We start from the raw sequence: 230,686 nt of genomic DNA on the forward strand, positions 1-230,686 counted from the left end.
TCTTCGTCTTCGTTCACGCTATCGACCGATTCGGGCTATAGCCTGCAACTTGGGTTAAATAGTATCTCCCTGTAAGCTACTCCCTAGCCCAGGGCTTCAGCCCTGGGTTGGCTTCTTCCTGCTGCTTAAAGCACCGTGCTGGAGCCAGGATTATAACAAAAAAACACCTCAGCTGGAGGTCTGAGGTGTTTTCGATCTATTCAGTTGAGCTTCAAAACGTGCGCTGAAACCAGCTTTTGATGTTGTCTACGGTTTCGCCTGTTTTGTGCTGCAGGCGGCCGAACCACTCGTCTTGCTGACCTTCTTCATAATGCAGGTCATCGTCGGTGAGGTTGCTCCACTTCTGCTTGGTCTGGCCTTTGATTTCGTTCCAGTTGCCGCGGGCCCGCAGTTCCGTGCTATCGTCGATACCATTTCTATTAACGTCCATGATCGTAGGTGGTTAAGGTGGGAAAGATGAGCTTTTATACGCTTGAGGTTGGGCGGGGTTGATAATGCCCGAATTTTGCTGACTGTTTTCCGAAGCACGGTCCAGCCTCTTCGTCATCGAAACTCAGTGTCGCGCCCCAACCAACTCGGGGCGCTACCCTCAAAGCTTCTCCGGCCTGAATGCTGGAAATAGATAAGCTTTTGTTGGCTTTTAAAGCTATTCGGTTACATTGATTCTTGCTGGAAAACCGCTTTCTTTAGCCAAGCCATTCTTTGGGAATAATGGCGCAATGGCGCGGAAGGCCGCCTGTCAATAGATTTCAATTTGTTCGCCTCCTGTTGTTATGGATGACCTTCGTACTACGCTAGCCACCTTTTCGCCCACCGACCGGAAGGAATTCACCCAGTTTATCCAGCGTCAGAAGCGCAAACCCAAGGGGCGTATGGACTTGAAGCTCTGTGAGCTGCTGCTCCAGTCCCGCGAGTATACCACGGCCCAGCTGCTCGAGAAGCTCTACCCCGACGAGCCCAACGCGGTAGCTTACTACGCCCTTCGTAAGCGCCTGCTGCGCCACCTCACCGATTATCTGCTGCTGCGCCAGCGCCAGCAAGACCCCACCGCGGCATCCTCGGTGCGCGGCCTGCTCACGCTGGCCCAGTATCTGTTCGAAGTAGGCGTGCCGCGCCTGGGCTGGTCGATGCTGCGCAAAGCCGAAAAGCTGGCCCGCGACAACGAGCAATACGAGCTGCTCAACACCGTCTACAACCTGCAAATAGCCCAGGCCGGCAGCGACCATGCCGACGACCTCGCCGACATCATCCAGCGTCATCGCCTCAACAAAAAAGCCGCCGATGAAGAGGAGCGCGCTGGTATTGCCGACAGCCTCATCCGGCAGCGCCTGCGAAAAGCCCGCGTGAAAGGCCGCGCCGGCGAAGCTTTCGATGGCATCTTGCAGGATGTGCTACGCGAATACGATTTGCAGGAAGCCTTTGCTCGCCGCCCATCGGTGCTGTACCGGCTCATGTCCATTGCCCGCAGCGCCATGCTCGTGCGCCGCGACTTTGTGTCGTTTGCGCCATTTGTGCTGCGCTGCTACCACCTCATGGAAAAGCGCCACGGGTTTTCGCCGGCTCACCGCTACTACCAGCTAGGGCTGCTCTACATGGTGGCGCACGCACTCTACCGCACGCGGCGGTTTCAGGAGTCGGTGCAGTACTTGGAGCAGCTACGGGCCGTGCTGGCGCAAGGCGGCGCGCAAGGTTACCACGCCGAGTGGCTGCCGCGCTACACGTTTCTGCTGGCGGCCAACTACGCCTTTTTGCGCCGCAACGCGGAGAGCATTCAACTGCTGGAAAAGATTCTGCGCCAAACGGGCATCACCCTCACCACCCGCGACCAACTCACGGCCCGCCTAGGCCTGGCCTTTCACTATTTCGCCGAAGGTCAGTTCGCCAAAACCAACCAGACCCTCATCAGCATTGGCCGCTCCGACCACTGGTGCGAGCAGGAAATGGGCCTCGAATGGATGCTCAACAAAAGCATGGGTGAAATGCTGGTGCAGTTCGAGTTAGGCAACCCCGACCTCGCCCTAAACCGGCTGCGGGCCATCGAGCGAATATTGAAGGAACGATTCAGCGCCGCCGGTGAAGGCTACGCCGCCGTACTCGGCTATCTAAGTCTGGTGCGCGAAATCATCGACGACCCCGCCGCAGCCCGCCGCCCAGCCTTCGCGGAGCGAGTAAGCAACCTGCCCGCCTTCGCCCCCCTGGCGCAAGAGGACCTACAAGCCCTCAGCTTCTACGGTTGGCTGCACGCCCGCATGGAAGGCCGCCCCTACTATGAAGTGCTACTAGAACTGGCCACCGCATAGCCACCCCAGAAAAGCTGCTTCCAACTAAAAGCCCAGGTTCTTGAGCAGAACCTGGGCTTTACTCTTGTGTCATAAGCTTCCCTGGTCTGAGTGGCAGCAGTTAGTTGTTAGGAGCGGCGTCGGTAGCGGCCTTATCGGTGCCTACTGCTGGGTCTGGTTTGGCCGTGCTGGTAGAAGAGGAAGTAGTGGCCGAAGCTCTTTCCGCAGCGTTTTCCAGGCTTTGGTTCACTTGGCTGCTGTCGTTAGGGGCTGAGCTAGCAGTGCTGGGTTCGGTGGTGGTTTCAGTCTGGTCGGCGGTTGTATTGGCCTTTTCTTCACCTTTTTGGGTGCAGGAGGTGGCAACAGCTACAACGAGGAGCAAGGGTTTGAAGAATGTTTTCATAGGTTGAGGAACGTGGCTTGATGAACAGATAGAACGACTTTAATAGCCAGCAGTTTCCGAGGTAACCCTCGTCGGCTTTTAGCTCAACAAGTCGCCTTCTCCTGTTCCAATTGGTCTGCTGCGCTGCTCCGCCGCTCAACTTTTCCGGCTGCGGGTAAGTATAGCAAGACGACTCACTCTCCCGCTTACTACTCACTCTGTACTTATGGATTCCACGGCCTCCACCCCCCAAACGCCTCCCACGCCCAACGTGCCGCTCGGCGTCACCGACCAGCAAAATACGGCGTTGCTGGAAGACACGCTTGCCTTGCTCAACGCCGGCGTTCCTGAACATGCTAGCCAGAAAGGACTAACTGAAATTGAGCGGTGGGAAGAGGTGCTGCGTGCCTCTGAGCGTCCGGGCTTGGCCAAGATTATTCAGGAACTAGCCACGCTACGCGAGCAGCTAACCGCCTCCGATACGGCCCCCCACGCCCTAGCCGAAACGCTGGCTACCCTAGGCGCCGAAACCACCAAAGTAGCCGACGACTCGAACGATGATTACTCGGCTCCGTTGGTGCATTTGAGCAAAGTGCTCATCAAAATGGGGTCTTCGCTTTCCCGTTAGGCTTCCTACATAAGGCTGTATAAAAGCGCAACACCCCACCTTGGTCACATGTGGCCAGGGTGGGGTGTCGTGTAAATGCTCGATTGGTAGTTTGTCAATCAGAAGCAGTTTGACGTAAAAGCTGCTGTCTGCTGCAGTGCCGCGGCGTACTTTTGCCGGACTTTGCGGTTTACTCGTTTTATGTCCAGTTCTTCTTCCGCGGCCCTCGCCCTCTACGACCCTTTTGCCGGTATGCGTTTTGGCGAGCAGCAATGCTTTTTGTGCGGTGCGCCTACTACTCCTAGGCAAGATGTAGTGCCCGTTTTTGCCGAGTGGCTAATGGCTCGGTATGATTTGCACGAGCGGCAAATCAAGCTCTTGGATATGAGCATCGTGCGCTATCAGGACTTGCACATTGCCTGCTGTTCCACCTGTCGCACTCAGCATGTGGAGCCGCTGGAAGCACACGTGGAATCCGCTGCTAGTCAGGGCTTGGTGGGTTTACGGAAATTGGACGAGCAGACGTTGTTTCTTTGGCTAGGCAAGATGTTCTACGGTATCTTGGTTACGGAGCTGCTCACTGAGATGAACCCGCTAGCTCGCCCTCAATACCCATTAGCCGAGAATGCTCAGCTTTTTCGGCGGTTTCAGGCGTTCTTCCAGCCTCTTCAAGCGTTGCGCGTACCTATGGAATACGAGGACTTCGTGCCCGGCTCCATCTTCCTGCTTGAAGTCGACCCACGCGAAGACGACTTGCCCTTCGCCTACGATGATGATCTAAGCACTATCACCTTCAGCATCAAACTCGGCAATGCTCAGCTAATGGCTTGCTTAGTCGACAACGGCATCATTGGGCAAGCTATGCGACGAGTGTACCAAGATGCCCAACGTCCTCTGCACCCGGTACAAGTTGCTGAGTTCAAAGCCCGAGTATACTACGCCGCCTACCTGCTAAATGTAGTACCCGACTATTTCCCCCGGCCTTCGCAGCCCGGCGATACCACAGTGGTACTGGACACGCTTATCGACGATGTTACGGGAGAAATATTCAACCCCTGGGACAACAGCGCCTACGGACAATCTTTAATGGAAATGTGGAAGCGGTGGCAGATTTCCATCGAAGAAATCATGCGCGACCCTGCTCAGCCACTTAGCTTCTTGTATGATGCTCAAGGACAGCCTCGGTACTTGGAGCACTATCCGGCAGCCGCTGATGAGCAGGGAAATAAAGCGAGCTAACCTGCTTGCCAGGTTGGCTCGAAAGTGAATTTGGTGAGCTTGATGTTGGGCCAACGACCTTCGAGGCCGCTTTTGCACTCCCGCTCGTTCACTAGTACGTCCACGCAGTGGCGGTGGCGGCGGTTCATGGTATCGTGGATGATATAGACGCCATCCAATGCGTCGGAAATACCGCGTACTCGCACCTTATCGCCGTAGCGGAAAGGGCCGCCCCAAGGAGCTAGCAGGTCACGAGAAACCGCAATCCAGCCGGTTCTACTGGAATGGCGTGCCGGAATGATGGAACCGTCGGCAGTCTCCATCGGGGCATCGTCGGTCTGGTCCAGTTCGGGCCAGTAAGTAGTAGCCGTAACAGTGTACGACAAAGTCTGGGGTATGCGCTTGACAGGCATTACCGGTACTGCTTTAGGTACCGGACGGGGGCTGATGCTAGCTACTGTGGAAGGTAAAGCCAAAGGTGCAGCAGGGAGCGTGCGGGGAGGAAAAAGAACAGTTAGCAGGAATAACGCAAGAGACATGGCGTTTGGGTTCGTGAACTCTCGCTCAGTCTGGAGAGGATAGACAGCCGGCCCGACTCGGCTAAGGGAAGAGCATCATTCCAACTATGATGGAAGAATTGCTCCTGAATTATGAATTCAACGACTGAAATGCTGCGAATGAGCGGTAAGGAAACGAAAAGAATAGTTATTTTAAATAATACATATAAAATTTTGCACTTATGAAGTGCAGACTCTTAGGAGGTGCCAAAGGTACGAGCATTTTTCTAATTCATTTAGCTAACCATGCTCGTTCAATCGGCTGAGCGCTTACGAGTGGAGAGCGAAAAGGGTTGACATAGCTGAGCAATGATACCCTGATTACTACGCTTGATAAGTTTGGAATTGTGAGTGTTTTCTGCTCCTACTTACTGTTCTAAGACGATTATCATGCTGGCAAATATTTCTTCGGTAATAATTTACGCTGTAGCATTTCTCACAACTACTGGCCAACGCTATAGGTCATAATGAGGGTTGCTTTTATGTTACAAACATAGCTAGACCCACCGCTTAGAGTTGAAAGAGTGTATCCACTAAGGAGCACCAACAGCGAAGATTACTGCTAAGCCAAGACTTATCTTGCTTTGATTTGAGCAGCTAATCTGGCCGGCTAGCCATTATATCCTTGGCGCAGATTCGTCGTAAGTGGTAGACGACTACCCAAGAATATGGTATGTTTCAGTAATCGTAAGCATTGCCTTCATTATATTTTAGATAGATTGGGCAGCATAATAAGTAATATATAATGTAACTAATAGTACTTATTGTCAGGTTTATTTGCGAATGCGAATATCAGTTTGTGCTTTCTAATCAGACCTTTTACTTTTACTGCCAACACACCAGCTCCCACCGCATGGACGCTTACTCTTATATCGCCAACGCTCATGGCGACTACATTGATCAACTGTACCAAGCTTACAAGAGCGACCCTGAATCAGTCGATTTTGGCTGGCGCAAGTTTTTTGAGGGCTTCGACTTTTCCCAGCAATACTCCGATGGCAACGCGCCGCAAGCTGCCGGCGAAGGTGTACTAGCTACTTCCGCTAGCACCAACTCCGCTAGTGAAATTCGGGCGACGGATACGCTTGCTTCCGACAAGGAAACGCAAGTTCGCAACCTCATTCACGCTTACCGCAGCCGCGGCCACTTGCGCGCCAAAACCAACCCGGTACGGGAGCGCAAAGACCGCAAAGCGCGCCTCGACATCGCCGATTTTGGCTTAGGCGAGGCCGATCTGGACACTGTTTTCAAAAACGGCGAAGTGTTAGGCTTAGGCCCCGACGCCAAACTGCGCGACATCGTGGCGGCCTTAGAGAAGGTGTACACGCGTAGCATTGGCTTCGAGTACATGTACATCCGCGACCCGCAGGTGCTCGACTGGTTCCGCGAGAAAGTGGAAAAGGACTCCTTAAGCTTCAATCCCAGCCTTGAGTACAAGAAGCGTATTCTGAGCAAGCTTAATGAGGCAGTAGTGTTCGAGAACTTCTTGCACACCAAATTCCTGGGTCAGAAGCGCTTCTCGCTGGAAGGTGGCGAAACCACTATCCCTGCGCTCGATGCCATCATCAACAAGGCCTCCGAATTGGGCGTGCGAGAAGTTATGCTTGGCATGGCTCACCGGGGTCGCCTCAACGTGCTGGCCAACATCATGGGCAAGACCTATGAGCAGATATTCTCGGAATTCGAGGGAACTGCCGTGCCGGACCTGACTATGGGCGACGGCGACGTGAAATACCACATGGGCTACAGCTCGGAAGTGGAAGCCGAAGGTGGCCGTAAAGTGAATCTCAAGCTCGCGCCCAACCCGTCCCACCTCGAAGCGGTGAATCCCGTGGTGGAAGGTTTCGTGCGGGCCAAGATCGAGCACCAGTACGCCGACGACTACCACCAGATCCTGCCCATCCTCATCCACGGCGATGCAGCTTTGGCTGGCCAAGGCATCGGCTACGAAGTGACGCAGATGTCGCAGCTGGAGGGCTACAAGACGGGCGGCACCATTCACTTCGTTATCAACAACCAAGTTGGTTTCACCACCGATTTTGAGGATGCCCGCTCGTCTATCTATAGCACCGATCTAGCCAAGATCATCGATGCGCCCGTGCTGCACGTGAACGGCGACGACCCGGAGGCGGTAGTGTTTGCCGTGCGCCTTGCTACGGAATACCGCCAGCAGTTTCACGCCGATATCTTCATTGATATGGTGTGCTACCGCCGCCACGGCCACAACGAATCGGACGAGCCAAAATTCACGCAGCCCACGCTCTACAACATCATCAGCAAGCATCAGAACCCTCGCGAGGTGTACAACGCCATGCTGGTGCAGCGCGGCGACGTAGATGCTGAGCTGGCGCAGCACATGGACAAGGAGTTCCGCGACACCTTGCAGGCCCGCCTGGACATGGTGAAGCAGAAGCCGCTGCCCTACAACTACCAAGCTCTCGAAAACGAGTGGCGCAGCCTGCGCCGCAGCAAGTCCGAAGACTTCGACCAATCGCCGGAAACGGGCATTAGCGAAGAATTGGTGCAGAAAGTAGGCAAAGCCCTAACGACGTTGCCCGAAGGCTTCCGCCCGCTAAAGCAGATTGAGAAGCTGATAGAAGAGCGTAAGAAAATGTTCTTCGAGTCGCGGATTCTGAACTGGGCAGCTGGCGAGCTGCTGGCGTACGGCTCGTTGCTGGAAGAGAAACACATTGTACGCGTAAGCGGCCAGGATTGCCAGCGCGGCACATTCTCGCACCGCCACGCCGTGCTCCACGATGCCGAAACGTCGGCGCCCTATACCTCGCTCAACCACATCAGCGAAAATCAAGAGCAGCTCCGCATTTATAACTCGCTGCTGAGCGAGTACGGCGTGCTAGGTTTCGAATTTGGTTACGCCATGGCTAATCCCACGGCGCTGGTGGTGTGGGAAGCGCAGTTTGGCGACTTTGCCAACGGCGCCCAGACTATGATAGACCAGTTCATTGTGTCGTCGGAGAGCAAGTGGCAGCGCATGAATGGCGTAGTGTTGCTGTTGCCCCACGGCTACGAAGGTCAGGGGCCGGAGCACTCCAACGCCCGCCCCGAGCGGTTCCTGCAACTGGCGGCCGAAAACAACATCATCGTGGCCAACATGACCACGCCGGCCAACTTCTTCCATGCTTTGCGTCGGCAGCTGACCTGGGAATTCCGCAAGCCGTTGGTGGTGATGTCGCCGAAGTCCATGCTGCGCCACCCGTTGTGCGTGTCGCCGATGGAGGAGTTCACCAGCGGCGGCTTCCGCGAGGTGCTCGGCGACACCTACGCCGATGCTAAGAAGGTAAAGCGGGTGCTGCTGTGCACGGGTAAAGTGTACTTCGACTTGCTGGAAGAGCAGCAGCAGTCGGGCCGCACTGATGTGGCGCTTGTCCGGCTGGAGCAGCTGCATCCCTTCCCCAAAAAGCAACTCGATGCCGAGCTGGCGAAGTACCCCAAAGCCAAGGTGTACTGGGTACAGGAAGAGCCCGAAAATATGGGCTACTGGAATTACCTGCTCCGTTTCATGCGCCGCGAGCTAGAAGACGTTGTTTCCCGCAAGCCTTCCGCTTCTCCGGCCACTGGCTACAACAAGGTGCACGTGAAGGAACAGAAAGAGCTAGTGGCTCGCGCCTTCGACAAGCCCCGCGAAGCCGTTGCCGACGAGAACATCAAAGAAACTGCCGCCAACGCCCAAAAAACGGATTAGTGTACCTTGGCATGCTGAGCAGATAAGCGCGGTAAGCAGCCAGAGCCCTTTGTCACTCCCGGGATAACGCAACCGTTTATGATAACTGAAAAGCAAATTCAAGCCATAGCCCAACGCATTGTTGCGCGGTACCAGCCTGATCGAATCATTCTGTTCGGTTCGTATGCGTACGGTACTCCTACGGAGGAAAGTGACTTGGATTTGCTTGTTATCAAAGCCAGTGACATGCGAAAGAAGTGGGAGCGAATTGTCGCGGTTAGAACAGCTATTCACGATCTTGGAAATCCGGCACTGGACATTCTGGTGCTCAACGAAAAAGAAGAGGAACGAGCACGCCAGATTCGTTTCGTTGTAGAGCACAAAGCATTACGCGACGGGCGTGAATTGTATGCAGCCGCTTAACGACTTAGAAAAAGAACTGCTGCGCCAGTGGTTGCGCAAAGCGGACGGCGACTTGCGAGTGGTTGAGCGACTAGCCGATGCACCGGAAGATTACGACGCAGTTGCTTTTCATTGCCAGCGAGCCGCAGAGAAGTATCTGAAGGCACGCTTGGCAGCCCCGGGCGAGGACCCGCCCCGGACGCACGATTTGCTTCGTTTGCTTTCCTTGCTACAAGCGGTGGAATCTTTTACTTCTTCGGAAACTGATATGGCTCAACTGCTCACTCCTTTTGGCGTAGCAATACAGTATCCTGGCGAAGATGAAGAGCCGCCTGTTGCGGAATTGCTGGTTGCAGCGCGTCACTTTCGCGACAGGTAGCTCTACTCAGCTGATAATATTTTCACCCCTCCCCGAAACCCTTCAACTCTCCCACCTATGGGTCTGGAAATTAAAATCCCCGCCGTCGGCGAGTCCATCACCGAAGTCACGATTGCTAAGTGGCTCAAGAAAGACGGCGAGGCCGTGAAGCGCGATGAAGTAATTGCCGAGCTAGAGTCGGATAAAGCCACGTTTGAGCTACCCGCCGAAGCTGACGGCACCCTGAAAATCCGCGTGGCAGAAGGCGAAACCATTGGTATTGGCACCGTCATAGCCGACATTGATGGCGCTGGTGCTCCGGCGGCTTCGGCCCCAGCCGCTGCTCCCGCACAGCCCGCGCAAAGTGCCCCCACTCAGCCCACCGCCGACCCGGTAGATAAAGGAGAGGAAAACCCGCAAGCCAGCAACCAAAGCGGCTACGGTGGCTCGCAAGCCGGCTCTGCCGACACTCCCACACCACCCGCCGCTCCCACTGCTCCTCAGGCAGCACCCGCAACCAGTGGTGGTGCCACGGTAGAGATGAAAATTCCCGCCGTGGGGGAGTCCATCACGGAAGTAACGGTAGCGAAATGGCTGAAGGAAGACGGGGCCCAGGTGCAGCGCGACGAAATCATTGCGGAGCTGGAGTCGGATAAAGCTACGTTTGAGCTACCGGCCGAAGGAACGGGTACCTTGCACCACGTCGCCAAGGAAGGCGAAACCATTGGCATTGGAGCAACGATTGCCCGCATCGAAGGTGGCAGTGGCGCTCCGGCAGCCGCACCGGCCCCGGCTGCTGCGGCTCCAGCAGCTACGCAAGCGGCTCCAGCTGCCGCTCCGGCAACTTCGGCTTCCAGCACCAGCTACGCCACCGGTACGCCTTCGCCAGCGGCTGGCAAAATTCTCGGCGAGAAAGGCATCAGCGCCACTGACGTGCAAGGCACGGGCCGCGACGGACGCATCACAAGAGAAGATGCCCAGAACGCCCAGGCCAAGCCAGCCGCGCCAACACCAACTGCCGCACCAGCTGCTCCAGCCCAAACTCCGGCGGCTCAGCCGCAAGCTGCTCCGGTAGCCAGTGGCAACCGCAACCAGCGCCGGGAGCGGATGAGCAACCTGCGCAAAACGGTGGCGCGCCGTTTGGTGGCAGTGAAGAACGAAACAGCTATGCTCACCACCTTCAACGAGGTGAACATGCAACCCATCATGGACTTGCGCACCAAGTTCAAAGACAAGTTCAAGGAGAAAAACGGGGTGGGCCTGGGCTTCATGTCCTTCTTCACCAAAGCCGTGTGCGTGGCCCTGAAAGAATGGCCCTCCGTGAATGCCCAGATTGATGGTACCGACATTGTATTCAACGACTTCTGCGACATCAGCATTGCTGTTTCGGCCCCTAAAGGGTTGGTGGTACCCGTGATTCGGAACGCGGAGGAGCTGTCTTTCGAAGGCATCGAGAAAGAAGTGGTGCGCCTCGCCACACTGGCCCGCGACAACAAGCTTACCATCGAGCAGATGACCGGCGGTACGTTTACCATCACGAATGGCGGCGTGTTTGGCTCCATGATGAGCACTCCTATTATTAATGCTCCGCAGTCAGCCATTTTAGGTATGCACAATATCGTGCAGCGCCCAGTCGCAGAGAATGGCCAAGTGGTGATTCGGCCGATGATGTATCTGGCCCTGAGCTACGACCACCGCATCATCGACGGCCGCGAATCGGTGTCGTTCCTGGTGCGCGTGAAAGAGCTGCTAGAAGATCCGAGCCGCTTGCTGCTAGGTGTCTGAACCACGGATTCGGGCGGATTTTTCGGATTGCACGGATTTTGTGAATGGCGCGGACGTAATCAACCTTGTCCGAAAAAAGCAACAGAGCTTGCCAAGTGGCAAGCTCTGTTGCTTTTTAATCGTCCACAAAATCCGTGAAATCCGCTAAAATTCGTGCTAATCCGTGGTCCTAGTCGACTGGCAGTTCACGGCTGCGGGTAGCACTCAAGCGGGTGGCTAGCTGCTTCGCCAGTTGCTTGGCCTCTTCCGCTTTCGAGCCCGAGAAAAATTCTTCTACCGTTGAAGAAAACAGATTCAGCCAATGCTCTACGTGGGCGCCGCTGCGGGGAAGAGCAATTTGCTCGGGCAGCGGTTCGCCTTCCGTGGTTCCCTGCCCGAGCAGCGTGCTGCTCCAGTATCGGTACTGCGACGTCAGGTAGTGAGGCCAGTGAATACGAGCGGCAGCGCCGAAGCTTGCGCCCAGCAGCGTATCGTTGGTAGCCTTATGGCACAGCGTATCAACTAGAGTTTTGATGTCGCCCTCATTCTGAATGTCGTGGCGGGTAGCTGAAGTTTTCATGGGCAGGGGGATAAGAACGGTTGGGCTACCAAGTACGCAGCGAATTTACGCAGGTTGCAGGATATTCGCCCAAAAGGTGAAATTTTTTATCCCCGTTCTATTCATATCCCTTTAGCACATTGTAGAAGCTGGTCCTTACCAGATTAATCCACTCTCGTGACACGCAGGCAATCCAACATTGCTTGGTTGACTTCGCCGTTCATATTCTCGTTAGCCGACTCTAGCGCGAGCGTAAATACGACAGTACCTTTTTCCAGCCGTACTACTATCGGGTTGGAGTAACCCCAATCTGACCATTCTTCCACGCCGCGCTGGGGCAGCACAACGGTACCTAATAGCTGCGAGCCGTGACGTAGCGTCCGGATTGCGCATTTGTTGCTGGTGTTGATGGGGCCGTTGCCGTTAGCGTAGCGGAAATCCAAGGCGTATAAGCCAGTAGCCGGCACCGGCAGCCGCAACGTGAGACGGCGGTTCAGCGTCTTGCTGATTTCCACGAAACCGTTGCCCGAATATCCTTTGTAAGGCTTGCCAGACTTGGGCAGACCACTCTCCAACTCCACCGTACGCCGCAGCTTGCTTGCTCCCACAGCCAGCGGCTCACTAGCGAAACTCTCGAAACCGGCCGCATCCACCGCTACTACTTGGTACTCGGTGTACGCAGTGGGTACCGCGGGCACTGCCAGGCTGGTTTCGGTGGTGCGCGCCGCGAACTGACCGTTGCGCAATACTTGATAAGCCGTGGCACCTTCCACTGAGGCCCAGCTGATTCGGCCAGTGGCGTAGGTTAGTGCCGGTGTCATGGGGGCTACATGATGCGCTACTTTGTTTTGCGCGGCGCCGGTCGGCATCTCGTTAGTTAGTTCGACGCGAATGGCATGAGTCCCAGTGAGAGTGGCGGGCACGGTGGCATTGGGTAGAGGCTGGTCATCCATCGTAATGCTGCGGATACTACGGCCGTAGCCGGTCATTTCCACGTTGAGAATTGCACTGCGGTAGCGGAAGTTGCGGAGTTTGCGGGTGCCTTGCAGCGCCTGTGGCACGAAGGGCCGAAACGTGAGCTGGTCGGGCTGAAAATCCATACCGAACAAACCTTTGTAGACCAGGCCCAACGTCCCGGAAAGACTCCACAGCATCACGCCACTGTTCACCTGAGTACCGGCGAAATCGCCGTTGCTGGCCACGAAATTCTCCTTGTTGGTGAGAAACAGCGCGGCGGGCCGGGCCACGGCCATTAAGCTTTCCAAGAAGGCAGTTTCATTGCCGGACTGCGCGGCGGCCAGGCCCCAGTAGCTCTGCACGAAGGGCCACACGGCGTTGTTGTGATAGGGTGGAATGCCAGAAATCTGCGGGTAGATGCACGGAATGCCATAATCCATGACCGGCGTGCGAGCCACTACCGTTTTTGCCCGCTGCTCATCGGCTACTCCAAACAGCACCGTTAGCGCCTCTCCCAACGCCTCAGCCTTGGGTGAAAGCTGTGAAAAAGTGCGCCCGTACAGGTACTGCCCGTAGTAGCCTTTTTCTTCAAGCCAAAGGTGTTGGTTGATGCCCTGCTTGATGCGCGCCGCCACTGCCCGGTGCTTAGCGGCCACATCAGTCTCGCCTAGCTTTTCGGCCATCAACGCCAGCACCATATTGCCTTGGAAATGCGCCGCGTTGGTGCCTAGAGTCTGGCTCTGGTAGATATCCACGGGCTGCATCCATTTAGGATAGGTCTGCTCGCGCCAATCCAGAAACGATGACTCGCCGCGCACCAGGCCCGTTCGTGGGTCGTAGGCATTCTGCTGGTCGTCGGCTATGGATTGCTTGATGATGGGGTACACTTTCCGCAGCCAGTCTTCGTCGCCGGTGGCTTTATAGATTTCCCAGGCCGCCGTGGCCCAAATGATACGGTCGGTGGAGCAGGGGTAGGCGCCGCCGGTGCCCGTATCCTGAATGATGCGCCCATCGGGCGTGACTTTGCGCAACAGGCTGGTTTTGGCTACTTCCGGCTGCAAAAGCGCCTGCGAGAGAATAATGCTGTAGCTGATGTCGCGGGTCCAGACGCCAGCCCACTCTTGGCCGGTGCGGAAGGTGCCGTCTGGCTCTACAGCCCGCTTGGCTTCTTCCAGCGCCAAGTTATACAGCGCATCCAGCAACGGATACTCCGACTCCACTTGCGGAAACGCCGACACGTCCAGACTCTGCTTCCAGCGGCCAGCGGTGGTTTTTACATCCGAGTGAGCGTTGAGGATGATGGTGGCCTCGTAGATGCCGTTGCCATCGGGGTCTTTCAGTTCTAGCTGCGGCTTGTTGATCAGGTTGTCGAAGTCCCAGCTTAGCGGCGTGGTGTTGCCAGCTACAAACACGTGTTTGAAATCGTCTTTGTACAGCTTCTGCCCGTTGGAAAGCATATAGAAGCCCTGCTTCTGAAAAGCCGCCAGCACTGGCCGCAGATCCAACCGTATTTTCAGTGGGGTGTTGGGCGCGAGAAAAGTGTTGGCTGGTATTGGTGTTTGGTCCACGTACTGCTGGCCAAACACAATGGCCGGTGTTTCCAGCGGCTGCCCGTCGGCGCGTGGCAGAGCCATGAATACGTGGTCCTGGCCGGGCTGCATTTCATTGTCTTTGCCGTTGAGGCTGAATTTGAAGCTGACCTTGGGGCTCTGAAACTCGTTGGCTGGGCTTTGGTAATTGGAAGTCAACTCGGTCCGGGACACCGCCCGGGCCGTGTGCTTGCCTTGCACCAGTGAGTCGCGGTATACAGTGTAAGCGGCCGACGCCCACACAGACGCAGTTTTGGTGGGTGGCGTGACAGTGGTGGCCGTGGCAGGAGGAGTTGCTTTTTGCATCTGGCAGGAGCCCAACAGGCCCAGGGAGAGCAGAAAACTGGTGGAAAGACGAGGGTAATGCATAGGTCAAGGTAGTAGCAGGAGCGGGGAGAACCAAAGACCGAGCTTTGCTATTGCGCCCGGCCAGGCACAATAGCATATTGCTACCTGCCGCCCTAGGCAAACCAGTGCACAACTACCGGGCCCCATTAACAGCCCCGGATAGCAGCAAGTGGCTTCCTAACCATAGACTCAATTTCAGGCACCCACATCTATGGTGCTGCCGGTGTAAGGCTAATCAGGCAGGAGAAGATAGGAGGGACTAACGGTCGATGTAAACTGACAGTATTGCCTCATCGGCTGGCAGGCACATCTTCAATGACTAACGTCACTGCCGTATGATACGCCCGAAAGTCAATCTTAATAGTGTCAGTGTTGAGAACGAGAATTTGCATTAAGCAAATGTTAGTCTCATATCGGGATTCGCAAAAAAGGCTTTAATAGCTGATCAGTCGATATCTATAGAGATGTCTTTAATGTTTGTCTTATTTCTAGACGACAGAATGCCTCAGCACCCTATTTGAATTTTTGTATAGTGTACGAGTATAGGTATTTGAAGGGTTTTAAAGAATGAATAAAAATATTTGAGCAAGTGAGCTAGAACGTTATAATTTGTATTTTTGTATGTGTCTGACCAGGCAAAATAAGAGGCCGGTACCAGGTAAAGCTTCTTGAAAAAGACATCGTACTAATAGAGAAAAAAGTGACTATATAGCGGTTGGTAGAAATACTTTCATCGCTTCGTAGATCCGATTTAGCTTAAACTGAAAGACCACCGCTAACAGCAGAATTCTATGTCAGCCCCCAGCAGTTGTCAGAATTGCCCTTACCTGCATGATTCCCTGCTAGGGAATTGTCAGGCCAGCGAACTTGCCTTGATTTCGGGCAGTAAGATTTCGCAGCGCTATCAGCGGGGGCAGGTTATATTCCAGGAGGGTCACCGGCCTATCGGGCTCTATTGCATTCACAAAGGCAAGGTGAAGGTGTCGAAAACGAGCAACGACGGCAAGGAGCAAATTGTGCGGCTAGGCCGGGAAGGCAATGTGCTCGGCTATCAGGCGCTGACAGTCTACGGCAACCATGCTTCCACCGCTGTGGCCATGACCGACTGCATTATCTGCATGGTGCCTCGGCCAGACTTTTTCAGCCTCATTGAGCAAAATGCCCAGTTTTCTCACGCCCTCACGCGGCTGCTGGCCGCCGCTCTTGGCGCCGCTGAGCAGCGACTGTTGCACACGGCGTATAAGCCGGTGCGGGAGCGGCTAGTAGAAGCCCTGTTGGTGCTGCACGACTTTTTTCGCCCCGACGCTTCTTCTTCCTTCAGCATTCCCATCTCGCGCGATGATTTGGCAGCCTTCATGAGCACCGCCAAGGAAACCGCCAGCCGCCTGCTTTCTGAGTTCCGCGACGAAGGGCTGATTGCTACGAAGGGCAGCAAGATTACAATTCTCAACCTCGAAAAGCTGCGGAAGATTTCTGCTTTGCATAGCTAAGCGGAGGGTGGTAGTTTGAAAACATATACTGACCCTGGACCAACGCATTCCAACTGCTGGATCCAGTCAAAAAGTCCAATTTGTACTATCGCTCTACAGAATCGGATTTTGGTTTGCGCAGGCTGCTAAAATGTTTGAAAAAGTGACGAGAATCATTTTTTACCTTGATACCTGTCATTTTTTCTTGGCCTCAATTAGTTGAGCTTTGTATGGTAAGCTGATCAGTATCTAATAGTGAAAAACACGGATTCAGGTTGTTTACCAAAGTCTTTTTGATAGTCTGTAGGTAGTCGGAAAAGTTGGCCAACGCGTGGGCCGGCACGATACTTTTAGAGTACAATAAGCACCTTTTCATCACCCTTCTCTTTTCCCCTCCCCCTCCTTCTTCTCTTACAAGTATCATGGCTTATTCAGTCAACAACCCCGCAGGTAAAGTAGTACAGGACGTCATCACGGACCTGCCGGGCCTGGTGGCAATTGCCGTAGTCGACATAAACTCGGGCATGAGCCTGGCTTCGCACTCCAATTCGCCGTCTCTCAACCCCGATACCGCCGCCGCTTATAACACCGAAGTAGTGAAGCAAAAGCAAAAGGCCATGTCTGCTTTGAAACTTACTGGTGAGACTATCCAGGACATTCTTATCACGCTCACCAACCAGATGCACCTCATTCGGCTCAACGACGGTGGCACCAAGTTTATCTACCTGGTGGTGAATTCTCGGGATACCAACCTCGCCATTGCCCGTGACGTGCTGCGCACTCACTCCAATCAGCTCAACTAAATCAGCGCAGTTCATTCTGCATCAACATAAGTAGCCTCCGGGTTTTGTCGCTTACCTTCGGGATAGGCGCAGCACTAACCGTAGGAGGAAAACAACAGGGTAGGCAACACCCAAGACAACGGGCTGCCGGAGTATTCTTGCCTATTGTGGGTGCTAGGTGCGTCGGAGTAGTTCGTAGGCTTTCATGCAAATACCTTTTTTCCAACGTTTACAAGCCTTAACAGGGCCTACGGTTAATAAGATAGTAACCGTAGGTTCTGGACCGGAGGTGGGGGCGGCCGAGCAACTGCTGCAGCGGGTGCTGGCGGGGCTGCCAGAGTTGCTGGGAGCAGCAGTGGTACAAGTGGAGTCGGGGCAGGCACTGGCTACCTACACTACCACGCGCGAGCTCAACGTCAGCAAAGTACTCGGCTTCAATGCCGAGGTAATTCGACAGCAGCGCCAAGCTATGCGGGCGCTGTTGCTGCCAGAAGAGGAGCATCTGGAAGAAATTCTAATTACGCTTCAAACGCAGTTGCACTTGTTGCGGCTGCTGCCCGATGGCGCCAACTTCTTGTATGTAGTTGTCGACTGCCGCGATACGAATTTGGGCATTGCCCGCGCCGTGCTGCGCGCCGCCGAGGCGTAGGCCCCGTAGCGCGCGGCTGGTACGCGGCTCCCATTTTCTTCACCATTATTTCTTGTTATCATGAAACTGACGGCTTCACCTTTTGATCCGCAGACGGGCGAACTATTGCCTGTCTACCGCGACGCTTACCTTAACGGCGACCTAAGTCGCTCTTCAGCTAAAGCAGTAGAACAATACCTGCATCGGGATGCCGAGCAGGCCCACGAAACGCTCAACCGCTGGCAGCATTTGAACGCCACCGAGTCGAGCGTGGTGCCCGCACCCACCTGGGTGCAAAAGCAAATTCAGTACATCCGGGCCGAGCCGGTACGCTTCCGCCGCCGGGCCACCACTATGGTAGCCTCTGCCGCCCTGATTGGGTCGGTAGTATTCGCGGGCACCAAGCTGCCTACCGAGCGCACCATCACGGAAAATCTGCCCGCTGAAAGCAATGTCGTGATGCCCACGGAAGCTTCGGTAGCTTCTACGGAAGCCATGGCATCGGCTGCTTCGTTGCGCATGGTAACGGTACGGGGCCGCATTCTGAACGAAGACGGCACGCCGCTGGTCGGCGCCACCGTACTGCATGCTGGTAGCCGCGCCGGGGTATCGACCAACGCCGACGGCGAGTATCTGCTGCACGTGCCGGCTGGCACCAGCACCCTGAAGTATGGCTACGGCGGTTACCAGGACGAAGAGTTGATCGTGAAAGGCAGCACCGCTAGTGCCGATGTAACGCTACTGCCCAAGGAAGAGCAGCAGCAGAAGCGCCACTGGTGGAAGTTGTTCTAAGCGCTGCTCGCGCCATCTGTTTGTAGTAAATCGCTTGCGTGAAACCAAAATCGTATCGTAGAAAATCTACCCGCCAGTCTGAGGAAGCCACCAAGCCGGTTACGCCCGACCCGCTCGCCCAGGAAGTGGTGCAGCACGTGTTGGCCGATTTGCCGGGACTGTTGGCCGTGAGTGTAGTAGAGGTGGCTTCGGGCACTAACCTAGCGGCCCATTCCAATTCCACCATCAACCCCGATACGGCCGCGACTTTCAACGCCGAAGTGATAAAGCTCAAGCAGAAAGCCATGACTGCTCTGCAACTGGTTGGCGAGCAGCTCGACGATATTCTGATTACGCTCTCCAGCCAACTGCACCTGATGAAGCTCACCGCCAATGGTAGCAAGTTCATCTACCTGGTAGTAGATGCACAAACCACCAATCTGGCTATGGCCCGGGAAGTACTGCGCGTGCAGGCCGGACATCTCAACTAAGGCGGCCGCTAAGCCTCCGCAAATATGCTCTTCCACTGCGTGCGGTCTGTTTAGTTTGCCTGCTAAGCCCGCAACCGTTGCGCCTAGAGCCAAAAAGCCCCGTCTTCTGTGAGACGGGGCTTTTTACTTTTGTAGCAAGGCTATACAAATAAATAGGCTAGACTTTCTCGGCCACTTTAGATTCATCCTGAACGGTAGGCACGGGCACTGGTTTACGACCTCCTAGTACCACCAGCGCCACGGCTATTACAATAAGCCCCGCGCCGCCCAGCATGCTCACATTGAGCGTTTCGCCGGCGAAGGCCCAGCCCAGCAGCACCGCCACTACCGGATTCACGAAGGCATAGGTGCCTACCAGGGCTGGCTCCGCCGCACGCAGCAGCCAGATGTATGCCGTGAAGGCCACGATAGAGCCAAACGAAACCAGGTAAGCATACGCCAGCCAGGACTTCGCCGTAACGGCGGCCAAATCGAAGCCGGCGGCTTCCCCGCGCGCCAGACCTACCAGGGTCATCACCAGGCCGCCGCAAATCATTTGCATGCCGCCGGACACGAAAGGGGAGGGGGCTGGCTGGTGCTTTTTGGAGTACAACGAGCCGATAGACCATACCAGCGCCGCCGTCAGGATGAGGGCCAGGCCGATATTCTCGCGGCCGGGAATAGCCACGTGCGAGGCGCCGGGCGTGTGGGCCAGCAGGTACACGCCGCCAAACCCAAACAACAGCCCCAGCGCCACCAGCGGCGTCGGGCGCTGCGATACGCCGCTCAGCCAGCCGAGAATGGCCAGAAACATGGGCACCGTGGCTACTAGCAGGGAGGCCATGCCGGTAGGGATGTACTGCTCGCCCAGTGTCACGCCGCCATTGCCGAAGCCGAGCAGACACACCCCGATAATGAGGGCCGTGAGCCAGCCTTTGGCCGTGGGACTTGGGTGGCCACGCAGGCGCATGAAACTGTAGAGTAGCACCCCCGCCAGCGTGTAGCGGGTGCCTGCCATGAGTAAGGGCGGCATGGAGTCGATGGCGAAGCGGATGCCGAGGTAGGTGGAACCCCAGATGATGTAGACGGCCGCAAAAGCCAGCAGAATAGAAGTCCGGGCGGGCCGGCTGGAAGAACTGGTAGTCATGACAGAAGGGAAACGGAGCGGTAAACGTAGGAGCAACGGACTGCCGCCACCACCCGGAAGTTGCGGTAATGAGAAAAGCCCAGGATAACGACTCAAGCTCAGCAAACGTGCTGCAAGCGGAACTGCTGCGGCGTGAGGGCAAACACCGACTTGAACAGGCGCCCGAACGAGCTGGCCGACTCAAACCCGGTGGCCCCGCCCACTTCTCGCACCGGCAGTTCCGAGTGCGTCAGCAGGGTCTTGGCTTTTTCGAGGCGCACGGCCGTGAGGTATTGGTGGGGCGAGTGGCCGAACAACTGGCGGAAATGCCGCAGCAAATGGTTGCGGGAAAGCATGCTCACCTGCGCAATGCTGTCCAGCGTGAGCGACTCGGTGGCTTCAGCTTCAATAAACTCCCTAGCCAGGTGCAGGCGCCGGTAGATTTCCAAGCGGGTGGCAGGCTTCACGGCCGACAGGCGCGTGGCCGTCGTGCCGACCTGGCGGTGGTGGGTGGCTAGCAGCTCCAGCAGAATAGCGTAGAGCCGTTCTTCCAGGGCCATATCGGAAAGAGGACCGGCTTCCAGCTCTTGCTTGAGTTGCCAGAGCCGCCGCTGCAACGTGGGCGGGGCGGCCAGCAGCTGCTCATAGAACCAGACTGCGGCGCCCGTTTGGTCGAAGGGGTTGGTGAGGAGCTGCTGGTCGGAAAGGCCACTTACGGCGGCTTCCAACAGGGCCGGCGCGAAGTAGATAGCCAGGCACTGCACCCACTCCACCGACTGCACGGTGCCCGCGTACGGCTGGCCGGCATTCACGACTAGCAGGCGGTTGCGCTCCACTAGGAGCTTGCGGTGCCGCACGTAGTAGGCCTCGGTGCCCGTGAAGGCAAACTTCAGCGAAAACCGGTCGGTGTGGGTGGGCCAGTTGCAGAGCTTGCACAACGAGTTGATGACCGTGTTCTGGTCGGGCGCGCTCTTGAACAAGGCAAAATCCTGCAACGATTGCTCTTCGCTATCAACTACCGACTGTATGTACATGGGGCGTGACTTTCAAGGACCAGTGCAAAGGAAGCTATTACCAGCCGCCCCGGATGTGCCGATAGCACTTTTTTCGCTCTGTAGTCTTCAACTATCGCGGGGGCCAGCGGGTTGTGTATGAGCAGCGGCGGGATACGCTTGGCCGGCCCGGCTATAGGCAACATCAGCCGTGCGGGCTGCGCCAAACTCCCTACCTTTATACCGCTGATTTCACTGAATTCACCCACCGCATGAACCAATACGACGTTACCGTCATCGGCTCCGGGCCTGGCGGCTACGTGGCGGCCATCCGCTGCGCCCAACTCGGCCTCAAAACCGCCATCATCGAGAAGTACGACACGCTGGGCGGTACCTGCCTCAACGTGGGCTGCATCCCCAGCAAGGCCCTGCTCGACTCCACGGAGCACTTCCACAATGCCCACACCACGTTCAAGGAGCACGGCATCGAGCTGAGCGACTTGCAGGTGAACATGAACCAGATGATAGACCGCAAAAACGGCGTCGTGAAGGCTAATGTTGATGGGGTATCGTTCCTGATGAAGAAGAACAAGATCGACGTGCTCAAGGGCCTCGGCTCGTTCATCGATAAGAACCATATCAAAATCCAGCCCACCGAGGGCGGCGAAGAGCTGCAGATCGAGACCAAGAATGTCATCATCGCCACGGGCTCCAAGCCTACTGTGCTGCCCTTCATTGCGCAAGACAAGCAGCGCATCATCACGAGCACCGAGGCGCTGAATATCCGCGAAGTGCCCCGCCACTTCATCGTGATTGGTGGCGGCGTGATTGGGCTCGAAATGGCTTCCGTGTTTGCGCGCTTGAATGCCAAGGTGTCGGTAATCGAATTCGCCGATGCCCTCATCCCGACCATGGACCGCAGCCTGGGCAAAGAGATTCAGCGGGTGCTCAAGAAGAGCGGCGTCGAGTTTTTCCTGAGCCACAAAGTGACCGGCGCCACCCGCGACGGCGACTCCGTGACCGTAACTGCTACCAACCCCAAGGGCGAGGAAGTGAAGTTCGAGGGCGACTACTGCCTGGTGGCGGTGGGCCGCTCGCCCTACACGGCGGGCCTCAACCTGGAAGCCGCCGGCGTGGCAATGGAAGAGCGCGGCCGCATCAAGGTCGATGAGCACCTGCAAACCAACGTGCCCGGCATCTACGCCATCGGCGACGTGATTCGCGGGGCTATGCTGGCCCACAAGGCCGAGGAAGAAGGCACGTTCGTGGCCGAAACCATTGCCGGCCAGAAGCCCCACATCAATTACCTGCTCATTCCGGGCGTGGTGTACACCTGGCCCGAAGTGGCTGCCGTGGGCTATACCGAGGAGCAGCTCAAGGAGCAGGGCAAAGCCTATAAAACCGGCTCTTTCCCCTTCCGCGCTTCCGGCCGCGCCCGCGCCAGCATGGACCTCGACGGCTTCGTGAAAGTGCTGGCCGACCAGGAAACCGACGAAATCCTCGGTGTGCATATGATCGGCCCGCGCATCGCCGACCTCATTGCCGAAGCCGTAACGGCGATGGAGTTCCGCGCTTCCGCCGAGGATGTGGCCCGCATGAGCCACGCCCACCCCACCTACGCCGAAGCCATGAAAGAAGCCTGCCTCGCCGCCACCGAGAACCGGGCCATCCACATGTAATTCCACGCCCTGCGGCAGCAAAGTAAAGCGGCTGGAGCGATAGAAGCTTCAGCCGCTTTTCTATTACTTTAGTCCGGTGACGAAAGCGGACCATGTTGCTTACTGGAAGAATGCCGCCGACCAGAACTGGCAGGAGGTTGGCGCTATGTTTACGGCTGGTACCTACGTGCCTTGTCTGTTCTGGGCCCACCTGACCATTGAGAAGCTGGCCAAGGCGCTGTGGGTACAGGATAACGTTGCCGACACGCCGCCCTTCACGCACAACATCGCCCGCCTGTTGGCCGATACGACCCTGGTATTGACGCCAGCTCAAGCCACGTTTGTGCAGCAATTGAATACTTTTCAGTTGGAAGGCCGTTATGAAAGCTACACGGCCAATCTGCGCCAACGAGCCACCCACGCCTTCACCCAAGCAGTGTTGCAAGACGTAACCAACCTCCGCCAATGCTTACTCAATCAGCTGCCCTAGAACGGGTCAAAGCCTTTGCTGAAAGCATCCGTAGCCAATCTATTTCGCTACGGAAAGTCATTCTCTTCGGCTCCTACGCCCGCAACGAGCAGCGCCAGTTTTCGGACATCGATGTAGCCTTGGTGGCCGATGAATTCACCGGGTTCGGGTTCCAGGATGTGGGCCTAATCGGCAGCGCCATCATCCAACAACAGTTTGTTGACATCGAGCCACATACTTTCTCGCCCGAGCAATTTACGGATTGGAACCCCTTCGTTCAGGAGATTAAGCGGACCGGCATCGTCATCGGCGAATGGGAGCCGACAACCACCGAGAACCGGGCCATTCACATGTAATTGTGGTTACCCACTGACACAAAAACGGCCGAAGCATAAGAAACTTCGGCCGTTTTTATACTTGCAGTACACTGGGAGTTAAACGAAATCTGACGCGATGGGTGTATAGTACACAGGCTGTGTTTTCTGGTGAGATTCCACCGATTGGGACTGTCATTCTCAAGTTGTTCGAGGTGACAGGACTGCTGTTTAACTGTAAAAGTATTGGCGAAGAGGGCGAATGTTGGAAGTTATTAGACCCCATCACCTCAATGGAAATTGACTTAATGGTGTACGACCATTCTTATGCCATATTTTCCTGCCCTTTCGATGAGCAGCACCAGCACCCTGATAGAAATACCTACTTATTTAAGTCAGTTCTGTTCGTTTTGGTGCAACTAGGTGGAAAGACAGAGAATGCATTAGAGGCATGGGCCAGTGAGCCTTGGCACATTGCCAGATGGCGCTGGAATCAGTTCCACTAACGGATGGGGCAGGAATTGAAAGCAGCAAGAAGCTCTTGCTGCTTCAGCCGCTTTGCGTTTCTGTTACAGTGTACTTTTTACTTGGTAAGTAACGCTCCGCAAACGTAGCTGCTACCGCGACAGCCGGGCAATGAACAGGGCTTTCAGCTCATCGGGAGTGCAGTCCAGCATAGAAGCCGAGAGCAATATGGGCGAGCCGTACTGCTTGTGGTAGTTTTCGAACAGGTGCCGGGTGGCTGCCTTCGGGGGCCGGGCAATGTACTTGGCGGGGTCGCGCAGCAGCACCACGAGGAAGCGTGAAAACCCGATTCTGATATCTCGCAATTCCACAACGTCGTCCCAGGCTACGAGCCCAGCCGCCGCGCCCGAGGTGTTGTCGACGGAGCCCTCCGCACTCATTATCAAGCCGGGCGTTTTACTGAGCAGCTGCCTGACAAACAGGAAACCAGCAAGCGCCAGTAGCACCGCGCAGGTTATCCCGATTGCGCGCACCAGCGGCGGGCTATACACCCCGTTGACGATGATGTGCTCCGCATCGTAGGCCACGTAGAGGCCGCAGCAGGCCAACAAGAACATCAAGCCAGCAAATAACCCGGTCTTTCGGGCGCTACGAGGAATTGCGACGGTAGAGGTAGTCATTAGATTGAAAAGGTACGGGGCACCTTGCTAGGATGCTCTTAGAAGCTCTTCAGGTTAGCTTTTACTTGAAGAGCAACTCCTTGCAGCAGTTTCTAGCAGCTTTTTATGTTGTTAAGATAACCGTGACGAGTGTTTCGTTGTGTTGCCAAGCTGAAAAGATGGTATTAACGCCGCAGAGAAGATTAACTTAAACATCTTTTAAATGCTACCGGGTCATTCTGTAGAATACAGCCATTGAAGCTTCAGGCGCTGGATGATGCCGCTTTTTGCGTAGTTTCAAAGGCCAAATTTCTATTCCCTGTCTGATGCGCTTTTACTTACGCTTTTGCTGCCTGTGGGCAGGGTTGCTGCTGCTGGCTCGTGTGGGACTATGCCAAACGGCCAGCGCCACGGCGCTTGCGCAGTCGGCCAAGCTGGAGGCCGAGAAGAAATACGAATCGGCTTATCAAGTGCTCGACAAAGCTGACCCTAAAGACCAGCAGCCCGACATTTTCTTACGGAAGGCAAAGCTGCTGCTCGACAACTACCTCATTACCCTCAGCTTTCAAGCGTTTGGCTTAAAGAACCTTGCTCCGGGCGAGACCGTGGAACAGCTGCGCGGGCAAGAAGGGCAGTATAGCCTGCATCAGCTTGAGATTCCGCGGAAGATTCAGCAGCTGCAAAAACAGTTTCCACAAGACTACCGCCTCAGCAAGGGCTTAGCCGACTACTACTACCAGGCCGTGCTCTGCCATTGCGGTGAGCGGGATAAAACAGAGGCCCAACTGCTGGCATTGGTCGTCAAAAACTACGACCTGGCCCACGCGCACAAGCTCGGCGATTTTATGTCGTACTACGCCCTGGGATACGCGCACTTGGTGCAGCAGCAGGCGCAACCAAGCGTGGCGTTGTTTGAGCAGTCTATTGCCCTGAATCCGGATTACCCTACTTCGCACTACAACCTGGCTTATGCGCTTTTGCAATTGCAGAAGCCCGCCGAGGCCGCGCCACATGCTCAAAAAGCTTTTCAGCTTTACACCGACCCGGCTTTGAAGGCCGACGCGGCCCGCATGTTGGCGGAGCTTTACCGACGGCAGCAGCAACCCGCCGAGGCTCGCAAAGCATTGCTGCAAAGCCTGGAGCTACAGCCGCAAAACTACAGTACACTACGCACGCTGTTGGAGCAGGCCGTAACCGCGCATACCCCCGATGCTACGGAGTGGGCTACCCGCCTCTATGAGCTGAATCCGGCCGATGACCAGATGTTCTCGGATATTATGGACATCTACCAAGCCCAGAACCAGTGGGCCGAAGCGGAGGCCTTTTTCAGCAGTCAACTGCCCAAAGCGCCCAATAAACCAGCGGCGCAAGGGTTGCTGCATTTCTATGTGGCCATTCTCAACATGCAGCTCCAACGCCCCAAGGTGGCCCGGCCGCATTTCCTGGCCGCGCAAACCCAGCTCAAGAAAGTAGCCAAGCCCGACAACCCAATATTCGAGACTATCAACAAAGGGTTGGCGGAATCTAACTAACCATCGAAAGATATTCAGGCTCCCTCCTCGCCCCTAACATGGAGAAGGCATCAATCTGCGGCTTGCTTGACTTGGTGCTGGTGCTGTTTAGCCAGCAACCAGAGTACTCCCACGAACCACGTGAGGGCAATGAAGGCAACCTCGGTGCCTTCCTCGGGGGCGGAGGAGCCTTGCTGACCCTAGGAATGTTTACCGTCCTGGTGCTGGTAGCGGTTGCCATCATCCGAAAGCGCGAGGTGATGGCTGCCGTAACCATTCTGCTAGCCAGTGGCTGGGGCGTGGCTACCTACTGGATCTTCGACAACATCCTGAACAGGGCTTTTCAGTATTACGCGGTGGTGAGGGGCGTACCGCTAAACAGCCAGTGGCCCCTAAGCCTGATCCTGTGCTTCTTACTAGACGGACTTTGTGCCGCCTTAGTCGTCGTGTGGGCCCGGCAGATATGGCGCCGACTGCACAACCCAGAGCACAATGCTGGCACCAACGGATAGCACACCTGATCTGAGCAGCTCGTGTGATGCGCAAAAGCGGCTGAAGCTACGGGAGCTTCAGCCGCTTGGCGTCTATTGAGAGGGCTGACGCAGCGATCAATCTGCTTGTGCTGCAGGTAGTCCGCACAGCTCTAGCTCCTGACTTACCTGAGAGCCCCTTACCGAAAGATGAGTGGTTGGGTGGCTTGGTAACCAGCCTTGTCCTGTAGGCGCAGCACGTGCCACCCGGCTGGTTGCGGCGGGAAGGAGAGGGCCAACACCCCGTCTGCGTTGCACCGCACGACTTGCGTGAAAACCACCCGGCCGGCGGCGTCCAACAATTGCACCTGCAAATCCGTGCGGGGAAGTGGAGCCGGCAGCTGCAAGGTGACGTTCGTGCAGGCCGGGTTGGGGTACACCGCGAAGGAAGTAGCGGCGCGACGCGGCGCGTTGGCCGTCAGCGTGGCGGCCAACGTGGTAAAGGGCAGGCCCGCTCCGCCAGTTCCTCCAGAGCTTTGCCCGTTGGTGCAGTTGGTGAAAAAAGTCACGCCATACGTAGTGCTAGGCAGCAGCCCCGTCAGCTGTAGCGGCGATTGGGTGACGGTGTAACGCCCCACCAACGTGGAGCTGACGCCCTGTTGAATCCGATGCACGTCCACGGTGTAGTCCCGGACCGGGCTGGAGACTCCGGGTCCGAAGGAGATGTCGGCCGACGTGGCTCTGATGTTGATGGGCTGCACGTCATTGGGGCCGCCGCAGTACTCAGCCGTTCGGAAAGCCAGCTGCGCGGGTGCAGCGGTCTGACCACCGCCGCACTGCCGAAGAATCTGCACGGTGTAGTTGGTATTGTACATCAGCCCCCGCAGTTGCACCGCCGTTGCCCCGGCTGGCAGGGTATACGCCTGCGTGACGGGCGTAGTGCTCACGGTGTAGCCCTCGGCTCCGGCGGGGCTAGTAAAACGCACGACAGCAGAGTACTGCCCAATACTATCGGCGGCCAGCGCGGTAACGGGGGCGCAGACTGAACCCTGCGCATAGGCGGTACCTGGTCCGAGAAGGCAAGCAAGCAGCCACCCACCAATACGACGCTGGCGCAAGGCCCAACGGCTGTTCCGGAGTAAAAAGATATTCTGAAGAGCGTAGCGTGAAATCATGCTGCAGACAGTAATAAAAAAGAGTGGAGTAAGGTAGATAATCACGGCCACTATCTGCCCTCATCGTAGCAAAGTACTAGGACCGGGCGGTGAGCAGTTGGGAGGAAAAACCACCCATATACCGAGGAAAGCGGGATGGACTACATTAAGGGGTTGAGTAAGTTTCGGCCGCCTCGGATGCTGCTTTTATGTAGCTTCAAGAGCCCGAATTTCTATTCCCTGCTGATGCAATTTCCACCTACGCTTTTGCTGCCTTGTGGCAGTGTTGCTACTGCTGGCTCGGGTGGTAACGGGCCAAACGGCTCGGGCAGTACTAGCGGAGTCGGCCAAGCTTGAAGCCGCGAAGCAATACGAATCTGCCTATCAGGTTTTCATTTTTACCCCATGACTATGCCTCGTTTCGTTGCCTGTCTGCTGGCCTTAGGGCTTGGCTGTGCTTCTCTAAGCTCGCTGGCCCAACCCGCTACAACGACTGCTCCTGCTTCGGTGGCCCCGTCGGCGGCGGTAGCACTTGCTGCTCCACCACTAGCAACCCTAACGCCCCGACAAGTGCAGCATGTAGCCGCGCTAGGGCAGGTTTGGGGCTTTCTGAAATACTTTCACCCGGCCGTGGCCAGCGGGCAGCGCGACTGGGACGCCGAACTGTTGCGCCAGCTGCCCGCGGTACTCGCCTGCCGTTCGGTGGCGGAGCGTAGCCGTCTGCTCAGTGCCTGGATCACCAGTCTAGGCCCCGTCCCGGCTTGTTCCGCCTGCGCCACGCCGCCCACCAAGCCCGTGCGCCTGACGCCCGATTTGCGCTGGGCCCAGGACGCGAAGCGCTTTAGTGCTCCGCTACGTCAGCAGTTGGCCCTTATCGCGGCCAATCACTATCAAGGGCCGCCTTATTATGTCACTAAGCTGGGGCACAGCACGGTGTTTCCCCACGAAGAAGCCTACGCCGAGCCGGCCCTACCTCCCCAGGGCTTGCGCCTGCTGGGCCTGTGCCGCTATTGGAACATGTTCCAGTATCACTATCCCTACCCGTATGCTATTGGAGAAGACTGGTCCCGCGTGCTGATTGACATGTTGCCCCGCTTTGCCGAAGCCAACACGACCCTAAGCTACCGGCACGCAGCCTTAGCCCTGTTTAGCCGCGTCCACGACGGCCACTCCCGTTTTTACCCGCCCGACCCGCTGCTCGAAGCCGAACGGGGCGCCTATCAAGTGGCCGCCGACGTGCAGTTTCTCGACGAGCAGGCCGTGGTAATGCGCGTGCGCCGCGATGGACTCGTGCCCGCTTCCCCGCTCGAACCAGGCGACATTATCACGCATCTGGCGGGCACGGCGGTGGCAGAGCTGGTGAAGCAGCGCCTACCCGAGACGCCGGCTTCCAACCGGGCGGCCCAGCTCAACACCATTGCCCTAAATCTGCTGTACAGCCCCACCCCGCAAATGGAATTGCGCGTGGTGCGGGCCAGTCAAGAGCAGCGTCTGGTGGCGCCCTGCATCAAGGTAGGCGCGGTGCCTCCCGCTACTCCCGCAGCCGCCGATAGCATGTATCGGTTTCTGACCCCCGAGGTAGGGTATATTGATATGGCCCGCATAACTGCGGCGAAGGTGGCGGTGATTATGAAAGCCTTTGCCCACACAAAAGGCATCGTGGTAGACCAGCGCAACTACCCCGGCGCGTTTGTCGCTACGTTGCTGCCGGGTTACTTCCTGACGCAGCCCGCTCTGATTTCGAAATTCACGGAGCAGGAGCCGGGCTTTCCAGGACGCTTTTTATGGCAGCCCGCTGATACGCTCAAGCCTGTAGGCTCCACGCCCTACGCCGGGCAGGTGGTAGTACTGGTTAATGAAGTGAGCCGGAGCGCGGCCGAGTACACCGCTATGGCGTTCCGTGCTACTCCCCACTGCACGTTGCTAGGCAGCCAAACAGCGGGTGCCGACGGCAACTCTACTCCCATAGTACTGCCGGGTGGCCTGAAAACTCTGATGACGGGCATTGGGTGCTACTATCCCGATGGCGGCGAAACGCAACGCGTAGGCCTCGTGCCCGACGTGCTCATGCGCCCAACTGTAGCAGGAGCCCGAGCGGGCCGTGATGAGTTGCGGGATCGGGCGGTTGAACTCATTACGCAAGCTGCTAAATCTGTCAATTAAACAGGTTTTTAGGGTGCTAGTTATTTGGGCGGCGTAGTCGTCCAGTCGCAAATTAGAAAGCGGCGGAAGCTCTTGGAGTTTCCGCCGCTTTTTTGCTCGTATTCCTTCCGCTAGTTCTCTGAGAATCATTTGGAAACGGCCATTGAGCAAGCCTTATATTACTGTTAAGCTACTGAAATAAAACAATTTGCGTGCAACTGTATTAGATGTACAGAGTATAGTAAATGCCCATAAAGCGGATTCAGTTTGCCTTTCCACGCAGAAGTACATCCATCCAATCCTTTCCTTTTTTATGAAAAAACACTACTTGACACAGTCGGCTTTAGGCGCGCTAGCGTTACTGCTGATTGGCGGGACTCCTGTGTTGGCCCAGCAAACGCCGTCTCTGATCCAGGACGCGAACAATGCCAAAAAACTCAAAGTGTCGGCCGATTTGCTGGCTCTAGCGGACGGCCAGCAGCGGACGAGTGCCCGGGGCCAGGCTTCGGATTCGCCCTTCTCTGGGACCACTAAACTCCAGATTAGCAATGGCTACGTGGTGGTAGAAGCCGTGGCTAGCTCCGCCGACGCCACCCAATTGCTGGCCGATTTGCAGACCAAAGGCTTGCGCGACGGCGTAGCGTACGGCGCGATGGTGTCGGGGCTGTTCCCGGTGGCTAACCTGACCTTGCTAGAAGGGGTGAAGTCTTTGCAGCAGCTACGCCCCGCGTATGCGCCCGGCCGCAACGTGGGCCGCGTAACCAGCCAGGGCGACGTAGCTCTCAAGGCCGATGTAGCCCGCGCCCGGTACAGCGTTTCGGGCAAGCGAGTGAAGGTGGGCATCTTGTCGGATAGCTACAACAACTTGGGCGGGGCGTCCGCCGGGGTGGCCAGCGGCGACTTGCCGGCCAACGTGGAAGTGCTGAAAGACCTACCCTCCGGTGGCATTGATGAAGGCCGGGGCATGGCCGAAATCGTGCACGACGTGGCCCCCGACGCGCCTATCGCCTTCCGTACGGCCTTTCTGGGTCAGCCCGATTTCGCCCAGGGTATCGAGGAGTTGCAGCAGGCCGGCAGCCGCATCATCGTCGACGACATCATTTACTTTGCGGAGCCTTTCTTTCAGAACGGTATCATAGCCCAAGCCGCCAGCAAAGTAACTCGCGCTGGTTCGCTGTACTTCTCCTCGGCCGGCAACCAGGGCGAGCAGTCTTACCAGGCCGCGTTTAAAAATTCCGGCCGCACGTTTCCCGGCGTAGAAGGCATTGCCCACGATTTTGGCAACGGCGACATTCTCCAGGCCATCACGGTGCCGCCCCGCGGCAATCTGACACTGTCTTTCCAGTGGGACGATCCTTTCTTTTCCGCCAGCGGCCGCGTTGGAGCCCGAACCGACCTCGACTTGTACTTGCTGTTCAATGGGCAGCTGCTACCTTTCTTCTCGGCCAACAACAACATTGGCGGCGACCCTTTCGAGTTCATCAACGTGGTGAACAACGGCACGGCCCCCGCCACCGTCGATCTGCTGATCGTGAAGAAAGCGGGCCCCGATCCAAAATTGATCAAGTACATCAACTTCGGCGACCCGGCTACCGTGGAGTACGACACGCGCAGCTCCACGCTCGTGGGCCACGCCAATGCCAAGGAGGTGGTAGCCGTGGGCGCTTCAGCCTACTTTAACACGCCGCTCTTCGACCCCAAGATTACCTCTCCGCTCATCAACGGGTTTTCGGCCCTAGGTGGCACCCCGCTGCTGTTCAACACCAACGGCCAACGCCTGGCGTTTCCCCAAGTGAGTCTGAAGCCCGAAATAAGCGGCCCGGATGGCGCCAATAACACCTTTTTTCCGCCCTTCCCCGGCGCTGACTACGAAGGCGACGGTTTCCCGAATTTCTTCGGCACTTCGGCTTCGGCTCCGCACGTGGCCGCCGTAGCCGCACTGCTAGTCGACGCCGTGGAGCCCGACCTAAATTTCCCCTTCGACCCTGGCACGACTACGGTGTTGCAAAACCTGATCAACGGCGCCGTGCGCACGGTACTCAACGTGACGGCCCAGGACATGGACAACCCGCTCACGCCCGCCTTCGACCGAAGCTTTGACTTCAAAACCGGTTTCGGCTTCGTGCAGGCTGATGCAGCCCTGAACCTGCTCCGCGGCAACTACGGTGCGGACATAGCGCGCCAAGTACAGGCGTTGGCCCCTTCGGCCAAGGTGCAAGCGTTGGCCATGTATCCCAACCCATCGAGCGGCGCCGTGAACTTTGCTGTAAATGGCAAAGCCAACCAAGCCGTCAAACTCACAGTGCTCAACAACATGGGCACGTCGGTGTATCAGGCTGAAGGCGTGGAGCGCCTCACGCTCACCAAAGACTTCAGCACCCTGCCCAAAGGCCTCTACACGGCCCGTATCCAGGTAGGCAACGAAGTAACCACGCAGCACTTACAGATCAAGTAGTAACTGTGGCTTGCTCGTAACAAGCAGTTCCGCTTAGTGGCGCTCAAGCCAGACCTATGGCGCACAACAACCTCTCCTACTAGTAGGAGAGGCTGTTGTGTTTTGGTGCTAGCGCTATGCTTCCTGCTACCTCCTCAACCAGCAGGAGAGGATAGAATAGACCTGCCGGAAGCGTCGGATAGACCAAGCAGCCGGAGCTACGAGGGCTTCGGCCGCTTGGTGTATTTGCTCAAGCTACCATTCCCGCCACTCGGAGGCTAGGCCCTCGCCGTCGCCGTAATCGTCGGGGTTGAGGCCGCAGGCTTCGGTGATGACGTTGGTTAGCTCGCACAGATCTTCGCGCTCCCCGGTCATGATGATGTCTTCGTGCTCGTTAGTGATTTCAATGGCGTGCTGAAATGCCTTTTTCTTTTGGGCTTCCGATGCTTCTGGTCCTAGCTCGATGAGCTGGGTAATAAGGCCATCAAAGGCCTGTTGCACCTGGTTGCAGCTTTCTAGCTCATCGGCATCCTCGTAGAACTCACGCCATCTGTCGAAGGGGTATTGCTGTTTGGTGGCGTTCAGAGTCTCAGCGTAAGTGCTCATAACTGTGTGTAGGGAGAAGGCGCAAGATATAGACCAGCCACTGATGCTTGCTGTAATTCAAGCTGCTGGTTTTAGGCAAGCTTATGGTCTACTTTGTTGCAGTCACTGTGAGTTTGGCTTGCACTCTTCGAATCAGGCCGTCGGTTTTTGCGCCTTTGGGGCCGGCAGTTTGAATGAGGCTTACCAACTCGCGCGCCACTTCCACTTTGCCGATGTAGGCCGTGCCCGGCAAGTCGGCCATCACGACCAGCGTGTTGTAGAGGGCGAGCGGTGTGCGGACGTTGGCTTTGGCAAACGCCCGCAGATCGTCGAGCACGCCAGGGTCGCTGCCCCAGGTGGTACCCAAGGTTCCGGCGGCTTCCCAGCGTTTGCGCGCGTCGGGGGCAATGAGCTGCTCCACCAGGTTTCTGCGCACCGTGCTGAGCTGCCGCGAGGCGTACGTATCGTCGAGGCTGACGGCTTCCACTACCTGCCGTCCCGCTTCGCCGCAGGCGTGCAAGGCAATATTGATAGCCAATTGCCGCTCCGACGGTTGTTTACTCAGCATCGACTGCATGAGCGTGGTGAGGAGCTTGCTTTGCTCGATCTTCTGCGCCGCTTCTTCCCGCGAGTCGCGCATCTTTTCCAGCGTCAGGTCCAGGTCCTCTTTCTGCTTGGTCAAGGAAGCATTGAGTACGGCGCTATCGGCGGCCTGGGCCCGCTGAAACAGGTAGCCGCCCACCAGCAGCACGATGGGCGTGACGATGGTAGCAATATCTTTGGTGATGGTCCAGGAGCTGTGCTCCGGTTTCGGGAGCTTCTCACTCGGCCCCGCGTTTTCCTGTTCCGGCATCGGAGTAATGTTTTAAGGATAGAATCTTGAGCTGCTATGCACCAGTGAATATAAGCTATAAATGATACGTGCCGTATTGAAAAACGCGCTTAACCGACAGCGCACCAGCCGAAACCACTGCGCCACTTGCCGGCTTGTTCACCGTAGCATTTCCTTCGTCCGACTTCTCGTTATGACTGCCCCCGACCCGTACGCGCCAGTACACCGCTTCCTCACCGCAGTGAAGGGCAAGTACAAGCTGCCCATCCTCATCTACCTCAAGCGCGGCCCCAAACGATACTCGCAGCTGCATCGGCGGCTGGCTGGCGCCAGTGAGCGGATGCTGGTCAGGCAATTGCGGGAGCTAGAACAGGAAGGCATTCTGCAAAAAACTGTAACTGGCGACAAAGCTCCCCTGCGAGTGGAGTACGCCCTGACCGCGCACGGCTTCACACTCTGCGCCGTGGTGCAGCAAATGTGGGAGTGGGGCGAGCGGAAGTTGGAAAAAGAAGCGCCGAAAGTCTGAGTAGCAGCCACTGAGGCACTGTCCTTTTTGTGCGTTCTTGACGCGGCGGCAGCCCCAGGCTAGGTTTGGCAGCACTTCAGCCCACTAGCTACATGACGCCTCCTGGTTCCGTCGCCACTCAGCCCCACCATTTCGCCGAACTCAACATCGCCCGCATGCTAGTCCCCACCATCGACGATCCGGTGATGGCTGATTTCGTGGCGCAACTCGATACTATCAACGCCCTAGCCGAGCGCAGCCCCGGTTTCGTGTGGCGCCTGAAGAGCGACGATGGCAACGCCACCAGCATCAAGCCCTTCGATGACGAACGAATCATCGTGAATCTGTCGGTGTGGGAAAGCGTGGACAGCTTACGGACTTTCGCTTACAAAACGGCGCATGCCGCCGTGCTGCGCCAGCGTCACGCTTGGTTTGGTCGCATGGAAAAGCCGGCCGTTGTTATTTGGCCGGTGCCTTCCGGCCACGTGCCCACCATACTGGAGGCCAAAGCTCGGTTAGAGTTCCTGCAAGCCCACGGCCCCTCGGAGCACGCCTTCGATTTTTCTTACCGCCCCACGCTGAACAGCGGCCGCAATTAACTCTTGTTTTCAACCACAGCAGGCGGCAGTTTCACCAAGACACACAAAAAAGCGGCTGAAGCTCCCTGAGCTCCAGCCGCTTTTGCTGCTAATCTAACCGTCCTGACTACTGCTTCACAATGCGCTGGGTGAAGCTCTGGGTGTTGTTGCCCACGCGCAGCACGTAGATGCCGGCGGGTACCTGGCTCATATCGATTACCCGCTCGCCGTTGCCGTTCGGGCTGGCGGTGAGCTTGGCGCCTACTTCGTTGCCAAACTTATCCACGAGCTGCACACTGGTGGCCTCGTTGGCTTGGTCGCCGAGCTGTACATACAGCCGGTCGGCAGTTGGGTTGGGGTAAGCACTGGTCACCAGCGCTTCGCGACTGGCACAGGCGGCGGTAGTTACGCTGAGGCTCACGGGAGTGCCCTGGGCCAGCTGGCGGCTGTAAGGCGTTACGGTGAGGGTGCGCGTGCTAGCGGTGCGGCTCCAGGCCACGGTTACGGTGTTGCGGCGCGGGTTGCGGTTCTGGATGGTGCCGCCCACCACGCTATAATCGTAGTACGATGCGCCGCCGTTCACGGTGTAGGTCTGGGTGAGGGCCGATGTGCAAACGGAGCTAGCACCCACGATAGAGGCGTCGGAGGGCTTCAGGCGCGTGTCGTAGAAGAAGCCGCTGCCGCGCGGTACGATGTCGGGGTAGAGGGCACCGGTGCTTTTGTTGAAGTGGACATCGTGGCCGCGGTTGGTGTAGGGGTAGAAGATGTGCGGAGCGCCCACGGCGTTGGCGCGGGTGTTGAGCGGGTTGCCCCCCGACACGATGGGCAGGTTGAGGCCCGGCAGGAAGTTGATGTCCGTGAATGGCTCACCCGTGTTGTAGAGCACCGTCCGGTCGTCACTGCTGTGGAACATGGATACGGGTACATCAGCTGGGCCTTCGATGAGGTTGAGGTCGGCCAGGGCGCCGGCGAAGCCCATAGCCCCGTTGGCTTTGCCGCTGATGAGGTTGCCGCGGCTATCGGTTTTGTTGTCGCCGATGCCGTCGAGCGTGCCCAGATCCGCCATGCGGCCCGAGGTGAAAGTGGAAGCCGGCCGCTCCGATTCTTTGTCCAGATACACGTTATGGTAGGCCGTAAAACCACCCGAGCTATGCCCCGACACGAACACCTGATTGGGGTCGACGCGGTACGTAGCGGCATTGGCGCGGAAGAAGCGCACGGCCGAACGGCTGTCCTGAATGGCGCGATACACGGCCCGCTTGGCTTTCTCCGGGTCGGTCAGGTTCATGCCCAAGCGGTAGTCGATGGCGGCTGTTACGTAGCCACGGCGAGCAAAGTCTTTGGCCAGAGCCACCATGGGCGCCGCCGTACGCTGCCCATTAATGAAGCCGCCGCCGAAGCAGAAAATAATTACCGGCCGCTTCGAGAGCGTGTCGCCCTGGGGCTGGTAGATGTCCATCCTCAGCGTAACCCGGACATTGCCGAAGGTTTCCTCGTTGGCCAGCTGCCCCCCGGCCGGAATGCCGATGGTGCTTACCTGCGGGATGTTGGTGCTGAACACTACGCCGCTGGTAGTATTCACGGTGGAAAATACGTCGGCGCGGTAACGGTCGGGTAGCGCTTGACCGGTGGCGCTACTGACGCCGAAGAGCACGGCGCCAACTGCAATGAAAAAGTTTTTCATGCGTGGTGGGATTTGGATTGTGGAAAGAAAGAGTACTCGGAGCGGCAGGAGCTGAGACAAGCTCAGTTCCAGGGGCAACAGATGCAGCAGAAGCCGGCGCCGGAGGCAAATCGGGTCCTGAGTAGTATCTAAAAGTCTTTATTCCAGTTGAAAAAAAATATATAAAATCATGGCATTGGTATTATGCCGTTTCTGAAACTCAAATATGTTAGGCATGCATAATTGATTTAAAATACTGTTTTTCAAGGACGTACAATGACGAGCTTCATTACTCGTGTTAACAATAAATTAACATACTTGGCACTGTCCTCCTCAGGTAGAGAATGACGCCACGCCCAAAAAAAGACCCACATCGGAAAGCAGCAATAGCTTTGGAAGCTGCTTTCCTATGTGGGTCGCGAGGTTAGAGCCCTGAGAATCTGGTAGCTAACAGCGGGAGGTACGTTGCTTGAGAAAGCTCAGCTTCCTGAGCATCTTACCACAAGCCTAGAAAGCCTTTCTTCTTCGACTTGGCCGTGTTGGGTCGCGCCGGGTCAATGACGTCCGACACTTCATACTCATCGAATTTCTCCATCAAGGCATCGTAGCCATCCTGGAGTTTCAGGTCCATTTCTTCCTTGTAAATGGGATACAGGCAGAAGAAGTTGATGGTCTTGTCTTCGCTGATTTTCAACTGGCCAAACTCTTCCGGCAGGCTCATCGAGGGTAGCAGGAGCATGCATCCGAGCTCCGTATTGGAGGCGAATGGCTCGGCGTTGGCCCCGTTCGGGATGGTATGCCCAAAGCCCACCCAGCTCTGGTATTCGTGCGGGAACCGGGCAATGAATTTCAACCACCCAATGGGCCAGTAATCAGCCTCGCTCTCCGAGCCGGGGCCGGTTACCTCGCCCGTACCCGGCACCGGCCAGGTGCTCGGAAGCAGCACGCACAGCTCGGCGTAGCGCGCATCTTCGGCTCCTTCCGGCACTGTCATCGGCAAGTCACTCATACCGGAAGTGACCAGCACACGAAATGGGAAATCGGCACTAGGCTCCACGTAATGCACATCGATGTGGACGTATTCCGACAGGATTTCGTGCATAACGCCACTGATAGGGCCGATATGCTGCTCGATGTGGTTGGATATAGCCTCAATATTCTGTTCGTCGCCTATGGCAAGCTGGTACTCGGAAGATGCAGCTGCTTCGTAACGATAGATCATAGCCCCGCCGGGGGACATTTCTTGCTCCTGCTCGTCGTCGTGCTCGGGCTTTTGGTCTGTCATGTTAGATAGTAGTTGGTTGAATCGGTTGTGAATCATACGAAATTCTGCTGTACTCTTACCCTATGTGGGTTACACCCGCGGTGCCCGCGAAACGCCTCCTGGCACCCCCAGAAACAGAAGCTCAGCAGTGTTGCATCGCCGCAAAAACGAGCATCAAAACGGCAACTTTCCGGGAGAGCCTTGCGAATAACCTAACCCACTCCCAGTTTCACTGGCATACAAACCGCACGGACAACGAAGGCGGTTTCTCATTTCACGCTCTACTATCATGGCTAAGGACAAAAAGAAGAACTCCAAGAAAGACCAGAAGCAAAACCACGTGCTCGACGACACGGCCAAGGTGCTCAAGAAATTCCGCCGCGTCACGAGGCAAGCCACCAAGCTCACTACCGGCCAGAAAGTTGTGGGCGGCGTGGCGCTGCTAGCCGCGGGCTTGGTTTATTTGGCTAAAAAGCACGATGAGGCTGGCGGCGGCGCTAATTCTCCTGATGCTGCCGCCGCCGAAGCTTCTCTGGCCTCCCTCACCACCGGCGGTGCCGATACCAGTGGTAACAGCACGGACGAAGCGGCTGCCACCGACGGTCCTGCCACTGCTACAAGCAGCACGCCCAAACCATATCGGAAAAGCAAGAAGCATAAGTAAGCGCCGCAACTGTAATGCAAAAGCGGCTGAAGCGATAAAGCTTCAGCCGCTTTTTTGTGTCCTCTGACTCCGTTCCGACGGAGAGTTGGGAAAGCAAGCCTGCCGCAAGCAGGGAAAAAAGCAGCGGTACAGGCCTCCTTTTTCTTGTTTCACTTTCTTCCTCAACTCTCATGGCTCTTTTTCGCTTGAAGCGCACCGGCACCACTCCTTCGCCGTCGTCGCAGCCACTCCCAAAACCCAAAAGCAAAGTCCGCGAATGGCGCGAGGCCATCCTGTTTGCCGTTGTGGCGGCTACGCTTATTCGGTGGTCGGCGGTGGAGGCGTATAACATTCCCACGCCCAGCATGGAAAGCAGCCTCATGGTGGGCGACTATCTGTTTGTGAGCAAGCTGCACTACGGACCCATTACGCCCCAGACGCCCTTGCAGGTGCCACTCACGCACCAGACTATTGGGGGGGATAACGGGCTGAAAAGCTACTCCGACCTGATTCAACTGCCTACGTACCGGTTTCCTGGATTCAGCTCCGTGCAGCGCAACGACGTAGTAGTTTTTCACGTGCCGCACGAGCAGCAGCGGCCCGCCGATTTGCGCACCAACCTCATCAAGCGGTGCGTCGCCGTGGCCGGCGATACGCTGGAAATCCGAGCGGGCCGGGTGTATCTTAACGGGCAGCCTGGCCAGATGGCGGGTGAGTTCCAGACCACCTATTTCATGGAAGTCGAGACGCCCGACGACGCTATCCGACAGGCGTTGCGCCAGCAGGGCGTAGTAGACTACAACGAACCCGACGGTATTCCAAGGGCCGGCACCGATCTGGAAACGGGCAAGTCGGGCTTCTTCATCAGTTGCCCGGCCAACGTGGCCGCGTACTTCCGCCAGCAGCCCTACGTGAAGTCGCTGACCGTGGCGGAGATGCCCGTGGCGCTTTTCCCCGATGTGGCTGACTTCCGCAACTCCGGGGCCATGAGTGCCGCGCCGCGCCGTTGGCAGCTGGATAGCTACGGCCCGCTACTCGTGCCCAAGAAAGGCCAAACCATTGCGCTGAACCCAGCTAACGCCGCCATTTACTACAAGATAATAGCGCAATACGAGCACAACACGGGCATCAGCTGGCAGGATGGTATGATTCAGCAAAACGGCCGGCCGCTGACCCACTACATCATCAAGCAGAACTACTACTTCATGATGGGCGACAACCGACACAACTCGGAAGACTCGCGTTTCTGGGGCTTCGTGCCCGAAGACCATATCGTAGGCAAAGCCGTATTCGTCTGGTTCTCGCTAAACCCCAACGCCGACTTACTGCACAAAATCCGGTGGGAGCGGCTGTTTCACCCGATCAGCTGATAGGAAGATGCGGGGAGCCTGATAGGTTTACAACAGGGAACGGCTGGAGCTACTAGAGCTTCAGCCGTTTCTCTTTCTAAAGAAGGTGAAGTTTAACATCAGAAAAGACTCCAATTGAGTGGAGGTATTTTGAATGATACCTGAGAAGTAGGCCCGCACTACGCTTGGAGCATTGCTGAACACTGCGAAGTTCATTGGGGCTTAACTTCTTAATTCTCGGCTTGGGTTAGCAGATACTCGGCCGTGTAGCGGGGGGTGTAGTCTAGTACCCGTTGGGCTTTTTCGATGCTGTAAACTCGGTCGATGGAGGTGGGGAAGTGCCAGCCTAGCCGCCGATAGAGTGCGGCGGCTTGCGGCAGCCGTTGGGCTATGGCCTGCTCTGGTTGGTGGCGGAGCAAATCCAGGTCGTGGCGAGTGAAGGGAGTGCCGCCGGAGATATTGAAGGTTTCGAAGGTAGCAAAAGGGTGCTCCAGGGCCAGCAAGTGCCCGAGGGCGCCGTCTCGCTCGTCGACGCCCCGGTAGAGGCGGTGGTTGACTTTCAAGTTTTCCTCCTCCGGCAAGAACCGTGACACCCGCAGGACCACCGTTTCGAGCCCTTCTTTCTCGAAAAAGTCCCGGCACAAACCTTCGGCGGCTTGTTTGGTGAGGTCGTAGATGTCGCGGGGTTGGGGCGTGAGGTCTTCGTCGACCCATACGGCCCGCGCGGGGTCTACCATGGCTGTGCCGTAGATGGAAGTGGTACTCGTGTAGAGCAGCTTCCGGACGCCGTTTCGCGCGCAGGCTTCCAGCAGATGCAGCGTGCCCCCAATATTGGTTTCCACGAAGTCCCGGCGCGGATAGCCTAGCTCGTAGTGTCTGCCATGTATGGCGGCCGTGTGCACTACGGCATCTATGCCGCGCGTAGCTTCCAGCACGGCCTGCTCGTCGCGGATATCGAGAAGCAAATCCGTAGTGGGTCCTGCCAACAAATCGGCGCCGGTTACGTGGTAGCTCCGTTCCCGAAATAGGCTCACTACCTCACGCCCCAATTTTCCTGATGAGCCGGTAACTAATACTTTCTGGAAATCTGCCATATCGCGCTCCGCCGTCGTTGCTGTTGGTGAGCAAACTTAGTACAGTGCTCAGCAATGACAAACTACTTGAGCCGTGGTACGCACTAGGCAGCAACAAAAAAGCGGCTGGAGCCTCCTTGGAGGCTTCAGCCGCTCTGCGGACTAGAGTAGCGTTGTTCTATTCGGTAGCCAATTTTACCCCGAAGGCGCTAGGGCCTTTCTGGCCCATCTCCACCTCAAAGGTCACTTTGTCGTTTTCTTTGATGGGGCCACCGGCCAGACCGTTGACGTGCACGAAGATGCTTTCCTGGGTCTGCTGGTCTTTGATGAAGCCGTAGCCTTTCGAGTCGTTGAAGAACGTTACAACACCGTTACGAATAGGGTCTTCTTGCTCCATATCTTCCTGCTTGAGGGCACCGATACGGATGTCTTCGGTCTTGATTTCTTTTCGCTTCTTCGGGTCCGGCGGCGTAGAGGAAATGTTGCCGTCCTCATCCACGTAGGCGAGCATCTCGTCCAGGCCCTGGCCCTTTTTGGCGTTGGCTTGGCGCTCTTCTTTCTTCTCGGCCTTCTCGTTCCGTTTCTTTAATCTTTTCTTCTCGTTTTCCTTCTTGCCGAAGGTTGCCTGCGATTTGCCCATGCTGTGTGGTTGAGTGGAATATGTGCCGAATGGCTGTTGATGACGCGGAAGTCCTTGGATAGATAAATACAGATATAAACTAACTATGGTTCAATAGCTGGGCCGCACAAACAAGATGAGGCTGCTGGTAATCCAATAACGCAAATAGAGATAAGGATATAGGTAAAATAGCACCGGAAAAGCATTTCCGAAAATCAAATATAAGAATGATGGCGCAGCTTCCGGCATAATGCTACGCGGAAGGAGGCAGCGGAGAGCTATCAGACTAGGCAAGCGAATTCTATAGCAGCCTGTTGGCGCACTGAACCGGCAAAAAAGCCATTGCTCGGAAATACCAGAGCAGTAGCCGCCGTGCCATTTCTCCTACCAGCTGCTGCCCGCACCGCCGCCACCCGATGAGCCACCGCTGCTGGAAGAAAAGCCGCTGGAAGACGATGAAGAGCCGAAAGAAGAGGAGCCGGAGGAGGGGCTGGACTTTTGCGCAATGGTGTACTTCTTCTTGTCGGCGTGGCTGCAGTACTCGCATCGGTAATGCTCCCAGCCCCAGCCACTCGATGAAGTAGTAGCGCGCTTCATGACTTCCTTTTCGCGCATCTTGTACGTTACGTATTCGCACGCTGGGCAAGGCTGCTCATCTGTCCCAAGGTCGGCGTAGGCAAGCTCGAGTTGGTAGTGGCACTGCCCGCACCGCCACACGTCGTAATCGATGGACTGCACCATTTCCTCCGCCACTTTGCCCAGTTCTAGCTGTTCGTCGTCGTCCTCTTCGCTGAGCTTGTGCATGGCACTGGCGCAGGTGGGGCAGTTGTAGGGCGTCTCGCGCAATTGATGCATACGGCGGCGATGCCAGGGCCAGTAGAAAGCCAGCAGTATCGGAAACAAAAACACGCAGAAGCCCAGCCCGTGGTGCGCTCTCTGCAAGTACACATACTGCTCGTAGCGCCCCATAGCAGCATATTTGGTGCGTATCCAATGATTTACCAGGGCGAGGTACGCGTGCACGTACACTAGCGGCAGGACGTAACAGATGCCTATCGAAGCCCATATGCTGACATCACCGGCGAACCAGAAAGCGGCTAGCAACAACCCAATAGGAAACAGAAAGATTAGACCCAGTACGCCGCGGTAGGAATTTTGCCTGCCAGCCGTAGTGAAGTGCCACAAAATGCCATACAGGGGCAAGGCCAAAAAGCCGCCAATAAAACTGACCATAGCCGCCCAGTCGTTGGATTCCGGCGCTGGGTCTTGAGCCATTATCGTGGTTACACCCATTCCAGAATCGTCGTAGTAGGAGGCCAGGTCGTTGCCTTCGCTGTCAAATCCCAGGGAATCTGTTGAGGCGTTTTCAGTAAGGTCAGGGTCGTCTATGGTGCCGGTCTGGAGCTGCCGGATAGTGGCGGCCACGCCTTGTTGCACGGCCTCGTCGTAGCGGCCAGCGCGCAGCGGCGGTATCATGTAGCGCTGCTGAATCCGGTAGCAGAGGATGTCGGGCAGATCGGCTTCCAGTCCGTAGCCGGTTTCGAACTCAATGCGGCGCTGATCGAGCACCAGCAGCAGGAGCAACCCGTTGTTGGTTTTCTTATCGCCGATTTTCCAGCGGTTAAACAGCGTGGTGGCAGCCGTCTTCGGTACTTCTTCCCCAATGCTATTCACCAGCACCACATCAATATGCGCCCGCCCCGACTGATCCAGCGCGCGTAGGGTTTGGTTCAAGTCCCCAACGGTAGCAGGATCGAGCACATGATCTGGGTCAGAGACGTAGGTTTCGCCTAACTTTTTGGGGTCGGGAATACTGTTGAGGTAGCTGGAGGCGCTTTGCCCGGCGGCGTCCCTGGTTGCCAGTAGCAACAGAACCAATAAGAAGTACAGATGCCGATAGCGGTGGGACATGAAGCTGGTTTTTGGTTGTCGGTTATTCGCTTTTAGGTTTTGCTGGTGCTTAGTTAAGCGAAAATTCACCAACTAAAGCTAGAATACTCCAAAGTCCTGCACTTCTCGCACTTCACCCGGCGCCAAGTCGTGGAGACAGACGTTGCCAACGCGGACTCGCACTAGGCGTAGCGTGGGGAAGCCGGCGGCGGCCGTCATCTTGCGCACCTGCCGGAACTTGCCTTCCGTCACGACGATGCTCACCCAGCTTGTGGGGCCGTGCCGGTCGTCGCGGATGCGGCGGCCACGAGCGGGCAGTTCGGGCGCTGTTTCTAAGCGGCGGGCAGTGCAAGGAAGGGTTTGGTAACGTCCGTCGGGCAAGCCGATTTCCAGGCCTTGTTGCAACTGAGCTACAGCTTGGTCGGTGATGAGGCCATCGACTTGGGCGTAGTACTCCTTTTCCACGTCTTTGCGGCGGATTTGCTCGCTCACTCGGCCGTCCGTCGTGAGGAGGAGCAGACCTTCGCTGTGCTCATCGAGGCGGCCGATGGCCATTATGCCCGCCGGAAAATCGTGCAGCTCACCCAAGAACCGTTTCTTGCGGGCCTCCTTTGGCGTATTGCTCAAGAACTGACTGAGGTAGCCGTAGGGCTTATGCAAAAGAAAATGGCGGTGACACATGCAGGCGCAAGTTACGCGCCTTTACCTGCGCAGTTCTGCCATCTTATCCTCGCTGTTGAATACGTATTGGAGAACCTGGCCCGAGCCCGCGCTCTACCTTATGCATTGTCGAAGACGCCGCACCAGAATTGGTAATACGGGCCTGCCCATTGCTGCATGCGTGGAAACAACCAGGCTGCCGGTTCAGGAGCCAGCCGGAATCCTTGCGCATCATCTAGCGTAGCTTCCTCGGTGAAATTGCGCAAGGCGTGGTGGACGGCCGCGGCGCACAGCAGAAACTGGCCAATGGAATCGGCAATAACTTCTCTTTCGTCCCAGCTGCCCGCGCCATGGTACGCAAACCAGACGTGGCTTGTAGTGTCCTGTAAGTCAATAAATACCGGGTCGGCGCCTTCGTCGGCCAGCATAAACCAGTGGTCTAGCCAGTCGGTAAGGACGGTCTTGGTTACGGAATTGAAGTTGTAGCCGTCCTGGAAGTGGCGCAGGCGGCGCGTGCCGTACACTTCCAGCGGGTTGCCGACTTTGTGAAACAAAAAATACTCGGCAGCAGCGCCAGATACAATGTATTCCTGTAAGTCTGGGGGCAGCTCCGTGGCAAACTCGCCTTGGATACGGGCCAACTCGGCATCGGCGGGACGCCGGCCAAACGGCCAATCCGGTTCAGTCCAGAACTCTTCAATAGTGCGCAGCGCCTCTTGCAGTTTCATTTGGCGTTTTGAGTTAATTACGCTTGGCGTTGGCTGTCGAGCCAGCGCAGAATCACAGTCATAAACTCGAAATTTTTCTCCGGGTTGGGACTGTCGGCGAGCTGCATGCTTTCCTTGGGCGTGCGGGCTCTGGTGAAGTAGTGGTCGACGTTGGGCAGGCGCACGAAGGTGGCCTGGCCGGGGTGCTCCCGGTTCACAATGTCGAGGATAAGTTGGTGGTCTTCGTCGTAGGAAATAAAGTCGCCCTCGCCGCGCAGAGCCAGCACTTGCGTGTTGAGCTTCTTCCAGGCCGCGGCCAGGTTGGCTTGCTGCCACTGTTGGATGTAGGTGTAGTGCTGCGGAAAAGATATCAGCTGCTTGGCGTTGGGATACTTGGTCAGCACCTGCGCGGGCGTCTGCTTTTCGGTGAGCAGCAAGTGCAGCGCCGCCGCGTACGTTTTCATCAGGTTGGTGATGGAGTTGTAGGGCAACTGGGCCAGCTCACTTTGGCGACGCTTGTTTTGGAGCGCGTACTCGATGAAGTTGCGGCTGGCGGTACCATAACACCACCACGCCCCGCACCGGCTCGCCGGCGGCTACCAGCGGCGCCATAATGCCCCCGATGCTGAAGCCGGTAATGAAAATATTGCGTTGATCCACGAAACCCAGCTGTTTGATGGCCGCCAGCCCGGCTTTGTAACCGGCCGCTTCGGTCTGGAAATCCGACTCCAAACAAGGCGTGCCTCTGCTGTCGCCCATGCCGGTTTTGTCGACGCGCATGGTGGCGTAGTTCCTGTGCCTGAACGCGGATAGCAGTGGTGAAGAGCAGAAGCAGCGCGCAGCAAAAGCGAGTAAACGCAGTCATGAGGTAGAGAGAAAGAAGAAGCGCAACACCGGCTCCCAAACCAGGCCAGTGCCCACGACGGTGTGCAAGCAAGAAGGATAAATGCCGCCGCTAGCCGGTTGCACGGCCATTGGCTGGGGCGCCTATTCTTTTTTGCGCGGCGCAGAAAGCTGCTTTCGGAGTTGTCAAAACAAAAGTGGCGGCAGCTGTAGAAGCCGCCACTTTTATCACTATCCTTCGTCTGCCGCCCGCTACTGGTGCAAATGCTCTAACCGCATCATTTCCATAGCATCTATTATGGTGAAGCTGTTGGCGTCATGGGTCAGGAACTTACCTGCGCCAATGCCTCGCAGGAAAGCTGGTGAAAAATGCCCGAAGGGTTTCACTCTGTCTTTTCGGTTCCACCAGAAGAAACGGTCTTTCTCCTCGTAAGAAGAATAGAAAACAACATTGCCCCGGTCGAAGGACATAGCATGAGCCCCTTTGAAATCAGCAGGAGTTGGCTGCTCCGTGACCCGATGATCAATGAGGCGTATTTCCAGTAAGGGAAAGTATTCGTAGGTGTACGCTAGAATGGAGTCCTTATCCTGTTTGCACATGCAGTAGCAATCCAGAATGAAGCCGTGGCCGCCGGAGTTATAGCCGAAAACTTGCTGGCCCGTGAAATCAAACACGGCCAGTCCGTCGCGCCCTGGCTTCCCACTGCCTACGCCTTGGTCGATGTAGGAAATCACAATCTGGTTGGCTTGCACGAGCACGTCGGCAATGTATTCCCCGGCGTTAAACGTTAGAATTTTCCGGCCGGTCTTGTCGAAAATGTGCCCATTGTCCGCTATACCTGGCAGGCTTCCGATAAGTAGGAAGCGGTCCTCAGCGAGCTCCCGAATGATGGCACCTCGAAACTGCCGGTGCAGCGGCAACTGCCAGTAGTTGGTCCAGACTTCCATGTTGCTGAGCAGCGCAATGAAATTGCCGTATTCATCCGCATCCAGATCCAGGATCTGGAGCTTGCCGCAGTCGAGAGGATAAGTAGTGATAGCCAATGGGAGCAGAAACGGAAAGAATAATTAGCTCAACAAAAAGCCCCACCACTGGCTAGGCCAAGGGTGGGGCTTTTGCTTTCAAACAAGATATAGCGCAATACTTTACGCTACAACCCAGCTTAGTTGGCGGGCAGAATCTCAATACCGTTGACAACTGGCTCGCCGGCCGCGCCAAAGTTGAAGCGCAGAAACAAGTTGCCCGTTCCGCTGAACGGTGAGCGGGCCGTGAAAGTGAATTCACGCACTACTGCTTTGTTGGGGCCGCCCGCCGCGGCTACAATGTCGAAGTTGGTTAGCACTTGGGTGGTGCCGTTGAGCACCACGTTGAACTGACGCTGGCCGGGCTGCGTGTAGTCTAGCTCGGCGAAGTGCAGACGCACGCGGTAGTTTTGGCCTTCCGTCAGGCGCGAATCAATGATGCGATAAACAAAATAGTCCTGTACTACAGTGCCCGTGCTACTGGTTCTCAGGGCGCCTTCGCGCTGGCTCTGGTACACGGCTTGGGGTGCGGCATTAGTAGCCTGGCTCAAGTCGATGGTAGCCGTGGAGCTTGCTGCAATGCCTCGCGCGCCGCCTTCCTGGGAGCCAAAATATTTATCGGCTTCGTAAGCGCCAGCAGCGGCCCCACCGGAGTTGAGGGCTAGGACAGGAGCGGTAACGGGAGTGGTCTTCTTGGCATCGACGCTAGTGGTAGCCGGAGTGGACTGTGGGGCTACCTCGCTTTTCGAGCATGACCACAGGCTAGTGCTGGCAATAATGGCAATGAATGCCGGGCGGAGAGCAATGTTTTTCATGGTAATAAAAGGTTAGAGTGGAAGATGTATTGTAAGATACTGTAGGAGTCTAGCATAAATAACTATGAATACGAAGTATGATGATTTAGTAATGTATAGCGCTTCAAGTTGCGGAAAGGCAATAAAATTTATATTCTTTCTAATAAGAGAACACCAAGCAACCGGCGCTATTGACAAAGCTGAGGAGTAAGGATTTGCAGTAGCATGCACTTCTGTCACAACGAAAAGCGGCGGCAACTCCAAGAGTTGCCGCCGCTTTCAACAGAAGGCTATTACTTGCTACCGATTGGAGCGGGCTTTGCCTTTGTTGTGAATGTCGCTGGCTCCTGAAGTTTGCGCCGACAGCTCGCCTTCCACGAACACGTAGGCATCGCTGGAGCCGCTGGCTTGCACGTCGGCTTTCTGGCTTTGCAGGTCGGAGGCGCGGTAGTCGCTGCTGCCACTGATGTGTACTTGCTGGCGCTCTACGCGGCCAACAAGGCGGATGTCGCTGGAGCCGGAGGCCGTTACGTCGAGGTTTTTGGCATTAAGGCTGAGCGTTACGTCGCTGGCGCCGCTGGCCCGAATGGTGAAGTCATTGGCGGTGAAGGTCGACTCACTTTTGATGTCGCTGGCGCCGCTGGTTTCCACGCTTGTTAGGCGCAGGCAGGTCACGTACACTGTCACCTTCTTGTTGTTCATCAGCTGAAATGGAGCCCCTTTCTCGCGGTAAATGAGCAGTGTACCGTCTTTTACCTCAGTTTTGATGTATTTCTCGATGTCCGCCTCGGTCTGCACTTTCACTTCCGTGCTGGCGCCCTGCGTGAGCACCACGTCGCAGGCGCCACTGGCTTTCAGTTTCTCGAAAGCACCCACCGAGCGCAGCTGCTGCGCTTGGCCGGTCATCACGGAAACAACACTAAACGCGGCCGCTACGGCCAACGACTGAAGAAGAGAAGGAGTAGACATTGGAAGGGGCTGAAATAGTGGAAGAAACTTGGTACGCTTCTACAGATGAAACGCTAGGCTCTGTAGTTGCCTGACCGACCAGAATTTTCTCCAAGCGTATTACTAAATAAATCAAATTGGCAAGCGGGCGCCCAAGCCCCAGCGGGGCGATATATCGGTAGTTGTGACATTCTACCCATAGTTTAAAAGCCCTGTAGGGGCGACACCCATATAGCGCGGTGCCGCTCCTACAGGGCTTTAACCAATATCAGGGTCGATACTTCTACCCGCATGCCGCCCCGCTGGGGCTTGCTCACCTGCTTGCCAGCGAAATCAACATCCTGAAGGAAGTTACTGAGGCACCGTAAACTTGAAGATGCGGAACGGTTCCCGCCGCTCGGAGCGCGGAATGTGCAGCTGGGAGCTGGTTACGTAAAGCGCACCATCGGGGCCCTGGGCGAAGCTGTCGGGCCATTTCAGCAAGGCATCTTGGGCTACCAGCTGGAACTGGCCGGTAGATGTGAGGCGCGTTACGGCGTTGGCTTCGACGGTGGAGAAATACAGATTGCCGCTGCGGTCGAACAGCATGCCATCGGTGGGGCCAGTGGTGCCGACGGTTTCGATGCGCTGGACGAGCTGCGCGTTAGTTAGGCTCTCGTCTTGCAAAGCCGCGGTGGCGATGCGATAGAGCGTGCGGCCCGTAAGTGCCTGGTAGTAGATATAGTCGCGCTGGGGCGAGAGGGCAATGCCGTCGGCATCGAAGGAAGGCAGCTCGCCGGTTTGATTGCGCCAGATGCGCCCTTCCACGGTCAGAATCAGGTTCTCGGACTTGGTGGACGGGTGGCGGCCCAGCAGGCGCCGGCTCCGCCCCGTGTTCAGGTTCACGACAATAATAGCGCCTTGGTTGGAGTCGGTGATGTAGGCAAAATCGCGCTGGGTGTCTACGCGTACGTCGTTGATGTAGCTGGTGGGGTAGACCACCGTTTCGTCGAAGGTGATGCGCTGCACCAGCTGCCGCGAGGCCAGGTTGAACTTGAGTAGCTTGGCGCCGCCGGGCACCACGCCACGCATCTGCGGCGAAGCCGGATCGAGCACCCACAGGAAGTTCTCATCGTCGACAATCACGCTCTGCACGCACACGAAATGGTCCTGGGCCGGCAACGAAGGATTCCAGGTGTTCCAATTCGCGTCGGGGAAGGGCGTGGCCTGGGTGCCGCTCACTTCCGCCACGGAGTAGGGAATGGTGTCGGTGTCCATGCGCGGAAAATTGGCAAACAGCCGCCCATCTTGCGCCACTGCCACGCCCGTCCACAGTACTGTTGAAGAGGCTACCGGCTCCAGCGTGGTGAGCGGCGTTAGAGTTGGGGTGGCGTTGTCATCGTCATCGTTGTTGCAGCCGCTTAGCGGAGCCAACAGTACGCTGGCCAGCAGCGTCAGGAGTGGGAAAAGAGTTTTTTTCATAGCTAGAAGAGGAAGTGGGGCGGAATGAGCTGATACAACCAAATCAATACGCGCCCACTAGCCACTCAGGCCGGAGTTTCCTGAGCCAGCCCAACAATTTCCGTAATTACCACGCCACGGTCCCGGGTAATTACGGAGAGACAGCGCGCCAGCTTTGCGCGTTTGGGGCGTTGATCTACAATTGATTATCGATTGGATAGCAGGGCGTCAGCAGACGGAGCGAGGGCATCGTGCTGCGCTTCGTTTTTTCTTCGGAAATGGAAGCAGGGTCAGCGCAGATACTTGGAGTTGAAGCTGACTTCAGGCTGCTTTCTGAAACGAGCGTCGGCAACCTCGCGGTAATCTGAGCCGTAACAGGCCCCATTATAGCCACTTGGCTATATGCATGTTCTCACCGACCTCTCTCACCATGAATAAGACCCTGTTATTCCTGTCGGCTGCGGCCACCCTCGCCGCTACTTCCTGCACGCAGGACAAACCCGCCGCCGTTGACGCGGCTACCACGCCCAGCGCCGACACGGCCGTAGTCGTCAATGAAGCCAACGCTGGTGATGCCGCTTCCACCGATACGGCCGCCTACCGCACCGACGCCGACCGCCTAGCTGCCCGCGTGGCCGAAGACCTCAAGCTGACCGATACCGTAGTCGTTACGCGCATCGAGAAAACCTACTACACCCGCGGCCGCCGTCTTAACGAGGCTCAAACCCGCTACACCACCGACACCACCGGCCGCTACGCCGCCCTGCGCCAGATCAACGACGACACGGACCGCGAGGTGAAAACCGTGGTGACAGACGCCAAACAGTACGACGCCTACGCGGCCAACCGCGGCACCTATTACGCCGGCACACCCTACACTGTAGTGACAGTGCGCGAAGAAGGCGCCCGCCGCCGGGGCCCGGCCATAGTGAAGTACGACAAGAAGGCCAACGGCGAAACGAAAATCGTGTACGCCAACGGCAAGACTGTGAAAGTCGACAAAGACGGCGACCGGAAAGTGGAATATCCTAACGGTACCAAAGTGAAGCGCGATGCCGACGACGGCCAGGTGAAAGTGAAAAATTAACCGATGTGCTTCGTAGTTTGATTTGTACAGAAAAGCCCCGTACCAGTTTGATACGGGGCTTTTTATGCAGCTCAGATAAGTAAAAACTTGCGTCTCCGGGCTTGTTATTTCGAGTAGCGCGGAATCTGAGGAACAAACATGCGAACCTGAGAAGCTAGATTCCTAGCGTTGTCCGGAATGACAGATTTCTCAATGCACGCCGTAGCTGCGCAACTCCGCGTCGATGCGTTGGTTCCAGTGCTCCTGGGCCGCGTCGTTCTGGCCGTGGCCGGTTTCGTTGTCGTACTGGTCTTGCAGGCGGTTCATTTCGGTGAAGGACTTGAGGTACTGCAGCTGCAAGATGCTGTTGTAGTCTTCCACCGTCAGGCTGTCGGCGGTGGCTTTGCGCCGGAACCGCTCGGCTACCAACTTCACAATGTCGAAGTGGCGCTGCTCGTGGTTGAGGTTGACGGCCGTTTCGTGGCCCGCCCCCACCCACGAGGAGCTGCGTACGACAAAAACTTGCAGCGTCAGGTCTAGCTCTACCACGCCGTCACATACCCGCGGCTGCCCGTGGTAGGCGAAGCTCGGAAACACGGCGGCCGCGTACTGGCCGGTTCGAGGCTTGCCGGTGAAATCGGCCCAGCGCAACGGCCGGCTAGGGTCGTAGAACAGCGTATCCGGCTCAGTTCGGCGCACATCGTTGCGGAAAACTGGGTGCACGCTCGTGGCCAGCCGCACATCATGGGCCACGGCATCGTTCATCCAACCGTTCAGGTAGCGCAGCGCATCGGCCAAAGACTGGCGCAACACGGGCTCTATCATGGTTTGGTCGGTGGGGCGGCGGCCGTAGCGGGCGCCGCCGCGGTATTCGGTCAGGAGCAGCGGCGGGGCATCTGGGCGTTGCCAGTCGAAAGCCAGATGCAGGCTCACGCGACCTTCTATGGTGCCGTTTGCCGCGGCTGTTTCCGTGACTCGGCATTCCCGAATCCGCACCACCACGGGCCGCAACGTTGAATTACGCGCTAGGCTTTTCCAGGCAAACTGCCGCAGGGCTTCGGCCGCGCCGCCTTGCAAATCCACGGCCACCGGAGCCGCCAGCGGAGCGCCAGGCTTAGTGGGCGCCGGGAGCAGCCACGCCACGGCTGTACGATTGGGCCGCTCGTCGCGCACATCCGCAATAGTGAACGTGGAAGGCCGAATACCGAGCGGCGCGGGCAGCAGCACCAGCGGCTTCGACGGCTGCGTAGGCCCGCTCGCCGCCGTCAATAGCCCTAGTATCAGCAGCGCCCACCACATTCCCCGCCGTCGGCTCAGAAGCAGATTAGTCAAGCGAAACATCAACGAGTAAAACCATTACCGGCCAGACAACCGCCGCCGCCTACTCGTTCCGCCCTAGCAACATCACCAAGCCGCTTCATCTCGATATCTTGCCGGGTTTACGGCGAGCATAAATCGAGAAGATGAATGTCTCGCAATGAACTCAGCCGAGGAGCAGTGAATCTTAAATTATAGCCGCATACTACGTAAGCCGCTGCCTAGCCCCGGGCTTCAGCCCTGGGTCGTAAGCGCCGCGCGGGTTTCCCCGGGCTAAAGCCCGGGGCTAGGCAGCGGGAGCAATTCACTTAGCCACCTGCAATACGACTCTCACTTCTCAGCTCTCACTTCTAATATCTCAAATCTACCTCAGGCCGCGGTGCGCTGGCGGCGGTATTCGGTGGGGCTGTAGCCGGTGTAGCGGCGGAAGGTTTTGTTGAAGTGGGACAGGTTGTTGAAGCCGCTGGCGTAGCATACTTCTGTCACGGTCAGGTCTTCGTCGAGCAGGCGGCGGCAGGCTTGGCCCACGCGGTATTCTTGCAGAAATTCGGTGAGCGTAAGGCGGGTCATCTTTTTGAAGTAGCGGCAGAACGCCGGCACCGACAAATGCGCCACCTCGGCCACCTGCTGCACCGACAAGCTGGCCCGGAAATAATGCTGCTCCACAAACTGATACACCCGGCTCAGGCGGTGCTGCTCTTTGCCGCTCAGCGCCTGACTGCCAGCGCCAGCGTGCAGCGGCGTGTAATCGACGGGACTGGCCTGGGCGAGGTGCTGCAACACTTGCAGCAGCAGCAGCAAGCGCGTAAATGGTGGCGCGTGCAACAACTGGCGCAGTAGTTCCCCCACGGCTTCCCGCGTGGCGCCATTGAAAGACAGACCCTCGTGCGAGCGGGCCAGCAACTGCCGGATGTCGGAGAATTCGGGGTGTTGCCAGAAGTCAGGGCCCAGAAAGTCGGAGCGCAGCTGCACCACTATTTCTTCGAACGGCGTGCCAGCTGGTAGCCCGTAGCTGAACGTTAGGTGCGGCAAATCGGGGCCGATAAGGACCAACTCACCTTCCTCAAAACGCGAAATATGCTGCCCGATGTGGCGCCGCCCGCTACCGTCCGGGATGTAGACCAGCTCATATTCAGGGTGGTAGTGCCACAGCAGGCCGGCGCTCTGCACTTCGGTGTAATGCAGCAGCGTGAACGAGCTGTCGGCGGTGGGGTGGATGGGCTCGAACTGCAGTTTCATGGTTGAGTAATGCCGTACTGGCTGAGTGTTTTCACAACGTTAATACATTTGGTCAATACAGCACTCATAAAAGACAATTAAGGAGTAGTAACCGCCTAAAAAGCTGCCGAAATTGTGTCAACGTTTCGTCCTGCTTTAAACCAGGCCCGAACAACAGACTCAACTGGACCTGCGGCGGCTTCGGCTGTATGTTCGGCACACATAATAACTGGCTGCTCAACGGCCAGTCACCAGCATCCAGCGGCATTGGGTGGGAATTTTGTCGCTGGCCCGTTCGACGATAGTATCGCCGGGCGCTAAAAAAGCTGAGACCGTTCGGTCTCAGCTTTTTTGTTTTTAGCAAAGCTGATAACTGGCTGGCTTGGATGGTAGCGCGAAGCTCTGGCTTCGCGTATCGTCGCTGATGGCTGAGCCGTAACAACGCCGGTCGTTCAACGATGCGCAAAGCGGGAGCCGCGCGCTACAGGCTGGACCGAAACGCGGTTTAAGGCCGCTCGTTGAGGGCCGTTTGCGGCTTAGCAGACGGGGAGTTCAGCAGCTCCAAGGTGTGCGTAAACAGGCTAGTGTCGCCCCAAAGACCGTGGCCGGGCACTACTATTTCTGCTTTTGAGTAACGCGCGGCTACTTTCCGTACGGCTACTGGCCACTGCTTCAAATTAGCGTCGTCGATGTTGCCTAGCGCGGGCGCAGTAGCTTCTTTCACTAGGCAACCGCCGAATACTATCCGTTGCTTGGGAAGCCAGGCCACCATATTGTCGGGGGCGTGGCCGGGGCCCGGAAAGAACAACTCCAACCGTGTGCGGCCGGCCCGAATTAGAGTGTAGGGCTTGATGGCGGGCGTAGGTGCGCCGAAAGGCAGCTTGGCCGACAGCTTGGCCGTCAGCGGCGTGCTGTACACTTTGATGTTATTGGCCCGCAGCACCGCCAGGCCGCCTAGCCGGTCTTCATGAGCATGTGAAACGACGACCAGCCGCACGCGTTGGTGTAGGCTATCGGCCACCCAGCGCAGCAGTTCCAGCGTTTGATCGGGGTCCCAGGCGGTGTCAATCACCAGAGCACCGTTGTTGGTTTTGATGATAAGCCCGTTGGATGAAACTGGGGCTGCCCCACCCGGATATTGATGGTAGGACGTGTGCACGAAGACGTCCGGAGCGATGCGCCGCACTTGCAAGTGTAGCCGCGTTGGTTTACGATCTGGTGGCCCGGCCAGCAAGAAAAGCGGAAAAAGCAGAGAAACAGCCACCAAAATCAGACGGCGCAAGGGACGCGAAAACAGAAACGACATGCAGAAATAAATGAGCAAGCTCATTTAACGGCTCGCCTCACTTAATAGTGCCAACCTAGAAAAATATGGTAGGAGTAGCTTCGCCAAAACCGCGTGTAGCACGGACTTTAGTCCGTAGCCTGTACGTAAACCCAGAATCCAGAGTATAATGAACCGAAAGAAGGCGCGCAAGAATGTTAAGCTATTGGGGATGAATGAAGAGCTACGGACTGAAGTCCGTGCCACATGTCTTGGCAGCCGGCTGTCTTGCTTTCCAGCCAAACCTGCCGAACTTACGTACCCTTCCCGCCCCCATTTCTTCGTGCTCATGAATTCCGTTGCTGCCCCTGTTGCACCCGCTACCGATACCATAACTCAGCTTTTCGAAAGGCAACAGGCCCGCAGTGAAGCCCTACGCCGCGAAGACGCTGCCCCCCGCGCCGCGCGGCTGCGCAAGCTAGGCCAGTGGCTCACCGACCACCGCACCGCCATTCAGGAGGCACTCTACGCCGACTTCCGCAAGCCCGCCACCGAAACCGACGTGACGGAAATCTGGCCTTCGCAAACGGAACTCAAGCACACGCTGCAACACCTGAAACAGTGGATGGCGCCCCGCCCCGCCGAAACGCCGCTAGCTTTAGTGGGGGCCCGCGGCTGGGTGCAGCACGAGCCCAAAGGCGTTTGCCTCATCATTGCGCCCTGGAATTATCCGTTTTACTTAGCCATCGATCCGCTGATTTCGGCGTTGGCGGCCGGCAACTGCGCCATCATCAAGCCCTCCGAAATGACGCCGCACGTGGCCGCGCTGCTCAGCCGCATGGCTCGCGAAGTCTTCGACCCAGCCGAAGTAACTGTAGTAGAAGGCGACAAAGAAGTGGCCACCGAGCTGCTGCGCCTGCCCTTCGACCATATTTTCTTCACGGGCAGCCCGCAAGTGGGCAAAGTGGTGATGCGCGCCGCCGCCGAGCACCTCACCAGCGTGACGCTGGAGCTAGGCGGCAAAAGCCCCGCCATCGTCGACAACACTGCCGATTTGCGCGACGCAGCCGAGAAAATTGTGTGGGGCAAAGGCATTAACGCCGGCCAAACCTGCGTGGCGCCCGACTACCTGCTGGTACACGAAGACGTGCGCGACAAGCTGCTGGAGGAAATGAAAGCCGTAGTGCGCCGCTTCTACAACGCCGAGGGCCAAGGCGTCGCCGCCTCCGACTCGTTCGCGCGCATTGTGAATCAGCACCATTTCCAACGAGTAGCCAGCCTGCTCGAAGATGCTCAGTTGCACGGCGCCACCATCGTGCTGGGCGGCCACGTAGATAGCCAACAGCGTTTCATTGAGCCTACCGTGCTGCTGGACGCGCCCGATGAGAGCCGCGTGATGCAGGAGGAAATATTCGGCCCGCTGCTGCCCGTGCGCACCTTCCGCAACCTCATGGAAGCCACCGACGAAGTGAATGCCCGGCCCCGGCCGCTGGCACTATACGTGTTCACGCAAAGCAAGGAAAACCAGCGGTACCTACTGCGCAATATTCCGGCCGGTGGCGCAGCCGTCAACGAAACCATTCTGCACTTGGCCCACCCCGAGCTGCCGTTCGGGGGCTTTGGCAATAGCGGCCTCGGGCGGGCCCACGGCCACGCGGGCTTCCTGGCCTTCTCCAACGAAAAATCCGTGCTCAAGCAGCGTACCGGCCTCACCGGCATCAAAAGCTTCTACCCGCCCTACACGCCCAAAGTACAGAAGATGGTGAATTTGTTGCTGCGTTGGCTCTGATGTAGCAACGGAGCAAGACGAAAATCATTGCAGCGTCATACCCATCTGTCATTGCGAGCAGCGCGAAGCAATCCTCCCTCTCTCTGAGACAAGTCTTCTAAACAGACAAGCCCTTAACATCCAAGGTGGAGTTAAGGGCTTGCTGCAATTCTTAGCTTGGTATTATCGAAAAGACAGTACACAGTAAAATCTACTGCACCAGCACCTTAGTAGTGAAGGTTTGCGTGCCCAACGTGAGGTGCACCACGTACACGCCCGCCGATAAGGCCTGTCCGTTGTGGCTTCGCAGCTGAATAGCTTGCGCCCCAGTTCCATAAGTTTTAGCCGGAATGTTGGTCACCTCGCGGCCGAGCATATCGGTGAGGCGCACGGCGGCCCGCTCGGCAGAAGGCAAGGTGAAATGCACGGCGGTTTCGGCGGTGAGCGGGTTGGGGTACACGCTGATACCCCGGCGAGCCAGCTCAGCCGCCGACGTGGCCATGGGTGTGGCGGCGTCCACGATGCGCACGTCGTCGAGGTAGAACGGATTGCCGCCAGCGCTTTTAAACTGGAATCGCACCCAGGTGGCTGGGCCGATATAGCTCGGGTCGAGGGGCAGCGTAATTCTGGTCCACTGCTGTGTAGAGTTGGGTACGAAGCCGGTTTGAGTTCCTTGCCCCGGAGCAATAATTTGCTGGCTCGGGAAGACGCGTCCGGTTATGGTGCTGTACACATCGCAGTCTTTGCCGTATTGTACCATTAGCTCGTCTGATAGGCCGGCACCCAGCACCATGGGGTCGACGGCCCAGGCGGTGCGGAAACGGAGCTCCACGGGCCGCCCCTGGAACCCGCTCAGGTCGAGAGCCGGCGAGGTGATGGTGGCATAGTTGGTGTTGCTGCGACCGGGCGGCGTGTTAAGCACCGACAAACAAGCGGTGCCATCGGCTGCTACCAAGCCGCCGCCACTCACCCGCCGCCAGCGTTCCCCTAGTCTCCGCGTTGTGTCCTGGGTCCAGTTGCGCAAGTCGGCGGGGCCGAAGTTGTTGGGGAAGCTGGCGTTTTCAAACGATTCCGTTTGCGGGCCACTCAGGCCCGTGCCGGGGCCGCCCACCAGTATCCAGTTCGGCTCCGTACGGCTGATGGGGGCGCCGCCGGCTGGGGTAATGGTCAGCGTAACGCTGTAGATGCCGGGCGTGGAGTAGAATACCCGCTCAATGCGTTCGGTGCTGGTGGCCGGCCTGCCACCCGGAAACGACCACCGTACCTGCGCGCCCGGCGCGTTTAGGGCATCGGTGCTGCCGTAGCCCATGAAGTACCTCTCGTTGCCGCTTGGCTTGGCGCATTGCTGGCGGCGGGTGGTGCCAATTCTTACCACCGGAGCACAGCCCCCGGCCGGCGGCTGGTAGCCGTCGTTGGTTCCCGTCGCCAGTAAGTTAGCCGCCGACGACAGCGTGCTACGGCAGCCCAAGGCCAGGGAAGCGCGCATCACGGCCCGCTGTCCCGTCGTGAACATGACTCTACAGGAACTGTAGTCCATGTGATTCTGCACGTTGGCCAGAATGGGCTGGCTCGTTTGCGGATCGAGGCAGGACGTGAAGGCCAGATTGCAACTAAAGGTGCCAATCGTGTTGGGGGTGTCGTCGATGCCGTCGTCGGTGGTGCAGTTGCTGGCCACGCCGGATGTGTTGCCGGGTCCCCAGGTATGCAGCAGGCCAAAATGGTGCCCTAGCTCGTGGGTGAGCACGCGCTCAGTGTTGCCGGCCGCGGTGCCAATGGAGCCGAAATACCTGTTAACAACCACAATACCATCTCGGTCCCCTCCCGTGCAGGGTAGGTAAGCGTATCCGGCGAGAAGAGAAAGACCTATCGAAATATTATCTACCACCCAGATATTGAGGTAGCGGTTGGGGTCCCACCGGATTTCTCTTTTCAACAGAACGTCGTCACTTACCCCAGCATTATATGAATACGTGCGGGTGATGCCGGTAGTGCAGTTGCCGTTGGGGTCTTTCTGCGCCAGCCGAAAGCGGAAGCCCACGTTGGCCACGCGCGACTGAAACGCCGGGATAACGGCGGCCGTGTCGGGGTTGGTTTTGCTGAAATCCAGGTTGGCTATCCGCAACGCGTCCGCCACTTGCGCGTCGGTGACACTGCTGCGTATATCCGAGAAAACAATATGCACCACGACGGGAATGGTCACATCGGGGGGCGCGCCCTGCGTGCCACGGGCCGCTTCCTGCGCGGCCAGGCGGGCGGCCCGAGCCAGGAACTGTTCGTAAGCGGCTTTCGAGCCGGGCTGGCGGGCGAAGGCTGCTTCCTGCATAGCATCGAAAGCGCAGCCGCCGTTGCCGCGTTGCTCGGTAGCGGGGCTTGGCGGGTTGGCGGGTGTCTGGGCCTGCGTACCAACGGCACCAAGTAAGGCGCTGGCTCCCAGCAGCCAGCGCTGCCAGGCCTGAACGAGGGGTAGATAAAAGGGCATGAGTAACCGGAAAAGGAAAGTGAGGAAAGTAGTATTCGTCCGCGGCCGGCAACCCAACAAGGGTGCGTCGCGCCGAAGGTGCTGTTTGAAGAAGCAGCCAGAATTTCGGGTTGGCAGACACGGCTGTAGCGTCTGGTGAGCAGCTGGCGTTGCCGTTTCAGCCCTCCGATGCCGATGCCGTCAGGGCCGTCGGCCATTCGTTGGCTGGAGTTGCAGTTGCCGACGGTACCCGCGTAAAGGAGGGCCGCTGAGTTGGCAGATGGAGCGGGAGCCGCCGTAGCAGCTCCGTAGAAAAGGGCGCGGGCCGCAGCGCCCCCCATGCGGAAGCAGCGTTGCGCGTACTATAAGTAGTCGCTGTTCGGTGGCAGAAGGAAGCTGCTGCGTAGTGTAAAAAGCGGCGCGAGGAATAGAGAAGCGTATTTACTCGGTAAAGCTACACATTATAGCTGCGGCTGCCAACACATATATATGTGATAATCAGTAGTTTGAACTTTGTCTGTAATCCTGGATTCTTGCCTGAAGCACGGGTGAGGCTGGCGAGCTACAGCAACCAGCACCGCCCAGGTACTCCGGCACGCCCCGAAGTCGGGCGGGTCCGTAAGAAAGCCGGAAGCCCTTCAGCGCACGGCGTACACGCGCTGCACGCGGCGGTTTTGGCTGAATTGTAGGGCCAGTAGGGTTTTTTGGTTCGCCACGGCCGGCTCGCGCAACACGAGCTTCAGTGTTTTATCGAGGTGGCGCGCGGTGCGGCGGCAAAGGCTGGTGCCGCCACTCAGGTCGAGGCACAAGTTGGGTAGCTGCTCCTCGTACACGAGCTGGTGCTGGTCGTTGTAGAAGCGCACAATGGAATTGTCGCGGGTGGTGAGGTTGGTTTCAATGTTCCAATAGCCAGGCCCAGTAACGCGGGTCTGGGCGTGCGTCAGCAACGAAACCAGTAGGAGAGCGAGCAACAAGGAGAAGCGGAGAGACAAGAGCGTTTTCATTGGAAGAGAATGGTTGGTAGGTTGACCAAAGCCGGAGCGCGACGTAGCCGCTTACTGAGCCGGTAGCCGATTAGCTGACCAAATATGGCCTCGCCCAAAACCCGCCGCTGCCTTATTCGGCTGGCGACGACCAAACGTCGCAATACACTGGCCCCGCATCGACCAACCGCCGACTTAGTCGTTGGTCGATGAGGAATTGTCGTTGGTCTATAAAGCCGCCGCGGGCACAACTAGCTGAGAGCTAATTGGTACCTTGAACCGGTAGTTAATCTTTGAATGGAATGACACAACGGCAAACGCACTGGCTGGCCAACACCCTGCGAGTTATTGATCAGCAATTTTGGCTGCGGCACGGCCTGTTTTGGCTAACCTACGCCGGGCTGATGGCTTGGCTGTTCGTCCATGGGCTGCACATCACGACGGAGTGGCGCATAGCCCTGCGCGACGTATTCATCCTGATGATGTCGCACATGCTGCCTACTTACGCGCTGATCTACGGCGTGCTGCCGCTGCTTTGGCGCCCGACGATGAGCCCGCAGCGGTTTGGAGGCGTGTTGCTGGGGTGGCTGGTGTTGAGCTTGTCGTTCAACATTGCCTACCGCTACTTCGTCTTTATTCCCTCGCACCTAATCAAATCCCCTTTTTTCGATTACGAATTGGCGTTTACCTCCGGCCCCCACATGCCGATGCTATTAACGGCCGGCGTGGCCGCCTGCCTGCGGCTGTACCGGCAATGGCGGCAGAAAGGGCTGGACAACGAGCGGCTGCTGCGCGAAAACGGCCAAGCCGAGCTGCAATTACTCAAGGCCCAAGTGCACCCGCATTTCCTGTTCAACACCCTCAACACGCTCTACTCGCTCACGCTCAAGCAGTCGGATCAGGCGCCGGTGGTGGTGGAGCGCCTCACCGGGCTGCTGCAGTTCGTACTGGAGCAAGGCAATACGCCGCTCATCACGCTGATCGATGAAATAACTCTGCTGCGCAACTATATTGCGCTGGAGCAGCTGCGCTACGGGCCGCGGCTCACGTTGGAGTTCGAGGCCACAGACATTCCCGCTGCGGCCCGCATCGCGCCCTTGCTGCTGCTGCCGCTGGTCGAAAACGCCTTCAAGCATGGTTCGGCCGAGCTGCTGGGCAAGGCGCACATCCGCATTGTGCTAACCGGCGCCGACGGCCGCTTCAGCTGCCAAATCACCAACACCAAAAACGAGACGCCCGCTTCCAAGTCTAGCCCGCACGGCATCGGCCTGCGCAACGTGCGGGAACGGCTGCAACTGCTTTACCCGCGGCAGCACAGCCTGGAATTCGAAGTGCAGCCCGGCTCCTTCAGCGTGAGGCTCAGCATCGTGCTGCCGACCACCCAAACGGCTGCATCCGTCGCCCCGGCCGACTGGCCGGAGCCGCTGACTTCGGCCAGTCGGCGCCCAGCTAGCATGGTGGAAACCGCCGAGCCCGCGTTGTTTTCAGCCCACGCGTCCCGCTCATGAGCGCGCTGCTCCGCCATCGATTTGTGCGGCACGGGCTGTTCTGGGCGGCCACGCTGTCTTACTCTGTCCTCGTACAACTGCCCGCGCACTTCACCTCCGGGGCCAAGCTTTACCTGTGGGGTTTGCTTTTTAATCAATTGCCGGCCTCGTTGCTGATTACCTACACTTTTTTGTACGGCATCCTACCCCGGCTGCTGCGGCGCCATCTGGGGCCTGGCTTGGTCCTACTGCTTGGCTGGTTGGGCGGCAGCGTACTGATAGTGTGTCTAACGCGCGCGTTTTTTGATTTTGTGGTGCAGCCGGGCTTGTTTCAGCAAGCGCCCGCTAGTGCGTTTGAGTGGTCGTATTACCTAACCTTCAACTACACGTGGTTCGTGTCCATTGTCACGGCTGGCGCGGCCTGCGCCATCAAAGTCACTTACGAGTGGTACGCCCAGCGGCAGCTCAGCGAGCAGCTGGGCCGCCAAAAGCTGCACGCTGAGCTACAGTTGTTGAAAGCCCAGTTACAGCCCACATTCTTGTTCAACAGCTTGCGCACCTTACACACGCTCACGCTCGAAAAGTCCGCGGAGTCGCCCACGGCGGTGCTGCACTTATCGGCCCTGCTGCGCTACATGCTCTACGAAAGCCAGCTTGATGCTGTGCCATTGTCCGATGAGGCCGCCATGATGCAGCACTACGTGGCGTTGGAGAAGCTCCGGCTAGGTGGCCGCGTCGAGGTGTCGCTCCACTTCAGCGGTAACCTGGAAGCCCATACTATTGCGCCGCTGCTGCTGTTGCCCTTCATCGAAAATGCCTTTCAGCACGGTACTGGGTCAAGCGTGGAGTGCCCCTGGATTAGCATTGATTTGGTGGCAAAGCGGGATTCAATTACTTTCAAAGTAATTAATAGCCAGCAAGATGCTGCGTCTGAGTTACTGGAAGGAGCCGGTTTGCGCAGCATTCGGCAGCGGTTGGAACACTTCTACGCCGGCCGGCACGAACTGAAAGTGGTAACGGAGCCCGACATGTTTCTGATTACTTTGCACTTGCAGCTGGTGCCCGCCACGTCCCGCCTTTTGGCGTTATCCGGCCAGCCAATCGAAACGGCTTCACTTTTTGCGCATAAGTAGCACGCCTAACCAGAAACCAGCAAACGGCCATGAAACTGCGCTGCTTATTAGTCGACGACGAGCCCCCAGCCTTAGAAGTGCTGCAAGCCCACCTCCGCGAAGTGGCGCATCTGGAGTTAGTCGGCACCTGCGACAACGCGCTGGAGGCATTCAGCATCTTGCAAGCCCAGCCCATCGACTTGATGTTTCTCGACATCAAAATGCCGAAAATGCTCGGCACCGATTTTCTGCGCAGCCTGCGCCACCCGCCCCAAGTCATCTTCACGACGGCCTACCGCGAGTACGCCTACGAAGGTTTCGAACTTGACGCCGTAGACTATTTGCTCAAGCCGGTGTCGTTGGAGCGGTTCCTGAAAGCCGTGGCGAAGGCCAGCAAAACCGAGGCCCCACTTACTACGCCGGAACCCGCCCCCGCCGCCAACTCCGACGCCTTCCTCTACTTCCGTATCGACCGCAAAATGGTGAAGGTGGTGCTGCGCGACATTCTCTACGTGGAAGGTTTGAAAGATTACGTCAAGATTCACACTACGGCGGGGGCCCCGCTCATCGTGAAGCAAACGGTCAGTGGAATGGAGGAGAAACTCTCCGAAAGCAACTTCTTGCGCATCCACCGCTCCTTCATCGTGGCCCTCGACAAGATTCGCACCTATAGCGCGCGGCACGTGGAGGTGGCCAATGAGGAATTGCCCATCGGCCGCTTGTATCGTCAGCGTGTGGAAGAGGTATTGAATGAGGGCAGTTTCTAACTGATGCGATAACGGCTGCTTCATGCAAGGCGGCCATTGCCTATCTCGAAGAGGTTCAGGCCGAGTCTCGCAGGTTGGTGCTGCAAAACTCGGCCTGAAATACTCGTTGACTTCTGGGCCGAAGCCCTGTTCGCTCTACTTGAAAACCAGCTTCGTTCGGATGTTCTGCGCGACTTTTTTGCCTTGCACCAGGCTTTTGTCGCAAGTAAGTCGGTAGTGAATGCCGCCGTAAACGCGCGAGATGCCAGCTTCGGCGGCAGCCTGCTCAAACGAGGTGTACGAACGGGCCGGCAACCCAAACGGCACGTAGTTCTGGTCGGTGAAGGCATAGTTTGAGCCGAACACTTCGGTCAATGCTTCGGCCGCCGCGCTGGATATAACCGCGTGCGCTGACGAGTATTCTGGAAATGCAGGCGTGGGAATCAGTGAGTTCCACGTGCCCTGCCCCAGCGGCCCACGGATGTAGGTGATGGGCCGGAGCAAGTTGTAGGTGTACTTGGTTTTGAAGCAGCTGATTTGGGCATCGGTGAGGCTAATACCCACTTTCGCGTAGGCCAGCAGCGCCTGGTCCAGAGTTTTTTTCTCGCGGGTTAGCACCTGCGTCAGAATGGAAATCCAGTGGCCGGGCGGGGTGAAGTTGTGGCCGTTGGGCAGGTCGTTCCAGAAGGAAGCAATGGCGCGCTGCTCAGGGCTGAGCGTCTGCGAAATCGTGAGCACCTCCTTGGCCATGTCGTGAAATGGCGAGCCCACGGCTTCGGAGTAAGCCGGTGGTGGCCCGGGGTCCGCGTCGTCGTTGCTGCTAGCTACAAGCGGGCGGTTCGCTCCCCAAAAAGGAAATGCGGCATTGCCGAAGCCCGGCGCTGTAGGCACCCACATACCGGCTCCGGCGGGTGGAGTGTAAGCGGTGGTCGTGTTGTAGCCGTCGGTTCGGGCCCATTCGGCTACGCCTGCCGCCACTTGCTTGCCGAATTCTACGGAGCGAGTCTGCACTTCCGCGGTTAGGTCTTCCGCGTAAGCCAAGCGGTTGGCCGCTTCCAACGAGTCAATAGCAGCTAGGGTAGCTGCGGAGGCATTGGCAAAAAAGCTCCGGTTGATGGCCGCCAAAGCTGCATTGGCGCTCAACGGCCAGCTGTAGACCAGGTTTTGGTCGGCGGTGGGCAGACCCGTGAGCCCATTGAGCTGCCCCGCCAACGACTTGTAGCCCGCCATGCCCGGCACCACCGCCTCGTACCCCGCAATGCCGCAGTAGCCGTACGGCCGCCCAAACGTGTTGGCCGGCGCAACTGCCGTGGTCCGGGCCAGCTTGAGTTGCACGTTCAGCCACGATAAGGCCACATCGGAGCGGTACGAGGAAGTCGCCGGCGACGGGGGCAAAACAGGCGAATCCGAATCGTTGTCGTCGCACGAGGCCGCGCTGCCAAGAAAGAGTCCGAACAGCAGAAGCCGTAAAATTGTGTTTAGCGGGTTGAAGCGAGCTGAGTTGCGGGTAGTTTTCATGCTGATACGGGTTGCAGAGAGGAGGATAAAAGCGACGCCCAAGACGAGCCAGCCGACTTTATGCCCCGAAGCTACTCGCCCGCTCCAGCGGCTGCCCGCCTAATCGTCCGACGACGCGGCGCTGCTGACAGACGACTTTTATCGGTCGATTAGCGGCGTTCCACGTCGTTCATCGACCAACGCCGCGCATTGGTCAGCAACCAGCTATACCTTTTTCGTATGCAAGCCGAGTATTTCTGCGGAAAAAGTCCGATATTTTCCCACCTCCCACGGTTCGGCTCCGGCCGCTGGAATTCTCACCTCGCCTTCCTATTAAGTAGCATGACTTTCACCGAAACTCAGCGCGAAACGCTCCGCGCCCTTGCCGATACCTTTATTCCGGCCGTGGATGGTGGCCCCGCCGAACAGGCCGCTTATTGGCAGCGGCGTGGTTCCGAGGGCGTCAACCTCGATCAAATAGGAGAGGTGATGGATGAGCAACCTGCCGCCGCGCGCCAGGAGTTCATCAAGCTGCTGGGTTTGCTCGATTCGCCCACGCTAGGTCTGACGTGGTTTGGGTCGTTGCGGCCGTTTGCGCGGTTGCAGCCGGCGCAACGCGAAAAAATGCTGCAAAGCTGGGCCCAGAGCAACGTGCCGCAGCTTCGCAAAGGCTTCCACGCGTTGCGTAAGCTGTTCACGTTTCTTTATTACGGCGGCTCTGCGGCTAACGCGGCCAATCCGGTGTGGGAAAGCATTGGTTACCCCGGCCCTCAGCCCGATGCCGTAGTCGATACGCCCCGGCCCATCCGTACCCTGCAACCCGATGCTGATGTAGCCTACGACTGCGACGTGCTGGTGATTGGCAGCGGCGCGGGCGGCGGCGTAGTAGCCGGCGAACTGGCCGCGGCTGGCCACAACGTGCTGGTACTGGAGAAAGGCCCCTACTGTCACGGTTGCGACTTCACCCAGCGCGAAGCCGATATGCTGGGCCGCCTCTACGACGCCAAAGGCGCGCTCAGCACCCAGGATGGCAGCATCGGTATCTTGGCCGGCTCCTGCCTGGGCGGCGGCACCACGGTCAACTGGGCCGGCGCCTTCCGCACGCCCGACTACGTGCTGCAAGAGTGGGCGCGCGAGCATCAGGTGCCGCACTTTGCCTCGCTGGAGTTCAAGAAAAGCATGGATGCCGTGAGTCGCGCCCTGAGCGTGAACATCGACTACCCCCGCCACAACGGCCAGAACCAAGCTCTTTGGGACGGCTCTACCAAGCTCGGCCAGGAAGTAAAACTCATCCCGCGCAACGAAAAAGGCCTCACCGACTCCGAGGAGCATTTCCGGGGCCTAGGTTACAGCACCCTCGGCGACGCCCACGGCATCAAGCAAGGCACCCTGAACACGTATTTGCTGCACGCTTTCGAGCACGGCGCCCGCCTGCTAGCCGACACCCGGGTGGAGCGCGTAACGCTGGCCGACGGCCGCGCCACTGGCGCTGAGGCCGTACACACCACCGCCGACGGCCGCCAGGTGCGCGTGAGCGTACGGGCCAAGCGCGTGGTAGTGGCGGGTGGCGCCATTCAGACGCCGGCACTGCTGTTGCGCAGCGGGCTGAAGCATCCGCACATTGGCCGCCACCTCAACCTGCACCCCACCGTGGTGGTGGCAGGACTGTACGAGCAGCAAATGAATCCGTGGTTTGGGCCTAGCATGTCGGTGGTGAATGACTGTTTCACGATGCTCAACGGCACCAATTACGGAGCCAAGCTGGAAACGCCGCCTGCCCACACCGGCCTGATGAGCATGGTGCTGCCCTGGGTCAACGGCAAGCAACACAAAACCCTCATGCAGCAGGTGGCTCACCTCGGGTCCTTCATCGTCCTGACCCGCGACAAGGACGGCGGACGCGTTAGCATCGACAAAAACGGCCAAGCCCTCATCGACTATACCCTCAGCGAGCATGACCGCGCCAACATGCTGACGGGCGTGCGGGCTGCCGCTGAAATACATGCGGCTGCTGGGGCCCACACCGTATATCTGCCGCATGGCACGTTACCCACGCTGCACGTCGAGAACGGGCAGGTGCAAAACCCGGAGGTGCTGGAGCGGCTGCCGCACCTGAGTTGGAAACCCAACCAATTCGGGCTCTATAGCGCCCATCAGATGAGCACCTGCCGCATGGGCGGCGACCCTAGCACGCACCCCACCAGCCCCACCGGGGAGCTGTACGAAGTGAAAAATTTATTCGTGGCTGATGCTTCAGCTTTTCCAGCGTGCAGCGGGGTCAACCCCATGCTTACCATCATGGCACTAGCGCACCACACGGCGCAGCACCTGAAAACCAGCCTACTAACCAAGCAAGCAGTAGCCGCGACACCGGAGACAGTGAGTCTTTAATAGAATATAGTTTGCTTTAGATAGACGAAATAGGCGTTTCTAGCGTATGCGAGCCACAGGTATGTTTTCGTTTCTAGTATATGCAGCTCTCTCGTTCCTTTTTTATTCTTGTTCTGCTAGCCACGCTGGGTAGCAGCTGTGCCCGCCGCAACCGGAATGCAGCCAAAGCGGAATCGACGGCCGTGGCTCCTGCCTCGGCGCCGGCTGCCACGCCGGTAGCGCCCACCGCCGCCCGCGACCTTACCGACGTAATGACGGATCAGCTCAAACTACGCCCCGACCAGCAGACGAAAGTGCGAAGCATCCTCACCAGCACGGCCCAGCAAGCAAACACGGCCCAGCAGCAATACGCCAGCAACCGTCCCGCGCTGCTCGCCGAGCTCAAACGCATCAACATTGCTTCCGACAAGCAATTGCAGCAGGTGCTGACTCCCACGCAATACCAGCAAATGAAGGCCAAGCAGCGGCAGATGCAGGCCGAAATGCAAAGCCGTAAATCCGGCCAATAGGGTACTTTCCCTTGCACAAGAAGCCGCCGGAGCTAGCCAAGCTAGCTCCGGCGGCTTCTTGTCTTGTGAATTAACGATACCGTCAGGCAACGGCGCCTGCTTTTGCAACATCTTTAAAGCAAGCTGGATGATCCGGTTTACTTCTCACTGCTCGCTCTTCAACTCGTCATGAAAATAGTTGTACTGCTCACCAGCCTGCTTGCGCTAACTAGCGCGGCTTCGGGCCAAACGGTCACTTCCACTGAAAAGCAGGCCCTGGCCAAACAGCTCAACGAGTTGATGCGCGACTCGAAGAAGCCCAAGCAGGAAGTGAAGTTGGAACTCACCGGTTGCCACGTGCAGCAAACCATCCGCGACACTGGGGCCGATGTGCAAATGTCGGAGCCGGTGAACGTGAGCGTGGACAAGGGCGGTTCCGATTGGGCCGTGAATCTGGCTAACGGCAAGTTTGAGATGAAGATGGGCTTCGATTGGAGTGAAGTTACGGCCATCACCTACGCCCCCAACACCGATGACGACCGTCGGACGTACGAGCTGAAGGTGAAGCGCCACAGCAAAAACAGCGACACCTCCACCACTATGACGCTCTACACCAGCAACGAAACGCAAGTGAAAGAGCTAGTGCGCCGGTTGGAAGCCGTGCGGCAAAGCTGCCGATAAAGTTGCCAGCCGAAACCTTCCGCTGGCGGGCTCGTTCGCATGGTTCTGCTTTCACCCGATCCAGCCTAAGCCATGCGTCGCCAACCTTACCTGCTCCATTTCAACCCCAAACTCAGCCTGAACGCCGCTGGTAAGCACGTCCGCGACGGACTTTCCTCGATTCTGCGCACCGGCGACAATATTTGGGTGAGCTGCGATGAGCGGACCAGCATCGAACGGTTGCGCTTGGTGGGGCCACACGAATTTGGCCAGCATTGCCGCTACGAACTGGCCGATCTGCTGGACCTTACCAGTGAGAAGGAAGACGAGGAAATCGACATCGAGGGCCTAGGCGAGTGCGGGCATTATCTCTGGATTGTGGGGTCGCATAGCCTCAAACGCAAACAGCCCAAGCCCGACGATGAGGACGTAGCCAAGCAAATTGCCCGGCTGGCTAAGGTGGAAGAGGAGCCTAGCCGCTACCTGCTGGCCCGCGTGCCGCTACTGCTCAACCCCGAAACCGGCGACTACGAGCTACACCGCAAAGCTTCACACCCCACCGACCCCACCCAAACACTATGCGCCGCCCAGCTGCGCGGCAACGAAGAGTCCAACGATCTACTCGATCTGCTGGCCAAAGACCCGCACCTGAAGCCCTTCTTATCAATTCCGGGCAAAGACAACGGCTTTGATATTGAAGGGCTGGCTTTGGCTCCCGACGGGCGGATATTCGTGGGCTTGCGCGGGCCGGTACTGCGCGGGTGGGCTGTTGTGCTGGAGTTGCTGCCGCGCGAAGACAAGCACGGCCGCTTGCGCCTCGCCGAAGTGCCCGGCGCCACCGAGAAGTACTACAAAAAACACTTCCTAGCGCTCGGCGGCATGGGCCTGCGCGAACTGCGCCAACACGGCAACGACCTGCTGCTGTTAGCCGGCCCCACCATGGACCTCGATGGTACTATTGCGGTGTATTGCTGGCCCAATGCGCTGAATAAAGAGCAAGATAGTCTTATCGGTCCCGACAAGCTGCAACGCCTCTTCGACGTACCCCACGGCTTCGGCCCCACCGCCAGCCAAGACAAAGCCGAAGGCATGGCCCTGCTCGACGACAAGCACCTCCTTATCGTGTTCGACAGCCCCACCGATGCCCGCAAGCCTGCTGCCCATCAGGTAATAGCCGACACCTACCAGATTTGAGCAGCAGATAGAGGTGGTTGACCTGTGGCACGGACTTGAGTCCGTAGCCGGTCTTGCCGCGTGTAGATCTGCCGCGTACTGGTAGGACTACGGACTCAAGTCCGTACCACAACCAATTGCTAGTGCCAGATAGCTGTTGCAAGGGTGTTGTCCTAATTGCACTTTCCCTGCTAGAAGGATTTGTAAATAAGCTGGGCGCTAGATGCTGAATAAAAGCCGAGCTTTCAGTAGCTTGGCAAGATGAAGCAACTACTACTCACGACCATCTTCCTTTTATGCACTTTGTTGGTTCAGGCTCAGAGCCAGCCAGTGCCATTCAAATCCGCTAACGTTATCACCGTGCGTACCGCCGATAGTGCCGTGGTTGCCCTGAAAAGGATAGGGCAGGCACTAGCACAGCAGGGATACATGGTGGAGAAATTCGATAAGGACTTTCTGGTTCTCGTCAGCAAGCCCCGGCAACTGACATCATACACGGCGCCTATTTTCCTAACCGTGAGAATTTGTGCCTCCGAAACGTCGCCCGCGACGCTCAGTGTAGCCGGCAATTACGTGATGGCCACTATGTTCGACGTGAAATTCAATGCGGTGGAATACCCCTCGCACGGGCTGCGCGGCGCCAACAGCGTCACCTTCAAGGAACTGGAAAAAATAGCCAAGCTCTATCCCAACGGAGAACTAGCCTACGAAAAACGCTGAGCGTAAGCAAGTGTGCTGAGAAAAGTGTGGGTGTTTTCAGCGCATCTCTAACGCACTTTTGCCCGCGTCAGGAGCTGGGCGAATAAGCCAGGGGTGAGCCGCTTCACTAGCAGGGCCAGCGTTTCGCGGCCACCAATGAAGGCTTCGTTCTTGCCTCTAGCGATGACGCGCACAGCTTGACGCGCAAAGGCTTCGGGGGCCAGGCCACGGTTGGTGGCTTTATCCATTGTGCCCAACGGGGCTCCGTCGCCGGTAAGAGCATTGACGGAAATACCGGTGCGAATAAAGCCGGGGCAAATGAGCGTAACGCCGACGCCGGTACCAGCCAATTCCGCCCGCAACGAATCGAAGAAGCCGTGCAGCGCGTGCTTGGAAGCCGCGTAGGCCGAGCGGTACGGGGTGCCGAATTTGCCCACTAAGCTGCTGATAACTACCACCCGGCCGCTGCGCTGCTGCACCAAGTGCGGCAGTACGGCTTTGCTAAGCGCCACGGTACCGAAGTAGTTTACTTCCATCAACTGCCTATCCACTGCCAGAGTGGTTTCCAGTGCTAAAGAGCGTTGGCTCAACCCAGCGTTGTTCACCAGCACATCAAGACGGTCGAAATGAGCCAGCACTCGCTCCACGGCTGCCCCGTGGCTTTCGGTATCGGCTATATCTAACGGAAGCACCAGCACTTCGGCGGGCGCGCATGCCGCTTGCACCCGCTCCAGCGCCATCACATTGCGCGCCGATAACACCAGTCGGGCTCCTTGTCGTGCGAACTCCAGCGCCAGGGCTTCCCCGATACCAGCCGAGGCGCCAGTAATCCAGACAACTTGTTGGGAGAAGCGCATAAGTAGAAGCGTGAATGGGTGAGGAGTACCACCAAGATAGCGCCGTTCGCTATAGCGCAGGCTTAGTTTCGCCGCTCTTACCGTTGTATTCTGCTGCGTACCTGTCAACAACTATGTACTGAAACCAGCATGGTACTTATTGATTAACAGTATGATAATAGGATAAATGAAGCTGTTTCAACACGTTTCGCAAAAGCCAGGCAACCAGTGCGGAGCGGACTGCATCTATTCGCCAGTTGCCAAAGAGCATGCGGGCAATACAATAACAGCGGGAAGAAAAATCTACCTGCGGGCTTGGATTTGTAAAAGGCATGCTTCTACTTTGTATTGCATACTACCTGGTAACGCAAACAAGATTTGCATAGCCTGTCGCCGCCCATGATTCAGTTACAGAACATTAGGAAAAGCTACGAGGTAGGAGCCAATCGGCTGGAAGTGCTGAAAGGCATCGACCTGCACATCCGGGAAGGGGAATTGGTGAGCATCATGGGCTCGTCGGGTTCGGGTAAGAGCACGCTACTCAATATCTTGGGTATTCTCGACGACTTCGACCAGGGTGACTACACGCTAGCCGGCACCCGCATCGACCGGAATTTGTCGCAGGCGCGGGCGGCGCACTACCGCAATAAGTTTCTGGGGTTTGTGTTTCAGTCGTTCAACTTGCTGAGCTTCAAAAACGCTCTCGAAAACGTGGCCCTGCCGCTTTACTACCAGAAAGTGAGCCGGCGCGAACGAAACCGGCTGGCCCTGGAATACCTAGACCGCGTAGGTCTCGCCGACCGCGCTGACCACCTGCCGAGTGAGTTGTCGGGCGGCCAAAAGCAGCGCGTAGCCATTGCCCGCGCCCTCATTAGCCAGCCCAAGCTCATCCTCGCCGACGAACCCACCGGCGCCCTCGACACCCAAACCACGCAGGAGGTGATGGATATCTTCAAACAGGTTCACCGCGAAGGCATGACGGTCGTCATCGTAACCCACGAAAACGACATAGCCGACCAAACCCAGCGCATGATCCGAGTCCGCGACGGGCTGATTGTGAATGAGTAAATGAGTGGATGAGTGAATGGAAAAGGAGTAATTCCAGCCAACACAACCGTTTTGCCACTGTCACATAGTTTCTAAGCACTAAGCACTAAGCACCAAAGCGCCAAGCGCCAAGCGCCGCCCACAACATCCGTGAAATCCGTTAAAATCCGCGCTAATCCGTGTTTGACCTCGACAAATGGCAGGAAATTCTAGGAACGATGCAGCGCAATAAGCTGCGCACGTTCCTAACGGCCTTCGGCGTGTTCTGGGGCATTTTTATGCTGGTGCTGCTGCTGGGCGCGGGCAAGGGAATGCAGAATGGCATCATGAAGGAGTTTGGCGGCGGGGCCTTGAACAGCCTGTTTGTGAATGCGGGCAAAACCTCGTTGCCGTGGCAGGGCCTCAAGCCAGGCCGCGAAATCAAGTTCACCAACGACGACCTGCAAGCTATTCGGCAGCAGGTGGATGGCGTGCAACTGCTGGCTTCCCGCAATCGGCTTGTCGGGGAGTACACCATCATCAACGGCACCAAAAACGGCTCCTACCAGGTGTACGGGGCTAACGCCGAGTTTTTCCAGATCAACGGGGAAAAGCTGGCGCGGGGCCGCCTGCTCAATCCGCTCGATGGGGTAGAGCAGCGCAAGGTGATGCTGTTGGGCGAGAAAGTGCACAAAGTGCTGTTCGGCGACAGTAACGGCATCGGGAAGTATGTGCAGGTGAAAGGCGTGTTCTTCAAAGTAGTGGGCACGTTCACGAACACCACCAACAACGGCCGCAACGAGGAGCGGGCCTTCGTACCGTTTAGCACTTTCCAAACGACGTTCAACCAGTATAATCAAGTGCAGCGCATTGGCATGAGCAGCATCAAGGGCACGCCAGTGAAGCAGTTGGAAGACCAAGTACGAGAGTTGCTGGCCCGCCGCCATAAGTTCGACCCCGCCGACAAGCAGGCGCTGAACCTGGAAAACAACGAGGAAGAAGTAGCGCGTTTCGACGGCCTGTTCAACGGTATCAAGTTATTCGTGAGCGTGATAGGCGTTCTGACGCTGGTAGCCGGCGTGGTGGGCGTGAGCAACATCATGCTCATCATCGTGCAGGAGCGCACTCGGGAAATTGGGGTGCGCAAAGCCCTTGGCGCCACACCCTGGAGCATTATCAGCATGATCGTGCAGGAATCGGTGGTGATTACCAGCGTGTCGGGCTACTTGGGGTTGCTGGCGGGAGTGGCGCTGCTAGATGCCTTGCGCTACGCTTTGGAGCAAGCCGGTGGCACCTCTTCCTACTTCGACCGGCCGGAAGTGAACATCGGAGTAGCCCTGGGGGCCACGGCCTTGCTGGTGGTTTCCGGCGCGGTGGCCGGACTGATACCGGCCATGAAAGCAGCGAATGTGAAACCCATTGAAGCCTTACGAGCAGAATGAACGAGCCTGATCCCAACTCTTCTCCTATCAAATCCCGCGCATCAAGCGACGTGAGGTAGAGAGTAAAACATTAAACGGTCACTAGACCTAGCTTTCTAGCTCTAGTCAACCACCCCGGCCTGCGGCCACCCCTCCTTGAAAAAAGGAGGGGTGCTAAAAAGGAGCCATCCACAAAATCCGTGAAATCCGTTAAAATCCGCGCTAATCCGTGATCGATGTAGACAAGTGGCAGGAAATTCTGGGAACCGTGCGGCGGCACAAGCTGCGCACGGGGCTCACCGCGTTTGGGGTGTTCTGGGGCATCTTCATGCTGGTGGTGCTGCTGGCGGCGGGTAAAGGCTTCCGCAACGGCGTGGAAAAGGAGTTCGACGTGGCCAAAAACGCCGTATTCGTCTGGACCCAGCGCACCAGTGTACCGTTCGCGGGGCTGAAAGTGGGCCGCTTCATTCAGCTCACCAACGACGACGTGGCTACCATAGAGCGCGAAGTGCCGGAGGTGGCCGTCATCCTGCCCCGTGGCTCCCTCGATGGCACGTTTACAGTGCAGTACGGCACGAAAAATTCATCTTTTTCAGTAAATGGTGAGTACCCTGGTTACCCGGCCGTGAAACCAGTGAACCTCACGGCGGGCCGCCTGATCAACAACATCGACATTACGGAGCGCCGCAAAGTGGCTGTCATTGGCGACCGGGTGGCGGAAGTGCTTTTCGGAACGGCTAACCCGCTGGGGCAGCAGATTCGCATCAAGGGCATTTATTTTCAGGTAGTAGGCCTTACTAAGGCGGAGGGCAAGCCGGAAAACGCGCAGGAGGATGCGCAAACCATCGTTATTCCGCTCACCACGCTGCAAATAGCTTTCAACCAAGTGAACAAGGTCGGCTACTTCGCCTTCATACCTAAAACCGGCGTGCCGGCGGCCATTGTGGAAACCAAGGTGAAGCAACTGCTGGCCCGGCAACACAAAGTAGCGCCCACCGACGACCGGGCGTTTGGCTCGGCCAACGTGGAGGAAGAATATGCGCGCGTGCAGGGGCTGTTTACCGGCATTGCGGGCTTTAGCTGGCTGGTCAGTATCGGGACTATTCTGGCCGGCATCATCGGCGTGAGCAACATCATGCTCATCGTGGTGAAGGAGCGCACCAAGGAAATTGGGATTCGTAAGGCGCTGGGCGCTACGCCGTGGAGCATCGTGAGCCTGATTGTGCAGGAAAGCATTGTGATTACGGCGGCGGCAGGCATGCTGGGGCTACTGTTCGGTACAGGCCTCATGGCTGGCATCAATTCTCTGATTGCGGGCCAGAACATCGGGTTTTTTGCTAATCCGCGGGTTGATGTTGGGGTAGCTGGCACGGCCGTGACGCTGCTCGTGCTAGCGGGTGCCGTGGCAGGTTTGGTGCCCGCCCTGCAAGCCGCGCGCGTGCAGCCTGTAGTGGCGCTGAAAGACGAGTGATTCTTTAGAGCTGAGAAGTGAGATATGAGAAGTTAGATTCTATACCGCTTCATAGCCCAGGGTTTAAACCCTGGGCTGGTTAGAGCTGAGAAGCAAGATTTTACATGCCAGCGGATACCTGCTGAAACCAACCACCAAGCCACCACACGAATGAATAGAGCAGAACAGATTGGCCGTCAGACCAACATCTAACTTCTCAGTTCTCACTTCTTAGTTCTACTCTCTTATGAAACGCGTTTTTCTCTCGCTACTACTGCTGTTGCTGCTCGCCGGGTTTGGCTGGCTGGGTTACTACTTCTGGAAGCAGGCCCACACCGACCCCATCGTCTACAAAACCGAGACGCCCTTCGTGGCGGATATCGTGAAGAAAACGGTGGCTACGGGCAGCATTGTGCCGCGCCGGGAAGTGCTGATTAAGCCGCAGGTGTCGGGCATTGTGGAGGAGCTGTACGTGGAAGCCGGGCAGCCGGTGAAGGAAGGTCAGCTGCTGGCCCGTATCCGCACGGTGGCCAACGCCGGCAACGTCAATAACGCCCAGAACAGCATTCAAGCTGCCCGCGTGGCCCTTGAAGCCAGCAAAGTGGAGCTGGACCGCCAGCGCCCGTTGTTCGAGCAGAAGGTGATTGCCGAGCAGGAGTTCAACCGCCTGCTGGCCGACTACAAAGCCAAGAAACAGGCCCTCGACGCCGCCGAAAACGACCTGCAAATTGCGCAGCGCGGTGCCTCGCGCAACACCGGCGGCGCTTCCAACCTTGTGCGCTCCACCATCACTGGCTTGCTGCTCGATGTGCCTGTGAAAGTGGGTTCGTCGGTAGTGGAGCGTAACAACTTCAACGAAGGCACCACCATTGCTTCCATCGCCGACATGCAGAGCCTCGTGTTTGAGGGCAAGATTGACGAGAGCGAGGTGGGCAAGGTGCGCGAAGGCATGGACCTCAACCTGACCATTGGGGCGCTAGAAAATCAAACGTTTCCGGCCACGCTCGAATACATTGCGCCCAAGGGTATTGCCGAGGAAGGCGCCATCAAGTTTCAGGTCCGGGCCCGGCTCAAGCTCAAGCCCGGTCAGTTTCTGCGCGCCAACTATTCCGCCAACGGCGACATCGTGCTGGGCCGCCGCCAGCAGGTGCTAGCTATTCGGGAAAGCCTCTTGCAGTTTGGTAAAGTGAACAAAGACAGCGTATTCGTGGAGGTGGAAACCGGGCCGCAGCAGTTTCAGAAGCGCCTTGTGAAAACCGGCCTCTCCGATGGCATCAACGTGGAGGTGACGTCGGGATTGGCGAAAACGGATAAGGTGAAAGTGCTAGGGCCACCAGCGGAAGGAGATAAAGAGAAGAAAAGCTAGCAAGTCAATGAAGAATGACGAAGGAGAAATTGAGACCATCAGGTCCAGTTTTTCGACAGGCAGAATGGACATCACATCGGTGTAATTTTGTGATCCATAATGAGGAGTTGGGGCAACCCGGCGTAGGGTAGAAGGCGTAGCCATTCTTCATTCTTCATTCTTCATTCTTCATTCTTCATTCTTCATTCTTCATTCTCTTATGCTCGTTCGTACGCCCGAAACCACGCACCGCATTCATTTTCAGGATTGCGACATGCTGGGCCACCTCAACAACGCCCGGTTTCTCGACTACTTCCTCAATGCCCGCGAAGAGCATACCATCCGGCACTACGCCCTAGATCTGGGCCAGTTGGCTCAGGAGCAAAACGCGGCCTGGGTTATCACCAAGCACCACATCAGTTACCTGCGCCCCGCCCACCACGGCGAGTTGGTCCGTATCCGCACGCAGCTCATTCATTTCGACAATTCCAATTTGGTAGTGGAAATGCAGATGCTCAGCGAAGATGGTCAGCGCCTGAAAGCCCTGCTGTGGTCAGAAATGGCGTTTGTGGCCGTGCGTTCCGGCACCCGATCTGAACACTCCGATGCCCTGATGGACATGTTGGAAAAGCTCGACGTCAACGACATCGACTACGACCCCGATGGCTTCGATGAACGCGTGAAGGCCGTGCGCAAACAACTCAAGCAGCTCCGCCGCGACGAGGTGGAGTAACTGGCTACGGGTGAGCTAACCCCGGCTCTGGAATTACGTTAGAAAAAAGCCGGAACGCCCTGTGCGTTTCGGCTTTTTTGTTTTCTCCTCACCCTAACCACCCGTATTGCCATGTCCATTTTTGGTAGTGATAAACTCAAAGGCAAGAGAATAGCCATCGTGGCCACCGACGGTTTCGAGCAATCGGAACTCACGGAGCCCAAGAAATACTTGGAAAATGAAGGCGCTGAAGTGGACGTTATTTCCCTGAAAAGCGGTTCTATCAAAGGCTGGGACAAAACCGACTGGGGCGACAAAGTAGACGTGGACAAGCTCATCGGCGATGCCCAAGTAGCCGACTACGACGCGCTGGTGCTGCCCGGTGGCCAGATCAACCCCGACAAGCTGCGCGTCGAGGAAAAGGTGGTGAACTTCGTGGGCGAGTTTATGCGCTCCGGCAAAGTAGTGGCTGCCATCTGCCACGGCCCCTGGACGCTCATCGAAACCGGCCTCGTGCACGGCAAGAAAATGACCAGCTATCCCAGCATCAAAACCGACCTCAAAAATGCTGGTGCTCACTGGGAAGATTCCGAAGTGGTAGTAGATAAAGGACTCATCACGAGCCGCAACCCCGGCGATATTCCCGCTTTCAACAAGAAAATAGTAGAGGAAATCTTGGAAGGCCAGCACGCTATGCGCAGCTAGCCAGATAGAACGAGCTTCCTTGTAATGCGGGCTTCAGCCCGTAGCTTCCGTTGTTGCGCTAGTCGTGGCAACGTGAGGAGCTACGGGCTGAAGCCTGTGCTACGTTTACACCATTTGCAATAGCTCTGCGGCGTAGCGGTGATACACGAGGTAGAAGCCCAGGTCAAAGAGCAGCAAAAACGCGCCTTGCACCCACAAGGAGCGGCCAGAACCTAGCAGGCGTTCCGGCCGTTGCAACTCCGCCACGCCTCGGGCCCGCAACCAGCTACCCACGCAGATGTAGGCCACATCGAGCCCCGCGTTGAAAAGCAGAATCTTCTCAAAATTGAACTGCGCCGTGAGGCTTTCCGCGAGGGTAAGCCCGTCTACGTGATTGGGATTGGCGCGCAAGAGGCCCCACACAGCCAGTAAGGCATTCACGAAGCCCCAGCCAACATTCATCAAATGAAAATAGCGAGCCTCTTCCCGAGGATCAGTACGGGTCACATAATAGCCGCTGACGAGTAGGTTCAGAAGCGCCCACGCGCCGAGTACGCCCATCCCCCGCTCCGCCAGCAGTTCCCGAGCATGGTTGAGGGCCGGCAGCAGATCGGGTGCCGTTGTGAGCAAGAGGCTGGTTGTCATAAAAGCAAGATAGAACGGTTCAGTCAGAATGATAGTAGCACGGACTTCAGTCCGTAGCTCCTTTCGTTGGAGTAGTTGTTTTCATGCCAGCAATTACAGACCGAAGCCCGCGCTGTTACACCAAGCGTACATAAAAAAAGGAAGCCCAACGGCTTCCTTTTTCTTATGGCTAAAGTGGAGGCTAGTTAGTGAAACCTACCCCCAGATACACTTGAAACACGCCGTTTTTCACGTTGTCGTACGTGTTGGCCTGCGCGTCTTTCGGGTCGTTGTAGATGTCGGCTAGGCCAAGGTCGTAGCGGGCACCGATTCGGGCTGGGCCGATGCGGGCTTCCACGCCGCCTACCACGCCATACTCCAGGCTGTTGAGGCCGGCGTCGGAGATGCCGCGCTCGGTACCGGCGTACTTGGCCCGCACGAGCAAGGAAGCCTGTGGGCCCACGTGCAGGCTCACGTTATCGAGCACGTTGTAGACGAACAGCACCGGAATCTGCACGTAGTCGAGGCGGGTTTCGCGTTGCTGGCCCGATGCCACGCCCGTTACGGGGTCAAACTGCTGGGCGTTGAATCCTTTACGCGTGAAGAGGAACTCCGGCTGAATCGAGACTTTGTCGTTGACGCCGAACTGCGCATATAGGCCCGCATGGTAGCTTTTCAAGCTTTCCAGGTTTTGGTAGGCTCCCTTGTCGCCGCCGCGTAGGTCGGCTAGGTTGAAGCCGCCTTTAATGCCGAAGCCATTGTTGCGGGAGTCGCTGGTGCTGGCTTGGTAGTCGGTTGAGGAGCGGATACCACCTACGCGTTCCTGGGCCTGGGCAGCCGTGAGCGAAGCCAAAGTAAGTGCGAAAAGTAAAGCAAGGTTTTTCATGAGAGGTCGAGAGTTGAGGTGAGAAAAAGCAGGCAAATTGCTGCTAGGGCATTCTACAGGCGCTATACTTGCTGCGGCTTTGAAGGTTGCGCTAGCAGAAGGCGGAGGCCATAATCTTTTTATTGCGCCGTATGCTGCTACTTCTGCGGCGGCTAGTATCTTTGGCGCTTTCCGGCCGCCGCCAGAAGGTTTGCGGGGCGTTAGCTCAGTTGGTTCAGAGCACTACCTCGACAAGGTAGGGGTCACTGGTTCGAGCCCAGTACGCCCCACTCAAACCTTCCCCGAATCCGAAGTAACCGCCCCAACCCGGCGGTTATTTTCGTTTCTGGCCTTGTGCGACAGGCGTAGGTTTTTTAGAAACGTAGGTCAACAGCAAGTGTGCTTGCTGTTGACCTACTAATTAGCTCCGCAAATTCCTCGTACATGCTCTCTATTGCCTGGGCGCCGCTCTACGCTCACCCGCTGCCGGCCAACCACCGTTTCCCGATGCTCAAATACGAGTTGCTACCGGAGCAGCTGCTGCGGGAAGGCACGGTGCCAGAAAGCGCATTCTTCGTGCCCACACCGCCACCCGTGGTAGATATTGAGCGCACTCACGCGCCCGACTACTACCAGCGCCTTTGCGCCGGCCAGCTCACGCGCCACGAGGAGCGGGCCACGGGTTTTCCGTGGAGCCCCCAGCTGATAGAGCGCGAAGTCACAATTCTGGGCGGGACCATCGAGTGCGCGCGCCGGGCCTTGGCGGGTGGCGTGGCCCTCAACATTGCGGGCGGCACGCACCACGCGTTTCGGGACCGGGGCGAAGGATTCTGCCTGCTCAACGACCAAGCCACCGCCGCTGATTATCTACTGACCCACCCGGAGTTCGACGTCCGCAAGGTGCTCATCGTGGACCTGGACGTGCATCAGGGCAACGGTACGGCCAGCATCTTCCGGCATGAGCCACGCGTATTTACGTTTTCCATGCACGGCGCCCGCAACTACCCTCACCGCAAAGAGCAATCCGACCTCGACCTCCCGCTCCCCGACGCCACCGACGACGCCACCTACCTGAGCCTGCTGCACAACACGCTACCCCGCTTACTTGACGAGCAGCAGCCCGATTTCATCTTCTACCTCAGCGGCGTCGATGTACTGGAAACCGACAAGCTAGGCCACCTGGCCCTGAGCCGCACCGGTTGCCGCCAGCGCGACGAGTTTGTGCTACACCTCTGCCACCGCCACGAAATTCCGGTGGTCGTGTGCATGGGCGGCGGCTACTCCCCGCGCATCGCCGACATCGTAGAAGCCCACGCCAACACCTTCCGCGTAGCTGCCGATTTGTGGGGCTAAGCGGCCTGTCATTGCGAGAGGAGCAATCTTTCCTCTCCTGCACAAAGCTTTACTTGATTAGACCAAGCCCCTGGCAGTAGTGTGCTAATCTCAAATGCTTTTCGCTTCAATTGGCTTGGCGCTGTGAGAGGAAGGATTGCGTCGCTCCGCTCGCAATGACAGGCAGAACTACCTTGCAAGTACACGCTATGCCTGCCACGAGAGAAAGAAGATTCACCGTAGTACCACCTGCCACCGAAAGGCCCAACGCCAACGCAAAGCGTAGTGTTGAATACCAGCCTGCCGTAGCAACGACTGCCAATCGGAGCGGGTGAAGGCGCGAGCTACAGACAGCGGCGCATCGTTTTGAACCAGATAGGAGCCGCGAAACAGGCGAGTGAGCCACTTGATGCTGTAGTAGGCCAGCGGGTGCCGGTGCAAATCATTGATGATGACGGCGGTACGGGCTTGCTGCTGCCACTGCTGAAGCAATTGCACCAAGCTTTCATCGGAAAAATGGTGGCAAAACAGGCTACACGTCAAGATATCAAAGGATTGCCGCTGAAAGTCGGCGGAGAATATATCCTGCTGCTGAAAGCTGATTTCGGGGTAGTTCTGGGCTTTAGCCGCCGCGTAGTCGAGCATGAAGGCATTGGCATCGATGCCGACCAACTCCACTGGAATCTGGTGGCGGCGGGCCCAGCGTGCAATGTGGCGTAACGTGTCGCCGCCCCCGCTGCCGAGGTCGGCGAGGCGCAGTGGCCGGCCCGTCGGAAACTGCGGGCGCAACTGCTTCAACGCATCTAGCACGGGCGCATAACCTCCCAGCCAGGTGTTGATAGTTTCCAGCTCATCAAGGTTACGACGCAACGCGTCAGAAGCCAACGACAAGTCATCCATCAACTCTTCTTCCGTCGCGCGCCGAGAAAAATCAGGCATAGTGAAGAATAAAGAACTTTCTAAACGCCCTCGCCCACTAATTCTTCATTGATAACCACCCGCAGCAGCATGGCTTCCAGCGTTAGGCCTGGTCCGAAGGCGAAGCTCAGTACGGGGGCGCCGGCATCGGCGGCCGTGAAAGTGCTGAGTAATTCGCGCAGCACAAACAGCACCGTTGCCGACGACATATTGCCGTACTCGCGCAGCACGTGATAGGCTGGGCGGTTGTCTTGCGCAGTTAGGCCCAGCTCTTGCTCAATGGTTTCGAGGATGCGCCGCCCGCCCGGATGAATGGCGAAGTGGTGGATGTCGGCCAATTGCACCGGTAAGTTGCGAAGCAGGTCGTCGGTGAGGCGCCGAATACCGCGCTGAATGAGCTTGGGCACGTACGAGGAAAGCGTCATCTCAAACCCAAAATCATTAACGTGCCAGGCCATATCGGCGTGGCCATCGGGCTCCAAGCCGCAATGAAAGGCTTCCAACGCTAAGTGCGGCCGGTTTCCCGATGGTCGGCCCAGCACCAGCACGGCAGCGGCTCCGTCACCGAACAAGGCGTTGGAGATGAGGTGGTCTTCTTCGTGGTGCTTCTGAAAATGAATGGTGCAAAGCTCGGTGCACACCACTAGCACACGGGCACCCGCATCGGCCCGGCAAATGGCGTCGGCCAGCTTTAGCGCATTGAAGGCGGCGTAGCAACCCATGAAATTCACGCAGGTGCGTTGCACGTCGGGCCGCAGTCCTAAGTGGTTTACCAGCTCAATATCCAGTCCCGGCGCGTACATGCCGGTACAGCTCACCGAAATCAGGTGCGTGAGCGAGTCAGCCGAAATGTCGGGGGCTTGCTGCAAACAGTTTGCGGCGGCAGCGGCGGCCAGCGGCAAGGCCTCTTGCCGATACACCCGCATCCGAGCGCCTACGGAGGGGAAAGGCTCTAAATCAGGCGTGTTGGGAAAGAACGTGAAGTCGCCGTTGGTACGGCCATAGTCGGGCAGTACGGTGTAGCGGTAGCCGATGCCTGACAGGCGGTATAGGGCCCGGAGCTTGCGCGTTTCATCCCCATCAAACTGCAGGGCACGAGCCATAAAATCCCCAATCTGGGCTTGCGGAAGACGGTGGGGCGGGTTGGCCGTGCCAATGGCACTCAGGTAGCTGATGGTCATTAACTGCAGTATACGGAATTAGGGGGTGAGTGTATGAAGCGACGTATACACCACCCTACATACGCAAGGCACAAGTGTCGTGGCATAAGGCGCATCAAACTAAAGCCGACACATGCCGTGATTATCTGTGCAGAGAACCAATTAAAGCAATATTTGCCGGCGCTTGCAAGGCTAAACCAGCTCAAAACTCCTTGCCGTGCGTTTGGCGCATGAGGGTGTGGACCGCGCCGGGCCAGTGGCGCAAGCCGCGTACTACCGCTTCGCTTAACAGCGGCCGCCCAAATAGGCCCTGTACCAGCCGCCCCACCCGCAGCCGCCGGCCGAAGTGTGCTTGCCAGTCGTGGCGGTAGCGGGCTTCTAGGGCTGGGCGGGTGATGCGGCCTTGTAGGAATTCGTGGAGGTGGGCGCTGGCCAGCTGAGCGCCGTGCAAAGCCATGGCCATGCCGTTGCCGCAAAGTGGCGTGATAAGGCCTGCGGCGTCGCCGCACAGCAACATATGGTCTTCCACGGCCGTTTTGGGGGCGAAGGAAATTTCGTTGATGACTTCCGGCTGCGCGTACAAGAACTCCGCTTCCGCGAAAATGCGCCGCAGCAGCGGGTTCTGGGCCAGCACGTTTTGCTCCAGCCGCGCGATGGTGCCTTGCTGCTTCAAATTCTGGCGGGTGGTGAGGTAGCAGAAGCAATAGCGCCCATCTTCCACCGCCGAAATGCCCGCGTAGCCATCCGAGAAATTGTGCAGCGCAATGAGGTCCGTGGGATAATCGAGCCGCAGGTGGTGTTTCACGCCGATGTAGGGCGAGCGTTGCTGAAAAAAGGGCCGTTGGAGCTGCCGGTCGAGGGTGCTGCGCTTGCCAAAAGCCCCTAGCACGGTGCGCGCTTCTAGTTGCCGCCCGTCGGCTAGCGTTACGCTGTGGCTGTCAGTAGCAGCGGCGTACGCCACGCCCGTTACCGTGGCCCGTTGCAACACCGTAATGCCCCGCGCCTCAGCCAGCTGAAATAGGTAATAATCCAGCGCGTAGCGGCTCACACCAAAACCGCCTAGGTCCAGCGGCACCGACAGCGTACGCCCCCCCGGCGACGATACCTCGAAACGGGTGAGTTGAGCGGGCCTAAGCACGGCAGGGTCGGCATCCAGACGCCGCAAATAGGGAAGTACTTCGTTGGAAATATACTCGCCGCACACCCGATGAAACGGGTATTGCTGCCGCTCCACTACCGTTACTTGGTAGCCACGGGCCCGTAGGTCGAGCGCAGCCACGAGGCCTCCTAACCCGCCGCCAATAATGAGAACATCCAACTTGTTTTATGCGTTAAAAGGTTGGTTGACAGCAATAAAATCAAAAACACTTCAAGAAGAAATTATATTTTATTTTTCTAATTAAGAATCCCATAATATCTTTGCAAACCTAATTGGATACCTAACGTTTTACGAAGTATCCTGTACGTGCTTTTTAACACCTCTGCGGTCCGCTATGATGACACACCTACGCTACTGTTTTTTTGTGCTACTCCTTGCGGTTAGCTCGTTGAGTGGCAGCACGGCCTCAGCGGCGCCCATAACCGCCCCTCGTGCTACTCGTCCCACTGAAGAACGTACCCTGCTTGTATATCCCAACCCGAGCACGGGTATCGTCCACATTGCTGTAAATGGTTTTGAAGGCCGCAAGATAGAATTGCGGGTGCTTAACGTAATTGGCTCGGTTATCTACCGCGAAACCATCACGGAGTTGAATGAGCGGTTCACCAAAACCCTCGACCTAAGCAAGTTCGCCAACGGCCTTTACTACGTGAAGCTGGAAGCCGACAACGCCAGCGAAATGCGCAAGCTCGTTATTCGCTAACTGCTGGCTTAGTCTGGTTTAGAAGCGCATAAGAAAAGGCCCCGTCTGGATCCAGACGGGGCCTTTTCTTATGCGCTTCAGAGCTTAGCGGCCGTTGTTGGCGCGTACGGGCGCGGGCGTGAGCGCCGCTTTTAGTTGGTCGAACGTGTTGATGGCGAGGAGGGCAGTGGCCAAAGCGATACCCAGGAAGATTAGGAGAGACATAGTACAAAGGGTTAAAAGGGCAAAAGAGACTCCTGAAACGGTGATACCTCGCAGAGCGGTATAGCATCGGGGCAGGTATTTCATCTACAACCTTAAAAGGTGGGGAGTAGTTGCAGCATAATTATGTGCTAGCGAGCAAACGTTTCACCACGTGTTGGGCATCGGCACCCGCGCCGCCCATTAGGGCCGAGCTGCGGCTGTTGAGCCACGGCAGCCCCAGAAAAACAACGCCCGGCGCGTCCGTAATGCCGTAGTGGTGGCGGGGCGTACCATCGGTATGGAAAATGGGGAGGTCTATCCAGCTGAAATCGGGGCCGAAGCCGGTGGCCCATACCACGGCGTGCAGTGGTGGAGTGGTAGCACGCCGGCCTTGCAACGCGCCATCAGAACTGGCTCCGGTGGCTCTGCCAATGAAATGCGCGTTGGCGAAGCGGCGCAGCCGTTGCAAGTCGCCACTTACTATGGGTTCCGGCCGGTTCATCATGCTGCGCCCCACCACATTATAGCGCGATACGCGCAGCAGGCCAGTGGATTTTAGCAGTACCCAAGTAGCTTGGTTGTTCGGGAAGGCTGGAGTTCGGTCATCGAAAGCGGCGTAGACGGGGCGGCCGGTGATGGCTAAGTCGGCCGCAATTTGCAGAGCCGAGTTGCCGCTGCCCACTACCGCCACGGGTCCGGCGCCCAGAAATTGCGTTGGGTTTCGATACTGGCTGCTATGCAATTGCTGCACGTTGCCGGGCAACTGCTCCGCGAAGCTAGGCACCCGCGGCGCCGAGTAGGCCCCCGTGCACACCACAACGCGCCGGGCAAGGTAGGTGCGGCCCGCTGCTGTTTGCACAAGGTAGCCTGCTGCTCCGTCCGGCGCTAAGCTTAGGCGAGTAATCCGCTGCTCCAAATGCACCCGAAAACCAAAGTGCGCCGCATAGTTGCGCAGGTAGGCCGCCGCTTCATCTTTGGATGGGTAGTGCAGCGCGGCTCCCGGCCAAGGTCGGCCGGGTAGCCCGCTGGCCCACTGCGGTGAAAAAAGCCGTAGCGCGTCGAAGCGGGTGGCCCAGACTTCTCCCACACTCGTTCGCTCATCAAGCACAGCGAAGTCTACGCCGTGCTGCTGAAGATAGTAAGCCGCTGCCAGCCCCGCCTGTCCGGCCCCAATAATGAGCGTATCGAAAGAGAAATCAGCCATGCGCTCTGGTTGAAGTAGTGAGACTTTAGAGCTTAGAAGTTAGACAAACAAGTTCGTGTCTAATGTAGCGCACCACTCAAGCGCCGGCCAATAAGAGCCGCTCATAATCTTGCCTGTAATACTCTGCAACACTTGCGCCCATCTCACTTCTCATGTCCCGCTGTCTCACGTCTCACAAGCCGAAAGCCAGGCTGGCACCGTGCTCACAATCCCGGAAAGTCCTGTCGCAGGCCCGTCATCACTTTCTCCGTCACGTCCCGGACCAATGCCACAAGCTGCTGTACTTCGGCGGGGGCAATAGGGGTATCGCCGCAGGCTTCGAGGCGACGAATAGGACCGTGCAAACTACGCACGTGTAGTCCGTCGAGCGCGCTTTTGAGGTGGTGAGCCGTGGCCGCCAGTTGCTCGTTGTTGTTGGATGCCGCGTGCGTTTCCAATTCGCGCACGGCGGGTGGGGTGGTCTGAATGAAGAGCTGAGCCAGTCGGCGGACAAACTCCTCGTTGCCGTGCGCCAAACGCCGAATGCCGCTCAGGCTATAGAGCGAAGTCGGCGTTTCGAGCGGCGTCACGGCTTCGTCTGTGGTGCCTACTGCCGGCCGTTGGCCCAGTGCAGCGGCAATAGTCTGAAACAGTTCTTCCTCGCGGAACGGTTTAGATAAGTAGCCGGAGAAGCCTGCCTGAGCGTAGCGCTCCGCCTCGCCCCGTAGCGCGTGGGCCGTAAGAGCCACTACGGGTGTACTGGCGCGGTGCACGTCGGGGTGTTGGCGCAGCAGCTGGGTGGCCGTCACGCCGTCCATGCCAGGCATCTGGATGTCCATGAGCACCACGTCGTAGCTGTTCTGCTCGAAGAGGTCCAGCGCGTCGGGGCCGGTGGCGGCGGTATCTACGGTCCAGCCCCAGCCGCCCAGCAACGATTCTACTAAGAATTGATTGATGGGATTATCTTCGGCTAGCAGCACCCGGCGCGGACCCAGCTGGCGGTAATTTGTGGAGGCAGGCACAGCGGTTTGTACGGTGCTAGGATCGACAGGATAAAATGGTAGCGTAAAGCTAAAGGTACTGCCTTCGTGCAAGCGACTTTCGGCCCACATATTGCCGCCCATCAAATATACTAGCCCCCGCGAAATGCTGAGCCCGAGCCCCGAGCCGCCGTATTCGCGCGCGGTACTAGCCGACGCCTGCGTGAAGGGTTCAAACATCTCTTCCAGCCTGCTCGCTTGAATTCCCGGCCCGGTATCGGTGACTTTGAATTCGAACACCGCTTCTTTGTCGGTTTGGCTGAGGGAGCGGCAACTGAGCAGCACGTGGCCTTGCTCAGTGAACTTAACGGCGTTGGACAGCAAATTGAGCAGCACTTGGCGCAGCCGGTGAGGGTCGCCGAGCACCGTGGTAGGCACCGAAAACGGGGGCAACTCTAGCTCCAGTGCAATGCCTTTTTCCTGCGCCCGCGGCAGCAACGACTCCTGGCTGGCCTGCAATACTTCCCGCAAGTCAAACGGAATAATCTCCGGCCTGATTTTGCCAGCGCCCAGCTGCGCCATCGCCAAAATGTCGTTGATGACGACGAGCAAATGGTCGGCGGAGTGGCGAATGTGCCCTAGATATTGGTTTTGCTGGTCGTCGAGCGGCGTTTTGGCTAGCAGCCCGGCCATACCCAGAATACCGTTTAGGGGCGTGCGGATTTCGTGGCTCATGTTGGCCAGAAAATTTTGCTTGGCCTGGGCATTTTCCTCGGCGGCTTCCTTCGCTGCCTTTAGGTCCAGCTGGGTGCGTTTCAGTTCCGTGATGTTGGTATCGACTCCCAGCACCTGCATACTACCATCGGCCAGCACAAAGGGCCGCTTGATGCTATAAAACCACTGTACTTCGCCATCGGGCCGAGTGAAAGTTTCTTCCCGAATCAATTCCTGGCTGTTGCGCAGCACTTCCTCATCGTGCTGAAGGTGCTGGTCGGCGGGCGGCGCCCCCAGCAGCTCTTCGGGCCGAGTGCTGACAATTTGCTCGGGCGTCATGCCGTATAGCTCCGCGGTAGCCTGGTTGGCCAGCAGATAATTGCCCTGGTTGTCTTTGAGATAGATGAGGTGTGGGGCCGTATCAATTACTTGCCGGAACAGACGGTTCTGCTCGGCTAGGCGCCGATTGGCCGTGCGGCGCTGCTCATCGGCCACCTTCCAGCGTGTAATATCTTCTCCGGTACCCACAATGCGAAGCACTTGGCCAGCAGCGTCGCGTTCGAAAGGAGTGTTGGTGATGCGTAGCCAGCGCATGGAGCCGTTGCGGTGGTAGAGCGAGTATTCCAGCGTTAGGACTTCGCCATCGGCCAGTTTGGCTACCTGCTCCAGATGCTCACGCATGGGCTTGGCTTCCGCCAGGGGCAGAATGTGCGTCGTCATGTTGTGGCCCAAGGCCTGTAGCTCAGCTTCGGTATAGCCCAGCAATTGCTCAATGCGGCGGTTGGCGTAGATGTTACGCTTTTCCACCAAGTCGTAGATATAGATGAGGTTAGGCGCCGTGTAGGCTACACGTTCCACGAGCAGCTGGCTCTGGCGCAGGGCTTCGGCAGTGGCTTTGCGCTCGGTAATATCTTCGGCGCTACACAGCATCTGGCGCACTTTGCCCGCCGCGTTGCGCGTGAATACTGTGCTGCGTATCCAGAGCCAGCGCCAGCTTCCGTCGCGGTGCTGCACGCGGTACTCGCCGGTACTGAGTTCCGCATCGGGCAAAGAAAGCAGGTGGGTGTACTTGTCAGCTAGGTCCTGCTGGTCGTCGGGGTGCAGAATGTGCGTCAGTAGGCCCGGACCCAATTCTCGCAACTCCAGCTCGGTGTAGCCGAGTACGCGCTCCGCTTGGCGGTTGATATAGGCCAGTTGGTGGGCTTCCAGGTCGTAGAGAAACACCACGGCGGGAATGGTGTCGTTGATGCGAGTCGTGAACAGCTGGCTGTGCCGCAGTTCCGTTTCGGCCTGCCGCCGAGCCGTAATGTCAGTCAGGTATACATTGGCCGCTGCTTCGCGCGCGAGTGGCACAATGGTCCAGTGGTAGAAGCTGCCATCCAGTTCTCGCTCAAGAATACGGGGCGTATTGTCGAGTAAAGCCGCTTGAACTTGCTCTTGCAGAAAAGCTCGGTCACTTTGCCACTGGGGCTGATCCAGGGCGCGCAGCACCGCGGCGGCGGCCGGATTGGCGTAGCGGGCCTGCCCGTCGCTCCCGAAGCAAATAATGGGTGAGGGGCTCTGCTCCGCCAACTGCGACAGTTCCCGCACCCGCATTGCTACCCGTTGCTGGTCGGTCACATCTTCGTAGCTCCACAAGTGCAGCTCGGTTTGGCCGTTTTGCAGCACGGGCAGATAGTCCTGCTGCAAAATCCGCCCATCCAGCATTTCCACCAACAACGTATGGCGATGACGATTGTGTACCGCCTCACCGGTGGCCGCTTGTATTTGGTCGGGGTAGCGGACAGATTCCTTGAACTCCTCCCACATCACCATGCCTTCGGCACCCCGATAATGCTCGGGCGGGTTGGGCAGGTTCAATAGGTCGCAATAGCGTTGGTTGAGCAGCAACACGCGGCTGTCACGGTTGGCCGCCAGCAGGCCCGTGCTCATGGTTTGGAGCAGGGCCGTTAATTGGTTGGCGGCGGCCAGGTTCTGCTGGTTTAGCTTCTCGCGTAGGTGCTGTAATTCCTGTTGAAGAGTGCGTTGGGCGTGCCGGGCTAGACGCAGCTTGCGCTGCAGCTGGCGGTGAATAATGGAGTTAGCAGCAAAACTCATAAGGCACGTTGTCTGAGCGAAGAACAACGCGGCTTTGGTGGCCGAGGCAAGCCCACACTGGGCCTACCGAAGCCGAACCTCGTTGTTCTGAGCCATACGATAAATAGTGGACTTTCCGATTTGAAGCTTGCTCGCAACTTGTAAAATATTTCCCTGGTGGGCATCCAAATAGCGTTGCACGATAGCCGCTACCTGCGCCCGCAACGACTCATTAGCAGGTGGTTGGCCTCCAATGCCCTGCGCCCGCAACGAAAGGTCCTGCGGCTGAATAATATCGTTTTCGGCCAGCACGGCCGCCAGCTCTATTACAGCTTTCAGCTCGCGCACGTTCCCCGGGAAAGGGTAGCGCAACAGCAAGTTGCGGGCTTCTTCCGAGAGCCGGCAAGCCGATAAGTTGTTCTGGGAGCAGAATTCATCCAGAAAGGACTCGGCTAGCAGCAAAATGTCTTGCCCCCGCTCCCGGAGCGGAGGTAGCACAATGGGTAAGCCCAGCAGCCGGTAGTACAGGTCTTCCCGAAACCGCTCCTGGTGCACCTCTACCGTCAGGTCCCGGTGCGTGGCTACCATCAGGCGCGCATCAAACGGGATGGGCTGCCCGCCGCCGACGCGGGTTACTTCGCGCTCTTGCAGCACGCGTAGCAGTTTGGCTTGCAAATCCAGTGGCAGCTCAGCTATTTCATCCAGAAAGAGCGTGCCCCGGTGGGCTTCCTCAAACCGACCAATACGGCGGTTGATGGCTCCGGTGAAAGCGCCCTTTTCGTGCCCAAATAGCTCACTTTCCAACAGCTCCCGCGGAATAGCCGCCACGTTTACGGCAACAAAGGCATGTTCGCGGCGCGGCGACAGATAGTGAATAGCTTTGGCTACCAACTCTTTGCCGGTGCCAGTTTCGCCGCTGAGCGAGACGGTGATGTTGGTGCGGGCGGCTTTTTCGATGAGGGCGCTAAGCTGCCGGATCTGCGGACTATTGCCGAGGATGGCTCTGGTGGGGTCGTATTTCTGGCCTATTTGCTCCCGCAGCCGCTCATTTTCGCGTTTGAGCTGAATTTGCTTGCGCACGTTGCCAACTGAATTCCAGAGCCGGTCGACCGTCTCTTCGTCCTTTACGAGGTAGTCGTAAGCACCCTGCCGGAGCAATCCTATGGCGGTGCGCACATCTTCCTGGCCCGATATGATGATGATAGCTACTTCCGGCAGCCGCTCCTTTATTTGGCGCAGTACCTGGTCGCCCTTCCCGTCAGGTAGATTATAGTCGAGGGTGATGAGGTCGGGCTGCTCGCTGAGATGGTCGAGGCAGGTCTGAGCCGTGGTAAAACGCTGAATCTGGTAGTCCGGATTCTGCGCTAGTTTGTATTCGAGCAGCTCGCCATACCAGGCGTTGTCCTCGACTATGAAGATGTGGAGGGGAGAGTTAGCGGACATTATGGCGCGGAATGCTTAACCAAGCAAGTCGGAAACAACCAAAACTATAAACACGTAAAGAGCGCTGGTCACGTGCCAGGCGCTCGGGTAGTGTTCCGTTCTGGGGGTGATGTTTCGATAGCTTGGGTAGAGGTGGAGTAGGAGGCGGAGTGCGAGTATAGCAGGGAAAAATGGGGATTACCATTTTTTTCTCGAATTAGGAAGCCTAATCTAGTATTGGGAGGATATATATTTTTTATTATGTAATCAACACGTTGACTATCAGAAGTATTAGGTTAGAAAAGGATAATGGCAACCGGATTGTACAAGCGAAAATCATCCTGAGTCGAATTGACTAGGTGTTTTTCTGCTTGTCATGAAACAGTACTTCTACTTCCGCTCTTTGGCCTTGGTAGCTGCATCGCTGCTACTGCTGGCTGGCGCCATGGCGCAGCCTGGTCCGGCTTACTATTCCAACACAGATCAAGCTGAGGCTAATCGCACTTGTGTTGACTTGGGTGTGATCGTAGGGACCGTGTGCTACGGTGAGGTCACCAACCCTCAACGTGCCGCCAACCGCGACTTAACGGACTATGCTACGCTACGCCCCTCAATTGTAGCGGCGGGTCTTTTTCCGGTGTCATTACGGCTGGGTATGTCGGGGACGGTGCCTGCCAACTACCGCGCTGGCTTGCTCATCGGTAGCCATACTGGCCTATCAGCTATTGGTGCCATAACTATTCGTACCTACCTAAAAACTGGCAACACTTCGGTGTTGCGCGAAACCGTCATCGCAACATCGGCGGCCCGGACTATTCTGGGTACTTCTCAACCAGGCCGACTGGAGTTTGTGACGAGGGAGTCATTCAACCAACTTGAAATTGAAGCTGCTTCAGTGGCGAACTTGAGCTACGAGTTCAATGTGTACTACGCCTATGGCGTCGATGCCAACTTGGTGCAGACGGCGCGGGGAGTGGTTTCGCGCTTCGGAACCCCCACTGAAGGTACGAGCTACAGCACGGCGGTAGTAGACAACGGCGTGACAGTTTGTGCCAACTCCAACGTAGCCAATCCAGAAAGAGCAGCCGACCAGTCGCTCACCAACTTCGCTACCTTCACTACGCTGGTAGGCGCGAGCTGCCCAAATACCCTACGCGTGAAGCTGGAAAACCCCGCGCCTGCTGGCTACTACGCCGGCTTTGTAGTAGGTCAACAAGGAGTGGTTGATCTGAATGCGCTATCCAACCTGCGCATCACCACCTTCCTAAATGGGGTACCACGCGAAACTGCCATTGGCCCGGAGTTGCTCCGCATCACCGTTTTGCCCGATGGCCAGCAGCAAATCAGCTTCGCTACCAGCCAGGCCTTCGATGAGGTGCAAATCACGCGCAGTAGTGCGGTGAGCATACTAGATAACCTGAATATTTATTACGGTTTTGGTCTTGAGCCGCGCGTTTTTCAAGACCAGACCCCAGTGCTATCTAATTTCTCCACTGGAGCCAACCAGTTCCAGGTTTCCACCAATGGCGCGCTGTGCGTGGTTTGTAACACCAACAACATCAACGTGCTGAATCCCGAACGTGCCGCCGACTCCAACTTGTCGCCCAACGACTATGCTGAAATTCGGACCGGGCTGGCTAGTGCGCTTACTTCTACCGCGCTACGCCTGAACCTCAACGGTACTGGCGTGGCCGGCAACGCGGCCGGGGTAGTGCTCAGCCAAGGGACTGGGCTACTTAACACGCAATTGCTCAACGGCATTACTATCCGAACCTACGGCGGCCCCGACGGCAACCAACTGATTGAGTCGGCCAGCGGCGCAAGTTTGCTGAGCCAGTCTTTGCTGGCCGATGGCCGCAATGAGGTTTTCTTCCTCACGACGCAGAATTTTCAGCGAGTTGAAATAGAAGTCAATTCGGCTTTGTCGGCCCTGGACCGTACGCGCATCTACTACGCCTTTGCCGAAGACCGGCCAACTGGCTTCCCGCTCAGTATCACGGCCCCCGCGCCATTGCCCGTTAAGTTGACGGCCTTTGCAGCCCGCGCCGTCGGTTCGGCCGTTGAGGTCACCTGGCGCACGGCTTCGGAGCGTAACAACGATTACTTTGTAGTGGAACGCGCCGCGCGAGCTGAAGATGGTTTTGTGGCTTTAGGCCAGGTCGCTGGTTCCGGGACGAGTGGCGCCCGCAGCTACAGCTTCCGCGATGAAAAGGCCGCGGCTACTTCCGCTACCACCCTCTACTACCGGCTGCGCCAAGTGGACTTCGACGGGACGCAGACTTACTCACCCGTAGTAGCCGTAGCTTTCAACGGCAGCAAGCTTTCCGCCTTCGAGGTGTATCCTAACCCGGCCGCTAGTTCTACTGATGTGAAACTGACGCTCAGCAATTTGGGCTTGGGTGAAGGAGTTACTGGCGTGGTGAAAATCTATGATACGCGGGGCGTTCTGCTGCGGCAGTTGCCAGCCAGCCAGCAAATTATGGCATTACCAGGCGAGTCGCTGCCGGCTGGGCTGTATAACGTAGTACTGCTGGGTAACCGTGGGCAGCAACTAGGCAGCAAACGTTTGGTATTGACTGGCCGGTAGGCCCTGAAAAGTCTTATTGCTAAGCTCTAAAAAGCCCCGCTGGTTTTGCCAGCGGGGCTTTTCTATTTTCTAATGAGTAGGGACGCCCGGTTTGTAGTGACTGATAAAGGGCGCCCAATAAAAGAAAGCAGCGGAGTCGCTTACACCAACTTTTGAATTGGTCGTGAGTCAGATACACAAGGGCGGCTTGCAACTCATGATATAAGTTGAACAGCTCATATATAGTAATATTATAAATATTAAGCCGCTGTTGTGAGAGTTAACATGGATGTAGTTAATGGTAATATTCCATTAACAGGGATGCCGGCTTAATACTTCAATTTTGCCGCGGTGATTCAGCTAGCAGCTATATCGTAAGATGCGTTGCGGCTTCTCACTTTTGACTTTTTTCATTCTCTCTCCCGTTTTCATGAAGCGCACGTTTATCCGCATTCTTACATTTGGCTTGCTCTCCTCGTTAGCCGTGTCCTGTTCAAAAGACGAATTGCAGGCGCCCCAGCATACTACTGTTGCGCAATCCGCCGACGCCTCCGCTACGCGCGATGGTAACCTTGCCCTGGGTAACCCGAGCGGTGCCGTTGCCGATGCCAGCCAATACACGAATTACTTGTTGCTGAAGTCTCAATACGCTATGTCGTATCACCGCGACCGGGCCATACCGAACTGGGTGAGCTGGCACTTAAGCAGCGCTTGGCTGGGTAGCACGGCTCGGCAAGACAATTTCGCTCCCGACAACACACTGCCTTCGGGCTGGTTCAAAGCCAGCAGTAGCAGCTATTCCGGCTCCGGCTTCGACCGTGGCCACAACTGCCCTTCCGCCGACCGTACCGGTTCGGTGGCTGACAATTCAGCCACCTTTCTAATGACCAACATGATGCCCCAGGCGCCTAACAACAACCAACGCACCTGGGCCGGCCTCGAAAACTACTGCCGTACGCTCGCCAACGCGGGCAACGAGCTTTACATCATCTGTGGTAGCTACGGCCGCGGCGGCACCGGCGCGAATGGTTACGCCACAACCGTGGCTAGCGGCAACATAACGGTGCCCGCGCGTTGCTGGAAAGTAATAGTGGTGCTGCCGAACGGCTCCGGCGATGCTAGCCGCGTCACAACTGGTACCCGTGTTATTGCCATCGATACGCCCAACAGCAATTCGCTTAATACTAATTGGGCCACCTACCGCACATCCGTTGATGCTATTGAGCAGGCTACGGGCTACAATTTGCTGTCAGCCGTCAGCAGCTCGGTACAAAGCACCATCGAGTCACGGGTCGACAGCGGCCCCACGAACTAACTCGTCGGTAAGACTTTCCTATTTTGAATGTTTTGTGCCTCGGCGTGCTAGAGCAAAGTAGGGTATGTGCGTTTAAAGCAATATTCTGAATGCTAACGGTTCAGCTCTCGTATTAAGATTTCGTTATTCTAGTTTTCACCCAAACTTCCCCCGCCGCCATATCGTACCTTCGTAGTGAGTGAAGTGAGTGAAAAAGTGAAGAAGATAGAGAGCCGCGCTGCAACGCGGCTCTCTGCATTTACAGGCCCCCCAAGTAGGCTTAACGGTTTAGTAATAGGGAGGTAATAGCTGGCTAATTTGCTTTTCGGAAGTTTGATAGGCATGCTTTAGATGCCTATTTCTTATTCCGTTTGCTCATGGAATTGCTTCCTCATCAATATATATCGTTTCCGGCCGCGCTACGCCGCTCCCGTGAGTTGCTTCGTCCGTTGTGGCAGCAGTTTGCGCAGTGGCGAGAGTTACAAGATCTATACGAGCAATGCCGCCACCTTACTGGGCTGGCTTTTGTAGAGCAGTTGCTGCGCCATCTGAAAATCAAAGTTTCTTATGATGCGGCCGAGTTACGCCGCCTGCCTAATGGGGCCTTCGTGGCCATAGCAAACCACCCCTGCGGCCTCTTGGATGGGCTGGTGCTGCTCCACGTACTAGGCCAGGCGCGGCCCAAACTGCGCGCCGTAGCCAACGAGCTACTGGCCCCTTTGCTGGCCCAACTCGCTGACCAACTGGTACTCGTGACTCCCGAACGAGCTGCTGCGGGCCGTAACGTGCCCGGCGTACGGCAACTACTGCGGCATTTGCACAACGACGTGCCACTGCTGCTGTTCCCCGCGGGTGAAGTCGCGCACCGCGCCAATCCTTTCCGGCTCGCCGTAGATTCGCCTTGGAACCCAACGGCGGGGCGCATACTGGCCGTGGCGCGAGTACCCGTCGTGCCGGTGTGGCTGAGTGGCCAAAATAGTGCTTCTTTTAGTATGCTAGGCCTGATCCACCCACTGCTCCGCACGGCTCGGTTGCCTGCCGAACTGCTCAACAAGCAGGGGCAGACTATTCAGGTGCGTATTGGGCAGCCCGTGGCGCCGGCTGAACTAGACCGGTTGCCCACTGCCGAGCAGCTGCCGTATCTGCGGGCTCGCGTGTACGCCCTAGGCACGGTGCCCGAACGGTCGATGGCGGCGTTGCTACCGCCTTTGCCCATGCCAGCAGTTGTAGCCGAAACCAATCCTGCCCTCCTCGAAGCCGACATCGCGGCACTTCGGCCCAGCCGTTGCTTGCTGCGTAACGGGCGCTGGGAGGTATACGTGGCCAAAAAAGCTGAGATTCCGCACGTTCTGCGCGAAATAGGCCGGCTGCGCGAGCTTACCTTCCGGCGGGAAGGAGAAGGCACCCAGCAACCCACCGACCTCGACCAGTACGACGAGTACTACCGCCATTTGTTTTTGTACGACCGAGAGAAGAAACTGCTGGTAGGAGCGTACCGGCTGGGCAAGGGCCGCGCTATTTTGCGGCAGCACGGCCGGCGTGGCTTCTACCTGAATTCTCTGTTCAGGTTAAAGAAAGACTTGGTTCCGTTACTGCGCCAGTCTCTGGAACTCGGCCGCTCTTTTGTGCGCGCTGAGTACCAACGTCAGCCACTGCCGTTGGCACTATTGTGGAAAGGTATTGCCGAGTATCTAGCCACTCATCCCGAATACCGTTACCTGCTTGGGCCGGTCAGCATCAGCAACCGTTTTTCTCCCGTCTCTAAGGGCGTAATGGTAGAGTACCTGCGGCGAAACTTCTTCGATACGGAGCTGGCCGCGTACGTGGAGCCGCGCAAGCAATTCCGCTTCCGCCCGCTCGATACTCCCGGCGATGCCACACTGCTTCAGGCTGGCCTCAACAACTTGCAGGCTTTGCAGCAGCTCATCACTGGGCTGGAACCGGGCGGCAGCGGCGTACCCGTACTGCTGCGCCAGTACCTGAAGCAAAATGCTCGGCTGCTTGGGTTCAACATCGATCCGCGTTTCAGCAACGCCCTCGATGGCCTGTTGCTACTCGATGCGCGGGAACTACCAGCCCGCACGCATCAGCTGTTCGACCGTTATGCGCCGCCCACGCCCGGCCCGCCAGCAGCCGGCGATAATTAAGCATAAAAAGAGAGGCCCGCTTACTTACGAAGCAGGCCTCTCTTTTATGAGGCTGTGGCAAGCCGAAAAGTAAATTATTCTACGGCTCCTTCGGCCGGGCGGCTGTTCATGTAGGAGCGGAAAGACAAGGCTACCTCACTCGCTAACGAAGTTGCCTGTGCGGTTACGCGCCGGTCGTTGTGAGTGCGAGCATTGGAGCGCTCCGTAGCCAGTTGGGCCACGAACTCGTCAAATTCTATTGTTTCGTCGGGCTTCTTGGGGTCCGAGATAAGTTGAAACGAGCCCACGCTATAATCGTAGCCGGTGGGCAGCGCGTGAAATACGAACTCGAAGTGCACGGGCCGTTCCTGCAACTGGCCGGACGGCGACGCAGTTTTCACTTTGGCGGTACCCTCCACCCGCACTTCTCCTTTGATAGTGTCCGTACGGATAGCAGTTTTGGGGATGTAAGCGAAATGGTTTTCCGCCCAATCGTAGGCCCGGTGGTAGAGCACAGATTTACTAACTCCTTCTTCTGGTACTCGCTCGCTATACCCCACAGACGTGGTGGTTTGTGCCTGCGCCGGTTGCAAGGCGGCGATGAGGCCACTTAGCAAAAGTCCGAGAACTACTTTTTTCATGATGCCTGTTGGCTGAGGGATATAATTGACCTCAAAGATACTGGTGATATTACTGACGAGGTTAGTGGGAGCGGATTATAATTTTGTTAAGAACTTCTCAGTTTGCAGCTTCAGTCGAAATTGTAGAAGAGCCGTGCCAGCTTGCAAATAATTTAGTGAGCCCTACTATATAGTATAGAAGCGCAGATAATAATATGATTATTCTTAACAAGGGCAAAAATGCTAAGCATAACATCAAACGAAGAAAAGAGACTTGAAAACTAAAATCAGGTAAAAGCTCGTACAGCTAAGGAAATCATTTTGTTGAATGAATAAGTTGATATTCAATAATCTACTAAAGTAGATGTATTTCCAGATGGTCCTGCGCCACCTGATGCTCATTTAGTACGTGGTAATCTTGCGGTAACAAAAAACTAACTGAAGTACTTGTTGGCAATTGGGGGAAGTAGTACTTTTGGGACGTGCTTCAACTCAATCAACACCATTTGATGAAGCGCGGGACCGAACAAAACGCCGTCCTGCGAGATGACCGCAAGGTCGTTTCCCCCGTTGACTCTTCCGTTTTTCTGGGCTTTTCGCCGCTCCGGTTTTCGCAGCGGTTTTTTTGTGCCCAGCTGGTTCGGTTAGCACAGCAAATTTCCTCTGCAACTTCACTTCTCAACCTTCACCCCATACTTGGGGTCCTCATGAACGACAACACCACCCTCGCCCTGCAGATGGTAGCCGTCGCTCCTGCTGCCACTCACAACGTGAACCTGAGCACGGACCCCACTGGCGTGGGTATGGCTCGCGTGGCCCAGTTCTTCCTCGGCCAGAAAGACATCCGCAACTGCGCGCCTTTCCTCATCAACCGCAACAACGTTATCTAAGTAACCTCAGTCAAAGCGCCCGGCTCGGTCTGGGCGCTTTGTTTTTGAGGATCTCTCCAGCGTACCGCTGGCTCGTTTGGGCGGCGTATTAAGCGGGTGGTCAGTAGTGGGTAGTTGGTCTTAAGACAGGAAGATGCCGATCAACAGCTTCTTGTTCTTTGTTCAATAGCTTGTTACTTAGGACCTGCTATCAGTTTGAACATTCAATCCTGACGAACAGCGGGTACCCTGCCCGCCAACCGATGGATTTTTCTATTTCACCTCCTATGCAACTCGGTACATTCACTTTGCAGAACCCCGTGTGCCTGGCGGCCTCGCCGTGGCAGCTCGCCGACGGGCTAGGCTACGAGCGGCTAGGCGCCATTTTCACGCGCACCGTGACCATGGAGCCCCGACCGGGAAGTTACGAGGAAGGCATTTGGCAGATAGCTGACCAAACCTTGCTCAATGCCACCAACATGCGCACCGAAAATGCCGAGATACTGGTGCAGGAACACCTGCCCGGCCTGCGTCGTTTCGGGGTGCCAGTGTTGGTGAGCATTACGGCGCCGGGCATTCCGGGCTTCCGCAAGATTGCCCGTTTCCTGGCTCGTGAAGTTGGGGAGCAGATAGCCGGCATCGAAGTCTACATCAGTGCCCAGGACACCGCCGCTGGGGCCGAGCTGAACGCCAAATTCGTGCGCGATGTGACGCAGGCCGTACGCAACGAGGTAGGCCCGCACGCGACCATAGTGGTGAAGCTGCCGCCGTGGCCGGACCATATCCGCGGACTGGCGCTAGGTGCGCAAGAAGGCGGTGCTACAGCGCTGGCCGCTACCAACTTACTCCGCGCTCTGCATCTGCCCGACAACCCGACGGCCCCACCCGTGACGGGCGGCTTTTCCGGCGATGCCCTGCGCCCAGTAGCCATGCGCTGCGTGTGGGAACTGGCCCACGACGAGCGAATCAAGCTGCCCATTTTTGGGACGGGCGGCGTGTTTACCTCGGGGCACGTGACGGACTATTTGCGCTGCGGCGCGGCCGCGGTACAAGTGGCCAGCGGCGAATGGCTGGAACCGGGCTTGTCGGCGCGGCTGGCCGCGGAGTGCGCTCATCTTCAACCTGAAATTGCTGCTGCATGGAAAAGCTAACTCACCGTGTTCAATACGCTAACTCGCTGTTGTGCGTGGGCCTCGATCCCACCGGCGACGATGCGCCGGTCGCGCGCCGGCTGGCGGAGGTAATCGACCAAACCAGCGAATACGCGGCGGCTTTCAAGCCGAATCTGGCTTTCTTCCTGAGCCGGGAAGATGGGGTGAAGCTGCTGCGCGAAACGGTGCAGCGCATCCCGGAAAGCATTCCGGTAATTCTGGACGGTAAGTTCGGCGACATCGCCAACACCGCCGACCACTACGCCCGTTTCGCTTACGATGTAATTGGGGCAGATGCTGTGACAGTGAACCCCTACATGGGTGACGACGCCATTGTGCCTTTCGCTCGGCCCGGTAAAATGGTGTTCGTGCTGGCCAAAACGTCCAACAAGCCCACCCATTCCCTGCAAGATGTAGCTCTCACCCGCGGCGGCACTTTATCCGATTGCGCGGCCCGCGTAGCCGGCAAGCTGGACGAGCAGCATGGCGGTATTGGGTTGGTGGTGGGCGCTACCAACGCCGAAGCCGTAGCCCGCATGCGCAGCCTCACGCCGGAGCAGTGGTTCCTAGTTCCCGGTGTCGGTGCCCAGGGCGGCGACTTGCAGGCTACACTCCGCGCTGGGCTGCGGCCTGATGGGGCTGGGCTCCTTATTAACACGTCGCGCGCCTTATGGCAAGCCGCCGATGCGGGCGCAGCCGCGCGGGAACTGGTCGAGCAGATCAATCAGTTTCGGCCGATAACGGCGTCCTAACGTTCCGAACATTCCAGATGTCCCAGGGCTGAAACCCTGGGCTACGGAGCAGAAATAGCTAGGCGCTAACTAGCCCAGGGCTTCAGCCCTGGGACGACCGGGCGGAATGCAGCAGTTAGCAACGATGTGCCGAGCGGGAGCTCAGTGCTACTTCATACTTTAGTACAACCCACCTTTGACCACCCAAACTACCTTCACTTCCGAAAAACTGGAACAGCAGCTGCTCCAGGAAGATGCGCTGCTACGTGGGCACTTCCGGCTTTCTTCAGGTCTGCATTCCGATACTTATGTGCAGTGTGCTCGGTTCTTGCGCCGGCCAGATTTAGCGGAGCCTGCTGCTGCCGAGCTGGCGCGGCAGATTCGGGAAGCCGGTTTGCAGCCGGATGTGGTGGTAGGACCGGCGATGGGCGGCCTGGTCATTGGCTACGAGCTGGCCCGACAACTGTGCGTGCCGGGCATTTTCACGGAGCGTGACGAGTCGGGGCAGATGACTTTGCGGCGCGGCTTTACCATCAGCCCCGGCGAAAAAGTGATAATTGCTGAGGACGTGGTGACTACCGGCAAGAGCACCAACGAAGTAGCGCGGGTACTGGAAGGATTGGGTGCAAAAGTTTTGGCCGTAGCAAGTTTAATTGACCGCACGAGTGCCCAAGCTGCGCTGAATTTTCCGAACTTTGCCCTGCTGCCGGTAACGGCGGCCACCTACGCACCCGATGATTGCCCGCTGTGCCGGGCAGGTATTCCGGTGGTGAAACCCGGCAGTCGGCCGGAGAAAGCGTTTTCTTAAACCTACTCGGGCAGGCAAACGGCCGCTGAGCAAGGCATTTTCGGCGTACCCCGCGCGGGTATGCTTCCTCACGTAGGCAGTTTCGCCTAAGCGTGGGAAACCCGAAAAATAGATAAACCACTCCTTTTGGACTCTACCCAAAGAACAATTCAGCTCCTGCTCAAGCCCGGCCAACACGATGGCGAGGGCCAACGCGTGGCAGAAGCTGCCCAGCGTCACCTTGGCCTCGCTACCGGCCGGGTGCAAAGCACCGCCCTCTACACGGTGCGCTACCCAGTAACTGATGAGCAGCTGCGTGACTTCGCCACCCACTGCCTTCAAGACCCGGTGTTGCACGACGTGGCCCTCGACGAGTTTCGCCACGACCCCACTTACAAGAGCTACATCTTGGTAGCCAAGCTGCCCGGAGTCACCGACGACGAAGGTATATCGGCGCAGAATGCCCTCGGCGACTTCCTAAACCAGCCGCTCGACACGCACACGCAGCACATCTTCAGTAAACGGCTCTACTTGCTGGAGCACGAGCTGCCGGAGAGTAGCCTGCGCCGCCTCGCCGAAGAGCTGCTCGGCAACAAGCTCATTCACCGCTTCGAAACCGGCCCCATCACCCAGATCCGCGACTACACGCCGCGGCCGGGCGGCGGGGCCGAATCTATTACCAACACCGTGCGCCTCGTGGGCCTCTCTGATGAAGAGCTGGTGCAACTATCGAAGGACAACCTTTACGCGCTCAACCTGGAGGAAATGCAGGCCGTGCGCAGCCATTACGTGAGTATTGGTGCGGAGCGACAGGCGGCCGGCTTACCACAGGACCCGACGGACTGCGAGCTAGAAATAGTGGCCCAGACCTGGTCGGAGCACTGCAAGCATAAGGAGTTCAGCGCTGTCATCAAATACAAGGATGCCGATACGGGTGAGGAGTTTGAGGTGGATTCGCTCTTCAAAACCTACATCAAAGACGCCACGGCCGAGGTGGACCGCCAGCTCCGCGCCAACGGCAACGACTGGCTGATTAAGGTGTTTTCAGACAACGCCGGGGCCGTGCGCATCAATCCGGAGTCGTTGTTCGTGTGGAAGGTGGAGACGCACAATTCACCTTCAGCCATCGACCCGTACGGCGGGGCTATTACGGGCATTCTGGGCAACAACCGTGACCCGCTGGCTACCGGCATCGGGGGCGCGCGGCTGCTGTTCAATACCAACGTGCTGTGCTTCGGCAACCCCGAGTTCAACGGCACTTTGCTGAGCAACCAGCTGCATCCGCGCCGCATTTTTGAAGGCGTGCGCAAGGGCATTGAGGATGGCGGCAACAAGTCGGGAGTGCCGACCGTGAACGGCGCCATCGTGTTCGATGACCGCTACTCGGGCAAGCCGCTGGTGTATTGCGGTACCGGCGCCGTGATGCCCATGCAGCTGGCCGGGCTGGATTCGTGGGAGAAGAAGATTGACGCACAAGACCGTATCATCATGGCTGGTGGCCGGGTGGGCAAAGACGGTATCCACGGCGCTACCTTTTCCTCTATTGAGTTGGATGAAACCTCGCCGGCTACGGCTGTACAAATCGGCAGCCCCATCACGCAGAAGCTAGCCATGGATTTCCTGGTGCTGGCTACGCGGCGCGGCCTTATCAAATGCAGCACCGACAACGGCGCGGGCGGCTTGTCGTCGTCTATCGGTGAGCTGGCGACTATCAGCGGCGGCGCGGTGGTGGAATTGGAGCGCGTACCGCTGAAGTATCCGGGGCTGCGGCCGTGGGAAATCTTTGTTTCGGAGTCGCAGGAGCGGTTTTCGCTGGCCGTGGAGCCAAGCAAGCTGGATGAACTGCTGGCTCTGGGCCGCGAGATGGAAGTGGAACTGACTGACATCGGCTACTTCACCGCCGACGGCAACCTCGATGTGCGCTTCGACGGCGCATCAGTGGCCCGCCTGAATATGGAGTTCCTGCACAACGGCGTCCCACGCAAGGTGCTGGAAGCCGAATGGCAAAAACCCGCTCTGAAAGAGCCGGGTTTTAATGAGGAATTAAGAATGAAGAATGAGAAATTAGAGGGCGATAATTCCTCATTCCTCACTCCTCATTCTTCATTTGATTACAACGACATCCTGCACCGTTTGCTTGGCAGCCTGAACATCTGCTCCCGCGAGTCGGTGATTCGGCAATACGACCATGAGGTGAAGGGCCGCACCATTATCAAGCCGCTGATGGGCGCGACGGGCCAGGCGCCGCAGGACGCGGCAGTGGTTCGGTTCAACTTCGAGAGCTGGGAAGGTGTGGCCGTGAGCAACGGTATTCTGCCCCGCTTCGGCGATTTGGACGCATACCATATGTCGGCCGGAGCGTTTGATGAGGCGGTGCGTCAGATTGTGGCAGTAGGAGGGAAGCTTCCCAACCTGAGCCACGGCGACGGCAACTTCTGGTCCGTTAATGACAACTTCTGCGTGCCCGACTCGGTGTACGACCCGGTGACGAACCCCGACGGCAAGCTCAAGCTAGCCAAGCTGGTGCGTATGTGCCAAGCCCTGCGCGACGCCACGGCCGCCTACTGCATCCCGCTCACGAGCGGCAAGGACTCGATGAAGAACGACTTCAAGGCCGACGGCGTGAAGATTTCGGTGCCACCTACGGTGCTGTACTCCATGACCGCCAAAATCGGGGACGTCCGCCGCACCATCACCTCCGACTTCAAGCAGGCCGACGACGTGGTGTACTTGCTAGGTGAGACCTATGATGAACTGGGCGGCTCGGAGTTCTACCAACTCTTCGACGAGCTAGGGGCCAACGTGCCGCAGGTTCGTTTCGAGCAAGCCAAAGCCCTCTACGTCCTCATCGGCCAGGCCAACGACCAGGGCCTCATCCAGTCCTGCCACGACCTTTCCGATGGCGGCTTGGCGGTGGCACTAGCGGAAGCTACGTTTGGCTATGGCTTCGGAGCCGAGGTAGAACTGCCTGCCAATGAACTCACGCTGCCGGTGCAGCTGTTTTCGGAGTCGCACTCGCGGTTCGTGGCCACGGTAGCGCCGGAAGATGTGGTGGCTTTCGAGCAGCACTTCGGTGCCCGCGCTACGCGTTTGGGCCGCGTGACGCAAGACGGCCAGCTCACGGTGCACCACGGCGGCCAGACGGTTGTTTCGGCCAGCACTGCTGCCTTGCGGCACGCGTGGACGAACGGGCCGGTTAATCGAATCATTGGCTTCGGCCAGCATGAGGTAGCGCAATAGTACGATGGAAGACCACCCAATTCTGCCGGATTTAAACACCCCGCCGCGGCCCCAGCATGAAGACCCCGGCCACGAAATCCTGGACGCCGAAGGCAACATAGTATTGCCCGGCTTCAAAAGCGTAGACGCCGGCCACGAGTCAACGGAGCCTCTGAAAGGCCCTGACTCAGCTCAACAAGAGCAACCAACCAACAACCAACAACCAACAACCAATCACCAAAAACCAGTCAAGGCGCTTATTCTGACGGGCTTCGGCATCAACTGCGAAGAGGAGTTTGCGGCGGCTTATCGGCTGGCGGGCGCGGAAGCTACCATCGTGCACCTGAATCAGGTGTTGCACGGCCACATCAGCATCCACGACTACGACATTCTGAACTTTCCGGGCGGCTTCAGCTTCGGCGACGACCTGGGCTCCGGCGTGGTGCTAGCCAACAAGCTGCGCTACCGCAAAAACGCCGAAGGCCGCACGCTGCTCGATGACATCAAGGCGTTTATCGCCCACGGCAAGTTCGTGATGGGCATCTGCAACGGTTTCCAGGTGCTGGTGAAGCTAGGCTTACTGCCCAACCTGAGCGGCCACGTAACGCCCGAAGTGACCCTGACGCACAACGCCTCGGGCCGCTACGAAGACCGTTGGGTACGCCTGAAAGTCAACCCCAGCTCTCATTCGCCCTTCCTCAAAGGCCTTGACACGTTGGAAGTGCCCGTGCGCCACGGCGAGGGCCGCCTCATCATCTCGGGCACCGATACGCTGGCCGAAATTGAGGCCCGCGCCCTCAACTGCCTGGCCTACACCGACTACGACGGCTCGCCCACCGACGTGTACCCCTTCAACCCCAACGGCGCCGACCTCAACTGCGCCGGCTTAACCGACGCCACCGGCCAGGTATTCGGCCTGATGCCGCACCCGGAGGCATTTCTCTCGCTCTACAACCACCCCGACTGGGCGCGGCGCAAGCGGGCCAACCCGGAGCTGAGTGAAGAAGGGGATGGGTTACGGCTGTTTCGCAATATTGTGGAGCACGTGGCGTCGTTGCCTCACCCCCCGGCCCCCTCTCCTTCAGAGAGGGGGAGCCACGGCGGCGCTGATGTGGAAGGGCAGCCTTTGCACTTGACGGCTGATAGGAAAGCGTGGTTCAATGGGTTGAAGGAGCACGGAGTAGAAATGCGTCGGCAGCCAACTTTAGCCGAGGATTTTTTGTGGCAACACCTGCGAGAAAGACAGATGGACGGTTACAAATTTCGCCGTCAGCATACGATTGAGCGGTTTATCGTGGATTTCATCTGCCTTGAAAAGCACCTGATAGTAGAGGTTGATGGTGGTGTTCATGGTGAGACTGAACAAGCTGAGTATGACCAAGGCCGTACGCACGAACTGCAGGAATTAGGTTACCAAATTATTCGCTTCACTAACGACGAAGCCCTGCACCAAACGTCACAAGTATTACAGCAGATTTATCAAACGCTGGAGGCAAAAGAAGCGACCCCCGACTAAGCTACACCCCACAAAAAACCACACCACGCAAACCACCACATTCACGGTCGCCTGGCTCCCCCTCTCTGAAGGAGAGGGGGCCGGGGGGTGAGGCACCAACCACTCCCATTATGAACACCCTCAACCACTTCGATACCCCTCAGCTCGAACTCCTGCACCGCGGCAAAGTACGCGACTCGTACCGTGCCCCCTCGGGCGAGCGGCTTATTGTGGTGACGGACCGGCTGTCGGCGTTCGATTCGGTTCTGGAAACGCCCGTGGCCCACAAAGGCGCGGTGCTGAATGGGCTGGCCGCTTTCTGGTTCGACAAAACGCAGCACATCATCCCCAATCACGTCATCTCCCTGCTCGACCCCAATGTGACCCTGGCCAAGGAGGCTGAGCCGATTCGGGTGGAGATGGTAGTGCGCAACTATATCACGGGCTCCATGCTGCGCGGCTACCAAAAAGGCCAGCGCACTTTCTCGGGTGTGACCGTACCCGACGGGCTGACCAAGCACCAGCAGTTTCCCGAGCCCATCGTAACGCCAACGACGAAAGAGGAGTCGGACCGGGAAATCACGCCCGAAAACTTGGTGTCGGAAGGTTGGGTGTCGGCGGAGCTGTACGAGCAGATGCGGGTGAAGTCGCTGGAGCTGTTCAACTTCGCTTCGGAGTGGATGGCGGCGCGCGGCATCATCCTTGTAGATACCAAGTACGAGTTTGGACTGCTGAATGGGGAGCTAATTCTCATCGACGAAATCCATACGCCGGACTCGTCGCGGTTTTGGAGCGCGGAAGACTACGCCCGCAACCCCGAGACGGCCGAGCAGATGGACAAGGAGTACGTGCGTCAGTGGCTGATTCAGAACAAGCAGGACGGCCAATACCCCCGCGCCCTCACCCCGGAAGTGGCGCAGGAAGCCACCCGCCGCTACCTCGACATCTACGAGCGTATCACCGGCGCCCCACTGCCCATCGGCTCGGAACTGACTACTGGCGGCGACGTGCGGGCCCGCCTCGTAGGCAACCTCGTGCGGGCCGGTATCATGAAGGATGAATAGCCATCATCAAAGCCAAGCCCAGAGCCGCCAGCTGCGGGGGCTGTGAAACGCAAGTTCAAATGACCATTACCATCCGCAAACTGCTCCCCGCTGATAGCCCCGCTTACCGCCGTGTGCGGCTGGACTGCCTGGCTCAGTATCCTAGCAGCTTTGGTTCCTCTTTGGAAGAAGAAAGCCAAAAAATTCCGCTAGTTTTTGAGCAGAAGATAGAAGAGGAAGCGGCCGATGCTTTCATGATGGGAGCCTGGGATGGAGCGGAGTTGGTAGGTATCTGCGGGTTTGTGCGGGAGAACCGGCGAAAAGTTCGTCATCATGGAGACATCCGGCAGGTATATGTGGCGCCCGCGTATGCCGGCCGCGGTGTTGGGAGGCTGTTGATGGTCCAAACAATTCAGGCGGCCTTTGCCCTACCTGGGATGGAACAGATTTTCCTGGGCGTAGTGGCCGACAACGCCGCTGCTGGTAAATTGTATGAAAGCCTGGAATTCAAGGAATATGGCCTCCAGCGCAAGTATTTAAAAGTTGACAATCAATATTTCGACCATCGGTTGATGGTGCTGTTTCGCTCTGATTTTCAAAACGTTTCCACATGACGCCAGCTCCTATACCCATAGTTCTCCTCGGCGGCGGGGCCCGTGAACACGCCATGGCGTGGAAGCTGACCCGCGACGGAGCCACCGTGCACGTGCTGCCCGGTAACGGCGGCATCCCGAACAGCCACCCCCACATCAGCGCCACCGACTTCCCGGCCATTCAAAGCTTCTGCCAGGAACACGGCGTGAAGCTTATCGTGGTTGGGCCAGAGGCACCGCTGGCGGCCGGCGTAACGGACTACTTTGCTGGTTCTAACATTCGCGTCTTTGGTCCTGGTCGGGCCGGCGCGACGTTGGAAAGCTCCAAGGTATGGTCCAAGGACTTCATGCGGCGGCACGGCGTGGCTACGGCGCTGTCGTGGCAATATCGCAGCGACAAACTGGACGAGGCCCGCGCCAAAGCCACGGAGCTGGATGGGCAAGTAGTGGTGAAGTTCGACGGTCTGGCTGCTGGCAAAGGTGTGTACGTCTGCTCCTCCGTAGCAGAAGCCCACGCCGCCCTCGATGACCTGCAAACTCAGCACACCGGCTGGTTCAGCTTTCTGCTGGAAGAAAAGCTGGCCGGCCCCGAAATCAGCATCATCGGCGTCACGGATGGCAACCGCATCCGGCTGCTGGCGCCCTCCCAGGACCATAAACAGCTGCTGGCCGGCGACCGGGGACCGAACACCGGCGGCATGGGCGCCTACTGCCCCGTACCTTTCGCCGACGACAACGTGCTGGCCGCCATCCGTACCCACATAGTGGACCCTACGCTCCAAGGCCTGCAACGAGAGCAGTTCGAATTCAAGGGCTTCCTGTACTTCGGCATCATGCTCACGCCGCAAGGCCCGAAGCTGCTCGAATACAACGTCCGCCTCGGCGACCCGGAAGCTGAAGTACTGCTACCTGCGCTGGAAAGCAGCTTGCTCGAACTCATCGAAGCCACGTTGGATGGCACGCTTCAGCAGACGATAGTGTGGCAGCGGCCCGGCTATTATGTAGGGGTGGTGCTGGCTTCGGAGGGGTATCCGGCCGCCCAGTTCCCGACGGGCTTTCCTATAACTGGCCTCGACCAATTGCATCCGAGCATCCTGGCCTTCCACGGCGCCACCCGCCAGCAAGACGGGCAACTTGTGACCAGCGGCGGCCGAGTGCTGGTGCTGGTCGGCCACGGCCACGAGCTGGAAGAAGCCGTGGCGCACGTGTATCGGGAAGCAGAAAGAGTTAAATTTCAGGGGGTATACCTCCGTACCGACATTGGCCAACGGCCCGCTCCCGTTCTTGAAGGCACCTGGTAAGCATAGCGTCCGCAAGCAGCGCCTGGCGATTTTACTGTCGGGCCGGGGCTCCAACATGGTGGCCCTGGTAAAGGCTGTACAACACGGCGTACTGCGCGAATTGGCCGAGGTAGCGGTAGTGTTCAGCAACAAGCCCGATGCGCCCGGCCTGGAAACGGCCGCCGCGCTAGGCTGCCCCACGGCCAGCTTGGCTAGCCAGGGTAAGAAGCGGACTGAGTTTGATGCCGAAGTAGTGGATCTGCTAAACCAATACCAACCCGATTATATCGTGCTGGCTGGCTATATGCGCATTCTGTCGCCCACCTTCATCCAGGCCTTTGCAGGGTGCATCCTCAACATTCACCCCGCCGATACTCACCAGCACCAGGGTCTGCACGCCTACGAATGGGCCTTTAAAAATCACTTGTCGGAAACCAAAATCACGGTGCATCTGGTTGATGAGGGTCTCGACACCGGACCCGTCCTCGCTCAGCAGTCCGTGGACTTGCGCGGGGCTGATTCGCTAACCGAAGTGGAGCGCCGCGGCCTGGCCGTGGAGCACTTCCTCTACGCTGATACCTTGGCCCGCCTCATCCGGAGCGAGCTGCAAACAACCGAAACAGCCGCTACACAAGTTGCTACTTCCGAATCTACACCTGAGCCATTGGCGCCATTGTCGTCCGGTTCCCTCTCGCTGAACGAGAAAGGACCGGGGGGTGAGGCTATTCGTTGAACATCACCACCCACCCCGGTAAGGAGACTCACCACTCCCTACCAACCACTCAATACTTCCCATGTGCGGAATAGTAGGTTTTTACGGCCCCGATGACGTTGCGCACGATATCGTGTTTGGCCTCACCGCGTTGCAGCACCGCGGGCAGGACGCGGCCGGCATCGCCACCTTCGACGATAATTTTCACCTCTGCAAAGGCAACGGGCTCATCGCCGACGTGTTCCGTCCCAAAAAGCTGCGCAAGCTGAAGGGCAACATCGGCATCGGCCACGCCCGCTATACCACCCAGGGCTCCAACGACGCCGAGCTGGCCCAGCCGTTCACCACCAGCTATCCGTTTGGGCTGGCGATGGTGCACAACGGCAACGTCATCAACTTCCGGCAGGCCGCCAAGCGCCTGCACGAGAAGTACCACGTGCTGCCCAAGACGAGCAACGACCTGGAGCTCATCATGTACACCTTCGCCTCGGAGCTGCGCCTGAAGAATCTCGATGCGTTGTCGGTAATCGATATTTTCGATGCCGTAGAAACCACGCAGGAGCTGGTGAAGGGCGCGTACGCCACCATCACCGTTATTGCCGGCCACGGGTTGCTGGCTTTCAACGACCCGCTGGGCATCCGGCCGCTGGTGCTGGGCCGCCGCGAGACGGAAAACGGACCCATCTACGCCTTCGCCTCCGAGAGCACCTGCTTCGACTACCTGGGCTTCGAGTTTATCAAGAACGTGGGTCCGGGCCAGGCGATATTCATCGACAAGGACTTCAAGGTTCACCACAAGAATCCGTATCAGCAGCCGAAGAACTTCTGCGTATTTGAGCACATCTACTTTGCTCGCGAAGACTCTTCCATCCACGGCCGGCTGGTGGCTCGGGAGCGTGTTCGTTTGGGTAAGATGCTGGCCCGCAAGGTTATCGAGTCGGGTATTCAGCCCGACATGGTGATTGACGTGCCTTCGTCGGGCTACTTCGCGGCTTCCGGTTTGGCCGAAGCTATTGGCGTGCCATACCGCCGGGTGTTGGTGAAGAACAACCACATGGGCCGCTCCTTCATCGTGAGCAGCCAGGCGGGGCGCGAGGACATCGTCAAGAAGAAGCTCAACCCTATTCGCGAGTTCGTAGAAGGCAAAAAAATAGCTGTAGTCGACGATAGTATCGTGCGGGGCACTACCTCGCGGCGCATCGTGCGGATTCTGCGCGAGGCGGGCGCCAAGGAAGTATACTTCATTTCCAGCGCTCCGCCCATCATCAGCCCCTGCATCTACGGCATCGATATGGCCATGAGCACCGAGCTGATTGCAGCCAACTACACCGAGGAGGAAATCTGCCGCTACATCGAGGCCGATAAGGTCATCTACCAATCGATAGAGGATTTGCAGGAGCTGTTTGCGGAAGATAAAGGCCACGGCGGCAGCTGCTTCGCCTGCTTCACCGGCCGCTACCCTACTGGCGACGTCACCAAGTATCTGCGGCACATCCAGGAAGAGCGCCAAAGCCACCGCCCCGACAAAAAGGACCGCTCCGACGTGATGCCTTCCGTGAGCGCCAAGGCTCCTGCCCCAACGGAACATTAAGTGGAGGAGTCAGGAGTAAGAAGCTAGGAGATGGAATAGGCCATGTCTGCTTATTCTCTTCTTATGCTTGTCTGCAGATACTTCTGTTAGTCCGTTACTCCACACCTTCAACTCCTCACTTACAACTCTATTCTGCTTCTAACTCGGGTTGGACCGATGCCCACGGCAAAAAGTGTGGCTTGCTCCTACCTACTAGCTTCTCACTCCTAGCTCCTTACATGTCCACTTCTTCGCAGAAACCCGCCGGTTACGACATCGACCTTGGCAACGAATGCTCCCGCAACGCCTACGCCTGGTCGAAGAAAACTTTCGCCAACCGCGCTGGCAAGCCCGGTGAGCCCGCTCAGGACCTCGACGGCGGCTTTGCCAATGAAATCCGCTTCGGCAACGCCCGCCTCGGTATTTCCTCCGACGGCATCGGAACTAAGATTGAAGTAGCGGAGCGGGTAGGCAAGTTCGATACGCTAGGCTATGACCTGGTAGCTATGACTGCCGACGACCTCATCGTCGGCGGCTTCGTACCCACCAATCTCTCCAACATCATCGACGTGAATACGCTCGACTACGAGGTGATAGACGAGATGATGCGTGGCTTGCACGATGCTTGCAACTTCGCGGAAATGGCCATTACGGGCGGCGAAATTGCCGAGCTAGGTAATCGTATAGGCGGCTGGGCGGGCGCCAAGATGAACTTCAACTGGTGTTCCACCGCCATTGGCAGCCTGCACCCAAGTTTGGAGCGCCCGCTCAGTGGCGCGAGCGTACGGGCAGGGCAGGCCGTGGTGGCGCTTCGCTCGCCAAGCTTCCGTTCCAACGGTTTCTCCCTGGCCCGCCGAACCCTGCAAAACCTCTTCGGCGACAACTGGCACCTAGCGCCCTATGAGGAATTAATAATTAATAATGAAGAATTAGGAATTGCTGAGACGCACTCCAACGACCAACAACCAACAACCAACAACCAAAAACTAACTTGGGGTGAGGTGCTGTTGGCGCCTTCGCTGATTTACTCGCCCGGTGTGTCTCGGGTGCTCGACGCGGGCCTGCCGATTTATGCCGCGGCGCATATCACCGGCGGCGGCATCGCCGATAATTTTAAGCGGGTGCTCAAAAACGGCGTGGGCGCCGAACTGACCAATCTTTTCGAGCCTCTACCCGCCATGCAAAAACTCACCGAGTTGGCCGGCATCACCCCCGCCGATGCCTACCTCTACTGGAACATGGGCAACGGCATGCTCCTCGTAACGGACCAAGACCAAGCCGAGGCCGTAGCCGCCCACTTACAAGCTCAGGGCTACGAAGCCCAAGTAGCTGGCTGTATCACCGCCGAGCCGGGCATTCGGCTGAAAGTGGGAGCCGGAGAGCTGAACTACGAAGGATAGGAAACCCGCCCGTTTCCTGACGCGGCAAGGACCTGAGCCCGCAGGAAGTAGCGACGTAACAACGTCGCTACTTCCTGCGGGCTCAGGTCCTTGCCGCTCAGAGCGAACCAGTCAGTTAGGCTTGTTCAATATCAAAGCCAGCTTGAGCAACAGCTTTCATGATTAACTCTGGAATGGGGTTTTCGCCTTCCACGGTCAGGATTTTCGCGGGGTCGTTGGTATCGACGTGCCACTTTTGAATACTGGCTTCGGCGTCGAGGAAAGGCGTAACGGCGCGTACGCAGTTGGAGCAGTTGATGCTGGTTTTGAACTGGAGAGTAGACATGGTGAGAAGACGGTTGAGCCACTGATGCCGCAAGTAAAACGGCAGCGGCGAGTGAAACGATGTTAGCTCCGGCTATACGTAGGAGCATGAGGCAAAAGTAGCAGCGGCAATCAGCGGAAGTAGTGCAGACTTTGGCCGGGCGCGTATAGATTTTAGGTTTTTGCGAGGCCAGCCCGACTACTTGTTGCCTGGCTGCTGTAACCTGCGCAAGTAGCAATGCTCCCGTACTCTAGTTTCTTCCAAACCCCGACTGTCTCCACGCGATGTCTACTCCCGCCATCATCAGTTTCGGTGAAATGCTCTGGGATATACTTCCAGAAGGGAAGCAGCCCGGCGGAGCGCCTCTCAATGTTGCCATTCATCTCAATAATCTAGGTCTACCAGCGCGCCTCATCAGCCGTGTTGGCAACGATGCGCTAGGAGCGGAGCTGCTGGAGTTTGTGCGAAGCAGAGGCGTAGATATCAGCTACATTCAGGAAGACAACACGCACCCAACTGGCACCGTGGAAGCCAACGTGACCAATAAAAAAGAGGTAGCCTACAATATCGTGCAACCCGTGGCGTGGGATTTTATAGGGTACCACGAAACCCTGGCTACCACTGTAGCTCAAGCCCAGATAATAGTGTACGGGAGTCTCGCCGCTCGTCACCCAACCACTGCCGAAACGCTCTTTCACCTTCTGGAACAAGCTTCATTCAAGATCTGCGACGTCAATCTGCGCGCTCCGCACTACAAGCAGACTACGCTGGAGCACCTGATGACTGCCGCCGACCTAGTGAAAATGAATCACCACGAATTGGCGCTAATAGCTGGCTGGTATAGCGGCGCTACCAAAGAAGAAACGGCCATAACAGAGCTGGCCCAACGCTTCGCGCTGCCAACCGTGTGCGTAACGAAAGGCGAAGACGGCGCCATACTATACCACAACGGTATTTTCTATTACAGCCCCAGCTTGCCCATAACTGTGCGCGACACGATAGGCAGCGGCGACGCTTTTTTGGCCGCGCTACTCTACAGTTTACTCCGCCAAGACCACCCGGAGCAATGCTTACGTTTTGCGAGTGCCGCTGGCGCCTTGGTGGCCACTTACCAAGGCGCCACTCCACCGATACAAGTGGCCGAAATTCGAGCCTTGCAGGCGCAGTTGGTATAGCACGCCTAGATGCTCCACGAGAATATTGACTTTCACTTTCTTGTGGCACTACCTAAATATTGAGTCGTGCAGCCTACATCCTATTAACCCAATTGGGGCATTTACTCCTGCCACATCGAAAACAAGCCTGCTTTGGTAGGCGTCGATTTAGGCATGGGCCCACTTGCGCCACTTCCTGGCTTCGACGATGTTATTGAGGTAACCATACAGCTCCTGACGTGTGACGCTAATGGTATTCCCAGTCTGGCAGAGCTGGAAGTATTGGGTAATATGGAAAACCAATTGAGGTTACAATTAGAAGAGCAAATAGAGGCAATTTTTGTAGGCAAGACGCTCAGTGGAGGAGTGAAGAAACTTTTCTACTACACTCCAAACACTACTCTATATGACGTTCTGGTTGCCAAAGAATTAGCGTGTTATTCTACTTATAAATACGTTTATGGAACTTCTTCTGACCACGGGTGGGAAACCTATCTAGATTTTCTTTTCCCTGATCCGGCGGCTATGCGGCGTATTCAAATGCCAAATAACTAATGCGGCCAAGCTGGCGCCTTTTAAGCGCTAAAGCACCGCGGTTTCCTCCTCCAAGCACGGCACCATTGCGTGGCCAGAGCCTGATGCAAGCCGCTGTTGGTGCTGCATACCCCAATCGCGCAGCATGAAGATGATCGGGTCGAGAGTGTGCGCATAGGGTAGCACCGCGTAACACACCGATACGGGCGGACCAGCTTGCACCGTGCGTTGAATTAGCTGATGCGCTTCCAAGTCCTTCAGCTCTTTGGCCAGCACTTTCGCGGAAATAGCGGGAATGCTTTGCTTGATGTCGCTGAACCGATGGTGACCTGTGTAGAGCGAAACCATGATCTGAAGCTTCCACTTACCATTGAGCACCCCTAACGCAACGCGCAGGTGCTCAAGCGCCGTGATACAGTGAACAAAGTCAGGGGTTTCCATTAGTGAGCAATAGCAAGACGACTTCAAAGATACATTCCCAACGTGAGGGCTTACCTGGAAGTTACCGTTTTACTTTAGTTATTAAATAACATTTTATCAGCTAGTAACTTTTAGTAACCAAAACGCTCTACCTTTAGCGCCCTAATCGCGCAGTTGCACCTTTTTCCACCGCACTCATGGACGACTCTGCTAACTCCTTCCATAGCGTAGTCAATGCCTACCCGCCAACCTCCCCAAGCCGAGTAGCCGACCTTCCGCTGCTTGAGATTTTACGTTTTTGCGGATAAGAATAGAGGTTCAGCCTCTCCACTGCGGCACTGTGAGCAAGCAATTATTCGTGCTGGGAAAATAAAGTGGCTGCTGATTCGTCGTCCGTTTTGCCGGGCTCTTGTGGCTAAAAGGCAGTGGGTGTCCTGCCCGAAAAAACGCGCTCATTCGCAAGCTGACTCGCTGTTGCTCCTAACTTTTTGTAACTCACTAACACTGAAACCGGAGGCCTGCTTTCAGGGGCTTTCTAATAGATGAGTACCTCGTACGTTAAAGCTTCTCGAACCTAAGCAGTAGGTGTTCATCATGAAAACAAGTTATGAATGAGACCGTTAGCGGAAAAAACAGAGACTAAAACGTTCAAAAACCGCCAACCCAACAACGCAATGACCGAACAACCTACACCTATTGCACCCGCTGAAGGCAAGCTGGGCATTCTCATTCCTGGCCTAGGAGCCGTGGCTACCACCTTCATTGCGGGCGTAGTAGCCGTGCGTAAGGGCGCAGGACAGCCGATTGGGGCCCTCACGCAGATGAGCAACATCCGTTTGGGTAAACGAACCGAAAACCGCTACCCCAAGATCAAGAATTTCGTGCCGCTGGCAGAACTCTCGGACCTCGAATTTGGCGGCTGGGATGTGTACGAGGACAGCGTCTACCAAGCGGCTACCAAGGCTAGAGTGCTGGATCAATCTCTGCTGGACAGCATCCGGCCGGAACTGGAAGCTTTGAAGCCTATGAAAGCGGCTTTCGACCACCGCTTCGTCAAGAACCTGGACGGCACTCACGTCAAAACCTACACCACCAAGTACGATTTGGCGGAACAGGTAATCGACGACATCCGCACGTTCCAGGCCACGCGCGACTGTAGCCGGCTCGTAATGGTATGGTGCGGCTCGACGGAAATCTACCACGAACTGGCCCCGGTACACACCACCCTGGCTGCGTTTGAAGCCGGATTGCACGACAACGACCCCAACATCTCGCCCAGCATGATCTATGCGTACGCGGCGCTGAAAGAGGGAATACCGTTCGTGAATGGCGCGCCCAACCTGACCGTGGATGTACCGGCGTTGATGGAACTGGCCCAGGAAACCAGTACGCCCATCGCTGGCAAGGACTTCAAAACCGGCCAGACGCTCATGAAAACCATTCTGGCTCCTGGCCTGAGTGCGCGGGCGCTAGGTGTGCGGGGCTGGTTTTCGAGCAACATCCTCGGCAACCGCGACGGACTGGTACTGGACGACCCGGACAACTTCAAGACCAAAGAAGTGTCCAAACTGAGCGTGCTGGAAGACATTTTCCGCCCCGAAGACAACCCCGAGCTCTACGGCGACATCTACCACAAGGTGCGCATCAACTACTACCCGCCGGCTGGCGACAACAAGGAAAGCTGGGACAACATCGACCTTTTCGGTTGGCTGGGCTACCCCATGCAAATCAAAATCGATTTTCTCTGCCGTGATTCCATTTTGGCCGCTCCATTGGTGCTGGACCTGGCTCTGTTCATGGACTTGGCCAAGCGCGCCGGCATGAGCGGCATTCAAGAATGGCTGTCTTTCTACCTGAAATCGCCGCAGACCGCGCCTGGTTTGCGACCCGAGCACGACATTTTCCAGCAACTCATGAAGCTGCAAAACACGCTTCGCTACATGATGGGAGAAGACCTGATTACGCATCTGGGCCTCGACTATTACGAGGATTTGATGGAAGCTCGGTGAGTTCGTTTTTACGCCTGCACCAGCTCATTGCTAGCGGATTAGGCATTGGGTACGTGGGCCGTGGCGGTGGCACTCTTGCCGCCGCGGCCTGCTGCCTGGTTCTCTACCTGACCCGCGTCAGTGAGCCAAGTAGGCAACTGATGCCGGCGGCCTTACTCACTGTTGGCTTACTCGTGGTGGGTACCGTGTCGGCTCAGTTAGTGGAGCCGGCTTGGGGTAAAGACCACCAACGGGTGGTGATTGATGAAATAGCCGGTATGTGGCTGGCTATGCTCTTGGTGCCCATCACGTGGGCTTCGCTACTAGCAGGGCTGGTGCTGTTCCGCTTTTTCGACATTCGCAAGCCGCTCGGCATCCGGGCGCTGGAGCAGTTGCCGGGCGGCGTAGGAGTGATGCTAGACGATGTGCTGGCCGGCTTGTACGCCAATATGTTGCTTCAGGTATGCACTAAACTTCACTTGTTCTAACCGGTGCCAACCACTCGATTTTTTGCCGCGCAGGCCGCGTCATTCGCCGGTACCGCAGTCGATTACGTCGTCGCCATTGTGTGCGTTGAAGTCTTGCGGATGGGCTACCTGCCAGCCGTGGTGCTAGGCAACATTGCTGGGGGATGCACAAATTTCTACCTGGGCCGGCACTACGTCTTCGGCGCGAAGGGCCAGGCAATTTCCACCCAGGCCTACCGCTACCTCTTGGTGTGGGCGGGCAACTTACTCCTCAACAGCACAGGAATTTATTTGCTGGTTCAGCAACTGCACCAGCCTTATCTAATCAGTAAAGTAGTTGTGAATCTGCTGGTTGGTGTTGGTTTCAATTACGTGCTGCAACAAAAATTTGTTTTCAAGAAGCCATGAAAGCCTCCAGGGCAAGGGCCGAGTTTGCGCGTTGGGCTAGAGCACTCGGGTTGTTAGGCTTGCTGTTGAGCTTAGCGGTGGCCGCAGTGGCGCAAACTACCACTGTAACCGGCGTCGTAACCGACGGCAAGACTCGGCAGGCGCTGCCCTACGTCAGCGTCTCCGTGCCCCAAACATCAATAGGCACCAACACCGACGAAAACGGACGCTACTCGCTGCAAATTCCGGCTCCGTACACCACGGTCGTATTTTCTTATCTCGGCTACCAATCGGTGAAGCGAACGGTGCTGGCGGGCCAGCCGCAGGAACTGAGCGTGCAGTTGAAAACCAGCGCCACGGCCCTGGGCGAGGTGGTGGTGCGGGCGCCGAAAGCACCCCGTTACCAAAACAAGGACAACCCCGCCGTCGCGCTTATTCGCCAGGTTATCGAGCACAAAAACCAGAACCGCCCGGAAGCCTACGAGTACGTGGACTATGAGCAGTACGAAAAGATGTTCTTCTCCCTCAGTAACTTATCTGAGAAGTTCAAGAATCGCAAAGCCTTTATTAACTATCAGTTCCTGTTCAAGCAGCAGGATTCGGCGGCCATGGGCGGCCGGAATATGTTGCCTATCTACTTAGAGGAGAAACTGTTTCATAAATACTATCGGCAAAATCCCGAGCAACGGGTGTCCACGTTGCTCGGCACCAAACAGGTGCAGTTTGATAAGAACTTCATCGACAACGATGGCCTGCAAAGCTATTTCAACCGCATGTACCAAGATGTGGACATATACGCCAACAACGTGTCCATCATGGGCAACCAGCTGCTGAGCCCCATTGCCGACAACGCCCCCACCTTTTACCAGTACTTCATCACCGACACCCTGCGGCAGCACACCCCGGCCCTCGTGGAAATCAGTTTCACCCCCCGCACCAAGGGTGATTTGCTGTTCGAAGGCAAGCTCTACGTGCCGCTGGACGGCAACTACGCCATTAAACAAGCCCTGCTCTCCGTCAATAAGCGCATCAACCTCAACTTCGTGCGGAGCCTGGAGGCGCGGGTGGAGTTTGAGCCCAACTCCGATGCTCGCTACCACCTCAGCAAAAGCGTGCTGCGGGTGGAGTTTGGCCTGCTGAAAGAAAAAGGCTCCGGCTTTTACGGCGAACGGACCGTGTCGCTCAAGAACTACCGGATCAATCAGCCGCCGTCCGTTGCCGTATTTGAGGCCCCGAAACCAGCCACCGTCGATAGCACGAGCAGCACGAGCAAGCAAACCGACGCTTTCTGGCTGGCCAGCCGCCACGACAGTCTCAGTGCCAAAGAGCGCGCCGTGTACCACGACATCGACACGCTGCAAACCATCAAGTCGTTTCGGCGCTCCTTGGAGCTGTTCACGTTTCTCTTCGCGGGCTACAAGTCGTTTGGACCGTTTGAGGTTGGGCCCGCCAACACTTTCTACAGCTTCAACCCTGTCGAAGGCTTCCGCCTGCGCCTGGGTGGCCGTACTACGCCGGAGCTGAGCAAGCGGCTTTATTTCGAAACCTACGCGGCCTACGGCTTCAAAGACGAGAAGTGGAAGTACTTCTTCAGTTCCACGTATTCGCTCAACAACAAGTCGGTTTACACTTTTCCCCAAAACTTCGTTCGGGCCAGCTTTCAGCGCGACACCAAGATTCCGGGGCAGGAGCTGGAATTTGTGCAGGAAGACAATTTTTTGCTGTCCTTCAAGCGCGGCGTCAACGACAAGTGGCTGTACAACGATGTGTTTCGGCTGGACTACCTGCACGAATTCAACAGCCATTTTTCATACTCTATAGGCCTCAAAAGCTGGAAACAGTCGCCGGCTGGCGGACTGTATTTCCGCACGACTGCTGAGGATGGCGAGCCGCGCACCGTGCCCGCCTTACAAACTACGGAGGTAGGGCTCACGCTGCGCTGGGCTCCCAAGGAGACTTTCTACCAAGGAAAGCTGTACCGCGTCCCAATCATCGGGCGCTATCCGGTGTTTACGGCCCGGTTTACCTCGGGTATTAAAGGGCCGTTGCAGGGGCAATACACCTATCAGAATGTGGGCCTAAGCGTTGTGAAGCGGGTTTACCTTTCTCAGCTCGGATTTGCCGACGTTAATTTGGAAGGCGGGTACGTATTTGGCCGGGTGCCGTTTCCGCTGCTGGCCATTCACCGCGCCAACCAAACGTATTCTTACCAGCTGAACTCCTACAACCTGATGAATTTCCTGGAGTTTTCCAGCGACCATTACGCTAGCATCTTCATTGACCAAAACTTCAACGGTTTCTTCTTCAATAAGATACCGCTAATAAATAAGTTGAAGCTACGGGAAGTAGCTTCTCTGAAAGTGCTCTACGGCGGCATCCGATCCGAGAATAACCCGACCCGCGACTCAACTCTCTACGAATTCGTGCAGAATGATGCTGGGCAGCCTACCTCCTTCGCGTTGGGCCGAACGCCCTACGTGGAGGCCAGCGTAGGGGTAGCCAACGTGTTCAAGCTCTTTCGGATAGACGTGGTGAAACGCCTGAATTACCTAGACAATCCTACGGTTGCCGAATGGGGCCTGCGGGGTCGATTTAAACTCTCCTTCTAAGGGGTGGGCCCTAAGTGAAAGCGGAATCTGCCTCACTTCCTCGGTCTTACTTCTCACATCTCTTTGCTCAACCTTCCTCAACAACTAGCCATGGAAACCGTCAATCTTCGAACTGCCCTGCAACTGGGCATCTACAAGGTCATCAATCCCGTGGTCCGGGTGCTGATTCGGGTGGGGCTGACTCCCAATGCGGTAACCCTGATTGGGCTGGTCCTGAATGTGGGCGTGGCGGGCATCTTCATTCTGGGAGCCGAAGAAGGCAACCGCGGCGACCTGCGCTACGTGGGCTGGGGCGGCGCCCTGATTCTATTCGCCGGCCTGTTCGATATGCTCGATGGGCAGGTGGCGCGCCTGGGCAACATGAAGAGCGAGTACGGGGCGCTATTCGATTCAGTGCTGGACCGTTACAGCGAGCTGTTCACCTTCCTGGGCATCTGCTATTATTTAGTAGCCCACCACTATTTCCTGAGTTCCTTGCTGGCTTTCGTGGGCCTGATAGGCTCGATGATGGTGAGTTACACGCGCGCACGGGCCGAAGGACTGGGCGTTGAGTGCAAAGGCGGGCTGATGCAGCGGCCGGAGCGCGTGGTGTTGCTCGGAGTGAGCGCCATCGCCTGCGGCCTCACCTCGGCCTACCTGGGCGGCAACTACAAGCTATTCGCGTTTGGGCTGCCCTTCCACGTGTTCGAAACCATGTCGGTGTTCACCTTCCCCATTGCCGTGCTGGCGGTACTTACCAACGTGACGGCAATTTCGCGGCTGCAACAAGCCAAGAGAGCCCTAGAAGACCGGGCTTTGCGTTCAGAACAATATTAGTAAAGTAAGTTATCCTTGATTTCGACGTCTATCTTAATGGGGAAAATCAGGAAAGCCAGACACGCCTAAAATATACAGCCACCACCTACCTAGCTCATGCCTCTTTCCCTGGAAACAGAACTACGCAAGTCTCCGAAAACCGGCGCTTTTTTGGTGCCCGGGATTTCGCTGGCGTACCTGCTGCTTTCTTATCTGCTGATTGGCTTCCGCTCCGAGCAAGTGGTACTGGTGGGTCTGTTTACCGGATGCTACTATGCCTCCCAAGTCACCCGCCGTTTTATTCTTGGCTTTTCCATCTTCATCGTCTTCTGGATTATCTACGATTACATGAAGGCGTTTCCTAATTACACCTACCGGCCAGTGGATATCAGCCAGCTGTATGGCCTGGAGAAAAGCTTGTTCGGCGTGCCTTTTGCGGGGCAGATGCTGACGCCCAATGAGTTTTGGCTTTCCCACGGCAACTCTTTCTTGGATGTGCTGTGCGGCATCTTCTACCTGTGTTGGATACCTATTCCGCTGGCTTTCGCCGGCTACTTGTTTTTCCAGGACCGGCCGCTATTTTTCGAATTCTCCCTGACTTTTCTGTTTGTAAACCTGCTCGGGTTTCTCGTCTACTACCTGCATCCCGCTGCGCCGCCGTGGTACGTGCAGCAACACGGTTTCGCTTTCCAGCCGCTCACGATGGGCAGCACGGCCGGCTTGGAACGGTTCGACCAGTTCTTTGGGGTGCAGCTGTTCCATTCCATCTACGCCAAGAACTCCAACATCTTCGCGGCTATGCCCTCGTTGCATTCGGCTTACCCCGTCATCGTGCTGTACTTCGCCCTTCGCCACCGCGCCCGGTTTTTTAACGTCGTTTTCGGCGTTATCATGCTGGGCATTTGGTTTGCGGCGGTCTACACCAGCCACCATTACGTGCTGGATGTACTCGCTGGCATCTCGGTGGCAGTCGTTGGAACAGCTGCGTTTCGTCTGCTGCTCCAAACTCGCCCCCTGAAACAGGTTGTGACTTATCTACTAGCTGCTACGGCGCCTGCGCCGGGGCATAAAGCCTTACCATGATGCACGTTTCTATGTTCCTGACTTACGCCAAGTTTACCGGTAATTCTGTGGTTGGATATCAGCGTACTGTCCGCAGTACACTGCTGATGAGTTGTTGTGAAAACAGCAAAAAGCAAGAAGCCAAGCGTGGCTTGGCCCCAAGCAGACAAGTGTTTGGCGCAATAGCAGAACGAGCAGGTCCCGGAATTGGGCCGGGATGTAGCTAGAAGTTGAGGTGCATGAGGCACTAGCACTGGCCACTCAATAAACCAACTGCGCAACAATTTCCACTACTCAGAGTGCAACTGGTTTCCCCGCTTTCCCGACCCATCCCTATTCTGCTTTTTCGGCAGCCCAAGAGTTGTAATTGTCATTCAATGCCATCGGCAGCGGCCAATGGCCGCCCCTTTTCATAATGGTTTTAACCTCCGACTACCCCCGCTTCACGCTCAGCAGCGCCCTGACCGCCGAGCAGCGTGCATTCTTCTCTGAGTTCGGCTTCCTGCACTTCAGCTCCTTTGCCTCACTCGACTACATTCAGCAAATACTGCACGCCACGCAGGAGGTGCAGCGCCAATGGCTAGCCGAGGGCGTGCAGAAAGTGAACGGCGTGCCCATCAAATACGGCAAGGACGTGGACGGCTCGCTCATCGTGCAGCGCTTCGCCTTTGCCTCCCACTACAGCCCCGTGCTGGCCGAGTTTCTGGAAGATCCGCGTTTCGAAGCGTTGTTTCCGCTGCTAGAGGCGCCGGGCGGCCGAGTAGGTATCAACGAGAAGGATGGCCTCGTCATCAACCATTACGTGAACGTGCTGGGCTCGGCGTTTTCGCAGATGGGCTGGCACACCGACTCGTTGCGCGACGTCTTCTACGGCAAGCGCATCGGGCCCATGCTCAACGTGGGTTTTCACCTCGATGGCACCCCCGCTACGAACGGGGGCTTACGCGTCATCCCTGGTACTCACCGCCAGCCGCTGCACAAGATGCTATTCCGCAAGAAGTACTACAAAGACGTGTATCACGACCCCAACGAAGTAGCCATCGAAACTGAGCCCGGCGACCTGACCGTGCACGACGGCCGCATGTGGCACCGCGTGGCCCAGTCGCCGCTAGTGGGCGAAGCCAGCCGCCGCCGCGTCATGTACGTGCCCATCATTGCGGGCAAGTACCAGCCCAAGACTCAGGATAGCGCTACGCCGTTCTACCTGCACTTCCTGCACTTGGTCAAGTAGTGCCATAAACAAGAAGTCCTGCCACTGAAATGTAGCAGGACTTCTTGTTTATGATACCTGTACCTGAGCTCAAGGCACCATTCATTTTTAAACACAGCGGAGAATTACTTATTGCGGAAGAGCCGTCGAATTGCTTTCTGATTGTTGATATTCTGGCTTCGGTCTTCGCTAAGGCTGTAGATGCATTCGCTATCTACAGCGTATTGCTCCGCATACACAGAACTGACGCGCGCCTGCTTGTCAAAATGTACCCGTAGCATCGGGTAAACTCTATACCAGCTAGCATGTCGAGAATAGATAAAAGTGGTTTCCTGATCATATTTAGGTTCATCAACAACATCACACAGATGCACAGTAGTATCAGCAGAAACTTGTCGTAAGAAACTAGTAACAGTAGCCATATTTGTTGCATCTATAGATTGGCAATACTCATCACCAGGATGACATGCCAACTTATGGAAGCTACTGCCTTTACAAGAGGAAATGCTATAAGGAAGGCCTAGAACAGCCACTACCTGCTCCGCTGTCATGCCGATACGTACTTCAGGAATTGCATTTGCCGTGACACCTAGAGCTACATTGCCAGTAGGAATGTATATAAGTATCACTATCCAAACCAACACTGTACCACAAATAGATGCAGCTATGACCAGAACGATGGTAGAAGATCGTATGAGCCTCTTTACGAGAGACTGAAAGATTTTTCCTTGCATTATTGACAACCAACGTTTCTCTAATGAAAGCTGAATATGTCAGTCACTTGTTACATCAGGCTGCGCTAAGCCGGCCGCAACGGCCGCTTCTCCAGAATGAGATTGGTGCGGAAGGTGTTCAGGCTTGCTTCTAGGCCTACTGGGTAAGTGTGTGGGTTGAGGAAGCGGCGGATGCTAGGGTCGAGGCTTTGCACTTCGCGGTGAGCGTGGGCGCGGCTTTCTGCTAAAGAAGGTAACTCCAGCACGCGCTGGCCCTGCCGGAACACTGGCTCCAGCAACTCCCGGAATGCGGCGTCGGGACGCACGGGGCGGCGTCGAGTGGCGTCGAGTGGGTCGATGATGGTGAGCTGATCGGGGAGGGGCTCGGCGGTGTTGTAGAGCATGTCGGCGCGGGGCTGGCCCTTCTCAGTCTCGTAGCGGCGCACCTGCAAAATGCCGGGGATGCTCGTTTTAGCTAGCTGCTCCGAGAGCTTGATGGTAAAGTCCCAGCCAGAGTTGTCGGGCTTGCGCAAGGCAGCCATCTTGTAGACGCCACCCAGTGCCGGCTGGTCGTAGGCTGTGACGAGCTGCGTACCAATACCCCAGGTATCGATGCGGGCGCCTTGCAGCTTAAGGCTGGTAATGAGGTTTTCTTCGAGGTCGTTGCTGGCCACGATGCGGACGTTTGGAAAGCCGGCTTCATTGAGTAGCGCGCGCGCCTCGCGGCTCAGATAAGCCAAGTCGCCGGAGTCGAGGCGGATGCCGCCTAGCTCGTGGCCATTGGCGCGCATTTCGCGGGCCACGCTAATAGCGTGGCGCACGCCTTCCAGCGTATCATAAGTATCAACCAGAAATACGGAATCGTCGGGGAAAGCCTTAGCGTAGGCGGCAAAGGCTTCTTCTTCCTTCGCAAACGCCATCACCCAACTGTGGGCGTGCGTACCTTTCACGGGAATGCCAAAACGTTGCCCCGCCAACACGTTGGACGTAGCATCGACGCCGCCTAGATAAGCAGCACGGCTGGCGGAAAGGCCGCCATCTACGCCCTGCGCGCGTCGCAAACCGAATTCCAACACCGTGTCGGTGCCTGCGGCTTCGCGGATACGGGAAGCTTTGGTGGCTATCAGAGTCTGGAAGTTGACGAGCGTGAGCAGCGTGGTTTCGATGAGCTGGGCTTGCAGCAGCGGCCCGCGCACCCGAATTAGGGGCTCGCTGGAAAATACTACGGTACCCTCCGCAATGGCGTCCACGTCGCAGGTAAATTTCAAGTCCCGCAGATAATCGAGAAACTCCTGTGGGAACAGCGCGCCACCTTTCGCGCCGCGTAGACTGCCGAGATAAGTGAGGTCATCGTCGGAAAACCTAAGGTTGTCCAAAAAGTCGGCTACGTAGGCCAAGCCCGCCGCGACGGCATAGCCGCCATTGAAGGGTGGGCGCCGAAAGTAGAGGTGAAATACGGCTTCGCGGTCCTGCACGCCTTGCTGCCAGTAGCCATAGGCCATCGTGACTTGATAAAGGTCGGTGAGTAGGCTGAGGGAGGGCGCGTAGAGGCCGGAGAGGGGAGCTGGATTCATGGGTAGTACAACAAAGAACGCCGTAGCTTACGCAGAATATTTCATTTTCCGGCTTTATGACATCTTCTGCTCCGGCCCAGGACTCGTTTGCGCTGCACCAGTTAGAACTGCTGGCGGCTTGGAAGCGCCTGTCTATTGGGCTGTTGCCGGCTGGTTTGTGCTATTTCTGCAGTCCGGCTGCCTGGCACAGTGTACTACGCGTACTTTTTGCCTGGAATGGTTTTGCCCTCACTACGCTGCTCCTCACCTGGGGCATCATCCTAACGGCCAACGTGAGCCATATCCGCCGCATTGCGACCCGCGAAGACCCCGGCCGCCTCTTGTCTTTTGGGTTTGTGCTGGTGGCTGCGGCAGCCAGCTTGCTGGCAGTGGTGCTGCTGCTTTCTTCTTTGCCCCGTGCAGGTGTTTCTATCTCTCTGCTGCACGTGGGCATGAGCATTGTGAGCGTGCTCACGGCGTGGCTGCTGGTGCATACGTTGTTCACACTGCGCTACGCTCATCTTTTCTACAATACCACCGCCGGCCGCAAGGAAGGCGGCCTGGAGTTTCCCGGCAACGAAAAGGAGCCCGATTATCTCGACGTGGCCTACTTCACGTTCGTCATCGGTATGACCGCCCAAACAGCCGACGTGTCCATAACGGACCGCCAGATCCGGCGGCTCGCGTTGCTGCACGGGCTGCTCTCGTTTGGGTTCAATACAGCCGTAGTAGCGTTGGCCATCAGTGGGCTAGCTGGGGTGCTATAGCCTTCTTATAAAATATTTTCGCTAGTCTGGATGTAAGGCTTTTACCCGAGCGGCAGACCCAATCCCGCATATATTCCAATCTGCGCCAACAAGTGGCCGCCGTCGGCAGCACTATTGCACCAAGCCATTGGAGACGGCGAACTTGATGAGGGCGGCGGTGTTTTTGGCCTGGGTTTTCTCGATGATGTTCTGGCGGTGGGTTTCGATGGTGCGCTTGCTGGTGAAGAGGCGGTCGGCGATTTCAGCGTTGGTGAGGCCTTCGGCAATCAGGCGCAGCACTTCCAACTCCCGCTTGGAGAGCCCCGAGTTCAGACGCGGGGGCTCCGCTGGGGTTTCGGTGCTGCCGCTGTGCAGCTTACGCAGCAGGTCGAGTCCTACGGTGGTGCTGAGGTAGGGCATGCCCCGCGCTACCATGCCGATAGCGTAGATCAGCTCCGAACGGTCGGTGTTTTTGAGCGCGTAACCCAAAGCACCGCTACGCATCGCCTGCGCCACGTACTGCTCGTTGTTGAGCATCGAAAGCACCAAGATGTGTAGCTGAGGATACTGCTTGCGTAGCAGCGGAATAGTATCGAAACCGCTTAGGCCCGGCATGTTCAAATCGAGCACCACTACATCGGCGGGGGTGGTGGATAGCATGTCCAGTAAGGTCTGCCCATCGGCGGCCTCCCCCACTACTTCAAGGTCTGGTTCATTTTGAAGCAAAGACCGAATTCCATCGCGAATAATGGCATGGTCATCAGTCAGCAAGACACGAATCATATATGAGTCCTCAGGAAAGGCAGAGCACTCCGGTGGGCACCGCCCAAACGGAAATAAAGGACCAGCTCTGGTAGGAAGGGCCAAAAATTAGCAGCCCCGAAAGTATCACATCTGCCGCCTAAGGCCGAATACAGGCTCAAAAAGCCGTATTTACCCCTACATTGGCTGCAGATATTCCAGATCTGAAGTCAGTATAAATACGTGCTTCCGCAAGAAAGGTATGACTTCCTCCCTCTACGTATACCGCAATAATGTAGGCGTGAAATTGTGTCATTCTATAAGATACTTTCTATAAAAGCCTCATCTCTCTAAGAGAGAAACTCGTATCAATCTTGCGCTCTTCCCTTGCGCGGTACACCCCTTGGTAAAGCTGCACAGCACACACCTACAAGCAAACAAAGACGGCTCCCTACCGCCTGCGTTCAGCTTCTCTTGCTCACGTTCTGCCTACACCTGCCTCCTACTATGATTCGAGTATTTCTAACGGATGACCACACCATCTTGCGCGATGGTATTCGAGCGTTGCTAACCATGCAACCCGATCTCGAAGTAGTAGGAGAAGCGAGTAACGGCGAAGAATTGCTGAGTATGCTTCCCACCACTCCCACCGATGTTGTGTTGATGGACATCAACATGCCCGTGATGGATGGCTTTACTACCATAGGCCACTTGCACGAGCAATATCCAACCCTTCGCGTGTTGGTGCTCTCCATGCTCGACCACGAAAATTACGTGCATCGCATCCTCGAAGCCGGCGCCCACGGCTATGTGCTCAAAAACGCCGATATCTCCGAAATCACGCACGGTATCCGGACGGTGGCGGCGGGACGGCCGTTTCTATGCACCGAGTTAGGCATCGATATGCTCTACAAGCTGGTCGGCAACAATACCGCGCCCGCCGAAGCGGGCCGTAGCAAGTCGGGGGACTTATCGAAGCGGGAGCTGGAAGTGCTGCGCCTGATTGCCGAAGGCCTCACCAACGCTGAAATCGCCGACCGCCTCTTCACCAGCAAGCGCACCATCGAAACCCACCGCCAGAACATCATCGAGAAAACCCAGGCCAAAAACACCGCCGCCCTCATCAAGTTCGCCGTCTCCAATGGCCTATTGGACGAATAGGCGCTAGGTCGGTATTGCGCCCACTATTACCTCGCTAGGCCTAGTACCCGGCGCGTACTCCAACTCGTGCCCCAACTGCTCTACCGCCGATTGAAACGATTCGCGGGCCGTGCGTAAACTGCTAGTAGGGTGTTCGGGCTGCTTGTAGTTGAGGTAAACGGACTGATCGGTGTGGTGCCGGCTTACCCAGCTTGCCGCTTCGTCTTCCGTGATACTTTCAGGATTGCCGCGCCAAAGTAGCTGATAACCGGGGCTTTGCATCAACTCGTTGTGCTTAAAATAGAGCGGCACCCCGTCGGGTACGGCATAGAGGCACACGCGGCGGCCCTCAGGCGCCGGAGACAAAAACAGGCATTCCATTCCAACTACTAGTAAAAAGGTGTGTAAGCAGGGGTACTCAGAGCGTGTTCCATCTACGCCAATAACTAGCGTGCTGGTTTGTTTAGTGTAACTAAGTTGAGCATTAAATTCTGATAATCAGCACGGGGAAATGATAGATATGTTATACTCAACCCAAAACCAGCTCCGAGCGGCTTATACAGCGTGCGGTTAAAGAATATGTAGTTGAACGATAAGGAAGGAAGCCTTTGCACAGTAGCGCTTTAAGAAGCTCCGCTGATAGCCTGCTGCCAAATGGCAACAGCACAAACGGCACCCTAGTTTGGCTTCAAAGCCGAACCGAGGTGCCGTTTGTGCTGCTGCCGGGTGAGTGGTGGGTCTGGGCTACCGCGCGGCTAGTCGGAATAGCGCAGTCTTTTCCGGGAGCGTTGCTTCTTAGGATAGAGCAAGGCTACCACGGCGGCGGTTACGGCTAACGTAGTGGCTGCCGATAGCAGAAAGCCTTTGCGGTTGTGCTTCCAGGCGGCGGGGTAGCCTTTCTCGGCAAAAATGTTGGGCACGTGGCCGTGTGCCAGGTCATCTATTACGCACTCCACTGCATTAACCCGGTCGGCTAGCAGTAAAGGTAACCAGTGGCCATAGCTCGACTCGCTGTACCGGAAAGCGAAGCGCCGGATCATACCGCTTAACCCGCTTGGGGGCGAGGAGGTGCCGAACACGGCCGACACGTTAGGCCGCTCGTTGGAGTGCAGCACTTCCACGTCAACGGGCTGTAAGGGCGGCCGCTCCCAGCTGTAACCCTGCTGCTCCGCGTCGGTACGGTGCTTCATGGGATAGGTCGGATCGTTTTTCGGGTCCGCGTCTATGCCCCATCCTTTGATGTGTGAAAAGTCTTTGGCGTTTGTTTCCATAGGAGTTGCGGCTTAGATTCTAGCTGAGGGCGGAATAAGCACGGGCTTAATGCAGTTGTCGAGCTTATCGGAGAAAATACGGTACGCATCGGCGGCATATTCGAGCGGCACCCGGTGCGTAATCAAGGCTTTGGGGTTGAGGATGCCGTTTTGCACGTGCTCGATGAGGCGGGGCAGCAGCCGTTTCACCGAGGCTTGGTTGGCCCGAATGGTGATGCCTTTGTTCACCACGTTGCCAATTGGGATAAGGTTGTCGGTGGGGCCGTACACGCCCACAATGGACAAAATGCCACCTTTCTTGACAGAATTAATAGCCCAGTGCAGCGCCGTGGCCGAGCCCGCCTGCAACAGCAGCTTCCGGCCCGTGATGGTTTGCATGGCGCTACCAGCAGCTTCGGCCCCCACGGCATCAATGCACACGTCAGCGCCCATCCAGTCGGTGGTTTTCTTCACGAATACCACTGGATCGTCCATTTCTTTGAAGTTGTAAGCCTCGCAGTGAGCATAGTTGCGCACGAACTCCAGGCGGTACTCCACGTGGTCGAACACGATGACGCGGCCGGCACCGAAAAGCCAGGCGCATTTGGCAGCCATGATGCCCACTGGGCCCGCCCCAAAAACTACCACCGTATCGCCGGGCTGAATGCCGGCCATTTCTGCCGCTTGGTAGCCGGTGGGTACTACGTCGGTCAGCATTACGGCATCGTCGGGGTCCATGCCGGCCGGAATTACCGTTGGCCCCACGTTGGCGTACGGCACTCGCACGTATTCTGCTTGCCCGCCATCGAAACCCCCGGCCGTGTGCGAGTAGCCAAAGATGCCACCCACCGCCGTGGCTTGCGGGTTCGATTCGTGGCAGTTGCCGTACAGGCCTTGCTTACAGAAGTGGCAGCGGCCGCAAGCAATATTGAAAGGCACCAGCACATGGTCGCCCACCTTCAGCTTGTGTACGTCGGGGCCTATTTCTTCCACTATGCCCGTGAATTCGTGTCCGAAAGTCATGCCGGGCCGTGTATCGGGCACGTTGCCGTTGTATAAGTGCAGGTCGGAGCCGCAAATGCACGAGCGGGTTACCCGGACAATAGCATCTTCGGGATGCTTTATCTCCGGCATGGGTTTCTCACTGACGCGGACCCGCTGGGGGCCCCGGTAATTCATGGCTAGCATAGACTCCAGCGTTGAGGTTCAGGTGGGACGTTGAATCCGGCTAAAACGCTACTCGGGCTGCTTGGCGACTATGCCAGAACCAGAAAACGTTTTGCCAGAACCAAGTAGTACTGACCTCTATGGCTAAGGTTGCGAGAGCCGCTAGAATGGGAGGTAAATGCGTATTTATCCGACTCGAACTCGTGTAAATACGTATTCGAGCGTAATTTGCTTGCTTTGCGGAGTTACAGGGTGGCTTCGGCGGCGTCGAGTTCTTTGGGCAAGGCGGCCATCACCCGCGTAACTAAGGCTGTTAGTTGATCGGTGGTGGAGCGGATGCCCTGGGCGCCAGCAGGCGTAGGAGGCGTTTGCCGCAAATCTTCCAGCGCGGCTACCAGTGGCTCAGCTTCGATTACGCCCAGCGCCGCCAAGCTCGGCTTGAGGTGATGAATCAGCCGGGCCAGTTCGTTCCACTGCTCGGCGGCGGTGGCCGCCCGCATTTGCGTCAGCGTGGTGGGTACGTTGGTCAGGAAGGAACGCAGAACCCGCTGCACGAAGGTGGCATTGCCCCTTGCGAGTGCCCGCAACGAGGTCAGGTCATAGGCCGGAGGCGTTAGCAGCAAAGCCAGCTTATTGAATAGTTCGCCCTCATCGAAGGGCTTGGCTACGCAATCGTTCATGCCGGCGGCCAAGTACTGTTCGGTATCAGCCTGGAAAGCATTGGCCGTGAGAGCTAGAATGGGGATGTTAGCCCGCACCGGGTCCGGCAGGCGCCGGATAACTGCCGTTACTTCCAGCCCATTCATGCCGGGCATCTGAATGTCCATTAGCACCGCGTCGTAGCTGTGTTCGTTGAGCAAGTCCAGCCCGGTGGGGCCGTCGGCGGCTTCGTCTAGCGCTACGCCCCACTCTTCGAGCAGCAGGCGCGCCACCAGGCGGTTGATTTCGTTGTCTTCGATGAGCAACATGCGCCGGCCGCGGAGTGCCCCGTTGTCGTAGCCGGCCACTGCGGCTTCGGGCACTACGGCCGTAGCCCGCGGCAACGTGATCTGGAAGGCAAACGTGCTGCCCTGCCCAATTTGGCTTTCCACCGTGAGCGTGCCGCCCATCTGCTCCACCAGCGCCCGGCTGATGCTCAGGCCTAAACCCGTGCCCCCAAAAAGCCGCGACGTATCGGCGTAGGCCTGCGTGAAGCTCTCGAAAATACGCCCCAGCTTGTCGGGCGCAATGCCCACGCCCGAATCCGTGACGCTGAATTGCACGGTTATCGTTTCGTCGGTTTCATTGAGCAAGTATCCGCCCACGGCAATGTGCCCGCCCGCCGGCGTGAATTTGAGTGCGTTACTGACGAGGTTAATGAGGATTTGGTTGAGCCGGTGCGCGTCGCCCACCACCCAGGGGTAGGGGCAGGAGTTGCGCAGGGGAGTGCCTTCGAACGTAATGCCTTTTTCCTGCGCCTGCAACGCCAGTGGCTGCACGGCCTGGGCCATGGAGTCGCAGAGGTTGAAGGTTTCGCTGGCCAGTTCTAGTTTGCCCGAGGTGATTTTGGCCATGTCCAGCACGTCGTTGATGACGCCCAGCAAGTGTTGCCCCGAGGAACGGATGATGCCCACCAGCTCCTGCTGGCGCGGATTGAGCGAGGTTTTACTGAGTTGGGCGGCCATGCCTAGCACCCCATTCAGCGGCGTCCGAATTTCGTGGCTCATGTTGGCCAAAAAGTTTTCCCTGGCGCGGGCCGCTGCTTCGGCGGCACGTTTGGCTTGGCGCAAAGCGTGCTCCGCTGCTATTCGCTCGGAAATGTCGTGGGAGTGCACAATGACGTAGGGCGCTTCACCGTCTTCGCGGACCACTACGGCCCGGTAAAGTAGGTAATGCAGCGGCGCGTCGGGAGTGGGCTGCATGCGCTGCACGCCCTGCTCCTCGCCTAGGTCTGCAATCCGCTTCAGATAAGCAAAAAACGCCGGGGCATCTTCGCGGGGCATCACCGAAATGACTTCTCGGCCCACCAAATCCTCGGGGCGGCAGCCAAGCAGTTGCGCCAAGGCCGGATTGGCGCTGAGCACCGTGCCATCGAGGGCGTGCGTGCAAATCAGGGCTTGGGTGTGATGTTGGAGGTCGCGGTAGCGTTTTTGGCTGCGTTCCAGCGTGTGCTGGGTGCGCTTGAGTTCAGTGATGTCGGTGCTTACGCCGAGAACGTGCGTGGTGCCGTCGAGCCAGCGTAGGGGACGCTTTACGGTGTAATACCACTGTATTTCGCCGGTGGGCAGCGTCAGAGGGTCTTCCGCTGTCACCTCCTGGCCCGTGGCTAGTACCTGGGCATCGGCAGCGGCGTAATGCTCCCGCTCGCGCTGCTGCATGGCGGCAATGGTGGCCATATCGGATGAGGCAGGCAGGCGGGCTTCGTTGCGTAGCCGCCGCATGGCGTAGTTCTGAAACAACGTGTTGCCCTCGGCATCGCGCACGTAGATAAGGTTGGGAGAGGTGTCGAGTACCTGCTGCGTGAAAGCCTGCTGCTCCATTTGCCGCTGCTCAGCCAGGACCCGCTCCGTGATATCGACCAAGTACAGGTTGACGTACTGCTCCTCAAGAAACGGTACCGCATTGGCCGTGAAATGCCGCCCGCCTATGCTGGTGGTATAGCGCGCGTCCCGGCCGCTGGCTAGTACTGCTTCGGCCCAGACGAAAGCCTGTTGTTGCAGCTCCTGAGCCCCATCCGCTCCCAACTCGGTGCGTAGGCGTTCGGCGGCGGGGTTGGCGTAAAGCTGCTGATAATCGGTGCCGAGACGCAGGATGGGATTAGGATTCTGGGCGGGGATGCGCGAGATGGTGCGCAGGTGCTCTTCCAGCTGATGAGGAGCCGTTACGTCGCGGTAGTGCACCAGGGTGCAGCGTTGGCCTTCCTCGTCGGTATACGGTAGAAAGTCGCGCTCTAGTACCCGCCCATCGAGTAACGTTACTCGGGTGCCGTACTCTGCCTGCGGATGCGCGTAAATGCGCTGCATGCCGGCTCGAAATTCCTCGGGATCGGCGAGTAAGGAGGCTATTTGTGCGGTGAGTTCCTGCCGTGGGCGGCCCAGCCAGTAACTCGCCGGCAAGGGCAGGCCCAGTAGCTGGCAGTACCCATCGTTAATGAGCAGCACCCGGTCGTCGGCATCAAGCAAGAGAAAACCTTCGTGCACGGCCTGCATCCAGGCCGCGTGAAGCTGCGTTACGGCGTGGCCCTGCTGCTGGCGCTGGAGACGGGCGCGTAGGGCTTCAATTTCAGCATGCGCCGCCGATAAAGTAGTGGGCAATTGGGCAGTAGAGAAGATAATGGATTGCATACGCCGCGGAGAAGGGTAGAAAGGAATCCTAAATTAAGCAGCTGAACCGGAAACTATCGAGCTCCTCGTTTTCTGCTTGAAGTTCGGAATAGAATGGCACTGGCAGAGAGGCTGCCACCACTCAACATCCGCAATAAGCTGGAGCTTGTAATAATAGCCGACAATCAGCGCCTCCACAACATAGTTCTCGCTCATCAGTTACGACGCTTATATTTAGTGCAGTATATGGCAAGCGTCGGTATGATTCAGCCCAAAAAAGTAGCCTTCTTTCTGTTCTTCGTTGTGCTCCTTGGCGTGGGCTACTGGGCAGCAGTTCGAGGCTTATCCTTCAAGGTGCTCGGCTACCGCAATTACACTCACCAGCTAGATGCAACACATTTCGCTGCGGCGTCAGAACAGTTTAACGATTCGCAGTACGCCAAGCCAGAAGAATTGAGTCGTTTTGCGGTGGCGTATACAGCTGATATCCTAGCTTTTCGGATGAAGCACAATAGCGCGTCGGACCCTAATAAGATACTGGATGGCAAGCAGGGGCACTGTAAGATGTATGCTTACGTGCTGGCCTCCACCTTCAATCAGCTTGCCAAGAGACACAACTGGAATTCGGGTTGCAGAGTGGCCTACGGCTTGGTGTACTGGTACGGTATCAACCTGCACCAATTTGTCGGCGGGGCATTTTTCAAGGACCACGATTTCAACGTTATCACGGCCGGAAACCGCACGTACGCCGTGGACGCCACTCTCTACGACTACTTCTGGATTCACGAAATCCCGGTTCGAAGATGATACTTGCCTCTGCTACGCTTGGACCATCTCGCACCAACAAGCAAGAGGCTCTTCAGAAAATAAATTTGCCTTCTGCAGTAGCTTATAGCCCTAAAGACTTGAGGCGAGCATACAAACTGTACAGTATTGTGTCAGGTGTTGATTGTAAGCCTCGTTTATAAATTGGTTAATCATAACAAAACCCCGCTCACAATACGAAAGCGGGGTTTTAGGTAAGTAACAAGTAGCCGCGGCGGGAATCGAACCCACATCAAAAGTTTAGGAAACTTCTATTCTATCCGTTGAACTACGCAGCCAGCAGGGACGGCACAAAGGTAGCTCGAATCGGAAGATTGCCCAAACGAGCTTACATCTTGTAGAGCAGCGCAATACCAAACGAAAGCGCCGTGAGAATGAGTCCTACCATGAAGATGGTGTAGCTGATGCGCAGCAGTCGGTATTTGCGCGACAAAACCTCGCCGAGATAATAAATATCGGTTATCATATTGTCGTAGAGCTTGTCGCGGTTGCCCATTAGCTCGTGCATACCGCTGTGAAAGTTGTCGAGGCTGAGCTTGGTGAAGTTGCCGAAGAACAGCAAGTTAACCCGCCGATTGACGGCTACCTGCGGACTCCGTTTGAGCCATTCGAAGGAAGTGACATCGGGTTGCGCCGAGAGAATAGCTGTTACAACGGAACCAAGGGCCGTGGCTACGAGCAAGCCCACCGGAATCATGAGAATAGGATTGTTGACGATAACCGGGCTAACAATACCCGACTTCGTGCCCGCCTTGGCGCCCAGATACGTGATGATAACGGACAGCAGCACAGCGTTCAGACTGATCATCATGTTGGCCTTGTTGTCGGCCATCTGCGACAGAGATACGTGGGTGTCGTAAGTGGTGCGAAACATCGTCTCGACCCCGCGTTTGCCTTCGGCGAAGTTGCCTTCTTCCTCCTTTTTCTTGAGCTTCTTCTCCGTCTTCTTGAGCTGCTCGCGCTGCTCTTTCACATTGGCTTTGAACTGCTCCTTGTAGCGCGCCTTCGCGACTTCCGTGTGGAACTTAGCCGACAACAGAAAATCCATTTGCGACTCGGCCCAGGCTACGTTGGAGTAGGTCTTGCCGAGCGCCGTTTCCCACTCCGCCCGCAGCAACTCGGAACTGGCGAAAAAATCTTCCCGGCCCAAGCCGCTCATGTCGGCATCCACGAGCAGCCGTTGCAATTCCGTGGTGCGGGGTTCGTTGCGGTGGGTGGCCCGGATAAGATCTTTCACGAGGGCAGTACGCTCGGCGGGGTAGCCTTGCTGGTTGAGCCACTGCTCAGCCAACACCATGCTTTGGTACTCGTGGCCGTCGTAGACTTCGATGTAGCCGGTGTCGTGAAACCAGGCGGCCAACAGCAGGGCTTCTTGGTCTGGGGCTTCCAAGCCCGCATCTTCGCCCAGCTTGCGCGCTTCCTTCACCACCGCCGTTGTGTGCGCGAGCGAGTGATAGACCAGCTGCTTGGGAAGCTTTTCCTCGAAGAGCTGCGTGACATAGGCCTTGGCCTGCTTTAAAATTTCCGATTTCTCAGCCTTGACGGGCTGAAGCGTTTCCGTGGGTTCCATGGAGGAGGGAAGGGTGAGCAATGGAAGCAGGGGCGGCCTCCCAACCGCCTTTCAACGCGAATGGGACCAGGAGGTTTTTCGACAGCGGCTCAACCGTAGACCAATAGTTTGCGTAGGGCAGGCACCCGGCTCTATGATGGAACGGGCGAAGGCAGCCGTTTAGGTAAGTTAAACGTATTTCTACGAACTGCCTAGTCCGGTCCACGACGGACCGTTGAGGTTAGCTCCAGCTTTTTTTCTCCTACTGGCTCCATATGAAGCGCTTTTTATTGTCTTGCGGCCTGTTGCTAACGGTCTGGGGTACCCCTGCGTGGGCACAACAGGCTAGCCAGCCTACCCAAGCAGCACACCCCACTCGGCCCAATTACAACCACGGCGGTAAGGGATGGGAATCAAAAACACCGCCCGACAGCTCCCACATCAATTATAGCGTGTTTCTGATTGGAGACGTGGGCAAACCTATTGCGGCCGATAAGGGCGGGGAGCCTTCCCTCAATTATATGCGCAAGCAGATTATGGCCGCTGGCGCCAAGAGCACGGCCGTGTACCTCGGCGATAATATCTACGAGTACGGCATGCCCGAAGAAGGGGCCTTCGACCGGAAAGAGTCGGAGCGGCGCATCGTGGACCAACTGAACGTGCTGCGGGGCTACGCTGGCGAGAAATACATGATTCCCGGCAACCACGACTGGAAGCAAGGCCGCAACGGGGGCGTAGAACAAGTGAACCGCCAACAGCGCTTCGTAGAAAACTTTCTTACCAACGACTCGGCGGCTTTTTCCTATACCGGCGACTTTTTCATCCCGCGCGACGCTTGCCCTGGTCCGTTTGAGGTGCGCTTGCAAGACAATCTGGTGATGATTGCCATCAACTCGCAGTGGTTTTTGCAAGGCGAGGGGGAGCGGCCGTACGGCGCCAACAGTGGCTGCGGCGTGGCCAACGAAACCGATTTCTTCACGCAGCTCGAAGATATCATCAACCAAAACAAGGACCGCAACATTATCGTGGTGGCTCACCACCCCATCTTGTCCGATGGTATCCACGGCGGGTATTTCACCCTCGCCGACCATATTTTCCCGTTATCCATCGTCTATAAATATGCCTTCCTGCCGCTGCCTGTTATTGGTTCGGTGTATCCGTTTGCGCGTAAGTACGGCGGTATCTCGCAGGATATTCCGCATCCGCTCTACCAGGCGTACAAAAAGGGGCTGGAAGATATTTTCGCCAAGCATCCCAACATCATCTACGCCACCGGCCACGAGCATAATCTGCAGTACTTCAAGGCCAGCAACTACCACCATATTGTGAGCGGCTCGGGATGCAAAACGCAGCACGTGCGGGCCGGCCGCGACGCCGATGCCGACTTCTCGGACAAGGAAAAAGGCTTTGCGCGAGTCAATTACTACGATGATGGCCAGGTATGGACGGAGTTTTGGATTCCGAACGAGAGCGGCCAAACCGGCCGGTTGGTGTTCCGCACGCCACTGTACGCGCAGCCGTTAGTGGCCGAAAGTGGCCCGGTAGCCCCCGCCGCTCCGCGCCCCAACTTCCGCGACAGCACCAGAACCGTGGCCGTAAACACGCGCTACGCCGACCGCAGCAGCTTTCATAAATTTCTGTTTGGCGAGCATTACCGCAAAGAGTGGGCTACGCCCGTCAAGTTTCCGGTGCTGGATATGGCCACCGAGAAAGGTGGCCTTACGCCCTACAAAATAGGAGGCGGCAAGCAGACTGCTTCGTTGAAAGTGCGCAACGAAGAAGGCCGCAACTTCACCATTCGCAGCCTCAACAAAGACCCTTCGGCGGTACTACCGGAGAGCCTGCGGCAAGGCGCAGCGGCCGATATTTTGCAGGACCAGATTTCGGCCCAGCATCCCTACGGGGCGTTGGTGTTGCCCCCGCTGGCCCAGGCAGCCGGTATTTTGCACACCAACCCCGAACTGCGCTTTATTCCGCAAGACCCGCTGCTGGGCCAGTATCTCGGCCGTTTCGGTAACACGCCGGGCGCCATTGAGGAAGATGCCAAAGACGACCAGAGCGACGTAGCTTCCTTGGGCAACGCCAAGAACTTGGTGGGCACCGACAAGGTGTTCGAGCGTATTACTGACGACAACGACAACCGCGTCAATGAGAAGGCCTTTGCCCGCTCGCGCCTCTTCGATATGTGGATCGGCGACTGGGACCGGCACGAAGACCAGTGGCGCTGGGCCGAGAAAAAAGATAAAGATGGCGACCGGAAGTTCACGGCCGTACCCGAAGACCGCGACATTGCTTTCTTCAAGGGCGACGGGTTGTTTCCGTACCTGGCTTCGCGCAAGTGGGCCATTCGCAACTTCCAGGATTTCGGGGAAGATTACGCCGACTGGAAAGGCCTGAACCTGACCGCTCTGAGCAACGACCGGGTGTATCTGGCTTCCGTGACCAAGGAGCAATGGGTGAAGCAGGCCGAGGAATTAAAAGTCGCCCTCACCGACGCCGAAATTGAGAAAGCCTTCAAGGAGCGTTGGCCCAAGCAGATCTATGACCTGCACGGGCCGGAGATAATAAGCAAGCTCAAAAAACGCCGCGAGCTACTACCCGAAGTGGCTGCCAACTATTACGAGCTGCTGAGCCGCATAACGGAGATAAAAGGCTCCAAGAAGCGCGAGAAATTTATAGTAGAGCGTCTCGAAGGCAACAAGACCCGCGTCACGGTTCGGAAAATCAACAAGGAAGGCGAACTGACCAAAACTCTTTTCGACCGCACTTTCGACAATAAAGTAACCAAGGAGCTACGCCTCTACGGCTTCGCCGGCAACGATGTGTACGACGTGAAGGGCAACGTGAAAAGCGGCCCGCGGGTGCGCATCATTGCCGGCACCGGCCGCGACTCCATTGTGAACCGCTCGAATGTGGCCGGTTTGCGGCACTACGTGCACATTTATGACGCCGACACGGGCAACGTAATCGTGCCGGGCCGCGACGCTCGGTTGCGCACAGAGCCGGGCATCGACGTGAGCCGCTACGACGTGCACACCCGCACCGAACGCAAAGATTACACGCTCAACTACCTCGGGCCCACACTGTATTTCGGCTACAACATCGACGACCGGCTGTTCTTTGGTGGTGGAGCCGTGTACCGCACCTACGGTTTCCGCAAGGCGCCGTACGCCACGGAGCAAAGCATAGCGGCTAACTATTCGCCCTCACAACAGGCCTATAATGTGCGCTACGTCGGGCACTTTGTGGACGTAGTTGGCAAGTACGATTTGCGGCTAAATGCGCAGTTCTACGGGCCGCAGCTGCTGTATAACTATTTCGGCTTGGGCAACGATACGCGCAACGTGCTGGCTGAAAATAACAGCACCCGTGCCCGCGACATCAACGAAACCTACCGGGTACGCTTCTCCCGGCTCTACGTGTCGCCGGTGCTGGAGCGCGACATCTTCAGCTTCCTCAAGCTCGGCTTCGGGCCGCAGTACGACCAATTTCAAGTGGAGCGTAACCCCATCGGCCGGGAAATTGACGCTGGCCTCGACGACGACAACAATGGCGTGGAAGGAGCAGCCTTGGGTATCCGCTCTTCTGACTTCCAGCTGAACCGCTACCTCGGCGGCCGGGCCTACCTCAACATCGATGCGGCATCCTCGCCGAAAAACCCGCGTATTGGGTTGCGCTGGTACAACTCGGTGGAGTATAATTATCAGCTCAATGCCGAGCAGCTGAAGTACGGCCGCCTAGCCTCGGAATTCCGCTTCTACATCTCGCCCAATTTCCCCTTCCAGCTCACTTGGGCTGGCCGGATCGGGGGCGCCCGCAACCTCGGCGACTACCGTTTCTACCAGGCCAATACGCTGGGCGGTACCAGCAACCTGCGCGGTTTCCGCCGGACGCGCTACTCAGGCCGCAGCAGTGTATTTGCCAATGCTGAGGTGCGCGTGCAGCTCTTCGAGTTTAATGCCTACTTGGTGCCGGGCAAATTCGGTATCATGGGCCTAGCCGATGCCGCGCGCGTGTATTCGCGCTATGATGTGGAAACCGGCTGGAAAGCTTTTCATACCGGCGTGGGCGGCGGCATTTGGGTCGATATCCTTAAGCAGGCCGTCATCAATGCTACTTACTCCGTGGGCGAAGAAAACCTGGTCTTCATTGGGTTCGACTTCCTCTTCTAATATAGGTTCTAATATAGGAGTTTAGGACCTGCGCTTAACCCTCGTATTCTTGCGTGCTACACTCATTGCTGCCACTGCGCGTGGGGCAAGCGGATGAGAAAGTAGCCGCACGTGAAAGCCTTGGCTCGTTGTTGGTCAGGGCTTTTACGTGCGAAAGAGAATGAATACATACGTTGGATGCTTTGCTTTTTGAAGCAGACACGTCGGCTTTCCATTCGTGCTGCTGAGTGCTTGGCCGACGCAAACCGACACTCGTTCATCTTTTTTGCCTGTACCTCCGTTAAGAACTGACACCGCGTACCGCCGATTCTCGACCTTACTTGCCATGCCTTTTTCTACTGCTCCGTGGGGGCGCCCTTTTCGGTACTTGTTGCCGCTCGTACTGAGTGCTACTACGGCTGCACCAGCTATAGCCCAAGTGGGGTCGCCTACGCCGGTCTACCCGCCCCCAGCTCCTACAACCGCCGATACTACTGCCAATGGCACCATCGACCGGCAGGAATTTGCGACTCCCTCGGTGATAGGTATGGGGCCTAGCCGGGGCCTGATTGTACACTACGAGCGAATGCCGAGGTTCAACGTCACGTCCGACGCGCAGGTGGTAGGGCTGAACAACTATGCTGCTGACGCTGATAAGAATGCCCGGCTTTACATCAAAGGCTATATTCCGGTGCTCAATAACCCGCACCTGAAGCTGATTTTGGGCGTGAACTACGAGCGGGAAGAATTCAAATTCAACGCCTCGCCCACCAACTACGAACTCTACGACAACCTCGAAAACAAGGGCCTCAAAACCATAGGCACCCAGCTCGCCGTGATTCGGCCGGTGAATGCCGTAAACTGGTACATCTTCCGCATCAAGGGCGAGCTGAGCGGTGACTACACTTCCCGCGAATTGAACGTGTCCGACTACCTGCGGGTATCGTCGGAGTTCTTATATGGCTGGAAGCGCAGCCCTACTTTCTCGTGGGGTGTGGGCGTGCAGCTGGGTTACACGTTCGGCCGACTCAGTCCCTATCCGGCCGTGCTCTATAATCGTACGTTCAATTCGCACTGGGGCGTAGAGGCTATTTTCCCGGCTCGCGTTACGGCCCGTTACAACGTTTCGCCCCGGTCGTTGCTTTTTGCTGGCTATACTGTCGACGGGTTCAACTACATCGTGAAGCTGCGTACGCCGCTCGTGCGCCAAGGGCAAGCGGATAAGGCGGCCCTCCAAACGCTGGAGTTGCGCGAAACCGAAGTGAAACTGCGTGGGCGGTGGGAGCGGGAAATCTACGATTTCCTCTGGTTTGGGGTGGAAGGTGGCTACCGCTACAACTACGCCTTCGACGCCTTTGACCGTACCAATGCCGACCGCGAAAAAATTATTGACAGCAATTTTGCCTGGGCTCCTTACGCGGCTCTGGAGCTGTTCATTGTGCCGCCGCGCAAACTGCTCAACAAGCTCAAGGCCCCGCGCTAAGCCAATCAACTTGGTCTGGGAAGTCCGCCCCCAGTAAACGCCTAGGCTGTAGAACCCTGCTTGCTTACGGGGAGAGAACCTGACTTCTCCCGTCTTAATTCCTTCCTTTCTATTGAGTCGCAGCCGCCAACCAACGGTAGGCATCACCTTCCTGGTCGAAGAGGTAAAAGTGGCATCCCTGTGCTTGGTTCTGTTCAAACTCGGCTAGCAAAGCGGCCATTTCCGCATCGGTGCGGAGCAAGCGGCGGCTTTCGGGGGGCACCAGGTAAGCTAGGTACAGCGGCCGCCCGAAACGCGCCGCTAGCAACGGATAAAATACTTCGCCTACCCAGCTGCCGGCTTCGGGGCTCACCGTGAGCTCGCGCACATCGAGCAGCCAGCGCGTGGTGCCGTGGCGCTCGGCCTCATCGGCTAAGCAGTGATAGCCTTCCTGCAATTCCGCCAAGCTCACCGAACGACGCCAGCGTGCTATGAGAACCTGAAGATCAGAACGATAGTTGACCGCCAGATGATCGGCGACGATGGCGGTAAGCTGCTGCATGAGACGGGCGAAATAAGCTGACCAAGATAAGGTTTGCTGGCCGGCAATACAAGTGCAAGATCACGCCTGTTGGGCTTGGTTCGTCCTTTACTGTAGTACTACGGCTTCCCTATTTCACTGTTGCTGTGGTGCTACCGGGGGAGCAGCTACGCTATAAGCCAGTTTACGGCTTCACCTTCATTGCCGAACAAACGCAGTTCGTAAGGCCGGTCCGGTTTCATTGCGTCCTGCACACTCTCGTAGAGAGAAGCGTTCGTACGTAGGGCATCGCTCCGGCCCGGCGAAATAAAGTAGGCCAGGCGCAGGTGGACCGGAGCCATAGTGGTGGCGGCCCTAGGCAACCAGTTGTAAGTCACCCACTGCGCCACGTCGGCGGCGGGAACGGGCCGACGCCGCAGATCCAGCAGCCACCGCCCGGTCGCGTGCGTTTTGCCAGCAACCAGCACGGCTTCGTATTCAGCCTGAATGTTGAGAAGATCGGAATCGGTGAGCCACCGGGCAGTGAGCAAGTTTAAGTCGGAGCGATAAACGAGTTGCAGCGAGGAGAGGTCGGGCATAGAAGAGCGTGATGATGCAGGTGCCGGCTATATACAGCGCAAATCATTGTACGGCTAGTATACTTTTTTAGCTTGAATAGCGAGTAATAAGACCTCCGAACTGAGATGTTATAAGTGACACAATGTTTTGTTTATCAGATGTCTATGCAAAACACTACGCCCGGTTATTTTTAGCCCGCTGCTTACGCCAAACCTTGGCAAGCCAGCACCACCGTGTCCACCTATAACGATACAAGCTCGACGCCTAAAAAATCAGGCTGAGAACTCAAGACTATATGGCTTTCCCTGCTAACTCTGTGCAAAACAGAGCGGCCGGTATTATGCCTTCTGGAAGGAAACATCGCAAGAGCTGGCCACGAATCAACCCCAAGTTTAGCTTCATGCCAAAGGAGTTGATATAAGCACACGACAATTCGGAGCCGACAGTGCTACCAGAGGCGCGTGTCGCTGATGCCAGCGGGCAGGGGCGGGTGCTCGGCGAGACCTAATACGCACCAACCGGCTTCCACGCCAAACACGCCGCCTTGCATAATGTAGCTGACCCAGCGCTCCGTAGTCCGGCCGCTGTACTGCTCACTTTCTGGCTCGTATTCGCGCAGTAGCAGCGCGTCGCCCACTTGGTAGTTTCGGTCGTTGAGGCGTACGTCAAACGGTTTGCGGCCTGCCACCACAGCCTCGAAGCACGCGGGCCAGACCTTCAGTTCGTGAAGGTGAGTGCTCGGACGAAAAGTTGTGGCGGAGTAAGGAGAAGTATACAGCATGAGCTTGTAGTCGAAAGGTGTGGCAAACAGGTAGTTGTAGCAGGGCGGGTAATGCTTGAATATAATAGGTTTATTTTCAACAATATAGTTTATCAACGTTCCCACGCCGCCACGCGACAGCCGATACCAGTCTACGCCAGCTTTTTGCGCGGGTGCCCCAGTTTCTTCAGGTACGCGTACGTTTCCGTCTGCGCCCGGATGCGGACAGCATCAGCATCGGCGGGACCGATGAAGTTGTTCTGCCAGTCACGGGATTTCACGTTGTCTTGGCGTTGTAGGTCGAGCAGATGGCGGACTTCGGCGCGGAGGTCTTCCTGCAGAATAGGAAAAGCTACTTCCACCCGGCGGTCGAGGTTGCGAGCCATCCAGTCGGCAGAGGCTACGTACAATTTTTCCTCGCCGCCGTTGCTGAACACGTACACGCGGGCATGTTCGAGGTAGCGGTCCACGATGCCGCGCTGGCTGATGTTCTCGCTCTGGCCAGCCATACCAGGAATCAGGCAGGAAATGCCCCGGATAAGCAGCTCTACCCGGACCCCGGCCTGGCTGGCCTCGTAGAGTTTGAGTATCATTCGCTCATCTTGCAAGGCATTCAGCTTGAGAATGATGTACGCTTCTTTGCCTTTCTGGGCCCGGCCAATTTCAGCATCGATGAGGGTATTTAGCTGCTCGCGCAACTCGAAGGGCGACACCAGCAAATTCTGAAACTGTCCGGCTTTGCTTTGCCGGTCATGGAAGTACCGAAACACTTCTACCACTTCGCGGGTCAGCCGCTCATCGGCGGTGAACAGGCCGTGGTCGGCGTAAATCTTGCTGGTGACTTCGTTGAAATTACCGGTGCTGAGGTAGGCATAGAGGCGGTTCTGGCCTTCCTCGGCGCGCGTGATGAGCAGCAGCTTGCTGTGTACTTTCAGCTCTGGAATGCCGTAAATAACGTTGGCTCCGGCTTTTTGCAGCTTCTCGGCCCAGTACATGTTACTTTCCTCGTCGAAGCGAGCCTTCAGTTCCACCACTACGGTCACCTGCTTGCCATTTTTCACGGCTTTCAGCAGTGCCTTCGCAACCTCGCTCTTGCTGGCCACGCGGTAGAGCGTAATGCTAATGCTGCTTACGAGTGGGTCCTGGGCCGCTTCGAGCAGCAGGCGCGTTACGTAATCGAAGGATTGGTAAGGAAAGTGCACCAGATGGTCGCGCTTGGCTAAGGCAGGCAGCAACTTGCCGGTGCGGGGCAAAGTGGGGTGGGGCAGCGGCGGCTGCGCCTCGTACACGAGGTGCGGCAGGCTCAGGTCCGGGAAGCCGAAAAAGTCGCGGAAGTTGTGGTAACGGCTGCCTTCCACCAACTCTTCCTTACCGATGCCCGTTTTCTGCATCACGGCCCGCAACACTTCTTGGGGCATGGCGGGGTCGTAGAGCAAGCGGGCGGGGTAGCCGGTTTCGCGCTTCTGCAAGCTGCTCTTGATTTTGGCCATCAGGTTGCCCGATACTTCCTCCTGAATATCAAGCTCGGCGTCGCGGGAAATCTTGAGCGAGTGCACCTGCACCTTCTGGAACTTGGGAAACAGCGCGTGCGCGCAGCAGCGCACCACATCATCCAGAAACATGACGTACCGCTCCTCGCCCTGAGCCGGCAGCAGTACGAAACGGCCGCCGTGCCGCTTGGCCGGCAGCTCCATCACCAGCACCCGCTCATTGTCGGGGTCGTGCTTTTTCTTCTTGCCGTTCTCACTTACCGGCTCAGTAAGCAAGAAGGTGAGGTACACGGTCTGGTCTTTCAGAAACAGATGGTGCAAGTTGTCGTCCAGAATCACCGGCGACAACAAATCCTGCACGTTTTGCTCGAAGTAATTCTGCACCCATTTGTGTTGCTCTTCAGTCAGGTCGTTCTCCGAGATGAGGTGGATGTGTTGCTCCCGCAACGCTGGCAGCAAGCTGTTGCGGAAGGTTTCGCCGAACTCCTGCTGCTGGCGCCGTACTTCTTCGAGCAGGTTTTTGAGTTGCGCGTTGGGGTCTTCTCCGAGCTTGGCACGGGTTTTTTTCTTGAGCTTCACCAACCGCCGCAGCGTTGCCACGCGCACTTTGAAATACTCGTCGAGGTTGCTGGAAAAGATAGCCATGAACTTGAGGCGTTCCAGCAGCGGCACCTCCGAATTTTGCGCTTCCTGCAGCACGCGGCGGTTGAAGGCTAGCCAGCTCAACTCCCGGTTCAGCAGCTCAGGGGCCGGAACCGTCTTCTCAATCTTTTCCATAAAGCGCAAATCAGGGAAGCAGGAAAAAGTATGCAGCAACAGCCGATGTGCACTTGAACCGCGGGCCGTTGCTTTTCAACAACTCGAATTAGCAGTTCAAACGCAATTCTTTGCTCCTTGCTTATTATCCTTTAGTTAACCTCGCGGGGACGGTCAAAGAAATATAACTCGGCGTTGGCTCGGTCTATTTCGGCCCAGCGGTCGGTTTGGAAGTGCAGGCACGCAATGGCAGCGGTAGGCATTTCCTCGCTCAGTGGGCTAGGCGAAAGGTAGTTCACCAGTTCGGTAATGGTGTTGTTGTGGCCCACGAGCAGCACCGATTGCGCCTCATCGGGCGACTCACGCACCACGTGCAGCAGCTCTTGCAAGTCGGCATGGTAGATTTCAGGGCGCACCACAATATGCTCGTGCGGATACGCTATTTCTTGCGCAACCAGTGCGGCCGTAGTCAGGGAGCGGACGGCCGTGGAGGCGAGCAGCAAATCAATTTTGGTGTTGCGTTTGGCGAGGGCCTGACCCATGCGGGGGGCATCTTCGCGGCCCCGGCCGTTGAGTGGGCGCTGCTCGTCCGTAAGATCGTCGAAGCTCCAACTCGATTTGGCGTGGCGCATCAGGTACAGCGTCTTCATATGGTAAGCGAGCAAATGAAAAAGAAAGCAGCTGTCTTTACTGTGGCGCTGGCAAAAGGTTTAGCCCAATCGGGTTGAGCGCTATAATTGCTACATGCACGCTACAAAGTATGTGCTCAAAAGCAGTTTGGAAGGCTTCTGCAACGGATACTAACGGTTCCGTAAAACGCGTAACGGCTACTGTATGACTTCTGCCCGGTAGTGCGCTGCGAGAAGAAGTTGTTGTAGCTGCCCTGCTGACGCCAGGTAGCATCTGGGCAATATTGTTGCAACCGTATCGCGCACCACTGCATTCAGATGCTTCCTAGTGTCAGTGGAACAAGTCGGTACCGTAGAACAGTATAGCGTAGCCCAAAGAATCAAAGAAAAAGCCTGCTCAACTAGAGCAGGCTTTGTTCAGTGAAGGCGTGAAAAGTATCTATTCCTTCACGAAGGGTTGGTGCGACACCTGCTGGCCATCCGTGATGGTGATATAATACACCCCTTTGCGCAGACCCGACACGTCGAGCTGGCCTTCGGGGCTATAGCGGGCTTGCTGCGCGGCGCCGCGTACATCGTACACGTGCACTTTAAGCGTGGCGGCGTCACTGTCGGCGGGGACGCCGATGTTGAGCACGTTGGTGGCCGGATTGGGGTAGACGCCGTATTCGGTGCTGGCTAGGCGGGCCGACGTGCGGGCGGCGCCCCCAGTGATGTTGAGCGTGTAGTCTTCTGTTTCGCCGTAGCTGAATGAGCCGCAGCTAGTGGTGCCGCTGTTATCGCTCATCACGATGCGCAGCTTGGTCGCACCGCTTTTCGCCGATGCTGGAACGGTGAAGCTGCTGTTGAGCGTGGCGCTGCTGTTGGTGCCGGCTCGGCTCACTACCGTCTCACCGCTGTCGGTGAAGTCGCCGTCCTGGTTGTAGTCGATGTATACCTTCCAGTATTCGGTGTACGCGGAGCTGGCGAAGCCGGCGCTGTAGCTGATAGTTTGCGTCGAGCCGGCTGCTACGCTTGTGCTGCTGGCCGAGCCGTTGTAGTAGCCCGCGTCTTTGCCCGAGGTGCGGCTGATGCTGCCCAGGCTCACTAAATCAATCCACTCGTAGCTCACGCTCGTGCCCTTGCTGGCGCAGTAACTTACGGTAGTGGGGGGCGGGGTGGTGCCACCACCCGGAGCCGTGCCGCCCAATGAAGTCAGCAGCGAAGCGCGGCTCCCGCCCGAGGCGAACAGGGCATTCATACGGCTGCTTTGGCCGGTCGTGAACATGTACATGCACGCGTCGTCGGTGTAGTCCATGTAGTTCATGAACATGTCCCCGTTTGGCCCATTGGAGCACGTTACGCGCGGGAAGCTGGGGCAGCCGGCGTTGTCTTGTTGCTGAGTGGGCGTGTCGCTTACGAGGTCGTTGCCGCAATTCGCATCACCCCAAATATGGCGCAGATTCAGCCAGTGGCCTACTTCGTGCGTGGCCGTCCGGCCCAGGTTGAAAGGTGCCACTGCCGAGCCGCCACGGCCGAAGCCCGTGGTAGTAATAACCACGCCATCGGTGCTGGCTGGGCCACCGGGGAACTGAGCGTAACCCAGAATGCTGCTGCCGATGTTGCACACCCACAGATTCAGGTACTGATTGGAAGGCCAGGCGTTCAGGCCGCCCGTGCTGGTACTCTTCACGGCATCGTCGGTGCCCCACGTGGTACGGGTAGACGATTTGCGCTCAATGCCGGTGGTGGCGTTGCCGTTCGGGTCGCGTTTGGCCAGCACAAACTGGAGCCCAACATCCGCTACTCGACTGGCAAAAACAGAAGGCGTCTTGCTGGCGTCGGAGTTGAGCTTTTGGAAATCCTCATTCAGCACGTCGATCTGCGACTGAATTTGGGCGTCGGAAATGTTTTGGCTGGCAGTGCTGTAGACCACGTGCACCACCACCGGAATAGTACCCGTGAGGGCCGTACCGCGCTGCGCAGTCGGGTTGGCCGCAAACTGCCGGGCTTGCGCCTCGATACTCTGCAAACGTTGGGAAAGGGTGGGGTCGGCGGCGAGCTGGCGGTCTAGCACTTCCATGGAAGCACATTGGCGCTGAGCCACAGCATGGGTTGTGGTAGCTAGGCCCAGCAGGGCCAAGGCAAACGCGTAGAAGGTTTGCTTCATGCAAAGAAAAATGGTTTTGGTTGTGGAAAGAAGAACGATAGGGCCAAAATATTAAAAATTTGTAAATGATAGTGCGTAAAGACTGCGCAATTTTAAAAAACAGGAAACAGAACCGTATAACCTATCGATGTATCACCCGCCGACCAAGCTTAGCCCGCACCAGCCCATCCACTGAATCTAACTAGCTGATTATAAAACGGAAAAGCCCACCATGAGGTGGGCTTTTCGTACTGGTGAGCGAGAAAAAAGCTGAAGAGCAGCATCCCGGGGCGCTGCAACACCACTCGGAATTGTTGCTAAGTAAGCTATTCTTTCTGGAAACGCTGCCGCGTTGTTTGCTGGCCGTCAGAAATTACCACTTGGTACAGGCCTTGGGGCAGACTGGTTACCGCCACGCGGCCCTGGCCATCGTAGCGGGCCTGCTTCATTTCGTGGCCGCGCAAGTCGTATACTTTCACGCTCCAAGTGCCAGCTTTGTCGGCTGGTACCGATACGTTCAGCGTTTGCGAGGCGGGGTTAGGGTAGAGGCGAATTTCGGCAGCGTCGGTGGCCACAGTAGCAACGGTCGTCTGACGCAGAGCAGTGCCGCCGAGGGAGTTGAGCAACGAAGCCCGCGCGCCTCCCGATGCAAACAGCGCGTTCATGCGGCTGCTTTGGCCGGTCGTGAACATGTACATGCACGCGTCGTAGGTGTAGTCCATGTAGTTCATCGACATGTCGCCTTGGTTGCCGCAGGTTACGTGGGGGAACGCGGGGCAACCACCGTTGCTGGTTTGCTGGGTAGGCGTGTCGCTCACGAGGTCGTTGCCGCAGGTGGCATCACCCCAAATATGGCGCAGGTTCAGCCAGTGGCCCACTTCGTGCGTAGCTGTCCGGCCTTTGTTGTAGTTCTGCGCAGTGCCACCCGGTACTGATGAGTAAAGCACTACCACACCGTCGGTGCTGGCCGCTCCGCCCGGAAACTGAGCGTAGCCGAGCAGGCCGCCACCCAGGTTGCACAGCCACAGATTCAGGTATTGGCTGGCTGGCCAAGCATCGCTGCCTCCGCGTTTGGAGCTTTTTACGGCGTCGTTGGAGCTAAACGATTTGGTATTGGTCTGCTTGCGAACGATGCCGCTGGTGGCATTGCCGTTAGGGTCGCGCTTGGCCAGCACAAACTGAATGTTGGTGTTGGCTGCCAGCCCTGAAAACAGCGACGGAACCTGCGACGCATCCGAGTTGAGCTTGGCGAAGTCCTGGTTCAGCACGTCGATTTGAGCCGCAACCTGCGAAGCAGAGACGTTCTGAGCGTTGGTGTTGTACACCACATGCACCACCACCGGAATGGTAACTACGCCCGCCGTGCCGCGGCTAGCGGAGAGAGAGGAGGCAAAGGCACGGGTCTGCGCTTCAACTGAGGCCATGCGCTGGCCCAGCGAAGGGTCGGCGGCTAACTGGGCTTGCAGCACCTCCATGGCGGCGCATTGGCGGCTAGGAAGTTGGGGCTGGCTTGGCGCTACGCGCAATTCCTGAGCGTAGGCAGAAGTCAAACCAAGAAAGGAAAGAGCGAAGGCGTAAAAGGTTTTTTTCATGCGTTTGGTTGTGCTGGTTTGGTTTTGGAGTAAGGTAGAAGGAGCAAGAAGTACCAAGTTATTGAAGAAGTACTAATGATCAATCTATATAGTTGCGAAACTTTGAAGAAATAAGCCATAGCATTAACAAGTTATTAAGTACGGCACTTGCCTTAAGCTTTCCGCATTAGGCACAAAAAAGCCCTAGCAACTTGCCAGGGCTTTTTTTGTGGTAGAAGAAATAATTACTCTTCGGTCGCAAAATTTGCCACCGAGTTGGGGTAACGCTGGTTGTGCAGCTGCGCTACGTGCCGCGCAATCAAGGCCCGCAACTCCTCAATATTCTCGCGTTCCTGCGCCGAAATGAAAATGACGGGGTCATGGAGCTTGGCCATGTAAGTGTCTTTCAGTTGGTCCAGGGTCGGGCGAGCAGGTGCGTCTTCGTCCTCATTCATGCCCTCGAAGCCACCGTTGGAGCTTGGCACCGCATCGGGATTGTATTGGTCTATCTTGTTGAAGACGAGCAGCATGGGTTTGTCGGCGGCCTCAATGTCTTTGAGCGTGTCGTTCACTACTTCAATCTGCTCCTCGAAAGATGGGTGCGAAATGTCGACCACGTGAATTAGCAAATCGGCTTCCCGAATTTCATCGAGGGTGCTTTTGAAGCTTTCGATGAGGCGGGTGGGCAACTTGCGAATGAATCCAACCGTGTCGGAAAGCAGGAACGGCACGTTGTCGAACACCACTTTGCGCACTGTGGAGTCGACGGTAGCGAAGAGCTTGTTTTCAGCAAACACATCGGAGCGGCTCAGCAGATTCATAATGGTGCTTTTGCCCACGTTGGTGTAGCCCACCAGCGCCGCCCGCACCACGCCCGAACGGGACTTGCGTTGGGTGTGGCTCTGCTTGTCAAAATCCTTGAGTTTCTCTTTCAGCAAGGCTATTCGGTCGCGCACTACGCGGCGGTCCGTCTCGATTTCCGTTTCCCCCGGTCCGCGCTGGCTCACGCCGCCGCCGCGCTGTCGGCTCAAGTGAGTCCAGAGGCCGGTGAGGCGGGGCAGCAGGTACTGGTACTGCGCCAGCTCCACCTGGGCCCGTGCCGTCGCCGACTTGGCCCGGCTGGCAAAAATGTCGATGATGAGCAGGGAACGGTCCACGATTTTCACTTGCAGCTCTGCCTCCAAGTTGCGCAGCTGCGAAGGCGACAGGTCGTCGTCGAAGATGACCATACTAGCCCCCGAGTGCCGCACGTAGGCCTTGATTTCTTCGAGCTTGCCTTCGCCCACATAGGTGCGCAGGTCCGGCTTTTCAAGGCGCTGGACGAAGCGTTTGGTGACGGTAGCGCCGGCCGTTTGCGCCAGAAACTCCAACTCGTCGAGGTATTCCTGGGTGCGGGCATCAGCTTGACGCTTATCGGGCACTGCTACCAGCACGGCGGTTTCTTCTTCCGGGGCAGTTTCGTAGGTGCCGTTCTCGGCCGCCCGCGCCAGAATGCGGCCCGCTCGGCCTTTTACGCCATCGACAGCGCCGGGGTGGCGGGTACTATTATTAGGTTTGCGGCCTTTGGAGGCAGGTTTGTTAGCCATGAGTGGTCGGGCTTGAGAGGGTGAGCGGGCAGAAGATCAGGCAGAATTTCGCAGGATAAGCCGCAGCCAGCACACTTCCTATTTAAACGTGAGCGAATAAGCTACGACTTGCTGGATCTGGGCTTCGGTGAGTTGGCCTTTGAAGGCGGGCATCTTACCCAGGCCCTGCGTCACTATATACACGCGGCCGGCCGTATTCAGGTTGCTTTTGGTGAGGTCGTGGGCGCCGTTGAGGCCGAGCTTGCCATCGGGCCCGTGACATACCGCGCAGTTCTGCGTGAACAAGGCTTTGCCGGCTACTAAAGCGTCGGAAGCTTCCGAAACTGGCGCGGTAACCACGTCGGCGGGAGGCGGCGTGGCGGCGGCAATAGCAGCGGCATCGGCTTCCGAAAGCCCGGACAGCGCGGCAGTGGTATCTACCGGAGCCGCCGCGTCGGGCGTAGCGGTGGTTTCGGCCAGTCCGGCCGCCGAAGCCGCTGCGCCGGGCAGTGTAGGCCGCTGGAGTGTGAGGCTACCCGTTTCCGACAAAGCGTACACGTACACGAAGCCGAGTAGCGTGAGGGCCACGCCCGGCTTGTGCTGGCGGCGCATGGCCGCAATAGCCAGTGGCAGCAGCACCAGCACGAGGCTGAGCTTCAGCCACAGCCACCCCGGCGTCGAGGCGGGATACAGAGCCAGCAGCGTACCGCCCGAAACCAGAATCAAGAGCCCTAGCAGCGAATCGACAATGCGAGTGCGGGCCCGCAGGTTGCGCAATGCTTCTTGGCGGTCCATAAACAGCAGTGCCGCCTTCAATCCAAAGAACAGCAGAAAGGCCAGCACTACAACAAGGTGCAGGCGCAGCAACAGAACGGAAAAAGACATTCGGTGAGTGGATGCTGGGTGAGATGCCGGCAAAGGTAACGGCTAGGGAAGGCGCAGTAGCATTTGGCCGCCGCGGCAAATTCTCTCGGCAGACGATGCCCACCCGTACCTTTACGCCCCCGCCCGCTCCTTCCCGCTCCTTATAACCCGTCACCTCATCACCTGTTGCCCAAAATGCGCGTTGCTATCGTCATTAATACGAGCTGGAACATCTGGAATTTTCGTCGTAGCCTGGTGAAGGCGCTGCAAGCCGCCGGGCATGAGGTGCTGGCCATTGCGCCACCCGATGCCTATTCCGAGCGGCTGGAAACCGAGCTAGGCTGCCGCTACGTGCCTATTGCTATGGAGAACAAAGGCACCAATCCCATAAAAGACGCGCTGCTGACGCGCCGTTTCTACGCCATCTATCGGCGTGAGCGGCCCGATGTGGTGCTGCACTATACCATCAAGCCCAACATCTACGGCACCTTGGCAGCCAAGCTGGCGGGCATTCCAAGCGTGAATAATGTGTCGGGGCTGGGCACGGTGTTTATCGTGAAAAACCTGGTGAGCCGCGTGGCGTTGGGCCTCTACCGTTTCGCGTTCCGGTTTCCGCGCAAGGTGTTTTTTCAAAACGACGATGACCGGCAGCTTTTCCTGCAACACCAGTTGGTGCGCCCCGCCCTCACCGACCTGCTGCCCGGCTCCGGCGTGGCCACCGACAAGTTTCAGCCCGACGCCGAGTTCAAGCGCCGCCAGCCCTTCACCTTCCTCATGATTGCGCGCGTGCTCTACGAAAAGGGCGTGGAAGAATACTTCGAAGCCGCCCGTCTCGTGCGCGAGGCCGCGCCTGGCACGCGTGTGCAACTACTGGGCGGTATCGACGAATCGGGTGGGGTGGGCGTAAAGCGGACGGTATTTGAGCAGTGGCTCACAGCGGGTAATATCGAGTATCTAGGCACCTCAGACGACGTGGCCGCGCAAATCCGGCAGGCCGACTGCGTGGTGCTTCCCTCGTACCGCGAAGGCACACCCAAAACCCTGCTCGAAGCCGCCGCCATGGCCAAACCCATCGTGACGACCAACGTACCCGGCTGCCGCGAAACCGTAGTAGACGGCCAAAACGGCCTGCTCTGCGAAGTGCGCAACGCCCAGGACCTCGCCGACAAAATGCTGCGCATCCTGGCCCTGCCCGACGCTGCCCTGGAGCAAATGGGCCGCGCCGGCCGCCACCTCGCCGAAACAAAATTCGACGAGCGAATCGTGCTCGACAAGTACCTGCGCGAAGTAGCGTCGGTGGCTTTGGAGAAAAGCACAGTGCCGAAGTAAGAAGCACCGCTTCTTGTGAGAACGAGGAAGCCATATGAAGCAGGCTTTCTCTCTTTTTGCGTAGAGCTTATATAGCCTGTCAAAGGTGAAAATTGCTCCGGCAGCAGGGTGTTAATCTAACGCCAACGGCTTGTCTGTAAAGCGTATTCGGCACGTACAGAACAAGAATAGACATGCCCTACGCTCCCAAAAAGGCCCGCTCCATTCCCAACAAATGCCAGTAGGTTGATTCTGGTATTCCCTAACTTGCGCCCCCGACAACGGCCGCGCCGTCCGGATTTTTAGCTTATCTGATGGAAATCAAGCAACACGCCCTGGCGGGTGTAGTGGAATTTACGCCCCGCGTTTTCGGTGATGCCCGCGGTATCTTCTTCGAATCATTCAGTGCCCGGCTCATGGAACAAGCCGGCGTCCGCCACGAGTGGGTGCAGGACAACCAATCCAGCTCGGCGCGCGGCGTGCTGCGCGGCCTGCATTTCCAACGGCCACCCCACGCCCAAGCCAAGCTAGTGCGCGTAGCCCAGGGTCGCGTCCTCGACGTGATAGTGGACCTGCGCCGTGACTCCGCCACCTACGGCCAGCAGCTGTTGGTAGAACTGGATGCCCAGCGCTGCAACATGCTCTACGTGCCCATCGGTTTCGCCCACGGCTTCGTGGCCCTCGAAGACGACACGCTGTTCCTCTACAAGTGCTCCGACTACTATCAGCCCAGCGCCGAAGGTGGCCTGCTCTGGAACGACCCGACGCTGAACATCAACTGGGGCATCGAACATCCCAACGTCTCCGACAAAGACCAACTGCTGCCTACGTTCAGCGAATTCGATACCCCCTTCGATCACGGATTAGCACGGATTTAAGCGGATTTCACGGATTTTGTAGCTGGCGCGGACATCACCTAGCCTAAATCTTCAAACCAAAAGAGCTTGCCAGTGGTAAGCTCTTTTGGTTTTCAATCGTCCACAAAATCCGTGAAATCCGCTTAAATCCGTGCTAATCCGTGATCTAGGAGGGTTTCTAGGCCCATGCCGCGGGAGCCTTTGATGAGGATCTGCCGGCCTTGTAGGTCTTGACTTTGCAACCAGGAGGCAGCTTCGGCTTTGGTGGCAAAATGGCGGAACGAAGGGTCGGCTTCGGCGGCGTAGGCCATGTCGGGGCCGATGAGGACGACGGTGCCAATTGGTAAGTCGGCCAGGAGCCGGCCTATGGCGCGGTGCTCGGCCGGGCTTTCGGTGCCTAGCTCGAACATGTCGCCTAGGATAGCCACTTTGGCCGCGTTGGACACACCGGGCCGGTTGGCGAAGCTGGTCAGGGCGGCGGCCATGCTGCTGGGGTTGGCATTATAGGCATCCAGCACCACTTCGTTGCTGCCCTTCTGCACGAGCTGGGAGCGGTTGTTGGTCGGTGCGTAGGAGGCTAGCGCCTCGGCGATATCAGAAGCAGGCACCTCGAAATAGGCTCCCACGGCAGCAGCGGCGGCTAGGTTAGGGAAATTGTACTCGCCAGTAATCTGGGCTTCGGCGGTGCTTCCATCGAAAAGCCGCAGCACCAAGTTGGGAGCCGCACTGAGCAAAGTGGCCGGATACGTATCGTCGGGGCCTGGATACGTGACCCGGTCTGCCACCGGCGCTGCCAGCCCTGGCAGGCGCGTATCGAGCGTGTTCACGAAGGCCGTGCCGCCCACTTTGGTCAGGAACTGGAATAATTCGCCTTTGCCCTTGGCTATGCCTTCCTGGCCGCCGAAGCCTTCGAGGTGGGCCTTGCCGATGTTGGTGATGAGGCCGTGCGTGGGTTCGGCAATTCGGCTCAGCAAGGCTATTTCTCCCTGATGGTTGGCACCCATCTCGATGATGGCCATTTCATGCTCACTGCCTCGAATACTGAGCAGCGTGAGCGGCACACCGATGTGGTTGTTGAGGTTGCCGCGCGTGTATTGCACCCGGTAGCGGCGGCTCAGTACGGCGTGGACCAGTTCTTTGGTAGTCGTTTTTCCATTCGAGCCCGTAATGGCTAGCACTGGAATAATGAGCTGCCGGCGGTGGTAGCGGGCCAGCTCTTGCAGCGTTTGGAGCGGGTCGGGGCTGTAGGTGTAACGCTCCGGGTCCTGTTGGGCGAGAGCAGCATCGTCTACTACCGCGTGGCTGGCCCCCCGGCTCAGGGCCTGCGAGGCAAAATCGGCCCCGCGAAAGTTGGGGCCATTCAGGGCGAAGAACAGCGTGTTGGCTTGTTCCTGTCGCGAGTCGGTGCTGACGGAGGCGCAGGTGCGAAACCGGTCGTAGAGCGCCGCTATGTCTTCCATGCGTTTGTGGTAACTTGAGGCTTGATTTTTGTGTTCGACTGGAAAAAAGCTCGCCTATGCTTCGCCGCCTTATTCCCTCGTTTTCAGGTTTGTTGCTGTGGCTGCTGGCGGCCACGCTGCCAACCCCAACAACCGCGCAAACTACAGCTTTTGGCTTTGAATTTCGGGATGTCGCAAAAGTAGTGCAGGGCACCGATACCCTGCGCAACGCCTGGGCCGGCGGCCTCGACTCGCCGCAGTTTTCCAGCATCGACCTGAACGCCGACAGCCAACCTGATCTGTTCATCTTCGACCGGCGTACGCGGCGCGTACTCACCTACCTGAACGTAGCCGCGCCCAGCGGTGGCCGCCAATGGCAATATGCTCCCAGCTACGCATCGTTGTTTCCGGTTGGCCTCAATAACTGGGCCCTGCTGCGGGACTACGACTGCGACGGGCGGCCCGACCTGTTCACTTCGGCCGAAGATGGGGCCAATATCCGCGTGTTTCGCAACGCGGCCGGCGCGGGCGGCTTGCCCGCTTTTCAGCTCGTGACCCCGCAAATCCGGGCCACGCTGGTGGGTACTACCACCGTTAATATTAATACGGGCAACAACCTGCCAGCCATTGCGGACGTGGACGGGGATGGGCGCCTCGATATTGTGGTGGTGGACTGGGACGAATACCGTCTCGTGTATCACTACCAGAACACCAGCACCGACCCTTGCGGCGGCTTGCAATTCCGGTTGGCCAACGAAACCTGGGGCAACATCCAAAATTGTTTGAGCACCTGCGGCTCTTACGTGTTCAGCTCCACGCAGGTGCTGTGCCGCCCTTCCCAAGTGCAGCACACTTCCGGCAGCAACCTCACCGTGCTCGACCTCGACGGCGACGGTGACCTGGATGCTCTAATGGGCCGTGACTATTGCCCCGAGCTAGTGTCTATGCTCAACCAGGGCACGCGCGAGCAGGCCGCCATGACCAGCGCTAATACCAACTTCCCAACGGCAGCCACGGCTATCCGGCTCCCGTATTTTCCGGCGGCTTACCACTTAGATGTCAACTTCGATGGCCGCCCGGACTTGCTAACCGCTCCCAACGTCTACGACAACCAGGATAGTCTTGACACGCGCCAGTCGGTACTATTCTACGAGAATACCAGCGCTAGTTCAGCGCCAGCCTTCCAGTTTCGGCAAACTAATTTTCTCCAGCAGGATATGCTGGAAGTCAGCTCGCAGGCCGCCCCGGCCTTTTTGGATGTCGATGCTGACGGCCTGCTCGACATGTTGGTAGCCGGCGTGCGGCGCGAGACGCCCACTAGTTTCCTGATGGCCTCACTGTCGTACTACCGCAACGTGGGCACGCTGGCCCGGCCCGTGTACCGGCTCGTCACCAACGACTACCTCAACCTGTCGGCCAGGAAGTTTGGGGCCTTGCGGCCTACCGTAGCCGACCTCAACCGAGACGGCGCGCCGGAGCTGGTATGCATTGGGTTCTTTGCCGTAGGAAAACGGCCTTTCCTCGGATATTTCCTTAACCAAGCTTCGGCCGGCCAAGCGCCCAACTTCGATTCGAATATCCTGCGCCTGATCAATAACCTGCCGGGTGGGCTAGATGATGCCGTGGCCTTTTTTGATGTTGATAACGATGGTTTCGTGGACATGCTCTACGGTACCAGCGTGAACCGCTCCGATCTGCCGGGCCAGTCCTTGCGCTATTACCGCAACAACGGCAGTAGCCCGCTGGAATCGGCTTTTGTGCTGGTGAATGCCGACTTCGGGCAGATTCGAACGGCTTCCGGCGGCCGGCCGCGCAACCTGTACCCGGTAGTGGCCGATTTCGACGGCGACAACACGCCCGACCTGCTGACTATTGACGCTAGCGGCCGGGTCCGGCTATTTGCCAACGTGCGGGCGCAGAGCAGCATCTTCCTCGACCGTACCAGCTTGTTCTACAACGCCGCCCAGGACCGTTTCGATGATAACTATCTAGGTTCTCGCGAGCAAAACCACTTCGCTCTAGCCGCCGCCGATGTGAACGGCACTGGTGGCCCGGAGCTGTTCATCGGGACGGAAGCCGGCGGCGTACTGGCCGCTACGCCGCGCAACCGCGTGCTTGGCACGCGCAATGCAGCCGCCCAAGCGTTGCCGCTCACTCTCTACCCCAATCCGGCCACCGCCACTGCTACCGTAGAAACCGCGCGCCCCGCTCGTCTCACCCTGCTAGACCTCACTGGCCGCACCATTCGCACTGTCGCCGCACCCGCCCGCCAGCACCTTTTAGACCTGCGGGGCCTAGCCGCTGGCGTGTACATGGTGCGTTGCGAGACTTCAGACGGACAGTTGGGCGTGCAGCGACTGGTAGTGAAATAGCGGCTGCCAGGGTGTCATTGCGAGCGAAGCGAAGCAATCCTTCCTCTCACAGCGCAAAACCCACTGAAGCACCAAGCCCTTGGCGTTAGTTACTACACTAATGCCAAGGGCTTGTCTAGTTAGGAAAGGTGAATCTTTGAGAGGAAGGATTGCCACGGCTGCGCCTCGCAATGACACGCGGCTCATCACCATTTAACTTCTACGGATTGGGTCAACTCGAAATGGTCGGCGTCTTGGAGGGCGGGGAAACGCTCCCGGAACGTTTCGAGGTCAGCGCGACGCAGGGTGCGGGTGATGCCCGTTTCCTGGTTGCCGACTTCCACGAGGTATTCGCCGCGCATGTCGAGTAGGGCGGAGTCGCCGGAGTAGGCGATGCTGTTGCCGTCGATGCCCACGCAGTTCACGCCCATGGTGTAGGCCACGTTTTCCATGGAGCGGGCGCGCAGCAACGTCATCCAAGCGGTGCGGCGCGCGGCGGGCCAGTTGGCCACGTACAGCAGCAGGTCGTAGGGCTGCTGGGTGGGGTTGCGGCTCCACACGGGAAAGCGCAGGTCGTAACAGATGAGGGGGCAGATGCGCCAGCCGCGCCACTCTTCTATCAGCCGCTCGTGGCCCGGCGTATAGACGTGCTGCTCGCCAGCCATCGAGAAGAGATGGCGCTTGTTATAGTAGGAGAGGCTACCATCGGGGCGCACCCACAGCAGCCGGTTATAGAGCCGTCCTTGACCGTCTTGAAAGATGATGCTACCCGTGATAACCGCGTCGCGGGTGGCCGCCAGCTTACGCATCCACGCTACGGTAGGGCCGTCGATGGTTTCGGCCAGATGCGTGGCATCCATGCTGAAGCCGGTCGTAAACATTTCCGGCAATACAATCAGGTCGGTGGGAACCGATATCTCATCAATGTGGCGCTGCAACTCGGAGCGGTTGGCCACCGGATCGTGCCACTGCAACGATGCCTGGACAAAAGAAACCGTGAGATCCGTGAGATCAAACATGAGAAGTGGTGCAACAGGTGGGGCAAAAGGGGCGGTTATCCGCTAATACTGAAAAGATGAGTCAACAGTTAGGCGGATAGTGCTATAAATTATAAAATGATTTCTTAATCCTGAAGCACCCAGATACTTTCGTGGCTGATTTCAGGCTAACATATGGCATGTACCGCTGTCTATCAGGAGCTTCAACTCGGTATTCCAACTGCATTAACTTCCCAGGGCTAAAGCCCTGGGCTACGGATAGTAGCAGACAGCCTTAGCCTTATTCAGCGTCTGCGGCAGACTACGGCGGACACGTCTTGGTAAACTGCCTTTATACTGTACGTATGTGTCAGTCGCTTCAGATTGGGAGCGAAGCCAGAAAGGCGCTACGTGTGGTCTTAGCTTGCGGCTCTTACAGCCCGCGTAAACGCTCCGCAGCGGCTCGTAACGTTTGGTCTTGTTTGGCGAAACAGAAGCGGATCAATCCTTCGTCGCGGCCGTCGTGGTAGAAAGCGGAAACGGGCACTACCGCAACGCCAGCCTCGCGGGTGAGGCGTTTGGCGAAAGCCACGTCTCCTTCCGAAGAAATGTGCTCGTAGCGGGCGAGCTGGAAATAGCCGCCTGGCACCGGCAGCAGCTCGAAGCGCGAGGCCGCCAGCAACTCCCGGAATAGGTCGCGCTTCTGCTGGTAAAAGGCGGGTAGCTGCTGGTCGTGGGTGATATCGGTTTCCAGCACATCGGCCAAGGCGTGCTGGGTGGGCGTGCTGACGGCAAAGGTGAGGAACTGATGCACTCGCCGCAGCTCGGCCGTAAGCGCCGGCGGCGCCACGCAATACCCCATTTTCCAGCCCGTAGCGTGATAGGTTTTTCCGAACGACGACAGCACGAAAGCCCGCTCCCGTAGCTCCGGGTGCCGCATTACGCTTTGGTGCGGCTGCCCATCGAACACCATGTGCTCATACACTTCGTCGCTGAGCACGAGCGTATCGGTGTCGCGGAGCAGCTCGGCCAGCGTGTCGAGGTCGTCGGCGGTAAGCACGGCCCCACTGGGGTTGTGCGGCGAGTTAAGCATGATGAGCCGCGTGCGAAGGGAAAGAACGGCCCGTACTTGGTTCCAGTCGGGGTGGAAATGGGGGGCAGGCAGCGGCACGTATACCGGCACGCCGCCTTGGAGACGGATGGCTGGTCCGTACAGATCGTAGGCGGGTTCCAGCACCAGCACCTCGTCGTCGGGATGCACCACGGCGGCCAGCACGCCATATAGCGCCTCCGTGGCCCCGCACGTCACTGTGATTTCCGTGGCTGGGTCTGGAGCCGGTACGCCGTAGACGCGGGCGGTTTTGCGGGCTATGGCTTCGCGCAGGCGCGGCAGTCCCGGCATGGGCGCGTACTGATGGTGGCCCGGCGTGGCGGCGTGGCGGGCCAAAGCTTCCTGGAGCGCCACGGGCGGGTCGTAGTCTGGGAAACCCTGGGCCAGGTTAATTGCTCCGCATTCCTGCGCCAGCTGCGTCATCACGGAGAAGATGCTAGTGCCGACGTCGGGCAGCTTGGAAACGAGGTGGGGGCGGGGCATACAGAAATTTGAGCGTTCAGAATGAGCGCCCAAAATACGGAACGGGAGTCAATGCAAATAAGCCCGCCGGGCCACTACTGCTCCGCTAGTACCAGCTCGTCGGTGATGTCGCGCATGGCACCGACCATGCGCACGGGTAAGCCGGTCGCATCGTGAATGACGCAGGCCCGATCCTGGATGGTGAGGTACTGGCCGTCGGAGCGGCGCAGGCGGAACTCCGATTCGAGCAGTTTCGCGCTGGTCGTTAGGTCTTCCTGCACGCCGTTGGTTACCCGGTCCAGGTCGTCGGGGTGAATGAGGCTGAGCCAGAAGGCTACGGTTTCGGTATCGGGGCGGGGCGGGTAGCCGACCAGCTGCCAGAACCCTTCACTGTACCACATCCGGCCCGAAATCATGTCCCAATCCCACATCAGGTCGTTGGTGGCCCGGGCCATCAGCTCGAACAACTCCCGGCCTCGCCGCTCCTGTAATTCGGCCCGTTTTTGCTCGTCGATGTCGGTGGAAGTGCCGAGCCAGCCTAGCAAATGGCCTTCGGAAGCGTGGAGTGGTACCACTCGGTCGAGGTACCAGCGGTAGCGGCCGTCGTGGCCCCGCCAGCGCAGGTGCAGCTCTATGGTTTTGCCACTGGGCAAGTGGCGCAGCTGTGCGTCGGCGGCTTCCACCCGGTCTTCGGGGTGCAGATAATCTACAAACCCGCCATCGGCCAAAGCATCGGCCGGTGCGCCAGTATAGCTATGCCACCGCTTATTACAGTGGATAACGGTGCCGTCGGGGGTGGAGAGCCACGCCAGGTGGGGCAGCGCGTCGAGCATGGGTACCGGCTGCAACTCCCGCATAAGGGTGCGCGCCGCCGCGGTTTCGGTGGTATCAGACCAAAGCATAAACAGGTGTGCTAGTAGAGGCAATCGGGGCGAGCATGCAAGATACAGCCTGCCTAAGAATATAGCGAATTATATTCTCGGGCAGGCAAGTGTCTGCAAGTAAGGCAACTAGTAGGACGATAACCACCCGGCTAGTCGAGGTGTGCGGTGCTGGCAGCTAGAGCGGGGCCTTCAGCAACTGCGGAAACGCTTTACGGAATTTCAGGACTTTGGGCGTCGATACGGACTGCACGTAGGGATTGTCGCCGTGCAGGCGGAAGTAGCCCTGGTGGTAGTCTTCGGCGGGCCAAAACGTGGTAAAAGCTACTACCTGCGTTACGATGGGGCTGGAGTAGTGCTTGGACGCATCCACGCGCTTGATGGTGGCCTCGATAAGCTGCTTTTCTTGCGGGGTGCGGTAGAAGGCAATGGAGCGGTACTGGGTACCCGCATCGGGGCCTTGGCGGTTGAGGGTGGTAGGATCGTGGCCGGCCAGGAAAAATACGTCTAGCAGCTGCTGGTAGCTCACTTGCTTGGGGTCGTAATAGACCTGGATGCTCTCGGCGTGGCTGGTGTTGCCGCTGCCCACTTGCTCGTAGGTGGGCTTGGCTTCTTTGCCGCCAGCATAGCCCGATACCACGTAGTGTACACCCTTCACCTCCTCAAACACCTCCTCGGTGCACCAGAAACAACCCCCCGCAAAAGTGGCGACAGCCAAGCCTTTGGCCTGAGCAGCGGTGGGTAAGCCGCCGGCCGTCGACCGGCTTAGCGCTTGGGCATCGGCGGGTTGCTGTTGCGTGCAGGCACCCAACAGTAGTATCAACCCCAGCAAATAATATTTTACGTTCAGCAAGGACATCATCGAGAAGAAGAAGGACCAAAAGAAGTGGAATGGCAGACATACGCAGCCGGCTACGAAACGGACGCAGCTCCACCTTGGCAAGACAAATGCAGCTTAGTAGTTGTTCAAGAAGCCAAGTCAACTACGGCTAAGCGGCAGCAGAGAACCAAGCTAGCGGCTAGCTAAGTGGATTCTTAGGAGCTACTTAGCTAGTGGGCTGATTGAATAGGCTACCGCGTTTGTTGCCGCCGGAGGTTATCAGCAAACCGATACATTGAAGGAGACAGAGCCCAGTGCTCCACGTGGGTGGGGCAAAGTCGGCAACGCGCAGAATGGCAGGGCTACTTGCGGCAGTAATACCAGCCGCGGGCCAAACGGCCAGCTACGCGGTTCATTTGCATACCGGAGGGGTAGGGTGAATCACTGCTGGAATCAACGTAATTGCCGCTAGAAAGGCAAGGCTTCATGGAAACATAATCGCGCAGCTAGTATTCCAGCCGCACTTCGGTGGTTCCTACCGGATAGCCGGTGCAGGTAAGCACGAGCCCGCGCGCCATTTCCCGGTCGGTAAGCACGTCGTTCAGCGCCATCCAGACCTTTCCTTGCGTGCAACGAGCGGCGCAATTGCCGCAGGAACCGGCTTCGCAACTGTAGGGCAGTGTGAGGCCGTGCTGCCGGGCAGCCTGTAAAATGGTGCGCGGATACTGCACTGCCACCCGGTGTTCTTGCCCACGTAGCCGAATGCTCACCATGTGCGCTTCCGTGTCGGGCGGAATGCTGTGGGGCGCAGTGGCCGTGATGGGGTTGAACAGCTCCCGCCGAATCTGGGGCAGTGGTAATCCGGCCTCGTGTAAGCCGTACGTGCCCATGCGCATGTAGTCGAGGGGGCCGCAGAGGTAAGCTAGCGTGCGTTCTGGTGCGGCGGGAGCGTGATGCACTACCAACTCTTTCAGCAGCTCTTTGTGCAGGCGGGCCCGCGCTAGGTGGCGGTTTTCACTGAAAAGCAATTCCAGGTGCAGCTGCGCCGGAAGCTGCCGGGCCAGCTTCCGCAACTCGGCCAGGAAGATGGTGCTGGCTGGGCTCCGGTTGCTGTACACGAGCAGCACCCGCACCTGCGGCGCCGTATGCAGCACCGTTTTCAGCAGCGAAAAAATAGGCGTGATACCGCTGCCCGCCGCTAGAAAAATAAGCTGGTCGTAGTTGGTGGCTAGGTCCGGCGGCAGGGTGAAGAAGCCGGCGGCGCCGAGGGTGCGCAGCTCATCCCCAACGCGGGTCCGGTCTACGAGCTGGCGGGAGAGGAGGCCGTTGTCGAGGCGCTTGACGGTGAGCGTGAGGGGTTCGCCTAGGGCGGGGGCCGAGCTGATGGAGTAGGAGCGGCGGGATTCGCGGCCGTGTTGCTCCTGCACCAGCGTCAGGTATTGACCTGCTTCGTAAATGAAAGACTGCTCGTGGGCTGGCTCCAACACGAACGATTTGGTGCCCGGCACTTCTTCCCGCACCTCGCGAACAGTGAGTGAGTAGTAAGGTGAAGACATGTCCAAAGAAAGGCCAAAAAAGAAAGCGCCGGTGAGGGTGCTTTTGAGAGTTGCCTATTCACTACGGCGGTAGGGGAAGCTACGGCTGGCGGCGCGCACCAAATCTTTACTCAGGCGCTCGGGCTTGAGCGAGGAACTGCCCGCCCGCTCGTAGTCGAAGCGCCAGGCGAGGCGGCCGTTGCGGCAGTCGTGGAGCGTAAGGTTGGTGGTGGCCGTATTGGAAGGCATATTGGCCGGGAGTCCTTCGTTAATCAGCATGCGCGCCGCCAAGTTCAGGCCGTTGGGCATGGGCTGGTAGAGCAGCGTCTGGCCCGACAGCACGGCATCAACTCCCAGGGCTTTTTGCAGCTCTTCCATGCTGTGGTCGAGCAGGTTTTCGTAGGTGATGCCGGCTTGCAGCAGCAGCTTGTTCGTTTCGCTCACGTCCTGAAACTGCACCGTATAGCCGGGGCTAGGCTGCTGGGCCTGCAATTGAAGCTGGAGCTGCCGTTGCAGCTCGTAGCCGAGGTTGCGCCGCTCTAGTTGCTGCTGCGCCGTCCATTGCTGCTGCCGCTGGGCCACGTCTTCGGCGCCGATGCTGGTTCCGGCATAGCGGATATCGCGCAGGCGCAATCGGTCCTGCTCCACATCAAAGGGCATAATGGCCACGGTGTGGTGGGCCGTGAGAGCCGGCGCATCGATGGTCTTAGCAGAATAGGTTTGGCGGGCGCAGGAAGTGGTAGTCAGCAGACCCAAGGAAAGCAGGAAGGCGGGGAAAAATCGAGACATAGACGGTAGCAGCAAAGAAAAAGCAAATGATGCCGCAACAGATGCAGTCGGCACCTCGGAAGTTGCTCCCGTCAAACCATATGCCACGAAGCAAACAACATAGTACACGCTATTTACTGTTCGACTGGTCTCATGATACCAACTCGGCTGGCTCATGTCTCAGCTCTTCCATAACACACCCGCCGGCCAATGCGTATTTTTCAAGCTGAAAACTGGCTTTCCAGGTAAGCTGAAGCGTTTTAGGATTTCTTAAGCGCGTGGCACTTTTTCGGAATAGCGCGGTGTTGGTCTGGCATCTCAACTTGCGGCTCATTGCTCACCTATGAAAATTCTGACGCGTGTATCCCTCCTGGTAGTTAGCAGCTGGTTCGCTCTGGCACCAGTCGAAGCCGAAACCCCCGCAACGTCTTCCGTCAAGGTTGTGGTATCCGGGCTGGCTTCCACGCAATCGGTGGTGAAGCTTTATTTCTACAATCAGCACGCTACGTTTCTCAAATCTGGGGGCTATGCCTTCCGAAAAGTAGTGCAGCCCAGCGGCCAGCGTCAAGTCACGCTGCCCGTCGACCTGCCCAACGGTGAATGGGCCGTGGTTATCACGCAGGACATGAACAACAACGACAAGCTGGATAAGAATATGGTGGGCATCCCCACGGAACCGTACGCCTTCTCCAACAATGTGCGCCCCAAGTTTGCGCCACCCAGTTTCAACGACTGCAAGGTTGTAGTGAACGGCCCCCAGGTAATCAGTATCGTCCTGCTGAAGTAACGTTGTAGCCGGACCAAGTCAGGCTTGGCTTTTCGGTGCCGACTGGGTTTCTTGCGCCCTGCCCAGTTGCTGTTCCATGCGCAAATTCTTGCTTTCTGCTGCCGCGGGGGTGGCCTCACTGCTTAGCGGCCACGCCCAAAGTCTGCCCATCCTCGACCAAAATCCACCCGCGTTGCGCTGGCAGGAAGTGCGCACGCCGCATTTTCGGGTGCTGTATCCGCAGGGCTTGGAAACGGCGGCGCAACGTACGGCCCAACGGCTGGAGCAGGTACATGGGCCCGGCGCCGCCACGCTCGGCATCAGTCCGCGGCCTATTTCTGTGGTGATGCAGACCCGCACCAGCGTCAGCAATGGCTTCGTGACGTTTCTGCCGCGCCACGCCGAATTTTTCATCACGCCTCAGCAAGGCCAGGGTTTGGGCACCGTCGATTGGCTTGATGGGTTGGTCGTGCACGAGTACCGGCACGTAGGGCAGTTCGAAAAAGGACGGCAGGGCATCGGCCGGCTGCTCGGTCCGCTACTCGGCGATGGAGCATTGGGCGTAGCGGCTGTAGGGGTGCCGCAGTGGTTTTTTGAGGGAGATGCCGTGGGCACCGAAACGGCCCTCACGCGCAGCGGCCGGGGCCGGATTCCGGAGTTTGGGGTAGGCCTGCGGGCCAACCTGCTCGCCGGCCGCGTCTACAATTACCAAAAAGCCACGAACGGTTCTTTGCGCGACCAGGTGCCCAACTGGTACGTGCTCGGCTACTATCTCACTTCCTACGCCAAAACCCACTACGGCGCTGACATCTGGGACCGGGCGCTGGACCGTTACTACCGGTTTCCGTTCTACCCGTTTTCGTTTTCCAACGGCATCCGCCGCACCACCGGCCTGCGCGTGGAGCAGCTCTATCAGCGCACCATGCACGAGCTGGATTCTACGTGGCGCACCGAGCAAAAACAGCTCACCCTAACCGAAGCCCAGGAGCTAGCCGGCCAGTACCGCGGCAAGGTGTTCACCGAATATCAGTACCCGCAATACGTAAACGACAGCACGGTACTGGCTCTGAAAAGCGGCCTCGGCGACATCGCGCGGCTCGTGTTGCTTGGCCGCCGCGGCTCGGAGCGCAAGGTCTACGTACCAGGTCTGCTGAACGTGCCTGAACTGCTGAGCGTGAACGGTGGCAAAGCCGTCTGGCCGGAGCAGCAACCCGATGCCCGCTGGCGCCAGCGCATTTACTCGGAGTTGCGGGTATTGAACCTAAAAACCGGCCGTATCGCGCGCCTGGGCCGCCATCACCGCTACACCGCCGCCGCTCTTTCGCCCGATGGCAGCCGGCTGGTAGCCGTAGAAACCGATACGGCCTACCACCATGCCCTCCACATCCTCGATGCAGGTACTGGGGCCGTACTCCAAACGCTGCCCAACCCTCAAAACGACCTGTATCTACAGCCCCGCTGGACTCCCGGCGGGCAGCGCATCGTGGCCGTTTCGCTCAAACCGGCCGGCAAAACTATCGAAGTAATCGACCCCGCTACCGGCGTAGGGCGGCCGTTGCTGCCCGTAGCCAATGTGAACCTGACTAACCCGCAGCCTTGGGGCGACTACGTGCTATACAACTCGCCGCAGTCGGGCATCGATAATGTGTACGCCGTGCATATGCAAACCGGGCAAACGTTTCAAGTGACTTCCCGGCCGCTAGGGGCCTATCAGGCCGCTGTTTCACCGGATGGCCAACACCTGGCTTTCCACGATTTCCGGGCCAACGGTGCGCGAGTAGTGGAAATGCCGCTGGACCCAGCCAAGTGGCGGCCGGTGCCAATGGCCGTTTCCGCCCAACCCGCCGACCCGTACGCAGATAAGCTCGCGGCTCGTGAGCCGGGTGCGGAGACTGTGGTGCCCCTACTCGGCATTTCCTCCCGCTCCGACTCCGTCGCCAAGTATGCGGTCCGCCCGTACTCAGTATTCCGCCACGCCTTCAACGTTTTCAGTTGGGGCGCGGTGCAAAGCCCAGATGGTAACAATGTAATTCTAGGCGTTCGGTCGCAGGACGTGCTGAGCACCACCCAGGGTATTGTTGGCGTCAGCTACGACCAAAACGAGCGCACCGGCGCGGTGCTGGGCGGCCTCAGCTACCAAGGCCAGTACCCGGTGTTCGATGCTGAAATCCGCTACGGCGGCCGCAACGTGGCGCGTTACATCGACCGTAAGCGTGACCAGCCCCTCGACAGCCTCCGCCGTGACCAGTGGCGCTACACTCGTTTCACCACCGGCCTGCGCCTGCCGCTCACCCTTACCCGCTCCAAATACCTTTCAGCTCTCACCCTGAGCAGCTACTACCTGCACGAGCGCGTGAGCGACTACGACTTGCCCATACGCTCCCCCTCCGAGCCTGGCCCCAACAATCCGGTGCACGCCGTACAAACCACGCTTAGCTTCGTACGCCAGCTCAAGCAAAGCGCCCGTGACGTGGCCCCGCGATGGGGTGGTTCGGTGCTGCTCACTTCGCGCCTCACGCCGTTCGGAACTGGGCTCGACGCCCGGCAATGGGCGGCGCAAGGCAGCGTATTTCTGCCGGGCTTAGGCAAACACCACGCCCTGCGCCTGCGGGGTGGTTACCAGTGGCAGCAGCAGCGCCAGTATCAATTTGCGGCGGCGGTGTCGTTTCCGCGGAGCGAGAGTTATGTAAGCTTCGACCGGCTCAGCACCGCTTCCCTCGATTACAACCTACCGCTGGCATTTCCGCACTGGTCGCTGGGCCGGCTGCTGTACGTGCAGCGCCTGCGGGCCACCGGGTTTCTTGATCTAGCCTGGGGCCGTAGCGTAGGCATATCCGGCTCCGGCAACTACCGTAACGCTGGCCTCGATGCGTCGGTGCTGTTCAATGTGTTGCGCCTACGCACGCCATTCGAAGCTGGGGTGCGGGTGGTGGTGAACACCTATACCAACGAGCTACTTATAGAGCCGCTAGCCTTCGGTATTCGCTTGTAGCCGGAAGCAACGACTGGGTTATTTTCGAAAGGGATGGGACCCGCGGGCCAGTCTTTCCGCCAGTTCCACGGCCCGGCGGGCGCGGGTTTCGGCTTGCTTGGCCGTGCCTACGTGCTGCGCCATTGCCCGCCGGTGGCTGAGTGAGTAAGCCTTGAAGCCAACTTCCGCTTCGGGCCAGGCCGCTAGTGCTTCGGCCAACTCGTCGGGTAGGTCCACCCGGTCCGGTTCCGGGTCGGGGGCTAGCGTGAAGGTGATGTGCTGGCCGGGCTGCACGCCCGCGGTGCGGCACAAATCCTTGTTGAGCATGAGGTAACGCCCGCCGCCCGGCAGCGGTAACAGCCCTAGCCGCACCGGATGGCCATTACACGTGCCTTCCACCCGCTTCGTCGCCTTGCCACCTAACGCCTCCACCACCAAGGGTGGGACTATCACTATTTGGGTGGGTATAAAATTGGGTGTGCCTGATTCCAGATACGCTTCAAAGGTGATAGGGTCAGGCATAAGCAACGCGTAAAAACTTTTAAATAGCCACCCCCGTGGCGTGGCACGGACTTCAGTCCGTCGCCCCTGGCAAAGATTCCTTACAAACCTACGGCAACCAAGCGTAGCACGGAAACCGATTCCACAGCCAGCAGCGAGCATCCAAATAGCGTACGTATGCCCCGGCGCATGGGAATTCGTTGCGCCATGCCCAGTTCAAGTCCAGGCCAACTTTGCACATTCCCGCACCGATGCTTTCGGCCTGCCTTCGGGGTGCGTCCATTGTGCCTGGCTTTTCCTTGCTTCACTTTCCAGCGCAGCTATATAGTCGAGAGCTGTACGAAACGGAGAAGATGAAAAACCGCTCCTGCTGCCGTCTTCGTATGGTTCAGGACCAGTCAAACGGAGCTGAGCGAAGCAAGAGGCGGCGCAAATAGCCGCCTCACCGCCCGCACCGCCATGTGCTACTCGCCGCCGGGCCAGTGGCTTTCCCCTGCCTGCTCTAACTGTCTGTAAGAAAGCAGAAAGAGCCCAACAGAAGCCAGCAGAGACTTTACCACCAGCTATTCTGGCATGAAAACTGGAAGGCGGCCATAGCCCAGCTTGTATCTCTTATGTTGAAGAACCTACTCCTCGCCCTTACTGCCCTCACACTCGGCATCACCGCTTGCCAGAAAGACAACGACTCGCCGCAGCCCGCCGCTACGGCGCCCGTGCAGGAAGCCTCGCTCAATCTAGTCTTCCGCTACTACAGCCCCGATGAAAGCCGCGGTATCAACTACCTGGCCGACAAGCCCGCCGGCCAGCTTCTCACCGACCGGCTCACGGTGAAATTCACTAACAACCTGCCCGGCCTCGGCGCCACCGACCAAATAGAGTTCGTATTGCCCAAAAGCCGCCAGCAGCCCGGCTTAATCGGCACCTACACGCTGGCTTCCCAGCCCGACCCTGGTCAGGGCGACGTACAGGTGAGCTACCAGCGGACCGGAACTGCCGACAGCCGCAGCAACCGAGTGCACAGCAACTCCAACCGCCTCGAAGGCTCCTTCACCATCACGAGCTACGACGCCCGCCGCAACCTCATCAGCGGCAGCTACACCTGCACCGCCCCCAACACCAAGGACCCTTTCGTTTTCCAGGCCGACGGTTCCACCACCGATAGCCGCCGCCCCGGCGACCTGCGCGTGTCCGGCACGTTCACGGAAGTGCCCCTGAAGTAAGTGGCGGCCCGTAGCGCGAAAATCCGTTTCGCGCACGAGCACAGCGAGTATCCGGCACCGCGCCGTGCAGCCTGTAGCGCGAAGCTCCAGCTTCGCGCATCGTTGCTGAGGTTGAACGACTCGCATGAGGCGGCAACGACTTTCGTTCAACGATACGCGAAGCCGGAGCTTCGCGCTACTCTGCCCGGCTGGCGCGGTACCGGATACTCGCTTCGCTCGTGCGCGAAACGGATTTCTGCGTTACCCGAGCTTCAATCCCGCCCGTCTGACTGTGCGTGGCGGTTCACTGAAACAGCTCAGTATTTACTGCTTCAGGCGCCCCGACCAGCCACGGTACGGGGCGCTTTTCTGTGTTCGGCATACCTCCTAAACTTTGATTCCGGCTGATTTCACCCCAACTTGCCTGAGCCGTAGCCTCGGCGGCGGCTTCTCACCCCGGAATCTGACTCATGCTGAAAATAAACAAACAGGACGCCCTCGACTACCACGAACAAAATCCCGCCGGCAAAATAGAGGTGGTGCCCACCAAGCCCGTCAGCACCCAGCTGGACCTGGCGCTGGCCTATTCCCCCGGTGTAGCCGAACCCTGTCTGGCCATTGCCGCCAACAAAGACGACGTCTATAAGTACACCGCCAAGGGCAACCTGGTGGCCGTTATCAGCAACGGTACCGCCGTGCTGGGCCTGGGCAACATCGGCCCCGAAGCCAGCAAGCCGGTGATGGAAGGCAAGGGCGTACTGTTTAAGAAGTTCGCCGGCATCGACTGTTTCGACATCGAGATTGATGCCACCGACCCCGACGAGTTCATCCGCATCGTGAAGGCGCTGGAGCCCACTTTCGGCGGCATTAACCTCGAAGACATCAAGGCCCCGGAGTGCTTCCGCATCGAAACCGAGCTGCGCGAGAAGATGAACATTCCGCTCATGCACGACGACCAGCACGGTACGGCCATCATTTCGTCGGCGGCGCTGCTCAATGGTCTCGAAGTGGTAGGCAAACGCATCGAAGACATCAAGCTGGTGGTGAGCGGTGCGGGAGCCGCAGCCATTTCCTGCCTGCGTCTCTACCTGGCGCTGGGCCTGAAGCTCGAAAACGTAGTGGTGTTCGACAAAGACGGCATCATCAACCCGCAGCGCACCGACCTGGCGCCGCTGCAAATGCACTTCGCCACCCACCGCCCCATCAGCACGCTCGACGAAGCGCTGGAAGGTGCCGATGTATTCCTGGGCCTATCGGCGGCCAATGTGCTGCCGGCCGGGCTGCTGCTCAAGATGGCCGACAACCCCATCGTCTTCGCGCTGGCCAACCCCAACCCCGAAATCAGCTACCAGTTGGCCATGGCCACCCGGCCCGACATCATCATGGCTACCGGCCGCTCCGACCACCCCAACCAGGTGAACAACGTGCTGGGCTTTCCCTACATTTTCCGGGGCGCGCTGGACGTGCGGGCCACGGAAATCAACGAAGCCATGAAGCTGGCCGCCGTGCACGCCCTCTCGCAGCTCGCCAAAGAGCCCGTGCCCGACATGGTGAACCGGGCCTACGGCGACAATACGCTCAGCTTCGGGCGCACCTACCTCATTCCCAAGCCCCTCGACCCGCGCCTCATCACCACCGTGAGTCCGGCCGTAGCCAAGGCCGCTATGGAAAGCGGCTCTGCCCGCCGCGACATCACCGACTGGGCCGCTTACGAAGATGAGCTGCGCGGCCGCCTCGGCGTAAACCAGAAGCTCATGAACCGCATGACATCGGCCGCTCGGGCTAATCCCAAGCGCGTCGTATTTGCGGAAGGCGACACCTACAAAATCCTCAAAGCCGCCCAGATCCTGCACGACGAAGGCATTGCGCTGCCCATCCTGCTCGGCAACCGCAACAAAATTGCCCGCCTCGCCGCCGAAAACAACCTCGACCTAGCCGGCTGCCAGATCATTGATATTCTACAGGAAGAAGCCAAGCGCGAGGAGTATGCCAACTTGCTCTACCAAAAGCGCCAGCGCCGGGGCATTACACTCTACGAAGGTCGCCGCCTGCTGCGCGAGCGGAACTACTTTGGCAGCATGATGCTGGAAACCGGCGAGGCCGATGCCTTTATCACCGGCCTCAGCAAAGACTATGGCAAGAGCATTTTGCCCCCGTTGCAGGTGATTGGGGTGAAAGAAGGGGTGAAGCGCGTGGCGTCCATGTACATCATTCAGCACAAGAAAGGCCCGTTCTTCTTCGCCGATACCACCGTCAACATCGACCCCACGGCCGAGGAAATGGTGGACATCATTGGCCTGACGTCCGATGCGGTACGCTTCTTCGACGCCGAACCGCGCGTGGCGGTAATCAGCTACTCCAATTTCGGCTCCAACCCCGGCGAGCTGCCCGATAAAGCCCGCCGCGCCACCGAGCTAGCCAAGCAGCGCTACCCCGACCTCATCCTGGATGGCGAAATGCAGGCCAACACCGCCCTCAGCCCCGAACTGCTGCGCGAGCATTATCCCTTCTCCGAGCTGGCCGACAAAGGCGGGGCCAACACCCTCATTTTCCCCAACGTCATCAGCGGCAACATTGCCTACAAAGTGCTCCAGGAAATCGGCGGCGCCGAAGTAATTGGACCAGTACTCATGGGCATGCGCAAGCCCGTCCACATTCTCCAGCTCGGCGCTTCCGTCCGTGAAATCATCAACATCGCCGCCATTGCCGTCGTCGATGCGCAGCAGGATAGCCGGAATCTGTAGTCCGCCCTGGTCTGCCCGCTTCTTCGCGGGCTGACCGGTCGCAAGTCGCGCCATTTGGTAATGCTAAATTAGAAATTATGAATTCTGAATTACGGCGAATGTGCTGCGGCACAACCTTAACCAACCAGTCTGGACGCAAGACATCGGCCGATTGAAGCGGCAGTAATTCCAATTCATTTAGCTGAGAATGCCAGTATTTTTGGGATAGAAAACGGAGCCGCCGTTGTTGCCTTCCCACGGCCCGAAGTGGGCCTTCTTCTCCAGCTTTTACCACTCTAAATTTCCACCATGATTGCCTACATCGACGGAAAGCTCGCCTATAAAGACCACGCCCAGGCCATTCTGGACGTGAATGGCGTGGGCTACGAAGTGCGCATCTCACTCACCACTTTCAGCAAGCTGCCCGCCGAAGGCGAGAAAGCCAAGCTCTACACGTTTCAGCACATCAAGGAAGACGCGCACACGCTCTACGGTTTCCTCGACCCCAACGAGCGGGCGCTGTTTCTGCACCTGATTTCGGTGTCGGGCATCGGCCCCGGCACGGGCATCGTGATGGTGAGCAGCATGAGCGTGGGCGAAATCCGGCAGGCTATTATCAACGAAGATGTTCGCTCCATCCAGAGCATTAAAGGAGTAGGCCCAAAGACTGCCCAGCGCGTTATTCTCGACCTGCGCGACCGGCTGCGCAAAGATGAATTGTTAGCTAAAGCGGGTGTAGATACCGTTCCGTTGGCTCGGGCACACAATACTAATCGCAGTGAAGCGTTGTCGGCTTTAGTGACGTTGGGCTTCGCCCGCGCCGCCGCCGAAAAGAATCTTGACCAAATCCAGCAGCGCCACGGCAACGACTTGAGCGTAGAGGAATTGATTAAATTTGCTCTTAAGTCTAGTTAGCATCCAACGCCGCTCGCATCCTTTTTTATTTGTAGCACTTGAACTCCGGTAAGAAGTACCTCACCGTCTCCGTTGTTGTTGTCGCGTCGTTGCTCGCCGCGTGGTGGTCACAGGCCGAACCGGCCGGGACTTCCGCCTTCGACTTGCAGCAACTCTGGGCCTGGCTACCACTCGCCGGGCAGCGTATCGCCGTTCAGCCCTGGCTCATGCCCGCGCCCGACACGCCCCGCGTGGTGCTGCCCGACACCAGCCGCTACCGCTCCAGCCGCCGTCCCAAGGTAGACCCCGAAGACCGGGCGGGTACGCCGTTTTCGCCCCAGCGCCGCCGCTCGCCGCTCATTCTGGATTTGCCCGGCAACGTGCAGCAATCCGTGACGCCCGACGACAGCTTGCAGTACTTCGACGTGGAAGAGCGGGTAGGAGAACTGGATTTCCGGGACCCTAGCCGCGTCTCGTTCGAGGAGTACTCCCGCTGGCAACAACAAAAGGCTGTACGAGACTACTTTCGAAATCGTTCGGCCGGCGGGGTAGTTGGCGATTCCGCTACGGCCGTGACGCGCCGCCTCATTCCCAAAATCTACCTCGGCCCCATTGCCGACCGCATTTTCGGCGGCTCGTACGTGGACATCCGGCCGGCTGGTTCCGTGACGCTGCGCATGGGCGCGCGCTTCAACCGCAACCAAAACCCCACGCTCACCCTCCGCCAGCAGCGCATCGGCGACTTTCAGTACGAGCAAAACCTGAACCTGAACCTGACCGGGCAGATAGGGGAGAAGCTGAAACTCAACTTCAACTACGACACCAAAGCGGCCTTCGATTTCGAGAACAATATGAAGCTCGATTACACGGGCTTCGACACCGATATTATCCGGAAGGTGGAGCTAGGCAACGTGAGCCTACCGCTCAACAACTCGCTCATCACAGGCGGACAAAACCTGTTTGGGGTGAAGACGCAGCTGCAATTCGGGCGCATGAGCGTGACGGCGGTAGCCAGTACGCTACGCGGCCAAGCCGACGAAGTACGCGTGCAGAACGGTGGCCAAAGCCGGCCCTTCGAACTCAAAGCCAGCCAGTACGAGCGTGACCGGCACTTCTTCTTGAGTCAGTTCTTCCGCGACCGGTACGACCAAGCGCTGCGCAACCTGCCCACCGTGCAGAGCGGCATCGAAATTCGGAACCTGGAGGTGTACATTACCAACGACAACCGCCAGAGCGACAATCTGCGCAATGTAGTAACCCTCATGGACTTGGCTGAGCCCAACCGGGTGTATCGGCAAAGGTTGTTGGTAAACCCTGGTGCATTAACAAATACTCCCGCTAACAACGCCGGCAACCAACTAAGTCTGCTGCTGACCAACAATCCTACTGCCCGTGGCGAGCGAACAGTTGACGATTATTTGAGCGGTGGCAACGTGGCCGGCCAGCCACTCGCTAAGAACGTGGATTTCGAGCACGTGCGGGCTCGCAAGCTCGACACGCGCGAGTATACTTACAATGCCCAGCTGGGCTACCTTTCGCTCAACACGCAATTGCTGCCCGAGCAGGTGCTCGGCGTGAGCTACGAGTATCTCTACAATGGCAAGACCTACAAAGTAGGCGAGATAACCAACGACTACGGTACGCGGGGCCAGGAAGAGGTGATTTTCCTGAAAATGCTCCGGGCCACCAACCCCGGCGTAGGCATAGCCGACCCCGCGCAGAATCCCAATAATCCGAATCTGCAAACCCGGAACTTGCCGACCTGGGACCTGATGATGAAGAACATTTACCCGCTGAATGCCTCGCAGCTCAACCGGGACAATTTTCAGTTACAAATCATCTACAAAGACGACGAGACGGGGGTAGACTTGATTTCGCTGAAAGAAGGTATCAAGATTGAGAACCGCCCACTGATTGAGGTATTCAACCTCGACAACGTAAACCCCAACAACGACCGAAACGCCGACGGCAACTTCGACTTCTTGCCTGGCATCACCATCGACCCGGAATTGGGTAAGGTGATTTTCCCGGAAGTTGAGCCTTTTGGCAGCTACTTGCGGGCCCAGTTCGACACCACGGGCGTAACCCCAGGCTCCGACCCAGCGGCTGAGCGAGTGCGGGCGGCCAAATATGTCTACCAGGAACTATACCGCCAGGTGCAGAGCGATGCGCAGCAGCGCACCGAGAAAGACAAGTTCTTCCTGCGCGGACGTTTCCAGGCCACTGCTACCGACGAGATTACGTTGCCTGGCCTTGGCATTGCGCAGGGTTCCGTACGGGTACGGGCCGGCTCCGTGCTGCTCGAAGAAGGCCGCGACTACCAAGTGTTCTACGACCAGGCCAAGGTGAAAATCCTGAACCCGGCCTACCTCAACTCGGCCAATGAGCTGCGAATTGAGTTCGAGAAAAATGCCTTGGTGCAGGTGCAGCCCCGCAAGCTGCTCGGGGCCCGCTTCGACTACCGGCTCAACCAAGACGTGAATTTCGGAGCTACCGTGCTTCACCTGCGCGAAAACCAGGCGCCCGGCATCAACCGCGTCAATATCGGCGACGAGCCCGGCAACAATACCCTCTACGGTTTCGACGTGAACATGCGCCGCGACTCCCGGGCCCTCACTAAGTACCTGGACATGCTGCCCTTGATTTCGACTAAGGAGCCTTCTTCCGTGGCTTTCAGTGGGGAATTTGCGCAGCTACTACCTGGTAAGTCGAAACTGGGCAACGGCGAGAATGGCGTTTCTTACCTCGACGACTTCGAAAACGCCCGCACGCCTTATACTTTAGGTGGCACCAACTCAGCAGTTGCTTGGCGCCTGGGCTCCACCCCAAGCGTGTTTCCTGAGTACGCCAACAACGACGTCACCTCCGCCTATCGCCGGGCTAAATTAGCGTGGTACACCGTCGACCAAACCTACTATACGGATGGTCCCAACCGACCCAGCAATATTGGCGTCGCCGACCTAGAAAACCATTATACGCGCGGCATCGAGCGGACAGAGATATTTCCCAACCGCGACGTGGGGGCTTCTGGCAACGGCTTCGAGTACACGCTCGATCTTGCGTACTATCCCACGGAGCGCGGCCCGTATAATTACAACCCAGTTGCTGCTGCCAGTAATGGTCGGTTTACACCAGCTGAGGCGGTGCAGAACTTCGGCGCTATTTCGCGTGAAATCAGCTTCGACACCGACTTCGACAACGCCAACGTTGAATACCTGGAGTTCTGGATGATGGACCCGTTCATCCAGGGTGAAAGGGGTAAAATAAGAGATGGAGTAAACCCGGAGACCAACAACACGAAAGGTGGCCGCCTCGTCATCAACTTGGGCAACGTGAGCGAAGATGTGCTGCGTGACAACAACCAGTACGAGTTTGAAAACGGTTTACCAGTGGACGACACAACCAGAGCCACTCGTGTTACTGCCTGGGGCCGCGTTGCACGCCAGCAGTTCCTCACCGATGCTTTTAGCAACGCGCCCGGTGGGAGAGCCCGGCAAGACGTGGGCCTCGACGGCCTGAACGATACTGAAGAAGCGGCTTTCTTTAACGTCGCCTATGACGACCCCTCCGGCGACAACTTCCGCCACCACCTCGACCCGTTCTACGATCAGGAAAACATTGGGATACTCGGCCGCTACAAGCAGTACAACGGTCTGGAGAACAACTCACGGGAGAACAGCCAGCTTTCTTCCACTGCTTTCCCCGACAAGGAGGACCTCAACCGCGACAACGTTATCAGCGAAACGGAACGCTACTACGAGTACGAACTCAACTTGTCCCCCAACCCCGGTGAATTGGTTGTTGGCAGCAACTTCATCATCGACAAAATCACGAATAGTATCAAGGGCGAGCAAGTGTCGTGGTACCAGTTCCGTATTCCGATTCGGAGCTACAACAACGTCCGCAGCCCTGACAACCAGCCGTTCGGCTTCAAGTCTATTCGCTTCCTGCGCATGTACCTTACTGGCTGGGAAGAACCGGTGGTACTGCGCCTCGCACAACCGCAATTCGTTGCCAACCAGTGGCGCCGCTACCTGACTCCGATTTCGGAGCCAAACCGGCCGTGTGTCAGATGTGGCGATGTTGCACGCTCCTTCACCATCAGCACCGTTAGCCTCGAAGAAAACGGACCGGCGGTGGCTGGGGGCAAAGGCGCTATTCCGTACGTGCTGCCGCCCAACATCAAGCGCGACAAGGAATACGGCTCCAGCACCGTTAACCGGGAGCAGAACGAGCAAAGCCTGCGCCTGTGCGTGGACCAATTAGAGGATGGTTTTGGACAGGCTGCTTATAAAAACATCAACCTGAGTCTGCTTCGCTACAAGCAGCTGCGCCTGTTCCTGCACGCCGAAAGCGAGGACGAAAATCTGCGTGACGGCCAGGTGCAAGCTTTTATCCGCCTCGGCACCGACTACAACCAGAACTACTACGAGTACCGCCTGCCGCTGGTCATCACGCCCAAAACGGCCACTACGGAAGGGGAAATCTGGCCGGCTCAAAACCAGATTCAGCTGTCGTTGCAGCAGTTCATTGATGTGAAAGCCGAGCGTAACTTGGCGAACATTCCGATAAACGGCGGTTATACCAAAACCTTCCCCGACGGCAGCAGCATTACGGTGTACGGCAACCCGGACCTGAGCGCCGTGCAAGGTGCCATGATCGGCGTTTTCAACCCCTCTGATGACCGCGCCACCAAATCGTTCTGTTTGTGGGCCGATGAGTTCCGGGTATTTGATTTCGACAAGGAAAATGGCTGGGCTGCTACCGCCCGCTTCAACACCAAGCTCGCCGACCTGGCCAATATCACGGCCACGGGCAGCTACACGTCGGTGGGTTTCGGCGGGCTGCAAGACAAGCTTCAGCAACGCTCCCTCGAAGAGGTTACCCGCGGCGACGTCAACGCCACGATATCGGCCGACAAGTTCTTCCCCGAAAAGCTGGGTCTGCGCGTGCCGGTGCTGGTGCAGGCGGGCCGCGAAACCCGCTCGCCCGAATACGACCCGCTCGACCCCGATACAAAGCTGGAGCAGTCGTTGCGCAAGTTCGCGGACGAAGGACAGAAAGCTGACTACCGCAAGGAAGTCATCGACCAGACCACCAGCCGCAGCATCTCGGTGCTGAACGTGCGGAAGGAGCGCACCAATACCGAGAAGAAGCCGAAGCCCTACGACGTCGAGAACTTTGCCGTGAGCTATTCCATCACGGAGCGCACCCACACCGACATCCGCACCGACCGCGACTACACGCGCACCTACACCGGGGCACTGGCCTACATCTACCAAGCCACGCCTAAAAACTACACGCCGCTGGCCAAAGTGAAGGGACTAGACAACCCCTATCTCAAGATTTTCCAGGAAATAAACTTCACCCCGCTGCCTTCCCGCTTCTCTTTCCGGGCCGACATTGACCGCCGCTACAACGAGCGGTTCTTACAGCGGGTGCTGCAGCCAGGCACCCTGCCTAGCGCCGAAGATATTCCCGGCGTTTTCCAGAAGTCGTTCTTCTTCAACCGTATCTACGATCTACAATGGGCCTTAACAAAAGTCCTAACCTTGGATTACACGGCTAACAACCGCGCTTCGGTTGACGAAGGCCAAGGCCGTACTATTGGCGACTCTGATGAAGCCCGCAGGAACCGCGCGCAGTTGCGCGAAAACCTGTTCCGCCGTGGCGGGCGTACCACCAACTTCAACCAAACGGTTGCCCTAACCTACCGTCTGCCCCTCGACAAGTTCCCGCTCACGGACTGGCTCTCGGCTGATACGCGCTACGCCGCCAACTACACCTGGCAAGCCGCGTCCACGGCGCTGCGGGCACCTTTGAAGCCTGCTGATCCTGCTGATACGGCTACGACACGGCTGAACCTGGGCAACACCATCGAGAACAATGGTGAGTTGACGGCCAATGGCAAGATTGATCTGGTGAAGCTCTATAACAAGGTGCGCTTCCTCAACATCATCAACAATGCTCCGCCACCCGGCCAAGCCTCCAAAGCCGCTGGTCCTAGCCCGTTGGGACGCGCGCTGGACCGCGTTGAAAATACCGACAAGAATGCCCCCGATAAAGCTGCCGCTGACACCGCCAAAGGCCCGGAACTACGCTTCCTGAAAGCAGTACTTCGTTCTCTGATGACGGCCCGCTCGCTTAACTTCACTTACACCCGTTCCAATGGCACGCTGTTGCCAGGCTACTTGCCGGGCACTAGGTTCTTCGGCCTCAACAGCAGCTGGGATGCGCCCGGCGTACCCTTCCTGCTGGGCAAGCAGTACGGACTCAACGAACTGTACGATCGGGCCGCTTCGCGTGGTTGGTACACTGATCAAAGCCAGTACCTCAACACGCCGCTTAGCTCACTGTTCACTGAAAACTTAACGCTACGCACAGCTTTGGAGCCTTTCCGCGACTTCAATATTCAGCTGGAAGCTCGCCGCCAGGAAGTGCGTAATCGGGAAGTTTTCAAGCGTCGCCAGGTAGATGAAGCAACTTTACTGCCCTATCCCAATAATCCCGATAGTCTGGCTCTGAGCCCATTGTTGGGCTCCGGGTCATTCAGCACTTCCATCATCACCATTCAGACCCTGTTCGGTGACCGTTCGAACCGTGGGGAAACGTCGAAGGCGTTCGAACAATTTGTGAAAAATAGGGGAATTGTACAGGAACGCTTGCAGGCAGCGAATTCAGATGCGGGAGGATTTTATGGCTACAACTCCCAAGAAGTGCTAATTCCAGCTTTCTTAGATGCTTACCGTGGTAAATCGTCAGATGGGTACGAAGCCAAGAAGAGCAAAATCAATCCGCTTAGCTTAATTCCAATTCCCAACTGGCGTATCGATTACAATGGGTTGGCAGAAGTTCCTTTCGTCAAGCGCTACTTCCGCTCTATTTCGCTCACGCACGCTTACTCTTCCGTGTATAATGTTGCAGGTTATTCCACTTCCACTTTGTATGGAGAGGAGCCAGCAGAGTTGAGCACCATCACCAACGAGTCTGGACAATACATTCCGTACTACGTTATCGGGCAGGTAAGCATCGCGGAACGCCTGTCGCCGCTGATTGGCGTGAACTTCCAAACCTTGGAGAAAATTACGGGCCGCGTGGAGCTACGCACCGAGCGGGCTGTGGCCCTAAATACCACCAACGCACAAGTAACAGAGCTACACACTCAGGAGCTGGTGATAGGCTTCGGTTACGCTACCAACCGCTTCAAGCTGCCCTTCCGCGTGGGCGGCGAGCAGAAAGTGCTGCGCAACGAGCTAACCGCCCGCCTCGACCTGAGCATCCGCGACAATACCACTATTCAGCGGACCATCGAGGATGTAGTAGATCCCAACAACGCTACCGGAGCTGATTCTTTTGTCGGGACGGCCCGCGGTTTAACTACTAATGGCACGCGCCAGATGCAGCTCCGGCCCACTATCGACTACGTGCTGAACCAGCGCCTGAACCTGCAATTCTTCTTCTCGCGCACTGTTACGGACCCGCGCGTGCAGAACTCGTTCAAAAACTCGACCACGGAAGGCGGTTTGCAGCTGCGCTATAGCTTAGGGCAGTAAACTCAACGTTTCTGGGTGGAAGTAGCGAATCTCCGATTGTTCAATGACAATGAGGAGAAATTCGCTACCTCCACCCAGAAACGTTTACTTTTGGGCTGCCGCGCCCACGCCCGGCTCATCTTCCTCTTCCCAACCCCCGCATTCCTATGAATCTGCCCGCTAACCTCAAGTACACGAAAGAGCACGAATGGATTCGCGTCGAAGGTGACGTTGCCTACATCGGCATCACCGACCACGCCCAGAAAGAACTCGGCGACATCGTCTACGTGGACATTGACACGCTCGATAAGGAAGTTGCCCAGAACGACGTGTTCGGTACGGTAGAAGCCGTAAAGACAGTTTCCGATCTGTTTAGCCCCATTACCGGCACCGTGCTGGAGATAAACAGTCACCTCGACGGCAGCCCCGAAACCGTAAATTCTGATCCTTACGGCGACGGCTGGATGGTAAAGATGTCGATAGCCAATCCTGCTGAGTTAGATGCTCTGCTGTCAGCGGAGAACTACGGCGAGTTGGTAGGCGCCTAAACCCTTTTTCCTTGACAGGAACGATAGAAACCGCGCCGCCTACGCCCCGGGGCCGGCCCCTCGTAGGGCTGCCGCTGGCGTGGGCGGCGCTGGTGTTGGTGCTCACCCTGACACCGAGCGAAGACATGCCAGAGCTGCCGCCCTGGGAGTTGATTTCGTTCGATACGGCAGCTCATGCTTTCGTCTTCGTAGTACTAGCAATATTGGCCGTGTTTTCTGCTCGTCGGCAGGTATATCAACCGTGGCTGCGGCGTCACGCTTACGTGACACTGCTCATTGGTTGCATCAGCTTCGGCTTGTTGATAGAATGGCTGCAAACCGTGATGCACCTGGGCCGGCACGGCGAGTGGTCTGATGGTATCAGCGACGCGCTCGGTACCTTGGTTGGCTTGCTACTGGCGTACGGCACGCGGCGCTGGTGGGAGTAAAGTAAGCGGAAAGCAGGTTATGGTCGGTACCAAAAACTACTTCTGGTATTGCTTTTGGGCTGGAGTGGCTTTCCTACTAATGCCAGCTCCCGCTGCCGCCCAGGATATGCCGCGCGTTCGGCGCACTATCCAAGACCTTACCGCGCCTGCCATGCACGGCCGGGGCTACGTTCAGGATGGCGACAAGAAAGCGGCTGCCTACCTGCGCCGCCGCTTTCAGGAATTAGGCCTACAGCCCCTAGCTCCGAGGTATACCCAGGAGTTCACCCTGGATGTCAATACGTTTCCCGGCGCCTTACAGCTTCAACTGAGCCACGGCAAACGACATACCCTCCGGCCGGGAAAGGACTTCATTACCACGCCCGACTCAGGCCCTACTACATCCAGCGGTGCTTCGGCCGTTCCCGTGCTACGCTTCGACACGCTGGCCTTCACTGATCCGGCGGCTCAGCGGCAGCTCCTGCATCACCAGTGGGGGCATGGGGGCTTAGTGTTGAAAGCTACCGAGCAAGAGCGGCTGCCTACCTTGCCTACAGCACTCCGGCAGCACCTCGATTCAGCCCCTTTTCGGCTGACGCTGGTTGCTAAGCTCACCGCTTCGTTGGCACCAACCCAGGCCAAGCAAGTACGCCTGGAAGTGCTGGAAACTGCCTGGAACCAATACGTGCCTGCCACTCCTGGCGCCACCCCCCCGACGGTAGTAACCCTGCGAGTTGACGCGGAGCTAAAGCGGCAATACCGCACTCAGAACATTATTGGCTACGTGCCCGGCCGGCTTCAGCCCGATTCTTTCCTGCTCGTAACCGCGCACTACGACCACCTGGGTACTATGGGGCACCACACCTATTTTCCCGGTGCCAACGATAATGCCAGTGGTACGGCCATGCTACTGGAGCTAGCAGCCCACTATACTCAACCGCAACATCGGCCAGCCTATTCCGTCGTCTTTGTTGCGTTTGGTGCTGAGGAGGCCAGCTTGGTTGGTTCAAGCTACTTCGTGGCCCATCCGCTGGTGCCACTCAGCCGTATTCGCTTCCTGATGAACCTGGACCTGCTGGGCACCGGCTCCGAAGGCGCCACTGTCGTAAACGCCCGCGAGTTTCCGATGCAGTTTCAGGTACTACAGCGCCTCAACGAGATGCACCGCAGCTTGCCAAGCCTCGCGGCCCGGGGCCGCGCCGCCAACTCCGACCATTTTCCTTTTTCGGAGCGAGGAGTGCCCGCCTTCTTTCTTTACACGCGTGGCGGCATCACCGCCTACCACGACGTACAGGACCGCGCCGATACGCTACCACTCACGGCATTTGCCGGTGTTTTCACCCTCATCCAAAGCTTTTTGGACGGGCTAGGTGCCGCTGCTACTCCTTAAAGCACTTTCGAAGTCGCTGTACAGTAGCGTGGACTTTCAGTCCGCGAGTTGCAGAGGCTAGTTGACTTGCGGACTGGAAGTCCACGCCATTTACTGAATCGGAAATTGCTCTAAGTAAGCCATTAGAGCGAGTTTGAGGTGGCTATAAGGGGTTGTAGCGCGAAGCTCCAGCTTCGCGCATCGTTGCGGAGGTTGAACGATAATCGTTGCTTTGACGCGGCAGTCAGCAACGATGCGCGAAGCCAGAGCTTCGCGCTACAACCCACGCAGCACACCAACCCAAGAACTGCTATGAGTGATAAGGCTGAAAAACACTAAGCCCGAAACTATTAGCGCGGGGCTAGCAGTTTCAGGCTTACTGGTGTGCGGTAAGAGAAGCGTCTCCGCCTATTCGTTGGTCTTGAACGAACCCATGATTTGCTTAGCTACAGCTTCCCACTCAGGCTTCTGACGGTCGGCGCAGGTGAAGGTGCACATCAGCAGTTTGCCTTCTACATCGGTGAAGAAAATCAGCTGATACACTTCGTGGCCTAGCTCTGGCTTCATCAACTCCAGAAAACCAACCTTACGACCACTTACTTCCTTTACACCATTCGAAAACCACTTGGCTTCCTTGAACTGCTTGGAGTAAGTCTTGTAAAAGTTGTTGGCGTACAGGTCAATCATGTCCTGATCAGCCGTGTTGTCGGTGTAAGTGAAAGCGAGGCTGGCTTCTTTGCTGTTGGTGTAAATCACGCTGGGGCGGCTCTGGGCCTGCGCGTAATTGAAGTCCATCTGCTGCTCGCTCATCACTTCAAAACCCTTGGGAATCAGGATTTCAACACGCTCGCTCAACACGCGCTTCTTGATAAGCTCAACTTCAGCAAAGGGACGAAAGGCCGTCAGCAGTAGCGTCAGGCACAAGGAAAACGAGAGGAGTACTGCTTTTTTCATAATCTTGGGGCTGAAAAAAGGTGAAAGGTTTTTTCAGTTTTTCCGCCGACTGCACGAAGGGCAGTCTGTTCGGATAACACAATTTACGCAGGATTCCCAGATTCACAAGCTGTTCATGCAAAAATAATTTTCAACAGTTCAAACTGATTTGCTGAAAGAGCTTGAAAAGCAGGTGTTTGGGTTTGTGAGGGTTTGGGGTGAGTGAAGAGGCGGACGAGAAATTATTCCGAGTGCAGGTGGTAAAAGTCAACAGTTCATCGCTAAAAATCTATGGTAAAATGTAGGCTAATAATTCAATTATTTCTTATGGAGTATACCATAGTGCTTACAAAATGTTGTTGATCTGCTCCTTTATTTTTTCAAGCTCTTCCTTCATCCCAACAACTAAGTGCTGTACCACGGAATCATTTGCCTTAGAACCAATTGTATTGATTTCGCGGCCTATTTCCTGCGAAATAAAGGCTAATTTCTTGCCAGTTGGCTCTGGCAAGTATACCGTCTCGGTGAAGTAGTGTAAATGGCTGACCAACCGTACCTTTTCCTCGGCGATGTCGAGCCTCTCTATATAATAGATGAGTTCCTGCTCGAAGCGAACGGAATTGAACTGCTCACTGGTCGCTAAGTCGGCAAGGTGGGCACGTAGTCGTTCGCGCACTTGCTCAACGCGAGTAGGATCATGGCGTTCCACTTCGGCCAACTGGATCCGGATGCTATCGAGGTAGCCCAAAATTTCGGTGGTGAGCGTCTGGCCCTCACTACGCCGAAACTCATTGGTTCTATCTAACGCTTCTTGCACAAGTGGCAATAGCTCATCCCAAGTTATTTCGTCTTCTTCTTCGGCCGCGACTGGCATTTCAGCTGGTAGCCTAAGCGCGCCGGGTAATGCCTTGGCAATGGCCGTCAGTTGCCACAGTGGTGCTCCAATTCGAACGCTTAGCTCCAATAATTCTTGGTAGGCCGTTGCCAGCACTGCCTGGTTGACAACGGCACCTTGGCTCGCAGTAGCACGGGCGCGGGTGAAGTCGAAATTCAGGTTCACTTTGCCACGCACTAGATTTTTGGCTACCAGATTACGAATTTCTAGCTCCCGCTCCTGTAGAAAACGTGGCAAGCGCAAAGTAAGGTCGAGGCTTTTGGAATTGAGCGACTTAACCTCAACAGTGGCCGAGTAACGCTCAGTGTCGCGGTGAGCAACACCATAGCCAGTCATAGATTGGAGCATGGGCAGGAGGGGGTAAAACGGCCGCAAAAGTAATAGTTTCTTTCAGAAAGTGAGGAGCTTAGCTTGGTCGTAACATAAGCATAACATGGCCGCAATCTTGGCGTAATAAGCCCCTGGTAGTTTTGTAGCGCAAACGAAAACTACCTGTATGCATCGTTCTTTTTTACTGCTTTTCAGTCTGTTAATCAGCACACTGGCCTTTGCTCAGCAAGGGTCACTGGTTGGCAAAGTCACCGATAAGAAAACTGGGGAAGGCGTCATCGGCGCTACCGTCTTGGTGACCGGGACTACGCAAGCTGCGCCGGTAGATGTGGAGGGAAACTACGAGTTGAAACTCGATCCCGGCACCTACAATATCACGATGACGTACATCGGCTACAAGCCGCTGACATTCCCGGGGGTAGTAATACGAGCCAACGAGAAAACGACGCTCAACGGCTCGATGGAAGAAAATGCCACGGCCCTGAAAGAAGTAACCGTGACCGGCCAGAAGCAAACCGGCACCGAAGTAGCCATGATCCAGGACCTCAAGAAAAGCGAGGTTGTGGTGAGCGGCATGAGTAACGACCAGATAGTAAAAACCCTGGACCGTGATGCTGCCGAAGTGGTAAAGCGAATTCCGGGCGTAACGATTCAGAACAACAACTTTATCGTTATTCGTGGCCTCGCTGAGCGTTACAATACAGTATTGCTCAACGACGCGCTCACCCCATCGGCAGAAGTGGATACCCGTTCCTTCTCGTTCGATATTCTGCCTAGCTCGGTTATCGACCGGGTGCTCATCTTCAAATCGGGCGCGCCAGAACTACCTGGTGAGTTTGGCGGCGGCGTAGTGAAGGTGTATACCAAGAATAGCGTTCTGGAAAAATCCGGGGCTTTAACTGTGTCGGGGTGGGCTCGAAGCAACACCACTTTCAAAGAAGGTTACCAAGAAAGTAATCATAGCAAAACCGATTGGCTGGGATACGACAATGGCCAGCGCAACCTGCCCGGTAACGCACCATCTTTCATTGAAAGAACATTGTCAGGTGAGCCATTGCAGCAAATAGGCCAGAGCCTGCGTAATGAATGGACGCCGCGCTTAGTAACGGCTCGACCAGATTTACGCTTGTCGCTTGGCCTTAACAACCGCTTCGAGATAGGCAGCACTTACTTAAGTAACGTCACCTCGGTGTCTTATTCAAACACCAGAGAGCAGTATACTGTCGAACGTAACCGCTACCAGTTTTTTGATCCGCAGACCCAGGTTGCACTTCCGCAACGACTATACAATGATTTACGCGCAGTAACCGGAGCCCGACTGGGTGTTATCCATAACTGGCAGGTACGCTTGAATGATAATAACCGCATCGAGTTCCGTAATTTCCTGAATCAGTACGGTACGGATGAAGTAGTACGCCGTACGGGTATATCGTACGAGCAGGGTGGACCGGGCGAAGGGGTAGAGGTCAATAATTACGCGCTACACTACCAAAGCCGGACAATATATTCGGGGCAGTTACAGGGCAACCATGATATTGGTCCAAATCGTAACTCTACGCTGACTTGGGCAGGCGGATACAACTATGTATTCCGGGACGAGCCAGATTACCGTCGCTTCCGCTCTATTCGCGAGGAAGCTTCGACTGAACCCTTCCGGGTGGTAGTAACCAACAACGGAACTCAATATGATGCTTCACGGTACTATTCCGACTTGAAGGAAAATACTTATATGGGCAGCGGCCAATGGGAGCAGCGCTTCACGGGCCGTGATACTACGCGTGTCAATCAATACAAGCTTCGGTTAGGTTTCTATGCCGAGAACAAAAAGCGCGATTATAACAGCCGTTACTTCTCTTATGTACGAGGTGATAATGGTGTATTCGACCGTAATCTGCTGCAATTGCCTATAGAGGAGATATTCGACGCGCAGAATCTTGGACCGAATGGCTTCCGTTTGCAAGAAGGCACTGCCCCCGAAGATCGTTATTCAGCCGAAAACACTTTGGTGGCTGGTTACCTGAGTGGGGTGGCACCTATTTCGGACAAGTTCAGCGTATCTGGTGGTTTGCGTGTGGAGTACAACCGCAAAGCGCTTACACCAGGCAACGGGGCAAACTATGAGGAAAAGCGTACTATCCCAATGCCTTCATTCAACGCAACCTATAATTTCAATGATCGCAGCTTGTTACGCTTAGGTGGTAGCGTTACGGTCAACCGTCCGGAGTTTCGGGAAGTAGCAAACTACGTATATTACGATTTTGCCAATGACTTCTACATTCGGGGCAACGACACGCTGGAAACGGCTACGATCTACAATGCCGATTTTCGGTATGAGTTCTACCCTACGCGCTCAGAATTACTTTCGGTAGGTGTATTCTATAAATATTTCCGTGACGCGATTGAGCAAACCACGCAATCGGTGTCAGGTACTGACTTATACTTAACCTATCAGAATGCCGATAAAGCTTATGATGTGGGCGTGGAAGTTGAGGCTCGCAAATCATTTATCGACTTATCCGAAAGCAAATTTTTGCAGCGGATGTCAGTGGTATTAAATGCTTCATTTATTCGTAGCCGAGTTAATTTAGCAAACACCGCAGCCAATAATAACTTCGCCTTATCCGACCGCCCACTTCAGGGACAATCTCCATACGTTGTTAATACAGGTCTCTTCTACCAAGATGACGATCATCGGCTACAAGTTTCAGCACAATACAACGTTATTGGCCCGCGCATAACGTTTGTTGGTGACCGGAATCAAAACTATTCAGTGATTGAGCTGCCGCGTAACGTAGTAGACTTAGCCGTGACGAAAGGTATTGGTCAGCACTTCGACTTGCGCTTAGGGATTCAGGACTTGCTGAACCAGCGTGTGCGCCAGTATTACGATCTGGACCGCAACGGCAAAATAAATAAGAGCTACGAAACAGCCTCTTTCGGCAGCTTCCGCCGCGGTTCTTATTCCACAGTGGGATTGACTTACAAGTTCTAGCAATTAGGGTCAGCTGCTATATCAGCTGACCCTAATTTTATGTTAACGATATGGTAATTTATAGGTAATTGAATGACAACCTTTTTCGCTGCTGATTCCAGCGGCATCCTTTTGACCTTCGCATCACACACAGTTCAACCCCAATTTTTTAGTTTCTCCCTCATGAAAAAGTTGATACTCTCTGCCTTTTTGGCTATGGCAGCTGTAACTGCCGTCTCTTCTGACGCCTTGGCTCAGGCTTGCCCCACGTCTGCTACTCTTGAGGTGGTACCAGCTGGTAATATCACGACTAATACCACCTGGACCCGCGATAAAATATATTTACTCAACGGTTTTGTGTATGTAACGAATGGTGCAACGCTAACCATTGAGCCAGGCACTATCATCAAAGGCGACAAGACCAACAAAGGCACTTTGATCGTGCAGCGTGGCGGTAAACTCATTGCTGATGGTACGCCCACTCAGCCCATTGTATTTACCTCCAACCAGCCAGCTGGTATGCGTAATTACGGTGACTGGGGCGGCATCATTGTTTGTGGCCGGGCTCCGCAAAACCAACCAGGTGATCCTATTGTAGAAGGTGGCCCAGTTGCCAATTATGGGGGCAATGATCCGGCTGATAATTCCGGTATTCTGCGTTATGTGCGCATTGAGTTTGGTGGTGTTGCCTTACAGCCCAACCAGGAAATTAATGGTCTGACGCTAGCCGCAGTAGGTAGTGGCACCACTATCGACTATGTGCAGGTTTCCTACAACGGCGATGACTCGTTCGAGTGGTTTGGTGGAACGGTAAATGCCAAGCACCTAATTGCTTTCCGTGGAACCGACGATGACTTTGACACGGACAATGGCTACTCCGGCCGGGTACAATATGGCGTGGCTTTGCGCGACCCATCCGTTGCCGATGCCACGGCTACTGGAGCGTCGAACGGCTTTGAAAGCGACAATGACGCTAACGGTACCGTTAACACTCCGCGCACTTCGGCTGTATTTTCGAACATGAGCGTGTTTCTGCCGGGTCCGCTAAGCGCCGCTGCTGCTGAGTATCGCCGGGGAGTACACATTCGCCGAAATTCGGCTCTAAGCTTGTTTAATAGCGTTATCACGGGCTACCGTGCCGGGGTACTTGTAGATGGTACCGCGACCGAAGGTGCTCTGACCGATGGTTCGTCTGTCTTCGCTAATAATGTGTTTGCAGATATTAACTCTGGTTCTACTACAAGCTACTTCACCGTTAACACGGGTAGCACTTTTGACCCGAATGCTTATTTCAATAACGCTGCCCGGGCAAACCAGACGTTCACCTCTGTTGGTGCACTAGGTCAGAACGGAACTGTTTACAGCTTCAATGGTACTTGCACTAACCCAGCTTGTGCTCCTGGCTTTGGTTTGCCAGCAGCATCAATTTTGAACACAGGTGCCGCTTTCACTGATGCCAAGCTAACCGGTGCTGGTAACGGTGGGCCGAACAGCACCTTTGATGTTGTAACGTATCGCGGTGCTTTTGGAGCCACAAACTGGGCAACCGGCTGGACCAATTTCAACCCTAACATCACTTGCTACAACCGTGCGGGTGGTGTTCTGGCCAACAAGGCTGCTAACGAGCAGGTACAATCTCTTAGCGTAGCTCCGAACCCCACGGAAGGTGCTGCTACGCTTTCGTTTGAGCTGAAGAAAGCCGGTGCCGTAACGGTGCGCGTGCTGGACGCCACGGGCCGTGAAGTAGCAGTAGCAACCAAAGCTGCTAAACTGGCTGCTGGTGCGCAAGCCATTCAGCTGCCAGCTTCGCTGAAAGCAGGTCTGTATGTAGCTTCTGTTACGACGGGCGAAACCGTGCAGTCGGTGCGCTTTGTAGTGGCCAAATAACTTTCTGTACAACGATTAAAAAGCCTGCCCCGCTTCGGGGCAGGCTTTTTTGTTGATGTTGGTTTAAGCAGCAGAGGCGGTTCAGGAGTGTCGAAGTAGAGGGCAAACTTGTAGCTTGCACTTTCATGAAACTCCGCGTCCTGCATCTGCCCAAGTGGTACCCTAACCGCTACGACGACCAGGATGGAGATTTCGTGGGTCGGCATGTGGCCGCTATTGCGCCCCATGCCGAAGTCGCCGTGCTGTTTGCTACTGTGGCCCGCGGCCCACTTCGTGGCTTGACAGATTGCGACGCTGATTTGAATGGTCCAGTACCTACGTTGCGTTACTACTATCGTGCTCGACTCACGAGACTAGGGCCAGTTGACAAACTATTGAAGCTGGTGCTCTATTTCTGGTGCTTGGCGAAAGGCTACCGGCGGTTAGTACGTCACTGGTCTGGGCCACCGCAGTTGGTGCATGTGCATGTGTTACTACGCACGGGGCTGTTTGCGTGGTGGCTGAAGTTAACGCGGGGCCTGCCATACCTAATTACGGAGCACTGGACCCTGTATCTGCCGCAGAACGCGCACCGCATAGGACAGCTGCGGCGGTGGCTGACGCGGCGGGTAGTGCGGGCGGCAGCGGGCCTACATACTGTATCGGAGAACCTGCGTGGGGCGCTGGCGCAGCTAGGCATCCGCAACCCGCATACGGTCATCATTCCGAATGTGGTAGATACTACCTTATTCCGGCCGGCGGAGGTGCCGACCACTCGGCAGGGGCTGCTGCACGTAGCTGCTTTCAATGAGCAGGCCAAAAACTTAAGCGGCTTACTGCGCGTGGTGGCTCAGCTGCGGAGCATTCGTTCCGACGTGCGGCTGCGTATTGCTGGCTATGGTCCTGCTGAAGCGCAAGTGAAGCAATTAGCCGCCGACCTAGGTTTGTTGCAGGATGGTACCGTCACGTTTCTGGGCAAGCTCACTACGGAAGCCGTAGCGGCCGAAATGCGCCACGCTTCCTGCTTCGTTCTATTTAGCAACTACGAAAACTTGCCTTGCGTGCTTATTGAGGCTCAGGCCAGTGGGTTGCCTGCCGTGGCTACTCAGGTCGGTGGCGTACCCGAACTGCTGCCTCCTGATGGCACCCGCGGCTACCTCGTGCCGCCCGGCGACGAAGTAGCTTTAGCAACAACGCTATCCTATGTACTGGATCATCTTTTTGAATTCGATTCCCAGATTTTACGGCAGTATGCAGAAGCACATTTCAGCCACGCCGCCGTAGGGCAGCAGTTTGTGACGTTTTATTCTGAGGTATTAGGTGTTCCTCGAAAGAGGTAGAGTAAGCCACATTCGTTGGTGATAGCAGTTGTAACGCATAGCGAAGAGGTACAGCCAAGTGTATAACGCCAGTATAAGGCGGTTCAGGCGCTTTGAAAGAGCGTTACCTTTAGAACCTCTTATTGTTCGCTTCTGACCTCTTCGTAGTTTGATCCGCCGCATTCTGCACACGTTTGCCACCCGCTTATCGGCGGCGCTTTTCAGCTTTGCAGTAGTATGGCTGACGGCACGCTACCTGGGAGCGACAGGGCGCGGCGCAGTGAGCTTGTTTGTAACAGACTGCGCCGCGCTGCTGCTGTTTATCGGTCTGTTGGGCGGCTCGTCTCTTATATTCTTGGCACCCCGACGTAACGTGTGGCATCTGTTGGTGCCTGCGTATGGCTGGGCGTTAGTGGTCTGCACGGTCGGTACGGTGCTGGCTGGGCTGCTTCGGCCAGTGTCAGTCAGCTATTTAGGCCACTTGTGGGGCTTATCTTTGTTACAAGCCTTTCTATCGATCAACATCTCGCTATTGCTAGGGCGCAAGCGGGAAACTGCCTACAACGCTCTAAACATCGCGCAAGTGGCGCTGCTGGCAGGCTTGTTGTTGCTAGCTTTTACGAGGCTGGGCTGGCGCGAAGTGCCCGTGTACTATTACGCCGCATATGTTGCCTATGGGGTGCCGTTTCTGGTGAGCTTCGAGCAGCTACGGCGCCTGCCCGACCAGTGGGAGCAAGGCGTAGGGTTGCGTGAAACGGCCTACGAGCTCAGTCATCACAGCCGGGGCGCGCACCTATCCAACATTCTGGCTTTCGCCAACTACCGCCTCAGCTACTACTTCGTGGCCCATTTCGTTGATGCTCGTGCCGTGGGCGTGTTGAGCGTAGGCGTAGCCCTGGCCGAAGCCATCTGGTTGATACCGCGCAGCGCTGCTCTCATTCAGTATGTTGACTTAGTGCATGCCGACGACAAGCAGGCGCAATTGGAGCCCATGTTGCGCGTGGCGCGGCTGGCGGTGCTAGCTACAGCTGCCGCCGCGGTGGTATTGGCCCTGTTGCCATCCGGCTTACTACAAGTAGTGTTTGGAGCAGAGTTTGGAGCAGCTCGGACCGTTATCGGCTGGCTGGTACCAGGAGTAGTGGCCGTAGCGTTGAACGTGGCGTGCAGCAGCTATTTCGCCGGGCTAGGTCGCTACGGCGTCAATAACTGGGCTACTACGGTGGGCCTATTAGTAACAATCCCAGCCTGCTGGGTCCTGATTCCGCGTCTGGGCATTGTGGGAGCAGCTACAGCTACCTCGCTTTCCTACATAGCTTCTACTACCTACCTATTAGTCCGATTCGGGCGAGCTACTGGTGTCGGCTGGGCTGCTTGGTTGCCTGGTGCCAAGGACGTTGCTTTTATAAAAGAACTCGCCAGGAGCCGCTAAGCTTTAGCTGTGGTATGAAATTCCAGGTTAGGGCCGGGCCTGTACCGTTACTTCGAACCAGGTGGTTGGGTCGCTCAGTGGGTCGAAGAGATGCGTGGGCAATGGGTGGGGAGAGTACAAGGCGCACAATGTGTTTTCCACTTGCACCAGCTGGCCAGCCGCCGTGGTAGGCAAACCGTCCAGAATACCCGCCAGCACCTCCCAGCGTGGCAGTCCTGGCTGGTGGCTGGCATCGTGCCAGACCACTATCGTTTCAGGGCTCACGAGGTGCTCAAACACACGGCGTGTATCGGTGCGCACGGCCTCGTAGCGGTGGTCGCCATCAATAAAGATGACATTGAATTGCTGGCCAAGACCCGCTAGATCGAAGGTGGCGGAATTACCGTGCAGGTGCGTGACATGGGGAAGAGGCCGCGAAAAAAAGCCGTGCAGTTCGATGTATCGCTCACTTAGGCCCAACGCCTGCATTTCCTGGGTCGAAAGATTGAGCGTGTGCACCGAAGCGGCTACTTCCACTACGTTGGCCGCGCTTTCACCCCGCCAAGTGCCAATCTCGAAGTAGCGGCAGCCCGGCACCCGACGGGCTAGGGCCCGCAATAGCAACAAGTCGGTAGGGAGTGAGCCGCCCTCCCGAAACGCAAACGGCCGCACGGTGTCGTCGGCGGGGCTGAGGAAGTGCGTGAGCGGCACGGCTGGCAAACCCTGCGCGGTAAGACTCCGGCTGCTATGAGCTACGGCGCGTTTCTGCCAACTGGCTTCGTCGGCGGCCAACACATGATTGAGCAGCCAGGGATTACGCACTAGGCTAGAGAGGCCACGCAGAGTTTTGGTGAGTCGGGACACGAAGTAGGAATGAGAAACCGCAAAGCTAATAACTCCCGCTGCTTCGAAACGGAGGCCAACTCGCTTTTCTGACCCCACTTGCGTAAGTCCGGCCGCCTAGCGAGAGGTAGCGAATTAACAGCGTCGGTATTTAAGCGCTATGTCATCCAAGTAAGACAAGCAATGAAAATCTAGCTGCGTAGAGCGGCCACGAAAATAGAACTGCTTGATTAGCTCTTGAAAATCAGGTATCTTACCTGAGTCGAAAAAATATAGCCAACAAAAATATATTGATTCGGCAGCCTTTTCGCGCTTCATCTTGTCTGCCTCATACCAACTCATTGCGAGGGTACTTTTCCCGCATGCCGGCTTCTTCTGACCTCGACGCCTTGCTTGCCCGTTGTCGACGCCACGAACCGGCAGCGCAACGAGCCTTGTACGCCCGCTACGCCGGGCGTATGATGGGCGTAGCTCGTCGGTACGCTCATTCCTTACCCGAAGCAGAAGACATTTTACAGGATGCTTTCATCAAGGTGTTCACCTACTTGGGAGAGTTTCGCTCAGAAGGCTCCCTAGAAGGCTGGATACGGCGCATCGTCGTCACGACGGCTATCAATCATTGGCAAAGCGGCAAACTGCGCCGGCAAAGCCAGGTAGCCCTACTCGACACGACGGTGGAACCTACCGTTTCGTCCTCAGCCCTCGACCAGCTGAACGTGGGAGAGGTGCTAGCCTTGATAGACCAACTGCCCGATGGCTGCCGGATGGTGCTGCTGCTGTACGCCGTGGATGGCTATTCGCACAGCGAAATCAGTGAGTTGCTCGGTATTCAAGAAAGTACGTCCAAGGCTCAACTCAGCAAAGCACGCAAACAATTGCTTCTGCTGTATCAGCAGCACAATAAGTTCATTCGACTATGACTCCAGACCCTAAAGATGAGCTGTTGGACCAATCTCTGCGCGAAAAGTTCAGCGACTTCGACTTGCCTCCCGCCAGCCACGTGTGGAAAGGCATAGAAGGGCATCTGGCGGCGATACCTCCCGGTACTCGTCCGCTGCCGCTCCACTGGCTGCTGCCCGCAGTGGCAATGGTTGGTGTCGGGGTAGGCTGGATAATGCCTCGGTTGGCTGGGTGGGATTCGGCTGCTAAGCCCACCGTGCAGTCGTCCGCCAATCTAGGAGCAACGCCACGTCGGGAACTGACACGTTGGGAACTGATAGTACCTGCGCCATCGAGTGAGAAGCTGGCCTCAGCCAGCGCCAAGGAATTGCGGAAAACGGAAAGTACTACCGTAGCCCGTACCATTCGGGCCGCAAAACCAATTCACGAAACAACTCTTTCTCCCAATACTTACCTGCTTATAGCACCAGCAGATACCACATCTACGGCTCCTCTCGACTCAGTCCCAGCTTTGGCCGCACTCACTGGCTTAAGTGTTTACAGCGAATCATCGTCGTCAGAGAACGAGTCGAGTGCGACCCTACCAGATAATGTGCCCATACCTGCCCATGTAACTCTCGGAGCGTCTTCTGCGCCGAACACCAGTTTGCTGGCTTACGCCGGAGCAGGCAGCGTAGCAACGGCAAGCGGGGCGGCTACGCAAAAGTCAGAGGGCCAGCGGGAGCGTCGGCTAGAATATCGAGCACCCACGCACCGCATGGCTGAAAAAGGCCGTGGTCTTCGGCGGCATTTGGTTTATCTCACGCAGAAAATCCAGCACATTTTCGAGCCTCGCCGCGCCCGAGGAGCTGCCAAGCCCGATTTTTAGGCGGCGGCCAACTTATCCCTAAATAAAGTTTTGCCATTCGGCAGCCTTTTCGGCAGAGCGCTTGTCTGAGGACAAGTTGCCTCTCCGTGGGCTTGTTGCGCCGTTGCAAGCCCGAATCTTAACCATTACGCGAAGGCTGAAGTCTCTTCAGTCATTTCACTTTCAAGTTCTTTTTCCATGACTACGCTGGTACACCCCGAACGAAGTTCGCAGCTTACGTCTTTTGCCCCGGCCGAGCCTCTACAAGCTGCTTGGACGTGGCTCATTTACGCCGCTTTGTTCTGCCTACTGATTATAGGCCGGATCACGACGGCCCATGCCCCGGCTGACCTCACGCCAGGAGCACCCCGTGTTTTTTCCACCGATCCTGCACCATTCAAACCAGCCGCTGCCTGGCCACCCTATACGTCTTCCACTGTCAGCCTTACTTCGGGAGAACCTACTGCGCGTCTGAACTAACGCAACATCTGCGGCGAACTTCGCAGTAGGCAGGTTCAGTGGGTTAGCTGATGGGTACTTTGCGCAGAATGGCGTCAATTAAGTCCTGCGTGCGAATGCCATCGGCTTCGGCTTCGTAGGTAAGTAGAATGCGGTGATTGAGCACGTCGCTGGCCACATCTTTGATGTCTTCCGGCAGCACGTAATCACGCTCGTCGAAGTAGGCTACAGCTTTAGCCGCTCGGTGCAGCGCAATACTGGCCCGCGGACTCACGCCAAACTGCACGTATTGCTGAAATTCGGTTAGGTCGTAGTCTGCCGGACGGCGGGTGGCAAACACCAGTTCGATGATGTACTTCTCGAGCGTTTCGGAAATCTGCACTTGGTTGATTTGCTGCCGAATGCCGAAGACATCTTCTTTGGTTAGAATGGGACTGACCTCGCCCATGTAACTCATGTTGGCCATGCGGCGCATCACCTCCAGTTCGTCGGTTTTCTTGAGGTAGTCCACGAACACCTTCATCATAAACCGGTCTACCTGGGCTTCGGGCAGCGGGTAAGTGCCTTCTTGCTCGACGGGGTTTTGGGTGGCCAGCACCAAAAACGGCAAATCGAGCGGGTAAGTGGTTTCGCCGATGGTGACTTGCTTTTCCTGCATAGCCTCCAGCAATGCGCTCTGCACCTTGGCCGGGGAGCGGTTCACTTCGTCGGCCAGAATCAGGTTGGCAAAGATGGGGCCCTTCTTCACCTCAAACACCGACTGGTTCTGGTTGTAGATCATGGTGCCCACGAGGTCGGAGGGCAGCAGATCGGGGGTGAACTGCACGCGCTGGAAGTGCAGGTGCAGCACCTTGGAAAGCGTGCTAATGGTGAGCGTCTTGGCCAGGCCCGGTACACCTTCGAGTAAGATGTGGCCGCCCGTAAATAGCCCGATGAGCAGCCGGCCCACCATGTATTGCTGGCCCACCACCACTTTCCCTACCTCGGCGAATACCTGCTTGATTTTTTGCTGATAGTCGGGCACGGAAGTATCGGGCGAGGAATAAGGCATCATGAGCGGAAGCTAAGAGGAGAGCTAAAGGTAAAAAAAGCGTGGTGATGAACGGAATTCGAACGTCACGGAGCCCCTATTGAGTTCGGACTGTCGCATAGTGCTCTCCACAGCGGCTGGTCTTGGTTCTGAAAGGAACGGCGTGGCTCGTTTCGTTGTGAAGCTGGTTCTTCAGTAGGAAGCCTGACGCCTCCCGCGGTTTTGGCAAGAGCCAAAACCATTTGGCTGTGGTACATCCGGCCAGCTCCGGAAACCGTTATTTTTGCGGTATGGCTGTTGCTTCTTCCCCGTTACCCACTCGCTCCCTACGTCGTTTTCTGCTGCTGGCGGTTGGGTTGTATCTCGTCTGGTTTTTTGGGTACGAGCAATGGCTCCGGGCTGATGAGCGTCTGGATACGGTGCTCTCTGTCAATATCGCCAGCGCCGCCACGGCTACTTTGCAACGGCTCGGCTTCCCGGCCAGCATCGCCACCGACAACCCACAACTGCTCATGATGGAACAGAAAATGGCGGTGTTTGTAGGCAACCCCTGCAATGGCTTGGTGCTTTACGCGCTGTTTGCGGGCTTCGTGCTGGCTTATCCGGGACCGGTACGCCGGAAGCTGTGGTTTATTCCGGTAGGCATCCTCGGGATTTACCTGCTCAATGTCGTGCGCGTGGCCGCCTTGGCACTCAACCATTTCTACGCCCATCAGAGCGTCGATTTCAATCACCATTACACGTTTACGTTTGTAGTGTACGGCTGCATTTTCCTGCTCTGGATGTTATGGGCCCGTTGGAGTCAGCGTCCATGAAATTCCCTCCCGTGCCAAAGGCGCAGTCTGGCACTCCGCACGCTACACGAGGCATTGCTGGCGCGAAGGCCGTTGCTGTAGTAGCATTAGTAGGCTTGCTTTTCGTGATTGGCGTTTATGATGAACCCGTATTCGTTTTTCTAACGGCCAGCTGGCACAAGCTTTTCACTGCGTTAGGTGCTGCTGATCGACTAGCAGCCGTGCAACAAGGAGTTAGTAGTGAGGTAACCAAGCGTAGCCTGCCAGCCGTGTTTACGTACGCCCTGTTGTATATCAGTGTGTGTTTACTGCTGCTGCGCTTGCTGCTGCCAGCTCATCGGATGCGTCTGGTGCTGACACTTTATGGAGCTGTGTTCTGCTGCTGCGCCGTGTTGCTACTCGCTGGTAAGCTATTCAGCGGCACGGTCTGGCCCTACCAACTCGGCCGCCGCCTCATCGACTTCATCGTTTCGCCCTTGCCCATTATCGTGCTGGTGCCGCTGCTGCGTTGGTACGTACCAAGCCCAAGTGAAACAGAGTAGAGAGGACTCAACTGCCATATGTCCTTACAACACCAATTGGGTGTACAGTCGGGCTAGGGTATCGGCGGCATCGGTGCACAGGCCAGGATGAACAGCGGAAGTTTGTACTACGGTACTGCGCGTGGCGGTGAGCCAGCGAAACCGGGAGGCCAGCGGCAACTGACCAATTGGGCCGCCTTGGGCCCGGCCCTGGCAGACCCGCTCGAAGGCCCGCAGGCGGAGTCCCAATTCTTCCAAGTCTAGTTCCTCACCTGCCAAGGCGCGAAGCCGGATTTCGGGTAGATAGAAGCGAGTTTGTAGAAATCCCTGCGCGGAGCAGTACAGAATAACGCCGACGTTGACAAACTCTTCGCGCTCGACGCGCGGCACGACGCGCAGCACGGCGTACTCAAATAAGTGCTTGTCGGGCATGTTCGGCTTCTTGAACGAAGGTTTCGGATGTGGCTAAGCGGTTGGCCAAAAACTGCACGTACGACTCCCGCTGCTGCTCCACCGTTATCGATGGCTCGGTTAGCCACTCGCTGGGCACCAAATTTACAATGGCTCGTAGGCGCTCCGGCGTAAGAATGGCGCGGCTTTCAGCGTCCACTACTGCCAAGTCGCTCGCCTGGGGCAAGAGCACATGGTCTTTCACCTGAGGAAACGGGCGCCGGGTAGTTTGGGCCCATTCTGGGCTGGTGTGATGCACATAAAGCGCAGCCCCGTGGTCAATGAGCCACAATTCCTTATGCCACATCAGCAGGTTGGTGTTGCGAGCGGTGCGGTCCACGTTCAGTGTCAGGCAATCCAGCCACACAATCTGTGAGGCCAAACGGGACGTGATAGTAGTTACGAGCGGGTCGAAGGTGCTGGCGCCGGCTAGGTAGTGCAGGCCAAGGTTGAGGCCAGTGCTGGCGCGCAGCAGATCCTGGATTTCCTCGTCGGGTTCGGTGCGTCCGAAGGCTTCATCGAGCTGGCAGAACACGAGTTCCGGCACTTGTAAACCAAGCGCCCTCGCCATTTCACCCACAATCAATTCGGCGATTAGGGCCTTGAGTCCCTGGCCCGCTCCCCGAAATTTGAGCACGTACATAAACCCGTCATCAGCTTCTACCAAGGCCGGCAACGAGCCTCCTTCGCGCAATGGAGCAATGTAGCGCGTGACATCAACGGTTCTTAAAGAAAGGACGGTGGCCGGCATAAAGGAGGAAATCAGGGTCAGACCGGGCAAAGAACGTAAAGGCGAGGAATGGATCGGAGTTCTGCAGCTGATGGGCACTGGTTTGGCTACAAAAAAGGCCCCTAACACATTGCTAGGGACCTTTTTTCTTGTACCAGAGACGGTGACAGAACCTACAGCCCGGAAGACTCGGTAAATATTTATTTATCAGCTGCTTGCGCGATTCGCAACGGCTGTCGTTTTCTAACGGGGGGCGTTAGAGGGGGCTTCTTCCATCATATACCGCTTTACTTCGGTCCGGTCATGGCCCAGTAGCTCGATAACTTCCCACAACCGCTCGGCCGTAACGTCTGGCGCACTGGGGATGAAGCTGGACACACAGCCCCGCACCCGCCACAGCTGCTGAATGTCGCGCCCCTCGATAGAGTAGGGCTTGCGGTGCGGGTTATCCGAGAACAGCATCACCTCCATATCGGGCGACGTGATCTGCTGGCGGATGCGCTTGAGCATCACGCTCTCGCTGGTTACCACTACGTACACTTCCCCCGGCTCCAGCAGCCGCCTATCATCCACGTACGAGCACACTACCACGTCGCGGTGGTTGAAGATGGGTATCATGCTGTCCCCCGCCACCTCAAAGGCGCGGTACGACCCGTGTTCAAAGCCCGGTATTTTATAGTGGCGCAGGTCGCGCAGGTACACGGCCTCGTTGTGCTGCAGCGAGTAGCCGGCCTGGGCCTGCACTGGCACTAGCGCCGTGGTTTCCTCCCCGTCTTTATCCACCGTCACCGTCAGCACCTGCAGGCTGGTTTTGGGGCTAGGGTGGGCGACTCTCACTGTAGCCGCGCTACTGCCAATTTCCATCTGTCCCCGGCCCAGCATCAGCCAGTCGGCCGACACCTCCGGGAATGTGGCCAGAATATCGTACAGCGTCTCGTAGGAAGGCTTAACCTCACCCGTCAAAGCCTTGTAGAGCTTGCTCGATTTGCCGTACCCCAGCTTCATGCTGGCTTCGTAGGTCGTCAGCTTGTGACGCTCAAAGAGCTGCTTTATCCGAGCGCCTACATCGGCGTCCAAGCCATTCACCCGCTCTTTTTCAGCTTGTGAGCCAACTAGTTGCATTGTTAGGCGCTTTTTTAGTTTTCTTTTATGCGAAAGACGTAGTAATATGTGCTCTGTTTTGCGACAGGTGCAAAACAAATATACACTCTTTTCGCACAATAGCATGAAACAGTTGCGTAACAACGTAAAAAATTCTGGCCTGTACGAATTAGTCAAACAGTTTGGCGGCCGGACTACCATCGTGCAGCACACGTTGGACAAACTTAGCGAGCAGGGGCACACGTACGCCCGCAGTACCATTCACAGTGTCATCCGACGCGGCCACGGTACGCCGGCTATTATCAACGCCCTGCTGGAAACTATTGAGCAGGAGAAGGCCGCGCAGCGCATTATCCAGGAGCGTATTGCCCAACTCACCCAGCAGTAGCCCATGCAGACCGTCGTCCTCATTCCCGAACCGGAGTGGCGGCAGATTCTGGGCCGCCTCGAAAAGCTGGAAACCGCCGAGCAGGCGCGCCAGGCTCCGCCACCGCCGCCCGATGAAGTGCTGCCCACTGAGCAGGCTGCCGCCTACTTGGGCCTTTGTCCCGAAGCTCTGCGTCGGGCCCGCCGGGTTGGCCGCATCCAGGGCGTGCGCCTCAACGAGAAAGATTGGGGCTTCCGCCGCTCCGTGCTCGATGCCTACCCCCGCCGTTATCACCGTGCCGCGCAGGCGGCCTAATATCTATTCCTCATGACTACTCAACTTGCCCCCATTGTCGGGCCCGATGCGCCCGTCACGTCCTCCATCATCCGCATCCAGAAGGCTAAAATCAAGAACCAGCAGCTTACCTGTGAATTCACAGAGCAGCGCACCGACGACACCCCGGCCCGCGCCTTCACCCTCACCGCTCAGGAGCTGGTGCACCCCGACCTGCTGCACCGCCTAGGTCAGCTCGTACCGCATCTGTGCCTGCTCACTGAGCAGCTGACGGAAACACCTGCCTATTGGCCCGAAGATGAAGCGCAGCCGCTGCCTGCCCACTTCGAGCAGTTCACCATTACCGGGTTGAGCATTGGCCAGGGCGGGGGTGGGGTTACGCTCATCGGCCAGCGCCGGCTCACTGGCGGCAAGGTGCTCAACCTCATCAGCCCCTATGTGGCCTACGACGACAAGGCCGGCCATGCCTACGGCTACGCGGGCCTGCTCGAAACTGCCGTGCTTCAGGCTCTTGCCGAAGTGGAAGCGGCCCTCCGGGGCAAATGCACCGAGTACCGCCAGCTGGAATTGTTCGACCAGCCCACCGAGCCGCTGCAGTTGAGCGAGGGCGCGTAGCGCCGCCCCGTCATGAACTACGTCCGCCACACCCGCGCCGCCCATGAGCAGTTGAGCCAACAGCCCGCCGCCACGCCCCACCACGTCAGCCTGTACTGGGCGCTGTTCTACCAGTGGAACGCCGCCCGATTTCCTGCCGCCCTCGACCTCGACCACCAAGCTACGATGCAGGCCGCCCGCATCGGCAACAAAAGCACCTACACCGAAAAGCTGTACGACCTTGAAGCCTGGGGCCTGCTGACCTACCAGCCGAGCCAATCGAAGCACCAGCCCAGCCGCTGCTTTCTAGCCGTTCTACCGGGAGCAGAAGTGCAACAAGTGGATGACCTTACCGGGTGCACTTCTGCACCAAGTGAAACCGCGTCACCTGTTGCAGAACTGGATCAAGTAAAGGGCTCTACCAGCACCACTTCTGCAACAAGTAAACCGGAGTTACCGGGAGCAGAAGTGCAACAACACTCCTTATTAGGTAAAACTTCTAGTAGGTATAAACCTCTACTACAAAACGGCGGAGGCAGCGCGGGACAAAAAGGAAAGTATTCTTTGGCGGACGACAGGCTTTCAGAAGGTGAGGGTAGGGGTTCCTCAACCGCTCCGCCCGACGGCGCAGCCGGAGCCCTAAAAGACTCTGCGCATGAAGCGGAGCTTGCGCCAAAAAAGAAGGGGGTAAAGCAGGCGACTGTCCGCAAGACCACCGCTCAAGCAACCACCAATCCGCCCAAACCAAAGCGCACCAGCGGCCGGCAGCAGCGCCCTGAAGTAGCCTTTGCTGATTCCGAGCTAGCCCGCTACGAGGACTTCGCTGCCTCCTTCGCCGACACCGATTACGCACTAGCTGACCTACGCTTCTACCACGCCAAAATCAGTGCTTGGCGCCAGAAAGGAGAACCACCCCGCCGCCGCGACTGGCGCGCTACCGCCATTCAATTCTTCCTCAACGATGCCCACGACAACCGCCTCAAGCTCGCTCCCGGCGTCAGCCCCCACCAGCCCGGCAGCGCTGGCCCCACCGACGCCGGAACACTCTTTGCTCGCACTGGCTACCGCTCCAAGTACGATACGTGAGCTGGCCGCCACACCTAACCCCGAAGCCTGCGCCTTACTGGCCGAGCTGTCCGTAGGCCTCACGCCCCAGGCCGCAGCCCAGGCCCCCAAGCTGTTCCAGCTGCGCCGGCGCTTCCAGTTGCAGTACGGCCCCGCCGGCGACACGGTAGTGGTCAAGCTGCTGGTCATCATCCTGCGCGCATTCCTGGACTCGCTACGAGTGCCCGACAAGCCAGATGCCGCCGACATCCTGGAGATGGCCGACACACTGGCTCAGACCTATACCCACGATAGCCTGAAGGACATTATTTTAGCCCTGAAAGAGGCGCGCACCCGCGGCAGCAAATTCTACCATTCCCTCGATCCGGCCCGCATCTACGCCCTGCTGGCCGAATACTTCGACCGCAAAGCCCACCGCCTTGAACAGCAGCACCTCGACCACAAGGCACATGGAGTAGGGGAGATGGCCGTCACCTTTCATCAGCTGCAACAACTGGCCCCGCAACTGGTGGCTGGCATCGGCCGCCAGATTCCACCTGACCACCCTAACGCCGAGCACCTGCGCCAGCGCCTGACTATCATTAGTCAGAAAGAAAAACGCGGCCTGCTCTCCACCGCCGAAGCCGAGCAGCTGCGCCAGCAAACTCAAGCCGCTACTCACCGCAACCCACGCCCCGACTGGCAGCCCGAAGAAGCTGCCCAACGCGCCATTAACCGCCGCAACGAGGGCAGCATCCGGCGTTTCGCCGAACGGCATGGTATTAATCCTAAGTACATTTGAATACGAAAGCTTCCTATACACAGAGGTAAGGCAGCGTCATTATCGCACGTCTTCTCTCTGCCTATCTCTTAGCAGACTTCATGTCCTCAGCTTCGGCTGTGGCAGAATCCTTAATCAGTTGCATTACATCCACAATCGGCAAATTGAATCCTTCCAGCGGTGTACCGGCCACCCGTGTCCACAACATTCCACGTGCCGTCGAATAGGCAATGCTAATGAGCAGAGTAGCTAGTTGCATGTCCGGGATGGGCTTAGGATACTGATCAACCATAAACAGCAAGTCCGTCAAGTTCTCCACCTCAAATACAATATCTACGACAAAATTGCCGCTCACCCCAACAGGTTCTGCAGGTTCTCCTGCAACTGCTTCGCAAGCAACTTCCAACGAGACGGCAAGATGAGTCGGCGTGTTGGTCAGACCAATATGCACACGTTGGCTAAAATTGATAGCGGCACTTGCATCCTCCGCCATAAGCGCACTGATGCTCTGGCGGCCTTTTACCGTGAATTCAGGAATTGAGCCTCCTACTATTTTTATTTTTTGAATATCAACTGACTTAGCCATTGTTTAGGCTGCTTTCATCGGTTTCATTTGGTCAGCTGCAATGCTGTCCATCAAGCGCAAAGCTATTGGCTGGGTTACAGTCGGCATGGCAATAGGCTTGGTATTGCTGATGGGTACTACCACCGCCGACATCGGAAGCCGTTGAGGCTTCTGTCCAAAATAGCCTTCTTGCTTCCGAGGGGTCACCAATAAATCCACCTTCAGAGCGGCCTCTAGTTTGGCTACACTCTCCAGCGTCAGGTTGTGCGTCCCGCTCAACCATTTGCTTACCTCCGCGTCCGATTTGTCCAACAGGCGTGCCAAGTCCCGACGCGTCATGTCACGGTCGTGCAAAATGACTTCGATTTGCTCCGATAAGTCAAATACTTTCGAGGCAAATACTTTGGAAAACAGGGGCACTTTCGCCCGCAGACGGTCAAAAGCAGTGCTGATAGTAGCCATGAGTTAGAAAGAGTCAGAAGGAGGTGGTGGGAAGCTAACGAATAAATAATTCCGGCGGATCAAGTAGAAGTTCGCCATCGTCGGGCGACACTTCCCAATCCCGCCGACATTGATCTAGCGCTAAAGCGGCCCGCTGGGCAAATTGAAAGTGCCGGGCAACGTTTGGGCAGTTCTGCGCTTGATCAGTAGTTTTAACGTCGCCATTAAATAGAACCAAAGTACGGTCTCCCGCAGTGTAGCAATACAGTCGAAGTGAAGTTTGGTCAACCCCTATTTCACGCATGTATCTGGAAGTCGGCGGTAAGGCTTGGGCTCTAGCTTCTTGACGTAGCAAATCTGTTTTGAACAGTGAGTAGCCTCGTTCGTCTATTTGCCCCAAGGCTGCTAGAAAACGGACTAATTGGCCGGCTACCTCTTCGTCTGTAGCCGCGCGATCTTCCATCCTCTCAAAGAAATCAGCCGCTTCCGAAAGTTCGGCATCTTCTTCGCGCAACGTATACAAGCGTAAGCCATTTTCATACTGGCCAAATGGCTCAAGGTGATAGATGGTGGACCTAGACACTGTGAAACGCTGCGAAAGTATGGAAAGTTTAACTTATAAGTTAAAAAACTTTATAAATACTTAAATGTTAATACCATAACCCGCCTGTTTATTATGCTTGTGCCAATGCATTTTGGTTGATAGCATCCACCACCGCGAACAGGTGCCGTACCTGCGCCTCCTCTCGAAATATGCCCGTCACGCCCTGGTCGTGCTGCTCAGTAAAAGGTTGCTCAAATAGCCGGGCTCGGTCCACGGTGCCGTTGTGAGCTAGGTAGTCGATAAGGCTATTCACGAATGTGATCTGGTCGGGCTGTAAGGGGTAGTCTCCCAGAAAGTCAGCAAACGCCTCCTTTGCCGCGTTGATATCAAGTCCCAGCAAGCCTCGCACGAATATGCCCAGCGGCGCTGGCTGGCCTAGCTCTTGATGTAAGTCATTCGCCGTCCCTCGCTCCTGCCCATCAAATACCATCCGTTCCAGCTCCTGCAATTCGGCGGCGGTAATCGGCTGGTTGGTGCGCAGACGGTGAATAGTCACGTGATGCTGATTTTCGCGGATGTAGCGCGCCACCCGCTGGTGGTAGCTAGCCAGTTGGGAACTGCCCCACTGCTGAATATCTTTCTCGGCTACCCCATCCGCTTGCAGCTCGTCGCGGAAATAGGTGTACACCACCGGTTGCTGGTCGCGGTCGAGAAACTTCACCAGCTCCCGTAGACGCTGGCGCAGCTCTTCCAAGCCGGGAAGCGTGGCTTGCTGCCAGTACGCGGGCTGCTGCACCGCCGCCAGCAGCTCCCGCTGCTCGTACACGGTTGGCACGGTCAGCTTCTGACTCAGCAAGTAGCCCAGGTTGCTCACCCGCTCCATCATTTCTTTCTGCCGGGCACTGCGCTGCACTAGGGCCAGCATCAGGTTCAGGGCCAGCAAGTCGAAACGGCGGGCTAACTCGTCGTTGCCTTCTACCGGGGCTAGCGGGGCTAAGTGGGTTTCCACATCCTGCACGTCCACACGGGTTAGGGCGTCCCAACGAGTGCGGGCAGCGCCAAATTCTTCTACGTAGCGTAGCTTAGCGCGTACCGCAAACGTGCTCAGGTCCAGGGCTGCTATTTGCCCGTGTAAGGTGTTGAGCAGCTGGGTGCGCAGCTGCTGGTGGGCCGCGTCTGCCAGGTAGGCGGTCTGGCGCAGCACTTCGGCTACGGTCAGCCTGCGCGTAAATACCTGCTGGCTTAGCGGCACCTGCGTGCTGGCTACCAATCCTGCTGGCCGGGCCTCGAAAAACTCAAAATTCTCGCAGAAGTCGAAGATCACGAAGTGCTGCTTGTCTTGGCTTGGCCCAAACAAGTCGGGCCGCAAGCGAGTGCCGCGGCCTATCATCTGCCAAAACTTAGCGCTAGAACGCACCGGCTTAAAGAAGACCAGGTTCACCACATCCGGTATGTCAATGCCCGTATCCAGCATGTCCACTGACACGGCCAGCTGCGGGTACTGTTCAGGCTCGGCAAACTTCTCGATGAGGTCCTGGGCGTAGTCGTCGTAGTTGTCGATGATGCGCAAAAAGTCGCTGCCCAGCTGCGGAAACAGCCTACCAAACCGTTCCTCGATGTACAGGGCGTGGCGGTGGCTGCGGGCAAACAGAATGGTTTTTCCTAGCTTGTCGCCGCCCTCTACCTTGATGCCGTGGGCCATGACGTAGCGCAGCACCTCATCCACGGTGTGCTGGTTGAACAGCCAGGCATTCAACGCTGCGGCCTCTATTTCCTCGGGTACTTCGCCGGTGGCTTCGTCCCGAAATTCGGCTTCGTACTCTTCCTTCTCCTGCTCGTTCAGCTCGTTATACTTGATTCCCTGGCGTTGAAATTTCAGCGGCACCGACAACGCCCGCGGCGGCACCAGGTATCTATCTTTCACCGCTTGGTCCAGCTCGTAAGCCGCCGTAGGCTGGTGATCTTCCAGCCCAAATAGTTCGTAGGTGTTCCGGTCAATCTGGGCCAGGGGTGTCGCCGTGAGGCCGACCAGAAAAGAGTCAAAATATTCGAAAATGGCTTGGTACTTCTGATATACCGAGCGGTGGGCCTCGTCCACGATAATCAGGTCGAAGTAGCCCGGCCCGTACGCACGGGCGCCATCAGTGCTGCTTTCTCCATCAATGCGGTTCATCATGGTGGGGTAGCTGGAAAACACTATCCGCGCCTTATTCTCGTCCCGCTCCCGCGTCAGATTCACGGCCGACAAACTGGGCAAGTGCTCGGCAAAGGCATTTTTTGCCTGCTTCACCAAAGCGTTGCGGTCAGCCAGAAACAGCACCCGCGTCACCCAGTCGGCCCGCATCAGCACATCTACCAGCGCGGCGGCGGTGCGGGTTTTGCCCGCCCCAGTAGCCATTACCAACAAGGCCCCGCGCTGCTTGTCGCGCTGAAAGCGCACTGCTATCCGCCGGATGGCTTCTTCTTGGTAATAGCGACCGGCAATGGCTCTGTTGACCGCCGCCGTCAGCAAGTCGCGGCGGCCGGTGCGGCGCAGTGCCAACCGTCGCAGTTCGTCCTTGGTCAGAAAGCCCGCCACCCGGCGCGGCGGGTACTGTGTAGCCGCGTCGTCATCGAGCAAGTACGTTTCAAAGCCGTTGGTGTAGAACACCACTGGCCGTCGGCCAAACTGCGTCTGTAAGCAATTCGCGTACAGCGTGGCTTGGTGGCGGCCTTCGCGGGCGTCGCGCAGGGTACGCTTGGCTTCCACCACGGCCAGGGGCAGGCCGTCGTCGTCCCAGAGCACGTAGTCCACGTAGCCCTTGCCGCTGGCGTTGGTGCTTAGCGGCATCCCCGTTACTTCAAACTCGCACGCGCGCGGCGCGGCCACGTCCCAGCCAGCTTCGCGCAACAGCAAATCAATGTAGCGGCGGCGGGTCTCAGCTTCGGAAATGCCCAACGGTAGAGGCAGCGGACGGGCCAAATTATGAGCCTTCACTTGCTGCATGGCCACCAGGCGGGCTTCCAGCTCGGCCAGGCGCTCCGCGTTAGCTTTCAGCTCGGCGTCTTTCCGCGCCAGTTCTTCTTGCTGAGCCAGGTAAGCAACTTCCCGCCGTTGGGTTTCGGCAAGCGTAGCGTCCGCAGTAGCGCCAGCCGCGGCCGGCAGCAGGTGCTCATCGAATACGGCCAACGTGGGCCGCACGGGGCTATAGCTGGCCGCCACAAACTGCAAAAAGCCGTGCAAGTGGCGCAAAGCATCAAACGCCTCGGGGCCGCTGGGTGCTACTTTGTGGTGAGCGGCTTGGTTGCCCAGCTTGCGCACATAGTTGGCGCCCTGAAAGCGAGTTAGCCCCAGCAAGTTGCGGAAGTCGGCCTCGTGCAACAGGGTAGCCAGGTTGTCCTGATAGGGTACGCGCAGGCTATTGTCGTTATCATATACCCACCGGATGGCGTTTTCCAGCGCGATGCGGCTACTCAGGGCCGCTAAGCGCGGGGCGCTCCATACGTGCAACTCGGCCTCACGGGCGGGCTCGTACAGCTCGGGCCAGGTGGTTTCCAGAAAAGCGAAGTTGGATAAAAGTGTAAGCATAAAATACAGTGTAGGATTCGGTGGTTGGCACGTAGCAACACGTACGCAAGGTAAAACCTAGCTGGACAGGTTGCTATGTCACAAGCAACAAATAAGCGGAGCAGCCGCATTCGACCACATAAATTGACTGTAGGTGTACTTTGCCTGCCATACCATTCAGGTAGTCGAACGGTTACTAAAAAATCTGCGTAGAAACTGTATATTGTTGGCACATAAGGGACACTTTGCTAATAAGATTGGTGTTATCTTTGCGTCTCGTGAAAAAATTAGTAACCAATTAGCTGTATGGTAACGGAAATCTTCGATTACGAAAAGGCGCTAAATGTACTCTTGTACGTAGTACAGCAGCTTGGCGTGCCTGGCTATCATCAAACCTTTAAGACCCTGTACTTTGCCGAGCAGCTCAGCTTAGCTACTTACGGCAGCACCATTGTAGGCGACGGATTCGTAAAGATGGAAGCTGGCCCCGTGCCCTCCGAAATCTATAATATGGTCAAAATTGCCGATGGTCGCAATCAAGATAAGCGCCTGAGCAGCGATTATGTTGAGATCGTACGCCAGCACCTCGCCGCAGTGGGTCAGCATCATTTGCAGGCTCTTGTTGACCCTGACCTGGACTTCTTGGCCGAAACAGAAAAAGAATGTCTTGACGTGGCCATTAATAAGTGCCGTAACCGCAGCTACCAAGACTTGAAAGACCTTTCCCACGATGCGGCCTGGGAATCCGCTTCCATGAATAGCTTCATGGATACCCTTAAGATTGCTGCTGCTGGTGGCGCCGATGATGTAGCGTTGAATTATTTGGAGAAGTCATTGGCTGACAGTAACTACTATTCTGTTTAACCCTTAATTAACAGTTCATTATTACTCACAATTATTACGTTATTTCAATTGGCTTATCTAGGTGATTTTTTCTCGGAAAGTGCGCGGCAGGCGCACAGCCTTCGGGCAGTAGTAGTAGGGTCAGTCATTCGTTCTCCGGTGCCCGACACGACACCTCCTAAATTCAAGTTTTGGGTTATTATTGGCGTCGCCGATGAGGGTGCTGAACTGGGGATAGTGTACCTGAATACCGAACCTAACGAATTCATTCAGCGCCAGCCCGTTCTGGCTCGCTTGCAAAAGCTCGTTCGCTGCGACGAGCGCCGCCTGGTAGATTATGACTGCTACGCCGACTGCACCGAAATCAAGCGTAAAAGCACCGCTGCCATTCAGGAGCAGCTCTCAGCCGAACCGGGTTACGTGCGGGGCGTATTGGAAAGCTATGAGTTGGCCGAGCTGCTGGAAGCCTTGCGTACTAGCCCCAAAATTTCCCTACGGGATAAAAAGCGTTTCGGCTTACTGTAGTCTACCTGCTTGCTTCCAACAAAAAGGCCCCGGCATGCGGGGCTTTTTCGTTTCAATAATCTTTTGACTGTTTCTCTTTTTCGGGAAGGGACTGAGGGTAAAGTGATAATCCCAACGCCATCTGTCCCGCCCGCGCCGGCGCTTCCACCACCGCCTGGGGCGTCGCCAGTTCCCCGCGAAACGCCTGCTGCAATAAGCTGTTGAGCAAGGCTTCGGAATGCTGTTGGAGTTGTTGCACGGCGGCTTTCTGAGCTTCAATTTGCTCCACGATAGCTGCGAATTGGTTTTGGAGTTCTATAGGAGGAATGGGTATAGATATTCCTTGTAGCTCTTGCGCATTTATATTAGCCATTCCAACAATGCTTTTGCACATATTGAGTAAAGTTAGCTTGCCGTATTTGGAATTTAAGAATCCTGAAATATAGGCTGTATTACCCCTCTCATTAGGGCGAACCCTGATTAAATATCCCGCAATTGCCATTTCTGTGTCTAACCTATAGACAGAAGTTTTGCCAACTAATTCACGGCTATTAGTTCGATTGAAAAGCAAATCACCTTTTTTAACCAAATATTTATCCTTTTCTTTTTCTTCGAGATTAATATACTTAAGAGAGGAAAAATCCATTGAACCTTCGTAAGTGAGGTTGTTCATTCGCAAATATGGATAAATGCCCGCATCTTCAGCCGGCTTACTTGTTCCATATTTTGCTTCATATATAATATCTTTTATTTTCCCTATTGGCCACCCCTTCTCATTGCGCACTGGGTCGCCGAACATATCCACGAACACGGCCTGCACCAGCTGCTCGTAGTGCGCCAGAAGCTGCCGGTCCTGCTGCCGCAGCCGGTCGGCCGCGTCCAGCACCTGCGCAATGTGGCGCTGCTCGGCTAGGGGTGGGAGGGGAATTTCTATACCCCTAATTTTTTTGACTGATAAATGCTTTACCGTAACAAATGGAGTAGCATCCTCGATTTTCTTTAGTTCAGCAGGCAGTAAATGAAGTAAATACCTACGGTCAAACAAGCTGGAATTTGTTTCTATCCGACAAACTCGCTGATTTAATAAAGCTTCAGGACCTAGCCATTCACTGATTCTGAACTCGCCATCCATCGTAATTAGTAAATCACCTTTACTAATTACATAATCTTGCGAAAAAGAGCCAGTGTAATATGTATCAGTCCTACTTCTACCAACGTCTCTAATACGAATCAGAGGCTTTCCTTCACTTGTGGAAAAGGATTGAGAGTCGAAAGCAAAACCTGAGGTAATGGTGACTAGCTCACCTAATGTCACGTACTTCATCCTAACAATGCCTCTAGTTGCTGTAAATTCTGTTGGCGTTCGGCGTCGAGGGTGCGGATGGCGGCCAGTATGGTGTGCGGAGCGTCGTAGCTCGTCTCAGTGTGCACGCTTTCCTTGTAGCGGTTGATGCTTAGGTCGTAGCCCTGGGCGTGGATCTCGGCCACCGGCACCAGAAAGCTTTGCTCGGTGCGGGCGCGCTGCTGCTCGCCGGCTTCGTGGCGCAGGTGCCAGCGAGCTACCACGTCGGGAATGTCGTTGGTGCCGGGCTTAGTGGAGTCCAGCGGTGTCCGCTTGTCGTCGAGGGAGTAGCCATCGGCGCGCATGTCGTAGAACCACACTTGGTCGGTGCCGCCAGAGTTGGTTTTGGTGAATAACAGCACGGCCGTGCTTACCCCCGCGTAGGGCTTGAACACGCCGCTGGGCATGGATACTACGCCTTCCAGCTTTTGCCCATCTATCAGAGCTTTGCGCACGGCCACGTGGGCCTTGCTGGAGCCAAACAGTACCCCATCGGGCACAATCACGGCAGCGCGGCCGCCAGTTTTTAGAGCCCGCAGAATAAGGGCCAGAAATAGTAGCTCTGTTTTCTTGGTGTCCACTACCCGCGTCAGGCCCTTCTCCACGGTGTCCTTGTCCAGCGAGCCCTTAAACGGTGGGTTAGCCAAGACCAAGGTATAAGCTTCCCGAATGCTGGCGTTAGCTTCACTCAACGCGTCGCGGTAATACAGCTGCGGGTTCTCAATCCCGTGCAGCAGCAGGTTCATGGCCCCGATGCGGATCATGGTGGCGTCGAACTCAATACCATTGAAGGCCCGGTTCTGGAAGTGGTCGGCCGTGGCTGCATCGTTCAGCACCTCGGGGTAGTGCTCGCGCACGTATTCGCCCGCACTCACCAGAAAGCCTCCGCTACCGGCCGAGGGGTCACAAATCAAGTCCTGGGGCGTAGGCCGGGTCATGTCCACCATCATCCGAATGATGTGGCGCGGCGTGCGGAACTGCCCGTTGGTGCCAGCCGTGGCCACCTTGCTCAGCAGGTACTCGTATAGGTCTCCCTTGGTGTCCCGGTCGCTCATGTCAATGGCTGAGAGCATGGTCACCACCCGCTCCAGCAGGTTGGGCGTGGGTATCATGAAGGTGGCATCCTTCATGCGCTCAGCAAAGGTGCCCGCTGTGCCGCCGGCCTCTTTCATAAACGGGAACACCTCTTGCCCCACCACCCGGTACATGGCCTCAGCGTCGGTTTCCTTAAACCGGCTCCAGCGCAGGTGCTGTTGGTCGTCGCCGAAAATTGAGTGTTGAATAGGCCGCCCCGTCCAGTGGGCCTGGGCCTCGCGGGCCGAGTGCAGCTCGTCGAGCCGCCGAATAAACAAGAGATAAGTAATCTGCTCAATCACAGTGAGCGGGTTGGCAATGCCTCCGGTCCAGAAGGCTTCCCACACCCGGTCCACCTTACTACGGAGGTCGCCGGTAATCATAGAAGCAACAAGAAAAAGAAAGTCGTCCCGCTGGGGATCAGCAGGGCGTTAAAGGTAGCGCCTGGCTGGGGTTTCGGCCACGTTAGAAGCGTATTATTTCAGGCTGGCGCGGGCACTCACTACCTCATCCACCCGAAGCTCTTGCCCTTGCTCATCCAACCATTGCTCCACTTCCGGTAGGTAGGTAAAGATGTGGCGTGTTGGCTTGTCCAAGGCCCGTGTTACCACGCATAGCCGGAACCGTGCCGGGTCCGCTTGCATCTGCCGGTATTCGTTCGGCGTTAGCTCCACTACCACGTCCGGCCCCAAAAGTCCTTTTACCTCCAGCTTCAGTAGCAAGCTGCCCAACGTAGCTTCTAGGTCCCAGCCTACATTATCTTTCTCTACTGATTTCACCTTGTAGCCCAACCCAGTGTAGTAAGCACTTATTACTTCTACGGCTTTCTGCTCCACAGCCAGGCGCTTCAACACATCTGGCTGCCGGGCCACGCGGCTACGTTTCGTGGGCTGTGGTGGTCGGCCGTTGGTGTCGTAATGCTGAATATAGTCGCGTACCTCCTTGACAAAGTTGGGGTTGTCATCAGCGTACCACACGTTACTTTGCCCCATACTCCCCTTCCCCCGTGGCACGGCTAGGGTGCGAGCATCAGGGGGTAGCAACTGCGCGTTCTGCGGTTTGGCCGTAGCATGGTAGCCATGCTCCCGCCCCCGCCAATTCCAATTGCCCGCCCGCGCAAAGTCTACTTCCCGGTACTCGGCATATATCGTTGCCGAGTTGTACCAGCCCACTACAAAAGTGCCTCCGGTCACTGGGTGCCGCGCCGTCCACACCACCAGTACACCGCTCACGGACGAGGCCAACAGCCCTGCCCCAAGCCTGGTAATGCGGATGTTCCCGCCGCGCGGTGGCTGCACGTATCCATACAGCGTGCCCCGGTGCGGCTTGAAATTAAACATCTCTCCGCCAGTCTTGTGCTCCTGCACATACTTACCCCCACCCTGTATCGAGTCGTTAGCCGGACCCGCGTAGCGGTTCATCCAGCCCGTGTTAAAAAAGACAACAGCTTGCACGTGATTACGCTATGCCTAAAGCCTCTTTGAAGGCAGCCATGATTCGCGCCAGCTTTGGGGTAGGAGCTTCCTCTTCTTCATCGCGCTGCCTTGCGTAGCGTGCGTACAGATTCCGCAATTCCCTCTTGAAGCCGTCCAGCGCCGCTATAGCGTTAGGCCCCAGCGCTACAATGTCCAGCGGCTCGTAGCGAGCTTCATACAAGCTGCCCGTTTTAGCCAATACTACTTCCAGCGGATTACTGAACTGGATTTCCTGCCCCTCTGCCGACGTGAAGCTTTCCACAGTGGCCTCGGTCTGCTCACTGCTGCTCATCGTTACCACCGACTTGCGTAGCTCCCGCAATGACAGGTTTTTCAACCCTTTATTCCTTTCCACTTCCAGCACCAAGTTAAGGAATTCCTTGTCTGCTTGGGCCTCTTCCACCTCCCGTACTCGGGGCGGTGCTATTTGCCGGGCGTTTACCTGCGAAATGCGCGGTAGCACCCGATAGCCGTTCTCTACCGCTTCGCGGGATTTCACTACGTAATCAGTATTGTTAGCAATGTTGATAATAGGCTGATAAATGGCCCGCATTTGTTCGGGTGTTGCGTGCTCCAGGTTGGCGGGCCTATCACCGGAGGTGTAATCGAAATCCAGTACGTCCTGCTTGTATTCCTGCAAAGCTACGCGGTGCCAGTCCGAAATACGACTGTCTACATTCACCAGCGGCAGCACATCCACGGCCAGCGAGATTTCAAAGCTCCCGTGGTTGGCAAACACCGACCGGGGCTCCGTCACCTCTAGAATCTTCTGCAGGTCCTTGTACAGCGTCTCCTCTAAGGCATATAGTGAGTGGAACATATGCTCGAATCGCACTTCCACGTAGCTTCTAAACGACCGGGTAACTTTTTGCAGAAACGACCCAATATCGGCCGCCCCAATAGTAGTACCAAACCGCTTCTCTACCGGCTCCAACCGAAACTCCACTGCTTTCTGACGTAATGCTTCCAAGTGCCGCGCAAAATCCCCATCCACCCGCAGTGCATCGAAATACGCCAAGTATTGCTCTGACAGCGGTAGAATGTGAAATGACTCCTCCTCTGGCATGTACTCTGGGTTAAGCTGCTCCCTGGGTACTAACAGCCCTTGTACAAACGTTCCTGCGGCATCTGTCTCTAGTACCAATACGTTGGTATTGTAGGGCTGCTGCACCAAGTCCAGCAAAGAGCGTAACCCCGTCGCATAATCATACAGGTGCACTACCGATGCTTCTAGCACCAGCCAGCGATTCGCCTGCTCGTCATGGTCAACCCAATTAAATAAGTAATGCTTGCCCGTTGCCGCTTGGTAGTGGGACACCAAAGGCCCGTCGTAGTACACTAGGTCATCAACTTTCTGGAGCGTCGCAGCAAATTCTTGAGCGGCTAATCTGAATCCTGGTTGCGCTATCATCAGATTGCAGTGGTTGTTACCACTTGTGCCGCCAGATTGGCCGCGTGGTACTCGTGGAAATTGAAATGTAAATGGGCATTGGGCTTGGTACCAATTCCATCAACGGGCCGCAACCGCACAGCAGCAATATGTGTGTGCATTTTGCGCTTGCGTAAGTAAGCTTTAAAGAACTTGCGAGCATGGTCCTCCGTCTCAAACATCGACAAAGCCCACTGATTGCAGAGATGATTCTCTTCTGCTACCAAAGCCTGAGCCGTAAGCCCCGAGCCAACTTGAATTCGGCGTGGGGGCCCATTCACTTCCAAAGGTATCGGCAAGAAGTCATCTACTGATGGCGTTGCCTGATGCACATAACGGTATGCTATTTCATCGCGTGGTGCAGCATCCGCAGGGCAGCTCACCACGGTAAACGCAATGGCCGTTAGCTCGCTTTCGTATTTAAGCATTGGTGGGCTGGGGTGTATCAATAGCCGCACACAGTATAGTGTATAGTTGCTAAAACCGAGCGGATACCTATAGTGGGCTATATTAGCCAAAAATAGAGCATTTCATAGAATATTATTGCCTAGGAAAATATATTTTGAATCGATAATGCTCATGCACAAATTAGCCTTAGGCGCTAATGGTTGTTGCTATTACTTTCTCTCGCTCGCCCATGTTGCCGTTGTATTTTCAACGCCTAACAGCACTACACCGCTGCCCTAAACGCCTCGGCCGACAACGTAATGCAGCTGTAGCGCATTAGTTAGCCTAAGCAAGTCTTGACACGCATTTGAAAACGCAAGGGCCTCGGCCTCACCGGCTGAGGCTCTTGCGTTTTTGTCTTTACCCCACCAACCCTCGCGTTATCATCGCCAACTCATTATCCCGAAGGTGCTCTAGCCACCCCTGCGCCGCCTCCGGCGTCTGCATCTCCTCCGGGTACAGCGGCAACACCGGCGAGGCGTTGCTACCCTCGGCAAACCGCACCTTCAGCGCGTAGCACCCGAAATAGGAATCTGGCTTCAACTCAAACCGCAAGCCTTTGTCCATGTAGGCGCCATAGATCTCCTGCAAGGACTCCTGGTCAGGAAGGAAGTATTTCATGTTGATTTTTGCTATTTATTTTAGTGAAAGTTTCTGGTGTTGAATCTGGTTTAGCAAGTCGCTTATATGAGAAAGCACTATCTGAGATGGGGTTTTCACACTCAAACATGGCATTTAAGCCATGCAGGTTACGCTTTTGGCCATAAGAGTACGTTATAACACAAACAATTATACTAATTATTTTAGTATAATTGCCGTGCCCTTTACGCTACCCACACCTTATGACAACCATTGAAATGATTGAAGTCGGCGAACCAACCACCACTTTGTGGCTGCCCTTGTTCGCCTCCCTGGTCCCTGCTGGCTTCCCGTCGCCCGCCTCCGACGAGCTGGAAGAACTATTTGACCTAAACCGCATCCTGTTGCGGCACCCGGAGGCTACTTACCTGATCCGCGTGGCAGGCGAGAGTATGAAGGATGCCGAGATTCACGCCGGCGACCTGCTGGCCGTGGACAAGCACCTCGAAGCCGACCACAATAATATAGTCGTCGCCGTGCTGGATGGTCAATGCACTATCAAGCGCCTCGTGCGACGCGGCAGCAGCTGGTGGCTCCAGGCCGAAAACCCCACGTACAAGGATTACGAAATCACCGACCCCAACGATTTGCGCATCTGGGGTGTCGTCACCCACGTCGTTCATGAGTTGGTGCCCGGTAAACTCAACGCGCTGCTGCACAGCCATAACCAGACGAAGGACGTATGTTCGGCTTAGTGGATGGTAATAACTTCTACGTCAGCTGCGAGCGGGTTTTTCAACCCCGGCTCGATAACTGCCCGGTGGTAGTGCTCAGCAACAACGACGGCAATGTCGTAAGTCGTTCGGCTGAGGCTAAGCAGCTCGGCATTGCGATGGGCGTCCCATACTTCCAGGTGCGCGAGCTGCTGCGCCGCCACCAGGGCCACGCTCTCAGCTCCAACTATGCCCTGTATGGCGACATGAGCCGCCGGGTCATGGCCCGCCTAGCGGCCCACGTCCCCGGGGTGGAAGTGTACAGCATTGATGAGGCTTTCCTCGACCTGCACGGCCTCACCACCTTCTGCGGTACCCTCGACGCCCGCGCCCAGGCCATCCGCCGCGACGTGCTGGCCTGCACCGGTATTCCTACCTGCGTGGGCATGGCCCCCACCAAAACGCTGGCCAAAGTGGCCAACCACCTGGCCAAGAAACACCCTGAACTCGGCGGCATCCTGCGCCTCGATACCGCCAGCCGCCGCGAGCGGGCCCTGCGCGCCCTGCCCGTGGCCGACGTGTGGGGCATTGGCCGCCAGTATGCCGGCAAGCTCGCCACCCACGGCATCCGCACAGCCTGGGAGCTGAGCCAAGTTTCCGAGGCCTGGGCCCGCAAGCGTCTCGGCGGAGTCGTCGGCTGGCGGCTGGTGCAGGAGCTGCTGGGCCAGCCCTGCCACGGCCTGCTGCCCTCCGAAGACGGTACTCTCGCCCGTCGAAGCATCAGCTGCTCCCGTTCCTTCGGTCAGCGCCTGGCTACCTTCGACGACCTGTGGGGCGCCGTTGCTACCTACCTCAGCCGCGCCGCCGAGAAGCTGCGCGCCCAGGGCGACCAGGCTCACCTGCTCACTATCTTTCTTGGCCAGGACCGCTACGATACCCGCGTGCCGCCGCCCTACACCCGCTCCACCACGCTCACTCTGCCCAGTGGCCCCACTAGCAATACGCTGCAGCTGCTGGCCTACGCGCGCCGGCTGTTGGAAAAGGTCTACGAGCCTGGCCGCTTCTACGTCAAGGCGGGCGTGGTGCTCGATGGGCTGGAGCCTCCTGGCCTTGGTCAGCAGCTCAACTTCTTCAGCCCAGTGCCGGATGCCCTGCCTTTCCCAGCCGACGAAAGCCGAGCGCAACGGTTGATGGAAAAGATAGATGGGCTTAATCGTCGGTTTGGTCGAGGAACCATCCGGCCGGCCGCTACCGTGGTGGCTGACAAACAACCCCCTCCCTGGTTGGGAAGGGCGGAGCACCGTAGCCGCGCCTTCACCACCCGATTAGAGGATATACTGACGGTAGACTAGGCGTGGCGAATAGAATATTCAAGCAAGAGCTACTTCACCTTCTTGTAGTTATCCTGTTCCTGGTCCTCGTCCATAATAATCTCCTCGTATCCCATCACCACATTAACGATACTGACCTGCTCTTTCGCTGGTGGCCGTGTCGGATAGTCGCGCAGCACGCGCAAGACGATACGGCCTCCACCACCCTCCAAGTGCCAGTTCCCCGCATAGGTAAAGGTCGTATCCGCCGTGCGGAACACCTGGGTGAACGTTCCGTCCGGGGCCAGGTTCAGGCATTCTTCACCGTCCTGCCGGCTCCGACAGTACTTGCCTTCCACGGGAGGCCCCAGGCAGCTGGTGCAAGCCAGCAAGCCGAGCAGAAGCAGACCCTTTAATGCGGAAATCGAAAGAGTTTGTCTACTTCGTTTGCGGCGTGGTTCAGCCATTGTCGCGTGTTTAGCAGGCGCGATTCATTTAGCGGCACCCGGAAAAAATATCCTTGCTTGATAGTCGTCAACGGCTGATTACCCAAAAACGCCAGGTTACGCGCCACACCCGCGGCCCGGTTCCATGTCTGCCATTGGCGACACGTACGCCTGCTCACAGCTTCGGCGCAAGTGAAGTGCACTAAGGTTGAACAGCCAGTTGTCTATTGCTATCTACTCGCCATCTGCCGCACGCGCCACGCGGAGATAGCCCACCGCAGCACCACTATTTCCAACAGCATAATTGCTACGTAGCCACCCGCCAGAAAAGAGTCTATCGCCCTACTTCGTATCACGTTTACCCAGTGGGTACCGAATAGAATATCTACCCGTGCGACTTCCACAGGCAGGCAGTCGTCTGCTTCTGTTACTCCCAGGCAACAGATAAGGACCAAAATGGCTACACCCCCTAATGCCGCTTTGCCAACGGGCGTTAACGCGTGTTGGCCAACTAACAGCGCAAGGATATTGACTAGACAAACCACCAATAAGAAGCCGTCGATAACGGTGGAGTAGCCGCTCAGAGCAGCGTTACGGGCAAAGCAGATTAATAGAATCGTGACCGCGTACACCGTTAGAATGGCAGCTGTCGAAAAGGATATGGCCTTATTCATTTTACCCTCCTCTTTGGAAACCATGAGCCCGCCGCAGCTCATCCACCAGACGCAGACCGATGTTGCCGGGACAGTTCCGTTCATTGAGCACTTCTTTGTGACCGGCAAGCTTGTTAACGTGGTATCGCCGACGCAGGTATAAAATCAGAATCACGAGGGCAGTCCGCATGGAGGCCGATAAGTGTCCGTCACCTTTAGATAGCTCAATTGTTGATTCAATCAAGCCAAGGCCGCTGTTTTCCGTGTCTAAGTCCGCTAACAGCACAATTCCGATTTTGCCGATGTTATGCCCTAATACGTGGGCTCCTTGGATATAGAGCGGCCGGCCTTCGTAGATGCGGCCGGCACTATCAATGCCGAAATGATATGCGATGTCTGCAAAGCCTCTATCCATCTCTACCTCCTGTGCCTCGCGCATGGTAGGGTAGTTGATTCTATTGCCTGAGTGATGGACGACGATAGTATCATAGTACGAACTGTAATCGCTGGTAATTCGCTCGTAGCCGCGTGACAAAATCGGCGGCGCGGCCCCCCAGCTCTCCCGACTGCGGATGAGAGGCGTGATTTCGTTTAGTCTCTTGTAGCCCTTTTGTGGGAGCCGCATACCAGCGGGACGAGCGACACGCAACGCGTCGGCCGCTACTACACCCTGATGCAACGCCAACGCGCTGACCTGACGAGTCGGCGGTTGGGGACCCCGTGCATTGTGTAAGCCGGCGGCCCAGGCGGCGGCGCTTTGCTGGGCACCGGAATAACCCTGCGCCTGGCGCAGGCCCTGCGCTACGTTACTGCCCGGTTTCGGCTTTCGGGGTGCGGCCATGAAATAGTGGGAATAAGTTGAAGGTAAAACGACTGGATTCTATAGCGGTGGCACTACTATGCTAGGACAAATTTAGTATATTTACGCAGAATAATACATAAGTGCTAGTGCTGTAAGTCGCATTTTTACCCCTTTTTTATGTCTCGTCAGGTAACGCCCACCGTACAATGCGGAGGCACTCCGCTGTCCCGGAGCGTTGATATTCAACGCATCGTCCTCCGACAATGCCTGTTCACTCACCACAGCGTTGAAGTAACGGTTCCCTTCGACCGGGTGGAAGGCGAGATGGGGCCGTTCTTCACCCAATCGCATAAACGCCTATTGGGCCAGCCACTGGCCCTGCGAGTAGAAGCCGACTCCTTTCACTTCAATCAGGGCCAGCATCTCCAGTTCAAAGGGGTGACCACCCGGTTGGAAGCTGGCCGCGAAAACGACTATGCCGGCGGCTTTCAGGTGCGCGGCTACAGCCCATGTTATCTGCTGGCCAGCGGCCTGAAAAAGCGCACGTTCGTGCAGCAGACGCTGGCCGCCATCTTCGCCGAGGTGCTGCAACCGTATCCGGCCAACCTGCTGGCCCGCAACATCAAGCCCCGCCATCAGGCCCCGCTGCCTTATGTGGTGCAGTACCAGGAAACCAACTTTGATTTCCTTAGCCGCCTGGCCGCCGAATACGGCGAGTGGTTTTACTACGATGGAGAGGTGCTACAGCTCGGCACGCCGGCCGATGGCAAGGAGCTGCGGTTTGAAGCGGACGGGGCCTACAACGGCTTCGCCTTCGGCATCGGCCTCAAGCCGACGACAGCCACGCTTTACGAATATAATTATCAGCGGCACGAGCATTACACCAGCTCAACGCAGCAGCAGGCCTTGCCCAGTGTCCAGAGCCACCTCTATGGCGGCTTCGCGCTGGCCCAGTCCGAGAAGCTATTTTCGGACCCCGCGCACATCGCCGCCGAAACCCTGATCCAGGGAAAGGGCCAGCTCGACCAGGAAGCGCAAGTGTATCGGGCGTACACGGCCGCCGACCTCATTACCATCGACGGCTACAGCGATAATCCGGATCTGCGATTGGGAGGCGTCATCGCCATCGAAGGCGAAGGCCTGGGCAGCCGCACGCAGGCAGCCGAAAGCTTCGGCTCCTACCGCATTATCGAGCTGACCCACGTTATCGACGAGAAAGGTAACTACAGCAACAACTTCACGGCCATTCCCAAAATGCTGGAAGTGGCCCCCATCAATCCGTTTTATGACGCGCCGGCTGGCAACCCGGAGCTGGCGGAAGTCATCGACACCAAAGACCCGGAGCATCTGGGCCGGATACGAGTGCGCTACTACTGGCCCGTGGCCAACAAGCGGCAGGCCGAGACCGACTGGCTGCGCGTGCTCACGCCCTACTCCGGGGCGGGCAAGGGCCAGCTCTTCACGCCCGAGGTGGGTTCGCAGGTGCTCATCGGCTACCAGAACGGGCTGGCCGAGCAGCCCTACGTGCAGGGGAACCTGTTCCACGCCAAGAACAAAGCCAACGCCAAGTACACCCACAACGGGGGCGAGGTGAAAGGCATCCAAACCATTGCCGGCAACCGCGTCACCTTCCACGACAAGAAGGGCGAGGAAAAAATTGTCATCACTAACGGCAACAAGAAGGAAACGGCCATCGAGATTTCCTTCAAGGGCAAAGGCAAAATCGAAATCAAAACGCAGGGCGACCTGAGCTTCACGGCCGGGCAGAATGTGGCGATTGAAGCAGGCGGCAACGTGAGCATTAAGGCCAAGAAAAAGCTCACGATAGAGGCCGACGAACTGGCCAGCAAGACCAGCAAGGCCACCGACATCAAGGCCAGCACTAAAGTCACGGTGGCCGGCAGCAGCGGCGTCGACGTGAAAGGCAAAATGAAGCAAAGCGCCTAATCTAGCCACACGATGGATAAGTATTTTGTCGTCATGGGTGCTCAACTCAAATGCGACCAAGGCAAGACCAACAGCGCGTTTGTGGCCATCAACCCGATGTGGGACATTGATGGCAAGTTTGTAGGCCGGCAGACCGATTTTATTCCCCTGCTCAACATTCTGCCATTTGGGCCACAGTGTACGCTGCTTACGGCCGCCGCCGGTGGTGTCGTCGTACCCTGTATGCCCTTCCCCCTGCCTTGGCAAGGCGTGCACACACAAGGACAAGGAATGCTGTTGCCGGTGCTGCTGGATTCCTCTACTTGTCGCTGTACTTTCGGTGGCGGAATCTCTGTGGTTAATCCCGGTCAGAACATAGTCAGCTATGACGGACCTGTGGCCCCTGTGCCGCCCACGCCATCTGTACCTAGCAACATTGTAATTTATCGGCCGCAAGAGGGAATTACGGCCGCGGAAACCCAGCTCAACAGCCCTGCTACGCTGCCAGCCAATACGCAGTTTCTGGTTGGCAATTACCTCTATGTCACCGATGCTCATGGTAAGGTAGTACAGGCGAAAGGCGTCTTGCCCCCACCACCCTCCACCGGGCAACGGGAAGACTACGCTCAGCAGCAATCAGTACGCTACAAGGACGGCTGGCCTAATCCGAACTACGTTAAAGACACGCGCACCAAACAGCAAAAGATACTGCCTAAGCCTGGTGCACCCAATCCGCACTACGTACCTGACTCGCGCCTACCTAATCAAAAGCTGGAATTTGTGGATGATGGTGGCCATATCTTCGGCACTCGCTTTGGTGGCACTGGCCTGCACATCAACTACGTGCCCATGCACCGAAAGCAGAACCAGTCGCAGGCGCACCCCAATGATGACAACTGGTTTGCTATGGAAGAACGACAAGCAAGAGCGTTAGAAGCAGGCGACCATGTGTACGTGGAATACGACTTTGAATATCCACCCGAGGAGCCTGGAACGCAAAAGTATGGCGGTTATAAAAGAACAGCTAAGCGTGATTTCTCTATGCGTCCCACTACCCTGCATACAAAAGTTTGGACTGAAGGAGACTTACGGATAAATCCCTTGCCTAACGCATGACCGAAACGCTAACTGCCGCCGATGTGTATGCTTGGCTCAGCCAAGCCATCTTGACCAATCTTCCTTTCACAGAAGGACGAGCGCTCCTGCGCATTGAACGACAAACTAACGGGGGACAGGACTATTCAGGAGTTTATGTACCGGAGACTGGATACACTACCGGGTTATTGACTGTAGGCCTTCCTCCGGGCACCCCAGCGGTAGTAGAACAGTTATATCGCCTCACTACCCAGGGTGGCAACAATGAGTGGAATCTGCTCTACTTCACGCTCATGACGGGTGGGGGCTTTGAAGTGGATTTTATTTTAGATGAGGATATAGTAGCCGGACAAGCCTCCCTCCAACGTACCAGAACCAAGCCCGAAGCCCAGCGGCGGGAGGGCTACCGGGCTTTGCAGCAGGAGCTGTCGCAGGCACGTAGCTCCCGGCTATACACTATCATTAGTCAACGCTTGCCGGCACTAGCGGCTTCTATTTTACCTACTTGGCAGCAGATCACCTTACGAATCGAGCGTCAGAACGCGGGTATTTTCAGGTTGCGTGGCTTTGCACAAGACAATGACATTGCCGAAGCCGAAGAGATTAATGTAGTACAGGATTGGGGGTTGGTCAAGGCGTTCTACGAGTTGAGCGCAGACGTCAATCTGCCTCGATGGAATAAGGTTGAGTGGACCGTATTGTTGGAAGGCACTTACTCTATCATTTTTGACTGGGATGTTATGCGAAATCCGCGGATTCCGCCCAATGTGGTCTTCCCTTACACCCGTGAGGGGCATTGGCAAGAGCCTGTATCTAATTCATGATGGCAACGGAGACTGCAGCCGAAGTGTATGCCTTTCTCGGGGCGGCGATTTTAGAGAAACTACCCTTTCAGGACGGGCGGGCATTGCTACGAGTTGAGCGTGAAGGCGAGGGAGGAACCCAGAGCTACGAAGGCATCTATGTAACGGAGGCAGGACAATCTATGAGCTTGCCCTTGTTACGCGACGATAAGGTCACCGCCATTGAGCAACTGCACCGCATCACGACGCAAGGAGGCAACAACGAGTGGAACCTGCTTTATTTCACGCTCATGCTGGGTGGAGCCTTTGAGGTCGATTTCGTGCTGGACGAGAATGCCATAACGGCCCGCAATTTTCTTGAGCGTACCCGCACTATGCCCGACGCCAAGCGGCGGGAGGGTTATCGGGCTCTGCAGCGCGAACTTTCACATGCCCGTGCGACTCAACTCTACATCAGCATCAGCCAACGCTTACCTGCGTTGACAGCCGGGCTCTTGCCATCCTGGCAACGCTTGGTGCTGCGCATTTCACGTTGGAACGAGGATACCTTCAAACTCGAAGGCTTTGCCTACCCTAGCCTGTTGGACGAGGAGGTAGAGCAATTCAACGTCACCCAGGACTGGGCTTTGGTCAAACAATTCTACGAACTTAGCATTCTGGGCTATATACCTGATTGGAACAGAGCTGAGTGGACTGTTATGCCAAATGGCACCTATTTCATTGTGTTCGACTGGGACGTAAACGCTGACCCGTCCAAGCCAGATAATGTCACCTTCCCTTACACCCGCGAAGGTCATTGGCAATAGCTAGGCTAGCCACGCCACAACGCTTATGCACAAGGCCTATCTCGCCACCGATTCTCCAGCCGATTCGCCCGTTTTAGTGCTCGGTGATGGCACTGTGCAGGAAGTATCCGCCCAGGTGTGGTATGTCTACGAAATCCAGACGGCCACTAGTAGCTACTATGCTCAGGGTACGGGCTTGCCCGCCACGTCCGAGCATTTCACCGCGTGGCTGGAGGGCCTGCCGCCTCGCCGCCGGGCTGCCTGCGCCGCCAACGGGTGGCCCGCCGCCCGCGACCACCCCAGCTTTCGGCGCTACGTGCTGGAACAACACGGCTTTTCGCTGTACGCTCATTTCCAGGCTCATTTGTCGCCGGGCGCGTTTGCCTACTGGCAGCAAGGCGGCGGCGACTGGCAGTCGGCCCTGGATCCAAATCAGGAGGCCCCCTTGTCCATCCCCGGTCACCCACTTTTCTTGTAGCCTCGGCTGGCCTCTGGCCTGTTCTTTATCGTCGTTTTCCTTGCCTATGCTCCCTCTACACGAACTCTACAGTCAACACGCCGCCCTTTCGCTGGAAAAGCAACTCGCCCTGGGTGAAATTATCGGCGACCGGGATTTCTCCTTCGATGCCACCGCTGGCACGCTCGGCTTCGGCGATGATCTGGCCTTCCCCATGCAGGTGCTTGGTTCCGTCTCGCGCCAAAGCAGCACCTGGCTCTGGGCCTGGGCCGGCTCCCAGCCGCTGCCCAAGCAGCTGCTCCAGGCCGCGCAGCAACTCAAGGCGTTGGGGACATCACAAGGCATCAGCGAGCTCTATGAAGAGGGGTTCGACATCATCTCCCCACCGGCGCCGGTCGAGTCACTGCTCGACATGCACCAGCGGCTGACCAGTATCGGTCACTCGCAGGAGCCGCTCGATGGGCACCTCATCGCCATGCTGGCCGCCGGCATCTGTGAAGCCGATGCGTATTACGGAGCCGATTACGGCCGCGGCATAGCCTACGTGCTACTGCCACAGGTGCCCGGCACGGAGGCCCACCGCCGCGATGCTCCCGCCGCGATGGCCGCCATCTTTGCCGAGCTGCTGCAGCTGCCTTACCCACTTGATCACCGGGCAGCATTCGGGTCGTATGTGCAGCAGAAGGGCTACACGGCCGAAACCAACGGGCGGCAAGTGCGCGGTACTAAAGACGACCGCACGATCACCGCTACATTCGATGGTGACGGCCGCCTGATAGCTCTGAAGGCTGACGAGACAGCTATAGCGCTGTAATGAACGACACCACTTAGCTTACTAACGTTAAGGTAAGGAGCAAGAGAGTCCATTCATGTGCGATACTTGTAGGGACTAGTTGTCTAAGTTCTCTATGGTCACTGAGTATTCTGGTTTGCTAGGCTGCTTGTAGCTTATTGCTAAAATAATCGTGTATTCCGGAGTAGCGTACTCAGAAAAGCGATATTCACCTATGTTCCAAGACTTTGTTCTTTGAAGCTTCAGTAGGCCTATACGTTCCGCGAACACCTTATAGTGCTCATAAGTACGTGTGATATACTTTAAAGATTTTGTGTCTCCATCCTGCATAGAGTAGATAAAAGTCGACTGCGGGCTTTCCCAGTGACTGACTGTTCCGCCAGCCTGTCCGTCACCTTTGCTGATGAGTTTCCAGCCCATCTCTTGTAGCGACTTGCCCAGAACGCTTTGTTCTTTCTTGTACAAGTCAATTAAGGTTCCCAGCGAGAGTTGCTGAGCTTGAACAGCAACTCCTAGCAGGCTCAATATGACAGTGAGTAGCAATGAATTCATAGTAGTAAATTCTTTAGATACTTATGCAATAACACAATCATAGCAGAAACGGCGAGCAACAAGATCCCAAACCTAGTTAAATGGCAAGGGTAATGTTGAATAAGTTGCCAAAATTTAACCCAAAAGCCTAACGTGGTGGCATGCGTTTCTGTTTGGCGGGGCATATGGAAAAGATACACCTTCCCCCCACACCTGCTAACTTCTACGAAGTTGCTCTGCTACTTGGCATAATTGGTCCCAATCTTACTTGGTGGTATGTGCTGCTATTGCTGACTGCCTTTGCCGCTCACCTTGCCCAAGTATGGCTTCGTAGCCGATAACTGAATTGTCAGCCTTTGCGATCCACACATTGTTGGGACATAGCCTGAAGATGAAAACGGCCACTCAATGAGTGGCCGTTTTTATTACTCACCTGGGTCAGGTAGGCCGCTTTTTCTTCTCCTTGCGTACCCCCTTGAAAGGTTCGCCGTCTTCCTTTACATCCAGGAAGCGTCCGGTATCCGTGTCCCGTTTCACGTATTGCTCCGTCACCGGATTGTAGGTCTGGGAGCGTTTGCGCACGGCTCCTTTGCGGGCGTTATCGCCAGTAGGTTTGTTGGTTGCCATCAGTTGAAAAGGTAAAAGTGAAAAGAAGAGAAAAAGCTATAGCGAAGTCGCTCCCCCGCGGCCAGAACCAGCCACAGGCTGCGCTGGCCCTGCATCCGGGTCCACGGCCACCGACGAGACGGCCGCCGCGACGCTGCCGGCCAGCACCAGATATCCGCCCACCGTTACCACGGCTGCCGGCAGCGCCACCGGTGCTGCTGCGATAATGCCGCCCACCACCGCTAGGGCCGCCCCAATCGTGCGCACCTTCCGAAAGAACCGGGGCGTCGGCAGCCTTACCCGGTCCCAAACTGTTAAGTTCTTGTCCATAGTTGAAAAAAGGTTGAGTGAAAAACGGGCCGCCACCCGGCGGCCCGGATGACTTAGGCCCCCGCGGAGCCATTATGTTGTTCCAGCCGGGCCAGTATTCGGTCGGCCCACCGGTTGCGCTCCACTTGCTCCTTATAGGTGTCCGACAGGTTGCGCGTGCGTTCTTCCACCAGCGCCATCGTCTTGTCGATGTGGCCCAGCCGCTCGGTGAGCTTGAGCACCAGCTCGGTCATCTGCTGACGCAGGGTCTCGCGCTGCTCCAGGTTTTCGGTGCGCAGCCGCTCAATGTCCAGCCGCATCTCGTCGCGCAGCTTGGCCTCCCGCGCCACCGCCAATACATGATACTCGTCTACGCGCAGGGTCAACGCTTCCGACTTCTGCTCGTTCGTGCGGCAGGTAGCTTTCAGCGTTTCCACGTCGCGCCAACTCTTGACAAAGTACAGCAGCACCGCCACTGCGCCGCCAACCACTGACGAGACCACGCCCCAGTTATCCACCACCGGATTAGCCACGGCCCGACCCTCCTTTCTGGGCGGTCAGCAGCTCGAAATGCGGCCGGTCCTTGAACGTGGCCCAATCCCCGCCCCACACCACCCGCGCATCGGCCGCCTTCATCAACCGGGCAAACTTGCTCAGCAGCAGCCCCAACCACGACACCGACCCATCCGCCAGCAGAAACGCCACGTCCAGCGCCGGGGTAGGGGAGAGGTTATGCTTCGACTGCCCTCCCCGCTTGTCGGTCACAATCGGCCCCGGCTTCGTGCGCCCTTGCGCATACAGTTCGTTCTGCCGAGCCGGCGTCCGATAGCATTCCGTAATAATGGGTCGACCTGCCAGCTGCAGTACCGGGTCATCCATCCAACGGCCCAACGCCTCACTATAAGCGGCGGCTAGGGCAGGCACCGCTTGCTTAAGCCGAGCCGCTTGCGTTTGCCGTTGGGTATCGGTCAACCGAACAACCTTACGTAGACCAGAGTTTTTTGCAGCTACTGTCATACTTAGCAATACGTTGCATTGTTGAATAATGCACAAATATGCGTTATATTCTCATATAAAGAAATTAATAGTTCTGTTATCATTGTCTCGTATTTTGCATTATTCAGGGCGCGTCCCTGCGGGTCAGGCTGTCCAGGGCTCCGCTTCGCTTCGGTGCTGACGCACTGGCTCCTGCGTCACCACCCTTCCCATCCTTCGCGCATTTCTTCTGACCCCAGGTGCGTCAGCAGCGTCTAACCACCCAGCGCCAGCTGCCCAGGCCCTGAAAACGGGCCCCAGCAGCCGGCTACCGCCCCACGCAGGACGACAGGCCGCGCCCCAAAAAGCGCCGCCTGTCGTCCTGCTCACCGCTCGTTCCACGCTCCGGCTCGGCACTGTTTCCTTTGCTTAGTTCACCGCACCAGTGCCCAGCCTCCGCTACCGACTGCCTACCGCCCCGGCCGGCCTTCCGTTGGTCGGCCCGCCTCTGCCGCCCACGATAAGGTGCCTTCGGCGAGTATCCAGTGGGGGCGTCCCCCCAAGCCCCCCGTGTCATGCTCCGCGCTGCTCTGCATTGCTTCGGGCTCCGCAGCCTAAAACGGCTGCTACTCCCTCATAAGGTGCCCTTCGGGCCGGCTTATTGGGGGCGCTCAGGCCGCCCCCCAAGCCCCCGGCCGAGGCATGTAAGGCAGGCAGCAGCCCGCCGGCTTGGTGTGCCGCTCGCCGCATCTATAGCCCCAGCGTGGTGCTGGGCGGCTGGGCAGCCAGCCACTCGCAGCGCCGTCCCAGCCGGGCCGCAGCGCGTGCGGCGCTTAGCGTGCCCCGGCTTTGGCCGTCCCAGCATATCAGCACCAAGCCCGCTCGCTGCACTATGGCCGCGTTGCGCACATGGGGCGCAGCCGGCCCGTGCGCGGCATAGTCCGGGCGCAGCACCAGCAGCGGCACCCCGTGCGCGCGGCACCAGTCTGCCGCCACGCTGTCCACGCCCGCCGCGCCCCCGCTCACCACTTGGGCCAGTTCGCCAGCCGCCAGCAGTTCAGCTAGCCGGGCCAGCAGGCAAGGTGCGTGCACCAATCCCCGGCTGCCCACCACTGCTACCACTTTTTGAACATTTGCCATGTATAAATATACTCTTTGTTATAATCTTTTTATGCGTTTAGTCGAAAATAATTAGCA

Annotated in this window: 197 protein-coding genes and 2 tRNA genes; 106 read left to right on the forward strand and 93 right to left on the reverse strand. The window is 57.1% G+C overall.

From position 1 onward, the window contains the following. Positions 1 to 211 precede the first annotated feature (211 nt). The gene (locus tag ACYSMN_RS02035; protein ID WP_488922170.1) at positions 212 to 430 is read right to left on the reverse strand and encodes a CsbD family protein; all 219 of its coding nucleotides are present in this window, start codon (positions 428 to 430) and stop codon (positions 212 to 214) included. 343 nt (positions 431 to 773) lie between these two features. Here ACYSMN_RS02035 and ACYSMN_RS02040 point away from each other — a divergent pair, with 343 nt between their 5' ends. After that, the gene (locus ACYSMN_RS02040; protein ID WP_488922171.1) at positions 774 to 2,300 is read left to right on the forward strand and encodes a hypothetical protein; all 1,527 of its coding nucleotides are present in this window, start codon (positions 774 to 776) and stop codon (positions 2,298 to 2,300) included. 100 nt (positions 2,301 to 2,400) lie between these two features. On the opposite strand, the gene ACYSMN_RS02045 is transcribed toward ACYSMN_RS02040, so the two are convergent. Beyond that, complete coding sequence (locus ACYSMN_RS02045; protein ID WP_488922172.1) at positions 2,401 to 2,682, reverse strand: hypothetical protein; 282 nt, start codon at positions 2,680 to 2,682, stop codon at positions 2,401 to 2,403. Between the two features lie 205 nt (positions 2,683 to 2,887). Here ACYSMN_RS02045 and ACYSMN_RS02050 point away from each other — a divergent pair, with 205 nt between their 5' ends. Then, on the forward strand, positions 2,888 to 3,289 hold the full coding sequence (locus ACYSMN_RS02050; protein WP_488922173.1) for a hypothetical protein: 402 nt from the start codon (positions 2,888 to 2,890) through the stop codon (positions 3,287 to 3,289). Between the two features lie 180 nt (positions 3,290 to 3,469). Beyond that, positions 3,470 to 4,507 carry a hypothetical protein gene (locus ACYSMN_RS02055; RefSeq protein ID WP_488922174.1) on the forward strand — a complete coding sequence of 346 codons (1,038 nt, stop codon included), beginning with the start codon at positions 3,470 to 3,472 and terminating at the stop codon, positions 4,505 to 4,507. Here ACYSMN_RS02055 and ACYSMN_RS02060 read toward each other — a convergent pair. Beyond that, positions 4,504 to 4,872, reverse strand: coding sequence for a hypothetical protein (locus tag ACYSMN_RS02060; RefSeq protein WP_488922175.1), 369 nt, complete (start codon positions 4,870 to 4,872; stop codon positions 4,504 to 4,506). The genes ACYSMN_RS02055 and ACYSMN_RS02060 overlap by 4 nt on opposite strands. Before the next feature lie 1,024 nt (positions 4,873 to 5,896). Here ACYSMN_RS02060 and ACYSMN_RS02065 point away from each other — a divergent pair. From ACYSMN_RS02065 to odhB, 4 genes are all read left to right on the forward strand, one after another. After that, positions 5,897 to 8,746 carry a 2-oxoglutarate dehydrogenase E1 component gene (locus ACYSMN_RS02065; protein WP_488922176.1) on the forward strand — a complete coding sequence of 950 codons (2,850 nt, stop codon included), beginning with the start codon at positions 5,897 to 5,899 and terminating at the stop codon, positions 8,744 to 8,746. A 78-nt stretch (positions 8,747 to 8,824) separates the two neighbouring features. Continuing rightward, positions 8,825 to 9,148: a nucleotidyltransferase domain-containing protein gene (locus ACYSMN_RS02070; RefSeq protein ID WP_488922177.1), complete on the forward strand. Its 324-nt coding sequence runs from the start codon at positions 8,825 to 8,827 to the stop codon at positions 9,146 to 9,148. Beyond that, positions 9,135 to 9,506, forward strand: coding sequence for a HEPN domain-containing protein (locus tag ACYSMN_RS02075; protein ID WP_488922178.1), 372 nt, complete (start codon positions 9,135 to 9,137; stop codon positions 9,504 to 9,506). The genes ACYSMN_RS02070 and ACYSMN_RS02075 overlap by 14 nt, the downstream gene beginning before the upstream one ends. Before the next feature lie 57 nt (positions 9,507 to 9,563). Further along, positions 9,564 to 11,270, forward strand: a complete 1,707-nt coding sequence (odhB, locus tag ACYSMN_RS02080; protein ID WP_488922179.1) for a 2-oxoglutarate dehydrogenase complex dihydrolipoyllysine-residue succinyltransferase — start codon at positions 9,564 to 9,566, stop codon at positions 11,268 to 11,270. 169 nt (positions 11,271 to 11,439) lie between these two features. On the opposite strand, the gene ACYSMN_RS02085 is transcribed toward odhB, so the two are convergent. Together ACYSMN_RS02085 and ACYSMN_RS02090 are read right to left on the reverse strand one after the other, a co-directional pair. Then, the gene (locus tag ACYSMN_RS02085; protein WP_488922180.1) at positions 11,440 to 11,829 is read right to left on the reverse strand and encodes a group III truncated hemoglobin; all 390 of its coding nucleotides are present in this window, start codon (positions 11,827 to 11,829) and stop codon (positions 11,440 to 11,442) included. A 143-nt stretch (positions 11,830 to 11,972) separates the two neighbouring features. Beyond that, positions 11,973 to 14,723 (reverse strand): alpha-L-rhamnosidase-related protein, encoded by a 2,751-nt coding sequence (locus ACYSMN_RS02090; RefSeq protein ID WP_488922181.1) that lies wholly within the window; start codon positions 14,721 to 14,723, stop codon positions 11,973 to 11,975. 851 nt (positions 14,724 to 15,574) lie between these two features. On the opposite strand from ACYSMN_RS02090, the gene ACYSMN_RS02095 reads away from it, so the two are divergent. The 5 genes from ACYSMN_RS02095 to ACYSMN_RS02115 all read left to right on the forward strand — a co-directional run bounded on the left by ACYSMN_RS02095 (position 15,575) and on the right by ACYSMN_RS02115 (position 18,843). Further along, entirely contained in the window at positions 15,575 to 16,192 is a 618-nt protein-coding gene (locus ACYSMN_RS02095) for a Crp/Fnr family transcriptional regulator (protein ID WP_488922182.1), read from the forward strand. A 401-nt stretch (positions 16,193 to 16,593) separates the two neighbouring features. Next, on the forward strand, positions 16,594 to 16,974 hold the full coding sequence (locus tag ACYSMN_RS02100) for a hypothetical protein (protein ID WP_488922183.1): 381 nt from the start codon (positions 16,594 to 16,596) through the stop codon (positions 16,972 to 16,974). Between the two features lie 184 nt (positions 16,975 to 17,158). Continuing rightward, positions 17,159 to 17,602 carry a hypothetical protein gene (locus tag ACYSMN_RS02105; protein ID WP_488922184.1) on the forward strand — a complete coding sequence of 148 codons (444 nt, stop codon included), beginning with the start codon at positions 17,159 to 17,161 and terminating at the stop codon, positions 17,600 to 17,602. A 60-nt stretch (positions 17,603 to 17,662) separates the two neighbouring features. After that, positions 17,663 to 18,373, forward strand: a complete 711-nt coding sequence (locus ACYSMN_RS02110; RefSeq protein WP_488922185.1) for a carboxypeptidase-like regulatory domain-containing protein — start codon at positions 17,663 to 17,665, stop codon at positions 18,371 to 18,373. Positions 18,374 to 18,411: 38 nt separating this feature from the next. Beyond that, on the forward strand, positions 18,412 to 18,843 hold the full coding sequence (locus ACYSMN_RS02115) for a hypothetical protein (RefSeq protein WP_488922186.1): 432 nt from the start codon (positions 18,412 to 18,414) through the stop codon (positions 18,841 to 18,843). Positions 18,844 to 19,000: 157 nt separating this feature from the next. Here the strand turns inward: ACYSMN_RS02115 and ACYSMN_RS02120 are convergent, their stop codons facing one another. Then, positions 19,001 to 19,969 carry an EamA family transporter gene (locus tag ACYSMN_RS02120; RefSeq protein ID WP_488922187.1) on the reverse strand — a complete coding sequence of 323 codons (969 nt, stop codon included), beginning with the start codon at positions 19,967 to 19,969 and terminating at the stop codon, positions 19,001 to 19,003. Positions 19,970 to 20,067: 98 nt separating this feature from the next. Next, positions 20,068 to 20,982 (reverse strand): helix-turn-helix domain-containing protein, encoded by a 915-nt coding sequence (locus tag ACYSMN_RS02125; RefSeq protein WP_488922188.1) that lies wholly within the window; start codon positions 20,980 to 20,982, stop codon positions 20,068 to 20,070. A 230-nt stretch (positions 20,983 to 21,212) separates the two neighbouring features. Here ACYSMN_RS02125 and lpdA point away from each other — a divergent pair, with 230 nt between their 5' ends. The 3 genes from lpdA (at position 21,213) to ACYSMN_RS02140 (ending at position 23,423) form a co-directional block, all read left to right on the forward strand. After that, on the forward strand, positions 21,213 to 22,619 hold the full coding sequence (gene lpdA, locus ACYSMN_RS02130; RefSeq protein ID WP_488922189.1) for a dihydrolipoyl dehydrogenase: 1,407 nt from the start codon (positions 21,213 to 21,215) through the stop codon (positions 22,617 to 22,619). A 76-nt stretch (positions 22,620 to 22,695) separates the two neighbouring features. Further along, positions 22,696 to 23,088: a HEPN domain-containing protein gene (locus ACYSMN_RS02135; protein WP_488922190.1), complete on the forward strand. Its 393-nt coding sequence runs from the start codon at positions 22,696 to 22,698 to the stop codon at positions 23,086 to 23,088. After that, positions 23,064 to 23,423, forward strand: coding sequence for a nucleotidyltransferase domain-containing protein (locus tag ACYSMN_RS02140; protein ID WP_488922191.1), 360 nt, complete (start codon positions 23,064 to 23,066; stop codon positions 23,421 to 23,423). The genes ACYSMN_RS02135 and ACYSMN_RS02140 overlap by 25 nt, the downstream gene beginning before the upstream one ends. Before the next feature lie 575 nt (positions 23,424 to 23,998). Here the strand turns inward: ACYSMN_RS02140 and ACYSMN_RS02145 are convergent. Next, the gene (locus ACYSMN_RS02145; protein ID WP_488922192.1) at positions 23,999 to 24,526 is read right to left on the reverse strand and encodes an STM3941 family protein; all 528 of its coding nucleotides are present in this window, start codon (positions 24,524 to 24,526) and stop codon (positions 23,999 to 24,001) included. 305 nt (positions 24,527 to 24,831) lie between these two features. Between ACYSMN_RS02145 and ACYSMN_RS02150 the strand changes: the two genes are divergently transcribed. Then, positions 24,832 to 26,037: a tetratricopeptide repeat protein gene (locus ACYSMN_RS02150; RefSeq protein ID WP_488922193.1), complete on the forward strand. Its 1,206-nt coding sequence runs from the start codon at positions 24,832 to 24,834 to the stop codon at positions 26,035 to 26,037. 38 nt (positions 26,038 to 26,075) lie between these two features. Next, positions 26,076 to 26,528 (forward strand): hypothetical protein, encoded by a 453-nt coding sequence (locus tag ACYSMN_RS02155; RefSeq protein ID WP_488922194.1) that lies wholly within the window; start codon positions 26,076 to 26,078, stop codon positions 26,526 to 26,528. A gap of 158 nt (positions 26,529 to 26,686) precedes the next feature. Here ACYSMN_RS02155 and ACYSMN_RS02160 read toward each other — a convergent pair whose 3' ends face one another. Beyond that, positions 26,687 to 27,661 carry a fibronectin type III domain-containing protein gene (locus ACYSMN_RS02160; RefSeq protein WP_488922195.1) on the reverse strand — a complete coding sequence of 325 codons (975 nt, stop codon included), beginning with the start codon at positions 27,659 to 27,661 and terminating at the stop codon, positions 26,687 to 26,689. 390 nt (positions 27,662 to 28,051) lie between these two features. Here ACYSMN_RS02160 and ACYSMN_RS02165 point away from each other — a divergent pair, with 390 nt between their 5' ends. Together ACYSMN_RS02165 and ACYSMN_RS02170 are read left to right on the forward strand one after the other, a co-directional pair. Beyond that, positions 28,052 to 29,803: a S41 family peptidase gene (locus tag ACYSMN_RS02165; RefSeq protein ID WP_488922196.1), complete on the forward strand. Its 1,752-nt coding sequence runs from the start codon at positions 28,052 to 28,054 to the stop codon at positions 29,801 to 29,803. 292 nt (positions 29,804 to 30,095) lie between these two features. Next, positions 30,096 to 32,237, forward strand: coding sequence for a T9SS type A sorting domain-containing protein (locus ACYSMN_RS02170; RefSeq protein WP_488922197.1), 2,142 nt, complete (start codon positions 30,096 to 30,098; stop codon positions 32,235 to 32,237). A gap of 234 nt (positions 32,238 to 32,471) precedes the next feature. Here ACYSMN_RS02170 and ACYSMN_RS02175 read toward each other — a convergent pair whose 3' ends face one another. Next, a complete protein-coding gene (locus tag ACYSMN_RS02175) occupies positions 32,472 to 32,822 on the reverse strand; it encodes a hypothetical protein (RefSeq protein ID WP_488922198.1) in 351 nt (116 codons plus the stop codon). Between the two features lie 88 nt (positions 32,823 to 32,910). Then, on the reverse strand, positions 32,911 to 33,654 hold the full coding sequence (locus tag ACYSMN_RS02180; protein WP_488922199.1) for a hypothetical protein: 744 nt from the start codon (positions 33,652 to 33,654) through the stop codon (positions 32,911 to 32,913). Between the two features lie 172 nt (positions 33,655 to 33,826). Here ACYSMN_RS02180 and ACYSMN_RS02185 point away from each other — a divergent pair, with 172 nt between their 5' ends. Further along, positions 33,827 to 34,159 (forward strand): winged helix-turn-helix transcriptional regulator, encoded by a 333-nt coding sequence (locus tag ACYSMN_RS02185; RefSeq protein ID WP_488922200.1) that lies wholly within the window; start codon positions 33,827 to 33,829, stop codon positions 34,157 to 34,159. A 92-nt stretch (positions 34,160 to 34,251) separates the two neighbouring features. Beyond that, the gene (locus ACYSMN_RS02190; protein ID WP_488922201.1) at positions 34,252 to 34,737 is read left to right on the forward strand and encodes a DUF3291 domain-containing protein; all 486 of its coding nucleotides are present in this window, start codon (positions 34,252 to 34,254) and stop codon (positions 34,735 to 34,737) included. A gap of 106 nt (positions 34,738 to 34,843) precedes the next feature. On the opposite strand, the gene ACYSMN_RS02195 is transcribed toward ACYSMN_RS02190, so the two are convergent. Together ACYSMN_RS02195 and ACYSMN_RS02200 are read right to left on the reverse strand one after the other, a co-directional pair. Then, a complete protein-coding gene (locus tag ACYSMN_RS02195; protein ID WP_488922202.1) occupies positions 34,844 to 36,400 on the reverse strand; it encodes a T9SS type A sorting domain-containing protein in 1,557 nt (518 codons plus the stop codon). 475 nt (positions 36,401 to 36,875) lie between these two features. Further along, positions 36,876 to 37,664, reverse strand: a complete 789-nt coding sequence (locus ACYSMN_RS02200; protein ID WP_488922203.1) for a suppressor of fused domain protein — start codon at positions 37,662 to 37,664, stop codon at positions 36,876 to 36,878. 268 nt (positions 37,665 to 37,932) lie between these two features. Here ACYSMN_RS02200 and ACYSMN_RS02205 point away from each other — a divergent pair, with 268 nt between their 5' ends. After that, positions 37,933 to 38,307, forward strand: coding sequence for a hypothetical protein (locus tag ACYSMN_RS02205; RefSeq protein ID WP_488922204.1), 375 nt, complete (start codon positions 37,933 to 37,935; stop codon positions 38,305 to 38,307). A gap of 170 nt (positions 38,308 to 38,477) precedes the next feature. After that, positions 38,478 to 39,656 (forward strand): signal peptidase I, encoded by a 1,179-nt coding sequence (gene lepB / locus ACYSMN_RS02210; protein WP_488922205.1) that lies wholly within the window; start codon positions 38,478 to 38,480, stop codon positions 39,654 to 39,656. A gap of 209 nt (positions 39,657 to 39,865) precedes the next feature. Here the strand turns inward: lepB and ACYSMN_RS02215 are convergent, their stop codons facing one another. The 11 genes from ACYSMN_RS02215 to ACYSMN_RS02265 all read right to left on the reverse strand — a co-directional run bounded on the left by ACYSMN_RS02215 (position 39,866) and on the right by ACYSMN_RS02265 (position 49,653). After that, on the reverse strand, positions 39,866 to 40,729 hold the full coding sequence (locus ACYSMN_RS02215) for an NAD-dependent epimerase/dehydratase family protein (protein WP_488922206.1): 864 nt from the start codon (positions 40,727 to 40,729) through the stop codon (positions 39,866 to 39,868). 157 nt (positions 40,730 to 40,886) lie between these two features. Then, positions 40,887 to 41,348, reverse strand: coding sequence for a cold-shock protein (locus ACYSMN_RS02220; protein WP_488922207.1), 462 nt, complete (start codon positions 41,346 to 41,348; stop codon positions 40,887 to 40,889). Between the two features lie 363 nt (positions 41,349 to 41,711). Then, positions 41,712 to 43,238 carry a TPM domain-containing protein gene (locus tag ACYSMN_RS02225; protein ID WP_488922208.1) on the reverse strand — a complete coding sequence of 509 codons (1,527 nt, stop codon included), beginning with the start codon at positions 43,236 to 43,238 and terminating at the stop codon, positions 41,712 to 41,714. Positions 43,239 to 43,316: 78 nt separating this feature from the next. Continuing rightward, on the reverse strand, positions 43,317 to 43,898 hold the full coding sequence (locus ACYSMN_RS02230; RefSeq protein WP_488922209.1) for a pseudouridine synthase: 582 nt from the start codon (positions 43,896 to 43,898) through the stop codon (positions 43,317 to 43,319). A 98-nt stretch (positions 43,899 to 43,996) separates the two neighbouring features. After that, entirely contained in the window at positions 43,997 to 44,605 is a 609-nt protein-coding gene (locus tag ACYSMN_RS02235; RefSeq protein ID WP_488922210.1) for an SMI1/KNR4 family protein, read from the reverse strand. Positions 44,606 to 44,622: 17 nt separating this feature from the next. Next, positions 44,623 to 45,075: a hypothetical protein gene (locus tag ACYSMN_RS02240; RefSeq protein WP_488922211.1), complete on the reverse strand. Its 453-nt coding sequence runs from the start codon at positions 45,073 to 45,075 to the stop codon at positions 44,623 to 44,625. 10 nt (positions 45,076 to 45,085) lie between these two features. Then, positions 45,086 to 45,445: an alpha/beta hydrolase family protein gene (locus tag ACYSMN_RS02245; RefSeq protein ID WP_488922539.1), complete on the reverse strand. Its 360-nt coding sequence runs from the start codon at positions 45,443 to 45,445 to the stop codon at positions 45,086 to 45,088. A gap of 234 nt (positions 45,446 to 45,679) precedes the next feature. Then, positions 45,680 to 46,471, reverse strand: a complete 792-nt coding sequence (locus ACYSMN_RS02250; RefSeq protein ID WP_488922212.1) for a hypothetical protein — start codon at positions 46,469 to 46,471, stop codon at positions 45,680 to 45,682. A 119-nt stretch (positions 46,472 to 46,590) separates the two neighbouring features. Then, a complete protein-coding gene (locus ACYSMN_RS02255; protein WP_488922213.1) occupies positions 46,591 to 47,265 on the reverse strand; it encodes a malectin domain-containing carbohydrate-binding protein in 675 nt (224 codons plus the stop codon). Between the two features lie 279 nt (positions 47,266 to 47,544). Then, entirely contained in the window at positions 47,545 to 48,213 is a 669-nt protein-coding gene (locus ACYSMN_RS02260; RefSeq protein WP_488922214.1) for a head GIN domain-containing protein, read from the reverse strand. A 330-nt stretch (positions 48,214 to 48,543) separates the two neighbouring features. Continuing rightward, complete coding sequence (locus ACYSMN_RS02265; RefSeq protein WP_488922215.1) at positions 48,544 to 49,653, reverse strand: L-dopachrome tautomerase-related protein; 1,110 nt, start codon at positions 49,651 to 49,653, stop codon at positions 48,544 to 48,546. Positions 49,654 to 50,062: 409 nt separating this feature from the next. Between ACYSMN_RS02265 and ACYSMN_RS02270 the strand changes: the two genes are divergently transcribed. Beyond that, positions 50,063 to 50,719 (forward strand): T-complex 10 C-terminal domain-containing protein, encoded by a 657-nt coding sequence (locus ACYSMN_RS02270; RefSeq protein ID WP_488922216.1) that lies wholly within the window; start codon positions 50,063 to 50,065, stop codon positions 50,717 to 50,719. Positions 50,720 to 50,908: 189 nt separating this feature from the next. On the opposite strand, the gene ACYSMN_RS02275 is transcribed toward ACYSMN_RS02270, so the two are convergent. From ACYSMN_RS02275 to bla, 3 genes are all read right to left on the reverse strand, one after another. Continuing rightward, positions 50,909 to 52,030 carry a hypothetical protein gene (locus ACYSMN_RS02275; RefSeq protein ID WP_488922217.1) on the reverse strand — a complete coding sequence of 374 codons (1,122 nt, stop codon included), beginning with the start codon at positions 52,028 to 52,030 and terminating at the stop codon, positions 50,909 to 50,911. A 354-nt stretch (positions 52,031 to 52,384) separates the two neighbouring features. Beyond that, complete coding sequence (locus tag ACYSMN_RS02280; RefSeq protein WP_488922218.1) at positions 52,385 to 53,254, reverse strand: AraC family transcriptional regulator; 870 nt, start codon at positions 53,252 to 53,254, stop codon at positions 52,385 to 52,387. 484 nt (positions 53,255 to 53,738) lie between these two features. Continuing rightward, the gene (gene bla / locus ACYSMN_RS02285) at positions 53,739 to 54,539 is read right to left on the reverse strand and encodes a subclass B1 metallo-beta-lactamase (protein WP_488922219.1); all 801 of its coding nucleotides are present in this window, start codon (positions 54,537 to 54,539) and stop codon (positions 53,739 to 53,741) included. Positions 54,540 to 54,846: 307 nt separating this feature from the next. Between bla and ACYSMN_RS02290 the strand changes: the two genes are divergently transcribed. Further along, positions 54,847 to 56,286 (forward strand): aldehyde dehydrogenase family protein, encoded by a 1,440-nt coding sequence (locus tag ACYSMN_RS02290; RefSeq protein ID WP_488922220.1) that lies wholly within the window; start codon positions 54,847 to 54,849, stop codon positions 56,284 to 56,286. A 190-nt stretch (positions 56,287 to 56,476) separates the two neighbouring features. On the opposite strand, the gene ACYSMN_RS02295 is transcribed toward ACYSMN_RS02290, so the two are convergent. Both ACYSMN_RS02295 and ACYSMN_RS02300 read right to left on the reverse strand, forming a co-directional pair. Next, positions 56,477 to 58,744, reverse strand: coding sequence for a M43 family zinc metalloprotease (locus ACYSMN_RS02295; RefSeq protein ID WP_488922221.1), 2,268 nt, complete (start codon positions 58,742 to 58,744; stop codon positions 56,477 to 56,479). A gap of 617 nt (positions 58,745 to 59,361) precedes the next feature. Beyond that, positions 59,362 to 59,727 carry a hypothetical protein gene (locus tag ACYSMN_RS02300; protein WP_488922222.1) on the reverse strand — a complete coding sequence of 122 codons (366 nt, stop codon included), beginning with the start codon at positions 59,725 to 59,727 and terminating at the stop codon, positions 59,362 to 59,364. Between the two features lie 281 nt (positions 59,728 to 60,008). On the opposite strand from ACYSMN_RS02300, the gene ACYSMN_RS02305 reads away from it, so the two are divergent. From ACYSMN_RS02305 to ACYSMN_RS02315, 3 genes are read left to right on the forward strand one after another with little or no spacing between them, the layout of a single operon-like run. Then, positions 60,009 to 61,214, forward strand: coding sequence for a sensor histidine kinase (locus ACYSMN_RS02305; protein ID WP_488922223.1), 1,206 nt, complete (start codon positions 60,009 to 60,011; stop codon positions 61,212 to 61,214). Beyond that, a complete protein-coding gene (locus ACYSMN_RS02310) occupies positions 61,211 to 62,326 on the forward strand; it encodes a sensor histidine kinase (protein ID WP_488922224.1) in 1,116 nt (371 codons plus the stop codon). Before ACYSMN_RS02305 ends, ACYSMN_RS02310 begins: the two co-directional genes overlap by 4 nt. 29 nt (positions 62,327 to 62,355) lie before the next feature. Next, on the forward strand, positions 62,356 to 63,072 hold the full coding sequence (locus ACYSMN_RS02315) for a LytR/AlgR family response regulator transcription factor (RefSeq protein ID WP_488922225.1): 717 nt from the start codon (positions 62,356 to 62,358) through the stop codon (positions 63,070 to 63,072). 135 nt (positions 63,073 to 63,207) lie between these two features. Here the strand turns inward: ACYSMN_RS02315 and ACYSMN_RS02320 are convergent, their stop codons facing one another. Beyond that, positions 63,208 to 64,569 (reverse strand): vanadium-dependent haloperoxidase, encoded by a 1,362-nt coding sequence (locus ACYSMN_RS02320; RefSeq protein ID WP_488922226.1) that lies wholly within the window; start codon positions 64,567 to 64,569, stop codon positions 63,208 to 63,210. 321 nt (positions 64,570 to 64,890) lie between these two features. Here ACYSMN_RS02320 and ACYSMN_RS02325 point away from each other — a divergent pair, with 321 nt between their 5' ends. From ACYSMN_RS02325 to ACYSMN_RS02345, 5 genes are all read left to right on the forward strand, one after another. After that, positions 64,891 to 66,939, forward strand: coding sequence for an FAD-dependent oxidoreductase (locus tag ACYSMN_RS02325; RefSeq protein ID WP_488922227.1), 2,049 nt, complete (start codon positions 64,891 to 64,893; stop codon positions 66,937 to 66,939). Between the two features lie 80 nt (positions 66,940 to 67,019). Then, positions 67,020 to 67,448 carry a hypothetical protein gene (locus ACYSMN_RS02330; RefSeq protein WP_488922228.1) on the forward strand — a complete coding sequence of 143 codons (429 nt, stop codon included), beginning with the start codon at positions 67,020 to 67,022 and terminating at the stop codon, positions 67,446 to 67,448. Between the two features lie 168 nt (positions 67,449 to 67,616). Next, the gene (locus ACYSMN_RS02335; RefSeq protein ID WP_488922229.1) at positions 67,617 to 68,108 is read left to right on the forward strand and encodes a hypothetical protein; all 492 of its coding nucleotides are present in this window, start codon (positions 67,617 to 67,619) and stop codon (positions 68,106 to 68,108) included. A gap of 72 nt (positions 68,109 to 68,180) precedes the next feature. Further along, a complete protein-coding gene (locus tag ACYSMN_RS02340; protein WP_488922230.1) occupies positions 68,181 to 69,281 on the forward strand; it encodes a DUF3616 domain-containing protein in 1,101 nt (366 codons plus the stop codon). Positions 69,282 to 69,521: 240 nt separating this feature from the next. Beyond that, positions 69,522 to 69,980 (forward strand): hypothetical protein, encoded by a 459-nt coding sequence (locus ACYSMN_RS02345; protein WP_488922231.1) that lies wholly within the window; start codon positions 69,522 to 69,524, stop codon positions 69,978 to 69,980. Positions 69,981 to 70,027: 47 nt separating this feature from the next. On the opposite strand, the gene ACYSMN_RS02350 is transcribed toward ACYSMN_RS02345, so the two are convergent. Beyond that, positions 70,028 to 70,816 (reverse strand): SDR family oxidoreductase, encoded by a 789-nt coding sequence (locus ACYSMN_RS02350; RefSeq protein WP_488922232.1) that lies wholly within the window; start codon positions 70,814 to 70,816, stop codon positions 70,028 to 70,030. 378 nt (positions 70,817 to 71,194) lie between these two features. Here ACYSMN_RS02350 and ACYSMN_RS02355 point away from each other — a divergent pair, with 378 nt between their 5' ends. The 6 genes from ACYSMN_RS02355 (at position 71,195) to ACYSMN_RS02380 (ending at position 77,454) form a co-directional block, all read left to right on the forward strand. Next, on the forward strand, positions 71,195 to 71,863 hold the full coding sequence (locus ACYSMN_RS02355) for an ABC transporter ATP-binding protein (protein ID WP_488922233.1): 669 nt from the start codon (positions 71,195 to 71,197) through the stop codon (positions 71,861 to 71,863). Positions 71,864 to 72,021: 158 nt separating this feature from the next. Further along, complete coding sequence (locus ACYSMN_RS02360; protein ID WP_488922234.1) at positions 72,022 to 73,263, forward strand: ABC transporter permease; 1,242 nt, start codon at positions 72,022 to 72,024, stop codon at positions 73,261 to 73,263. A 208-nt stretch (positions 73,264 to 73,471) separates the two neighbouring features. Continuing rightward, on the forward strand, positions 73,472 to 74,713 hold the full coding sequence (locus ACYSMN_RS02365) for an ABC transporter permease (RefSeq protein WP_488922235.1): 1,242 nt from the start codon (positions 73,472 to 73,474) through the stop codon (positions 74,711 to 74,713). A 226-nt stretch (positions 74,714 to 74,939) separates the two neighbouring features. Next, positions 74,940 to 76,058, forward strand: a complete 1,119-nt coding sequence (locus tag ACYSMN_RS02370; protein WP_488922236.1) for an efflux RND transporter periplasmic adaptor subunit — start codon at positions 74,940 to 74,942, stop codon at positions 76,056 to 76,058. A gap of 199 nt (positions 76,059 to 76,257) precedes the next feature. Then, positions 76,258 to 76,770 (forward strand): acyl-CoA thioesterase, encoded by a 513-nt coding sequence (locus ACYSMN_RS02375; protein WP_488922237.1) that lies wholly within the window; start codon positions 76,258 to 76,260, stop codon positions 76,768 to 76,770. A gap of 111 nt (positions 76,771 to 76,881) precedes the next feature. Then, positions 76,882 to 77,454, forward strand: a complete 573-nt coding sequence (locus ACYSMN_RS02380) for a type 1 glutamine amidotransferase domain-containing protein (RefSeq protein WP_488922238.1) — start codon at positions 76,882 to 76,884, stop codon at positions 77,452 to 77,454. A gap of 105 nt (positions 77,455 to 77,559) precedes the next feature. Here ACYSMN_RS02380 and ACYSMN_RS02385 read toward each other — a convergent pair whose 3' ends face one another. Both ACYSMN_RS02385 and ACYSMN_RS02390 read right to left on the reverse strand, forming a co-directional pair. Then, positions 77,560 to 78,078, reverse strand: coding sequence for a DUF6992 family protein (locus ACYSMN_RS02385; protein WP_488922239.1), 519 nt, complete (start codon positions 78,076 to 78,078; stop codon positions 77,560 to 77,562). Between the two features lie 181 nt (positions 78,079 to 78,259). Beyond that, positions 78,260 to 78,943, reverse strand: coding sequence for a porin family protein (locus ACYSMN_RS02390; protein WP_488922240.1), 684 nt, complete (start codon positions 78,941 to 78,943; stop codon positions 78,260 to 78,262). 194 nt (positions 78,944 to 79,137) lie between these two features. On the opposite strand from ACYSMN_RS02390, the gene ACYSMN_RS02395 reads away from it, so the two are divergent. Both ACYSMN_RS02395 and ACYSMN_RS02400 read left to right on the forward strand, forming a co-directional pair. After that, positions 79,138 to 79,212, forward strand: a tRNA-Val gene (locus ACYSMN_RS02395). Between the two features lie 154 nt (positions 79,213 to 79,366). After that, positions 79,367 to 80,275, forward strand: coding sequence for a histone deacetylase family protein (locus ACYSMN_RS02400; RefSeq protein ID WP_488922241.1), 909 nt, complete (start codon positions 79,367 to 79,369; stop codon positions 80,273 to 80,275). Positions 80,276 to 80,488: 213 nt separating this feature from the next. Here the strand turns inward: ACYSMN_RS02400 and ACYSMN_RS02405 are convergent, their stop codons facing one another. The 3 genes from ACYSMN_RS02405 to ACYSMN_RS02415 all read right to left on the reverse strand — a co-directional run bounded on the left by ACYSMN_RS02405 (position 80,489) and on the right by ACYSMN_RS02415 (position 83,650). After that, positions 80,489 to 81,193, reverse strand: a complete 705-nt coding sequence (locus ACYSMN_RS02405) for a methyltransferase domain-containing protein (protein WP_488922242.1) — start codon at positions 81,191 to 81,193, stop codon at positions 80,489 to 80,491. Positions 81,194 to 81,213: 20 nt separating this feature from the next. Continuing rightward, the gene (locus ACYSMN_RS02410) at positions 81,214 to 82,353 is read right to left on the reverse strand and encodes a type III polyketide synthase (protein WP_488922243.1); all 1,140 of its coding nucleotides are present in this window, start codon (positions 82,351 to 82,353) and stop codon (positions 81,214 to 81,216) included. Between the two features lie 181 nt (positions 82,354 to 82,534). Further along, positions 82,535 to 83,650, reverse strand: coding sequence for an NAD(P)/FAD-dependent oxidoreductase (locus tag ACYSMN_RS02415; RefSeq protein WP_488922244.1), 1,116 nt, complete (start codon positions 83,648 to 83,650; stop codon positions 82,535 to 82,537). A gap of 175 nt (positions 83,651 to 83,825) precedes the next feature. Between ACYSMN_RS02415 and ACYSMN_RS02420 the strand changes: the two genes are divergently transcribed. Beyond that, positions 83,826 to 84,194, forward strand: a complete 369-nt coding sequence (locus tag ACYSMN_RS02420; RefSeq protein ID WP_488922245.1) for a T9SS type A sorting domain-containing protein — start codon at positions 83,826 to 83,828, stop codon at positions 84,192 to 84,194. A gap of 325 nt (positions 84,195 to 84,519) precedes the next feature. Here the strand turns inward: ACYSMN_RS02420 and ACYSMN_RS02425 are convergent, their stop codons facing one another. The 3 genes from ACYSMN_RS02425 to ACYSMN_RS02435 all read right to left on the reverse strand — a co-directional run bounded on the left by ACYSMN_RS02425 (position 84,520) and on the right by ACYSMN_RS02435 (position 90,773). Further along, positions 84,520 to 85,581, reverse strand: coding sequence for a flavin-containing monooxygenase (locus tag ACYSMN_RS02425; RefSeq protein ID WP_488922246.1), 1,062 nt, complete (start codon positions 85,579 to 85,581; stop codon positions 84,520 to 84,522). A gap of 203 nt (positions 85,582 to 85,784) precedes the next feature. Then, complete coding sequence (locus ACYSMN_RS02430; protein ID WP_488922247.1) at positions 85,785 to 89,351, reverse strand: PAS domain S-box protein; 3,567 nt, start codon at positions 89,349 to 89,351, stop codon at positions 85,785 to 85,787. A gap of 63 nt (positions 89,352 to 89,414) precedes the next feature. Further along, positions 89,415 to 90,773 carry a sigma-54-dependent transcriptional regulator gene (locus ACYSMN_RS02435; RefSeq protein WP_488922248.1) on the reverse strand — a complete coding sequence of 453 codons (1,359 nt, stop codon included), beginning with the start codon at positions 90,771 to 90,773 and terminating at the stop codon, positions 89,415 to 89,417. Between the two features lie 355 nt (positions 90,774 to 91,128). On the opposite strand from ACYSMN_RS02435, the gene ACYSMN_RS02440 reads away from it, so the two are divergent. The 3 genes from ACYSMN_RS02440 (at position 91,129) to ACYSMN_RS02450 (ending at position 96,759) form a co-directional block, all read left to right on the forward strand. Beyond that, on the forward strand, positions 91,129 to 93,339 hold the full coding sequence (locus ACYSMN_RS02440; protein ID WP_488922249.1) for a T9SS type A sorting domain-containing protein: 2,211 nt from the start codon (positions 91,129 to 91,131) through the stop codon (positions 93,337 to 93,339). Between the two features lie 463 nt (positions 93,340 to 93,802). Next, positions 93,803 to 94,633: a DNA/RNA non-specific endonuclease gene (locus tag ACYSMN_RS02445; protein ID WP_488922250.1), complete on the forward strand. Its 831-nt coding sequence runs from the start codon at positions 93,803 to 93,805 to the stop codon at positions 94,631 to 94,633. Between the two features lie 356 nt (positions 94,634 to 94,989). After that, positions 94,990 to 96,759 carry a bifunctional lysophospholipid acyltransferase family protein/GNAT family N-acetyltransferase gene (locus ACYSMN_RS02450; protein WP_488922251.1) on the forward strand — a complete coding sequence of 590 codons (1,770 nt, stop codon included), beginning with the start codon at positions 94,990 to 94,992 and terminating at the stop codon, positions 96,757 to 96,759. Between the two features lie 74 nt (positions 96,760 to 96,833). On the opposite strand, the gene ACYSMN_RS02455 is transcribed toward ACYSMN_RS02450, so the two are convergent. Continuing rightward, a complete protein-coding gene (locus ACYSMN_RS02455; protein ID WP_488922252.1) occupies positions 96,834 to 97,379 on the reverse strand; it encodes a DUF4468 domain-containing protein in 546 nt (181 codons plus the stop codon). A gap of 686 nt (positions 97,380 to 98,065) precedes the next feature. Between ACYSMN_RS02455 and ACYSMN_RS02460 the strand changes: the two genes are divergently transcribed. The 12 genes from ACYSMN_RS02460 (at position 98,066) to ACYSMN_RS02515 (ending at position 112,208) form a co-directional block, all read left to right on the forward strand. Next, a complete protein-coding gene (locus tag ACYSMN_RS02460; RefSeq protein ID WP_488922253.1) occupies positions 98,066 to 98,248 on the forward strand; it encodes a hypothetical protein in 183 nt (60 codons plus the stop codon). 266 nt (positions 98,249 to 98,514) lie between these two features. Further along, a complete protein-coding gene (locus ACYSMN_RS02465) occupies positions 98,515 to 99,378 on the forward strand; it encodes a dihydroorotate dehydrogenase (RefSeq protein ID WP_488922254.1) in 864 nt (287 codons plus the stop codon). After that, entirely contained in the window at positions 99,366 to 100,130 is a 765-nt protein-coding gene (gene pyrF / locus ACYSMN_RS02470; protein ID WP_488922255.1) for an orotidine-5'-phosphate decarboxylase, read from the forward strand. The genes ACYSMN_RS02465 and pyrF overlap by 13 nt, the downstream gene beginning before the upstream one ends. A 175-nt stretch (positions 100,131 to 100,305) precedes the next feature. Next, a complete protein-coding gene (gene pyrE / locus ACYSMN_RS02475) occupies positions 100,306 to 100,917 on the forward strand; it encodes an orotate phosphoribosyltransferase (protein ID WP_488922256.1) in 612 nt (203 codons plus the stop codon). A gap of 126 nt (positions 100,918 to 101,043) precedes the next feature. Further along, positions 101,044 to 104,136, forward strand: coding sequence for a phosphoribosylformylglycinamidine synthase subunit PurL (locus ACYSMN_RS02480; protein ID WP_488922257.1), 3,093 nt, complete (start codon positions 101,044 to 101,046; stop codon positions 104,134 to 104,136). Positions 104,137 to 104,140: 4 nt separating this feature from the next. Next, positions 104,141 to 105,631, forward strand: a complete 1,491-nt coding sequence (locus ACYSMN_RS02485) for a phosphoribosylformylglycinamidine synthase subunit PurQ (protein WP_488922258.1) — start codon at positions 104,141 to 104,143, stop codon at positions 105,629 to 105,631. Between the two features lie 110 nt (positions 105,632 to 105,741). After that, positions 105,742 to 106,674 carry a phosphoribosylaminoimidazolesuccinocarboxamide synthase gene (locus ACYSMN_RS02490; protein WP_488922259.1) on the forward strand — a complete coding sequence of 311 codons (933 nt, stop codon included), beginning with the start codon at positions 105,742 to 105,744 and terminating at the stop codon, positions 106,672 to 106,674. Between the two features lie 59 nt (positions 106,675 to 106,733). Further along, positions 106,734 to 107,267 (forward strand): GNAT family N-acetyltransferase, encoded by a 534-nt coding sequence (locus ACYSMN_RS02495; protein WP_488922260.1) that lies wholly within the window; start codon positions 106,734 to 106,736, stop codon positions 107,265 to 107,267. Continuing rightward, the gene (gene purD, locus ACYSMN_RS02500; RefSeq protein WP_488922261.1) at positions 107,264 to 108,547 is read left to right on the forward strand and encodes a phosphoribosylamine--glycine ligase; all 1,284 of its coding nucleotides are present in this window, start codon (positions 107,264 to 107,266) and stop codon (positions 108,545 to 108,547) included. Before ACYSMN_RS02495 ends, purD begins: the two co-directional genes overlap by 4 nt. Continuing rightward, on the forward strand, positions 108,531 to 109,259 hold the full coding sequence (gene purN, locus ACYSMN_RS02505; RefSeq protein WP_488922262.1) for a phosphoribosylglycinamide formyltransferase: 729 nt from the start codon (positions 108,531 to 108,533) through the stop codon (positions 109,257 to 109,259). Before purD ends, purN begins: the two co-directional genes overlap by 17 nt. 61 nt (positions 109,260 to 109,320) lie before the next feature. After that, positions 109,321 to 110,829, forward strand: a complete 1,509-nt coding sequence (gene purF, locus ACYSMN_RS02510; RefSeq protein ID WP_488922263.1) for an amidophosphoribosyltransferase — start codon at positions 109,321 to 109,323, stop codon at positions 110,827 to 110,829. A 218-nt stretch (positions 110,830 to 111,047) separates the two neighbouring features. After that, positions 111,048 to 112,208: an AIR synthase-related protein gene (locus ACYSMN_RS02515; RefSeq protein WP_488922264.1), complete on the forward strand. Its 1,161-nt coding sequence runs from the start codon at positions 111,048 to 111,050 to the stop codon at positions 112,206 to 112,208. Positions 112,209 to 112,323: 115 nt separating this feature from the next. On the opposite strand, the gene ACYSMN_RS02520 is transcribed toward ACYSMN_RS02515, so the two are convergent. Then, positions 112,324 to 112,533, reverse strand: a complete 210-nt coding sequence (locus tag ACYSMN_RS02520) for a heavy-metal-associated domain-containing protein (RefSeq protein WP_488922265.1) — start codon at positions 112,531 to 112,533, stop codon at positions 112,324 to 112,326. Between the two features lie 263 nt (positions 112,534 to 112,796). Here ACYSMN_RS02520 and ACYSMN_RS02525 point away from each other — a divergent pair, with 263 nt between their 5' ends. Then, positions 112,797 to 113,687, forward strand: a complete 891-nt coding sequence (locus tag ACYSMN_RS02525) for a carbohydrate kinase family protein (RefSeq protein WP_488922266.1) — start codon at positions 112,797 to 112,799, stop codon at positions 113,685 to 113,687. A gap of 99 nt (positions 113,688 to 113,786) precedes the next feature. Continuing rightward, positions 113,787 to 114,221 (forward strand): DUF695 domain-containing protein, encoded by a 435-nt coding sequence (locus ACYSMN_RS02530; RefSeq protein ID WP_488922540.1) that lies wholly within the window; start codon positions 113,787 to 113,789, stop codon positions 114,219 to 114,221. 27 nt (positions 114,222 to 114,248) lie between these two features. Here ACYSMN_RS02530 and ACYSMN_RS02535 read toward each other — a convergent pair whose 3' ends face one another. Beyond that, positions 114,249 to 114,641: a winged helix-turn-helix transcriptional regulator gene (locus tag ACYSMN_RS02535; protein WP_488922267.1), complete on the reverse strand. Its 393-nt coding sequence runs from the start codon at positions 114,639 to 114,641 to the stop codon at positions 114,249 to 114,251. A 653-nt stretch (positions 114,642 to 115,294) separates the two neighbouring features. On the opposite strand from ACYSMN_RS02535, the gene ACYSMN_RS02540 reads away from it, so the two are divergent. From ACYSMN_RS02540 to ACYSMN_RS02570, 7 genes are all read left to right on the forward strand, one after another. Then, on the forward strand, positions 115,295 to 116,629 hold the full coding sequence (locus tag ACYSMN_RS02540) for an inositol-3-phosphate synthase (RefSeq protein ID WP_488922268.1): 1,335 nt from the start codon (positions 115,295 to 115,297) through the stop codon (positions 116,627 to 116,629). Then, complete coding sequence (locus ACYSMN_RS02545) at positions 116,626 to 117,096, forward strand: phosphatidylglycerophosphatase A family protein (protein ID WP_488922269.1); 471 nt, start codon at positions 116,626 to 116,628, stop codon at positions 117,094 to 117,096. The genes ACYSMN_RS02540 and ACYSMN_RS02545 overlap by 4 nt, the downstream gene beginning before the upstream one ends. A gap of 3 nt (positions 117,097 to 117,099) precedes the next feature. Continuing rightward, the gene (locus ACYSMN_RS02550) at positions 117,100 to 117,483 is read left to right on the forward strand and encodes a GtrA family protein (RefSeq protein ID WP_488922270.1); all 384 of its coding nucleotides are present in this window, start codon (positions 117,100 to 117,102) and stop codon (positions 117,481 to 117,483) included. Further along, entirely contained in the window at positions 117,480 to 120,071 is a 2,592-nt protein-coding gene (locus ACYSMN_RS02555) for a DUF5686 and carboxypeptidase-like regulatory domain-containing protein (protein ID WP_488922271.1), read from the forward strand. Before ACYSMN_RS02550 ends, ACYSMN_RS02555 begins: the two co-directional genes overlap by 4 nt. A 90-nt stretch (positions 120,072 to 120,161) precedes the next feature. Further along, the gene (locus ACYSMN_RS02560) at positions 120,162 to 120,887 is read left to right on the forward strand and encodes a CDP-alcohol phosphatidyltransferase family protein (protein WP_488922272.1); all 726 of its coding nucleotides are present in this window, start codon (positions 120,162 to 120,164) and stop codon (positions 120,885 to 120,887) included. 96 nt (positions 120,888 to 120,983) lie between these two features. Beyond that, complete coding sequence (locus ACYSMN_RS02565) at positions 120,984 to 121,949, forward strand: phosphatase PAP2 family protein (protein WP_488922273.1); 966 nt, start codon at positions 120,984 to 120,986, stop codon at positions 121,947 to 121,949. A gap of 394 nt (positions 121,950 to 122,343) precedes the next feature. Next, positions 122,344 to 123,159: a phytanoyl-CoA dioxygenase family protein gene (locus ACYSMN_RS02570; protein WP_488922274.1), complete on the forward strand. Its 816-nt coding sequence runs from the start codon at positions 122,344 to 122,346 to the stop codon at positions 123,157 to 123,159. Between the two features lie 104 nt (positions 123,160 to 123,263). On the opposite strand, the gene ACYSMN_RS02575 is transcribed toward ACYSMN_RS02570, so the two are convergent. Next, on the reverse strand, positions 123,264 to 123,872 hold the full coding sequence (locus tag ACYSMN_RS02575) for a hypothetical protein (RefSeq protein WP_488922275.1): 609 nt from the start codon (positions 123,870 to 123,872) through the stop codon (positions 123,264 to 123,266). 65 nt (positions 123,873 to 123,937) lie between these two features. Beyond that, complete coding sequence (locus ACYSMN_RS02580) at positions 123,938 to 125,425, reverse strand: nicotinate phosphoribosyltransferase (protein ID WP_488922276.1); 1,488 nt, start codon at positions 125,423 to 125,425, stop codon at positions 123,938 to 123,940. A gap of 56 nt (positions 125,426 to 125,481) precedes the next feature. Between ACYSMN_RS02580 and ACYSMN_RS02585 the strand changes: the two genes are divergently transcribed. Further along, positions 125,482 to 126,171 (forward strand): DUF1345 domain-containing protein, encoded by a 690-nt coding sequence (locus tag ACYSMN_RS02585; RefSeq protein ID WP_488922277.1) that lies wholly within the window; start codon positions 125,482 to 125,484, stop codon positions 126,169 to 126,171. Between the two features lie 111 nt (positions 126,172 to 126,282). Here ACYSMN_RS02585 and ACYSMN_RS02590 read toward each other — a convergent pair whose 3' ends face one another. Beyond that, positions 126,283 to 126,933 (reverse strand): response regulator, encoded by a 651-nt coding sequence (locus ACYSMN_RS02590; RefSeq protein ID WP_488922278.1) that lies wholly within the window; start codon positions 126,931 to 126,933, stop codon positions 126,283 to 126,285. A gap of 465 nt (positions 126,934 to 127,398) precedes the next feature. Here ACYSMN_RS02590 and ACYSMN_RS02595 point away from each other — a divergent pair, with 465 nt between their 5' ends. Beyond that, positions 127,399 to 128,052 carry a response regulator gene (locus ACYSMN_RS02595; RefSeq protein WP_488922279.1) on the forward strand — a complete coding sequence of 218 codons (654 nt, stop codon included), beginning with the start codon at positions 127,399 to 127,401 and terminating at the stop codon, positions 128,050 to 128,052. Positions 128,053 to 128,055: 3 nt separating this feature from the next. Here the strand turns inward: ACYSMN_RS02595 and ACYSMN_RS02600 are convergent, their stop codons facing one another. The 4 genes from ACYSMN_RS02600 to ACYSMN_RS02615 all read right to left on the reverse strand — a co-directional run bounded on the left by ACYSMN_RS02600 (position 128,056) and on the right by ACYSMN_RS02615 (position 133,771). Next, complete coding sequence (locus tag ACYSMN_RS02600; protein ID WP_488922280.1) at positions 128,056 to 128,412, reverse strand: hypothetical protein; 357 nt, start codon at positions 128,410 to 128,412, stop codon at positions 128,056 to 128,058. Between the two features lie 374 nt (positions 128,413 to 128,786). Next, positions 128,787 to 129,302, reverse strand: a complete 516-nt coding sequence (locus ACYSMN_RS02605) for a hypothetical protein (RefSeq protein WP_488922281.1) — start codon at positions 129,300 to 129,302, stop codon at positions 128,787 to 128,789. Between the two features lie 12 nt (positions 129,303 to 129,314). Further along, entirely contained in the window at positions 129,315 to 130,469 is a 1,155-nt protein-coding gene (locus tag ACYSMN_RS02610) for a zinc-dependent alcohol dehydrogenase (RefSeq protein ID WP_488922282.1), read from the reverse strand. Between the two features lie 224 nt (positions 130,470 to 130,693). After that, positions 130,694 to 133,771, reverse strand: coding sequence for a PAS domain-containing protein (locus tag ACYSMN_RS02615; protein WP_488922283.1), 3,078 nt, complete (start codon positions 133,769 to 133,771; stop codon positions 130,694 to 130,696). Positions 133,772 to 133,996: 225 nt separating this feature from the next. Between ACYSMN_RS02615 and ACYSMN_RS02620 the strand changes: the two genes are divergently transcribed. Beyond that, entirely contained in the window at positions 133,997 to 134,557 is a 561-nt protein-coding gene (locus ACYSMN_RS02620) for a hypothetical protein (RefSeq protein ID WP_488922284.1), read from the forward strand. A gap of 224 nt (positions 134,558 to 134,781) precedes the next feature. Here ACYSMN_RS02620 and ACYSMN_RS02625 read toward each other — a convergent pair. Both ACYSMN_RS02625 and ACYSMN_RS02630 read right to left on the reverse strand, forming a co-directional pair. Then, positions 134,782 to 134,853: transfer RNA gene (locus tag ACYSMN_RS02625), tRNA-Arg, on the reverse strand. 50 nt (positions 134,854 to 134,903) lie between these two features. Next, the gene (locus ACYSMN_RS02630) at positions 134,904 to 136,145 is read right to left on the reverse strand and encodes a Pycsar system effector family protein (protein ID WP_488922285.1); all 1,242 of its coding nucleotides are present in this window, start codon (positions 136,143 to 136,145) and stop codon (positions 134,904 to 134,906) included. 254 nt (positions 136,146 to 136,399) lie between these two features. On the opposite strand from ACYSMN_RS02630, the gene ACYSMN_RS02635 reads away from it, so the two are divergent. Both ACYSMN_RS02635 and ACYSMN_RS02640 read left to right on the forward strand, forming a co-directional pair. Then, positions 136,400 to 140,296, forward strand: coding sequence for a metallophosphoesterase (locus ACYSMN_RS02635; protein WP_488922286.1), 3,897 nt, complete (start codon positions 136,400 to 136,402; stop codon positions 140,294 to 140,296). A 325-nt stretch (positions 140,297 to 140,621) separates the two neighbouring features. Then, positions 140,622 to 141,758, forward strand: a complete 1,137-nt coding sequence (locus ACYSMN_RS02640) for a DUF6268 family outer membrane beta-barrel protein (RefSeq protein WP_488922287.1) — start codon at positions 140,622 to 140,624, stop codon at positions 141,756 to 141,758. 109 nt (positions 141,759 to 141,867) lie between these two features. On the opposite strand, the gene ACYSMN_RS02645 is transcribed toward ACYSMN_RS02640, so the two are convergent. From ACYSMN_RS02645 to ACYSMN_RS02685, 9 genes are all read right to left on the reverse strand, one after another. Then, positions 141,868 to 142,299 (reverse strand): hypothetical protein, encoded by a 432-nt coding sequence (locus ACYSMN_RS02645; RefSeq protein ID WP_488922288.1) that lies wholly within the window; start codon positions 142,297 to 142,299, stop codon positions 141,868 to 141,870. A gap of 146 nt (positions 142,300 to 142,445) precedes the next feature. After that, the gene (locus tag ACYSMN_RS02650; protein ID WP_488922289.1) at positions 142,446 to 142,856 is read right to left on the reverse strand and encodes a hypothetical protein; all 411 of its coding nucleotides are present in this window, start codon (positions 142,854 to 142,856) and stop codon (positions 142,446 to 142,448) included. A 428-nt stretch (positions 142,857 to 143,284) separates the two neighbouring features. Beyond that, complete coding sequence (locus tag ACYSMN_RS02655) at positions 143,285 to 143,617, reverse strand: ASCH/PUA domain-containing protein (protein ID WP_488922290.1); 333 nt, start codon at positions 143,615 to 143,617, stop codon at positions 143,285 to 143,287. A 131-nt stretch (positions 143,618 to 143,748) separates the two neighbouring features. Next, positions 143,749 to 145,863, reverse strand: coding sequence for a polyphosphate kinase 1 (ppk1, locus tag ACYSMN_RS02660; protein ID WP_488922291.1), 2,115 nt, complete (start codon positions 145,861 to 145,863; stop codon positions 143,749 to 143,751). Positions 145,864 to 145,994: 131 nt separating this feature from the next. Further along, the gene (locus ACYSMN_RS02665) at positions 145,995 to 146,492 is read right to left on the reverse strand and encodes a SixA phosphatase family protein (RefSeq protein WP_488922292.1); all 498 of its coding nucleotides are present in this window, start codon (positions 146,490 to 146,492) and stop codon (positions 145,995 to 145,997) included. Positions 146,493 to 146,910: 418 nt separating this feature from the next. Next, complete coding sequence (locus ACYSMN_RS02670; RefSeq protein WP_488922293.1) at positions 146,911 to 148,620, reverse strand: GEVED domain-containing protein; 1,710 nt, start codon at positions 148,618 to 148,620, stop codon at positions 146,911 to 146,913. A 305-nt stretch (positions 148,621 to 148,925) separates the two neighbouring features. Continuing rightward, positions 148,926 to 150,191, reverse strand: a complete 1,266-nt coding sequence (locus tag ACYSMN_RS02675; RefSeq protein WP_488922294.1) for a M43 family zinc metalloprotease — start codon at positions 150,189 to 150,191, stop codon at positions 148,926 to 148,928. 224 nt (positions 150,192 to 150,415) lie between these two features. Then, positions 150,416 to 151,756: a GTPase HflX gene (hflX, locus tag ACYSMN_RS02680; RefSeq protein WP_488922295.1), complete on the reverse strand. Its 1,341-nt coding sequence runs from the start codon at positions 151,754 to 151,756 to the stop codon at positions 150,416 to 150,418. Between the two features lie 78 nt (positions 151,757 to 151,834). Further along, the gene (locus ACYSMN_RS02685) at positions 151,835 to 152,620 is read right to left on the reverse strand and encodes a c-type cytochrome (RefSeq protein WP_488922296.1); all 786 of its coding nucleotides are present in this window, start codon (positions 152,618 to 152,620) and stop codon (positions 151,835 to 151,837) included. 174 nt (positions 152,621 to 152,794) lie between these two features. Between ACYSMN_RS02685 and ACYSMN_RS02690 the strand changes: the two genes are divergently transcribed. Both ACYSMN_RS02690 and rfbC read left to right on the forward strand, forming a co-directional pair. Further along, positions 152,795 to 153,928 carry a glycosyltransferase family 4 protein gene (locus tag ACYSMN_RS02690; RefSeq protein ID WP_488922297.1) on the forward strand — a complete coding sequence of 378 codons (1,134 nt, stop codon included), beginning with the start codon at positions 152,795 to 152,797 and terminating at the stop codon, positions 153,926 to 153,928. A gap of 293 nt (positions 153,929 to 154,221) precedes the next feature. After that, complete coding sequence (gene rfbC / locus ACYSMN_RS02695; protein WP_488922298.1) at positions 154,222 to 154,785, forward strand: dTDP-4-dehydrorhamnose 3,5-epimerase; 564 nt, start codon at positions 154,222 to 154,224, stop codon at positions 154,783 to 154,785. A gap of 122 nt (positions 154,786 to 154,907) precedes the next feature. On the opposite strand, the gene ACYSMN_RS02700 is transcribed toward rfbC, so the two are convergent. After that, positions 154,908 to 156,224 carry a UDP-N-acetylmuramoyl-tripeptide--D-alanyl-D-alanine ligase gene (locus ACYSMN_RS02700; RefSeq protein WP_488922299.1) on the reverse strand — a complete coding sequence of 439 codons (1,317 nt, stop codon included), beginning with the start codon at positions 156,222 to 156,224 and terminating at the stop codon, positions 154,908 to 154,910. Positions 156,225 to 156,280: 56 nt separating this feature from the next. Here ACYSMN_RS02700 and ACYSMN_RS02705 point away from each other — a divergent pair, with 56 nt between their 5' ends. After that, positions 156,281 to 158,575, forward strand: a complete 2,295-nt coding sequence (locus ACYSMN_RS02705; RefSeq protein ID WP_488922300.1) for a T9SS type A sorting domain-containing protein — start codon at positions 156,281 to 156,283, stop codon at positions 158,573 to 158,575. A 185-nt stretch (positions 158,576 to 158,760) separates the two neighbouring features. Here ACYSMN_RS02705 and ACYSMN_RS02710 read toward each other — a convergent pair whose 3' ends face one another. The 6 genes from ACYSMN_RS02710 to ACYSMN_RS02735 all read right to left on the reverse strand — a co-directional run bounded on the left by ACYSMN_RS02710 (position 158,761) and on the right by ACYSMN_RS02735 (position 165,129). Next, positions 158,761 to 159,573 carry an amidohydrolase gene (locus ACYSMN_RS02710; protein WP_488922301.1) on the reverse strand — a complete coding sequence of 271 codons (813 nt, stop codon included), beginning with the start codon at positions 159,571 to 159,573 and terminating at the stop codon, positions 158,761 to 158,763. Between the two features lie 391 nt (positions 159,574 to 159,964). Then, positions 159,965 to 161,125 (reverse strand): methionine aminotransferase, encoded by a 1,161-nt coding sequence (locus tag ACYSMN_RS02715; RefSeq protein ID WP_488922302.1) that lies wholly within the window; start codon positions 161,123 to 161,125, stop codon positions 159,965 to 159,967. Positions 161,126 to 161,199: 74 nt separating this feature from the next. Beyond that, a complete protein-coding gene (locus tag ACYSMN_RS02720) occupies positions 161,200 to 162,006 on the reverse strand; it encodes a PAS domain-containing protein (protein WP_488922303.1) in 807 nt (268 codons plus the stop codon). A gap of 157 nt (positions 162,007 to 162,163) precedes the next feature. Beyond that, positions 162,164 to 162,847 carry a peptide-methionine (S)-S-oxide reductase MsrA gene (msrA, locus tag ACYSMN_RS02725; RefSeq protein WP_488922304.1) on the reverse strand — a complete coding sequence of 228 codons (684 nt, stop codon included), beginning with the start codon at positions 162,845 to 162,847 and terminating at the stop codon, positions 162,164 to 162,166. A 464-nt stretch (positions 162,848 to 163,311) separates the two neighbouring features. Then, a complete protein-coding gene (locus tag ACYSMN_RS02730) occupies positions 163,312 to 164,361 on the reverse strand; it encodes a 2Fe-2S iron-sulfur cluster-binding protein (RefSeq protein WP_488922305.1) in 1,050 nt (349 codons plus the stop codon). A 54-nt stretch (positions 164,362 to 164,415) separates the two neighbouring features. Then, positions 164,416 to 165,129, reverse strand: coding sequence for a hypothetical protein (locus ACYSMN_RS02735; RefSeq protein ID WP_488922306.1), 714 nt, complete (start codon positions 165,127 to 165,129; stop codon positions 164,416 to 164,418). A gap of 322 nt (positions 165,130 to 165,451) precedes the next feature. On the opposite strand from ACYSMN_RS02735, the gene ACYSMN_RS02740 reads away from it, so the two are divergent. After that, on the forward strand, positions 165,452 to 165,895 hold the full coding sequence (locus ACYSMN_RS02740; protein WP_488922307.1) for a DUF2141 domain-containing protein: 444 nt from the start codon (positions 165,452 to 165,454) through the stop codon (positions 165,893 to 165,895). 76 nt (positions 165,896 to 165,971) lie between these two features. Further along, positions 165,972 to 168,866, forward strand: coding sequence for a TolB family protein (locus tag ACYSMN_RS02745; protein WP_488922308.1), 2,895 nt, complete (start codon positions 165,972 to 165,974; stop codon positions 168,864 to 168,866). Positions 168,867 to 168,884: 18 nt separating this feature from the next. On the opposite strand, the gene ACYSMN_RS02750 is transcribed toward ACYSMN_RS02745, so the two are convergent. Beyond that, positions 168,885 to 169,367, reverse strand: a complete 483-nt coding sequence (locus tag ACYSMN_RS02750) for a YdeI/OmpD-associated family protein (protein WP_488922309.1) — start codon at positions 169,365 to 169,367, stop codon at positions 168,885 to 168,887. A 593-nt stretch (positions 169,368 to 169,960) separates the two neighbouring features. Here ACYSMN_RS02750 and ACYSMN_RS02755 point away from each other — a divergent pair. The 7 genes from ACYSMN_RS02755 to ACYSMN_RS02785 all read left to right on the forward strand — a co-directional run bounded on the left by ACYSMN_RS02755 (position 169,961) and on the right by ACYSMN_RS02785 (position 184,039). Then, positions 169,961 to 170,566 (forward strand): hypothetical protein, encoded by a 606-nt coding sequence (locus ACYSMN_RS02755; RefSeq protein WP_488922310.1) that lies wholly within the window; start codon positions 169,961 to 169,963, stop codon positions 170,564 to 170,566. Positions 170,567 to 171,015: 449 nt separating this feature from the next. Beyond that, on the forward strand, positions 171,016 to 173,289 hold the full coding sequence (locus ACYSMN_RS02760) for an NADP-dependent malic enzyme (protein WP_488922311.1): 2,274 nt from the start codon (positions 171,016 to 171,018) through the stop codon (positions 173,287 to 173,289). A 288-nt stretch (positions 173,290 to 173,577) separates the two neighbouring features. After that, positions 173,578 to 174,183: a Holliday junction branch migration protein RuvA gene (gene ruvA, locus ACYSMN_RS02765; protein ID WP_488922312.1), complete on the forward strand. Its 606-nt coding sequence runs from the start codon at positions 173,578 to 173,580 to the stop codon at positions 174,181 to 174,183. A 38-nt stretch (positions 174,184 to 174,221) separates the two neighbouring features. Next, a complete protein-coding gene (gene sov, locus ACYSMN_RS02770) occupies positions 174,222 to 181,715 on the forward strand; it encodes a T9SS outer membrane translocon Sov/SprA (protein ID WP_488922313.1) in 7,494 nt (2,497 codons plus the stop codon). A 146-nt stretch (positions 181,716 to 181,861) separates the two neighbouring features. Next, positions 181,862 to 182,242 (forward strand): glycine cleavage system protein GcvH, encoded by a 381-nt coding sequence (gene gcvH / locus ACYSMN_RS02775; RefSeq protein ID WP_488922314.1) that lies wholly within the window; start codon positions 181,862 to 181,864, stop codon positions 182,240 to 182,242. Between the two features lie 11 nt (positions 182,243 to 182,253). Next, on the forward strand, positions 182,254 to 182,670 hold the full coding sequence (locus ACYSMN_RS02780; protein ID WP_488922315.1) for a VanZ family protein: 417 nt from the start codon (positions 182,254 to 182,256) through the stop codon (positions 182,668 to 182,670). A 64-nt stretch (positions 182,671 to 182,734) separates the two neighbouring features. Beyond that, positions 182,735 to 184,039: a M28 family metallopeptidase gene (locus tag ACYSMN_RS02785; RefSeq protein ID WP_488922316.1), complete on the forward strand. Its 1,305-nt coding sequence runs from the start codon at positions 182,735 to 182,737 to the stop codon at positions 184,037 to 184,039. A gap of 387 nt (positions 184,040 to 184,426) precedes the next feature. Here ACYSMN_RS02785 and ACYSMN_RS02790 read toward each other — a convergent pair whose 3' ends face one another. After that, a complete protein-coding gene (locus ACYSMN_RS02790) occupies positions 184,427 to 184,972 on the reverse strand; it encodes a hypothetical protein (protein WP_488922317.1) in 546 nt (181 codons plus the stop codon). A gap of 325 nt (positions 184,973 to 185,297) precedes the next feature. Then, complete coding sequence (locus ACYSMN_RS02795; protein WP_488922318.1) at positions 185,298 to 186,194, reverse strand: YicC/YloC family endoribonuclease; 897 nt, start codon at positions 186,192 to 186,194, stop codon at positions 185,298 to 185,300. 148 nt (positions 186,195 to 186,342) lie between these two features. On the opposite strand from ACYSMN_RS02795, the gene ACYSMN_RS02800 reads away from it, so the two are divergent. The 4 genes from ACYSMN_RS02800 to ACYSMN_RS02815 all read left to right on the forward strand — a co-directional run bounded on the left by ACYSMN_RS02800 (position 186,343) and on the right by ACYSMN_RS02815 (position 193,761). Further along, positions 186,343 to 189,168 carry a TonB-dependent receptor gene (locus tag ACYSMN_RS02800; protein WP_488922319.1) on the forward strand — a complete coding sequence of 942 codons (2,826 nt, stop codon included), beginning with the start codon at positions 186,343 to 186,345 and terminating at the stop codon, positions 189,166 to 189,168. Between the two features lie 195 nt (positions 189,169 to 189,363). Further along, the gene (locus tag ACYSMN_RS02805; RefSeq protein WP_488922320.1) at positions 189,364 to 191,034 is read left to right on the forward strand and encodes a T9SS type A sorting domain-containing protein; all 1,671 of its coding nucleotides are present in this window, start codon (positions 189,364 to 189,366) and stop codon (positions 191,032 to 191,034) included. 125 nt (positions 191,035 to 191,159) lie between these two features. After that, positions 191,160 to 192,353, forward strand: a complete 1,194-nt coding sequence (locus ACYSMN_RS02810; protein ID WP_488922321.1) for a glycosyltransferase — start codon at positions 191,160 to 191,162, stop codon at positions 192,351 to 192,353. A gap of 148 nt (positions 192,354 to 192,501) precedes the next feature. Continuing rightward, positions 192,502 to 193,761 carry a lipopolysaccharide biosynthesis protein gene (locus ACYSMN_RS02815; RefSeq protein WP_488922322.1) on the forward strand — a complete coding sequence of 420 codons (1,260 nt, stop codon included), beginning with the start codon at positions 192,502 to 192,504 and terminating at the stop codon, positions 193,759 to 193,761. 27 nt (positions 193,762 to 193,788) lie between these two features. Here the strand turns inward: ACYSMN_RS02815 and ACYSMN_RS02820 are convergent, their stop codons facing one another. After that, the gene (locus ACYSMN_RS02820; RefSeq protein ID WP_488922323.1) at positions 193,789 to 194,604 is read right to left on the reverse strand and encodes a class I SAM-dependent methyltransferase; all 816 of its coding nucleotides are present in this window, start codon (positions 194,602 to 194,604) and stop codon (positions 193,789 to 193,791) included. A 341-nt stretch (positions 194,605 to 194,945) separates the two neighbouring features. Between ACYSMN_RS02820 and ACYSMN_RS02825 the strand changes: the two genes are divergently transcribed. Continuing rightward, on the forward strand, positions 194,946 to 195,503 hold the full coding sequence (locus ACYSMN_RS02825; protein ID WP_488922324.1) for an RNA polymerase sigma factor: 558 nt from the start codon (positions 194,946 to 194,948) through the stop codon (positions 195,501 to 195,503). Then, a complete protein-coding gene (locus ACYSMN_RS02830; protein WP_488922325.1) occupies positions 195,500 to 196,351 on the forward strand; it encodes a hypothetical protein in 852 nt (283 codons plus the stop codon). The genes ACYSMN_RS02825 and ACYSMN_RS02830 overlap by 4 nt, the downstream gene beginning before the upstream one ends. Positions 196,352 to 196,853: 502 nt before the next feature. Here the strand turns inward: ACYSMN_RS02830 and ACYSMN_RS02835 are convergent. After that, positions 196,854 to 197,843: an AAA family ATPase gene (locus ACYSMN_RS02835; protein ID WP_488922326.1), complete on the reverse strand. Its 990-nt coding sequence runs from the start codon at positions 197,841 to 197,843 to the stop codon at positions 196,854 to 196,856. Positions 197,844 to 198,109: 266 nt separating this feature from the next. On the opposite strand from ACYSMN_RS02835, the gene xrtX reads away from it, so the two are divergent. After that, positions 198,110 to 198,634, forward strand: coding sequence for an exosortase X (xrtX, locus tag ACYSMN_RS02840; protein ID WP_488922327.1), 525 nt, complete (start codon positions 198,110 to 198,112; stop codon positions 198,632 to 198,634). Then, positions 198,631 to 199,155 (forward strand): XrtX-associated membrane protein, encoded by a 525-nt coding sequence (locus ACYSMN_RS02845; RefSeq protein ID WP_488922328.1) that lies wholly within the window; start codon positions 198,631 to 198,633, stop codon positions 199,153 to 199,155. Before xrtX ends, ACYSMN_RS02845 begins: the two co-directional genes overlap by 4 nt. A gap of 24 nt (positions 199,156 to 199,179) precedes the next feature. On the opposite strand, the gene ACYSMN_RS02850 is transcribed toward ACYSMN_RS02845, so the two are convergent. The 3 genes from ACYSMN_RS02850 to ACYSMN_RS02860 form a co-directional block, all read right to left on the reverse strand. Beyond that, the gene (locus ACYSMN_RS02850; protein ID WP_488922329.1) at positions 199,180 to 199,566 is read right to left on the reverse strand and encodes a DUF3037 domain-containing protein; all 387 of its coding nucleotides are present in this window, start codon (positions 199,564 to 199,566) and stop codon (positions 199,180 to 199,182) included. Further along, positions 199,544 to 200,335: a HipA family kinase gene (locus ACYSMN_RS02855; protein ID WP_488922541.1), complete on the reverse strand. Its 792-nt coding sequence runs from the start codon at positions 200,333 to 200,335 to the stop codon at positions 199,544 to 199,546. Before ACYSMN_RS02855 ends, ACYSMN_RS02850 begins: the two co-directional genes overlap by 23 nt. A 222-nt stretch (positions 200,336 to 200,557) precedes the next feature. Beyond that, the gene (locus tag ACYSMN_RS02860; protein ID WP_488922330.1) at positions 200,558 to 201,436 is read right to left on the reverse strand and encodes a S24 family peptidase; all 879 of its coding nucleotides are present in this window, start codon (positions 201,434 to 201,436) and stop codon (positions 200,558 to 200,560) included. 103 nt (positions 201,437 to 201,539) lie between these two features. Between ACYSMN_RS02860 and ACYSMN_RS02865 the strand changes: the two genes are divergently transcribed. Genes ACYSMN_RS02865 through ACYSMN_RS02885 form a run of 5 tightly spaced genes read left to right on the forward strand, consistent with a single transcriptional unit; the run spans position 201,540 to position 204,516 of the window. Then, positions 201,540 to 201,803, forward strand: coding sequence for a hypothetical protein (locus ACYSMN_RS02865; RefSeq protein ID WP_488922331.1), 264 nt, complete (start codon positions 201,540 to 201,542; stop codon positions 201,801 to 201,803). A gap of 3 nt (positions 201,804 to 201,806) precedes the next feature. Then, positions 201,807 to 202,097 carry a DNA-binding protein gene (locus ACYSMN_RS02870; RefSeq protein ID WP_488922332.1) on the forward strand — a complete coding sequence of 97 codons (291 nt, stop codon included), beginning with the start codon at positions 201,807 to 201,809 and terminating at the stop codon, positions 202,095 to 202,097. A 12-nt stretch (positions 202,098 to 202,109) separates the two neighbouring features. Next, positions 202,110 to 202,691: a hypothetical protein gene (locus ACYSMN_RS02875; protein ID WP_488922333.1), complete on the forward strand. Its 582-nt coding sequence runs from the start codon at positions 202,110 to 202,112 to the stop codon at positions 202,689 to 202,691. Positions 202,692 to 202,703: 12 nt separating this feature from the next. Then, positions 202,704 to 203,756, forward strand: coding sequence for a hypothetical protein (locus ACYSMN_RS02880; protein WP_488922334.1), 1,053 nt, complete (start codon positions 202,704 to 202,706; stop codon positions 203,754 to 203,756). Then, positions 203,719 to 204,516 carry a hypothetical protein gene (locus ACYSMN_RS02885; RefSeq protein WP_488922335.1) on the forward strand — a complete coding sequence of 266 codons (798 nt, stop codon included), beginning with the start codon at positions 203,719 to 203,721 and terminating at the stop codon, positions 204,514 to 204,516. Before ACYSMN_RS02880 ends, ACYSMN_RS02885 begins: the two co-directional genes overlap by 38 nt. 61 nt (positions 204,517 to 204,577) lie before the next feature. On the opposite strand, the gene ACYSMN_RS02890 is transcribed toward ACYSMN_RS02885, so the two are convergent. The 4 genes from ACYSMN_RS02890 to ACYSMN_RS02905 form a co-directional block, all read right to left on the reverse strand. After that, positions 204,578 to 205,081 carry a hypothetical protein gene (locus ACYSMN_RS02890; RefSeq protein ID WP_488922336.1) on the reverse strand — a complete coding sequence of 168 codons (504 nt, stop codon included), beginning with the start codon at positions 205,079 to 205,081 and terminating at the stop codon, positions 204,578 to 204,580. A gap of 3 nt (positions 205,082 to 205,084) precedes the next feature. After that, on the reverse strand, positions 205,085 to 205,522 hold the full coding sequence (locus tag ACYSMN_RS02895; protein WP_488922337.1) for a helix-turn-helix domain-containing protein: 438 nt from the start codon (positions 205,520 to 205,522) through the stop codon (positions 205,085 to 205,087). A 34-nt stretch (positions 205,523 to 205,556) separates the two neighbouring features. Continuing rightward, positions 205,557 to 206,084: a hypothetical protein gene (locus ACYSMN_RS02900; RefSeq protein ID WP_488922338.1), complete on the reverse strand. Its 528-nt coding sequence runs from the start codon at positions 206,082 to 206,084 to the stop codon at positions 205,557 to 205,559. A gap of 91 nt (positions 206,085 to 206,175) precedes the next feature. Then, complete coding sequence (locus tag ACYSMN_RS02905) at positions 206,176 to 209,613, reverse strand: DEAD/DEAH box helicase family protein (RefSeq protein ID WP_488922339.1); 3,438 nt, start codon at positions 209,611 to 209,613, stop codon at positions 206,176 to 206,178. A 285-nt stretch (positions 209,614 to 209,898) separates the two neighbouring features. On the opposite strand from ACYSMN_RS02905, the gene ACYSMN_RS02910 reads away from it, so the two are divergent. Together ACYSMN_RS02910 and ACYSMN_RS02915 are read left to right on the forward strand one after the other, a co-directional pair. Next, a complete protein-coding gene (locus ACYSMN_RS02910) occupies positions 209,899 to 210,456 on the forward strand; it encodes a Panacea domain-containing protein (RefSeq protein ID WP_488922340.1) in 558 nt (185 codons plus the stop codon). A 138-nt stretch (positions 210,457 to 210,594) separates the two neighbouring features. After that, positions 210,595 to 210,960, forward strand: a complete 366-nt coding sequence (locus tag ACYSMN_RS02915; RefSeq protein ID WP_488922341.1) for a hypothetical protein — start codon at positions 210,595 to 210,597, stop codon at positions 210,958 to 210,960. A gap of 52 nt (positions 210,961 to 211,012) precedes the next feature. Here ACYSMN_RS02915 and ACYSMN_RS02920 read toward each other — a convergent pair whose 3' ends face one another. From ACYSMN_RS02920 to ACYSMN_RS02945, 6 genes are all read right to left on the reverse strand, one after another. Continuing rightward, the gene (locus tag ACYSMN_RS02920; protein WP_488922342.1) at positions 211,013 to 212,263 is read right to left on the reverse strand and encodes a restriction endonuclease subunit S; all 1,251 of its coding nucleotides are present in this window, start codon (positions 212,261 to 212,263) and stop codon (positions 211,013 to 211,015) included. Continuing rightward, on the reverse strand, positions 212,260 to 213,738 hold the full coding sequence (locus tag ACYSMN_RS02925; protein WP_488922343.1) for a type I restriction-modification system subunit M: 1,479 nt from the start codon (positions 213,736 to 213,738) through the stop codon (positions 212,260 to 212,262). Before ACYSMN_RS02925 ends, ACYSMN_RS02920 begins: the two co-directional genes overlap by 4 nt. Positions 213,739 to 213,831: 93 nt before the next feature. Next, positions 213,832 to 214,809, reverse strand: coding sequence for a protein NO VEIN domain-containing protein (locus tag ACYSMN_RS02930; RefSeq protein ID WP_488922344.1), 978 nt, complete (start codon positions 214,807 to 214,809; stop codon positions 213,832 to 213,834). 4 nt (positions 214,810 to 214,813) lie between these two features. Further along, positions 214,814 to 216,241, reverse strand: a complete 1,428-nt coding sequence (locus tag ACYSMN_RS02935; protein ID WP_488922345.1) for a hypothetical protein — start codon at positions 216,239 to 216,241, stop codon at positions 214,814 to 214,816. Then, positions 216,241 to 216,687: a hypothetical protein gene (locus tag ACYSMN_RS02940; protein ID WP_488922346.1), complete on the reverse strand. Its 447-nt coding sequence runs from the start codon at positions 216,685 to 216,687 to the stop codon at positions 216,241 to 216,243. Before ACYSMN_RS02940 ends, ACYSMN_RS02935 begins: the two co-directional genes overlap by 1 nt. A gap of 379 nt (positions 216,688 to 217,066) precedes the next feature. Next, the gene (locus ACYSMN_RS02945; RefSeq protein ID WP_488922347.1) at positions 217,067 to 217,327 is read right to left on the reverse strand and encodes a hypothetical protein; all 261 of its coding nucleotides are present in this window, start codon (positions 217,325 to 217,327) and stop codon (positions 217,067 to 217,069) included. Positions 217,328 to 217,548: 221 nt separating this feature from the next. Between ACYSMN_RS02945 and ACYSMN_RS02950 the strand changes: the two genes are divergently transcribed. After that, on the forward strand, positions 217,549 to 218,040 hold the full coding sequence (locus ACYSMN_RS02950; protein ID WP_488922348.1) for a LexA family protein: 492 nt from the start codon (positions 217,549 to 217,551) through the stop codon (positions 218,038 to 218,040). Beyond that, complete coding sequence (locus ACYSMN_RS02955) at positions 218,028 to 219,350, forward strand: Y-family DNA polymerase (protein ID WP_488922349.1); 1,323 nt, start codon at positions 218,028 to 218,030, stop codon at positions 219,348 to 219,350. The genes ACYSMN_RS02950 and ACYSMN_RS02955 overlap by 13 nt, the downstream gene beginning before the upstream one ends. Before the next feature lie 29 nt (positions 219,351 to 219,379). Here the strand turns inward: ACYSMN_RS02955 and ACYSMN_RS02960 are convergent, their stop codons facing one another. Beyond that, positions 219,380 to 219,667 (reverse strand): hypothetical protein, encoded by a 288-nt coding sequence (locus ACYSMN_RS02960; RefSeq protein WP_488922350.1) that lies wholly within the window; start codon positions 219,665 to 219,667, stop codon positions 219,380 to 219,382. A 762-nt stretch (positions 219,668 to 220,429) separates the two neighbouring features. Continuing rightward, entirely contained in the window at positions 220,430 to 221,248 is an 819-nt protein-coding gene (locus tag ACYSMN_RS02965) for a peptidoglycan recognition protein family protein (RefSeq protein WP_488922351.1), read from the reverse strand. Between the two features lie 138 nt (positions 221,249 to 221,386). On the opposite strand from ACYSMN_RS02965, the gene ACYSMN_RS02970 reads away from it, so the two are divergent. The 6 genes from ACYSMN_RS02970 to ACYSMN_RS02995 are packed head-to-tail and all read left to right on the forward strand — an operon-like array spanning position 221,387 to position 227,089. Next, positions 221,387 to 223,156, forward strand: coding sequence for a type VI secretion system Vgr family protein (locus ACYSMN_RS02970; RefSeq protein ID WP_488922352.1), 1,770 nt, complete (start codon positions 221,387 to 221,389; stop codon positions 223,154 to 223,156). 12 nt (positions 223,157 to 223,168) lie between these two features. Then, the gene (locus ACYSMN_RS02975) at positions 223,169 to 224,251 is read left to right on the forward strand and encodes a PAAR-like protein (protein WP_488922353.1); all 1,083 of its coding nucleotides are present in this window, start codon (positions 223,169 to 223,171) and stop codon (positions 224,249 to 224,251) included. Continuing rightward, positions 224,248 to 225,054, forward strand: coding sequence for a hypothetical protein (locus ACYSMN_RS02980; protein ID WP_488922354.1), 807 nt, complete (start codon positions 224,248 to 224,250; stop codon positions 225,052 to 225,054). Before ACYSMN_RS02975 ends, ACYSMN_RS02980 begins: the two co-directional genes overlap by 4 nt. Then, positions 225,051 to 225,839 (forward strand): hypothetical protein, encoded by a 789-nt coding sequence (locus ACYSMN_RS02985; RefSeq protein ID WP_488922355.1) that lies wholly within the window; start codon positions 225,051 to 225,053, stop codon positions 225,837 to 225,839. The genes ACYSMN_RS02980 and ACYSMN_RS02985 overlap by 4 nt, the downstream gene beginning before the upstream one ends. A gap of 25 nt (positions 225,840 to 225,864) precedes the next feature. Continuing rightward, a complete protein-coding gene (locus tag ACYSMN_RS02990; protein ID WP_488922356.1) occupies positions 225,865 to 226,296 on the forward strand; it encodes a hypothetical protein in 432 nt (143 codons plus the stop codon). A gap of 46 nt (positions 226,297 to 226,342) precedes the next feature. Next, positions 226,343 to 227,089 carry a DUF6882 domain-containing protein gene (locus ACYSMN_RS02995; protein ID WP_488922357.1) on the forward strand — a complete coding sequence of 249 codons (747 nt, stop codon included), beginning with the start codon at positions 226,343 to 226,345 and terminating at the stop codon, positions 227,087 to 227,089. 75 nt (positions 227,090 to 227,164) lie between these two features. Here ACYSMN_RS02995 and ACYSMN_RS03000 read toward each other — a convergent pair whose 3' ends face one another. The 6 genes from ACYSMN_RS03000 to ACYSMN_RS03025 form a co-directional block, all read right to left on the reverse strand. Continuing rightward, a complete protein-coding gene (locus ACYSMN_RS03000) occupies positions 227,165 to 227,620 on the reverse strand; it encodes a hypothetical protein (RefSeq protein ID WP_488922358.1) in 456 nt (151 codons plus the stop codon). A 417-nt stretch (positions 227,621 to 228,037) separates the two neighbouring features. Continuing rightward, complete coding sequence (locus ACYSMN_RS03005; RefSeq protein WP_488922359.1) at positions 228,038 to 228,226, reverse strand: hypothetical protein; 189 nt, start codon at positions 228,224 to 228,226, stop codon at positions 228,038 to 228,040. A gap of 36 nt (positions 228,227 to 228,262) precedes the next feature. Next, entirely contained in the window at positions 228,263 to 228,535 is a 273-nt protein-coding gene (locus ACYSMN_RS03010) for a hypothetical protein (RefSeq protein WP_488922360.1), read from the reverse strand. Between the two features lie 53 nt (positions 228,536 to 228,588). Further along, entirely contained in the window at positions 228,589 to 229,047 is a 459-nt protein-coding gene (locus ACYSMN_RS03015; protein ID WP_488922361.1) for a hypothetical protein, read from the reverse strand. Next, positions 229,040 to 229,486: a M15 family metallopeptidase gene (locus ACYSMN_RS03020; RefSeq protein WP_488922362.1), complete on the reverse strand. Its 447-nt coding sequence runs from the start codon at positions 229,484 to 229,486 to the stop codon at positions 229,040 to 229,042. The genes ACYSMN_RS03015 and ACYSMN_RS03020 overlap by 8 nt, the downstream gene beginning before the upstream one ends. A gap of 753 nt (positions 229,487 to 230,239) precedes the next feature. Next, on the reverse strand, positions 230,240 to 230,629 hold the full coding sequence (locus ACYSMN_RS03025; RefSeq protein WP_488922363.1) for an SLOG family protein: 390 nt from the start codon (positions 230,627 to 230,629) through the stop codon (positions 230,240 to 230,242). Between the last annotated feature and the right edge of the window lie 57 nt (positions 230,630 to 230,686).

This window comes from Hymenobacter sp. M1-2, assembly GCF_057808495.1.

Coding starts and splice junctions, on each gene's coding strand:
- ACYSMN_RS02280 (WP_488922218.1), bottom strand. CDS start 53,254: ATGAAACTGCAGTTCGAGCCCATCCACCCCACCGCCGACAGCTCGTTC.
- msrA (WP_488922304.1), bottom strand. CDS start 162,847: ATGATGTCCTTGCTGAACGTAAAATATTATTTGCTGGGGTTGATACTA.
- ACYSMN_RS02640 (WP_488922287.1), top strand. CDS start 140,622: ATGCCTTTTTCTACTGCTCCGTGGGGGCGCCCTTTTCGGTACTTGTTG.
- ruvA (WP_488922312.1), top strand. CDS start 173,578: ATGATTGCCTACATCGACGGAAAGCTCGCCTATAAAGACCACGCCCAG.
- ACYSMN_RS02565 (WP_488922273.1), top strand. CDS start 120,984: ATGCCTCTTTCCCTGGAAACAGAACTACGCAAGTCTCCGAAAACCGGC.
- ACYSMN_RS02735 (WP_488922306.1), bottom strand. CDS start 165,129: ATGTCTCGATTTTTCCCCGCCTTCCTGCTTTCCTTGGGTCTGCTGACT.
- ACYSMN_RS02090 (WP_488922181.1), bottom strand. CDS start 14,723: ATGCATTACCCTCGTCTTTCCACCAGTTTTCTGCTCTCCCTGGGCCTG.
- ACYSMN_RS02895 (WP_488922337.1), bottom strand. CDS start 205,522: ATGGCTACTATCAGCACTGCTTTTGACCGTCTGCGGGCGAAAGTGCCC.
- ACYSMN_RS02940 (WP_488922346.1), bottom strand. CDS start 216,687: ATGCTTAAATACGAAAGCGAGCTAACGGCCATTGCGTTTACCGTGGTG.
- ACYSMN_RS02860 (WP_488922330.1), bottom strand. CDS start 201,436: ATGCAACTAGTTGGCTCACAAGCTGAAAAAGAGCGGGTGAATGGCTTG.
- ACYSMN_RS02165 (WP_488922196.1), top strand. CDS start 28,052: ATGCCTCGTTTCGTTGCCTGTCTGCTGGCCTTAGGGCTTGGCTGTGCT.
- ACYSMN_RS02195 (WP_488922202.1), bottom strand. CDS start 36,400: ATGAAAAACTTTTTCATTGCAGTTGGCGCCGTGCTCTTCGGCGTCAGT.
- ACYSMN_RS02450 (WP_488922251.1), top strand. CDS start 94,990: ATGGAATTGCTTCCTCATCAATATATATCGTTTCCGGCCGCGCTACGC.
- ACYSMN_RS02760 (WP_488922311.1), top strand. CDS start 171,016: ATGCTGAAAATAAACAAACAGGACGCCCTCGACTACCACGAACAAAAT.
- ACYSMN_RS02755 (WP_488922310.1), top strand. CDS start 169,961: ATGTTGAAGAACCTACTCCTCGCCCTTACTGCCCTCACACTCGGCATC.
- ACYSMN_RS02085 (WP_488922180.1), bottom strand. CDS start 11,829: ATGAAAACTTCAGCTACCCGCCACGACATTCAGAATGAGGGCGACATC.
- ACYSMN_RS02685 (WP_488922296.1), bottom strand. CDS start 152,620: ATGTCTTTTTCCGTTCTGTTGCTGCGCCTGCACCTTGTTGTAGTGCTG.
- ACYSMN_RS02845 (WP_488922328.1), top strand. CDS start 198,631: ATGAAATTCCCTCCCGTGCCAAAGGCGCAGTCTGGCACTCCGCACGCT.
- ACYSMN_RS02235 (WP_488922210.1), bottom strand. CDS start 44,605: ATGAAACTGCAAGAGGCGCTGCGCACTATTGAAGAGTTCTGGACTGAA.
- ACYSMN_RS02335 (WP_488922229.1), top strand. CDS start 67,617: ATGAAAATAGTTGTACTGCTCACCAGCCTGCTTGCGCTAACTAGCGCG.
- ACYSMN_RS02715 (WP_488922302.1), bottom strand. CDS start 161,125: ATGCCCCGCCCCCACCTCGTTTCCAAGCTGCCCGACGTCGGCACTAGC.
- ACYSMN_RS02400 (WP_488922241.1), top strand. CDS start 79,367: ATGCTCTCTATTGCCTGGGCGCCGCTCTACGCTCACCCGCTGCCGGCC.
- ACYSMN_RS03010 (WP_488922360.1), bottom strand. CDS start 228,535: ATGGACAAGAACTTAACAGTTTGGGACCGGGTAAGGCTGCCGACGCCC.
- ACYSMN_RS02465 (WP_488922254.1), top strand. CDS start 98,515: ATGCAACTCGGTACATTCACTTTGCAGAACCCCGTGTGCCTGGCGGCC.
- ACYSMN_RS02355 (WP_488922233.1), top strand. CDS start 71,195: ATGATTCAGTTACAGAACATTAGGAAAAGCTACGAGGTAGGAGCCAAT.
- ACYSMN_RS02490 (WP_488922259.1), top strand. CDS start 105,742: ATGAACACCCTCAACCACTTCGATACCCCTCAGCTCGAACTCCTGCAC.
- ACYSMN_RS02850 (WP_488922329.1), bottom strand. CDS start 199,566: ATGCCCGACAAGCACTTATTTGAGTACGCCGTGCTGCGCGTCGTGCCG.
- ACYSMN_RS02560 (WP_488922272.1), top strand. CDS start 120,162: ATGGAAACCGTCAATCTTCGAACTGCCCTGCAACTGGGCATCTACAAG.
- ACYSMN_RS02540 (WP_488922268.1), top strand. CDS start 115,295: ATGACCGAACAACCTACACCTATTGCACCCGCTGAAGGCAAGCTGGGC.
- ACYSMN_RS02745 (WP_488922308.1), top strand. CDS start 165,972: ATGCGCAAATTCTTGCTTTCTGCTGCCGCGGGGGTGGCCTCACTGCTT.
- ACYSMN_RS03000 (WP_488922358.1), bottom strand. CDS start 227,620: ATGAATTCATTGCTACTCACTGTCATATTGAGCCTGCTAGGAGTTGCT.
- ACYSMN_RS02875 (WP_488922333.1), top strand. CDS start 202,110: ATGACTACTCAACTTGCCCCCATTGTCGGGCCCGATGCGCCCGTCACG.
- rfbC (WP_488922298.1), top strand. CDS start 154,222: ATGGAAATCAAGCAACACGCCCTGGCGGGTGTAGTGGAATTTACGCCC.
- gcvH (WP_488922314.1), top strand. CDS start 181,862: ATGAATCTGCCCGCTAACCTCAAGTACACGAAAGAGCACGAATGGATT.
- ACYSMN_RS02980 (WP_488922354.1), top strand. CDS start 224,248: ATGACCGAAACGCTAACTGCCGCCGATGTGTATGCTTGGCTCAGCCAA.
- ACYSMN_RS02825 (WP_488922324.1), top strand. CDS start 194,946: ATGCCGGCTTCTTCTGACCTCGACGCCTTGCTTGCCCGTTGTCGACGC.
- ACYSMN_RS02955 (WP_488922349.1), top strand. CDS start 218,028: ATGTTCGGCTTAGTGGATGGTAATAACTTCTACGTCAGCTGCGAGCGG.
- ACYSMN_RS02670 (WP_488922293.1), bottom strand. CDS start 148,620: ATGAAGCAAACCTTCTACGCGTTTGCCTTGGCCCTGCTGGGCCTAGCT.
- ACYSMN_RS02905 (WP_488922339.1), bottom strand. CDS start 209,613: ATGCTTACACTTTTATCCAACTTCGCTTTTCTGGAAACCACCTGGCCC.
- ACYSMN_RS02995 (WP_488922357.1), top strand. CDS start 226,343: ATGCTCCCTCTACACGAACTCTACAGTCAACACGCCGCCCTTTCGCTG.
- ACYSMN_RS02935 (WP_488922345.1), bottom strand. CDS start 216,241: ATGATAGCGCAACCAGGATTCAGATTAGCCGCTCAAGAATTTGCTGCG.
- ACYSMN_RS02420 (WP_488922245.1), top strand. CDS start 83,826: ATGATGACACACCTACGCTACTGTTTTTTTGTGCTACTCCTTGCGGTT.
- ACYSMN_RS02425 (WP_488922246.1), bottom strand. CDS start 85,581: ATGGCTGATTTCTCTTTCGATACGCTCATTATTGGGGCCGGACAGGCG.
- ACYSMN_RS02595 (WP_488922279.1), top strand. CDS start 127,399: ATGATTCGAGTATTTCTAACGGATGACCACACCATCTTGCGCGATGGT.
- ACYSMN_RS02350 (WP_488922232.1), bottom strand. CDS start 70,816: ATGCGCTTCTCCCAACAAGTTGTCTGGATTACTGGCGCCTCGGCTGGT.
- ACYSMN_RS02185 (WP_488922200.1), top strand. CDS start 33,827: ATGACTGCCCCCGACCCGTACGCGCCAGTACACCGCTTCCTCACCGCA.
- lepB (WP_488922205.1), top strand. CDS start 38,478: ATGGCTCTTTTTCGCTTGAAGCGCACCGGCACCACTCCTTCGCCGTCG.
- ACYSMN_RS02750 (WP_488922309.1), bottom strand. CDS start 169,367: ATGCCTGACCCTATCACCTTTGAAGCGTATCTGGAATCAGGCACACCC.
- ACYSMN_RS02650 (WP_488922289.1), bottom strand. CDS start 142,856: ATGCCCGACCTCTCCTCGCTGCAACTCGTTTATCGCTCCGACTTAAAC.
- ACYSMN_RS02705 (WP_488922300.1), top strand. CDS start 156,281: ATGCTTCGCCGCCTTATTCCCTCGTTTTCAGGTTTGTTGCTGTGGCTG.
- ACYSMN_RS02435 (WP_488922248.1), bottom strand. CDS start 90,773: ATGTCCGCTAACTCTCCCCTCCACATCTTCATAGTCGAGGACAACGCC.
- ACYSMN_RS02740 (WP_488922307.1), top strand. CDS start 165,452: ATGAAAATTCTGACGCGTGTATCCCTCCTGGTAGTTAGCAGCTGGTTC.
- ACYSMN_RS02525 (WP_488922266.1), top strand. CDS start 112,797: ATGTCTACTCCCGCCATCATCAGTTTCGGTGAAATGCTCTGGGATATA.
- ACYSMN_RS02190 (WP_488922201.1), top strand. CDS start 34,252: ATGACGCCTCCTGGTTCCGTCGCCACTCAGCCCCACCATTTCGCCGAA.
- ACYSMN_RS02140 (WP_488922191.1), top strand. CDS start 23,064: ATGCTTACTCAATCAGCTGCCCTAGAACGGGTCAAAGCCTTTGCTGAA.
- ACYSMN_RS02720 (WP_488922303.1), bottom strand. CDS start 162,006: ATGCTTTGGTCTGATACCACCGAAACCGCGGCGGCGCGCACCCTTATG.
- ACYSMN_RS02430 (WP_488922247.1), bottom strand. CDS start 89,351: ATGAGTTTTGCTGCTAACTCCATTATTCACCGCCAGCTGCAGCGCAAG.
- ACYSMN_RS02870 (WP_488922332.1), top strand. CDS start 201,807: ATGCAGACCGTCGTCCTCATTCCCGAACCGGAGTGGCGGCAGATTCTG.
- ACYSMN_RS02925 (WP_488922343.1), bottom strand. CDS start 213,738: ATGATTACCGGCGACCTCCGTAGTAAGGTGGACCGGGTGTGGGAAGCC.
- ACYSMN_RS02040 (WP_488922171.1), top strand. CDS start 774: ATGGATGACCTTCGTACTACGCTAGCCACCTTTTCGCCCACCGACCGG.
- ACYSMN_RS02985 (WP_488922355.1), top strand. CDS start 225,051: ATGATGGCAACGGAGACTGCAGCCGAAGTGTATGCCTTTCTCGGGGCG.
- ACYSMN_RS02620 (WP_488922284.1), top strand. CDS start 133,997: ATGGCAAGCGTCGGTATGATTCAGCCCAAAAAAGTAGCCTTCTTTCTG.
- xrtX (WP_488922327.1), top strand. CDS start 198,110: ATGGCTGTTGCTTCTTCCCCGTTACCCACTCGCTCCCTACGTCGTTTT.
- ACYSMN_RS02800 (WP_488922319.1), top strand. CDS start 186,343: ATGCATCGTTCTTTTTTACTGCTTTTCAGTCTGTTAATCAGCACACTG.
- ACYSMN_RS02665 (WP_488922292.1), bottom strand. CDS start 146,492: ATGAAGACGCTGTACCTGATGCGCCACGCCAAATCGAGTTGGAGCTTC.
- ACYSMN_RS02325 (WP_488922227.1), top strand. CDS start 64,891: ATGACTTTCACCGAAACTCAGCGCGAAACGCTCCGCGCCCTTGCCGAT.
- ACYSMN_RS02180 (WP_488922199.1), bottom strand. CDS start 33,654: ATGCCGGAACAGGAAAACGCGGGGCCGAGTGAGAAGCTCCCGAAACCG.
- ACYSMN_RS02220 (WP_488922207.1), bottom strand. CDS start 41,348: ATGGGCAAATCGCAGGCAACCTTCGGCAAGAAGGAAAACGAGAAGAAA.
- ACYSMN_RS02945 (WP_488922347.1), bottom strand. CDS start 217,327: ATGAAATACTTCCTTCCTGACCAGGAGTCCTTGCAGGAGATCTATGGC.
- ACYSMN_RS02975 (WP_488922353.1), top strand. CDS start 223,169: ATGGATAAGTATTTTGTCGTCATGGGTGCTCAACTCAAATGCGACCAA.
- ACYSMN_RS02055 (WP_488922174.1), top strand. CDS start 3,470: ATGTCCAGTTCTTCTTCCGCGGCCCTCGCCCTCTACGACCCTTTTGCC.
- ACYSMN_RS02920 (WP_488922342.1), bottom strand. CDS start 212,263: ATGAAGTACGTGACATTAGGTGAGCTAGTCACCATTACCTCAGGTTTT.
- ppk1 (WP_488922291.1), bottom strand. CDS start 145,863: ATGGAAAAGATTGAGAAGACGGTTCCGGCCCCTGAGCTGCTGAACCGG.
- ACYSMN_RS02710 (WP_488922301.1), bottom strand. CDS start 159,573: ATGTTTGATCTCACGGATCTCACGGTTTCTTTTGTCCAGGCATCGTTG.
- ACYSMN_RS02855 (WP_488922541.1), bottom strand. CDS start 200,335: ATGCCGGCCACCGTCCTTTCTTTAAGAACCGTTGATGTCACGCGCTAC.
- ACYSMN_RS02270 (WP_488922216.1), top strand. CDS start 50,063: ATGAATAAGACCCTGTTATTCCTGTCGGCTGCGGCCACCCTCGCCGCT.
- ACYSMN_RS02255 (WP_488922213.1), bottom strand. CDS start 47,265: ATGAAAAACATTGCTCTCCGCCCGGCATTCATTGCCATTATTGCCAGC.
- ACYSMN_RS02315 (WP_488922225.1), top strand. CDS start 62,356: ATGAAACTGCGCTGCTTATTAGTCGACGACGAGCCCCCAGCCTTAGAA.
- ACYSMN_RS02380 (WP_488922238.1), top strand. CDS start 76,882: ATGTCCATTTTTGGTAGTGATAAACTCAAAGGCAAGAGAATAGCCATC.
- ACYSMN_RS02605 (WP_488922281.1), bottom strand. CDS start 129,302: ATGGAAACAAACGCCAAAGACTTTTCACACATCAAAGGATGGGGCATA.
- ACYSMN_RS02215 (WP_488922206.1), bottom strand. CDS start 40,729: ATGGCAGATTTCCAGAAAGTATTAGTTACCGGCTCATCAGGAAAATTG.
- ACYSMN_RS02070 (WP_488922177.1), top strand. CDS start 8,825: ATGATAACTGAAAAGCAAATTCAAGCCATAGCCCAACGCATTGTTGCG.
- hflX (WP_488922295.1), bottom strand. CDS start 151,756: ATGGCTAACAAACCTGCCTCCAAAGGCCGCAAACCTAATAATAGTACC.
- ACYSMN_RS02830 (WP_488922325.1), top strand. CDS start 195,500: ATGACTCCAGACCCTAAAGATGAGCTGTTGGACCAATCTCTGCGCGAA.
- ACYSMN_RS02575 (WP_488922275.1), bottom strand. CDS start 123,872: ATGCAAGGAAAAATCTTTCAGTCTCTCGTAAAGAGGCTCATACGATCT.
- ACYSMN_RS02100 (WP_488922183.1), top strand. CDS start 16,594: ATGGCTTATTCAGTCAACAACCCCGCAGGTAAAGTAGTACAGGACGTC.
- ACYSMN_RS02065 (WP_488922176.1), top strand. CDS start 5,897: ATGGACGCTTACTCTTATATCGCCAACGCTCATGGCGACTACATTGAT.
- ACYSMN_RS02390 (WP_488922240.1), bottom strand. CDS start 78,943: ATGAAAAACCTTGCTTTACTTTTCGCACTTACTTTGGCTTCGCTCACG.
- ACYSMN_RS02305 (WP_488922223.1), top strand. CDS start 60,009: ATGACACAACGGCAAACGCACTGGCTGGCCAACACCCTGCGAGTTATT.
- ACYSMN_RS02730 (WP_488922305.1), bottom strand. CDS start 164,361: ATGTCTTCACCTTACTACTCACTCACTGTTCGCGAGGTGCGGGAAGAA.
- ACYSMN_RS02585 (WP_488922277.1), top strand. CDS start 125,482: ATGACATCTTCTGCTCCGGCCCAGGACTCGTTTGCGCTGCACCAGTTA.
- ACYSMN_RS02520 (WP_488922265.1), bottom strand. CDS start 112,533: ATGTCTACTCTCCAGTTCAAAACCAGCATCAACTGCTCCAACTGCGTA.
- ACYSMN_RS02630 (WP_488922285.1), bottom strand. CDS start 136,145: ATGGAACCCACGGAAACGCTTCAGCCCGTCAAGGCTGAGAAATCGGAA.
- ACYSMN_RS03005 (WP_488922359.1), bottom strand. CDS start 228,226: ATGGCAACCAACAAACCTACTGGCGATAACGCCCGCAAAGGAGCCGTG.
- ACYSMN_RS02590 (WP_488922278.1), bottom strand. CDS start 126,933: ATGATTCGTGTCTTGCTGACTGATGACCATGCCATTATTCGCGATGGA.
- ACYSMN_RS02410 (WP_488922243.1), bottom strand. CDS start 82,353: ATGACCATCAGCTACCTGAGTGCCATTGGCACGGCCAACCCGCCCCAC.
- ACYSMN_RS02460 (WP_488922253.1), top strand. CDS start 98,066: ATGAACGACAACACCACCCTCGCCCTGCAGATGGTAGCCGTCGCTCCT.
- ACYSMN_RS02495 (WP_488922260.1), top strand. CDS start 106,734: ATGACCATTACCATCCGCAAACTGCTCCCCGCTGATAGCCCCGCTTAC.
- ACYSMN_RS02310 (WP_488922224.1), top strand. CDS start 61,211: ATGAGCGCGCTGCTCCGCCATCGATTTGTGCGGCACGGGCTGTTCTGG.
- ACYSMN_RS02910 (WP_488922340.1), top strand. CDS start 209,899: ATGGTAACGGAAATCTTCGATTACGAAAAGGCGCTAAATGTACTCTTG.
- ACYSMN_RS02045 (WP_488922172.1), bottom strand. CDS start 2,682: ATGAAAACATTCTTCAAACCCTTGCTCCTCGTTGTAGCTGTTGCCACC.
- ACYSMN_RS02170 (WP_488922197.1), top strand. CDS start 30,096: ATGAAAAAACACTACTTGACACAGTCGGCTTTAGGCGCGCTAGCGTTA.
- ACYSMN_RS02440 (WP_488922249.1), top strand. CDS start 91,129: ATGAAACAGTACTTCTACTTCCGCTCTTTGGCCTTGGTAGCTGCATCG.
- bla (WP_488922219.1), bottom strand. CDS start 54,539: ATGTCGTTTCTGTTTTCGCGTCCCTTGCGCCGTCTGATTTTGGTGGCT.
- ACYSMN_RS02890 (WP_488922336.1), bottom strand. CDS start 205,081: ATGGCTAAGTCAGTTGATATTCAAAAAATAAAAATAGTAGGAGGCTCA.
- pyrF (WP_488922255.1), top strand. CDS start 99,366: ATGGAAAAGCTAACTCACCGTGTTCAATACGCTAACTCGCTGTTGTGC.
- ACYSMN_RS02805 (WP_488922320.1), top strand. CDS start 189,364: ATGGCAGCTGTAACTGCCGTCTCTTCTGACGCCTTGGCTCAGGCTTGC.
- purD (WP_488922261.1), top strand. CDS start 107,264: ATGACGCCAGCTCCTATACCCATAGTTCTCCTCGGCGGCGGGGCCCGT.
- ACYSMN_RS02635 (WP_488922286.1), top strand. CDS start 136,400: ATGAAGCGCTTTTTATTGTCTTGCGGCCTGTTGCTAACGGTCTGGGGT.
- ACYSMN_RS02580 (WP_488922276.1), bottom strand. CDS start 125,425: ATGAATCCAGCTCCCCTCTCCGGCCTCTACGCGCCCTCCCTCAGCCTA.
- ACYSMN_RS02200 (WP_488922203.1), bottom strand. CDS start 37,664: ATGACAGACCAAAAGCCCGAGCACGACGACGAGCAGGAGCAAGAAATG.
- ACYSMN_RS02675 (WP_488922294.1), bottom strand. CDS start 150,191: ATGAAAAAAACCTTTTACGCCTTCGCTCTTTCCTTTCTTGGTTTGACT.
- ACYSMN_RS02600 (WP_488922280.1), bottom strand. CDS start 128,412: ATGGAATGCCTGTTTTTGTCTCCGGCGCCTGAGGGCCGCCGCGTGTGC.
- ACYSMN_RS02615 (WP_488922283.1), bottom strand. CDS start 133,771: ATGCAATCCATTATCTTCTCTACTGCCCAATTGCCCACTACTTTATCG.
- ACYSMN_RS02265 (WP_488922215.1), bottom strand. CDS start 49,653: ATGAAAAAAACTCTTTTCCCACTCCTGACGCTGCTGGCCAGCGTACTG.
- ACYSMN_RS02655 (WP_488922290.1), bottom strand. CDS start 143,617: ATGCTGTATACTTCTCCTTACTCCGCCACAACTTTTCGTCCGAGCACT.
- ACYSMN_RS02610 (WP_488922282.1), bottom strand. CDS start 130,469: ATGCTAGCCATGAATTACCGGGGCCCCCAGCGGGTCCGCGTCAGTGAG.
- ACYSMN_RS02880 (WP_488922334.1), top strand. CDS start 202,704: ATGAACTACGTCCGCCACACCCGCGCCGCCCATGAGCAGTTGAGCCAA.
- ACYSMN_RS02125 (WP_488922188.1), bottom strand. CDS start 20,982: ATGTACATACAGTCGGTAGTTGATAGCGAAGAGCAATCGTTGCAGGAT.
- ACYSMN_RS02230 (WP_488922209.1), bottom strand. CDS start 43,898: ATGTGTCACCGCCATTTTCTTTTGCATAAGCCCTACGGCTACCTCAGT.
- ACYSMN_RS02075 (WP_488922178.1), top strand. CDS start 9,135: ATGCAGCCGCTTAACGACTTAGAAAAAGAACTGCTGCGCCAGTGGTTG.
- ACYSMN_RS02385 (WP_488922239.1), bottom strand. CDS start 78,078: ATGACAACCAGCCTCTTGCTCACAACGGCACCCGATCTGCTGCCGGCC.
- ACYSMN_RS02570 (WP_488922274.1), top strand. CDS start 122,344: ATGGTTTTAACCTCCGACTACCCCCGCTTCACGCTCAGCAGCGCCCTG.
- ACYSMN_RS02375 (WP_488922237.1), top strand. CDS start 76,258: ATGCTCGTTCGTACGCCCGAAACCACGCACCGCATTCATTTTCAGGAT.
- lpdA (WP_488922189.1), top strand. CDS start 21,213: ATGAACCAATACGACGTTACCGTCATCGGCTCCGGGCCTGGCGGCTAC.
- ACYSMN_RS02700 (WP_488922299.1), bottom strand. CDS start 156,224: ATGGAAGACATAGCGGCGCTCTACGACCGGTTTCGCACCTGCGCCTCC.
- ACYSMN_RS02330 (WP_488922228.1), top strand. CDS start 67,020: ATGCAGCTCTCTCGTTCCTTTTTTATTCTTGTTCTGCTAGCCACGCTG.
- ACYSMN_RS02515 (WP_488922264.1), top strand. CDS start 111,048: ATGTCCACTTCTTCGCAGAAACCCGCCGGTTACGACATCGACCTTGGC.
- ACYSMN_RS02790 (WP_488922317.1), bottom strand. CDS start 184,972: ATGAAAAAAGCAGTACTCCTCTCGTTTTCCTTGTGCCTGACGCTACTG.
- ACYSMN_RS02555 (WP_488922271.1), top strand. CDS start 117,480: ATGAAAGCCTCCAGGGCAAGGGCCGAGTTTGCGCGTTGGGCTAGAGCA.
- ACYSMN_RS02970 (WP_488922352.1), top strand. CDS start 221,387: ATGTCTCGTCAGGTAACGCCCACCGTACAATGCGGAGGCACTCCGCTG.
- ACYSMN_RS02405 (WP_488922242.1), bottom strand. CDS start 81,193: ATGCCTGATTTTTCTCGGCGCGCGACGGAAGAAGAGTTGATGGATGAC.
- ACYSMN_RS02865 (WP_488922331.1), top strand. CDS start 201,540: ATGAAACAGTTGCGTAACAACGTAAAAAATTCTGGCCTGTACGAATTA.
- purF (WP_488922263.1), top strand. CDS start 109,321: ATGTGCGGAATAGTAGGTTTTTACGGCCCCGATGACGTTGCGCACGAT.
- ACYSMN_RS02035 (WP_488922170.1), bottom strand. CDS start 430: ATGGACGTTAATAGAAATGGTATCGACGATAGCACGGAACTGCGGGCC.
- ACYSMN_RS03025 (WP_488922363.1), bottom strand. CDS start 230,629: ATGGCAAATGTTCAAAAAGTGGTAGCAGTGGTGGGCAGCCGGGGATTG.
- ACYSMN_RS02205 (WP_488922204.1), top strand. CDS start 37,933: ATGGCTAAGGACAAAAAGAAGAACTCCAAGAAAGACCAGAAGCAAAAC.
- ACYSMN_RS02965 (WP_488922351.1), bottom strand. CDS start 221,248: ATGGCCGCACCCCGAAAGCCGAAACCGGGCAGTAACGTAGCGCAGGGC.
- ACYSMN_RS02535 (WP_488922267.1), bottom strand. CDS start 114,641: ATGGAAACCCCTGACTTTGTTCACTGTATCACGGCGCTTGAGCACCTG.
- ACYSMN_RS02110 (WP_488922185.1), top strand. CDS start 17,663: ATGAAACTGACGGCTTCACCTTTTGATCCGCAGACGGGCGAACTATTG.
- odhB (WP_488922179.1), top strand. CDS start 9,564: ATGGGTCTGGAAATTAAAATCCCCGCCGTCGGCGAGTCCATCACCGAA.
- ACYSMN_RS02105 (WP_488922184.1), top strand. CDS start 17,159: ATGCAAATACCTTTTTTCCAACGTTTACAAGCCTTAACAGGGCCTACG.
- ACYSMN_RS02290 (WP_488922220.1), top strand. CDS start 54,847: ATGAATTCCGTTGCTGCCCCTGTTGCACCCGCTACCGATACCATAACT.
- ACYSMN_RS02175 (WP_488922198.1), bottom strand. CDS start 32,822: ATGAGCACTTACGCTGAGACTCTGAACGCCACCAAACAGCAATACCCC.
- ACYSMN_RS02810 (WP_488922321.1), top strand. CDS start 191,160: ATGAAACTCCGCGTCCTGCATCTGCCCAAGTGGTACCCTAACCGCTAC.
- ACYSMN_RS02690 (WP_488922297.1), top strand. CDS start 152,795: ATGCGCGTTGCTATCGTCATTAATACGAGCTGGAACATCTGGAATTTT.
- ACYSMN_RS02485 (WP_488922258.1), top strand. CDS start 104,141: ATGGAAGACCACCCAATTCTGCCGGATTTAAACACCCCGCCGCGGCCC.
- ACYSMN_RS02260 (WP_488922214.1), bottom strand. CDS start 48,213: ATGTCTACTCCTTCTCTTCTTCAGTCGTTGGCCGTAGCGGCCGCGTTT.
- ACYSMN_RS02160 (WP_488922195.1), bottom strand. CDS start 27,661: ATGATTTCACGCTACGCTCTTCAGAATATCTTTTTACTCCGGAACAGC.
- ACYSMN_RS02990 (WP_488922356.1), top strand. CDS start 225,865: ATGCACAAGGCCTATCTCGCCACCGATTCTCCAGCCGATTCGCCCGTT.
- ACYSMN_RS02300 (WP_488922222.1), bottom strand. CDS start 59,727: ATGAAAACGCTCTTGTCTCTCCGCTTCTCCTTGTTGCTCGCTCTCCTA.
- ACYSMN_RS02225 (WP_488922208.1), bottom strand. CDS start 43,238: ATGTCCCACCGCTATCGGCATCTGTACTTCTTATTGGTTCTGTTGCTA.
- ACYSMN_RS02295 (WP_488922221.1), bottom strand. CDS start 58,744: ATGCCCTTTTATCTACCCCTCGTTCAGGCCTGGCAGCGCTGGCTGCTG.
- ACYSMN_RS02340 (WP_488922230.1), top strand. CDS start 68,181: ATGCGTCGCCAACCTTACCTGCTCCATTTCAACCCCAAACTCAGCCTG.
- ACYSMN_RS02145 (WP_488922192.1), bottom strand. CDS start 24,526: ATGACTACCTCTACCGTCGCAATTCCTCGTAGCGCCCGAAAGACCGGG.
- ACYSMN_RS02835 (WP_488922326.1), bottom strand. CDS start 197,843: ATGATGCCTTATTCCTCGCCCGATACTTCCGTGCCCGACTATCAGCAA.
- ACYSMN_RS02320 (WP_488922226.1), bottom strand. CDS start 64,569: ATGAAAACTACCCGCAACTCAGCTCGCTTCAACCCGCTAAACACAATT.
- ACYSMN_RS02795 (WP_488922318.1), bottom strand. CDS start 186,194: ATGCTCCAATCTATGACTGGCTATGGTGTTGCTCACCGCGACACTGAG.
- ACYSMN_RS02120 (WP_488922187.1), bottom strand. CDS start 19,969: ATGACTACCAGTTCTTCCAGCCGGCCCGCCCGGACTTCTATTCTGCTG.
- ACYSMN_RS02150 (WP_488922193.1), top strand. CDS start 24,832: ATGCGCTTTTACTTACGCTTTTGCTGCCTGTGGGCAGGGTTGCTGCTG.
- ACYSMN_RS02155 (WP_488922194.1), top strand. CDS start 26,076: ATGGAGAAGGCATCAATCTGCGGCTTGCTTGACTTGGTGCTGGTGCTG.
- ACYSMN_RS02950 (WP_488922348.1), top strand. CDS start 217,549: ATGACAACCATTGAAATGATTGAAGTCGGCGAACCAACCACCACTTTG.
- ACYSMN_RS02050 (WP_488922173.1), top strand. CDS start 2,888: ATGGATTCCACGGCCTCCACCCCCCAAACGCCTCCCACGCCCAACGTG.
- ACYSMN_RS02455 (WP_488922252.1), bottom strand. CDS start 97,379: ATGAAAAAAGTAGTTCTCGGACTTTTGCTAAGTGGCCTCATCGCCGCC.
- ACYSMN_RS02370 (WP_488922236.1), top strand. CDS start 74,940: ATGAAACGCGTTTTTCTCTCGCTACTACTGCTGTTGCTGCTCGCCGGG.
- ACYSMN_RS02645 (WP_488922288.1), bottom strand. CDS start 142,299: ATGCAGCAGCTTACCGCCATCGTCGCCGATCATCTGGCGGTCAACTAT.
- ACYSMN_RS02345 (WP_488922231.1), top strand. CDS start 69,522: ATGAAGCAACTACTACTCACGACCATCTTCCTTTTATGCACTTTGTTG.